This window comes from Streptomyces sp. NPDC015127 (genome assembly GCF_043080095.1).
Taxonomy (GTDB): Bacteria; Actinomycetota; Actinomycetes; order Streptomycetales; family Streptomycetaceae; genus Streptomyces.
Genome location: NZ_JBIBVE010000003.1, coordinates 394,117 through 597,169, shown reverse-complemented (window position 1 = coordinate 597,169; position 203,053 = coordinate 394,117). Strand labels below are relative to the sequence as shown.

Here is a 203,053-nt window from a genome sequence, read left to right as displayed (position 1 = left end):
AAGGTCAGTCCAGGAGCGGCGATCTGCACACCTACGTACAGATCCGTTCCCGGCGTCAGATCACTGATCTTGGCCTTGTGGCCCCGTTGGAATTCCCTGGCCATGCGTTACGACCGTCCCCCATCCCGAAATACGAATGCGTCGCGCCAGGCTATCCGCTTGCGGCGACATTGAGCCAAGCCGGTACACATTCGGTACAGGACCGTCGACACCCGATCGGTGAACGGCCGTTGACGACTGTCGCCGCACCGGTCAGCCGCTCGGTGTCGCGGCGGCGCTCACTCCTCACGCGCGGCGGGCAGGTGCGGCAGCCGGCCGGCCGCGACGACGCCTTCGAGATAGCCGCGGGCCCGCTCGGTACGGGGGTATGCCTCCAGCAGCCGCCAGAAGCGCGGCCCGTGCCCGGGCACCAGCAGATGCGCGAGCTCGTGGACGAGTACGTAGTCGACGACGTACTCGGGCATGCCCTGCAGCCGGTGCGAGAGCCGGATGCTGCCCTCGGCCGGGGTGCACGAACCCCAACGGGTGTTCTGATTGGTCACCCATCGCACGGATGTCGGCTTTGCCCGCCCGTCGAAGTACTGCTCGGACAACCGCTCGGCGCGCTCGGAGAGTTCGCTGTCCCCGAGGACACGCTTGCTCTCCTGCGCCGCGAGCTTGTCCAGCATCACGCCGACCCACCGGCGCTCCTCGGCCTCGGACATCCGGGCGGGGATCAGCACGATGGTGCGGTCGCCCTCCCGGTACGCGGAGACCGTTCTGCTGCGCCGGGCGCTCCTGCGGACCTCGACCGCACTCGTGGCGGGCCCGCGGTGCGGGTGACGACCGGCGTTTCGCGTGGTTCCCGCGCCGCGCGCTGGGTTCTCCCCGGAGAGTCGAGGGGAAGGGTCGACGGGCACGCCCCGACGTTACCCGCTGTCAGCACGGGAAGTCCCGCCCCCGGGACGGTTCACAGGTGATCCACTCCATGGCTGCACGATTTGAACGACTAATACCCCGCACCTGTGGACAACTTTTCACACGCCTCGACACGGACCGGCATTCTGACAGCGCGGTTCGAGGACCGAAGACCGGAATTCCACGGGGGAACGGGGACGGATATGCATCCGATGATGAAGCCTGCCCTGCGGCGGGCATGGCGCGACCGCCAGTCCGTGCAGGTGGGGGTGACGCCTGCGCATGGCGGTGACGGTGGGGCCGCTGGACACCGCGACCGGATCGCTCATCGACCTGCTGGACGGCACCCGGGGGCTGGACCTCCTGCGCGCGGAGGCGCGCGCCATGGGCCTGCCGGACGGGCGGGCCGACGCACTCGTCGGCAGGCTGGGGGCCGCGGGGGTCCTGGACGACCCGAGGGCCGGCGGACCGGCCGCGGACGCCCTGCGCGGGAGGCCGGACGCTCTCGACCGGTTACGGCCGGATCTGGCGTCCCTGTCCGTGGTCCATCCCGAACCGGGCGGCGCGATGCGGAGGCTGGCGGCCCGGCGAGCCATACGGGTCCAGGTGCGCGGTGCCGGACGCGTCGGCGCCCTCGTCGCGGCGACGCTGTCGGCGGCGGGAGTGGGGCGGGTCGAGGTGCTGGACGGCGGGTTCACGGAGCCGGGCGACGTGACGCCCGGAGGGCTGAGCCCCGAGGACATCGGGCAGCGGCGGGACGCCGCGGCCCGGCGGCTGATCCGCCGCTCGGCACCCGACCGTCCTCCGCGCAGGGCGGAGGTGGCGGAGCCGGGCGGCGGGGAGCCCGCGCTCGGTCTCGTCGTGGTGGTCCCCCGCGACGGGCTCGGCGCCTATGCACCGGACCCGCTGCCCGCCGAGGACTGGGTCGCTGCCGGGATCCCTCACCTCTACGCGGGAGTTGTGGAGGCGACCGGTGTGGTGGGGCCGCTGGTGGTGCCGGGGAGCACAGCGTGCGCCGAATGTCTGGAGCGCGGCCGGGCAGAGCGCGATCCCGCCCGGTCGATCCTGCTCGCGCAGTGGCGTTCGGGACGGCGCAGGGCGGTGCCGTCGTCCTGTGACGCGGCGCTGGCCACAGCAGTCGCCGGCCTCGCCGCGTGTCACGCGCTGTCCTTCCTCGACGGCGACCTGCCGGCGAGCGCGGACGCCCGCTGGGAGGTGTCGCTGCCGTCCGTGCAGTGGCGGTCCGAACGGATCGCGCCCCGTGCCGACTGCCCGTGCGGTGCCGCGGGCAGGACTGAGACCAGACACACCTCGGGGTTCGATCCGACGCACGAGACAATGGCCGGGAAACCGCCGTCAACGGAGCATTGTCGTAAGGCAGATGCGGCACGCCGGCTGGGAATTGGAGGGGCGTATGTCTGATCTTCCCCGGAAGGCGGTCACTCGTACCGCGAAGTTGGCCGCGCTGCCGCTGGGCATAGCCGGCCGGGCCACATGGGGGCTCGGCAAGCGGATCGGCGGCAAGTCCGCGGAGATCGTGGCCCGTGAGCTGCAACAGCGCACGGCGGAGCAGCTGTTCAAGGTGCTCGGTGAGCTGAAGGGTGGTGCGATGAAGTTCGGGCAGGCGATGTCCGTCTTCGAGTCGGCGCTGCCCGAGGAGATCGCCGGCCCCTACCGGGCGGCGCTGACCAAGCTGCAGGACGCCGCCCCTCCGATGCCGACGCGCACCGTCCATGCCGTGCTCGCGGAGCGGCTGGGCGAGGAGTGGCGCGATCTGTTCCTGAGCTTCGAGGACAAGCCCTCGGCCGCCGCCTCCATTGGCCAGGTGCACCGGGCCGTGTGGCACGACGGGCGCGAGGTCGCGGTCAAGGTGCAATACCCGGGGGCCGGTGACGCGCTCCTGTCGGACCTGACCCAGCTGAGCCGTTTCGCCAAGCTCCTGGGCCCCCTCGTCCCGGGGATGGACGTCAAGCCCCTCATCACCGAACTGCGCGACCGGGTCTCGGAGGAGCTGGACTACGAGCTGGAGGCGCAGGCGCAGCGCGCGCACGCGGCGGAGTTCGCCGGCGATCCCGATGTGGTCGTGCCGGACGTGGTGCACCAGTGCGACCAGGTGTTGGTGACCGAGTGGATCGACGGCATACCGCTGGCGGAGGTGATCGCGGACGGCACGCCCGAGCAGCGCGACCGCGCCGGCCAGCTGCTGGCCCGGTTCCTCTTCTCCGGCCCCGCTCGCACGGGACTGCTGCATGCCGACCCTCACCCGGGCAACTTCCGTCTCCTGCCGGAGGAGGACGGCGAGTCCCTGCGGCTGGGCGTGCTGGACTTCGGCACCGTGGACCGGCTGCCGGGCGGGCTGCCGCCGACCATCGGCGAGTGTCTGCGGATGACGCTGGCAGGCGAGGCCGAAGCCGTCTACCGGATGCTGTGCGAGGAGGGCTTCGTCAAGGAGACCATCGACCTGGACCCGGACGCGGTGCTCGACTACCTGCTGCCGATCATCGAGCCCGCGGAGGCGGAGGAGTTCACGTTCACGCGCGGCTGGATACGCGCACAGGCGGCGCGGATCGCCGACGTCCGCTCCCCCGCACACCAGTTGGGCAAGCAGCTCAACCTGCCGCCCTCGTATCTGCTGATACACCGTGTGACATTGAGCACGATCGGCGTGCTCTGCCAGCTGAACGCGTCCGTGCGGCTGCGGGAGGAGCTGGAGGACTGGCTGCCCGGTTTCCTCGCTCCGGAGGAGGATGTCGACGACGGCGACGGGGCCGAGGCGCAGGAGGGCCGAGACACGGCGGCGGCGGTGGTGGAGGCACAGGGCTGACACGACCGGGGGGCGCCGGGACGGGGGGCGCCGGGACGGGGGGCGCCGGGACCGGGGGCCGGGCCGCCGCCGAAGCACGGGGGGCGCGGGCCCGCCCGGCGGGGACTCGGGCGCGTCCCGGCGGGGCGGCCGGGCCTCGCGACTCCCGGCGCGGGCGCGGCGATTCCCGGCGGGGGCGCGGCGGAGACTCGGACGAGGTACCTGGGGTGCGGCCGGGCCCCAGGTCGAGCGCCGGGGTGCGGCCGGGACTCCGGCGGAACGCCGGGGTGCGGCCGGGACTCGGGCCGCCCGACGGGCGCGACCGGACCCCTGCCGGGCAGCCGCCAAACCGGCGGGAACTCGGGCGGCCCGGCCGGGGCCGCGGCAGGGACTTCGAGCGACGCAGTGCGGGCACGGCCGGGACCCTGGCGGGGCGCCGGTGCGCGGCCGGAACCAGCGGGACGGCGCCGAAGCGGCAGCAATCGACGGGGCGCCATCGAAGTGGCGGGGAGCCGGGTACCCCGGCGCGGGCGCGGTCGGCACTGGCGTCCGCCTGATGGGCGCGGCCGTCGCTTGGGCCGCCCCGCGGCGGCGCGGGCGGCCCGCCGCCCCGTCGTGTCACCACCAGGCCGAGTCCAGCCTGCCCTCGATCGCTCTGATGTTGGCCCGTGCGCAGTCCTCGCACAGGTAGTGGCGGACACCGTTCTCCACGGAGCAGGTCCAGGTGACCGGTGGCCCGTCTGCGGTCGCACCGCAGTTGGAGCACACCGTGCTCCCTGCGTCCGGTGGCTGCGCGCCCTGGTCTCCGGGCTGCGGCGTCTCGTCTTCCTGTTCCACCTCGCGACGATACCGCCGCCCCGAGCCGTCCGCGCGGCAACGCACCGCGGGGGCCGGTCCGTTCGGACCGGCCCCCGCGGGACTGAGTGTGCCGTCAGTGCATGACAGCCATGGCCAGTGCGCGACGGGCGCGCATCGACACGCGCTCGGCGCGGCGCTGCATCCGCCGTGCGGCGACCAGGCGCACGGCCTGGCGTTCCGCATCGGCTTCGCGCCGGCGCTCGTGCATATGCGCACGTGCCAGGGCTTCTGGGATGAGTTGCATTTCGCGGGTCCTGTTCTGACGCGAGGCGTTCGCGCCGATGGTGGTGACAGCTGGGGTAGCGGAGCCTGACGGCTCGCTGGCGGAAGTGGTCATCGGGGCCTGCTTATGGGGATCGTGCGTGACGGGTCGGTCGATGGTTCCGGTGGTGCTCATGCCGCGACCGGGTTCTTGCGCGGGCGGCCACGCGGCCGCTTCCGGGCGACGACGACGCCCTGGACGAAGAGCTCTCCGCCCCAGACGCCCCACGGCTCACGCCGCTCCTTGGCGCCGGCGAGGCACGCCTCCATCAGCGGGCAGGTACGGCAGAGGGACTTGGCGTACTCGACGTCGGCCGGCGACTCGGCGAAGAAGACCTCGGGGTCGTAGGAGCGGCAGGGGACGGGTACGCCGAGGTTCTCGATGGCGTCGTCGAGCGCGGTCAGCGCGGTGAGGGGAGTCAAGGTGGAGTCCTCGGGAAGGGCGGGCGGGGAGATCGGCTGGGAAGGCGGTACGGACGGGGCGTGCGCTTCGAGTTGCACGGTGTGTTGTTCCTCGTCTGTCGTGCCGGCCGGTCGGCCGGTTGGCTGCTGGTACCGGGTACTTCTGGTCCCGAGGCCCCTTCGCTCTGTCATCCCGCTGGGGAAAACAGAAGGGCCGCGGATCCCGGGTGGGGTTCCGCGGCCCTGAAGGCGCCGGCCTGATGCTGCATCAGGCTGGATCACTCCAGGGTTCGAGCCCACGGAAGGCCCACTTCGAGTGGTGGTGCGTCGTCTGCTGCTGGGTCTCGGCACTGGCCGCCGCAAAGGCATAGGCCCGAGCCTGTGCCGCTGCTACTCCTGCTTCCAGTGCCTTGGTCGGTCGCTCATTGCGCTCGCGGACGGGAAGGCCGCCCAGGCCGGACGCGGGAAGCGCGGCGAAGTCGCCGGACATACCGGTGCCGATGAACGCAGAGGAGAAGCCGAGCGAGCAGGCGGAGACGACCGAGCGATCGGTCATTTTGGCGGTGCTGATGAAGCTGGTCTTGATGCTGATCACTGGAATCGCCTCCTCTCGGCGTCTCGGGGACCGGGCGAGCCGGTCGCGGTATTCGGATAAGTACAGCACGAGGACAGGGCTTCAGAGAAGCCGCTGTTCGCGTGGTTAAGAACCTATGGGGATTGCCTGGGCGGGCGCAAACTATTTTTTCGACGAGTTTGCATCAGTCCTCCTCGTCGGCCCCCAGGGGCTCTTGACCTGCACAGATGGCCAGGACATCGGCGCCGAAGCGCTCCAGCTTGCGGCCGCCGACCCCGGAGATGCCGGCCAACTCGCCCTCGGTGTCCGGAACTGCCTCCGCGATCGCCATGAGGGTCTTGTCGGTGAAGACGCAGTAGGCAGGCTGGCCCAGCTCCTTGGCCCGGTCCGAGCGCCACTCGCGCAGCCGCTCGTAGAGGGCTTCGTCCATGTCCGAGGGGCAGTCCTCGCACCGCATCAGCTTCATCTCACCGGCATCGGTGAGAGTCTTGCCGCAGACCCGGCACAGCACAGGTCCGCGCCGCTTGCGCCTGCCGGCGCTGCCGCGCTCGACACCGCCCGCGCCGCCGGCCCCGCGGGCGCCGGGGGCGGCCGATCCGGGGCGCAGGCCGTTGAGGAAGCGGCTCGGGCGGCGGGAGGCGCGGCCGCCGGGCGCGCGGGAGAGCGCCCAGGACAGGCACAGGTGGACGCGGGCGCGGGTGACACCCACGTAGAGCAGGCGGCGCTCCTCCTCGACCTGCTCGTCTGTCTTGGCGTAGGTGATCGGCATCATGCCCTCGGTGAGGCCGACCAGGAACACCGCGTCCCATTCCAGGCCCTTGGCCGAGTGGAGGGAGGCCAGGGTGACGCCCTGCACCGTCGGGGCGTGCTGTGCGGCCGCGCGCTCGTCGAGCTCGGTGACCAGGTCCGCGAGCGTGGCGCCCGGCTTGGCGCGGGCGAAGTCCTCGGCGAGGCGGACCAGCGCCGCGAGGGACTCCCAGCGGTCGCGCACGGCGCCCGATCCGGCGGGCGGCTCGCTGGTCCAGCCCTTCGTGGAGAGCACGGCCCGGACCTGTGAGGGCAGGTCCTCCGCGTCGTCGAGCAAGGAGTCGTTGGCCCCCGCCCGGGCGGCGCCGCGCAGCGCGACCCCGGCCTCGCGGACCTCCTGGCGCTCGAAGAAGCGCTCGGCGCCGCGCAGCTGGTACGGGACGCCCGCGTCGGCAAGGGCCTGCTCGTAGACCTCGGACTGGGCGTTGATCCGGTAGAGGACGGCGATCTCGCCGGCCGGGACGCCCGCGGCGATCAGGTCGCGGATGCGGCGGGCGGTGCCCTCGGCCTCGGCGGGCTCGTCCCCGTACTCGATGTAGGCGGGCTCGGGGCCGGGGTCGCGCTGGGAGACCAGCTCGAGGCGGTGCTCGGCGGCGCGGCCGCGGGCCTGGCCGAGCAGTCCGTTCGCCAGGTGGACGACCTGGGGTGTGGAGCGGTAGTCGCGGACGAGCTTGACCACGGTCGCGTCGGGGTGGCGGGTGCGGAAGTTCAGCAGGTGGTCGGGGGTGGCGCCGGTGAACGAGTAGATGGTCTGGCTGGCGTCGCCGACCACGCACAGGCTGTCCCGGTCTCCCAGCCACAGCTCCAGCAGGCGCTGCTGGAGCGGGCTGACGTCCTGGTACTCGTCGACCACGAAGTGCTGGTACTGGCGGCGGACGTGGTCGGCGATGTCGTGCCGGTCCTGGAGGATGCCGACGGTGAGCAGCAGCACGTCCTCGAAGTCCATGGCCGAGCGGTCGCGCTTGAGCTGCTCGTACATCCCATAGATCTGGCTGATTTCCGCCGGGTCACGGGGGGCCTCCCGCAGGGACTTGGCCACCTCGGCGGGGTAGTCGGCGGGCACGGTCTGGGTGACCTTGGCCCATTCGATCTCGCTGGTCACGTCCCGCAGCTCGTTCCGGTCGAGGCGGACGCGGCAGCGGGCGGCGGCCTCGGCGACCAGCTGGATCTTGCGCTCCAGCAGCCGGGGCAGATCGCCGCCCACTGCTTTCGGCCAGAAGTACTGCAGCTGGCGCAGGGCCGCGGAGTGGAAGGTGCGGGCCTGGACGCCGCCGGCGCCGAGCTGGCGCAGACGGCCCCGCATCTCGCCGGCCGCCCGGTTGGTGAAGGTGACCGCGAGCACGCTGGCGGGCTGCAGTATCCCCGCGCGGACGCCGTACGCGACGCGGTGGGTGATCGCGCGCGTCTTGCCCGTGCCGGCACCCGCCAGCACGCACACCGGGCCGTGCAGGGCGGTCGCCACCTCGCGCTGCTCGGGGTCGAGCCCGTCGAGCACCGCGTCGGCCGACTCGGGGACCTGCGGGAAAAGGGAGGAGTGCGTTGCTGCTGTCACCCCGCCATGCTGCCAGGTCCCGTGAGGTGGTTGCGGCGGTTGTCCACAGGGTCCCGGCATTGGTCGTACGAATCCGGAACTGGGCGTACGCACCCCCCACCTGTCGTACCCGTTCGGCATCGCTCCGTAGGCGACCGGCACCGCTCCGTAGGCGTGCGGCGCCGGTCCGTAGGCGTGCGGCGCCGGTCTCATGTGGGCGCGGTCGGGAATCGCCGGGCGGGTCGCTTACGTTCTAGGGCGAGGTGAACACGCACCCGCGAGCTGAGGAGCACGAGAGACGATGCAGGGCACTGTGACGATGTACAGCACCACCTGGTGCGGATACTGCCGTCGGCTGAAGAGCCAGATGGACCGCGAGGGCATCGCGTACACCGAGGTCAACATCGAGCTGGACCCGGACTCGGCGGCCTTCGTCGAGAAGGCCAACGGAGGCAACCAGACCGTGCCGACCGTCCTCTTCCCGGACGGTTCCACGCTGACCAACCCCTCGCTGGCCCAGGTCAAGCAGAAGATCGGCGCCTAGCACCTCTCGTGCCCGGCCTCCGCGCGGCGGTGGCCGGACCGTCAGACCACATCACCGGGCCTGGGCAGCGGCTTGCCGTACCAGAGCTCGATCAGGCGGGCCGCGATCGAGATCCCGTAGGGAGGCAGCACCTCCCCGGACTCGAACGCGGCCCGCAGGTCCTCCCGGGAGAACCAGCGCGCCTCGTGGATCTCCTCGCCGTCGACGTTGATCTCGGACGAGGTCGCCTGTGCGGTGAAACCGAGCATCAGGCTGGACGGGAAGGGCCAGGGCTGGCTGGCGACGTACTGCACGTCACCGACAGTGACGCCCACCTCCTCGAACACCTCGCGCCGCACCGACTGCTCGATCGACTCCCCGGGCTCGACGAAGCCCGCGAGCGTCGAGAAACGGCCCTCCGGCCAGTGCACCTGGCGGCCGAGCAGCGCGCGGTCCTCCTCGTCCGTGACGAGCATGATCACGGCGGGGTCGGTCCTGGGGTAGTGCTCGGCCCCGCATGCCTGACAGCGGCGGATGTGCCCCGCCGCCGCGATGACCGTGCGCTCGCCGCAGCGCGAGCAGAAGCGGTGCAGGCGCTGCCAGTTCTCCAGCGCAACGGCGTGCACCAGCAGCCCCGCGTCCCGCGGCCCGAGCAGCAGACCCGCCTCGCGCAGCCCCGCGGGCCGTGCCGACTGGTCCATGCGGCCGGGCAGGGAGTCCTTCTGGAGGGCGAAGTAGCGCACCCCGTCCGCGTCCGTGCCGAGGAAGTAGCGGTGGGTCTCGGTGACGGGTGCCTCGAAGGCGGGCGTCATGACCAGCTCGGTGCGGCCGTCTGTACTGTCGGCGGGTTCGTCGATCAGCGCCTGGCCGCCGGAGACGACGAAGACCCGGGTCGTGGGGTGGCTCCACGCCGCCGCGAGCCATGCCTCGTCGAGACGGTTGTGCGCTTCGCGGTCGATGCCGCTCGGCGCGGTCAGGGCGATGGGGCGGTCTGCGGCGGCGTAGCTCTCGGTGCTCACGGTGTTCTTCCAACTCCCCCGGGGTGATCGGTGTCGGTTCAGCGAAGTGCGTCGGCCAGGTCGCCCCACAGGTGGGCGGAGGCTTCCACGCCCTTGAGGAGCAGGTCCAGCTCGACCTTCTCGTCGGGTGCGTGCCAGCCGTCGGACGGTACGGAGATGCCGAGGAACAGGACGGGGGCGCCGAGCACGTCCTGGAGGTCGGCGGCCGGGCCGGAGCCTCCCTCGCGGGTGAAGCGGATCTTCTCGCCGTCGAAGGCGCGCCCCATGGCACGGACGACCGACCGCAGGGCGGGATGGTCCAGCGGCGTCAGGCACGGCCGGGTGGCGGCGCCGAAGACGATCTCGTGGCGGATCCCGGCGGGGACGAGGGCGGCGACCCAGTCCTCGACGGCCCGCTCGATCTTGTCCGGCTCCTGCCCGGCGACCAGGCGGAACGACAGCTTCACGAACGCCGACGACGGCACGATCGTCTTGCCGCCGGCGCCCTGGTAGCCGCCGCCGATGCCGTTGACCTCGGCGGTCGGGCGCCCCCAGATGCGCTCCAGCGTGGTGTACCCGGCCTCGCCGAGGGTGGCGTGGGACTTGGCGGTGCGCAGCCAGGTCTCCTCGTCGAAGGGAAGCTCGGCGAACAGCTCGCGCTCGGTGTCGCTCAGTGGCGCGATGCCGTCGTAGAAGCCGGGGACGGTGACCCGCTCCTCGTCGTCGTGCAGCGCGGCGACGATGCGGGCGGCGACCGTGGCCGGGTTGGGGACGGCGCCGCCGAACGAACCGGAGTGGATGTCCTGGTCGGGGCCGTACAGCGTGATCTCGCAGTCGGCGAGGCCGCGCATGCCGGTGCAGACCGTGGGCGTCGTCTCCGACCACATGCCGGTGTCGGAGACGATCACGGCGTCGGCCGCCAGGCGGTGCGCGTGCTCCTCGACGAGGGCGCGGAAGTGCGGGGAGCCGGACTCCTCCTCGCCCTCGACGATCAGCTTGAGGTTGACGGCGGGTGCCGTGCGGCCGGTGACGGCGAGGTGCGCGCGCACGCCGAGGGTGTGGAAGAACACCTGGCCCTTGTCGTCGGCGGCGCCCCGCGCGTACAGGCGGCCGTCCTCGATCACCGGCTCGAACGGGTCGGTGCGCCAGCCGTCCTCGCGGGCCGCGGGCTGCACGTCGTGGTGTCCGTAGACCAGCACCGTGGGCGCGTCCGGGTCGCTGGAGAGCCACTCGGCGAACACCGCGGGAGCGCCCGGGGTCGGCCAGACCTCGGTGACGGGGAAGCCGGTCTCCGCAAGCTTGGCCGCGAGCCACTCGGCGCTGCGCCGTACGTCGTCGTCGTGCTCGGGCTGCGCCGACACGGACGGGATGCGCAGCCAGGCGGCGAGGTCGTCGACGAAGGCGGCGCTGTGGTGCTCGATGTACGTACGGACGGCGTTGTCCGGGGTCTGGCTCATGGTCCTGAGCCTAACGGGCCACCGGCTCCGACCCGTCGGCCGTCCCACCCAGCAGGATGCGCTCCAGTCCCGCGCGGTCCGGAAGGCCGCCGGGTCTGACGACTTCCCCCCTGCGGACGAAGACGAACGCGGCGGAGACCGCTTCCAGCGGGACGCCCTGCTGCTCCGCCCAGGCGAGGCGGTAGACGGCGAGCTGGAGGGGGTCGGCCGTGCCGTCCCGGGCGGTCTTCCAGTCGACGATCTCGTACGTGTGCTCCCCGGTGCGGTACACCGCGTCGATACGGCCCCGGACGACGCGGCCCGCGAGCGTGATCTGGAAGGACGCCTCGACGCGGTACGGGGTGCGGCGGGCGTACTCGGTGCGGTCGAACGCGTCCTTGAGGGCGGCGAGGTCCTGCTCGTCGGCGATGTCGTGCACGTCGGCGGCGGCTCCGGGGGCGCCCGGGGCACCGGGGAGGTCCTCCGGGTCGAGCATGGGCAGCGGCAGCTCCTCGAACCGCGACTCCACCCATGCGTGGAACCGGGTGCCGCGGCGCGCGGCGGGCTGCGGCGGCCGGGGCATGGGGCGGGCGAGGTCGTGCGCGAAGCCGTCGGGGTCGGCGGCGAGGCGCAGGAGCTGCGAGGCGGACAGGGACCGCGGCAGCAGGACGTCACGAGTGGCGGCACGGGCGCGCCGGAGCTCACCGGTGAGGGCGTCGAGGTCGCGGTCCCACGAGGCGATGGTGCGGGCGTCCTCCGGGGTGAGGTCGCCCATGCCCCGGGGCGCGCCGACGGCACGGCGCGCGGACGGCTCGGTGACCTGGTGGCCTGGCTCGTGGGGCGTCGGGGCCGTGAGCCGGTGGCCGGGCCCGTGCTCGTGGTGCGTCGGCGATGCGACCCCGTCGCCCGGCTCGTGCGGCGTCGCGACCGGTGGGGCGGCCGCGGGCTCGTGGTGCCGGTCCATCTGGTGCGGGACGAGCGGCGTGAGGTCCGCGTCGTCGAAGGGCGGCTCCTCCTCGCCGTCCGGGGGCTCCTCGGGCCAGGCCCAGTCGTCGGGCGCGTCCGCAACGGCCGGTGCGTCCGGACCCGTCGGCGCGTCCGGTGCCGTCGGCGTGTCCGGTGCCGTCGCGAGGGACGCCAGGGACGCCAGGTGGGTCAGTACGGTCTCCGCCGCCTCGCGGCGGCGGGACAGGGACGCCGGGTCCAGGGGCAGCGGCCACGCGTGGTCCGCGTCCGCCGTCCGCAGCGCGGGGTTCTCCGCGTCCTCCTCGGGCTCCTCCGCCCAGACCTCGATCTCGCCGTGGCCCTGCACGCAGTGCTCGTACAGCGCCTGGAGGAACGCGGAGGGCCCTCGGCGGCGCTTCTGGCTGGGGCCCCACCAGTGCGCCGAGCCGAGGAGGAGCGAGCGGGGACGGGTGAAGGTCACGTACCCCAGGCGCAGTTCCTCCGTGTACTGGTGGTCCTTCATGGAGTCCTTGAACGCCTTCAAACCCCGCGCGTCCCACGACTCGACGTCCGGGAGCGTCTCCGCGTCACCCCTCAGCGCATGCGGGAGCACCTTGGACTGCGAGGTCCACGACTCGCGCGCCTGGTCGTTCGGGAAGTGCTTGGCGACGAGGCCCGGCACGGCGACGACGTCCCATTCGAGGCCCTTGGACTTGTGGGCGGTCAGCACCTTGACCGTGTTCTCGCCGCCCGGGAGGGCGTTGTCCAGGCCCTTCTCGTACTGCGCGGCGGTGCGCAGGAAGCCGAGGAAGGCCAGCAGCGTCGCCTCCCCGTCGAGCGCGGCGAATCCGGCAGCGACGTCCATGAAGTTGGCGAGGGTCTCACGCCGGCGGGCCGCGAGGGCGTGCGGGGACGCGGACAGCTCGACTTCCAGGCCGGTGGCGGACAGCACCCGGTGCAGGACGTCCATCAGCGGGTCGGCCAGCGACCGCCGCAGATCGCGCAGCTCCGCGGCGAGGCGGGCGAACCGCACCCGCGCGTCTGCCGAGAACGGCAGGCCGTCGTCCTCCCCGCCGCCCGGCTCCGAAAAGGTGTCCAGCGCGTCGGCCAGCGAGACGACCTCGACCGGGTCGGTGCCCTCGACGGCCGCGGCGAGGCGCTGGTCGGGGTCGTCGTCGGCGCCGGTCCGGTGCACCAGCAGGCGCGCCCGGCGGCCGAGCAGCGCCAGGTCGCGCGGTCCGATCCGCCAGCGCGGACCGGTCAGGAGGCGTACGAGCGAGGCGTTGGCGCCCGGATCCTGGAGGACCTCGCACACGGCCACCAGGTCGGCGACCTCGGGCAGGTGCAGCAGGCCGGACAGGCCGACGACCTCGACGGGGACGTCACGGGCGACCAGCGCCGCCTGGATCTCGGGGAAGTCGCCCGCCGTACGGCACAGGACCGCGATCTCGCCGGGCTCCTTGCCGGTGCGCACCAAGTGGGCGATCGAGTCGGCGAGCCAGGCGATCTCCTCGGCGTGCGTGGGCAGCAGGGCGCAGCGGACGGTGCCGTCCCGCTCGGCGCCGGGAGCGGGCCGCAGTGCCTCCACGCCCTCGTGCATCGCGCGCAACGGGGCCGCAAGCCCGTTGGCCAGGTGCAGCAGCCGGCCACCGCTGCGCCGGTTCTCGCTGAGCGAGAACCGGCGGGCGGGGCTGCTGTGAGGTTCCCCATTCCGGAGGCCAGGGGAGAAGGGGAAGTGGAGCGGGAAGTCGTCCAGGTTGGCCACGGACGCCCCGCGCCAGCCGTAGATCGCCTGGCAGGGGTCGCCGACCGCGGTGACGGCGTGCCCCGTGCCCTGACCGAACAGACCGGACAGCAGCAGCCGCTGCGCCACGGACGTGTCCTGGTACTCGTCGAGCAGGACGACCCGGAATTCGTCCCGCAGGATCGTGCCGACCTCGGGCCTGGTGAGCGCAAGCTCGGCGGAGAGCGCGATCTGGTCGCCGAAGTCGAGCAGATCGCGCTCGCGCTTGGCGGCCCGGTAACGGACGGTCAGATCGAGCAGCTCCCTGCGGGCCGCCGCCGCCTCGGGGACCTTGCGGAGGTCGGCGTTGGTCAGCTTCGCGGTCTCCAGCGTGCGCAGCAGCTCCGCGTCGTACGCCGCCAACTGCTCGGGGCGCACGAGATGCTCGGCGAGCTCCGCGTCGAGCGCGAGCACGTCGCTGACGAGCGAGGGGAACGACCGCGTGAGCGCCGGATACGGCCCCGGTGCCTCGCGCAGCACCCGCGCGGCGAGCTGGTAGCGCGTGGCGTCGGCGAGGAGCCGGGCGGAGGGCTCGAGCCCGATGCGCAGGCCGTGGTCGGTGAGCAGCTGTCCGGCGAAGGCGTGGTACGTCGAGATGCGGGGCTCGCCCGGAGGGTTGTCGGGGTCGATCGCGTCCGGGTCGGTCACCCCCGCCCGCACGAGCGCGGTCCGGACGCGCTCCGCGAGCTCGCCCGCCGCCTTGTTGGTGAACGTGAGACCGAGGACCTGCTCGGGGGCGACCTGACCGGTGCCGACAAGCCACACCACGCGCGCCGCCATGACCGTCGTCTTCCCCGAGCCCGCACCGGCCACGATGACCTGCGGGGCAGGCGGCGCGGTGATGCAAGCCGTCTGCTCCGGGGTGAAGGGGATACCGAGGAGCTCCTTGAGCTGCTCGGGATCGGTGATGCGTGCGGTCACCCCAAAGAGGCTAATGGGGACCACCGACAACGGTGGTCCCCATGGGCCGGGTGCGGAGGCGCGGGTCAGGGAGTGGCGGCACCGTCACCCTCGCCGGATCCGGATCCGGATCCGGTGTCCGCGCCGGAGTCTGAGCCGGTGCCGGAGCCGGTGTTGTACGGGGCCGTGCCGGTGCCGGAGTCCGTCCCCTCGTTGTCGGCGTCGGCGTCGGCGTCGGCGTCGGTCTCGGCGTCACCGGAGCCGGTGCCGGTGCCGGTGCTGTCGTCGCTCTTCGTGCCGTCCGTGGCGCCCGGGCCCTCCGTGCCGGCCGCCGTGTCGCTGTCCGTGCCGGTCCCCGACTCCGCCGACGCCGTGCCGGACCCGCTGCCCGCGTCCGTACCGGAATCTGTGCCCGCGTCCGCGTCCGGTCCGGCGCCGGGTTCGGCGCTCGCCGCGCCCGGACCCGCCGATTCGGTGTCGGCGCCCGTGCCCGTATCCGTACCGGACTGCATGGTGGCGCCCAGGTCCTCCAGGTCGAGGACCTCGTCCGCGGGCGGTGCCTTGACCGCCACGGGCCTGTCGTAGTCCGAGAACTCGATCGTGCCCGGTTCGTCGCCTCCCGCCTTGACGACCTTCAGCAGGTACGGCTTGCCCTCCTTCGCCACGTAGGCGGTCGTCGTCTCCCGGCCCTTCTTCTTCACGAGGGTCACCGCGGGCACACCGCCGATCCGGGTGTCCTTGCCGAGTGTCATGCCCGTACGGCGCGCCTTGTCCTTGCCCAGGTCGGCGAGCATCTCGTCCAGGTCGCACACGCCCTGCATGTCCTCGATGGCGCGGGAGGGCATCTTGATCCAGCGGTTCTTCATCAGCTCGATCACGGTGTCGTTGTTGCCGCCGTCCGGCGCGACCGCGCGGCGGCTCAGCGAGGCACGCCAGAACGCCTCGTCGCCCTTCATGTACAGCACCTCGCCGAGCCTGCGGAGGTCCGCGCGGCCGTCCTTGATGCCCAGGCGGCCCGTGCAGTTGTTCTTCGCGTCCATGGCGAGGTCGAGGGAGACCGGTTCGCCTTCGTTGTCGATCTCTCCCTTCATACGCAGCGACGTGGCCGTCTTCGTCGCCTCGACCGCCTTTTCGGCGATCTGATCGGCACTCAGACCCTTGAGGGAATCACCCGTCGCACCGCTCGTCACGGTGGCGGGCGCCTGCCCCTCGCCCGCCGCGCCCTTGGCCTTGATGCCGCCGTCCTGGGAACACCCCGCCAGTACGGCGATCGCGCTGATGCACGCGATCGCCGTGGCCAGGGACTTTGTCGTGGCCGCCATGTGTCGCTCCTCGAAGTTCCGCCTGCCGCAGCCCGTACCGGCTGCCGTGGACCTTCATTGGATGCAGGAAAAGGGTGAAAACCCCGACAAAAACACCGATCATTCCACTATTTGGCGGCCCTCCGGCTGAGCACTGCACGACGCGCGGAACGCGCAGTGCGTGCAGTGCTGGCCCGCCGACGGCGTGAAGCGCTCGTCGAGCACCCGGCCGGCGGCGGTGGCCAGCAGATCGCCGACCCACTCCCCGGAGAGCGCCTCCTGCGCCTGCACCTTCGGAAGGGCATCTCCGCCCTCCTTCTTGGCGGCGGCCTGGCGCAGCTGGACGAGTTCGGCGCCGCCCGGCTCCGGGCGGCGGCCGTCGAAGACCTCGTCGACGGCGCCTTCGCGGACGGCGAGCTGGTACACGGCGAGCTGGGGGTGGCGGGCGACCTCGTCCCGGGTGGGCGACTGCTTGCCGGTCTTGAAGTCCACGACGTACGCGCGGCCCTGGGCGTCCCGTTCGACACGGTCCATGGAGCCGCGGATGCGCACCTCGTACTCCCCCGCCTCCAGGGTCACGTCGAAGTCGTGCTCGGTCGCCGCGGGGGCGCGTCCGCCACGGTCCATGACGTGCCAGCGCAGGAAGCGTTCGAGCGCCACGCGCGCGTGCTCCTTCTCCTGTTTCGACTTCCAGGGGGCGTCGAAGACGAGGGCGTCCCAGACGGAGTCGAGCCTTTCCATGAGGACGGCGAGGTCGGCGGGGCTGCGGCCGGACGCGACCTCGTCGGCGAGGACGTGCACGACGTTGCCGAAGCCCTGGGCGGCGGTGGACGGGGCGTCCGCCTTCACCTCGCGCCCCAGGAACCACTGGAGCGCACACGAGTTGGCGAGCTGGTCCAGCGCGCTGCCCGACAGGGTGACGGGCTGATTCCGGTCGCGCAGCGGTACGGCGCTGTGCGTGGGATCGAACATGCCCCACCAGCGGTACGGGTGCGCCGACGGCACCAGGGGCTGGCCCTCGTCGTCGGTGAGCGCCGCGAGGCGGGCGAGCCGGCGGGCGGCGGCGTCACGCAGCTCCGGGGAGGCGTCCGGGTCCACCGTGGTGGCCCGCAGCTCGGCGACGAGCGGGGCGACGGCGAGGGGGCGGCGGGGGCGGCCGGTGACGTCGCGCGGCTCGGCACCGAGTTCGGTGAGGAAACGGGAGGGCTGGTCGCCGTCGTCGGCGGGGGCCTTGACGGCGGTGACGACGAGACGGTCCCGGGCGCGGGTGGCGGCGACGTAGAAGAGACGGCGCTCCTCGGCGAGGAGAGCGCCGGGGGTGAGGGGCTCGGCGAGGCCGTCGCGTCCGATGCGGTCGGCTTCCAGGAGGGAGCCGCGGCGCCGCAGGTCCGGCCACAGGCCCTCCTGCACGCCGGCGACGACGACGAGACTCCACTCCAGGCCCTTGGAGCGGTGTGCGGTCATGAGCCGTACGGCGTCGGGGCGGACCTGCCTGCGGGAGAGGGTGTCGGCGGCGATGTCCTGGGCGTCGAGCTCCTCGATGAAGTTGAGCGCGCCCCGGCCGCCGGTGCGTTCCTCGGCGCGCGCGGCGGTCTCGAAGAGGGCGCAGACGGCATCCAGGTCGCGGTCGGCGTTGCGGCCGGCCGCGCCGCCGCGGAAGGCTGCGCGCTCCAGGCGCTGCGGCCAGGGGGTGCCGTCCCACAGCAGCCACAGCGCCTCCTCGGCGGTGCCGCCGCCTTCGAGCAGCTCCCGGGCCTTGCGCAGCAGGGCACCGAGCCGCTGGGCGCCACGGGCGTAGGCGGGGTCGTGCGCGACGAGGCGCTCGGGCTCGGCGAGCGCGCGGGCGACGAGCTGGTCGGAGGGGGGCGGCAGCCGGTTGCCCCCGGCCCGCTCCTCGTCGCGCAGGGCACGACCGAGGCGCCGGAGGTCGGCGGAGTCCATACCGCCGAGGGGTGAGGTGAGGAGCCCGATGGCGGTCTCGGTGTCCATCCAGGCGTGCGCGTCCTGGGTACCGCCGTCGCCCCCGGCTCCGGGAGCGCCCCCGGCCACGGCGCCGGGGGCATCCTCGATCACGTGCCCGTCGCCCGCGCCCTCGGCGCCGGGGGCGTCCGCGGCTACGGTCTTGTCGCCCGCGCGCGGTACGTCACCGGCCGGGGTGGGCGGCTCCTCGGCGTCGACGCCCTCCGCGCGTGGCGCGTCGCCGGGGGCCGATGCCTCCCCGGCCCTTACGGGCTCACTCGCGTCCTCCCGGGCCGCACCAACGGCCTCCTGGGCCCCGGAGCGGCCCACCGCAACTTCCCCGCGCGGCGCGTCGCCGGCACCCTCCGGGTCACCCGCGCCCTCGTCCGCCGGCGCCTCCGCGCGCGGCGCATCACCGGCCGGGCCGGGTGCCGTCTCGGAGGCGTCGCCCGCCTGGGCGGCGCCCTCTGCCCGGTCCACAGCCGTACCGCGCGCCGCTGCCGTTGCCGCCGCTCGCAGTGCCGTCAGGAGCGGGGACACCGCCGGTTCGTGGCGCAGCGGGATGTCGTCGCCGTCGACCTCCAGGGGGACGCCCGCCGACGTCAGGGCGCGGCGCAGGGACGGGATCGTGCGGCCGCCCGCGCGGACCAGGACCGCCATCTCATGCCAGGGCACGCCCTCTTCCAGATGGGCCCGGCGCAGGATGTCCGCGATGTTGTCGAGTTCCGTGGAAGCCGTCGGGTAGGTGTACGCCTCGACCCGGCCGCCCTCCCGGACCGCCGCGAGCTCCCGGTGCGCCCGGACCTTGTCCGCCGGGAGCCGGGTCAGCGGCATGCGGCGCGTCAGCAGGCGCGTCGCCTCCAGCAACGCGGCCCCGCTGCGCCGGGACGTCGTGAGCACGGCGACGTCCGACGGCCTGCCGTCCGCGTGCCGGAAGGCGTCCGGGAAGTCGAGGATGCCGTTCACGTCGGCACCGCGGAAGGCGTAGACGGACTGGTCGGGGTCGCCGAAGGCGACCAGCGTGCGGCCTCCGCCCGCGAGCGCCCGCAGCAGGCGTACCTGCGCCGGATCCGTGTCCTGGTACTCGTCCACGAACACCGCGTCGTACGGAAGGTCGCCCGGCGACAGCACGCTCTCCGCCAGCAGCACCGCGCGGTGCACCAGCTCCGCGTAGTCGAGCACGCCCTGCATGTCCAGCACGTCCAGGTACTCGGCCAGGAAGGCCGCGGCCGCGCCCCAGTCGGGGCGGCCGGTACGGGCCGCGAAGCGGGCCAGGGCGTCCGGGCCGAGGCCGAGCTCGCGGCTGCGCGCCAGCACCGCCCGCACCTCGTCGGCGAAGCCGCGCGTGGTGAGGCAGGCCCGCAGCTCGTCGGGCCAGCGCACGCCGGCCATGCCGTGGCGCTCCAGATCGATCTGGCCGGCGAGCAGTTCGCGTACGGCGACGTCCTGCTCCGGTCCGGACAGCAGGCGCAGCGGCTCGGAGAACAGGTCGGCGTCCTGGTGGGCCCGCACGAGGGCGTAGCAGAAGGAGTGGAACGTGGTCGCCTGCGGCCCGTGCGCCCCGCCCAGTCGCAGCGCCATGCGGTCGCGCAGCTCGACCGCCGCCTTCCGGCTGAAGGTGAGCACCAGGATGCGCGCCGGGTCCGCGCCTCGGGCGATCCGCGCGGCGACGGCCTCCACCAGCGTGGTCGTCTTTCCCGTCCCCGGCCCGGCGAGGACCAGCAGCGGCCCGTGGCCGTGGTCAACCACGGCGCGCTGCGCCGCGTCCAGGTGAGGGGGCTCCGCGGGGACCGGCGGTGTGCGCACCAGCCGGTACGCGCCAGGGGACCTCCGGCGTACCTGATGCGGGTACGCCGTGCGCCCGGTTGTGGAGGAGGAACTCACGTGGATCGCCGGTCCTGGTGGGTGTGCCGATGAGGAGAGTGCTGCGGTGCGTGCCGCGCGGAGGGGACGCTACGCCAGGCCGCCCCGCGCGGGCAGCGGTCGCGTCACGTACCCCGTACGGTCGTCGGACCGCCCGCGGCGCCGCCGTTTGGCGGAAGCTGTCCTATGTGAGCCCCGTTGTGAGCCCCTTCGCTGTGAGGCACATCTCCCGGAACGGTGCCGTCCGGACCGCCGTCGCGGTGCTCCACGCCGTCCCACCGCGCCCGCTTCATATCGAGGCGCGGCAGATGCCCCTCGGCGACGCGCGACGCGTCCCGCAGCGGTGTGCCCTCCGCGCGGTAGTGGTCCAGGGCGCGCAGCTCGTGGCCGGGCAGCAGGGCCCCGTCGGCCCGCACGACGCGCCACCACGGCACGGGGCCGCCGTACAGTGCCATTACCCGGCCGACTTGGCGGGGGCCGCCCTCGCCGAGCCACTCCGCGACGTCCCCGTATGTCATCACCCGGCCCGCGGGGATCAGCTCGGCGACCTCCAGGACCCGCTCTGCGTATGCGGGGTACTGGGGCACCTCGTCCATCCGGTCGTCCATCCGACCCATCCTGCCTCATGCCACCGACAAGGCCCCGGAGAGGGGGCGAACCGGTCCATCGGCGACATAGGGGAGCATCTTGCGCGGCCGACGCCTCCGCGTTGCACCCTGATGCCCCTCTGCGTCGTCCGGTCGTGCCACCATCGTGCGGGCGGTGACTGGTGATACGAGATCAAGAAGAGACCGAGACGGCGAAGGAGCAGGGCGTGCAGCCTTCGAAGGCGGCAGGCGGCCCTGAGCGAGAGCCGCGGCCGGAATTGCCCGTTCCGCCGACTGGCCCGGACGCCGCGAAGCCCACGGCGGCCGGGGAGCCGTCGCGGGCCGGGGAACCCACGGCCGGCGCGCCCGCCGCCACACCCGCCGCCGACGCCGCGCGGACCGCCGGCGCCCGCACGCCCGAAGAGGGCGCCGCCGACGCCCGCACGCCCGAAGACGCCACCCCGCCCAAGGACACAGGCGCCACCCCGCCCAAGGACACAGGCACCGCCGGCGGCCCCCACGGTTCCACGCGCGCCGACGTGCTGGGGGCCGACCGGGTCTCCGGCGACGAACCGCTGCTCGCCGCCCGCGTCCACCGCCCCTCCGACCTGATGCGGCTGCTGATCGGCATCCTGGCCATCGTGATCGTCCTGGCCGTCGCCGCCTTCGCCCAGGGCACCACGACCGGTCTCGAGTCGGACATCAGCAAGGGCACCGGCCAGGCCCCGGACCTGCTGGTCAAGCTCGGAGGCCTCGTATCCAGCATCGCCGTCCTGCTCGTGCCGGTCGCCTTCGCCATCGAACGCCTGATCAAGCGGGACGGCCTGCGCATCGCCGACGGCGTGCTCGCCGCGGTCCTGGCCCACGGTGTGACGCTCGCCACCGACCTGTGGGTCTCCCGCAGCGCCCCCGGCAGCCTCCAGGACGCGCTGACTCAGCCGCAGAACAACGGGCTGACGGACCCGGTGCACGGCTACCTTGCCCCCGTCATCGCGTACATGACCGCCGTGGGAATGGCCCGCCGGCCGCGCTGGCGCGTGGCGCTGTGGGTGGTCCTGCTGCTGGACGCGTTCGCCATGCTGGTCGCCGGCTACACCACACCGTTCTCGATCATCCTGACCATCCTCCTCGGCTGGACCGTCGCGTACGGCACCCTCTACGCGGTCGGTTCCCCCAACGTCCGCCCCACCGGCCAGAACCTGCTCGCCGGACTGCGCCACGTCGGCTTCCACCCCGTGTCCGCGATGCGCGCCGATGACACGCCGGAGAACGCCGACCAGGACCGCGGCCGGCGCTATCTGGTCTCGCTGGAGGACGGCCCCCCGCTCGATGTCACCGTCGTCGACCGCGAGCAGCAGGCGCACGGCTTCTTCTACCGGGTGTGGCGGCGCCTGACCCTGCGCTCGATCACCACCCGCCGCTCCATCCAGTCGCTGCGCCAGGCACTGGAGCAGGAGGCGCTGCTGGCGTACGCGGCGATCGCCGCCGGGGCCAACGCGCCCAAGCTCATCGCCACCTCCGAGCTCGGCCCGGACGCCGTGATGCTCGTGTACGAGCACCAGGGCGGGCGGGTGCTCGACTCCCTGGAGGACAAGGAGATCACCGACGAGGTGGTCCTCGGTGCCTGGCGCCAGGTGAAGGCGCTCCAGTCGCGGCGCATCGCGCACCGCAGGCTCGCCGGGGACGCGATCCTGGTGGACCCGGCGGGCCGGGTGATCCTGACCGACCTGCGCGGCGGCGAGATCGCGGCCAGCGACCTGGTCCTGCGGATGGACATCGCGCAGCTGCTCACCACGCTCGGCCTGCGGGTGGGCGCCGAGCGGGCGGTCGCCGCCGCCGTCGAGGTGCTCGGGCCCGACAAGGTCGCCGACTGTCTGCCGCTGCTCCAGCCGATCGCGCTCACCCGCTCCACCCGGGCGACGCTGCGCCAGCAGGCGCGCGAGCGTGCGCAGCGCGAGCGCGAGGCGGTGCTGGAGGCGTCCGAGACGGCCAGGAAGGCCCGTACGCCCGACGCCGCGGCCGACGACCGCAAGGCCGCCCGCAAGGTGGAGCGTGCGGAGAAGCTCGCCGACAAGCGGGCACTGGACGAGGCGATGGAGGAGGCCCGCGAGGAGGACCTGCTCTCGCAGATCCGGCGCCAGGTGCTGCTGATCCGCCCACAGGCACCCGTGGAGCCGGTCCGTCTGGAGCGCATCAGGCCCCGTACGCTCGTCAGCTTCATCGCCGGGGCCGTCGCCGCGTACTTCCTGCTGTCGCAGATCGCGGGGATCGACTTCGGCACGGTCTTCGACAAGGCGCACTGGGGCTGGGTCGCCGCGGCCCTCGCCTTCTCGGCGCTGAGCTATGTGGCGGCGGCGATGAGCCTGCTGGGCTTCGTCCCCGAGCGGGTCGGGTTCGGGCGGACCGTGCTCGCGCAGGTCGCCGGGTCGTTCGTCAAGATCGTGGCCCCGCCCGCGGTCGGCGGCGTGGCGCTCAACACGCGCTTCCTCCAGCGCTCGGGGGTGCGGCCGGGTCTGGCCGTGGCCAGTGTGGGCGCCTCGCAGCTGTTCGGGCTGGGCGCGCACATCCTCCTGCTGCTGGCCTTCGGCTACCTGACGGGCACGGAGCGGACGGCGTCGTTCACGCCGTCGAGGACCGTGATCGCGGGTCTGCTCACGGTCGCCGTGCTGGTGCTGGTCGTGACCGCGATCCCGTTCCTGCGCAAGTTCGTCGCCACCCGGCTGCGGTCGCTGTTCGCCGGGGTGGTGCCGCGCATGCTCGACGTGCTCCAGCGGCCGGTGAAGCTGCTCACGGGCATCGGCGGCATGCTCATGCTGACCGGCGTGTTCGTGCTGTGCCTGGACGCGTCGCTGCGCGCCTTCGACGCCGGCAACCAGTCGATCAGCTACGCGAGCATCGCCGTGGTCTTCCTCGCGGGCAACGCGCTCGGATCGGCCGCGCCGACGCCGGGCGGTGTGGGCGCCGTCGAAGGCGCGCTCCTGGGCGGCCTGCTGCTGGTGGGTGTGCCCAAGGAGGTCGCCGCGCCCGCCGTGCTGCTGTACCGCATGATGACGCTCTGGCTGCCGGTGCTTCCCGGGTGGTTCGCCTTCAACCACCTCACGCGCAAGGGTGCGCTCTGAGCGCCGACCCCGGCCGGACCGTCCGGGAATCACCCGTGCGGAGCAGTGGGGCCACCCGTTCGGTGCCTTGACCGATGCGCCACCCGCATGGACGGTTCGCCCGTGCGGAGCAAGCCGGGGCGGCGCACGATGGCCGCATGCCGACCACTCGTTCCGCGGCCCGTACGGCCGCCGTCGCCACCGCCGCCGCCGTCCTGCTGGCCGCCGGCTGCGGGAACGACGGCGCGAACGACGAGGACCGCCCCAAGGATCTCGCCGCCCAGGCGCTGGAGTGGCTGCCCTGTCCGCCGCCCTCCGAGGCCGAGGGCGGCGGGACGAAGCCGTCGCCGCTGCCCGGAGGCACCGCCTGGGAGTGCTCGTTCCTGGACGTGCCGCTCGACTGGGACGATCCGGACGGCGAGACCATCGAACTCGCGCTGATCCGCGCACGCGCCCGGGACACGGCGAACCGGATCGGCTCCCTCGTCTTCAACTTCGGCGGCCCCGGCGGCTCGGGCGTGGCGACCCTGCCCGCCGCCGCCAAGAACTACGGAGCCCTGAACACCCGCTACGACCTGGTCAGCTTCGACCCGCGCGGGGTCGGCCGCAGCGTGCCCGTGGAGTGCCTGGACGACCGGGAGATGGACGCCTTCGTGGCCCAGGACTCGACGCCCGACGACGCCGACGAGGAGAAGCAGTACGCCGAGGACATCGCGTCGTTCTCGAAGTCCTGCGAGGAGAACTCCGGGAACGAACTCCCCCATGTCGGCACCACCGACGCGGCGCGCGACATGGACCTGATGCGCCAGGTCCTCGGCGACGACAAGCTGCACTACTTCGGGATCTCGTACGGCACCGAGCTGGGCGGTGTGTACGCGCACCTGTTCCCCGAGCGGGTGGGGCGTGCGGTGTTCGACGCGGTGGTCGATCCGCGCGACACCTCCGAGCAGGGCTCGCTCGGCCAGGCCAAGGGGTTCCAGCTGGCGCTGACCAACTTCCTGAAGGACTGCGTGCGGCGCGGCGACGCCTGCAAGCTCCCCGGCTCGACCGTCGGGGAGATCCAGAACTGGATCATCGGCTTCCTGGACGGGCTGGACAAGAAGCCCATCACCGGCATCGGGGAGCGGAAGCTGACCGAGAGCCAGGCACTGAACGGCATCGCGCAGGCGCTGTACGCCCGCGAGTACTGGGAGCTGCTGGAGCAGGGGCTCGACGAGGCGGACGGCGGCAACGGTGCCCTGCTGCTGACGCTCTCCGACGCGATGACCGGCCGCTCGGAAAACGGCACCTACAGCAACATCCAGGCGGCGGGCACGGCCATCCGCTGCGCCGACGCCAAGGAGCGGTACACGCTGGAGCAGACCAAGGCGAAACTGCCCACGTTCCGCAAGGCGTCGCCCGTGTTCGGCACGTTCCTGGGCTGGGGCCTGATGGGCTGCACCGACTGGCCGGTGCAGGGCGCGTGGTCCCACCCGGACGTCGCCGCCCCGGGCGCGGCGCCGATCGTCGTCATCGGCAACACGGGCGACCCGGCCACCCCGTACGAAGGGGCGAAGGCGATGAAGGAGGCCCTCGGCAAGGGGGTCGGCGTCCTGCTCACGTACCGCGGCGAGGGGCACGGCGCGTACGGCAACAGCGCGTGCGTGGACCGCGCCGTGGACGGCTACCTGCTGAACGGCAGGGTGCCGAAGGACGGCACGACCTGCACGTCCTGAGGCCGGGCCCGTCCTGAGGCGGACACGGCCGGGGCCCGGAACGACCGGGACCGGGGACCGGGGGAGCCGGAAAACGACAAGGGCCCCGGACCGCACCGTGGTCCGGGGCCCCTTGGCAGTTCCGGTCAGTAGACCGGCTTCTCCGGCTCGATCTGGTTGACCCAGCCGATCACGCCGCCGCCGACGTGCACCGCGTCGGCGAAGCCCGCGGACTTGAGCACCGCGAGGACTTCCGCACTGCGGACACCCGTCTTGCAATGCAGGACGATCTTCTTGTCCTGCGGCAGGTCCTGGAGCGCGCCGCCCATCAGGAACTCGTTCTTGGGGATCAGCCGCGCGCCCGGGATCGAGACGATCTCGTACTCGTTGACCTCGCGGACGTCGATGATGTCGATGTTCTCGCCGTCGTCGATCCACTCCTTGAGCTGCTTGGGAGTGATCGTCGAACCGGCCGCCGCCTCCTGGGCCTCCTCGGACACGACGCCGCAGAAGGCCTCGTAGTCGATGAGCTCGGTGACGGTCGGGTTCTCGCCGCAGACCGCGCAGTTCGGGTCCTTGCGGACCTTGACCTGGCGGTACTGCATCTCCAGGGCGTCGTAGATCATCAGCCGGCCGACCAGCGGCTCACCGATGCCGGCGAGCAGCTTGATCGCCTCGTTGACCTGGATGGAGCCGATGGACGCGCACAGCACGCCCAGCACGCCGCCCTCGGCGCAGGAGGGGACCATGCCCGGCGGCGGGGGCTCCGGGTAGAGGCAGCGGTAGCAGGGGCCGTGCTCGGACCAGAAGACCGAGGCCTGGCCGTCGAAGCGGTAGATCGAGCCCCAGACGTAGGGCTTGTTCAGCAGCACGCACGCGTCGTTGACCAGGTAGCGGGTCGCGAAGTTGTCCGTGCCGTCGACGATCAGGTCGTACTGGCTGAAGATCTCCATCACGTTGTCGGCCTCGAGCCGCTCTTCGTGGAGGACGACGTTCACGTACGGGTTGATGCCCTTGACGCTGTCGCGGGCCGACTCGGCCTTGGAGCGGCCGATGTCCGCCTGGCTGTGGATGATCTGACGCTGCAGGTTCGACTCGTCGACCTCGTCGAACTCCACGATGCCGAGCGTGCCGACACCGGCTGCGGCGAGGTACATGAGGGCCGGCGAGCCGAGGCCGCCCGCGCCCACGGCGAGCACCTTGGCGTTCTTCAGCCGCTTCTGTCCGTCCATCCCGACATCCGGGATGATCAGGTGGCGGGAGTACCTGCGGACCTCGTCTACGGTGAGCTCGGCAGCCGGCTCGACCAGGGGTGGCAGCGACACGGGGGCTCCGTTGGTCGGTAAGTCAGTACGGTTGTTCTCCTCGTAACACTGCCACGACCCTCCTCATTCCGAGACACCCGGTCCGATCTGCGAGACGATTTCGTCCCAGTAGCCGGGCAGCGCCTCGTATGGGCTGCTTTGCCCCTTTCCCGCTTCCGGGGCTCCCCGGTCGGTGAAGAAGATCGTCCCGGCGCCCTGCCAGCGCGCGATCCGGGTGGCCTCCTCCAGATGCGTGCGCGGCACCCCGTGGACGAAGTGCGCGAACCGCTCCGGCGGGTAGTCCGCCGTCCACTCCGCCACCTGCGACCAGCGGTAGTCCGTCCACGGACCGGAGAACGTGACCAGCTGGTCCGCCGCCTCCGCATAGCCGGGATACGGGTGCGTGCCGTGCCCGAGCACCAGGTGGCCGCCGTCCGTCATGGCGTCCAGCGTGGCCGTGGTGCGCCGCACCTGCGCCAGCTCCGCACGCTCGACCGGGCAGCGGTCCAGCAGGAAGCCGTCGACCCGGTACCAGTCGGCGAAGTGCTGAGCGTCACAGACGATGTCGCCGAACGAGCGCTCGCCGTGGGCGAGATCGAGATGCCCCAGCACGCGCACCCCGGCGTTCCGCAGCCGGCCCGCCGCCTCCAGGCAGTGCGGGTCGGGCAGGGCGCCGGGGCCGTCCGCGACATTCAGGACCACCCAGTGCAGCGGGGTCCCCGGCCGGGTCAGTTCGGCCCATTCGACGGGTGCGAGCAGCGGATGGGCGTAGCCGGGGATGCCGAAGCCCAGCCTGTCCGCGCCGGTCGCCGAGAGCCGTGCGCCGGTACTCGTCAGATGCGGCATGCCGCCTCCATCCAGATGTCGGCGAGGGATTCCTCGAGGTTGATGCGGGGCCGCCAGCCGAGCCGGTCCCGAGCGGTGCGCACGTCGGCCTGCTGCCACCCGCCGCAGCCGTCGGGATACGGGGAGGGCGTGGCGGCCAGGTGCTCGACGACCGACTCGGAGCGCGGGGATCCGATGCCGGGGCGGCCCGAGGGGGCGTCCAGTTCGTGCAGGGCGCCCCCGTAACCGGCGACGCGGGCGAGGGTGGCCGCCGCGTCCCTGAGCTTCACGGCACGCCCGGTGCCGATGTTGACGACGCCCTGCGCGGCGGACAGGGAGGCGGCGTGTACGGCGCGCGCCACGTCCCGTACGTCGACGAAGTCGCGCTGCACGCCGAGTCCGCTGAGCTTCAGCTCGCCGTCGCCCTGCTGCATCGCACGGCGCATCGCCTCGGCGAGGCGGCCGAGCGGGGAGCCCGCCGGGGTGCCGGGCCCCACGGGCGAGAAGACCCGCAGGACGACCGCGTCGAGTCCGGAGCCGAGCACCAGCTCGGTGGCGGCGAGCTTGCTGACGCCGTACGGGCCGCCGGGGCGCGGAACGGCGTCCTCCGCCGTCGACGAGCCGTGCTGTGACGGTCCGTACTCGGAGGCGCAGCCGATCTGGACGAGCCGTGCGCCGCAGCCGCTGCGGCGCAGGGCCTCGCAGACGGTGGCGACGGCGACGGTGTTGTGCCGGGTGAGTTCCCGGGCACCGCCGCGGGTGGCGCCCGCGCAGTTGATGACGACACCGGGGTGGACGGCGCCCAGGAAGCGCGTGAGCGCGCCGGGGCTGCCGCCGGACAGGTCGAAGCGCACATCGGCGTCGTCACCGCGGCCGAGCGCCGTGAGGTGCACGGCCGGATCGGCGAGGAGCCGGTCGGCGACGAACCGGCCGAGGAATCCGTTGGCACCGAGCAGAAGCACCCTCATCGTGCGGCTCCTCGGTGCCGACGTGCCGTGACTGGGTGGTGCGGGGTCATGCGCAGTCTCCTTCGGGGTGTTGCTTTCGATGCCGTGGATGCCGGGTGCTCCGCGGTGTCGGCTCCGCGGAACACGTCGGCCGCTTCCATCGGTGTGGGTGTTCAGGGGGTGTGGGCCGAGGCCCGGGCGAGTACCGCGAACGCGTGGACGGCGAGTCCGAGCGCGGCGGCCCCGCAGGCCAGTACGGGTACGGCCGCCGCGCCTCCGTACGCGACCAGCGCCTCCACGGGGCGCGCGAGGGGATCGAGGCCGGGCAGCCTGCCCGACAGCAGCAGAGCGGGGGCCGTGACCTCGACGGCGCAGGCGGCGGCCAGTGCGGCCGACGCGGGCTCCGGGAAGCCGTGGACGACGAGCAGCCGGGCCAGGAAGAGCAGCGTGCCGAGGACCGCGGCGGGCCCGAGCGTCCCCTCGTCGGGCAGGACGAGCCCGGTCAGCGCGACGAGGGTGCCGAGCGCGGCGACGTACAGCAGGAGCACGGCGAGGAGCAGCGGGCGGGTCCCGGCGGCGAGGTCGTCCAGCCCGTGGCTGGTGCCGAGCCTGCGGCGCGCCTGTACGGAGAAGAGGTCCGCGCACCAGGCGGCCGGGGCGACCGCGAGAGCGAGCGCGACGAGGGGTGCGGGGGTCATCGTCCACCGGTCGTCCGGGCCACCGGCGACGATCTCGGCCGTCAGCCCTTGGCCGCAGGCCGCGTAGAGCAACAGCCAGAGCGTCCACAGGCGAGCGGCGGGGAGCGTACGGCCCCGGGCGCGCAGAGGGCCGCTGCGGAGCGCGAACAGGAGCGCGGCGCCGGTGGCGAGTGCGCCGATCGCACCGGACGCGAGCCGGGCGGCGCCCTCGGTGGCGGCCGCGCCGGCGACCGCGAGAGCGCACACGACGCCCGGCAGCAGCGGCGTCAGGTACGGTCCCGGCCGCCCGGCGCGCGAATCGGCGGCGCGCGCCGGGCGGTCGTCCGTGGTGGCGGAGGTGCGCTCCGCCCGCGCGAACATCTCCTCGGCGAGGGAGAAGACGTCACGGTGCCGGAAGCGGGCGGCGGTGCGGTCGCTCAGCCCGTGGGCCTCGAGCCCCGCGGCGATCTCCAGGGGGTCGACGGCCTGTTCGCACAGCTCGCGATGACGGTGGATGAGCCCCTTGACGGGGTCGACACCACCACGCCGAACGGCCCCGCCCCCGGGCACGGCCCCTTTGCGGAAACGGTCCCGCACATCCGCGCCGCCCGGCGCGGAGCCGTCAGGCGCGGAGCCGTCAGGCGCGGAGCCGTCAGGCGCGGAGCCGTCAGGCGCCGGTCCGTCAGGCGCGGAGCCGCCGGCGGCGGCGGCGCCGGCCGGTTCGCCTGGCACGGCGGACGCCCGTTCGTCGCCACCAGACAGTCCCGCCTCATCCGCCGTAGACGTCTCGGAGCCCGGCGCGCCGCCGCCGGACGGTCCGCCACCCTCCTCGCCGCCCGGCACGACAGACACCCGGTCGTCGCCACGGGCCCGGTCCTCACCGTTCGCCGCCGAACCCCCGGCGCCCGACAGGTCGACGGCGCCCTGGGGCACGCCTGGCCCGCCACGAGACGGCCCCGCCTCACCCGCCGTAGACGTCTCGGAGCGCGACAGGTCGCCCTCCCCGCAGGACCGGTCCTGCACAGCTCCGGCACCGGTCTGCGCCGCCCCGGCGCCCTCCGGATCGGCACTCCCGGTCGCTGCGTCGTACCCCGTGCAGGACCGGTCCTGCATGGGGCGCGCCCCGTCCGGCTCCGCCTCCGGAGCCGCCTCCGGCGCGGACTCCGGCGCGGACTCCGCGCGGATGTCGTCGAGAGCCGTCAGGGCCGCCAGTGCCCACACGGCCCGGACGTGGTCCTCGTCGGTTGCCGGCTCCGTGTCGGGGCCGAGGCCGTCGGGCAGGGCCGTCGGCTCTTCGGGGGCCGAGTTTCCCGTGACGCGTGCCGCGTTCATCGGCCTGCCTCCTTTCCGGGCTCCGGTGTCGTGCCGGCGGCGACGAGCCCGCCCCCGGGGGCCGCCCAGCTCGGCATGTGCGCCCCCGTGCCCGTCCAGCCGCCCGGCACGTGCGATTCGGCCGGGTGCGCGAAGGGCAGGGGCTCGCCGTCGGCGTCGACGGCCTCCCGCCGCACCGGTGAGTGCGAGATCAGCTCCAGGTAAATGCCGCGAAATGCCGTCAGGTTCTGTTCGACGGTGAAGAGTTCGAGCGCGCGGGCTCGCGCCGCCGCGCCCAGGCGCGCCCGGCGCTCCGGGTCGCGCAGCAGCGCGAGGCACGCGTCCGCGAGCGCCCGCGGATTGCGCGGGGGCACGACGAGTCCGGTGCCGCCGATGACCTCGACGACCGCGCCGACGTCCGTGGACACCGTGGCCCGGCCGCAGAACATCGCCTCGACCAGGCTGACCGGGAAGCCCTCGACGACGCTGGACAGGACGGCGACCGCGCCGGTGGCGTACGCGTCGGCCAGGTCGGGCGCCTCGGGGCCGCCGATCTCCTCGAAGGAGACGGGGTTGTCCCCGACCGCGTGCGCGCCCGCGGCCTCGTCGGGGAAGAGCTGCGCGGCCAGGGCGCGGCAGTGGGCGAGGTAGGTCGCGCCGTCGCCGCCCTCCGCCGGTGCGCCGAAGAGCCGCAGGCGCGCGGCGGGCTCCTCCTTGCGGATCTCGGCGAAGGCGTGGAGCAGGGCGATGAGGTCCTTGGCGGGCTCGATCCTGCCGACCCAGACGAGGGTCCGGCCGTCACCCGCGTCGTCGCTCTCGCCGACCGCCGTGAAACGGTCCGCCGCCATACCGGGGTGGACGGTGCGCAGCGTGGCGCGGTTGGCTCCGCACTTCTCCTGCCAGCGCCGGATGTGGCCGTTGCCGGGGGTGATGACGGAGGCCTGCCGGTAGGTCTCGGCGGCGAGCTGCCCGTGGAACCCGGCGAGCACGGCCCGTACGGGAGCACTCAGTCCGGCCTCGCGTCCGGCGAGATACTGCGCGCGCAGGTGGACGCCGTACTCGGTGACCAGCAGCGGGACCCCGCAGAAGCGTTTGGCCACCAGGCCGGGCAGCGCCGTCGGTCCACCGGACGCGGCGTGGCAGAGGTCGGCCGAGGCGAGGGCGTCGTCCTCGTACCAGTCGAGCGACAGGGGGCGCAGGGCGTGTGCCAGGCGGTCGGCGACCGTGAGCAGGTCGGCGACGGTCACGTTCCGCAGGGCACGGTGTGCGCCGGGCGCGTGGCAGGCGGATTCCAGGGCGCGCAGGGCAGCTTCGGAACGCAGGGCCGCGTGGAGTCCGCCGTGGTCGCGGGCGAGGCCGGCGAGGCCGTACAGCCCGTCGGCGAAGCCGTCGCCGCCACCGCAGACCGCGGTCGCCAGGTCCCCGAAGTGCCCGGCGAAGCGCCGTCGTTCGCGCCGCCCGAGGCGCAGGCGGTCGTCCTCCGGCGCCCACAGCCGCGCGGTGCGCACCCGGCGCACCTGGGGCGGCAGAGCGGGCAGTCCCTGCCCCTCGTGCCGGGCGCTGTGGCTGAGCGCGTAGATGTCGAACTCGTGCTGCGCGAGTCCGTGCACCAGCCGGTCGCACCAGAGCCCGGACTCACCCGCCGCATACGGATAGCCACCGTCCGTGAGCAATCCGATCCGCACGCGTGCACCCCCGATCTCCCTTGTGGACGGCCACCGTTGGTTTACGGCGGCTCACAGCGGGACGACGTTATGCGGACATGGCGGTGGTGCGACGGACGGTTGTCCGTCGCACCACCGGAAGGGGTGAATGCACGTAACTTTCGCACCCAGGTAGCGTTCTGTCGCGCTACAGTGCGTTTTCGTCACTCAAGGTGATGTTGCGGCCGGCTCCGCGCGGCCTCAGTCGCCGGGGTGCACCCACGGGTTGGGCCGGCACTCGACGCCCCCGATGTCCAGCGACTTCGTCTGCTGCTGCATCACCGGCGCGAGCGCCCCCGGCGTCCGGCAGTTCACGTGGTTGTACCCGAGCCGGTGCCCGATCTCGTGGTTGATGAGCATCTGCCGGTAGGCGATCATCGCGCCCGGCCCGTACGTCTCCGCACCCTGCGCCCACCGGTACGCGTTGATCATCACGCGCTCCGTCGACGCGGAGTCGCAGGAGACATTGTCGACCGTCGTGTCGAGACCGGACTTGGCGCACCAGGTGGCGGTCGTGCCGGGGCTCGCCAGGGTGACGACGAACTCGGGCTCGCCCGACGAGATGCGCTCGAAGGTCATGGCCCCGCCGTGCGCCCAGCTCCGCTCGTCGTTCAGCGTCTCCTGCACGGCCCGGGCGAACAGGCCCCGGTCCAGGCGGAGTCCCTTCTCGACGTCGACCCGGTAGCGGATCTTGCGCCCCTTGCCGGGCGCCCGGTCGAATCCGGGCACCGCCTCGAAGTCCCCGGACGCCCGCAGCGCGGGGTCGATGGGGAACTGCCGGGCCATCAGCTGTTCGTAGGTGGGCGCAGCGGGAGGCGGCGCCGCCTCCTGCGGGGGCGCCGGCCTGCCGTCCGACCTGCCCGGACGGTCCTGCACGGCCCCGCGGTCCTGTTCCGCCGACCGGGCGCCGACGCTGCCGTGCCGGTCGGCGGCCACCTGCCCGGCGACGACGACCGCGAGGACGGTGGTCACGGCGGCGGCCGCGATGCCGGTGAACGTGCGCCCCTTGCCGCCCTTGGCCGGACGCTCGCCGTCCTCGTCCCCCGTGTCGTCCTGCACGTCGTCGGTGCCGGTCCCGGGCGGCCGCCGGTGGCCGCGGTCCTGGTGGGTGACAGAGGCGTACGGGTCACCGCCCGGGCCCGCCGCCGGGGCGTCGAAGGCCTCGACGAACTCACGGCGCGGGCCCGGTATCCGCGGCCCGCCCACCGTCGTGGGCTGCGGCAGGGTCCGTACCTGCTGCCCCGTCCCGGTCTGCCAGTCGCCCCAGCCGCCACCGGGCTCGTGGTGCTCGGGATGTCCGCCCCTGGCCGGACCGGCGAAGGGGCCGGTCGCGGCCGGGATGTGCTGCTCGGGTCCGGCGCCCGCCGACCGCCTGCGCCGGCCGCTGCCGGGCGGGGCCACGGCGGTCTCCCGCTCCCCCGACACCGCCCCGGGTGCACCCCCGGAGCCGGCGCCCTTGGGTGCGGGGCCCTTGCGGCTGTGTCGTCCCACGGCCCCGGATCAGCTCCTACTGCAGTCGTCGAGCAGTTCCCGGAATGCCTGGGCGACCGTTTCCGGGTACTCCATCATCGCAACGTGCCCGGCGTCCGGGAGCGTCAGCAGCCGGGAGTCCCGGAACGCCGCTGCCGCCTTGCGCGCCATACGGTACGAGACGAGCTGGTCCTTGCGCCCGTAGACGAGCAGGGTCGGCGCGAGCACGCGCTCCGCCTGGCGCCACAGCCCGTGCTGCCCGCCGAGCGTGTACGCGTCCACGATTCCACGCGCCGACCTGGCCATTGCGTCCCAGAAGTACGGAAGCCGCATGCGCCGTTCCATCTCCTCGACCGCGTGGCGCAGCGCTTCCTCCGTCACCCGTGTGGGGTCCCCGTAGCAGAGCGCGAGTACCCCGCGGGTGCGCTGTTCGGCGCTCCACCCCTGCGTCAGCCGCGCGAAGAGCAGGGCCACTCCCGGCAGGGCGAGCAGCGCGGTCGGGACGGCCGAGCGCTGCACGCGCAGCTCCGGCAGGGCGGGCGAGACGAGGGTCAGCGTGCGCACGAGGTCGGGGCGGACGGCCGCGACCCGGGTGCACACGGCGCCGCCGAGCGAGTTGGCGATCAGATGGACGGGCCCGCGGCCGCTCGCGTCCAGAAAGCGGATCACCGCTCGGGCGTGTCCGGTGACCGAGTAGTTGCCGTCGTCCGGCGGCGGCGAGTCGCCGAAGCCGGGCAGGTCGACGGCCTCGCCGTCCACGACGTCCTCGAGCTGCGCCATCAGCGCCGACCAGTTCTGCGAGGAGCCGCCGAGGCCGTGCACGTACAGCGCGGGGGGCAGCCCGGGGGTTGCCGGCGGGCGGGAACGGACGGTCAGGGTGAGGCCCGGCAAGGTGACGGAGCGCAGCTCCTCGCCCTCGGCGACGCGCACGGTCGCGACCTTGGGGGCCACCGCGGCATTCGCGGCGGAGGTTCCCGGCAGCTCGGTCGAAGACATGCGGGCAATGTTACGAGACGATCACGCCCTGACTCGTGTGTTCGGTGTCACAGATGCGGCACGCACCGCGTAGCGCCCGCGATCGGGAACTCCTAGGCTCGTACTAAAGGGCGCATTCCAGGGAAAGCGGTGCGGTATGACAGTCGATCCCACTGAACCGGAAACCTTCACCGAGGACGACGACACCGCCACGAACGAGGACTCGGAGGTCCCCGAGGCCGACGCCGCCGAGCAGCACACCGACGTACGACCGGAACACGACGATCCGGTGAACCGCACCGATCCCGACTCAGCGAACGAGGCGGACGCCGCCGAACAGGCGCGCGTGGTGGCGCTCGACGAGGACGACTACCGGTGACCTGCCGGGCTTGCCGCCGGTATGTCCCCGTATTGCCCGCGAACAGGCAGCTTCCGTGACTGTCCGGTCCGTGAAATTCTGCGTCCGCACCACGCGCACCGTCGTTACCCAAAAGTACGATGGCGGGCGCGGCGCACAGCGCGTACGGAAGAACTGTGCTTGTTCAACACATTGGGAGGCGGCGTGACAGCCATCGAGCAGACAGAGGCGGCGCGCCCGCGGGGCACACGCCTGCCACGCCGAGCCCGCAGAAACCAGCTCCTGGGCGCGGCCCAGGAAGTTTTCGTGGCTCAGGGGTACCACTCGGCCGCCATGGACGACATCGCCGAGCGGGCCGGTGTCAGCAAGCCCGTGCTCTACCAGCACTTCCCCGGAAAGCTGGAGCTCTACCTCGCGCTCCTGGACCAGCACTGCGAGTCGCTGCTCCAGGCGGTCCGCACGGCGCTCGCGTCGACGACGGACAACAAGCTGCGCGTGGCGGCGACCATGGACGCCTACTTCGCCTACGTCGAGGACGAGGGCGGCGCCTTCCGGCTCGTCTTCGAGTCCGACCTGACGAACGAGCCCGCGGTCCGCGAGCGCGTGGAGAGGGTCTCGCTGCAGTGCGCGGAGGCCATCTCGGACGTGATCGCCGAGGACACCGGCCTGTCCAAGGAGGAGTCCATGCTGCTGGCCGTGGCCCTCGGCGGCGTCTCCCAGGTCGTCGCGCGGTACTGGCTCTCCAGCGGCTCCGGCATCCCGAGGGACACGGCGGTACAGCTGCTCACGTCCCTGGCGTGGCGCGGTATCGCGGGCTTCCCGCTGCACGGCAGTGAGCAGCACACGACCGAACAGCACTGAGCGCTGTTCGCTCCTGGCGTTCGCCACCCGCGTCTGCCGTGTCCGGTCTCCGGGCTAATGTGTGCTGCGTACGGCGCGTTGATCGCGCAACGCAACTGACCGTTCGGAGGGACATAGCCGTGGAGGTCAAGATCGGCGTGCAGCACGCGCCCCGGGAGATCGTTCTGGAGAGCGGGCAGTCCGCCGAGGAGGTCGAGCGCGCGGTGGCCGATGCGCTGGCCGGCAAGGCGCAGCTGCTCACCCTCACGGACGAGAAGGGCCGCAAGGTTCTGGTGCCGGCCGACCGTCTCGCGTACGTGGAGATCGGCGAGACGACGGCGCGACGTGTGGGATTCGGCGCCCTGTAGGCACGGGGTCGATCACATCGTCGAAGGGCCCGGCGGTTTCCGCCGGGCCCTTCGGCATGTCGGACCACGGCCGGACCAGAGTCGGGATTGTCCTGTTCAGGGCCCTGTTTCGCCCGCTCGGAGAGGGTTGTGATCCGTTGCCCCGGGGTAGTACGGGCTGTGACCGTTCCTGCCCGCGCCGGCGTCCGTGAGGTGATCAGCAGTGCTCCTGGAAGCGCTCGGTTCCGTCCTGATCGGCTTGGCCCTGTCCTGGGCCGCGACGCGTCATCTCGCCGAACGGCTCCCGTCCCGCCGGGCCGTCTTCACCACGGGCACGCTGGGCGCGCTGTTCGGCGCCTATGTGACGCATGTGGCGCTCGGACCGGGTCATGAGCTGGTGACCCTGATCGGATCCGCTGCGATCGGAGCCGTGCTGCTGTCGCTGCTGCTGCGCCCCTCGACCCGCAGACTGCACCGCGCCCTCCCTTTCTGAAGGACGAGGACGACCGGCCGCGCGAGGACGAAGGACGGCCGGAGAGGAAACCGCGCCGCTTCGGGCGGCACTGAGGTCATCGGCACTGCGGTCGGCGGCACTGCGGTCGGCGGCACCGGGAGCGGGGGCCGAAGAAGGCATCCGGCCGGCCGTCGGACCAGGAGTCCGGCGGCCGGCCGTCGTCTGCGCGCGCTGGCGGGTGAGGGGTCAGGCTGCCAGGCCCAGGGCCGCCATCCGCTTGGTGTGCGCCTTGGTGATCCGAGAGAACATCTCGCCGACCGCCGCCAGGTCGAAGCCGTCCGCCACACCGCCCACGAGCATCGTCGACAGCGCGTCGCGCTCGGCGACGACGCGCTGCGCCTGGGACAGCGCCTCGCCCATCAGCCGCCGCGCCCACAGGGCGAGCCGGCCGCCGACGCGCGGGTCGGCCTCGATCGCGGCGCGCACCTTCTCGACCGCGAAGTTGCCGTGCCCTGTGTCGTCGAGCACGGCCAGCACCAGGGCGCGGGTGTCGCTGTCCAGGCGGGCCGCCACCTCGCGGTAGAAGTCGCTGGCGATCGAGTCGCCGACATAGGCCTTGACCAGGCCCTCCAGCCAGTCCGACGGCGCGGTCTGGCGGTGGAAGTCGTCCAGCGCCTGGGCGAACGGCTCCATGGACGCCGTCGGCTCCGCCTCGATGGCGGTCAGCCGGTCCCGCAGCTGCTCGAAGTGGTGGAACTCCGCGGAGGCCATATGCGCCAGCTCCGCCTTGTCGCCGAGCGTCGGCGCGAGCTTCGCGTCCTCGGCGAGCCGCTCGAAGGCCGCCAGCTCGCCGTACGCGAGCGCGCCCAGCAGGTCCACGACGGCGGCGCGGTACTGGGGGTCTGCGGACGCCGTGGCCCAGTCCTGGGCGGCGATCCCGGTGTGTTCAGTGGCGTTGTCAGGCGTCTCCATGCAGCGCACAATAGCCCGCCCGCCGATCGAGGGAAGGGCCTGGTCAGCCGTGCCCCGAACACGCTTCCCGCGAATTGCCCCGACACACATGCGCGAATCCGGGGTACAGTGGTAATGCGCCTGCTGAGCATCAGCGTTTTTTGTCTGCTCAGTGGGCCGTCTGATGAATGAGGATGCCCGGTCGGTGGCCCGATCGGCTCCGACCCGACCGCCCTCCACGCGGATGGTGCGCACAGCAGGTGCGTACGACCGCAGATGAGGGGCCCCTCCAGCGGCACGACGCTCGAGCGACGGCAGTGGTCCCGCGCCATCCGGCCAATCCACGGCCGGCCCAGTACCCAGGTGCGGTACGACCCCCAGCGTTCGCCTCGCGCCGCGTCTCACAGAAGAGGCAACACCCTGACTACGCAGCCCAAGACTTTCCGGGATCTCGGGATTCTCCCCGAGACCGCCGAGGCCCTCGAGGCCGTCGGTATCGTTTCCCCCTTCCCCATCCAGGAGATGACGCTCCCGGTCGCGCTCTCCGGCACCGACGTCATCGGCCAGGCCAAGACCGGCACCGGCAAGACGCTCGGTTTCGGCCTGCCGCTGCTGGAGCGCGTCACGGTCCCCGCGGACGTCGAGGCCGGCCGGGCCAAGCCCGAGGAGCTGACCGACGCCCCCCAGGCGCTCGTGGTCGTCCCCACCCGCGAGCTGTGCACCCAGGTCACCAACGACCTGCTGACCGCCGGCAAGGTGCGTAACGTCCGCGTGCTCGCCATTTACGGCGGCCGGGCGTACGAGCCCCAGGTCGAGGCGCTCAAGAAGGGCGTCGACGTGATCGTCGGCACCCCCGGGCGTCTGCTGGACCTTGCGGGCCAGAAGAAGCTCGACCTCTCGCACGTGCGCGCGCTCGTCCTCGACGAGGCCGACGAGATGCTCGACCTGGGCTTCCTGCCCGACGTCGAGAAGATCATCCAGCTGCTGCCGGCGCGCCGCCAGACCATGCTGTTCTCGGCGACCATGCCGGGCGCGGTCATCGGCCTCGCCCGCCGCTACATGTCGCAGCCCACGCACATCCGCGCCACCGCGCCGGACGACGAGGGCGCGACCGTCGCCAACATCACGCAGCGCGTCTACCGCGCGCACTCCATGGACAAGCCGGAGATGGTCTCCCGCATCCTCCAGGCCGAGGGCCGCGGGCTGGCGATGATCTTCTGCCGGACGAAGCGGACCGCCGCGGACATCGCCGACCAGCTCGCCCAGCGCGGCTTCGCCTCGGGCGCGGTCCACGGCGACCTCGGCCAGGGCGCGCGTGAGCAGGCGCTGCGGGCCTTCCGCAACGGCAAGGTGGACGTGCTCGTGTGCACCGACGTCGCCGCGCGCGGCATCGACGTCGAGGGTGTGACGCACGTCATCAACTACCAGTCGCCGGAGGACGAGAAGACCTACCTCCACCGCATCGGCCGCACCGGCCGCGCGGGCGCGAGCGGCACGGCCGTGACGCTGGTGGACTGGGACGACATCCCTCGCTGGCAGCTGATCAACAAGGCGCTGGACCTGAAGTTCCCCGACCCGGTCGAGACGTACTCCACGTCGCCGCACCTGTTCGAGGAGCTGAACATCCCGGCGGGCACCAAGGGCGTCCTGCCGCGCGCCGAGCGCACCCGCGCGGGTCTCGCGGCGGAGGAGCTAGAGGACCTCGGCGAGACGGGTGGCCGCGGCCGCCGGTCCGCGTCGACGGCCGTGCGCGAGGAGCGTCCGGCGCGTACGCGGACCCCGCGTCAGCGGCGGCGTACGCGCGGCGGTGCCGAGCTGACCGCGTCGGTGCCGGAGCAGGCAGCCGGGCCCGCCGACGAGCCGGCCCAGGCGCGCACGCCGCGCCGCCGTCGCCGCACCCGGGTCGGCGCGCAGGCGTCGCCCGAGGCGACGGCCGTGGTGGACACGGTCGAGGCGTCGGCGTCGTCGGTGGTCACGGAGACCGAGTCCGCCGTGGAGGCAGTGTCCGTGGCGGAGCCCGCGGAGGAGAAGCCGCGCCGCCGCCGCACGCGGGCCGCGCAGCCCGAGGCCGAGGCCGAGGTCGAGGTCGTCGCGGAACCGGCTGCGGAGACCAAGCCGCGCCGCACCCGCACGCGCGCGACGAAGGCGGTCGAGGCCCCGGAGGCCACCGAGCCCGAGGCCAAGCCCCGCCGCACGCGCGCCACCAAGGCCGTCGACACGGCCGAGGCCGTGGAGCCCGAGACCAAGCCCCGCCGCACCCGCGCCACCAAGGCCGTCGACACGGCCGAGGCCGTGGAGCCCGAGACCAAGCCCCGCCGCACCCGCGCCACCAAGGCCGTCGAGGCCCCGGAGGCCGTCGAGACCGAGGCCAAGCCCCGCCGCACGCGTACGCGCAAGGCGGCGGAGTCGAAGGCCACGGTGCTCGCCGGTGCCGCGACCGAGGCGGAGGCGGAGCCCAAGCCGCGCCGCACCCGCACGCGCAAGGCAGTGGCCCAGCCCGAGAGCTGACGCCCCTCGCACGACCCGATGGCCCGGCCCCGCAAGGGGGCCGGGCCATCGGTCTTTCCCGGCCTCCGCCGCGAGCCACGGAGACGCCGCCGAAAGGCGCGCGGCGAGGCGCGAAGGTCGGTACGGCCCCGGGCGGCGGGCCGCGTTAGCCTCGTGGCCATGAGCCGGCCGCCCACCTTCGTACCGCCCCCCTGCGCCCGATCCCTGTTCCTGCCGACCGCGCGGGGAGACTTCGCCGTGCTCGACGCTCGGCCGCCCTCCGGAGGCGTGCGCGGCACCGTGCTGCTCCTGCCCGGGTACACCGGGAGCAAGGAGGACTTCATCGCCCTGCTCGAACCGCTCGCCGACGCCGGTTACCGTGCCCTCGCGGTGGACGGGCGCGGCCAGTACGAGACCGACGGACCTCGTGACCAAAAGGCTTACGCCCAAGGGGAGTTGGCCCGCGATGTGCTGGCGCAGGCCGCGGCCGCGGGCGGGCCCGTGCATCTTGTCGGGCATTCTCTCGGCGGGCAGATCGCCCGCGCCGCCGTGCTCCTCGACGCCTCGCCGTTCCTGACGTTCACCCTGATGTCGTCCGGCCCTGCCGAGATCAGTCCGGCCCAGCGGCTCCGGGTCGAGCTGCTCGCCGACGCGCTCGGCACGATGACGATGGACGAGGTCTGGTCGGCCATGCAGGCCATGGACGAGGCTGCTCCGGAGGACCTGGAGGCGTCACGCAACGGCGACCGGGAGGACCTGCGGCGGCGCTGGCTGCGCCACAACCCGGCCCAACTGCTCGCGACTGGGCGGCAGCTGACGGTCGAGCCGGACCGGATCGACCAGCTCGCCAAGGTGCGCCCGCTGCCCAAGCACGTGCTGTCCGGGGAACGGGACGACACCTGGCCCGTACCGCTGCTGGACGAGATGGCGCGGCGGCTCGGCGCGCACCGGACCGTCGTCGCGGGCGCCGACCACTCGCCGAACACCGACCGCCCCGCGGAGACCGCCGAGGCCCTGGTGCGGTTCTGGGACCGGCACTGAGCCCGACGTCAGTACTGGGACTGGAGGTGCTGCCAGAAGCCGTCCCGCAGCGCACGCCGCAGGACCGCATGTCCGCGCAGTGACCGCTGGAGGAGCCGTTCGGCGTCGATGAGCAGGTCCTGGTCCACCGGGCCGGGCAGGAGGGGGTGGCCGGGCAGCAGGTCCGCCATCGTGTCGCGCCCCCGCTCCCCCATCCACGTCGCGGCGATCCGGGCACCGATGAAGCGCACCTCGTCGCGGGATGGGGGCGGCGCGCCCTCGTTCTCGTACGTCGTCACGGGCCGGCGGGTGATGTAGGGGCGGCAGAAGTCGAGGTCGAACGTCCGCCTGCTGTCGACCTCCCACAGCAGCGGCTCCGCCTGGTTGCTGCCCTCGGCGGCCTCGATGCCCCACAGGTGGACGCGTGCGCCGTACCCCTGGGCCGCCTCGACCGCCGGCACGAGGTCCTCGTCGCCGCCGATGAGGGCCGCGTCGCTGATGGCGCGGTGCCGGGCGAGGGACTCCAGGTCGGAGCGGATGAGGGAGTCGACGCCCTTCTGCTGGTTGTTCGCGTTGAGGTTGCCGAGGCGCACCTTGACGTCGGGCAGTTCGGCGATGGACTGCTGCTCGGGGGTGTGGATGCGGCGCCGGGCGCCGTCGTACCAGTACACGCGCAGCAGCCGGCTGTCCGCGAAGATCGTGCGCGCCGTGTCGATGAGGGCCTCGATGAGCCCCCCGGCGTCGAGGTCGAAGGACCTCCGGTCCTCGGTACCCGCCACAAGCAACCCGGCCGCAGCGTAAACGTAACCGGCGTCGACGAAGATGGCATGCGTCGACGGGGTCCTGGCGACTTCGGCGAGCATCCGCCGCAGGAGCTCATTGGTGTGCTCGAGGCGGGTGCTGACACGGGCGATCTCGGCGTCGTTCATACGCAGCCCATTGTCCGTGTCCGGAAGCACTACCCGCCAGTAGTTAGGCACTCGAAAATTTTCTTTAGCGTAGGGAATGTTTGCAGGGTGCACCGCGTTGTGGACCTGTGTATCCAGACGGAGAATTCCGTCTGTCAGTAGTTCTCCTTCAGGAGGATCAGACGAAGGGAGAAGCCGTGCGCTTCGAGATCATGCGACTGGACGACGTCGACGGCACCGCCGTGGACAGCACCGTCGTGGACGCCGCCTCCGTCAACCGGATCGTGCAGCAGGCCGCTTCGATCGGCCAGCGCATCCTCATCCGGCCTGCCGAAACCTCGGCTTTGTAGCCCTTACGAGCCTTTACGCACAGCGCCCCCGTACGGGACATCCGTACGGGGGCGCGGTGCGTCCTCGGGCCCTCAGGCGCCCTGGATGACCTGCCGGACGCCGTTGATGATCTGCTGCACGGCGATCGCGGACAGCATCATGCCCGCGAGCCGGGTCACCAGCACGACTCCGCCGTCCTTGATCACGCGGATGATCACCAGCGAGTAGCGCATGGTCAGCCAGAGCACGACGTGCATCGCGGCGATCGCCGTCCACACCGACAGCTGCTCGCCGGCGCTGTCCGCGTGCTGGACCGCGAGGATGACCGAGACGATGGCGCCCGGCCCGGCGAGCAGCGGCATGCCGAGCGGCACCAGCGCGACGTTGACGTCCTTGGTCTGCTTGGGCTCGTCGGTCTTGCCCGTCAGCAGGTCGAGCGCGATCAGCAGCAGGAGCAGTCCACCGGCGATCATCAGCGCGGGCACGGAGACATGCAGGTAGTCCAGGATCTGCTGGCCGAGGATGCCGAAGACGGTGATCACGCCGAAGGCGACGGCGACGGCCTGCCAGGCCATCCGGCGCTGCACCTTGGTGGCGCGCCCGGAGGTCAGGGCGAGGAAGATCGGCGTGATCCCGGGGGGATCCATGATGACGAAAAGGGTGAGGAAGAGGGAACCGAAAACGGCAGCGTCGAACACGGTGAAGGGCCTTGCGGGAGAGGGGTGTACGAAGGGCGGCGGGTACTACGGGCGCGTTCCGCCCGTACCCGGCACCGGGAACGCGCCGGTGGCGCGGCGGGTGATCTCGCCGTAGATCTCCGGGTCGGTGGTGTACTCGCCGAGCCGGCAGGTCTTGCGGCTGCCGTGGTAGTCACTGGACCCGGTCGTCAGCAGACCGAGCTCTCCGGCGAGGCCACGCAGCCGTGTGCGCGTCGCCTCGTCGTGGTCCATGTGGTCGACCTCTATGCCGTCGAGGCCGTGCGCGGCCAGTTCGGCGATCACGCTCTCGGGCACCGTACGGCCGCGCTTGACCGCGAGCGGGTGCGCGAAGACGGTGACTCCGCCGGCCGCCTTGACGAGGCGGATCGCCGTGAAGGGGTCGAGCTCGTGCTTCTCGACGTACGCCCGGCCGCCGTCGGCGAGCCAGTCGGGCGTGAAGGCGCCGGACACGGAGTCCACGACGCCGAGTTCGACCAGGGCCTCCGCGATGTGCGGGCGGCCGACGGATCCGTCACCGGCGATACGGGCGACCTGCGTCCACTCGACGGACACGCCGAGGTCCTGGAGCTTGCCGACCATGGCCCGCGCGCGCGGCACGCGGTCATCGCGCACGAGCTCGCGCTCGCGCAGCAGTTCGGGCTCCTCGGGGTCGAAGAGGTACGCCAGCATGTGCAGCCCCACACCGTCGAGACGGCAGGACAGCTCGGCACCCGTGACGAGGGTCAGCCCCTCGGGGAGAGCGGCGAGCGCCTCGGTGTGGCCGCGCGTGGTGTCGTGGTCGGTGAGGGCGACGACGTCCAGCCCGGCAGCGGCGGCGCGGTGCACCAGCTCGGCCGGGGTGTCCGTACCGTCCGAGGCCGTGGAGTGGGTGTGCAGATCGATGCGCACGCGTGGCTCCGGGGCTCGGGTCGGACAGGGGGACGATCCAGGATAACCGGCTCCGGGGCCCTTTCCGCGCCATGAGAGGGGGTCCGGGCGTAAGGGACCCCTCCAGCGAGGCCCCTTACGTCCCGGCGCGGCCGATCAGGCCCCCAGCGCGGCCCGGCTACGACAACAGCCGCGGCGACAGCGCCCCGCAGGGCAGCAGCTCCACCTCGGCGCCCGCGTCCCGCAGGTCGGTGAGCACCAGCTCGTCGTACATCAGCAGACCGGACTGCTCGGGCCACACGACGGCCCACAGCCACAGCCCTCGCGCCTCGCCGGCGAACACGGCACGGTCCTCCGGCGCGCCCCCCACATGCCACAGCGGGGTCGGACGGCCCGCGGCCAGCATCTTGACCTGCGGCGGCCTGTCCACCTGGATGTGCGGGCCGGGGTCCGGGCCGTCGATGCCCGCGTACCGGGCGCCGAGTCCGACGCCCAGCTCCTCGGCGATGAGCAGCAGTTCACCGATGCCGCCGAGGGGGCCGGGGCCCGAGCACGCCACCGCGGTGGCGCGGCCGCCACTGCGGTCGTCGCCCGCATAGCCGACGCCGGTGAACAGCCAGCCGACCGGCAGCGGCCAGGGCATCCACACGGGGACCTGTGCGCGGTGCACCACGACACCGAGGGCCTCGACACTGGGCGGGATCACCGGCTGCAGCGGGTGCACGGCGCCGTGCACATCGCACTGCCAGGAGTCGGCAAAGAGACCGGGCGCCCTCACCCGGCCACCGCACTTCGGGCAACTGGGTTCGCCCCTCATAAGGGTCAACGGTCCTCTCCGGCCGACGCCGCGTCAAGGACGATCACCCGTCCGGAGCGTGCCTCCGTCCGGACAAAATTAGATGTAGACAACATTTATTAGGGTGCCTAATTTATTGTTGGAGTCGACCCGCATTCAGTCGGAGAAACAGAGGACCGTTCCATGCAGGGAGAGGGAAAGAACCACGGCCCCGGCCACGGGGACGACCCGTTCGACGAAGGGGCGCGGAGCATCCTGCGCCGGCCGAAGGCCGCCTGAGCCACGGCCGGCGCGTCCGTCGTCGCCTTCATGGGCATCGGACTGGTGGACCCGATCCTGCCGTCCATCGCCCAGGGGCTGCACGCCTCGGTCACCGGCTTCGTCTCCAGCCGGATCGGCGCACGCAGGACGCCGCTCGTCGAGCTCGCGCTCGTGATCGTCTTCGCCGCCCTGTCCGGGACATCGGGCTCCGTCGGTGAGCTGGTCGGCTTCCGGGCCGGCTGGGGCCTCGGGGCCGCGTTGTTCGCGTCGACCTCGCTCGCCTTCATGGTCGGCGCGGCCGCGGGCGGCAGCGCGGAGGGTCGAGGAGTGGAGCGACGTCCACATGCCCCACGTGGTGGCCGGCGTCGCGGCACTGGCCCGCGCGGCGATCGTCCGCGCCCGGCGCGCCTCGCTCACCCGCGAGGCCGAGGAGCGGGAACCGCGGCACGCCACCGAGGACGGCGTCACCGTCTTCGCGAACCGACCGCCGCCCGGCTCCCGTTGGGGCCGTCAGTCCAGGGCCACGGACCTGCGCAGCGGATCGCGCAGGTCCGTGCCGCGCGCCAGCCAGCGCTCCTGGAGCTCGGTGGCGCCGTGCACACGCTTCCACGCGGCCTCGTTGGACGTCATCGGCAGCAGCGGCAGGAACCGCACCGGCTCCATCGGGTCGTCGAGCTCCAAGTCCTCCACCAGACCGCCCGGTTCCGCCACCAGCACCGAGCTGAACGGTGCTCCCGGCCACAGCGGTTCACCGACGTCGAGCGAGGCGCCCGGTGCCACGACCACACCCTCGACCTGCGGGGAGGCGGCCAGTACGGCGAGGGCACGCAGCACCTTGTCCGTGTCGGCGAGACCCGCCCGCACCGACAGGATCAGCTCGGCGCGCGGACCCGCCACCGGGTCGGCGAAGGCCGAAGTGGGGTCCGTCATCGGCTGGGCGGACATGCCGAGGGTGACGTACCGCACGATGTCCTCACCGTCACCGCGGAAGCGCAGGACCTCGATACGGTCCGTACCGAGGAAGGTGACGGCGGCGCGCGCGTCCGGTTCGCCCAGGGTGCTGTGCAGCCGGGCCTCGACCAGAGCAAGAACATCGTTCATGTCGCGAGCATAAAACGCTTGAGGAACGGGCAAACAGAGGGATTGACCCGCAGTCGGCTGATAGGCTTGGCCGCTGGTCGGGCCAGTACGCCGGGGGGATCACCCGCCGGCAGCAGCCGGAGGTATGTTCTCCGGGTCCCGACGACACGTCATCCCTCAAGGGGGACCGGCCGGAGGAGGTGAGGCTGCGGTGGATCGAAGTCGATCGTGCAGTACCAGCAGCTCTTCCGCACGGCACCGCTCCTCGCGCCACGTCTGATCGGGCGATTCGCGGACCGGTGAGCTGAGGCCTTCCCGCACGGGGCCCACGGCATTTCGCATGACGGAAGAGCACGTCGTTTTTGCCTGTCTGTAGCGAACGCCGTCACCGCGACCCTGCGGTGCCGCCCGCTTTGCGGACGTAAGTCTCACGTCCCCATTCCGGGCTGTGCCACGCCATTCGCCGACGGCCTCTCCGTGAAGGAGCCAGCCATGTCGATGATCCGTGACCTGCGCGCAGCGGTCCGCCCCGCCCTGCGCAAGAGCAACACCCCGTACAGCACGTACGACGCGACGCGCGACCCGTCCGCCTCCAGCGCGGTGGTCGACTGCGCCGTCTACCGCGACGGCAAGCGGCTGGAGGACGCCGCGTGCCAGACGCCGCACGAGGCGATGCTGCGGGTGCGGGAGGGCGGCGGCTTCGCGTGGATCGGGCTGCACGAGCCGACGGAGGCCGAATTCGCCGGTATCGCCGCGGAGTTCGGGCTGCACCCGCTCGCCGTCGAGGACGCGGTCCACGCCCACCAGCGGCCCAAGCTGGAGCGGTACGACGACACCCTGTTCACCGTCTTCAAGACGATCCACTACGTGGAGCACGCCGAACTGACCGCGACCAGCGAGGTCGTGGAGACCGGCGAGGTGATGGTCTTCACCGGGCGGGACTTCGTCATCACCGTCCGGCACGGCGGCAAGGGCTCGCTGCGCGCGCTGCGGCACGGTCTGCAGAAGGACGCCGAGCTGCTCGCCAAGGGCCCGTCCGCGGTGCTGCACGCCATCGCGGACCATGTCGTCGACGGCTACATCGCCGTCGCCGCGGCGGTGCAGGACGACATCGACGAGGTCGAGATCGACGTGTTCTCGGCGCCCGCCAAGGGCAGTACGCGCGGTGGCGACGCCGGGCGGATCTACCAGCTCAAGCGGGAGGTGCTGGAGTTCAAGCGGGCCGTGTCGCCGCTGCTGCGGCCGATGCAGCTGCTGAGCGAGCGGCCGATGCGGCTGGTCGACCCGGACATCCAGAAGTACTTCCGCGACGTCGCCGACCACCTCGCGCGGGTGCAGGAGGAGGTCATCGGCTTCGACGAGTTGCTGAACTCGATCCTCCAGGCCAACCTGGCGCAGGCGACGGTCGCGCAGAACGAGGACATGCGCAAGATCACGTCCTGGGCGGCCATCATCGCCGTGCCGACGGCGGTCTGCGGGATCTACGGCATGAACTTCGACCACATGCCCGAGCTGCACTGGCAGTACGGCTACCCGATGGTGCTCACCGGGATCGCCGGCGTCTGTCTCATGATCCACCGCACACTGAAGCGCAACGGCTGGCTGTGACCGGCCGGCCGGTCGATAGGCTGCGGGCATGACATCCCATCTGCTCGGCAAGGCGCTCGTCGAGGAGGCCACGAAGAAGTCCGGCCTCATCTGGGTACGCGGCGACGGCCCGGCGCGCGCCCTGTGGCACGTGTGGCACGAGGGCGCCGCGCACGTCGTCGGCGACGGCCCCGGCGAGCAGCCCCTGCCCGGCCTGGTGGACGGCGGGACCGCCGAGGTCACCGTCCGCAGCAAGGACAAGGGCGGCCGGCTGGTCGCGTGGACCGCCGTCGTACGCGAGCTCGCGCCGGGGTCCGAGGCGTGGGAGGCGGCCGTGGCCGAGCTCAAGGGCAAGCGGCTGAACGCGCCCGACGCCGAGCGGATGACGGAGCGCTGGGGGCGTGAATGCCGTGTCCTGCGGCTGGAGCCGCGGGGCACGACGACCCAGCTCCCGGACGGTTCCCTGTCGGCCCCCCCGCTCCCGAGCCCCGCGATCACCCGGCGCCCGATCCCGGCGGCGCTCCCGCGACTCCTGCTGAAGCGCCGCGGCCGACGCGGCTGAGCAGCTCTGCCGACAGGGTCCCCCGGGCCCGCGCCGCGAACGGCATACGTCCCCCGGCCCGGTCCGGCTGGGGCGCCGGCGCGGGTTGCCCTCGCCGCAGGCGGAGGCGCTTGCGTTGCTGCACGCACGCGCGGACGGGCCGGGAAGCCGTTCCCGGGTGAGCCCGGCACCATGGAAAAGGGTGCCGGGACGAGGAGGCTGGGATGGCCACGTTGCACATCGAGCACGCGATCACCGACCTCACCACCTGGAAGGCCGCATTCGACCGGCACGCCGACTTCCGGCGGAAGCACGGCGTGCGCGCGTACCGGATCCAGCAGCCCGTCGACAATCCGGCGTACGTCGTGATCGACCTCGACTTCTCGACCGCCGGAGAGGCCGAGCGGTTCCGCGACGCGCTCGTCGCGGACGTCTGGCCGTCCCGTGAGAAGGCGCCCGCCCTGATCGGCACACCCATCACACGGGTGCTCGACCTCGTCGAGGAGGGCTAGTCGCCGGACGTCTTCGGGAGCTGGCCCCCGTAGTCCAGCGTCTCGTCCTCCGACGGCTCCTTCAGCGCGAAGTCCTTGTCCCAGTCGCCGAGCGTCAGCACCCCCGCGCCGCCCGCCCGCGTGAACTGGAGCGGGTACGGCTTGCCGATCAGCGACACGTCCAGCACGCCCCCGGCGCCCTTGGCGGCGAGGACCTTGATGGCGCGTACGCCGCCCACCTCGGTCCGGTCCCCCTTGCTCAGCTCGCCCTGCATCCCGAGCAGCCCGTCGAGCAGCACGTCCATGTCGGTGAAGCCGCGGAACTGCTTGTACGAGGGGTCCCCCTGCGGCACCTTCACGTACTTGTCCTCGAGCTTGTCCGCGACCCCCTCGTCGGAGCTGCTCGGTTCCTCTCCGTCCTCGCCGTCCGTGTGGCTCCAGAACCCGGCGTCCGCCTTCAGGAACAGGGTGTCGCCGATGCGCAGCAGTTCGAAGGTGTTGTCCTTCGAGGTCACCGAGCCGGTGCCGCCCTCCTGCTTGAGCCGCATGTTCAGCTTGTACGTGCCGCCCTTGCTGACCAGCGTTCCCGACAGCCGCACCGCGTCGGCCCCGTCGGCGGCCGCCCGCGCCTTGTTCTCGATCTCCTGGGCCGTCAGCTTGCCCATCCCGTTGGTGCCCGCGTCCGGGTCCTCGCCGCACGCCGTGACCCCGGTGGTCAGTCCGGCACACAACACGGCGGCGAGCACGGAACGACGTGCCCGGCCGGCCGAAGGGAGGGGAGTCACCAGCGCCCTGCCTCTCATCTGTGGGGGATGGCAGACCGCAGCGTACCTGTGCCCGGTCAGGGGTCTTGCAGAGAGCCGGACGGACGTGAGACGGGGCGGCGGCGAACGGTACGGGCTAGCCTGAATCAGTCGAACAACGGCAATTCCCGGCAAAGGAGGGGCGGCATGGCAGCGGGCGCCCCCCGGGTCTTCGTCTCGCACCTCGCGGGCGTACCCGTCTTCGACCCGAACGGCGATCAGGTCGGCCGCGTGCGCGACCTGGTGGCCATGCTGCGCGTCGGCCGCCGCCCGCCCCGGCTGCTGGGCCTCGTCGTCGAGGTGATCAGCCGCCGCCGCATCTTCCTGCCCATGACCCGGGTCACCGGCGTCGAATCGGGCCAGGTCATCACCACCGGCGTACTGAACATGCGCCGCTTCGAGCAGCGCCCGACCGAGCGCCTCGTGCTGGGCGAACTGCTCGACCGGCGGGTGCGCCTCGTGGAGAGCGGCGAGGAGGCCACGGTCCTCGACGTGTCGATCCAGCAGCTGCCCGCCCGCCGCGACTGGGAGATCGACAAGGTCTTCGTCCGCAAGGGCAGGGGCGGCGCGCTGCGGCGCAAGGGAGAGACGCTGACCGTCGAATGGTCCGCCGTCACCGGCTTCTCGCTGGAGGAGCACGGGCAGGGCGCCGAGAGCCTGCTCGCCACCTTCGAACAGCTGCGCCCCGCCGACCTGGCCAACGTGCTGCACCACCTCTCTCCCAAGCGGCGCGCCGAGGTGGCCGCCGCGCTGGACGACGACCGGCTCGCCGACGTGCTGGAGGAGCTCCCCGACGACGACCAGGTGGAGATCCTCGGCAAGCTCAAGGAGGAGCGCGCGGCCGACGTGCTGGAGGCCATGGATCCCGACGACGCCGCCGACCTGCTCTCCGAGCTGCCCGAGGAGGACAAGGAGCGGCTGCTGACGCTGATGCGCCCGGACGACGCGGCCGACGTGCGCCGTCTGATGTCGTACGAGGAGCGCACGGCGGGCGGCCTGATGACCACCGAACCGATCGTGCTGCGCCCGGACGCCACGGTGGCCGACGCCCTGGCCCGCGTCCGGCAGGCGGACCTCTCCCCCGCCCTCGCCGCCCAGGTGTACGTGTGCCGGCCGCCGGACGAGACGCCCACGGGCAAGTTCCTGGGCATGGTCCACTTCCAGCGGCTCCTGCGCGATCCGCCGTTCACCCTCGTCAGCTCGATCGTCGACAGCGACCTGCCGCCGCTGTCGCCCGACACCCCGCTGCCCGCGGTCACCAGCTACCTCGCCGCGTACAACATGGTCGCCGCGCCGGTCGTCGACGAGAGCGGCTCGCTGCTCGGTGCCGTCACCGTCGACGATGTGCTCGACCATCTGCTGCCGGAGGACTGGCGCGAGACCGAGTTCGAGGAATCCGCCCATGGGTAGCGGCGGAGAGCTCGGATCGACCGAGCGGGGCGAGGCGCGCGAGCGCATGCCGGCGGGCGCGAGCGCCGCGTCGCGTACGCGCGTACGGCTCGACCTGCCGCGCCCGCCGCGCCGCGTCCTGCTGCCGGAGTACGACCCCGAGGCGTTCGGGCGGCTGTCGGAGAAGATCGCGCGTTTCATCGGAACGGGCCGGTTCCTGGTCTGGATGACGGTGACGATCATCGCCTGGGTGGTGTGGAACGTCAGCGCGCCGCAGGACCTGCGCTTCGACGAGTTCCCGTTCATCTTCCTCACCCTGGCGCTGTCGCTCCAGGCCTCGTACGCGGCGCCGCTGATCCTGCTGGCGCAGAACCGGCAGGACGACCGCGACCGGGTCAATCTGGAGCAGGACCGCAAGCAGAACGAGCGGTCGATCGCCGACACGGAGTACCTGACCCGGGAGATCGCCGCGCTGCGCATGGGACTCGGCGAGGTCGCGACGCGGGACTGGATCCGCTCCGAGTTCGAGGACCTGATCAAGGAGCTGGAGGAGCGGCGCAGCGTATTCCCGTCCGAGCGTCGCGGGCACCGTGACGAAGGCGACCGCTGACAGGGCTTTCCCGAGGCGGGAGGCAGCGCCGTACCATCGTCTCTATGGTTACGGAAGACGCGGTGCTCGAGGCACTGGCGACAGTGAACGACCCCGAGATCAACCGACCGATCACCGACTTGGGCATGGTGAAGTCGGTCGACATCGGGGACGACGGCACGGTCGCCGTCACGGTGTACCTCACCGTCTCGGGATGCCCCATGCGCGAGACGATCACCAAGAACGTGACCGACGCGGTCGCCCGTGTCGACGGCGTCAGCCGCGTCGACGTCTCGCTCGACGTCATGAGCGACGAGCAGCGCAAGGACCTCGCGGCGTCGCTGCGGGGCACGACCGCCGAGCGCGAGGTTCCCTTCGCCAAGCCGGGCTCGCTGACCAGGGTGTATGCGGTGGCCTCCGGCAAGGGCGGCGTCGGCAAGTCCTCGGTGACCGTGAACCTGGCGGCCGCGATGGCCGCCGACGGGCTGAAGGTCGGTGTCGTCGACGCCGACATCTACGGCCACAGCGTGCCGCGGATGCTGGGCGCGGACGGCCGTCCCACCCAGGTCGAGAACATGATCATGCCGCCGTCGGCGAACGGCGTGAAGGTCATCTCCATCGGCATGTTCACCCCGGGCAACGCGCCCGTGGTGTGGCGCGGCCCGATGCTGCACCGCGCGCTCCAGCAGTTCCTCGCGGACGTGTACTGGGGCGACCTGGACGTGCTGCTGCTCGACCTGCCGCCGGGCACCGGTGACATCGCGATCTCCGTCGCCCAGCTCGTGCCGAACGCCGAGATCCTGGTGGTCACGACCCCGCAGCAGGCCGCGGCCGAGGTTGCCGAACGGGCCGGCTCCATCGCGGTGCAGACGCACCAGAAGATCGTGGGCGTCGTGGAGAACATGTCGGGCCTGCCGTGCCCGCACTGCGACGAGATGGTGGACGTCTTCGGTACCGGTGGCGGCCAGAGGGTCGCCGAGGGCCTGTCGCGGACGACCGGCACGACGGTGCCGGTGCTGGGCTCGATCCCGATCGACGTACGGCTGCGCGAGGGCGGCGACGAGGGCAAGCCGGTCGTGCTGACCGACCCCGACTCCCCCGCGGGGTCGGCGCTGCGCACGATCGCGGGCAAGCTGGGCGGCCGCCAGCGGGGCCTGTCGGGCATGAGCCTGGGCATCACGCCGCGCAACAAGTTCTGAGGCACCGCGCCGCCTCACGCGCAGAACGGGCTGGTCTCCGGAGGAAGACCAGCCCGTTCTGCATGTGCGGACGCCCCGGACACCGCCGAAGGCGAGACGGGGCGTCCCGAGGTCAGACCTCGTAGGCGGACACGTCCACCACCGAGAATCCCAGCCCGTACGCGCTCATCCCGCGCCCGTACGCCCCGATGTGCACCCTGTTGGCCGTCGTCCCGGCGAGCACCCAGCCGAACTCCGACTCGCGGTAGTGGAACGGCGTCGGCACCCCGTCCACCGGCAGCGACAGCATCGACCACGACGGCCCCGCCAGGTCGTCCGCGAGCTCGAACGCGGTCTCCGTCTGCTGGTCCAGCCAGTCGTCACGCAGCGAGTGGTCCAGCTGCGGCGGCCATGTGTGCGCCAGCAGACCCGAGCCCGCGAGCCAGGCCGCGGACGAGGCCGTCGTGGCGTCCAGGACACCCGTGCCGTCGCCGCTGCGCCGCAGCGGGCTCGCCGCGACGGTCACGACCACGGCGAAGCGTTCTTTCTCCCCGGCCGCCTCGGACCGTATCGACGGCTCGTCACCGTGACCGATCGCGCCGTGCTGGACGGTGCCGTCCGCCGCGGTGCCCACCTGCATCAGCCGGCGCGGGCCGGTGAAGGCCGCGTCCAGCCCGTACCAGGGGAAGCCGGCGCTCTTGAAGGCGTCGGCCGTACGCCGGGCAGCCGCCGCGGCCGTTCCCCCCTGCATCGCGTGGGGGCCGCTGCCGCCCTGGGCCGACGCAGCGCCGGCCGTGTCCTGCGCCGTCACCCGACTCGTCGTCGCCATCGATCCGGCCAACCTCCTCTGTCGTTCGTGCCTTCAGCGGACCCGCCCCCCTCGGGCGTCCTCACTGCCGGACAGATGGAGAGAATAGCCACCCCGTGCCCTCGCGCAGGGGATGACAGTGCTCGGGCGTGCTCAGGTGGCGTCCGCGTCGAACGGCGGCCGCTCGTCCCGGTCGGCGTTCTCGCGCTTCTTGACCAGGTCGGGGCCGCCCACGGGCGAGCCGTTCACCGCCGCCGGGACGGAGGCCTCGGACACGCCGGAGGGCTCCTTGCCGTTGACGGCGTCCGCGACCTCGTTGATCTCCTTCTTGAGGTCGAAGCTGCTGCGCAGCTCCTTCAGTTCCTTGAGGTCCTCGTTGTCCGCGAGCTGCTTGCGCAGATACGCCTTCGGATTGAGGTCCTCGAACTCGAAGTCCTTGAACTCCGGCCCCAGTTCGCTGCGGATGTCCTCTTTCGCGCTCTCGGAGAACGCGCGGACCTTCCGGATGAAGCGGGCGGCGTCCTGGATGACCTTCGGCAGCTTGTCGGGACCGAAGACGAGCACGGCGAGGACGACGAGAGCCACCAGCTCCAGTCCGCCTATGTCATTGAACACCCTGCTGCTCCTCGTGTTCTCTGTGGCCCGCAGGTCGGATGGGGTCCCGACCCGGTCCACGGTACCTGGCGGAACTGTCGCCCCGGTACCGTACGGACACCGCGCAGATGGTCATGAGCTGTCCGCCGAACCGAGCGTCAGCGTCATCGTCCGTTCCTCGCCGCCGCGCCTGAGCGTCAGCTCCAGGCGGTCGCCCGGCCGGTGGGCGCGGATCTTGACGATCAGCTCCTCGCCGCTGTGCACCCGCTGGCCGTCGACCTTGGTGATGACGTCGCCCGGCCTGATGCCTGCCTTGGCGGCCGGGCCGCCGGGCGTGACGGACGCGGTGTCGTCCTTGCCCCTCTCGCCGACGCGGGCCCCGTCGCCGGTGAACTTCATGTCGAGGCTGACACCGATCACCGGATGCGTGGCCTTGCCGGTGTTGATCAGCTCTTCCGCGACGCGCTTGCCCTGGTTGATCGGGATCGCGAAGCCGAGACCGATCGAACCCGCCTGGCCCCCGTCGGGGCCCGCGCCGGTGTCGGCAGCCCTGATGGCGCTGTTGATGCCGATGACGCGCGCCTCGCTGTCCACGAGCGGGCCGCCCGAGTTGCCCGGGTTTATCGGGGCGTCGGTCTGGAGTGCGTCGACGTAGCTGACGTCGCTGCCGTCGCCCTTCTCGCCGCCGGCCGTGATCGGGCGCTCCTTGGCGCTGATGATCCCGGAGGTCACGGTGTTCTGGAGGTCGAACGGGGCGCCGATGGCGACGACCGGGTCGCCGACCTGGACGTTGTCGGAGTTGCCCAGCGGCAGCGGCTTCAGTCCGGAGACGCCGGTGACCTTGACGACCGCGAGGTCGTACCCGCTGTCCTTGCCGACGAGGGTGGCCTCGGCCGTCTCCCCGCCGCTGAACGTAATCGTGATGTCGCCGGAGGTCCCGGCCGGGTCGACGACATGGTTGTTGGTGAGGATGTGGCCCTGCCGGTCGAGGACGAAGCCGGTGCCCGTGCCCTGCTCGCCGGCGCCGCTGACGTGCAGGGTGACGACGCTGGGCAGCGCGCTGGCCGCGATGCCGGCGACGCTGTCCGGCGCGCGGTCCCTGCTCTCGCGGTCCGCCTGGGGAAGCTCCACCTGGGTGATCCCGCCGTTGCGCTCGACGTACGCGCCGATGGCACCACCGGCGCCGCCCGCGACGAGGGCGATGACGAGCGCACCGATGAGCAAGGGACCGCGCCTGCGCTTCCGCGCGACGGGCTCGCCGGGCTCGGTGAACGGCCGGCCCGGTGCGCTCCACGGGTCGTACTGGAGCCAGACGGAGTTCAGCGGCTGCGGCCGCTCGTCGGCGGTCGGCTGATGGTGCTGGGGCTGGTGGGGGTGGTGGGCGGCAATCGGGTGCTGGGTGGGCTGGTCGGCAGCCGGCGTCTGCTGAGGTTGGTGGGCCGGGACCGGCTGCTGGTGGGGCTGGTCGGCAGCCGGCGGCTGCTGCGGGATGTGGGGCGCGATCGGCTGCGTCTGCGTCTGCGTCTGCGTCTGCGCGACGGTCGGCTCGGGCTGCGCCGGCGGCAGCGGTGCGGCATGCGGCGCCTGGGGTGCCGACGGGGCCGGCTGTGCGGCTTGCGGTGCCGGCTGCGCGGCTTGCGGGGGCTGGGGGGCCGCGTATTGCGGCGGGACGGGCGTGCCCTGCGCCGGGGTCGCGACCGGCCGCTGCACCGGAGGGGCCGGGGCCCAGGGGCCCGGGCCGCCGTAGGGCGGGGTGCTGTACGGGTCGGGCTCGTGCAGCGGCGTCGGCCTGGACGCAGCCGCCGCGACCGGCGGCGCGGCGGGGGCGACGACCGTGTCGGCGGTGACCGGCTCGGCGGACCGCGTCGCACCCACCGTGGCCGTGGCCTCGGCCGCCGCTTCCGCGCCCGCCTCGGGCTCGGGTGCCGACGGCTGCACGTCGGCCGGCTCGGACCGCTCCGGCCCCGCGGGTGTCACCCGTCCCGCGCTGGGGCGGCTCCACCACTTCGCCTTCGATCCGGTGGGCTTCCCGTCGTCCATGTTCTCCCCGCAACTGCCGGCCTCTGCGGTACCCCTGCGGGGCACGCTCCCAGGATTCAACCAGGTTTGCGAATCCCTGCGCAGGGGCCCGTGCCTGCTGCCGTCAGCGCCGGGGCGCCAGCGACGAGCCGGGGGCCGTCGGAGCCGCGAGATGCGTGGGGGCCGGGGTGCCGTGCGGCGACGCCCCGGACCCGGTGGCGGGAGGGAGCGCCGACGCCGTCGGCCGTATCAGCGGCGGCAGGGCGGCGGAGTTGTACATCAGCAGTGAGGCCGTGAACGGGTGCGCGTGCTGCGGGCTCGGCGGTGCGGCGGGCGCGACGGTGTGGAACGGGCCGGTGCCCGGCCTGACCGGCGTGCCCGACGTGCTCCGGCGGCGGTCGCTCTCCGTGCCTCGCAGGGAGACCGCGCCGCCCGTCGTCGTGGCACCGGAAGAGGCACCGCTCGACCCGGCGGACGGGCCGGCCGTGCGCACCGGGGTCACCTTGTTGCCACCGCCCTGGCCACGGGCGCTCGTCTCGCCCGAGACGTCCAGGGGGACGGCGCCGCCGAGGGCGATGGCGGCGAAGGACACGGCACTGGCCGCGGCGAACGCGAAACGTCTGCCGCGCCAGGGGGACCGCTCAGCGTCCGTGCGGCCGACCTCGTGAATGCGGAAGCCGCTGCCGGCGCCCGGCAGGACCGCCGCGTGGGCGCCCCCGGGGACGTACCCGAAGGTCTCCCCGCGCGGTTCGCGGGTATGTCCCGCGGACGGGTTCAGAGCTCCCAGGACACCGTCGTCGGGGCGGCCGCCGAACGGACCGCCGCCGTCGTCTCCGGTGCCCGAGTCGGCGGGCAGCCCCTGGAGCCGGGCGAGCAGCCCCTCGGACAGCGGCGGCGGCGCGGACTGCGCGAACACGCTCTTGAGGCGGCGCTGGGCGTCCGCCTCCGCCTTGCACTTGGGGCAGGTCGCCAGATGTGCCAGGACGCGGTCGCGCACGTCGTGTTTCAGCTCGCCGTCGACCAGTGCGGCGAGCCGGTCCCCCAGATGCTGCTCCGCGGGGGTCGGACTGGTGCCACTCACGCCGGTCCTACCTCCACGGCAAGGCCGGCCACACCCGCCAGCGACCGCTGCTGCTCGGCACGGGCCTCGGGGGACCGGTGCTGCAGGGCCTTGCGCAGGTGCGAGCGGCCGCGGTGGATACGGCTGCGGACGGTGCCGAGCTTCACGCCCAGGGTCGCGGCGATCTCCTCGTACGACAGCCCCTCGATGTCGCAGAGCACCACGGCGGCGCGGAACTCGGGGGCGAGGGTGTCCAGCGCGTGCTGCACATCGGCGTCGAAGTGGGTGTCGTTGAAGACCTGCTGGGGGGACGGCTCGCGGCTGGGCAGGCGCTCGGCCGCGTCGTCGCCGAGGGCGTCGAAGCGGATGCGCTGCTTGCGGCGGACCATGTCCAGGAAGAGGTTGGTCGTGATGCGGTGGAGCCAGCCCTCGAACGTGCCGGGGGTGTACGTCGACAGCGAACGGAAGACGCGGACGAACACCTCCTGGGTGAGGTCCTCGGCGTCGTGCTGGTTGCCCGTGAGGCGGTAGGCCAGGCGGTAGACCCGAGCGCTGTGCGTGCTGACGATCTCCTCCCAGGTGGGAGGGGTCCACGCCTGCGATTCCGCATCCGATGCGAAGGTCGCGGTGGCTACGGAGTCGGCGGGCACGGAACGGTCAGCGGTGTTGGTCACGGATTTGGGCTCACCCACCGACCTGAGGAAGCGCCTGAGCACTCCTCCCCGGTCTGCAAGTGCAGCCGCACCTCCCCTGTCAGCTCTGGTGGTGTCCAGCGGAGCCCCTACCATAGCCACCTCGCCCGTTAGCTCCGGATAAGAATTTTTACGTGGATTTGGGTCCTGCTTCCGGCCTTGATCCATGTGCTCCCCCCGCCCTTACCCAACGTCCGGTCCCATCTGCGGGTTCCCGGGCGCAGCGGATACAGTCAGCGTCGCGCCAACTACGGGGACAGGAGAGGGTCATTACCGCCAACCGGCAGACGAGCTGGGCGTTCGCCGACGCCTTTGTCGCCGAGGACGACGCTCTGCACTGGGCCCGCGAGCGGGCCCGGGAGGCAGGGCTGCCCTCGGTGTCACCGGGCACCGGCTCCGCGCTGCGCCTGCTGGCGGCCACCGCCGACGCCAAGGCCGTGGCCGAGATCGGGACCGGGACCGGTGTCTCGGGGATCTACCTGCTGCAGGGCATGCGGCCCGACGGCGTGCTGACCACGGTCGATCCGGAGCCGGAGCGCCAGCAGTTCGCACGGGAGGCGTTCCGCGCGGCCGGCTTCGCCGGGAACCGGGCGCGCTTCATCCCCGGCCGCGCGCTGGACGTCCTGCCGCGGCTGGCCGACGGCGGCTACGACCTCGTCTTCTGCGACGGGGACCGTACGGAGTCGCTGGAGTACCTCGCTGAATCGTTGCGCCTGCTGCGTCCGGGCGGGCTGGTGTGCTTCGAGGGGGTGTTCGCGGACGGCCGCACGGTGGACTCGGCGGCGCAGCCGTCGGAGGTGCTGAGGGTGCGGGAGCTGCTGCGTACGGTCCGCGAGAGTGCGGAGCTGCTCCCGACGCTGCTGCCGGTGGGCGACGGCCTGCTCTGCGCGGTCCGCCGCGGCTGACCGCTCCGCGCGCGCCTGACCCTGCGATCCCGGGTGCGGGCGGTCCGCGTTGCCGGCCGCCCGCCCGGGGCCGGGGTCCGAGCGGAGCCCCTGTTTCGTGAAGGGGCGGAGAAAGCGCGCTGCGGTTTCGGGAAGGGGCGGGAGAAAGCGCGCTGCCCCGGCACTCTCGTACCGGGGCAGGGCGAAAAATCAGGGCGCGTCAGCCGACGACCTTCTTCAGGGCGTCGCCCAGTGCGTCGGCTTCGTCCGGAGTCAGCTCGACGACAAGCCGACCGCCGCCTTCGAGCGGAACGCGCATGACGATGCCCCGCCCCTCCTTGGTCACCTCGAGCGGGCCGTCGCCCGTCCGCGGCTTCATGGCCGCCATGCTCGTTCCCCTTCCTGAAACCAGCTCATCGCAGCCGGCGGCCCCATGACAGGTGCTGTGTCACCGGCATCGAACACATTGCTTCCAGGCCATTATCCCGCATGGCGGGACCCAAAGACCAACATCAGTCGGCATCGCTTGCGCAACGCGCTCTCGCAAAACCACCCAATTCGGCGATCGGCCTGCGATACTTCGCCACCCTCCACAGCCGCCGCGACGAGGATTGTTTGACGCAGGTCACATGTCCGCGGCCGGTGATCTTCCGCCATGCTGGGCCCCGACACTGCCGTCAGAACCGCAAAGGGGACCCGCCATGGCCGACGCCGTGCTGTACGACGTGAGCGACGGACTTGCGACGATCACGATCAACCGGCCCGAGGCCATGAACGCCATGAACGTGGAGGCGAAGGTCGCGCTGCGGGACGCCGCGCTGGCAGCCGCCGCCGATCCCGCCGTGCGCGCGGTGCTGCTCACCGCGACGGGCAAGGCGTTCTGCGTGGGACAGGACCTCAAGGAGCACGTGGAACTGCTCGCCGGCGACCGTGAGGCGGGCCGCGGCGACGTGATGAGCACGGTGCGGGAGCACTACAACCCGATCGTCCGCGCGCTGACCGAGATGCCGAAGCCGGTCGTCGCGGGCGTCAACGGCGTGGCCGCCGGCGCGGGCCTGGGCTTCGCCCTCGCCGCGGACTTCCGGGTCGTCGCCGACACCGCGAAGTTCACCACGTCGTTCGCGGGTGTCGCGCTGACGGCGGACTCGGGTGTGTCCTGGACGCTGCCGCGGCTGATCGGCCAGAGCCGGGCGGCCGACCTGCTGCTGTTCCCGCGCTCGTTCTCCGCTCAGGAGGCGTACGACTGGGGCATCGCGAACCGGCTGGTCCCGGCGGACGAGCTGGCCGCGGAGGCCGCCGCCGTGGCCCGGGGACTGGCCGAGGGGCCGACGGTCGCGTACGCCGCGCTCAAGGAGTCGCTGGCATTCGGCGCGGGCCGTCCGCTGGGCGAGGCGCTGGACAAGGAGGAGGAGCTCCAGGCGAAGGCGGGCGCCTCCGAGGACCACGCCATCGCCGTGCAGGCGTTCCTGGCGAAGGAGAAGCCGAGGTACCTGGGGCGCTAGCGGAGGCCGCGGGCGACGCAGTCCGCGAGGTGGTCGTCGACCAGGCCGCACGCCTGCATCAGGGCATAGGCCGTCGTCGGTCCGATGAAACGCAGGCCGCGCTTCTTGAGGGCCTTGGACAGCGCGGTGGACTCGTCGCTGACGGGCGGGACGTCGGCGAGGGTCCGGGGGGCGGGGCGCAGCGCGGGATCGGGGGCGTAGGACCAGATCAGCGCGTCCAGCTCGCCGGCGGGCCAGTCGGCGAGCACCCGTGCGTTGGCCACCGTCGCCTCGATCTTGGCGCGGTTGCGGATGATCCCGGCGTCGGCGAGGAGGCGCTCCTTGTCGGCGTCGGTGAACGCCGCGACCGAGGCGATCTTGAAGCCGTCGAAGGCGCTGCGGAAGCCCTCCCGGCGGCGCAGGATCGTGATCCAGGACAGCCCGGACTGGAAGGCCTCCAGGCAGAGCCGCTCGAACAGGGCGTCGTCGCCGTGGACGGGGCGGCCCCACTCCTCGTCGTGATAGGCCACGTAGTCCTCGGCGGACAGGCCCCAGGGGCAGCGCAGCGCGCCGTCGGGGCCGGGCACGGCGCCGGTCATCGGTCCGTCTCCTCTCCCGGCATGTCGAACAGGTCACGGCGGCCCTCCGCCGTCGCCCGCGCGCCGGCCAGCGCCGACTCCAGGTCGGCGATCCGCGCGTCCCGCTCGGCGAGCTCGGCGCCGAGCCGGTCGAGCACCTCGTCGACGTCGCCCATCCGGTAGCCGCGGGGGGACACCGGCAGGCGCAGGGCGTCCAGGTCGGCGCGGCCCACCGGGCGGTGCAGCGGCAGGGGGTCGGTCAGCTGCTCGGGCGCCGCCTCGGGCAGGGCCGCGCTGTCGCCGCCGCCGACGACGAGAAGCGTGACCGCGGCGACGACCACGACCATCGCGATCAGCAAGAACCAGAACACGAGCGACCCTCTCCCCTGACGACCTGGGAACACCCCGAGCGGAAACTCTCCCGTGCCGATCGTGCCACGCGACACTGACAGTAGGGTCGCAGGGCGGACGATCTGAGGAGGAAACTGCGGATGCTGCGGCTGGGACGGCGCGAGTTCGACGCGCACGAGCCGGTGATCATGGCGATCGTGAACCGGACGCCCGACTCCTTCTACGACCAGGGCGCCACGTTCCGCGACGAGCCCGCGCTCTCCCGGGTCGAGCAGGCGGTGGCCGAAGGTGCGGCGATCATCGACATCGGCGGCGTGAAGGCCGGCCCGGGCGACGAGGTGAGTGCCGAGGAGGAGGCGCGGCGCACGGTCGGTTTCGTGGCGGAGGTCCGCCGCCGGCACCCGGACGTGGTGATCAGCGTCGACACCTGGCGGCACGACGTGGGCGAGGCGGTGTGCGAGGCGGGCGCGGACGTGCTGAACGACGCGTGGGGCGGCGTCGACCCCAAGCTGGCCGAGGTCGCCGCGCGGTACGGCGCGGGCCTGGTGTGCACGCACGCGGGCGGTGCCGAGCCCCGTACGCGCCCGCACCGGGTGACGTACGACGACGTGATGGCGGACATCCTGCGGGTCACCGTGGGGCTCGCCGAGCGGGCCGTCGAGCTGGGCGTACGCCGGGACGGGATCATGATCGATCCCGGTCACGACTTCGGGAAGAACACCCGGCACAGCCTGGAGGCCACCCGCAGGCTGGGCGAGATGACGGCGACCGGCTGGCCGGTGCTGGTGTCGCTGTCGAACAAGGACTTCGTCGGCGAGACGCTCGACAAGCCGGTCAAGGAGCGGGTGCTCGGCACGCTCGCGACGACCGCGGTGTCGGCCTGGCTCGGGGCGCAGGTGTACCGGGTGCACGAGGTGGCCGAGACCCGGCAGGTGCTGGACATGGTGGCGTCGATCGCGGGCCACCGGCCGCCGAGGGTCGCCCGGCGGGGACTGGCCTGACGGCCGCCGCCGGTGTGTGCTCCCGGGGACGTCCGGGGGCACACCGGGGGCGTACGCGCGGGTCTACCTGCCGGTCTCCTTGGTGACCATGGCGACGGCCTCCTCGACATCGTCCGTGACGTGGAAGAGCAGCAGGTCGCGCTCCGACGCCTTGCCCTGCGCGACCACCGTGTTCCGCAGCCAGTCGACCAGGCCGCCCCAGTAGGTGCTGCCGAACAGGACGATCGGGAAGCGGGTGACCTTGCGGGTCTGGACCAGGGTGAGCGCCTCGAACAGCTCGTCCAGGGTGCCGAGCCCGCCGGGCAGCACGACGAAGCCCTGCGCGTACTTCACGAACATCGTCTTGCGGACGAAGAAGTAGCGGAAGTTCACGCCGATGTCGACGTGCTGGTTGATGCCCTGCTCGAAGGGCAGCTCGATGCCGAGGCCGACGGAGATGCCCTTGGCCTCCCGCGCGCCCTTGTTGGCGGCCTCCATGGCGCCCGGCCCGCCGCCGGTGATCACGGCGAAGCCCGCGTCGACGAGGGCCCGGCCGAGCTGCACCCCGATCTCGTACTCCGGTGTGCCGGGGCGGGTGCGGGCGGAGCCGAAGACGCTGATGGCGCTGGGCAGTTCGGCGAGGGCGCCGAAGCCTTCGACGAACTCCGACTGGATGCGCATGACCCTCCAGGGGTCGGTGTGCACCCACTGGGAGTCGCCTTCGGTGTCCAGCAGCCGCTGGTCGGTGGTGGTCGGCTGGACCTGTCCCCTGCGGCGCAGTACCGGTCCCAGTCGCTGCTCCTCCAGCGCGCGCAAACCCTCGGAGTTGCTGCTCATGACCTGCTCCCTCCGCCGAACATCATTTTTCTTCGGGCCAGCGTAGGTCGGCCGACGTGACGAATGGCGAAATCAGGGCGATCCGCCAGTGTTCGATGTCGGGAAGCCCAGCCGCCCGACACGGCCACCGGCCGTGTCGGGCGGCTGGTACGGCCGCCGGTCCGGTCCTCAGGCGGTGAGCCAGTCCCGCAGTCGCTCCTCGCAGTGCGTGATCTTGTCGACGGCCACGTGCTCGTCCCGCTTGTGGGCGAAGAGCGCGTCGCCGGGGCCGTAGTTGACGGCCGGCACTCCGAGCGCGCTGAACCGTGAGACGTCCGTCCAGCCGAACTTGGGCTGCGCGGTGCCGCCCACCGCGGCCATGAACGCTGCCGCGGCGGGGTGCGAGAGGCCGGGCAGTGCGCCGCCTGTGTGGTCGTCCACCACGAATTCGCTCACTCCGCAGTCGGCGAACACCTCACGGACGTGGGCCTCGGCCTCTTCCATGCTGCGGTCGGGCGCATAGCGGTAGTTGACGACCACCGTGCAGGCGTCGGGGATGACATTGGTGGCCACACCGCCCTCGATGCCGACGGCGTTGAGACCCTCGCGGTACTCGAGCCCGTCGATCACCGGCCGGCGCGGTTCGTACGCGGCGAGGCGGGCGAGGATCGGGGCGGCGGCATGAATGGCGTTGGACCCCATCCAACTGCGGGCGGAGTGTGCGCGCTCGCCCTCCGTGCGGAGATGGACACGCAGCGTGCCCTGGCAGCCGCCCTCGACCTGGGCGTCGGAGGGCTCCAGGAGGACCGCGAAGTCGCCCGTGAGCCAGTCGGGATGGGCCTCGGCCACATGTCCCAGACCGTTGAGGTGGGCTGCGACCTCCTCGTTGTCGTAGAAGACGAACGTGAGGTCACGGTTCGGCTCGGGCACGGTGGCCGCGATGCGCAGCTGGACGGCGACGCCCGACTTCATGTCACTGGTGCCGCAGCCCCACAGGATGCCGTTCTCGTCGAGCCGCGAGGGCAGGTTTCCCGCGACCGGGACCGTGTCGATGTGCCCGGCGAGGACGACGCGCTCGGCCCGCCCCAGATGCGTACGGGCCACGATGTTGTTGCCGTGCCGGTCGACGGTGAGGTGCGGCAGGGGCCGCAGGGCCTGCTCGATGGCGTCGGCAAGGGGCTTCTCCTCGCCGCTGACCGAGCGGAAGTCGACCAGCGCGGCGGTGAGCGCCGGGCCGTCCAGGGTGAGGTCAAGCACGCTTTCTGACATGGCTCAGACCCTAACGCCACCTCCAGTACCGTGGGCGTCGTGTCCGAGACCGCCTCCTCCGTCCGGCGCGGCCGCCCTCTTCGCTTCGCGGCCGCGCTCCTCGTGCTGCTGGCTCTCATCGGCTACGTCGTCGTGCAGTACGTCACCGGCGGCGGCCCCCCGCGCTGTGTCGTGCGCACGGCGGAGGACGGCGGGAGCTCCTACGAGCTCTCGGCGGAGCAGGCGGACAACGCGGCGACCATCTCCGCGGTGGGCACCACCCGGGGCATGCCCCAGCGCGCGGTCACGATCGCGCTGGCCACCGCCCTCCAGGAGTCGGCGCTGCGCAACATCGAGCACGGCGACCGGGACTCGCTCGGCCTGTTCCAGCAGCGTCCGTCCCAGGGCTGGGGCACGCCGGAGCAGATCCTCGACCCGGTCTACGCGGCCGGCAAGTTCTACGACCACCTCGCCGAGGTGCCCGGTTACTCGCGGCTGCCGCTGACCGTGGCCGCTCAGCGCGTCCAGCGCAGCGGCTTCCCGCAGGCGTACGCGAAGCACGAGCCGGACGCCACGCTGCTGGCGGCGGCGCTCACGGGCCGGGCGGCGGCCACCTTGACCTGTGAGTCCCGGGACGGCGGGCGCGCGGGTGACCCGGCGAAGCTGCGGTCGGAGCTGGTGCGGGCCTTCGGGTCGGACGTACTGCCCCGCGGCGGTGCGGGGCGCGGGAGCCCCGGCGCGCAGGACACGACCGAGCTGGCTGTTCCGGTGCCGTCCACGGCCGAGGCGGAGCGCGCCGGGGCGCCCCGGCGGGGCTGGGAGCTGGCGCACTGGGCGGTGGCCCGTGCGGACACGCTGCGGATCTCGGAGGTCTCGTACGGGGGCCGGGTCTGGAGCGCGGCGGAGTCCGGGAAGGGCTGGCGCAAGGAGCCCGCCGGAGCGGCCGGGTCCGGCGCGGACGAGTCCTCCGGAGCGGGCACGTCGGGCGACGGCACCGCCGATCAGGGCACCGGCGACGTCCGCATTCGCCTCGCACAGTAGTCCGCCGCATCCCTCGAACGAGGCACTCCACTCACCTCGCGCAGTGGGCCCGCACGCCCTGTCGCCCCTGTTCGGGCGCTCTCCCGAAATCCCTTTGATTCCAAGGGAAGTGACGGTTCGCCAGCACACCGGAGATGCCAACGTTTGCCCGTTTTCCAGCGAAACCGATTATGCGACGCGTTACCAATTCTTTACCCGGGATCACCGCAACTTCCCCCGCCCTCCCTGCGGTTGTCAGGACGTCCGTACGCCGGACAGCACGATCACGCACCACGCACAGTCCGAACGTCCTCTCGCTTCAAGGAGCATCATGTCCCTCCCCCTGACCCGTCGGATCGCCCGTGCCGCGCTGCTCATCGCGGCGGGTGCAGCTCCCGTGGTCGGTGCGGCCGGCTCCGCAGGCGCCGTGGAACTCCCCCAGGCCCCGGTCGGCGGCCTGACGGCCCTCGACACGGACACCGTCGACAGCACGGTCGACGGTGTCTCGAAGGAGACCACCAAGGTGGCCGGCCAGGCCGGCGGCAAGTCGGTCGAGAAGGCCGCCCCCGTCGCGACCAAGACCGCCGGCAAGGCCGTCGGCAAGACCGCCAAGACGGCCACTCCGGTCGTCAAGAAGACCGCCAAGACGGCCACTCCGGTCGTCAAGAAGGCCGCCGGTGACACCACCGGTGAAGCGGGCGGCCTGGTCGGCGGCGCGACCAAGGGTGGTCTGCCGACCGACTCGCTGGGCGGTGGCGGTCTGCCCACCGGCGCGCTCGGCGGTCTGCCGCTGGGCGGCTGATCCGCCGGCCTGCTTGCCGGCAGGTCAACAGGAAGGGCCCGGGAGCCACTGCTCCCGGGCCCTTCCCGCATCCGGTGCGCCGGCCGTACCCCGGCACGGCGAGAGATCAGCCGAGACGCTTCACAGCCGCCTCGACCCGCTCGTCGGTCGCCGTGAAGGCCACGCGGACGAACCGCTCGCCCGCCTCCCCGTAGAAGTCTCCGGGCGCGACGAGGATGCCGAGGTCAGCCAGGTACCCGACGGTCTCCCAGCACGGCTCGTCACGCGTCGCCCACAGGTACAGGCTGGCCTCGCTGTGCTCGATGCGGAAGCCGTGCGCCTCCAGCGCCGCGCGCAGCGCCGTGCGGCGGGCCGCGTACCTGGCGCGCTGCTCGGCGACGTGCGCGTCGTCGCCGAGGGCGGCGACGGTCGCCGCCTGCACGGGCGCCGGGGTCATCATCCCGCCGTGCTTGCGGATCGCGAGCAGCTCGCCGTGCACGTCCGCGTCACCGGCGATGAACGCGGCACGGTACCCGGCCAGGTTGGAGCGCTTGGAGAGCGAGTGGACGGCGACGACGCCCTCGTACGTGCCGCCGCAGACGTCCGGGTGCAGCACGGACACCGGCTCGGCGTCCCAGCCGAGCTCCAGGTAGCACTCGTCGCTGAAGACCAGCACCCCGTGCTCGCGCGCCCAGGCGACGATCCGGATCAGCTCGTCCTTTGCCAGCACCTTGCCCGTCGGGTTGGACGGGGAGTTCAGCCACAGGAGCTTCAGGCCGGCCGGGTCCAGCCGCGTCGGGTCGTCGTAGACGACGGGCTCGGCGCCGCACAGGCGCGCACCCACCTCGTACGTCGGGTAGGCGAGCCGCGGGTAGGCGACCCTGTCCCCCGCGCCGAGGCCCAGCTGCGTGGGCAGCCAGGCCACCAGCTCCTTGGAGCCGACGACGGGCAGGACGTTGGTGTGGGCGACGTTCACCGCGCCGAGGCGGCGCTCCACCCAGCCCACCAGCGCGTCCCGCAGCGCGACCGTGCCCCACACCGTCGGGTAGCCCGGCGAGTCGGCGGCGGCCACGAGGGCCTTCTGGATCAGCGGGGGCACCGGGTCGACGGGCGTGCCGACGGACAGGTCGACGATCCCGTCGGGGTGGGCCGCTGCCGTCGCCTTGTACGGCTCGAGCTTGTCCCAGGGGAAGACGGGGAGGCGCGAAGAGACTGAGGCCACGGCGGCGCTCGCTTTCTGATACGTGGGCGTCAAACGCCTCGGTCCCGTACGGACGACGAGCCGTACGGGACCGGAGGATGCGGACCGGAGCTGCCGTCCCGCGGCGGATCAGCGGCTCAGCGGCCGATCCGCCTGCGGAAGGCGGATCGGTCCGGCGGCTGATCAGCCGTTCTGCGGGGGCAGCGCGGCGATGAAGGGGTGGTCGCGCTCGATCAGACCGAGCTTGGAGGCACCACCGGGCGAACCGAGCTCGTCGAAGAACTCGACGTTCGCCTTGTAGTAGTCCTTCCACTCCTCCGGGGTGTCGTCCTCGTAGAAGATGGCCTCCACGGGGCAGACAGGCTCACAAGCACCGCAGTCGACGCATTCGTCCGGGTGGATGTACAAGGACCGGGAGCCCTCGTAGATGCAGTCGACGGGGCACTCCTCGATGCACGCCTTGTCCTTGACGTCGACACAAGGCTGCGCGATGACGTAGGTCACGCTGTCGTTCCTCCTCGGTAAGGGCTGGCTTGCGCGGGAGCGCGGCGTCGTCGATGCCCGCCCCTAGTATCTCCGTTCTTGGCAACGATCCGAACAGGAGGGGCTCACAGAGCTGTGGAATTCACTGCCGGCGGACGACTCGAGGTCCGTATTACACCTGATGACGTGGGCAAGCGAGTTTCCGTCCGGACCCTGGACGCGACCGGCGCCCCGGGACACAAGTTCACCGACACGGTCGGTGTTCTCACATCATGGACCAGCGGTGTGCTGGTGATCACACGGCGAACCGGCGAAACCGTCCATATCCCGGAATCCTCGCTGGTCGCGGGCAAGGTCGTGCCCGCGGCGCCGGCACGTCGGCGGGGTCCGGCGGCCGGCTTCGAGGAGCTCGCGCGGGTGATGGCGAGGGCCTGGCAGCCGGTGGAGAGCGAGCGGCTCGGCGACTGGGAGCTGCGGGCGTCCTCGGGCTTTACCCGGCGCGCCAATTCGGTGCTGCCGCTCGGCGACCCCGGCCTCGGGCTCGACGCGGCGCTGGAGCGGGTGCGGGACTGGTACGCGCGGCGCGGACTCCCGGCGTACGTGCAGGCCGCGACGGGCGCCGCGGGCACGCAGGAGCAGCTGTGCGCGCAGCTGGAGGCGCGCGGCTGGCGGCGTGAGGTGTCGGCACAGGTGCAGATCGGCGGCCTCGCCCCGGTCGGCGACCTGGACGCGGACGTCACGCGCGTGGCGCTGGCGCGCACCGTCGACGCGGCGTGGCTGCGTCGCTACCAGCGGACGGGTGTGCCGGGACCCCATGTGCTGAAGGTCCTGGGCAGCGGGCCTTCGGTGTGGTTCGCCTCCATACCCGGCGCCGGAGAGGTACCCGCGGCGATCGGCCGGTGTGTGGTCGACGGACGCTGGGCGGGATTCATGGCGGTGGAGGTCGACCCCGAGTACCGGCGTCAGGGTCTGGCCGGCGCGATCATGGCCGCGCTGGCCCGCCGGGCGCTGGAGGAGGGCGCGTCGGCGGCATGGCTGCAGGTGGAGGCGGACAACGAGGCGGCCCTCGCGCTGTATGCGGGCATGGGCTTCGCGACCCACCACCACTACCACCACTTCCGAGCGGCGTAGACGGGTACGAGAGGCGTATGCAGCACGATTCCCGGCGGCAGGCGTGGCGGGACCGGTTCGCCGAGGAGGCCCGCGCCGAACGTCCCGACCTGGCCCTGCTGTGCCTGCTCGTCGGCACGCAGGCGGACCCCGCGCTGGACGAGGCGGGCATCGACGAGGCCCAGATCGAGCTGGACCGCCTCGCGGGGATGCTGCCGTACGGGCTCGCCACACCCCACGCGTGGGCGCGGGCCCTGGCGGACCTGCTCGGCGGCCGCGAGGGCTTCCACGGCAGCCCGGCGGACTACGAGAACCTGGAGTCCTCGCTGCTGCACGAGGTGCTGCGCCGCCGCCGGGGCCTGCCGATCCTGCTCTCGGTCGTCTGGACCGAGGTCGCCCGCCGGGCGGGCGGGCACGTGTACGGGGTGGCCCTGCCCGGCCACTTCGTGGTCGGCTTCGGCGACACGGACGCGCAGGTCCTGGCGGACCCGTTCGCCGCCGGCCGGGTGCTGACCGCGCAGGACACGGAACTCCTCGTCGCGAGTACGACGGGGGCGCCGCTGAACCCGTCGATGCTGACGCCCGCGGACCCGCTCGCGGTGGTCTCGCGCGTCCTGAACAACATCCGCGCCTGGGCGGCGCCCCGCCCGGAGCGTTCGGACGTCGCCCTGTGGGCGCTCGACCTGCTCCTCCTGCTCCCCGCCCACCCGGCCAGGCTGCGCTACGAGCGGGCCCAACTCCTCGTGCAGCGCGGCGAGTTCACCCGGGGGGCGGCGGAGATGGAGGCGTACGCGGACGTGGTCTCGGCGGTCGAGCCCGAGGCCGCGGAGGCGATCAGGAGCCGGGCGCGGGCGGCCCGGGCGATGCTGAACTGACCGGGGCGGACCCGGCGGACCCGGTGCACCGTCCCGGTCCGGCCCAGGTGAACGCCGCGCCGCTCCGCGACCGGCCCGGCCGTGGTCGGCCGGGCCGGTCGCGGAGCGGGGAGTGCGGTCAGAGGGAGTTCTTGAAGAGGAGCAGGTTGGGGGTGCCCGCGCGGTTGTTCTTGATCACGCCCTTGGTGGCGTTGGTGGTGATCCAGCTGTTCACCGTGGCGGAGGCCGCGTCGCCCCTGGCGCCCTTGTAGAGCGCTCCGACGCCCGCCACGTGCGGGCTGGCCATCGAGGTGCCACTGATCGTGTTGGTGCCGCCGAGGAGCCATGCGGAGGTGATGCCCACACCGGGTGCGTAGGTCTCGACGCAGGAGCCGTGGTTGGTGAAGGAGGCCGCGGTGTCCGTCTTGTCGGAGGCGGCGACCGTCATCACGCCGGAGGCGCTGGCCGGCGAGGTCTTGCAGGCGTCCTCGCTCTCGTTGCCGGCCGCGACGGCGAGGAAGACGCCGGAGTTGTTGAGGTTGGTGGCGGCGCTGTTGACGGTGGCGGAGAAGCCGCCGCCGAGGGACATGTTGGCGACGGCCGGCTTGACCGCGTGCGTGCGGACCCAGTCCATGCCCTCGATCACGTCGGCGTTGGTGCCGATGCCGGCGCAGTTGAGGACGCGTACGCCGCGCAGCTTGACGCCCTTGGCCACGCCGTAGGCGGAGCCGCCGATGGTGCCGGCGACGTGGGTGCCGTGGCCGTTGCAGTCCAGGCCGATGCCGTCGAGGGTGGCGTCGTAGGCGATCGCCGCCCGGTTGCCGAAGTCGGGGTGGTTGGGGTCGATGCCGGTGTCGATGATGTACGCCGTCACGTTGGAGGCGGTGGTGGTGTAGCCGTACGTGGTCGACAGCGGCAGAGCGCGCTGGTCGATCCGGTCCAGGCCCCAGGTGGCGTCGGCCTGTGTGGCGCCGGCGCGGACCAGCTGGTTCTCCTCGATGCGGACCACGGCCGGGTTGCGGCGCAGGGCGCTCAGCTGACCGGCGGTGAGCTCGGCCGCGAAACCGTCGATGACGGCGTCGTACGTGTGCCTCGTACGCAGCCCCGCGAGGCGGGCCAGGCTGCCGGCGTCCGTACCGGTCCTGAGGGTGACGATGTACTGGCCGGGTACTGCCTGTCCGGTGGCCCGGATCACCTCGACCAGGTGGCTGTCCGGTGTGGCCGCGTCCGCGGTGGCGGGAAGAGCGGCCACGGCGAGGGGCATCGCCATCAGGGCGGCGGAAATACGTAGGTTGCGTATTTTCACAGGTGCCTGTCCTCCTTGTCGACGCCCGCTGAGGGGTCGCCACAGCGGGCGGTCCGCGTGGGGGGCGACAGGAACGTATGAGCACCGAATGCCTGTGGCAATGGAGATGTCATGCGTTTCGTGTGTCGGTCTTGGGTGTGGTGACACGAGCCGCCGCCGAAGCCCTGGGGCTCCGGCGGCGGCCGCGGGTCAAACGGGGGTCGCCGGACCGCAGATCACGGGATCACGGGATGACGGGATGACGGGATCACGGGCAGCTGATGGGGGTGTCGCCCGAATCCGTGGTGCAGGTGTCGGAGTCGGGGCCGCCGTTGGCCGTGTCGTTGCCGGACACCCCGTCGACGGTGTTGAGCCGGTCGTTGCCGTACGAGCCGTTCAGGGTGTCGCTGCCCGAGCCGCCGTACAGGATGTCGTTGCCGTAACCGCCGTCGACGTTGTCGTTGCCGACGTCGCCGCGGCCGCCGGTCCCGCGTCGAGCGGGGAGCGGGGAGCGGGCGTGCCACAGCCTCCCGCCCGATATACGACGCACCGGCCGCGGCCGGGCCGTACTGCGCTCACCGGGCGCCGGGATCCACCCCGCGGGTGATGTCGCGCCACACGCGACAAAGCCCCCGCCCGGACTCGGGCAGGGGCTTTGACCAGCGAGTTCGCTACAGGCGCGTCAGCTGGGGTTGAGCTCGATCGTCTGCGTGCGTTCGGCCGGGGTCTTGCCGAGGAGCGCCTTCTGCATCGCGGACGCGACGTCGTCGGCGGACACCTCGTGCTGCTTGCCGTCGCCCTTGGTGATCATGATGCCGTCGAAGACACCGTCCAGCAGCTGCTCGATGGCCCGCTTGTCGTAGACCTCGACCAGCCGTCCGTCGATCGGCTTCATGGACAGGATCTTCGGCAGGGACTTCGCCGGACCGAACTGGATCGACTTGCCCCCCGCCTTGATCGTGATCAGGTCCGACATCGCCGGCTGGGCGAACTCCTTCATCGCCCGGTCCAGCTCCGTCTGCGTGATCGTCGGCTCGCGGGTGGCGACGGGCAGTTCCACGAGGTTCGGCTTGCCCGTCTCGACCTGGGCGCGGTACGCGTCCTTGACCGAGATCATCGAGCGGGCGACGTCCAGGGTCTGGCCCGCCTTGCCCGGTACGGCGACCGCCTTGCCCGGCTCGAAACGGATCGTGCCGTCGGTGGCCGAGCCGGACGTGCCGGCCAGGTCCGCCAGCGCCACGCTCAGCTTCTCCTCGTCGACGAGGATCACCGGCTGGGCGACGCGCTCGCCGCCGAAGAGGGAGCCGATCACCGACACCGGGTTGTAGTCGCTGCCCGCGGCGCCGCGCACGGTCGCCTGGCTGTCCAGGGACAGGCCGGCCTTGTCCGGGGCCAGCTCCGCCTTCTTGCCGCCGACCGAGAGCTGGAGCGGCGTCCTGGCCCGCTCACCGAGCGCCGCGTCGAGCTTCTTGACGGCGTCGTCCTTGGTGCCGCCGCCGATGTCGACCCCGAGGACCGTGGTGCTCTTGGGCACGTCGGAGTGGTTGAGCAGCAGACCGGCGGCGTACGCGATGCCGAGCAGGCCGGCCACGCCGGCGCCCACGAGCACCAGTTTGGAGCGGCCCTTCTTCGCGGGCGCGGGCCGGGGCGCGGGCCGCGGCTCCGCGGCGGCGACGGGTCCCGCCGGGCCGGCCGGGCCGCCGCCGGGGCCGGCCGGGAACTCCGGTGAGGAGAACTCGTCCTCCGGACCGTGGGACAGGCCGGTGACGGGTCCGCCCAGCGTCGGGAACGGGGAGCGGTGCTCCTCGGGTACGACGGGGATGCCGCTGGTCAGCGTGTCACCGGACACGTGGCCGCCGACCGGTTCGGGGGCGGGTTTCTGCGGGGTGAGCACCGCGGTGTCGTCGGAGATCCAGGGTCCGCCGCCGGGGCCGGTGGGCATGCCGCCCGGCGTCATGGTGCCGGTGGCGGGTCCGGACGTCGGGCCCGCGGGGCCGGAGAGACCGGGTCCGCCCGGAGGGCGTACGCCCAGCGGAGGCGTGTTGCGGCTGGGAGCGAAGCTGTTGCCGCCCTGGCCGGGCCCGCCGGGCGCGGCGCCACCTGGGCCGCCGGGGCCGCCCGGGGCGGGCGCGCCGCCGGGGCCACCCTGGCCGGGCACGCCGCCGGGACCACCTTGGCCGGGCACGCCGCCGGGGCCCGGCCGCGGGCCGTCGGGGAAGTACGGGGTGCCCACGCCGGGAGGCGCGCCGTTGCCGCCGCGCGGGCGCGTGGGCAGGCCGGGCGTACCGGCGTCCTCGGCGAGTGCCGCCAGTCCCGACCTGCGGGGTGCGCCGTCGTCCGGGCCGGGCCCGGAGGGCCCGCCGCTCGCGGGACCGGCGCCGCCCGCAGGACCCGAGCCGTTCGCCGGCCCCGGGCCGCCGCTCTGCGGCGACGGCGACGGCGGCGCGGACTTGCGCGGCGCGAACCAGTCGCTCGCCGCCGGCTTGTCCTCGGCTGCCGGTGCCGGGGTCTCGGCCGTCTCCTGCGGCCCCGCGGGCCGCGGGATGCTCCCGGTGCGCTCGCCCTGGCGCTCGCCCGCGGCGGAGTCGGCGTCGGCCGCCGACCCGTTCCGCTCGGCGGCGTCGGTGTCGCTCATCGGCGTGCGCATCACGACGGGCGGGATCGGCCGCGAACCCGGGATGTTGATCCGGATCCGCGTCGTCAGCGTCGTCTCGGTCTTCTTCTCCTCCGGCTGCCGCGGGGAAGCGGCACCGGCGCCCTCGTCCGGAGCGTCCTGCGTCGGATGCAGCGACGGATACTGGCGGGATCCGTACGGCGGTGTTCCCGAGGGGTACGCGGCTCCACCGCGCCCCTGGGGGCCGGAGGACGAACTGTCAGTTTCACGACTCAAAGCAGGTTCTCCCGGTTGGCTCCGCCGCCCGTTCTTACTGGATAGCTACTGCTGCGGGCGGCTCGGCGGCGCGCACCACCATACTGGCCGCGGCCGACGCACACCCCGGGACTGCGGGAAGCGGCCCCTTGCCGTCCTGCGGCGGGCCATACGGGCATGGCCAGTTCAGGGGCTTCCCGGCCCGTCGGTCGACCCACCTTAGGGGTCCGCCGAACCGGCTGCGTGCTGGGGGTACGGACCGCGGCTAGCCGCCAAGTCCCCCCGGCCCGCCGCCCGGTCGCGGCAGCCGCGACATGGTGGCACAGATCACAGCGGACGCCATGCCGCCGAGCATGTAGACGAGCGGCCCGATCCCGGAGGCGAACATGGCGTCGCCCTCGGGGCGTCCGACGCTGAGCACGACGATGGCCAGCAGCCAGCCGGTGGCGGCCGCGGCCACCCCGAGCTGGCCCCCGGTCACGCGCAGGGCGCCGTAGAACAGCGCGGCAGTGGCGGCCAGCGCGAGCACCAACCCGCCCGGCATCAAGGCGCCTTGGACCAGCGAGCCCGCGATGCCGACGACCGCGCCGAGGAGGGCGAGCCCGAGGTGCGCGAGGGCGCGGCCGGGCCGCGGGGGCCGGGCCGGGAAGATGCCGGTGACGGCGTCGCCCCGGCCGGGCGTTCCGCCCTTTCCGGTCGTTCCGCTCATGCGGTCACCCCCGAAGTTCCCTCAGGATCCTCACCTCGTGAGACCTTCCCAAATGCCGCGATTCCCGCAGGCCCTGCCTCGGGCTCCTCGATCTCCTCGATCCCGGCGAAGAGGTCGCGCTCGCGCTCGCCGGCCGGGGCGCCCGGGGTGCCGGTGACCAACTGGTAGTACTCGGTGGCGAACAGCGGCTGCCCCAGGTCGTTGGAGAGCGCGAAGAACGGGCCGTCCACGGCGATCTGGGTGGCGTGCGCGCGCATCGCGGCCGCCTTGCGCTCCGCGTACGCGGTGCCGTCGATCTCGGAGGTGATGTCGGAGTCGTCCACCACGCCCGGGATGTCGCCGATCTCGGCGACGCCGGGGAAGCCCGTCCCCGCGGCACGCAGCCGGGCGAAGCCCTCCTCGGCGGCCGATCGCGGGACCCGGTTCCAGTAGATCTTGGCGATGGCGTGCGGGGCGCCGAGGTCGCGCCGGTAGGCGGGCTCGGCCGCCAGCTCGGCGGCGCGCATCGCGACGCGATGGGCCTGGATGTGGTCGGGGTGACCGTATCCCCCGTCGGGGTCGTACGTGATCATCACCTGGGGGCGTACGGAGCGGATGATCTCAACGAGGTGAACGGCGGCCTCGTCCACCTCGGTGTTCCAGAAGGCGCCCTCGCGGTGGTTCTGCTCGACGCCCATCATCCCCGAGTCGCGGAACCGGCCCGCCCCGCCAAGGAAGCGGTGGTCGGTGACGCCCAGCTCCTTCATCGCGGCGGCCAGTTCGCCCACGCGATAGGGGCCCAGCCGGTCCTCCCGGTCGGGCGCGAGATGGGCGAGATCGGCCGGAATGACCTCACCCTCCTCGCCGAGGGTGCAGGTCACGAGGGTGACCTGGGCGCCGGAGGCCGCGTACCGGGCCATCGTGGCGCCGTTGTTGATCGACTCGTCGTCCGGGTGCGCGTGCACCAGGAGCAGACGACGGGCGGGAACATCCTTCATACCGGACAGACTAGGGGGTGTCTCGCGGATCAGGCCGGATCAGTGAGCGGCGTCCTGCGGCCCCGGATCCAAGGCGGAGGTGGGGGTACCTCCCACGCCGGAGGCGTAGGGGGAGGAGACAATGGCGGAGCCATGGCGACCGACGACAACGCGGGAGACGGGGTCGCAGGGCGTCGCGAGCCCGGCAAGATCGGCGAGACACCCCCTCGGGGCTGTCGGGCGGATCAGGGCCGGCCAGCCCCCCGGGGCCCGCGGGCGACCCCCAGGCCCCACGTGCGAGGGGACCGGCTCAGAACTTGATGCCCCCGATCATTCCCGCCACATTCGTGGTCAGCTCCGTGATCGTCGGAGCCACCGAGGAGCTGGCGAGGTAGAACCCGAGCAGCACGCAGACCGCCGCATGTCCGCCCTTCAACCCGGCTTTCCGGATCAGCAGGAAGACGACGATCGCCAGCAGCACCACCGCCGAAATCGAGAGTGCCACGGCGGTTCACCTCCACAGATATTCGGTCGGGACGGTCCAGTCGCATGTGCCAGGGGGTTCCTACCCACCTTGCGCTACGGATCATAACTATCCGTGCCTACGCATCGATCGGTGCACGGCAGCACATGGGGGCGCACAAGCGCGGCTCCGGTGGCCTAGGTTCGGTCTCATGACAGCGACGCAGCAGCTCTCCTTTCCGCGTCAGTCGGCGCGGACCCAGCGCTTCACGCTCGGCGCTCCCCGGTCCTTCACCGTGTCGCCGGACGGTTCGCGGGTGGTCTTCCTGCGGTCGGCGTCCGGCACGGACCGGACCGGCCTCCTCTGGGTGCTCGACCTCGACGGCGCCGCACCGCGGGAGCGGCCCGCCGCCGATCCGCGCGAACTGCTCGGCGGCTCCGCGGAGCACCTGTCGCCCGAGGAGCGGGCGCGGCGCGAACGCAGCCGTGAGGGGTCGGCGGGCATCGTCGGCTACGCGGTGGACCAGGCAGTCGAGTTGGCGGCGTTCGCCCTGTCCGGGCGGCTGTTCGCGGCCGAGCTGCGGGCCGGGACGGCGCGTGAACTGGGCGCTCCGGGGCCGGTGATCGACCCCCGGCCCTCCCCCGACGGGCGGCACATCGCCTACGTCGCACGGGGCGCGCTGCGGGTGACGGGCGCCGAGGGCGAGGGGGACCGCGCGCTGGCCGAGCCGGAGGACCGGAACGTCACCTGGGGTCTGGCCGAGTTCATCGCCGCCGAGGAGATGGGGCGTTCGCGCGGCTTCTGGTGGTCGCCCGAGTCCGACCGGCTGCTCGTGGCCCGGGTCGACGACCGGGAGGTGCGGCGCTGGTGGATCGCCGACCCCGCGCATCCCGACCGTGAGCCGGCCGAGGTGGCGTACCCGGCGGCCGGGACGGCCAACGCCGAGGTTCGTCTGCACTTCGTCACCTTGGACGGCGCCCGCACCGAGGTCTCGTGGGACCGGGTCCGCTATCCGTACCTCGCCCGCGTGCACTGGTCGGCCTCCGGTCCGCCGCTGCTGTGCGTGCAGTCGCGCGACCAGCGCACGCAGGTGTACCTGGCGGTCGACCCGGAGACGGGCGTCACGCGGACGGTGCACGTGGACGAGGATCCGGTGTGGCTGGAACTGTTCCCCGGGGTGCCCGCGTGGGCGCCCGAGTCGTCGTACGCGCACGGTTTCGGCGGCGGGCGGCTGGTGCGGATCGCCGACGAGGGGGGCGCGCGGGTGCTCGCGGTGGGCGACCGGGTGCTGACGGGCGCGCAGCTCCAGCTGCGCGCCGTGCTCGACATCGGCGAGAGCGACGTCCTGGTGTCGGCGGCGGCGGGTGCGGAGGCCGCGGACCCGGAGATCGGCGAGATCCACGTGTACCGGGTCAACGAGCTGGGGGTGGAGCGCGTCTCGGACGGGCCCGGGGTGCACTCGGCCGTCCGCTCGGGCGGGGTCACGGTCCTCGCGTCGTCGGTCACCGACGTGAGCGGGACGCAGGTGCGCGTGCTGCGGGACGGCAACCAGATCGCGGAGGTCGCCTCGTACGCGGAGCGGCCGGTGCTCACGGCCCGCCCGCGGCTCGTCGAGGCGGGCGAGCACCGGATTCCGTGCGCAGTGCTGCTGCCGTCCGGCTACCGGAAGTCGGACGGCCCGCTGCCCGTGCTGCTCGATCCGTACGGCGGCCCGCACGGCCAGCGGGTGCTGGCCGCGCAGAATCCGTATCTGACCTCGCAGTGGTTCGCCGACCACGGGTTCGCGGTGATCGTCGCGGACGGGCGGGGCGCGCCGGGCCGCTCGCCCGCGTGGGAGAAGGCCGTCGCGAACGCCTTCACGCTGACGCTCGACGACCAGATCGAGGCGCTGCACGCACTGGCCGGATCCCATCCGCTGGATCTGGACCGGGTGGCGATCCGCGGCTGGTCGTACGGCGGCTACCTCGCGGCGATGGCCGTCCTGCGCCGCCCGGACGTCTTCCACGCGGCGGTGTCGGGCGCCCCGGTGACGGATCTGCGGCTGTACGACACCCACTACACCGAGCGCTATCTGGGCGATCCGGCCGAACAGCCGGAGGTGTACAGAACCAACTCCCTGGTGGGGGACGACGGTCTGACGGTGGCGGAGACGCCGCACCGGCCGCTGATGATCATCCATGGTCTGGCGGACGACAATGTGGTGGTGGCCCATGCGCTGCGGCTGTCGTCGGCGCTGCTGGCCGCGGGCCGCCCCCACGAGGTGCTGCCGCTCACGGGCGTGACACACATGACCCCGCAGGAGCAGATCGCGGAGAACCTGCTGCTGCTCCAGGTGGACTTCCTGAAGCGGTCGCTGGGTCTCGACTGACGGTGCTCCCGGCCCCGGCCGCTCCCCGCCTACCAGCCCGGTGGCGGGGACGACGGGGGCCGGGGAGGAGGGGCCGGCCCTGAGGGGCCGGGAGGGGTGTTGCCGGGGCGGGGATAGCCGTAGCCGCCGGGCGGCGGAGGCGGGTACGCGTGCGCGGGCGGCACGGTGGGGCCGGTGTCCGCCTGCTCCTCGCCGCGCCGCAGCAGCGCGACGAGCAGCACGGCGCCTGCCGCCAGCTCGAACAGCCAGGTGGCGACGAGCAGTTGGTTCTCCAGGCCCAGGCCGCCGAACCGGTCGAACAGCCTCTGCCGCAGGGTGAAGGCCAGCCCGACCGTGCCGTCGGCCGCGAGCAGGACGGCCACGACCGCCCCCAGCGTTCTGGTGTGCACGGCCCGGAAGAGCCCGCCGGCGCCCGCGACGAAGGCAAGGAGGGCGACCAGGACGGCCAGCCACGCCGACGGCGTCTCCAGAAGCCGCACCGGCGCCCCTTCACCGCCCGTGAAGCGGTCGAGGTAGGCGTCGGCACCCGCCGTGTACGCCCAGCGGACCTGCCACGCCGCGGTCACCGCGCCGGCCGTGCCCAGCAGCAGGAAGGCGAGGACCGCGACGGGCTGCGCCGGACGGGTAGGGGTGCGCAGACGCGCGGCGGCTTCGGCGCCCCGCGGCGCGTACGCCCGGTCGTCGGCCGGGGCGCTCACGGGCCTGCGTCCGGCGGCGGCCGTGACGAGCAGTCCGACGGCGAGCCCCAGCGACGCGAAGGCGCTGTACAGCGCCCGGGTGCGCAGGTCGTCGGTGGCCTGGAGGTCCATGTAGGAGGCGGTGAGCACCCACAGGGACGGCAGCCGGACGCCGAGGGTGACCACTCCGGCGGCCACCAGCGCGGAGGCCGCCACCGCCGAGCGCGGTACGGACACCGCCACGGCCGCGTACACCAGCAGCAGCGCCGGGTCGGTGACGGTGGTCGCCGACGGGGCGACGGCCCGGCCGCGGACGTCTCCCGTCCACAGCCGCCACAGCGCGGCCGGGTCCCCGGCGGTCGAGAGGTCCCGTACGATCCACGCTCCGACGATCCCCGCGAGCAGGGCGACAAGCACCGCTCCCGTGATCCGAGCCCCCCGCGTAAGAGTCACATCCACGATCCTGCATCCGCCCCGGAGACCGGACAAGGGCACGCGGGCCCCACACGGGGTGTGACCGGAAACGGCGGGTGGCCGACCGGGGACCCATGGCGAGACCCCGGCCGGCCCAACGGCACCCGCACGGCCGTACGCTGTTCAGCGTGACGCGTTCGTATATCGGAGTTGCGACAGTCAAGTTGCCTCTGGGTTAACGAATTTGATGGCCATTTATCGTGCTTTGGCGGTCGCGGGGTCGCCCGACGACCTGCCAAGCACGCGGTCACGTCGATGGCCTGCCTCCCGGAGCAGCCCACGACGGCCCGTGCCGAGGAGGTCGTCCTCGACCCGGCGCTGCGGGAACTGGAGGCGGAAGGTCAGGGGGAGGTGTAGCGCGTCGGGCCGCCCTCGCCGGCTGCCGGCTCGTCCCCGCCCGGCACCACGTGAAGCTCCTCGGCGAAATGGCACGCCGACGGATGCCGCACGGGCCCCTCGACGGCCCGCAGATGCGGGGGCACGGCGAGCAGTGGCACCTCCCGCGCGCAGCGCTCCTGCGCCTTCCAGCACCGGGTGCGGAAGCGACAGCCCGACGGGATGTTCGTCGGTGACGGCACGTCACCGGTGAGGATGATCCGCTCCCGCCTCTCGCGCGCCTCGGGGTCCGGGACCGGGACCGCCGAGAGCAGCGCCTGGGTGTACGGGTGCGTGGGGTGGTCGTAGATCTCGACGTCCTTGCCGATCTCCACCACACGCCCGAGGTACATCACGCCGACCCGGTCGGAGATGTGGCGCACGATCGACAGGTCGTGCGCGATGAAGACGTAGCTCAGCGAGAACTCGCTCTGGAGCGTGTCCAGCAGGTTGACGACCTGCGCCTGCACCGACACGTCGAGCGCGGAGACCGGCTCGTCGGCCACGATGATCTCGGGCCGCAGGGCCAGACCGCGGGCGATGCCGATGCGCTGGCGCTGACCGCCGGAGAACTGGTGCGGATAGCGGTTGATGTACTCCGGGTTGAGCCCGACGACGTCCAGCAGCTCCTGCACCTTCTGCCGGCGCGAGCCCTTCGGCGCGACCTCGGGGTGGATCTCGTACGGCTCGCCGATGATGTCGCCGACCGTCATCCGCGGGTTGAGCGAGGTGTACGGGTCCTGGAACACCATCTGGATGTTGCGGCGCACGGCCTTCAGCGCGCGCCCCGACAGCTTGGTGACGTCCTCGCCCTTGTACCGGATCGAGCCGGCCGTGGGCCGCTCCAGGTGGACGAGCATCCGGGCGAGCGTCGACTTGCCGCAGCCCGACTCCCCCACGATGCCGAGCGTCTCGCCCGCGATCAGGTCGAGGTCGACGCCGTCGACTGCCTTGACCGCGCCGACCTGCTTCTTGAACAGGACGCCGCGGGTGAGCGGGTAGTGCTTGTACAGGTCGCGGACCTCCAGGATCGCCTCAGCCATGCAGGGCCTCCTCCCAGAAGTGGCACGCGCTGCCGCGTTCCTCGTTCACCTCGTACAGCGGCGGCACGTCGGTGCGACAGACGTCCCGGGCGAGCGGGCAGCGCGGGTGGAAGGCACACCCGGGCGGGATGTGCATCAGGTTGGGCGGCAGGCCCTTGATCGCGTAGAGCTCCCGGCCCTTCTGGTCCAGCCGCGGGATCGACTCCAGCAGGCCCTTGGTGTACGGGTGGGCGGGTGCCTTGTAGATGTCGCGGACGGGGGCGGACTCGACGATCCGGCCCGCGTACATCACGGCGATCCGGTCGGCGACGTCGGCGACGACGCCGAGGTCGTGCGTGATCAGGATGAGGCCCATGTCGAGTTCGCGCTGGAGCTCGGCGAGCAGGTCCATCACCTGGGCCTGGACGGTGACGTCGAGGGCCGTGGTGGGCTCGTCGGCGATGATCAGGTCGGGCTCCAGAGAGAGCGCCATCGCGATCATGATGCGCTGGCGCATGCCGCCGGAGAACTGGTGGGGGTACTGGCCGACGCGTTCCTTCGCGGCCGGGATGCGCACCCGGTCCATCAGCTCGATCGCCCTGGCCTTCGCCTCCTTCCTCGACATCCCCTGGTGCACGACGAACATCTCGCCCAGCTGGTCGCCGACGCTGAGCACCGGGTTCAGGGAGGAGAGCGCGTCCTGGAAGATCATGGCCATCTCGGCGCCCCTGATCTTCCGCCGCTCGTCCTCGCCGAGCTTCAGCAGGTCCCGCCCCTTGAAGAGGATCTCGCCGCCCGCGATCCTGCCGGGCGGTGTGTCGAGGATCCCCATGACGGCCTGGGCGGTGACGGACTTGCCGGAGCCCGACTCGCCGAGGACGGCGAGCGTCTCGCCCGCGGCCACGCCGTAGTCGACGCCGTTGACGGCCTTGGCGACACCGTCACGAGTGTGGAACTCCACGCGCAGATCGCGCACGTCGAGGAGCGTCGCGGCCCCGGCGGGCGGCCCTGCGGACGGGACGGACATGGCGGACACCTCCTAACGCAGCTTGGGGTCGAGGGCGTCGCGCACCGCGTCGCCGAGCATGATGAACGCGAGCACCGTCACGGCCAGCGCGCCGGCCGGCCACAGCAGCATGTGGGGGGCGTTGCGGATGTACGGGGAGGCGGAGGACAGGTCGATGCCCCAGGAGACGGTGGGCGGCCTGAGACCGACGCCGAGGAAGGACAGCGTCGCCTCCAGTGCGATGTAGGTGCCGAGTGCGATGGTCGCCACGACGATCACCGGGGCGACGGCGTTGGGCGCGATGTGCCGCAGCAGCATGCGGGTGTTGGAGGCCCCGAGAGCGCGCGCGGCCTGCACGTAGTCGTTCTGCTTCGCGGTGATGACCGCGCCCCGGGCGATACGGGAGATCTGCGGCCAGCCCAGCAGCACCATGAAGCCGACGACGGGCCACACGGTGGAGCTGGTGACGACGGACAGCAGGACCAGGCCGCCGAGGACCACCGGGATGCCGAAGAAGATGTCGGTGAGCCGGGACAGGACCGCGTCCAGGGCGCCGCCGAAGAATCCGGCGAGACCGCCCAGCACGGATCCGAGCAGGGCCACGCCGAGGGTGGCGCAGACCCCGACGGTGACGGAGGCCCGCGCGCCGTAGACGGTACGGGTGTAGACGTCGCAGCCCTGGCCGTTGAAGCCGAAGGGGTGGCCGGGCTGGGAGCCCTCCTGGGCCTTCGCCAGGTCGCACGCGAGCGGGTTGCCGGAGGCGATCAGCGAGGGCCACAGGGAGATGACGATCAGGAAGAGGATGACGAGGGCGGAGACGAGGAAGACGGGGTTGCGCCGCAGGTCGCGCCAGGCGTCGGACCACAGGCTGCGGGGCTTGTCCGAGGGGCCGGTGCCCTCGGGTCCGCCGGGAGTCCTCTCCAGGGTCTCGCCCTCGCTCATGGCGAGATTGGTCGCTCCGCCGGCTCCCCCGGCCGCGACGGCGGAGTCCTCGAAGGGGCTCTGCTGCTCAGGCATACCGGATCCTCGGGTCGAGAACGGCGTACAGGAGGTCGACCAGCAGGTTCGCCACCAGGAAGACGATGACGAGCACGCTGACGAAGCCGACGACGGTCTGCGTGTTCTGGCGCAGGATCCCCTGGTAGAGCTGGTAGCCCACGCCGTGGATGTTGAAGATCCGCTCGGTGACGATCGCGCCGCCCATCAGCGCGCCGATGTCGGTGCCGATGAAGGTGACGACCGGGATCAGCGAGTTCCGCAGCAGGTGGCGGCGGATGACGCGCCCTCGTGGCAGGCCCTTGGCCTTGGCGGTGCGGACGTAGTCGGAGCGGGCGTTCTCGGCGATCGAGGTCCGGGTGAGGCGGGTGACGTACGCGAGGGAGACGGAGGCCAGGACCAGGCCGGGCACGATCAGTTCGTCGAGGCGGGCGTCGGAGGAGACGGACGGGTCGATGGCGTCCCACTTGTAGCCGAGCAGCAGCTGGAGCAGCAGACCGGTGACGAAGGTGGGCACCGAGATGACGACGAGGGTCAGCAGCAGCACCGAGGTGTCGACGGGGCGGCCGCGGCGCAGCCCGGTGACGACGCCGAGGGTGATGCCGATGACGATCTCGAAGGCGATGGCCACGAGGGTGAGCCGGATGGTGACCGGGAAGGCGTCGCCCATCAGCTCGGTGACCTTCTGCCCGTTGAACGCGGTGCCGAAGTCGCCCGTGAAGACGTTGCCCATGTAGGTCAGGTATTGCTGCCACACCGGCTTGTCGAGGCCGAACTCCCTGCGCAGCTGGGCAGCTGTCGCCGGGTCGCACTGCCGGTCGCCGCAGAGGCCGGCGATGGGGTCGCCCATGACGTTGACCATGAGGAAGATCAGCAGGGTGGCGCCGACGAAGACCGGGATCATCTGCAGCAGACGCCGGATCACATAACGTCCCATGAAGGGCTCCGGGGGTCGTGGGAAGGGTGCCGGCCCGGCGTCGCGACGTGCGCGCCGGGCCGGTTCCCTGCGCCGTCAGTTGACCTTGATCTCGTTGTAGACGGGGACACTGAAGGGGTTGAGGGCCACGTCGGAGATGCGCTCGGAGTAGCCGGCGCTGCCGTTCTGGTACCAGAGCGGGATGGCGGCCATCTCGTCCCGTACGACCTCCTCGGCCTGCTTGAACGCCTCGACGGCCCTGGCCTGGTCGCTCTCGGCGTTGGCCCGGTCGATGAGGTCGTCGAACTTCTTGTTGCTCCACTTGCCGTCGTTGGAGGAGGCGTTGGTGTAGTAGAGCGGCTGGAGGAAGTTCTGGATCAGCGGGTAGTCCATCTGCCAGCCGGCCCGGAAGGGGCCGGGCATCTTCCTCTCGCCGATCCGGTTGCGGAAGTCGGCGAAGGTGCCGACGGGGCTGCCGACGCAGGCCCTGTCGTTGCCGAGGGCGTTGTTGACGGAGTTGCACACGGCGTCGACCCAGTCCTTGTGGGAGCCGGTGTCCGCGTTGTACGTGATCTTCACCTGGCCGCGGGGGATGCCGCCGCCCTCCGCGATGAGCCGCTTCGCCTCGGCCGCGTTGTACTCGCAGGCCTCCCCGCACAGTGTGTCGTCGAAGCCGCCCTCCGCGCCCAGCACGGGCGAGGTCCAGTCCTTGGCCGGGGTGCGGGTCTTCTGGAAGATCGTGTCGGTGATCTGCTGCCGGTTGATCGCCATGGACAGGCCCTTGCGGACCTTGGCCCCGTCAGGGGTGTTCCACTCCTTGTCGTAGAAGGGGAAGGCGAGGGTCTGGAGGATGCCTGCGGGCTGGTTGATGTAGCGGTCGCCGAGATCGGCCTGGACATTCTTGAGCTGGGCGGCGGGGACGTCGTCGACGAGGTCGATGTTTCCGGCGATCAGGTCGGTGTAGGCGGTGTTGTTGTCGGTGTAGACCATGAGGTCGATGCCGCCGTTCTGCGCCTTGTCCGGGCCGTTGTACCCGTCCCAGCGGCGCAGTTCCGCCTTGGAGCCCTTCTTGTAGGACTGGAGTGTGTACGGGCCGTTGCCGACGGGCTTGGCGAGCCAGGCGTCGTGGTCGTCGAAGAAGGCCCTGGGCAGTGGCGCGAAGGCGGCGTACCCGAGAGTGTCGGGCCAGGTGGAGAACTTCTGCGAGAGCTTGACGGTGAAGGTCCGGTCGTCGACGACCTTCAGGCCGGACATGGTCTCGGCCTTGGCGCTGCCGCTCTCGGGGTGGACCTGCTCGTAGCCCTCGATGTAGCCGAAGAAGTACGCGTTCTTCTGGTTGTTCTTCACGTGGGCGCCGTAGTTCCAGGCGTCGACGAACGACCTCGCGGTGACCCTTTCGCCGTTGCTGAAGGCCCAGCCGTCCTTGACGGTGATGCGGAAGTTGACGGAGTCGGTCGTCTCGATCCGCTCGGCCAGCATGTCCGTGGCGGCGCCCGTCTTCGGGTCGTACTTCTTCAGACCGCGGAAGATCATGTCGAGGACCTTGCCGCCCTGCACCTCGTTGGTGTTGGCGGGCTCCAGCGGGTTCTGCGGATCGGTCCAGGAGGACTTCACGATGCCGTCGGCGCCACCGGCTCCGCTGTCGCTCCCACCGCCGCAGGCCGTCGCCGCCAGAGCGACGACGACCGCGCAGGCGGCCCACTTGGCGTGCGTGGCTCCACGCATGGGGGTTCCTCCCGAGTCCTGGGCATGGCTTAGGACCGAATATCACCCCATGGCGGATCTAACGCACTTTCAGGGCGTCCGGGTGGTCGGTGCCGTCACCGGGAGAGTGACCTCCCACGTGTCGACGGCGTAATGCGGGGTCATCCCGTGCGCCTCGTACAGGGCGAGCGCCCGCGACGCGTTCTGCGTGTCCACGCCCAGGCCGATGGTGTCCCGGCCGCGGGCCGCGTAGGTGCCGAAGGCGTGGCGCAGCAGATGGCCGCCGACGCCCCGGCTGCGGACGGCCCCGCGGACGCCGAGGTTGCGGATCCAGCCCATGGCGTCGCGGTCGTCCCGGGTGACCATGACCGCCACGTCGCCCTCGCCGGCGAGCGAGGCGATCCACACAAGCGACCAGTCCAGGTGGGCGCCGCCGATGTCGTCCAGCCACTGCTCGTACGTGCGCGCGTGGTGGCCGAAGTGCTCCGCGAACGTCTCCTCCACCAGCACGTGCGCGAGCCGGCGGTCGGCCTCGGCGCGGCAGTCGCGCAGCGACAGCCACGCGGGCGGCTCGGGCAGCAGGTCGGCGGCGGACAGCGGGCGGGTCATGACCTGGTGACGGCGCACGGTCCGCCAGCCGCGTGCGGCGAGGAGAGCGGTGTCGACGGCGGGCCGCGCGGTGAGGTGCAGACGGAGCACGGCCCGCGCGGCCCCGCTCCGCGCCGCCTTCGCCGCCGCCCTCGCCTCGACCAGCTCCAGCAACAGGACGGCCGCCGCCGGGCGGTCCGGCAGGACGTAGTGGTCGACGCCGATGTCGCCCTCGCCGGAGTCGCTCCACAGGATCCCGAACGCCACGAGCGCGCCGTCCTCGTACACCAGCCACGAGTCACGGGCGAGCTCCACGTCGCCGTGGGACAGGTCGGCCTCGACGGCGTGCAGATCGGTCTCCGGGCGGCCGATCTCGACGAGGTCGACGGCATTCATGAGCGCGCAGACGGCGGGGGCGTCCGCGAGGACCGCGGGCCGGACGGTGAGAGGCATGCGGCCACTGTTGGGCCCGCGGCACCCGCCCGGCAATCGGATTTCCCTACAGGGGAGCCCCGCCGGCCGCGGTGCGGCAGACGGGGCTCCCCTGTACGCGGCTCACGCGTGCGCGTGGACGACGTCCTTCTCCTCGGCGAAGTGGCACGCCGACTCGTGCGCGGCCGGGGAGTCCGAGCCCTTGAAGCGCTCGGGAATCGCCAGCAGCGGCACCTCGGTGGCGCACTTGTCCTGGGCCTTCCAGCAGCGGGTGCGGAAGCGGCAGCCCGACGGCGGGTTGGCCGGGGACGGCACGTCACCGGTGAGGATGATCCGCTCGCGGCCCTCGCGGGCGTCCGGGTCCGGCACCGGGACCGCCGACAGCAGCGCCTGGGTGTAGGGGTGCGTCGGGTGGTCGTAGATCTGCACGTCGGTGCCGATCTCGGCCATCTTGCCGAGGTACATCACGCCGACGCGGTCCGAGATGTGACGGACGATCGACAGGTCGTGCGCGATGAAGACGTAGGACAGGTTGAACTCGTCCTGCAGCCTCTCCATCAGGTTGACGACCTGCGCCTGCACCGACACGTCCAGCGCGGAGACCGGCTCGTCGCAGATGATGATCTCGGGGTTGAGCGCGAGACCGCGGGCGATGCCGATGCGCTGGCGCTGACCACCGGAGAACTGGTGCGGATAGCGGTGGATGTACTCGGGGTTGAGCCCGACGACGTCCAGCAGCTCCTGCACCCTGCGGCGCCGGTCGCCCTTCGGGGCCACCTCGGGGTGGATCTCGAAGGGCTCGCCGATGATGTCGCCGACCGTCATCCGCGGGTTCAGCGAGGTGTACGGGTCCTGGAACACCATCTGGATGTTGCGGCGCACGGCCTTCAGCGCGCGCCCCGACAGCTTGGTGATGTCCTGGCCCTTGTAGAACACCTCGCCCGCGGTGGCGGACTCCAGCGTCATCAGCAGCTTGGCGACCGTGGACTTGCCACAGCCGGACTCGCCGACGATGCCGAGCGTCTCGCCCTGGTAGAGGTCGAAGGAGACCCCGTCCACGGCCTTGACCGCGCCGACCTGCTTCTTGAAGAGGATGCCCTGGGTCAGCGGGAAGTGCTTGACCAGGTTGCGCACCTGGAGGATCGGCTCACCGCGCTCGACCTTGGCGTCCAGCGCCGCGACGGCCGCCTCCTCGGTGGGGGCGTCGACCGTCTCCACCTCGGTGACGTTCGGAGTCGCGTCCACGGCCTCGTCGGTCTTCTTGAGCTCAGCCATGGATCGTCTCCTTCCAGAAGTGGCACGCGCTTCCGCGGCCGGGCAGCTCGGTGCCGTCCTGCTCGGTGACCGGCGTGAGGGCCGGGATCTCCGTGCGGCAGATGTCGTCCGCCTTGGGGCAGCGCGGGTTGAAGGCGCACCCCGTGGGGATCTTGAGCAGGTTGGGCGGCAGGCCCTTGATCGCGTACAGCTCCTGGCCCTTCTGGTCCAGTCGCGGGATCGAGTCCAGCAGACCCCGGGTGTAGGGGTGCGCCGGCCTCTTGTAGAGCTCGTGCACGGGGGCGGTCTCGACGATCCGGCCCGCGTACATGACCGCGATCTTGTCCGCGACGTCGGCGACGACGCCGAGGTCGTGGGTGATCAGGATCAGGCCCATGTTGTACTCGCGCTGGAGCTCCGCGAGCAGGTCCATGACCTGCGCCTGGACGGTGACGTCCAGGGCGGTGGTCGGCTCGTCGGCGATGATCAGGTCCGGCTCGAGGGCCAGGGCCATGGCGATCATGATGCGCTGGCGCATACCGCCGGAGAACTGGTGCGGGTAGTCGCCCACGCGCGCCGCGGCGGCCGGGATCTTCACCCGGTCCATCAGCTCGATGGCCTTGGCCTTGGCCTCCTTCTTGGAGAGGCCCTGGTGGACCCGGAACATCTCGCCGAGCTGGTAGCCGACGGAGAGGACCGGGTTCAGCGACGACAGTGCGTCCTGGAAGATCATGGCGATCTTCCGGCCGCGGATCCTCCGGCGCTCCTCGCCGCTCATGGTGAGCATGTCCTGGCCGCGGAAGAGGATCTGGCCCTTGGGGATGCGGCCGGGCGGCATGTCGAGGATGCCCATGACGGCCTGGGCCGTCACGGACTTGCCGGAGCCGGACTCGCCGAGGACGGCGAGCGTCTCGCCCGCGTCCACGCTGTAGCTGACGCCGTTCACGGCCTTGGCGACACCGTCACGCGTGTGGAACTCCACGTGCAGGTCGCGGACTTCGAGCAGGGCGCCTTCGTAGTCCCCGGAGCTCCGGGGAGCGGGAACGTCCGCCGTTTTGTCGATGGTGGTCACGTACGCCTCCCTCAGCGCATCTTCGGGTCGAGGGCGTTGCGTACCGCATCGCCGAACATGAGGAACGAGAGCACCGTGATCGAGACCATCACCGACGGGATGATCAGCACGAACGGCGCGTTGCGCAGCTGCTCGCGGCCGCTGGAGACGTCCACGCCCCAGGAGACCGTCGGCTCGGCGAGGCCGACACCGAGGTAGGACAGCGTGGCCTCGGCCGCGATGTAGCCGCCGAGCGCGATCGTCGCGACGACGATGATCGGCGCGAGCGCGTTGGGCAGCACGTGCTTGAACAGGATGCGGGTGGTGCAGGCGCCGAGCGCCTTCGCCGCCACGACGTAGTCGGCCTGCTTGATGGTGATCACCGCGCCTCGCGCGACACGGGCGATCTGGGTCCAGCCGAGGAAGACCAGGGCGAGGATGACGACCCAGATGGCGCGCTTCTCGAAGCTGGTGAGGACGACCAGCGCACCGAGCATGAACGGGATGCCCATGAAGATGTCGGTGAGCCGGGAGAGCAGGGTGTCGATGATGCCGCCGAAGTAGCCGGCGATCATGCCGACGATGGTGCCGAGGACGGACACCAGCGCGGTGACGCCGACACCGACGATGATCGAGGCGCGGGCGCCGTAGACGACACGCGCGTAGATCGAACGGCCCTGGCCGTCGTAGCCGAACCAGTCCGGGGAGAAGAAGTGCCCCCAGTTCGGCTTCTGCAGGAAGTGGTTGGCGAGGTCCGCGTCACGCGGCGAGGCCGACGTGAACAGGCTCGGGAAGGCCGCGACCAGCAGAAGCAGCAGGATCATGCCGGAGGAGGCGAGGAACAGGGGGTTGCGGCGCAGGTCGCGCCAGGCGTCGGACCACAGGCTGCGCGCCTTGTCCGGCTTGGGGGCCTGCACGGTGAGCGCGGTGTCCGGGGCGGCGGCGGTCGTGCCCTCGGCGGTCGCCGGGGACGCCGTGGTGGCAGCGGTCTTCTCAGGCATACCGGATCCTCGGGTCCAGGACCGCGTAGAGCAGGTCGACGAGCAGGCTGGCGAGCAGGTAGACGAGGACGATCAGCGAGGCGATGCCGACGACCGTGGCGCCCTCGCGGCGGAACAGCGCCTCGTAGATGGCGTCACCGACGCCCTGCACGTTGAAGATGCCCTCGGTGACGATCGCGCCCGTCATCAGGTTGCCGATGTCGGTGCCGAGGAAAGTGACCACCGGGACAAGGGAGTTGCGCATCAGGTGGACGCCGACGATGCGGCGGCGCGGCAGACCCTTGGCGACGGCGGTACGCATGTAGTCGGCGCGCAGGTTCTCCGCCATCGAGGTACGGGTCAGACGTGCCACGTACGCGAGGGAGAGCGAGCCGAGGACGATGGCCGGCAGCAGCAGGTCGCCGAAGCTCTCGGAGTCCTGCACCGTCGGGGTGGTCAGACCCCACTGGAAGGCGAAGAGGTACTGCATCAGGTAGCCCAGCACGAAGGAGGGCATCGAGATCAGCACGAGGGTGAGGCCCAGCAGGCTGCGGTCGCGCACCGACTCGGGCTTCAGACCGGCGACGATGCCGAGGCCGATGCCGACGATCACGGTGAAGCTGAAGGCGAACAGGGTCAGCCGGATGGTGATGGGGAACGCCTGGCCGATGATCTCGGCGATGGGGCGCTTGCTGGCGATCTCCGTACCGAAGTCGCCCTGGAGCAGCCCCCCGAGGTAGTTGAGGTACTGCTGCCACAGCGGCAGGTCGAGACCGAGGTCCTGTCGGATCGCCGCGACAACCGCGGGATCGAACTGCTGGTCTCCCATGAGCGCTCTGACGGGGTCTCCGGGGAGCGCGAACATCATGGCGAAGATCAGAAAGGTTGACCCGATGAACACCGGGATCATCTGGAGCAGTCGTCGTGCGACGTAGCGCCCCATAGGTGCCTCCGTGAGGGGTAACTCGCCCGGGGGCACGCGTGTGCAGCGCGGCGCCCCCGGACAACCGCCGCCGCCGGATGACCGACGGCGGCGGGTGATGGCCGAGTGGGGATAGGGCCCGTCAAGCGGTTACTTGACGGTGACTCCGGTCAGCTCGAGGTCGCCGTGGAAGTCGACCTCCACGTTGTCGACGCCCTTGCCGTGGCCACCGTTGATGCGGTAGTACCACAGCGGGATCGCCGGCATCTTCTCGAGCAGCTTCTTCTCGACCTCCTGGTAGCCCTTCACGGACTCCTCCAGGGAGTTGGCCTTGTCGGCCTCGGCCATCATCGCGTCGATCTCCTTGTCGGAGAAGCGACCGTTGTTGGACTCCGCCTTGGAGTGGTAGAGCTCCTTGATGAAGTTCACGTTGACCGGGTAGTCGGCCACCCAGCCACCGCGGTACATCGACTTCACCTGGTTGTTGTCACGGGCCTCGAGGTCCGTCGGGAAGTCCGGCTTGGCGTCGCCGACGCAGTCGACACCGGTCGCCTTGCGGATGGACTCGCAGACCGCGGTCACCCACTCCTTGTGGCCACCGTCGGCGTTGTACTGGATGAAGATCTTGTTGCCGGGGACGCCGCCGCCCTCGGTGATGAGCTTCTTCGCCTTGGTGGGGTTGTACGTGAAGACGTCCGTGCCCAGGTCCTGGTTGCCCTTGACCTGCGGCGGCGTGAAGCTCGTCGCGGGGGTACGGGTGTTGTTCAGGACGGTCTTGGTGATCGTGTCGCGGTCGATCGCCATGGACAGACCCTGGCGGACCTTCGGGTCCATGTCCTTGAACGTCGCGGAGTAGAACGCCGGGACGAGGGTCTGGACCGCCGCGTACGGCTGCTCGATGGCGCCGTCGCCCAGGTCCTGCTTGTACTTCGGCAGGTCGGTCGGCCCGACCTGGCGGATGATGTCCAGGTTGCCGGAGACGACGTCCTGGTACGCGGCCTCGACGGTCGCGTAGTTCTTGAACTGGATGCCCTTGTTCTGCGGCTTGTCCGGGCCCTGGTAGTCAGGGTTCGCGGCGACCTGGATGAGCTTCTTGTGGGTCCACTTCTCGAACTTGTACGGGCCGTTGCCGATCGGCTTCTGGCCGAACGCCTGCGGGTCGTCGTAGAAGACCTTCGGCAGCGGGGCGAACGTCGAGTAGCCCAGCTTGTAGTTGAAGTACGGGACCTTCTCGGTCAGTTCGATCGTGAAGGTGGTGTCGTCCACGACCTTCAGACCGGACATCTTGTCCGACTTCGGCTCGCCCTTCTCCGGGGCCACGTCGGCGAAGCCGGCGATGTCGGAGAACCAGAACGCGTTCTGCTGCTTGTTCTTGATGTTGGCGTACCAGTTCCACGCGTCGACGTAGGACTGCGCGGTGACGGCCTCGCCGTTGTGGAACTTCCAGCCCGGCTTCAGCTTCACGGTCCAGGTCTTGGAGTCCTTCGTCTCCACGGACTCGGCGTTCGTGTAGACGATGTTGCCCTTGGCGTCGAAGTCCAGCAGCTGGGTGAAGAGCGACTGAATCACGTACGAGCCGAGAGTCTCGTTGGTGTCCGCCGGGATCAGCGGCTTCTGCGGCTCACCGACGTCGATCGAGACATAGCCCGCGGGCTTGCCCGAGGCGTTGTTCTTGTCCGAGCCGCTGTCGCTGCCACCACAGGCAGTCGCAGACAGGGCAACGACGATCGCACCCGCGACCCACTTGGCGCTCTTGGCACCGCGCATGGGTTCCTCCTCATGAGTCCACTTGTCACTACAAGAAGGGCACTGGAAGTTGCGCCGACACCCCTGACGACGCTGTGTCAATGCCCCGAGTGTGCTCGTGAGTCGGCGCTCCCCACAGCGCGTGACCCATTGACCCGAGCTCAATGGAGCCAACTATTAAGTACGTCCGGGCGGTAAACCACACTTAAAGGGTCTCGTTTTGACAACATCAGCTGGTGTTCACAGATCGAAATCCGGACAAAGCGAGCACAGACAGACACCCGCGAAACGGACCGTTAACACATGTTCCGGAGAGCGACGGTCGATATGCGGACACTCGGGCGGTGAAAAAGAGTTGACGAACGGCCCGGCCCCCCACAGTGTCTGCGGGGGGCCGGGCCGTTCGGTCAAGACGTGGTAGGTCAGCCGTGCTTGGCGCGCGAGGCGGCGCGGCCGCGCTCCTTCTGGTCGAGGACGACCTTGCGGATGCGCACGGCCTCCGGGGTCACCTCGACGCACTCGTCGTCGCGGCAGAACTCCAGCGACTGCTCCAGCGACAGCTTGCGCGGCGGGACCACGTTCTCCGTGTTGTCCGCGGAAGCCGCACGCATGTTGGTGAGCTTCTTCTCCTTGGTGATGTTCACGTCCATGTCGTCGGAGCGCGAGTTCTCACCGACGATCATGCCCTCGTACACCTCGGTGCCCGGCTCGACGAAGAGCACGCCGCGCTCCTGCAGGTTGATCATCGCGAACGGGGTGACGGCACCCGAACGGTCGGCGACCAGGGAGCCGTTGTTGCGCGTGACCAGCGGGCCGAACCACGGCTCGTGACCCTCGTGGATCGAGTGGGCGATACCGGTGCCGCGGGTGTTGGTCAGGAACTCCGTACGGAACCCGATCAGGCCGCGGGACGGAACGACGAACTCCATGCGCACCCAGCCGGAGCCGTGGTTCGACATGTTGTCCATACGGCCCTTGCGGACGCCCATGAGCTGGGTGACGGCGCCCATGTGCTCCTCGGGCACGTCGATCGTCATGCGCTCGACGGGCTCGTGCACCTTGCCGTCGACCTCCTTGGTGACGACCTGCGGCTTGCCGATGGTCAGCTCGAAGCCCTCACGGCGCATCTGCTCGACCAGGATCGCCAGCGCCAGCTCGCCGCGGCCCTGCACCTCCCAGGCGTCCGGGCGCTCGGTGTCCAGCACGCGCAGCGACACGTTGCCGATCAGCTCACGGTCCAGGCGGTCCTTGACCTGACGGGCCGTGACCTTGCGGTCCTTGACCGCCGACTTGGCGTCGGCGCCCTTGCCGGTGCCGCCGCGGCCGACGAGCGGCGAGGTGTTCGTACCGATCGTCATGGAGATCGCCGGCTGGTCGACCGTGATCAGCGGCAGCGCGATCGGGTTCTCCGGGTCGGCCAGCGTCTCGCCGATCATGATGTCCGGGATACCGGCGACGGCGCAGATGTCGCCGGGGCCGGCCACCTCGGCGGGCTTGCGGGTGAGCGCCTCGGTCATCATCAGCTCGCTGATGCGGACGTTGGAGATCGTGCCGTCCCGCTTGATCCAGGCCACGGTCTGGCCCTTGCGCAGCTCGCCCTGCTCGACGCGCAGCAGCGCGATACGGCCGAGGAAGTTGTCGGCGTCGAGGTTGGTGACGTGCGCCTGCAGCGGGGCGGACTCGTCGTACTCGGGGGCCGGAACGTGCTCGAGGAGCGTGGTGAAGAACGGCTCCAGGCTGTCGCTGTCGGCCGGGACGGTGCCGTCCTCCGGCTTGGTCAGCGAGGCGACGCCGTCACGGGCGCACGCGTACACGATCGGGAACTCGATCTGCTCCTCGGTCGCGTCCAGGTCCAGGAACAGGTCGTACGTCTCGTCGACGACCTCGGCGATCCGGGAGTCCGGGCGGTCCGTCTTGTTGATGCAGAGGATGACCGGCATCTTCGCGGCGAGCGCCTTGCGCAGCACGAAGCGGGTCTGCGGGAGCGGGCCCTCGGAGGCGTCGACGAGGAGGACGACCGCGTCCACCATCGACAGGCCGCGCTCGACCTCGCCGCCGAAGTCGGCGTGGCCGGGGGTGTCGATGATGTTGATGGTGATCGGGGCCCCGCCGGCCTTGGGGTGGTACTTCACGGCGGTGTTCTTGGCCAGGATCGTGATGCCCTTCTCACGCTCCAGGTCGTTCGAGTCCATCATCCGGTCGTCGAGCTGCTCGGCGGCGTGCGCGGCGAAGGCACCGGCCTGCTTCAGCATGGCGTCGACCAGGGTGGTCTTGCCATGGTCGACGTGGGCGACGATGGCGACGTTACGGATGTCGTGGCGCGTGGGCATGCTGGCTGGCGCTTCTCTCGATCGTGGGATCGGGCGTTGGACGGTGGTCCTCGTCCGCCCGCCGGGCGGACACGCCACGGCTCCCCCCATGGTACGGGCACGCCGGGTCAAGGGCTTCCCGGGACGGTAAGGGACGGCCGAAGGAGGCGGGGATCACGCCGCGGAGCGGCGCGAGGGGCATGATCGGCAACGGCCGGGCGAACGGTGGGAGTCGTACGGGTGCCGGGCGGCGGGCGCGCTGCTTGGGGAGCGCGCCGGCTGCTGCCGGCTCCGGGGCGGAGCTGGGTCGGGAGGCGCCATGATCGTGCCCGCCGGCTCGGCCGGCGGGCAAGGGACTTGAGCCACTTCTGAGGTTGGCAAGACACCCCCTAGGGCGTCCGGCGTCACCGGCCCTGGGCCGGGGGCGCTACCGCGCGGCGCCCTCGGACCGGGCCTGCGGCTTCTTGTAGCCGATGTCCTGGTAGACGGGGGTCGCGAAGCCGAAGGCGCCGACGTTGACCAGCGTGGACCGCACGGCGACCAGCTCGGGGCGCTGATAGAGGGGAATCGATCCGGCCGCGGCCCAGATGCGGGCGTCCGCCCGGCGCATCAGATCACGGGCGGCGTCCTCGTCCAGCTCACCGGCCGCCTGGTCGAAGAGCTGGTCGATGTGGTCCGTGCCGACCCGGGTGTAGTTCTGCTCGACCAGCAGCGAGCCGTCCGAGGCGGGCCTGGGCTTGGCGTAGATGGGGCGGGCGTCGGTCGCCGGGTAGGCGCTCGCGGGCCAGGAGTAGAGGGCGAGGTCGAAGTCGCCGGACGCGATGTGGTCCTTGAAGTAGCTCTCGTCGGAGACCTTGCTGATCGTGGTCCGGATGCCGATGCGCCGCAGCATCTGGGAGATCCTCTCCCCCACCGTGCGCAGCACCTCCGAGCCGGGACCCGACGGGAGCACGAAGCGCAGGGTCAGGGGCTTGCCGTCCTTGCCGACGGCTCCGCCGGCCGAGGCCGGCTTGGGGGCGGCGGTGCCGCGCGGGGCGTAGGCCCCGGCCGCGCCCTCGTTCTTCTTCCGCGCCTCGGCGTCCGTGCGGTCCGCGCTCCCGGCGCCGGCGCCGTCGGCGTCGCCGAGCGCCCGCGCCTGCCGCCGCAGGGCGAGGCTCTGGAGCGCGGCGGCCGGGGCGGGGGCGAGGACGTGGGTGCCGGAGGCGGCGGGGTCGCGCAGCCGGGCGTCGGTGGCGGGCTTGTCGTCGCCGACGATGTAGAGGCCCTCGTCGGAGGCGGCGTCGCCGGCGTCGGAGGACTTCCCGTCCGGCTTCTGCCCGTCCTTGCCGTCCTTCTTGTCCTTCTTCTCGGTGGCGTTCCCCGGGCCGCCTGCCGGCTCCGCGGCCTCGCCGCCCGCCTTGGCCGGCCCGGACGTCTTCAGGGCGCCGTCCGGCGTCCAGCCGGCGTCGGCGAGCAGCGCCTGCGCCTCCTGCGTGTTCTGGTCACCGAGCGCACCGCTGTTGTCGCTGTACGCGCGCTGTCCGGCCAGCGCCACGTGGCTGCCGGGCGGGTCGGCGGGCAGCCCGAGCGGCGTCAGCACCGTCTCCGCCAGCTCCTTGCGGTCGATGGCCCGGGCCACGGCCCGCCGTACACGGTCGTCGGACAGCGGCCCGGACTCGCCGTTCATCGCGAGCTGGGTGTACGCCGGCTCCAGCGACTTGCGGACCTGGAAGCCGCGCAGCACCGCCTGCTCCGCCGCGTACTTCGCCTGCGCCCGCGCGGTCCGCTCCCGGGCCTGCCGGGCGGCCTCGGCCAGGCTCTCGTCGGAGCCGTATGCCTGCGCCCAGGACCGAAGCGCTGCGGAGGGCGTGACGTCGGAGCCGGGGCCGTGCGCGAGCGGCTTGCCGCCGCGGCCGGCGTCCTTCGCGGCATAGGAGATACGTTCCGCCGCGGACCGGTCGATGTCCGCCACGTCGAGCGTGCCGGAGGTGAGTGCGGCGAGCCGCTCCTGCCGCGGCACGGCGGCGAACACCAGGGAGTCGAGCTTGGCCTGCCGTCCCCACCAGCGCGGATTGCGGACGAGGGTCGTGGTGGCGCTTTTGTGGTCGATCTTCTTGACCGTGAAGGGTCCGGCGGTCAGGGCGAGCCTGGCCCGGGCCCCGTCGTTGAAGGCGCCCGGCGTCGCCGTCACCTCCTTCGGGTACAGCGGGGTGAACAGCGCGCGCCAGTCGGCGTAGGGCTTGCTGAAGGTGACCTTGACCTCGAGGTCGTTGCGGCCGCGCTCGATCCGCTCGATCCGCTCGTAGCCCGCGTTGCGGGCCGTCCAGTACGCGGAGTCCTTGCCGCTCAGCGCGCGCCACTGGGCGAGGAAGTCGGGTGCGCCGATCTCGCGGCCGTCGCTCCACACCGCCTGCTGGTTGATCTTGTAGAGAACGACCTGCTTGGGCTCGCGCTCGACGATCTCGGCCGATTCCAGATAGTCGGGGTTGCGCTCGGGACGGCCGCGCTCGTCGAGGACGAACAGGGCGGGCAGCACGGCCCCGGCGATCCGGCTCGTGGTGGCGTCCGCGTCGGCCTGGAAGGCGTTCAGCGTTGCGGGCACCGAGTCGACGGCCCAGCGCACGGTGCCGCCGCCGGCCGTCTTGTCCCGCGCGGCGGGAGCGATGTCCTGGGCCACGGGCTTGCCCGTGTTCTCGTCGTCGCCCGAACCGCAGCCCGCGAGGGCGGGCAGGGTGAGCACACCGCTGGTGAGCAGCGCAACGGAGCGGAGCTTTCGGGAGCATGTCCGCCCGCGGGGGGCCTCGACCTGGGACATGGCTTGTACCTCTTAGTCCTGGTTCGCCGATTTGGAGATGATCACACCGATTCCCCCACTGAAGTGGACGAGGGTGGCGAGCCGGAGCCGACACGACGGAGATCCGTCGAAGGTCACCCGCGCGGGTCAACCATGAATGCCGCATAAACGTGCACAAAGGAACAAAATGGGGGGAGCGAGACACCAACCACAAGGGGCGCGCCGGCAGCGCGTGCGCCGGGAATCCCTGCACGTCCCTTCACAAGCAGGGATGTGACGCGCGACACTCTCAGGCGCATGAACGATGCCACCGCACCCTGCGGAAGTGAGGACACGTCATGTCCCAGCAGGAAGAGATGACGGCGATGCAGCAGCGCATCGACGAGCTGGTCCAGCGCGTCGGGCAGCTGGAGCAGACCGTCGATCAGCTGCGGGTGTCGGGCCGGGCCGAGCCCGGCGGCCGGCCGAAGGAGCCGAGCCGTCCCGAGCTGGTCACCATCCCGGACACCCCGTACAACCACGCCCTGTGGACGGACACGGACGACGAGGGGCTGGGCGCCCGCGATCGGCACGCGCCCTGACCGGCCCGTAGTCCGGACCTCACCCGATCCCACTCCACCCGGAGTCTTCGTTGGCCACAGGTACCGAACCACCACAAATCCATAAGGGCGTGCACGGCCGGACGCGCGCCGCCATCGGCCCCCGCCACCTGCGGACGGACCGCTGGTGGCTCGCCCCGGCCATGACCGCCGCCGGGCTGCTCGCCTTCATCGTCTACTCGACCTGGCGCGCGTTCGCGAACGCCGACTACTACGCGGCGCCGTACGTCTCGCCGTTCTACTCGCCCTGCCTGGCGGAGAACTGCGTGCCGATGCGGGCGGGACCGAACTGGGAGATCTTCGGCAGCTGGTGGGGCCTGTCGCCCGCGCTGCTGATCCTGGTCTTCCCGCTCGGCTTCCGGCTGACCTGCTACTACTACCGCAAGGCCTACTACCGGGGCTTCTGGGCCTCGCCCCCGGCCTGCGCCGTCGCCGAGCCGCACACGAAGTACACCGGCGAGACGCGCTTCCCGCTGATCCTGCAGAACATCCACCGGTACTTCTTCTACGCCGCCCTGCCCGTCGCCGGGATCCTCACCTACGACACCGTGCTCGCCTTCCGCGACGAGCACTACGCCTGGGGCCACATGGGCCTCGGGACGCTCGTCTTCGTGGTGAACATCGTGCTGATCTGGGCGTACACCCTCTCCTGCCACTCCTGCCGGCACATCGTCGGCGGCCGGCTGCGGCACTTCTCCCGGCACCCGGTGCGCTACCGCCTGTGGAGCTGGGTCGGCAAGCTGAACGTCCGGCACATGCAACTCGCCTGGGCGTCGTTGTTCAGCGTCGCGTTCGCCGACCTCTACGTGTATCTCGTCGCGTCCGGCGCCTTCGACGATCCGCGCTTCTTCTAGGGGAAGGTGCCAAACGACATGACACAGCTCGAACGGCAGCAGTGGGACGTCGTCGTCGTGGGCGCGGGCGGCGCGGGTCTGCGCGCCGCCATCGAGGCGCGCGAGCGGGGCGCGCGTACGGCCGTCGTCTGCAAGTCCCTGTTCGGCAAGGCGCACACCGTCATGGCTGAGGGCGGCATCGCCGCCTCCATGGCCAACGTCAACGAGCACGACAACTGGCAGGTCCACTTCCGCGACACGATGCGCGGCGGGAAGTTCCTCAACCAGTGGCGGATGGCCGAACTGCACGCCCAGGAGGCCCCGGACCGGGTCTGGGAGCTGGAGACCTGGGGCGCGCTCTTCGACCGGACGAAGGACGGCCGGATCTCCCAGCGGAACTTCGGCGGCCACGAGTACCCGCGCCTCGCCCACGTCGGCGACCGGACCGGCCTGGAGCTGATCCGCACGCTCCAGCAGAAGATCGTCGCCCTCCAGCAGGAGGACTTCAAGGAGACCGGGGACTACGAGTCCCGGCTCAAGGTCTTCCAGGAGTGCACGGTCACGCGGGTGCTCAAGGACAGCGACAAGGTCAGCGGGGTCTTCGGGTACGAGCGCGAGTCCGGCCGTTTCTTCGTCCTGGAAGCGCCCGCCGTGGTGATCGCGACGGGCGGTATCGGCAAGTCCTTCAAGGTGACGTCGAACTCCTGGGAGTACACCGGCGACGGGCACGCCCTGGCGCTGCTCGCGGGGGCGCCGCTGCTCAACATGGAATTCGTGCAGTTCCACCCGACCGGCATGGTCTGGCCGCCGTCGGTGAAGGGCATCCTCGTCACCGAGTCGGTGCGCGGCGACGGCGGGGTGCTGCGGAACTCCGAGGGCAAGCGGTTCATGTTCGACTACATCCCGGACGTGTTCAAGGAGAAGTACGCCGAGTCCGAGGAGGAGGGCGACCGCTGGTACGACGACCCGGACAACAACCGGCGTCCGCCCGAGCTGCTGCCCCGCGACGAGGTCGCGCGCGCGATCAACGCCGAGGTGAAGGCGGGCCGCGGCTCCCCGCACGGCGGGGTCTTCCTCGACGTGTCGACCCGGATGCCGGCCGATGTCATCCGGCGCCGGCTGCCGTCGATGTACCACCAGTTCAAGGAGCTCGCGGACGTCGACATCACCGCCGAGGCGATGGAGGTCGGGCCCACCTGCCACTACGTGATGGGCGGGATCGCCGTCGAGTCCGACACCGCTGCCGCGGTGGGCGTCCCCGGCCTGTTCGCCGCCGGGGAGGTGGCCGGCGGAATGCACGGCTCCAACCGGCTCGGCGGAAACTCCCTCTCCGACCTGCTGGTCTTCGGCAGGCGGGCCGGGCTGTACGCGGCCGAGTACGCCGGGGCCCAGGCCGTCCGCCCCCTCGTGGACGAGGCAGGGATCGACGCGGCGGCGGCCGAGGCACTGCGCCCGTTCAGCGCGGAGGCGTCCGAACCGGGGGCGCCGCCGGAGAACCCGTACACGCTCCACCAGGAGCTCCAGCAGACGATGAACGACCTGGTCGGCATCATCCGGCGCGCGGGCGAGATGGAGCAGGCGCTCGACAAGCTCGCCGAGCTGCGGGTGCGGGCGCAGCGGGCCGGCGTCGAGGGGCACCGGCAGTTCAACCCCGGCTGGCACCTGTCGCTGGACCTGCGCAACATGCTGCTCGTCAGCGAGTGCATCGCGCGGGCCGCCCTGGAACGCACCGAGAGCCGCGGCGGCCACACCCGCGAGGACTGCCCCGCGATGGAACGCGACTGGCGCCGGGCGAACCTGCTGTGCCGGCTCGCCGATCCGAGCGGGGAGAGCGCGGCCACCGATCCCGAACGCGGCCAGATCGTCCTGGAGCGCAGGACGACCGAGCCGATCCGACCCGACCTGCTCGGCCTCTTCGAGAAGGAGGAGCTGGTCAAGTACCTCGCCGAAGAGGAGCTGACCGAATGAGCACGTACGACGCCCGGTTCCGGGTGTGGCGCGGCGACCAGGGCGGCGGGGGGCTCACGGATTTCACCGTGGAGGTCAACGACGGCGAGGTCGTCCTCGACATCATCCACCGCCTCCAGGCCACCCAGGCGCCCGACCTCGCGGTCCGCTGGAACTGCAAGGCGGGCAAGTGCGGATCGTGCAGCGCCGAGATCAACGGTCGGCCGCGGCTGATGTGCATGACCCGGATGTCGGTGTTCTCGCGTGAGGAGACGATCACGGTCACCCCGCTGCGGGCCTTCCCCGTGGTGCGGGACCTGGTGACCGATGTGTCCTTCAACTACGAGAAGGCGCGCGAGGTCCCGTCCTTCGTGCCGCCGCCGGGCGTGGCGCCGGGCGAGTACCGGATGCAGCAGATCGACGTGGAGCGCTCGCAGGAGTTCCGCAAGTGCATCGAGTGCTTCCTGTGCCAGGACACCTGCCATGTGGTGCGCGACCACGAGGAGAACAAGGCGGCGTTCGCCGGTCCCCGCTTCCTGATGCGGATCGCCGAACTGGACATGCACCCGCTGGACGCGGCCGCCGGGTCGGGACTCGACCGCAGGACGACGGCCCAGGACGAACACGGCCTCGGCTACTGCAACATCACCAAGTGCTGCACGGAGGTCTGCCCGGAAGGCATCAAGATCACGGACAACGCGCTGATCCCGCTGAAGGAGCGCGCGGCGGACCGCAAGTACGACCCGCTGGTGTGGCTGGGGAACAAGATCCGGCGCCGGGAGGGCTGAGCGGGCCCGGCGCCGCCCCGGCGGCGGGCCCCGGCGGCGGGCGCGTTCGGGCGTCCGCCACGGTCCCCGTGCGACGCCGCAGCAGGAGGTCCGCGCGGCGGTCGTGCGGTCGCGGCCTTCCCGTACCGGGCATAGCCTCCCGAATGTGACAGGTACCGCCGCCCGGACTCTCCTCGCCGTCCTGGTGGCGGCGTGCTGGCTGATGGTGCCCGCGGCCGCCGGCGCCCGCGCCGACGACCCCGTCGACCTGTCCCGGCAGGGGCAGATCACCGACCGGGTGGGCGCGCTGGGCGATCGCGAGCCGCAGGTCGTACAGGCCCTGGACCGGCTCTTCGACGAACAGCGGCTCCAGCTGTTCGTCGTGTACGTCCGCGACTTCTCGGGCCACGGCGCACAGGAGTGGGCCGGCGAGACCGCCGAGCGGAACGGCCTCGGCGAGAGCGACGTCCTGCTCGCCGTCGCCACCCACGACCGCCGGTACGCGTACTGGGTCGACGACGGCTCGCGCCTGACCGACCCCCAGCTCGCCGAGGTCGCCGCCAGGGGCGTCGAGCCCGCGCTGCGGCGCAGCGACTGGGCGGGCGCGGCGATCGGCGCCGCCGAAGGCTACGGCGCCGTGCTGGCCGGCCGCCCGGTGCCCGAGGTCGCCGTCACCCCGGGTGAGGCCGACCCCGGCTCCGACCCCGGCGCCGGGACGGGCGCGGGCGACCTCGTGCTGCCCATCGCGGTGGTCGGCGGGGCCGTCGCACTGGCCGCCTACACGTACGCCAAGCGTCGGCGGCGCACGGCGACCCGTACGACGCCGCAGGGCGGCCAGGAGGGCTGGGGGGAGCCGGGGCACAGACCGCTGCCCGAGCTCGACGCCAAGGCGAAGCAGGCGCTCGTGGACACCGACGACGCGGTGCGCACCAGCCAGGAGGAACTGGGCTTCGCGGTCGCGCAGTTCGGCGAGGAGGCGGCCGAGCCGTTCACCGCGGCCGTCGAGCACGCGACGAAGGAACTCACCGCGGCCTTCCGGCTGCGGCAGCAGCTCGACGACGCCTACCCCGAGGACGACGCCACCCGGCGCCGGATGCTGGACGAGATCATCGCCAGGTGCGCCGAGGCCAACCGCCGACTGGACGCCGAGTCCGAGGACTTCGACCGGCTGCGCGCCCTCGAACAGAACGCCCCCCAGGCGCTCGACGCGGCCGAGGCGGCCCTCGGCGACGTCAGCGGGCGGATGGTCGGCACGGAGGCCGCGCTGGGCGTGATGCGCGAACGGTACGCGGCGACGGCGTCCGCTCCGGTCGCGGACGACGTGGAGCAGGCGAAGGACCGGCTGGAGTTCGCGACGAACAGTCTCGGCCAGGCGCGCAAGGCCGTCGAGGGCGGCGACAACGGCACGGCCGCCGTCCACGTACGGGCCGCCGAAGGAGCCGTCGCGCAGGCCGTCCGGCTCGTCGGCGCGGTCGACCGGCGGGCGCAGGAGCTGGCGGAGGCGGCCGGGAAGCTCCCCGGGGCCCTGACCGAGACCGAGGCGGATCTGGCGGAGGCCCGCGGGCTGCTGGAAGGGACGCCCGACGGCGTGTCCACGGCCGCGCTGCGGGGGCGGTCCGCCCGCGCGGAGACGGTGACGTCTGAGGTACGGCGGGAGGTGGAAGCGGGGCCGTACGACCCCATCGACGCCCTGCGCCGGGTCGAGGAGGCCGACGCCGCGCTCGACGAGGCGCTGGCGGAGGCCCGTGCGAGCGAACAGGGGACGCTGCGCGCCCGGGCGCTGCTGGACCGGGCCCTGCTCGGCGCGCGCGCGGCGACCGGCGCGGCAGCCGACTACATCACCACCCACCGCGGCGCGGTCGGCAGCGAGGCCCGCACCCGGCTCGCGGAGGCGCAGCGGCGGATGGACCGGGCGGAGTCGCTGGGCGAGGGCGACGCCCAGGCGGCACTGGCGGAGGCCCAGCACGCGGACGCTATGGCACGGCAGGCGCAGTCGCTCGCGGAGAACGACGTACGCGGTTACGCGGGTCGCGGCGACTTCGGGGGCCCCTTCGGGCCCGGTGGCGGCGGTGCGGGCGCCGGGGGCGGACTGGGCGGCGCGGTGCTGGGCGGGATCATCCTCGGCGGACTGCTCGGCGGGGGCGGAGGCCGTGGGGGCTTCGGCGGCGGTTTCGGGAGTGGCGGGTTCGGGGTCGGGCCGCCCGGGAGCTTCGGCGGCGGGGGCACGCGGGGCCGGATGGGCGGTGGGCGCTTCTGAGCCTGCCCGATCCCGTCCGTACGGCGTTTTCAAGGAGAGTGCGATGACCAAGCAGACCGTCCTCGGGCGGGTCGCCCGGCTGGCGAAGGCGAACATCAATGCGCTGCTGGACCAGGCGGAGGACCCGCAGAAGATGCTCGACCAGCTGATCCGCGACTACACGGACAACGTGGCCGAGGCGGAGCAGGCGATCGCCGGCAGCATCGGCAACCTGCGGCTGATGGAACAGGACCACGAGGAGGACGTGGAGGCCGCGAGGGAGTGGGGCGGGAAGGCGCTCGCGGCGAGCCGGAAGGCGGACGAGCTGCGGGCCGCGGGTCGGACGGTGGACGCGGACCGGTTCGACAACCTGGCGAAGGTGGCGCTGGGCCGGCAGCTCCAGTCCGAGAAGGAGGCGAGGACGGCGGAGCCGGTGATCGCCGCGCAGACGGAGGTCGTGGACCGGCTCAGGTCCGGCCTGGAGCAGATGAAGTCGAAGCTGACCGAGCTGCGGGCGAAGCGGGACGAGCTGGTGGCGCGGGCGGCGTCGGCGCAGGCGCGGAACCGGATGCTGGACGCTGTGAAGAGCATCGACGTGCTCGACCCGACGAGCGACCTGGGCCGCTTCGAGGACAAGGTCCGCCGCGAGGAGGCGAGGGCGCTGGGCCGGGAGGAACTGGCGGCGTCGTCGCTGGACGCGCAGTTCGAGGAGCTGGACGCGGCGGGCGACAGCGCGGAGATCGAGGCGAGGCTGGCGGCGCTGAAGTCCGGGTAGGGGGCGGGGCCGCTGCGCGGGGCCTGTTGCCCCCCGCCCGCGCTCTCCCTACGGCCTGGCGGCCGTGGGAGGTGCCCCCAGCGGGGCTGGATTTCGCCGCGCGAAATCAAAGATTGAGGGCGCCGCGCGAAGCGCGGTACGGGGCCTGGGGGCTTGCCCCCGGTTTCGGGATGGGGGTACCTCCCACGGCCGCCAGGCCGTAGGGGGAGGGCGGGTAGGGGAAAGCGCCCGGCACCACCCTCAGAACATGCTCAGCAACTGCTCCACCGTCGGCTCCGCCGACCCCTCGCCGTCCGGGAGCGGGAGTTCGAACCAGACCGTCTTGCCCCGTGGCGTCCGCCGGGAGCCCCATGACGTGCTCAGCAGGCCCACCAGTTGCAGGCCGCGGCCGCCCTCGTCCGTGTCGCGGGCGCGGCGGCGGCGGGGCTGGACGAGGCCCGCGTCCCAGACCTCGCAGACCAGCGTCCGGTCCCGCAGCAGGCGCAGCCGGATCTCGCCCTCCCCGTACCGCAGCGCGTTGGTGACGAGTTCGCTGACGAGCAGTTCGACGGTGTCGACCAGCGCCTCGAGGTCCCAGGCGACGAGCTGCGCGCGGGTGAGCTCGCGGGCCCGGCCCACGGAGCGGGGTTCGCGCGGCAGGCGCCAGTCGCCGACGGACTCGGCGGGCAGGCCCTGGACGCGGGCCATGAGGAGGGCGATGTCGTCCTCGCCGTGCCGCGTGTCCAACGTGTTCAGCACGTGGTCGCAGACGTCCTCGAGCGCGCGCCCCGGATCGGTGAGCGCGGTGCGGAAGGCGTGCAGGCCCTCGTCGAGGGGGTGGTCGCGGGACTCGACGAGGCCGTCGGTGTACAGCGCGAGGAGGGCCCCCTCGGGGAGCTCGACCTCCACCTCCTCGAAGGGTTCGCCGCCCACCCCGAGCGGCATCCCCGGCGGTACGTCGAGCAGCAGCGCCTCCTCGCCCGGTTCGACGAGGACGGGCGGCAGATGGCCGGCGTTGGCGAAGGTGCAGCGGCGGGTGACCGGGTCGTAGACGGCGTACACACAGGTGGCGAGGTAGACCTCGGAGAGGTCGGCCTCGCGCGACCCGCGCGGGAGCTGGTGCGGGACCTGGGCGCCGCCGTTGGAGCGGCGGAGCTGCGAGGGGTTCCCAGGGCTGCCGAGGCCGCGGGCGATCTCGTCGAGTGCGGAGAGCACCTCGGCCGGTTCCAGGTCGAGCAGTGCCAGCGTCCGCACGGCGGTGCGCAGTTCGCCCATGGCGACCGCGGCCCGCAGTCCACGGCCCATCACGTCGCCGACGACGAGGGCGGTGCGGTGTCCGGGCAGTTCGATGACGTCGAACCAGTCACCGCCCACCTCGGTGGCGGTGGTGCCGGGCAGGTAGCGGCAGGCGATGTCGAGGCCCGCCGCCTCGGGGTCACCGGGCGGGAGCAGGCTGCGCTGCAGGATGAGCGCGCGCTCGTGCTCCCTGCGGTAGAGCCGGGCGTTGTCGATACAGACGGCCGCGCGGGCGGCGAGCTCGACGGCCAGGGCCCGGTCCCGGTCCCCGAAGGGTTCGCTGCCCTTGGCGCGGGCGAACTGCACCAGGCCGACGACGGTGTCGTGCGCCACCATCGGAACGGCGAGCGTGGACTGGACGAGGCCGCCGTCGCGGCCGGGGATCGTCTGCGGGCTCGCGGTCCGCAGGGCACTGGCGCAGGGCGAGTTGAACGGGTAGCGGTGGACCTCTCCGACCTGGGTGGGGCCACCGCCCTCGGGCACGCAGTCGGGGGTGGTCATCAGCGGCGCGTCGGACACGGCGCTGGCGAAGGCGACCCGGCGCAGTTCGGCGCTGCCGCCGCCGTAGCTCTCGGCATGCGGGGAGGCGAACTGACCGGGCGGCGCCTCGTCGCCGGTGAGCAGGCCCTGGTAGAGGTCGACGGAGGCGAGGTCGCAGAAGCCGGGGACGGCGACGTCGAGCAGTTCGCGGGCAGTGGTCTCCAGGTCGAGGGAGTTGCCGATGCGGGAGCTCGCCTCGTTGAGGAGGGCGAGATTGCGCCGGGCGTTGGCCGCCTCCCGGGCCGCCATGTGACGGCGTGTGACATCGATGCCCAGTCCGGCGACCCCGACGGGCCGGCCCGATCCGCCGTGCACCCGGTAGAGGTTGATCGACCAGTGTCTGCGGTCGGTGCTGCCCGGTGCCGTGCCCACGATCTGGAGGTCGGTGACGGCCTCTCCGGTCTCCAGGACGCGGCGCAGGGCGGCGTTCATCCGGTCGGCCTCGGGGCGGGAGAGGTAGTCGTGCACGGTGCGGCCGCGGTGCTCCTCGGCGGCGCCGCCGAAGACGGTGGCGAAGCGCTGGTTGGCGCGCTGCACGGTGAGGTCGGTGCCGAAGAGCAGGAAGCCGAAAGGAGATTGACCGAAAATGGCCTGCGATGCGGCGAGATCGCTCTCGATCCGGCGCAGCGCGCGCACGTCGACGACGATGCACAGCGCGGCCTGTTCGCCGTGCTCGGTCTCACTCGGCATCACATAGATCTCCGCGAGCCCGTGGGCGCGGTCACGGCCGTGGTCGTGGTCGCCGTCGCGGCCCGGCATCCGGAAGGGCACGAGGCCCGTCCACTCCTTGCCGTCCAGGATCTCGGCGACCGTGCGGTGTCCTCGTGGCCTCAGGTCGGCCGGCATGAAGACCTCGACCGGATCCTTGCCCCTGACCTCGTCGGCGGTGATGCCGAAGAGCTCCACGGCCCGCCTGCTCCACTGATCGACGAGCCCGTCCGGGCCGATCGAGAACGATGCGACCTTGATGTAGTCATAGATCGAGCCAGGCGCGCTGCTCTGCCACATGGCACCGCTTGCCGTCTCAGGTATCTCGCTCACGCGACCGTCCCCTCCAGCTCACCGCACCGGACCGGCCATGACCGCAGTATTCAGCACTACGGCTCCGACCGGCACGGCGTTCACGATCACAGAGAGGTCTCGTTCATTTTCGGCCGAGTCCCCCGTGATCGTCGTCCCTCCAGACTCCTAACCAGTCAGGGCCAGCTCGAACCACACGGTCTTGCCGGTCCTGCCCCGCCGGGTACCCCAGCGGCGGGCCGTGCAGGCCACCAGTTGCAGCCCCCGGCCGCCCTCGTCGTCGGGGTGGGCGGACCGCTCGGTGGGAGGATCCGGAAGCGGATCCGACACCTCCACCAGCAGCGTGGGCGCGGTGCCGTTCTCGCTGGGGCGGAAGATCCGCAGGCCGATCGGACCCGAGGTGTACCGCTGGGAATTGGTCACCAGCTCGCTGACCAGCAACACGGTCACATCACCGACGGCTGCGTCCAGGCCCCAGGCCCTGAGAGTCTCGCGGACGGCGTGGCGCGCGGCGCGCACGGCGTTCGGCTGCGCCGGGAAGGTCCACTGGGCGCATTCGCCTTCGCTGCCGGTCACGCCGCTCACTTCCCCAGACCACCACGGGAGCAATGACCCTTTTGATGGGGTTAATCAGCACATACCCGATATTCGGCGCCCAGTACCGCGGCGCGAGCGGGAACGAGAGCACGGTGGCCCATACGGCGCACTCGCCGCGCCACACGCCGTCCGGTTCGCCCCGCGCCCGTTCGGTTCCTGCCTGAGTGCCGGCCAACTCCCGCGCACCGGCGCGGTCGCGCCGGCCGCGCGGGACGCGCCCGGCCTTGGCCGGGCCTCGCCCGACGGCCGCCCGGTCACACCGACGGGCACCGCCTGACGCTCCGCCCGGCACACCGCCGGGGGCATCGCCTGACGCTGCGCCCGGCACACCGCCAGGCCCCCCTGACCCTCCACTCGGCCGCCCGGCCGCGCGTCAGGCGCCTGCCGCGCCGCGCGCCAGATGCGCGCCCCGCCACTTCACGTGCGTGCCGCGTCGCCCCCCGAGCGGGAGCGCAGCAGGCGCGCGGCCTCCGCCACCGCGGGCCGGTCCTGGTCGAGCCAGTCGACGTCATCGCTCTCGTGGGGCGCGAGCCAGCGCAATTCGTCGTGGTCCTGGAGCGCCCGAGGGCGGCCGGAGACCAGCCGCACGGTCCACACCTGGAGCACGTATCCGGGCTTCAGCGGCCACTCGCCCGGGATGCGCTCCAGCGGCTCGGTCTCCACTCCGAGCTCCTCGCGCAGCTCGCGCACGAGCGCCTGCTCGGGGCTCTCCCCCGGCTCCAGCTTCCCGCCGGGCAGCTCCCAGCGGCCCGCCAGCTCCGCGGGCGCGCTGCGCCGGGCGGCGAGCAGCCGGCCCCGGTCGTACACGGCCCCGGCCACCACCACACGATCACTCATGTGCCGGAGGGTACTGCGCGCGCCGGAGCCGCCCCCAAGACGATCTTCCCGCCCCGGGCGTCAGGCGCCGGTCTGCCCGATGCGCTCCACCCAGTAGAGCTGCTTGTGCCCCCGGCCGTCGAGGGTGTCCGCTATCTGCTGGGCCTCGTCCCGGGTGGCGTAGCGGCCGACGCGATATCGGTTGCCGTTGTCGTCCTGGCGAATGACCTGCCAGGGGAGCGTGGCACCGCCGTCGTTCATCGCGCCCCTCCCCGACTCGCCCTGCCCGCCTGTAAGTTGATGCCTGAAACTCCACTCAGCATATGCCCAAGCGTACGCCTGACCTTCACTGAGCGGATACGGGTTTTTACAAAGAGATACATGAAGGGGGCGTATCCGGCTGGATACGCCCCCTGTTCCGCCCGAAAAGCACGGGTGCCGCGCGGCCACCGGCCGCCCGACCGACCCTCAGCCGGCCCGCACCGCCCGCCCGGGCGGCACCGGCACCAGGACCGAGCCCAGGGCCCGGGCCGAATCGTTGCGGCACGCATCACCGCATGCGGCGTCCAGCGAGCAGCAGAGCGAACAGATCGGGCCCGGAGTGGACGGGCAGTCGGCGATGTCGGTGATTACGGGCCTTCGCGGCTCAGTCAACGACCCGTCACAAGCCCCGCCATGTCCTTCACTTCACCGGGAGGTGGTACGCGACCCGGTAGCGGTCCGCCGGCACCACCACGTCCGCCGTCTCGACCGCCCGGCCCGACGCGTAGTACGTCCGCTCGATCACCATCACCACATGGCCCGGTACGCCGCCGAGCGCCAGCAGCTCCTCGGCGAGGCCGGGACGCGCGCCGACCTCCTCCACCACGTTGTCCACGACGATGTCGATGGCGGCCATGCGCTCGACCACACCACACCCGCCGAGCGGCCCTTCCTCGGGGAGCATCACCGGCGTCCGGCCCGTGACCTCCAGCGGCTCCCAGGACGTGGAGATCATCATGGCCTCGCCCGCGTCCCGGTAGAGGTAGCGGGTGCGCATCACGCGGTCGCCGAGCTGGATGCCGAGCCGGGCGGCGATCTCCGGGCTCGCGCCCTCCTGCTCGCTGCTGGACTCCCAGGTGCCCCGGGTCCCGCCCTCCGCCTGCTCCTGGCGGAAAGGGCTCGCACCCGACGGCGGCCGGAACCCGGAACGGGCCACCCGCCGCGGAACGGGCCGCTCGCGCACATACGTCCCGGATCCGGACCGGCCCTCGACCAGACCCTCCGCCATGAGCACCTTGCGGGCTTCGAGGGCGACGGTGTCCGAGACGCCGTACTCCTCACGGATCCGTGCCTGTGAGGGCAGGCGGGTGTGCGGCGGCAGCGAGCCGTTCACGATCTTCTCCCGCAGATCGCTCGCAACGCGCAAGTAGGCGGGCTGCTCACCGAATGTCACTGGCCACTCCCAACAGGTTGACAGACAGCAACAGACTGGCAACCGTGGGTCGTTGGCCGCAAGTGTGGGCCAAAGTTTCACTCGATGTGATGATTTGCCGGTGGGCAGCGGTTTACCGCCGGTACGTCCGGGTCCCCGAACACGTTCAGGCCCGGGCCGCTCTCCGACCCGTGAAGCTACCGGTCACCTCGGCGCCGTCACCGCGTCGCAGTCGACGATCCGAACAATTCGGGCGGCCTGGCAGCGAGAAAGGGGCGGCCGCGAACGGCCGCCCCTCCGCCTGTCAGGCCCTGACGGGGGTCAGGATCAGAACTGAAGCGCCCAGACGTCGATCCGGCCCGTGTCGTAGCGGGCGTTGTCGCTCACCCGCAGCTTCCACGTGCCGTTCGCGACCTCGGACGACGCGTTCACCGTGTACGTGGTGAGGATGTTGTCCGCGCTGCCGCCGGAGCCGTACGCCTTCAGGTTGTAGACGGAGCCGTCGGGGGCGACGAGGTCGACCCTCAGGTCACCGATGTAGGTGTGCTTGATGTCCACCGAGACGGCGAGGTTCGAGGGCGCGTTGCCCGCGACACCGCTGACGGTGATCGGCGACTCGACCGTGGCGTTGTCGTTGATCGCGTAGTCGCCGGTGTTCTCGAACTTCGGTCCGGGCGGGGTGGTGCTGCCGCCGCCGACGTACAGCAGGCGGTTGGGCGAGCCGGTGCCCGGGTTGCCCACCACACCGGAGGTGGCGGCGGTGGTCAGGGCCGAGGAGACCTGGGCCGGGGTCGCGGTCTTGTTGGCGGCCAGGTACAGGGCGGCCGCACCCGCGACGTGCGGGGTCGCCATCGAGGTGCCGGAGATGGTGTTCGTGGCCGTGTCACTGGTGTTCCAGGCCGACTTGATCGACGAGCCCGGGGCGAAGATGTCCAGGACGCTGCCGTAGTTGGAGAAGCTGGAACGGGCGTCGGAGCTGGTGGTGGAGCCGACGGTGATGGCCTCGGTGACCCGCGCGGGCGAGTAGTTGGAGGCGTTGGAGCCGTCGTTGCCCGCCGCGACCGCGTAGGTGATACCGGAGGCGATGGAGTTGCGCACGGCCGTGTCGAGGGCGGTGTCGATGCCGCCGCCGAGGCTCATGTTGGCGACGGCCGGCTTGACGGCGTTCTGCGTCACCCAGTCGATGCCGGCGACGACCTGCTCGGTCGTGCCGGAGCCGGAGTTGTCGAGCACGCGGACGCCGACGATCTTGGCCTTCTTGGCCACACCGTAGGAGGACCCGGCGACGGTGCCGGCGACGTGCGTGCCGTGACCGTGGCCGTCCTGTGCCGTGTTGTCGTTGTCGATGGCGTCGTAGCCGTAGGAGGCGCGGCCGCCGAAGTCGCTGTGGGAGATGCGTACGCCGGTGTCGATGACGTACGCCGTCACACCCTCGCCCGCGGCGTCGGGGTAGGTGTAGCTCTGGTTCAGCGGGAGCGCCCGCTGGTCGACCCGGTCGAGGCCCCAGGACGGCGGGCTCGGCTGCGTGCCGGAGACCTTGAAGACACGGTTCTGCACGACGGACTCGACGGCGGGGTCCGCCGCGAACTTCTTGGCCTGCGCCTCGGTGAGCTGGACGGAGTAGCCGTTGAGCGCGGCGTTGTACGTCCGCTTGATCTTCGCGCCGTACTCGGCCGCGAGAGCCTTGCCCGCCTTCGAGCCCGCGTCTGCCTCGGACTCGTCGAGCGTGACGATGTAGCTGCCCTTGATGGCGCCGGGGGCACCGGCGTTCTCGATGACGCCTTCCGGCGCCGGCTCGACCGCGACGGCCGGAAGGGCGGAGACCGTGCCGAGCGAGAGCGCGGCGACGGCTATGGCGCTGGCCGCGGCGAGTCTTCGCCGCGAGTCACGCATCACAGACATGTGAGGGGTCCTCCTCATAGGTGGTGCGTTGCTGTGGGGGTCATGACAGATGAACGGCAGGGGCATGCCAACGATCTGGTATCAACTCGTCAACCCCCCTTGTCCATCCGCCGAGCGAAAGATTGGCGGATCCATAGGAATCGCACAAGAGGACAGGCGACAGCGAAATACGAGCGCCACACGGCTGCCATGCTGGCGACCCATGACGTCCTACCGATGCCCCCGTTGCACGAGTTACTGGCCGGTCGATTCTGACATCTGGTGCTGCCCGGACTGCCGGAGCCCCCTCGACCTGGACTTCAGCGCCGGGGCCGTTGTCCGCACGGCACTGGCGGGCCGCGTGAATTCGCTGTGGCGCTACGAGGAGGCGCTGCCGCTGTCCGCGCCCGCGGCCACACTCGGCGAGGGCCGCACTCCGCTCGTTCCCCTCACGGCGAACGTGTCGGCGAAGCTCGACTTCGTCATGCCGACGCTGTCCTTCAAGGACCGGGGCGCGGTCATGCTGGCGGAGCTCGCGCGGCGGCTCGGGCCGCGCCGGGTGATCGCCGACAGCAGCGGGAACGCGGGCACGTCCGTCGCCGCGTACTGCGCGCGGGCGGGTCTCGCGTGCACGGTGTACGTCCCCGAGGGCACGTCCGCGAAGAAGACCGAGCAGATCCGGGCGCACGGGGCGCGCCTGGAGACGGTCCGCGGCGACCGCGAGGCCACGGCGTCCGCCGCGCGGGCGGCGGCCGGCGAGCCCGGCGTCTTCTACGCGAGCCACGTCTACAACCCGTACTTCCTGCACGGCACCAAGACGTACGTCTACGAGCTCTGGGAGGACCTGGGCGGCCGCCTCCCGGAGGCGATCGTCGTGCCCGTCGGCAACGGCACCCTGCTGCTCGGCGCCGCGCTCGCGCTCGACGAACTGCTCGCCCACGGGCTGATCGACGCGCGCCCCGCACTGGTCGCCGTGCAGGCGGAGGCGGTCTCGCCGCTGGCGGCGGCGTTCCGCGCGGGCGCGCAGGACCTGCTCGCCCCCGCGCCCGCGACGCCGACCCTCGCGGAGGGCATCGCGATCCCGAACCCGCCGCGCGCCCGGCAGATCCTGCGCGCGGTACGGGAGTCCGGCGGCGAGTTCCTGACGGTGACGGAGGACGAGATCCGCGCGGCGCAGAAGGACCTCGCGGCACGGGGCCTGTTCGTGGAGTCGACGGGTGTGGCGTGCTGGGCGGCGGCCGGTTCCTGGACCCACCGCACGGCGGTGGTCCCCCTGTGCGGCGCGGGCCTCAAGACGGGCGTGGCGCGGTAGAGAGGAGCGGGCCGGCCCCGCCGCCCAGCGGGTGTGACATGTCAGGCAGGGAGCGGGGCCCACGCCAGGGTGTTGGTGAGCGTCACGCCGTGGCTGGTGAAGTCCAGGCTCACCCGGTCCCCGTCGGCCATCGTGTGCCCGCCGTGGAAGCTGCTGCGATCGGCCCCGATGTACACGTAGTGCACCCGTCCCGGCCAGTGCAGCACCTCGTAGGCGAAGAGCCGGGACATCATGGCGTCGAGCTCGTAGTGCAGGGCGTCGGTGCCCGTGGTGAAGGTGCCCTTCCAGGAAACGGCGCCGTCCCGTTCGATGGTCACCTCGCCGGTCACCTTCCGCGGCGGCGGGCCCAGGTGCAGTGCGGGCGACAGCGCCGCCTCGCACAGCTTCGCGTACGACAGGTGCCCGGCGTGCTGCTTGAAGCGACCGATGTCGGTGACGTCGTTGCCGAACGAGTAGCCCATGTACCGAGGCCGGCCCTCCTGGTCCCCGACGTAGACGAGGACGATCTCGGCCTCCTCGCACACGGCGACGGCGTCCCCCGGCACGGAGAGCGGCTCACCCGGCACCCGGAGCGAGTTCCCGAGCCCCTTCACGAACCAGTTGGGCTGGTCCTGCATGGTGGCGTCGGCCTTGACGTTGTGCGTCATCATGAAGCCGCTGACCAGGGCGTCGCCCACGTGGTCCGGCATCAGAGGGGGCAGCAGGCGGACCCGGTGCCGCTCCCCGGCCGGTACGTCCACCGGTATGCGCCCCGCGGTGATCGCCGCGGCGTCGCCGCCGGACTGCCCTATGAGCGTGGCGAGTCGGGCGCCGTGCAGGGGATACAGCCGCAGGGCCGTCCCGTCCTGCGGTACGCCGAGGCCGACGTACCGTTCACCGTCGTAGGCGCATTCGAAAAGCACGGACATGAAGATTCGTCCCCTCTCAGGCGTTCCTCGCCATGGCGAGTCGGTCCACCTTGCCGTTGCTGGTGAGCGGGAAGCTCTCCACCTGGAGGAAACGCCGCGGAATCATGTAGCTGGGAAGGCTACGGGAGAGCGTGCCGCGCAACTCGCGTGCGTCCGTCGCCGTCCCCACGTAGAAGGCGACGAGGTCATGGCTGCCGACCCGGCCGGGAACCGCCAGGACCACCGCGTCGGAGACGTTCGGATGGAGGCGCAGAGCACCCTCGATCTCGTGGAGTTCGACGCGGTAGCCGCGGATCTTGACCTGCGAGTCGATCCTGCCGAGATGGGTGAGGGTTCCGTCGGGTGCCTGGCGTACGAGGTCTCCCGTGCGGTACCAGTCGTCCGGCTTCGGCGAACGGTCGTCGGGGACGGCGGCGAACCCCGCACCCTCCGCCGTCAGGAAGCGTCCGCTGTTGTCGCGCTCGTCGAGGTACCCGGCGAACCGCTGGGGGCCCCGGACACAGAGCTCGCCCTCGTGTGCCACCTGGCCGTCGGAGACGATGACCGACTCCATGTGCGGATAGACGTGGCCGATCGGGATCGTCCGGTTCGTCGTCTCCGGCCACGCGGCCATCCGGTCGTCGAGCCGGTACGCACTGACGAAGACGGTCAGCTCGGTCGGACCGTAGACGTTCTCGATGGCGCCTTCGGGTGTCGCGTGCTTCCACGCCTCCGCCTGCTCGCGCGTCAGCTGCTCGCCGAGGAACAGGCTGAGGCGCACCGACGGCATGGAATCCGGTGCCAGTTCGCCGAGACCGACGGCCGCGGAGACGACCGACGGCACCGAGGTCCAGTGCGAGATGTTCCGCTCGTTCACCCACTGGACCGGGTGCACCATGTCCCTGGGGCTGGGTGCGACGAGCGTCGCCCCCGAACCCCAGGCCACGAACAGGTCGAAGACCGAGACGTCGAAGGCGAAGTCGAAGGTCTGCGTCATACGGTCGCCGGGCCCCACGCCGTACCTGGCCATGTTGTGCTCGACGAAGCTCAGCGCGTTGGCGTGGGAGACGGGGACGCCCTTGGGGCGTCCGGTACTGCCCGAGGTGAACAGGATGTACGCCGTCGACTGGGCGTCCACCGGTGTCCCGGCCGGGCGGGGCGACGCAGGAGGCTCGTCGGGCCCGCCGAGTGCGGGGATCTCCAGGACCGTCAGCTGTTCGTCCGCCGCGAGTTCGGCGGCCGCGCCCGCGAGCTTGTCCGTCAGGACGAGCGGGAGCGCCGCAGTGCGGGTGATCGTACGCACCCGGTCCGCCGGCGCGGAGCTGCTGATGGGAACGATGGTCGCGCCCAGCTTCAGAATCGCGAGGTAGGCGACATAGGACCGGGCACACTTCGCCCCGATGAGGCCGATCCGCGACGGGATCTCGCCACAGGACGCCTCCAGGAAGCGGCACAGCCGCTCCGCCTCGGCATCCAAGGACGCATAGGTCAACGGCTCGTCGTCCGGGGTCTCCAGGGCGACGGCGTGCGGATGACGGCGGACCGTCGATTCCACCAGCTGGTTCAAGCGGGCAACTTCGGTCATATGAAGGCGGTCATGCGGCGCCGAGGCGCCGCATGCTGCTCCCTCCCCATTCAGGCGTTGTCACTCCGGAACGCGAGAACGTCCGGATTCACAAGGTGCGGTGGCCGCTCGCCGCGCAGCATGCGCTCGACGTTCTCGACCGCCGCGGGCACCAGTGAGCGGTACATCTCCACGGTGTGACCGACCACGTGATCGGTCAGCATCACGTTCGGGCAGTTCCGCAGCGGACTCTCGGCCGGCAGGGGTTCGATCTCGAAGGTGTCGATCGCCGCACCGGCGATCGACCCCTCCCGCAGAGCGTCGGCCAGGGCCGGCTCGTCCACGATGCCACCGCGCGACGTGTTGATCAGTACGGCGCCGGGGCGCATGCGCTTCAGCTGCTCCGGCCCCAGGAGTCCGCGGGTCGCCCCGGTGAGCGGCAGGTGGATGCTCACGATGTCCGACTCCTCCAGCAGAGTGTCCAGGGAGCAGAACTCCACGTCGGGCCACTCGTCCGGGCGGGGCGTCCTGGTGGCGCACAGGATGCGGCCGACGCCCCAGCCGGCGAGCCTCGTGCACACCTCCCGGGCGATCCGGCCGAAGCCCACGAGACCGATGGTGGCGCCGCGCAGGGAGCGGCTGTCCAGCTCGCAGGGGCGGGGCCGCGGACGCATCTCGGCGACCGCGGCCAGCCGGTCGGGCAGCCGCAGGCGGAGGGCGAGAGCGAGCATGATCGTCGCCTCCGCCATGCTGCCGTGATTCTCCGGAGTCGCCCCGTTCGCCACCATGATCCCGCGCCGGGTGGCGTCGGGGACGTCGATGGAGTTGACGCCGCTCGACGCGAAGGCCACGCCCCGCAGTTCCGGGTGGCGGTCGAGCAGCTCCGGGCCGACGCGGGTCCGGGAGGTCACCACGAGGGCGTCCAGCGGCCCGTCGCCGGCCAGGAGCGGGTCCGTCGCGCGGACGACGTCGTGGCCGCGCCGGGCGAGCTCGCCCGCCACCTCGTCGAGCAGTTCGTCGAGCACCCGGTCGGTGCCGACGCACACGCGGGACTTCGTCATGCCTCTCGCCCCCGCGCGGGCAGCACAATGGTGATCGTCACGCGGCCTGGAACCCGTTCAGGTACGGAAGCCGCGCAGCCGCTTCGCTGACCTTCTCGGAGGTCTTGAGGAGCTCGGTGAGGGTGTCCCAGGTGCCGTTCACGAAGGCCTCGCGCAGCGACTGCGCGATCTCCACCTCGAACTCCCGCCCCGCGAGGCGGAACACGCCCTTCTCCAGGTCGACCTCGCCGACGGCGTCCGGGTCGGCCGCCCCGATGGCACGGGCGGCCTCCGCGTCCTCGGGAGACAGCGTCAGGCAGGGCAGGCCGATCGTCCCGCAGTTGCCGCGGAAGATCTCGCCGAAGCTCTCGCCGATGACGGCGCGCACGCCCCAGCGGTACAGGGCCTGCGCGGCGTGCTCACGGGACGAGCCGCAGCCGAAGTTCTTGGCGGCCAGCAGGATGGAGGCGCCTGCACGGGCCTCGTCGTCGAAGGGGTGGGTGACTCCCCGGGCGTGGTCCTGCTTGCGGTCGTCCTCGAAGACGTGGTTCCCGAGGGCGTCGAACGTCAGGTGCTTGAGGAAGCGCGCCGGAATGATGCGGTCGGTGTCGATGTCATTGCCGTCGAGCACCACCGTCGTACCTGAGACGGACCGGACGCGCGGGTCTACTGTGCTGGTCACGAGGGATCTCCTTAGGAAGCGAGGGGGGCGTCCGCAGCGCCGAACACCGCGGTCGGGTCACAGACGGAGCCGTTGACGGCGGCAGCGGCCACGGCGAGCGGGGACATGATCATCGTCCGGCCGGTCGGCGAGCCCTGCCGTCCCTTGAAGTTGCGGTTGGAGGACGACGCCGCCAGCTCGCGTCCCACCAGCTTGTCCGGGTTCATGGCCAGGCACATCGAGCAGCCGGCGAGCCGGAACTCGAAGCCCGCCTCCTGAAGGACCTTGTCCACGCCGAGGCGCACCAGCTCCTCGCGGACCGCGTTGGAACCGGGCACCGCCAGGGCCCGGACACCGGGCGACACACGGGCCCCGGTCCGCTTGAGCGCGTCGGCCACCTCGAGGAAGTCGGAGAGGCGGCCGTTGGTGCACGAGCCGATGAACGCGACGTCGATGGGGTAGTCCCCGAGCGAGGTGCCCGGCTTCATGTCCATGTAGTCGTACGCCTCGTTGTACGAGGCGGCCACCTCCGGCGCGGCGTTCTCGGGCAGGGGCAGCAGCCCGTCCACCGGAACCGACTGTCCGGGGTTGATGCCCCAGGTCACCATCGGCCGGATGGTGGCGCCGTCCATCACCACCACGTCGTCGTACGCCGCGTCCGCGTCCGAGGCGATGGAGCGCCACCACGCGACGGCGCGGTCCCACGCCTCACCGGTGGGTACGGCCGGCCGGCCCTTGAGGAACTCGAAGGTCGTGTCGTCCGGGTTCACATAGCCGCAGCGGGCACCGCCCTCGACCGCCATGTTGCAGATCGTCATCCGCTCGTCCATGGACATCGCGTCGATGACCTCACCGGCGAACTCGTAGGCGTATCCCACGCCGCCGACGACGCCGAGCTCATGGATGACGTGCAGGATGACGTCCTTGGCGGTGACGCCCGGGGTCAGTTGGCCGTCGATCTGGATGCGCCGGACCTTGAGCCGGTTCATCGTGACCGTCTGGGTGGCGAGCACGTCGCGGACCTGGGAGGTGCCGATGCCCAGGGCGACCGCGCCGAACGCGCCGTGCGTGGAGGTGTGGGAGTCACCGCAGGCGATGGTCATGCCGGGCTGCGTGAGGCCCTGCTCGGGACCGATCACATGGACGATGCCGTACTGGCCGCTGTCCGGCGACAGGAAGCGGAGCCCGAAGTCCCGGGTGTTCTCCTCCAGTCGGGTGAGCATGTCCTCGCCCAGCTGGTCGAGGAAGGGGCGGGCCACGGTGTCCGTGGGGATGACGTGGTCGGCCGTGGCGACGTTCCGCTCCGGCATGGCGACCGACAGACCCCGCTCGCCCAGCATGGCGAACGCCTGCGGACTCGTGGCCTCGTGGACGAGGTGGAGACCGATGAAGAGCTGGCAGCGCCCGTCTCCGTAGTCACGCACTGTGTGCAGGTCGAACACCTTGTCGTACAGCGTTGAGCCCATGAGTTGCCTTCCTTGCCTCTCGTACTCGGGTCACTTCGGTGCTTTGGTGGGGGCCGCGGTACCCGCGGTCACTCCGCCGTCGACCGCCAGGGCCTGGCCGGTCACGTAGCTGGACGACGGGCTCGCCAGCCATACGGCCGCAGCCGCGACTTCCTCCGGTTCCCCCAGCCGGCCCAGCGGGGCACGCCGCGCACGCGCCTGCAGCTGGTCGCCGGAGGGGTACAGCTCGCGCAGCATGTCCGTGTCGGTGGAGCCCGGGCAGACCGCGTTCACCCTGATCCCGTGGGGAGCCAGCTGGAGTGCGGCCGCCTTGGTCAACCCCACGACGCCGTGCTTCGTGGCCGCGTACATGGGGCTGCCCGAGTGTCCGAGGAAGGAAGCCACCGAGCCCGTCGTGACGATGGACCCTCCCCCTGCATCGATCATGGCCCTCGCCTGATGCTTGAGACACAGCCACATGCCCATGAGATTGGTTGCCACGACTGCGGCGGCATCCTCGTAACGGGCCTCCGCCAGCGGGCCGGTCGGGCCGAAAGTACCAGCAGTGTTCAAGGCGGCGTCCAGACGCCCGAACTCTGAGACAGCCGTGTCGACCAGTGACCCGACGCTGTCCTCATCGGTGACATCGCAGGTCAGGGCCATGCCGCGCGAGCGGTCCACCTTGGCGAGTTCCAGCGATTCCTGCAGCAGGGCGGTGCGCCGGCCCGCCGCGATCACCAGGGCGCCCGCATCGGCGAACGCGGCCACTGCCGCGCGGCCGATACCGCTCCCCGCTCCTGTGATCAGGACGACCTTGTCCTCAAGTCCCGCTCCGGTGGTGGGCGTTCGGAAATCGTTCACTGGATGTGCAAGCCTCCGTTCACGTCGACGACGCAGCCGGTGGTGTAGCCGGCCTCCTCGCCGCACAGGTGCACGACGGCGCCGACCGCCTCGTCCACCGTTCCGTACCGGCCCATGGGGAGCCGGCTCATCAGGTCGTCCCGGCGCTGCGGATCCATGTCCCGCCGCGCCTGAAGGAGCCGCTCGGTGGCGATCGGGCCGTGCGCGACCGCGTTCACCGCCACTCCGCTGGCCGCCAGTTCGTACGCGCACTGCTTGGTGTAGCCGATGACCGCGGCCTTGGCGGCGACATAGGCGGCGTTGCTGAAGATGGAATACGTACGTCCGGCGATCGAGGCCAGATTGACGATCCTGCCCCACCCCCGGGAGCGCATGGCCGGCACGCACAGCCTCGTGAAGGTGAAGCAGCCGACCAGGTTCGCCGTCATCGCATCCGTCAGATCCTGCTCGCGCAGGTCGGTCAGCGGGATGCGCCGGGTGTCCCCGCCCACGCAGTTGACCAGGATGTCCGGCATCTCGTCCGTTCCCAGCTCGGCCACGTGGTCAGCCACCTCCTGAGTGGCCGTCACATCGATGCGCCACGTCCGCGTGCCGGCCGGCAGGGGGCTCGCGGCCTTGGCCAGTGCCTCCTCGTCCCGGTCGATCATGACCACGGCGACGCCCTGTTCGGCGAGGCGCCGCGCCACGCCGAGCCCGATGCCGGAGGCGGCCCCGGTGACCCAGGCGCGTCGCTGCCTCGTGTCCGTGCTCGCTGTCACTGGTCCTCTCCCACTTTCCTTACGGCGCGCGGCACGCACCGGCCGAGCAGTTCCGGCGTCGGCTCAAGTCCCAGGCCCGGCCCGGAAAGCGCCGGAGCCCGGGACGTACGCCGGTCCACGTGGTAGGCAGGCCGGGTCAGTTCAGGGCCGAACCACTCGTCCTGGCGGCCGGCCTCGACGGCGACGGCCGAGCCCAGCCCGGTACCGATGAGGCGTCCGGCGGCCCACAGCGGACCCACCTCGCCCACCTGGACGCCGAGTTGCACGCCCAGACCGGCCGCCTTCGCCGTCCGCGCGAGGGTCAGCAGCCGCAGAGGGCCGCCGCACTTGGAGACGCGCAGGTTGACGAGGTCGGCGGCCTGGTGGTCGAGGCATGCCCGGATGTCCTGGGCCGAGGAGAAGGACTCGTCCAGCATCACCATCAGCCCGGCCCGCCTGAGCGCCGCCAGCTCCCGCCAGCGGCGTGGGGCGAGCGGTTCCTCCAGCCAGGAGAGCCCCGCCTCCGTCAACTCGCCCGCGCACTTCAGCACGTCGTCCGTCTCCCAGGCGCCGTTGGCGTCCACGGAGACCGTGGCGGCGGGCAGCAGCGCCCGTACCCGTCCCACCAGTGCGGCGGCCTCGGCCACATCCGGCCCGGCCTTGAGCTTCACGTGCGGGATCAGCGCGCTGTCGGCCTCCAGGAGCGCCGCCAGATACGCGACGGGATCCCGGCCCAGGTCCAGCACGGTCGCCACCGGCGCCGGTGCGGGCTCCTGGGCCAGCACATCGCCGAAGCCGGCCCGGTGCAGCGCCCGGAATCCGGCGACGCCGTGGCGCCGGCAGACGAAGTCGAAGAGCGCCGTCTCCAGTCCGGCCGCCGCGGCCGGCGCGGGTTCGCCGCCCCGGCCCAGGACTTCGGGCAGCCGCAGGCCGACGAGGACGGCGAGGGCCTCGTCCAGGGGGAGCCGGTCCAGTTCGGCGACGGCCCCGGGGAGCGGTACGCGGGCGAGCGCGTCCACCACGGACTCCACGGACTCCCCCGTGACGTACTCCCGGGGTGCCGCCTCGCCCCATCCGTCCGCCCCCTCGCCGCGGACGGCGACGAGAACGGACGCCGAGGCGGTACGCGCCTTGAGGGCGTGGCGGAAGGGGCGGCCCATCGGAATCCGCGCCTCGTACAGCTCGACACTCAGCATGCGCCACCTGCCCGTACGACCTCGGCCAGCCAGTCCCAGTACGCGTCCCGGGAGTCCGTGAACTCCAGGTAGTGGGACGAGACGGGGAACCGGCGGACACGGGCGTGCGGTGCGAGGGATCCGAGCACGTCCAGCGATGCCGCCAGGTCGATGATCGAATCCTCTGCCGGGAGCGCCACCTCCACCCGGTGGGCGGACCAGGGCCCGTCGCCCGCCTCCAGATACCGGTCCTCGACCTCGACCATCACGGCCCGGAACGAATCGGTCAGGGACCGGGTCATGAGCCCGTCGTTGGCCATCATCCGCAGGTAGTCGGGATCGGAGGTGTACTGCTCGTCCTCGATCTGCACGACGGAGTACGCCATGCCCTTGCGCTGCCGCGCCTGCGCGCGGCCGGCGTCCCCCAGGCGCGCACGCTGCTGGCCCAGCGCCGGCGCGCAGAACACGATCTGCGCGCCGGTCGGGACCCGGCCGGTGGCCACCATGGCGGCGAGGAGGCTTCCGCCGAAGCTCTGTCCGAGCACGGTGACCGGAGCATGCGCGGCGGCGGCGACCCGGGCCAGCGTCGAGCCGTAGTCGTCGAGCACGGTGCGCGCGTCGTCGAGATGGCCGCGCCGGCCGCTGCTGCGCCCGGAGCCCCGCCGGTCGAGCACGGTCAGCCGGACGCCGCGCTCCAGCAGGGCGGGACCGGTCTCGAAGAGCCAGCCCGCGTGGCTCTGCAGCCCGTGGACATAGAAGAGGTCGACCAGATCCGCCCGACCGTCGTCCCAGGTGTGCAACGCCAGCGACACGTCGCCGCTGAGCACCTCGCTGCGCAGAAGGCCGGGGGAACCGGTTGCCGTCCCGTCACGCATCGGCGCCGACGCCCGCTTCGTCCAGCCGGGGGAAGTCGCCCCCTTCCCACCGTGCGATCAGCGAGTCGGCCACCAGCTGCGAGAACTCCCGCCGGCCCGGGACCATCTGGCCGGACTCGACGAACAGGGTGCGGGCCGCGTCCCACCGGCGGCGCCAGTGCAGCGCGTCGGTCTCCGCGCGCTCGGGGGCGGCGGCGCTCCGGGCGACCACGGACGGGAACCACGGACGGTCCGAGGGCTCGTGCGAGGGGTAGTAGCGGAAGTCGAAGCTCCACCGGAGGCGGTCCGAGCCGTTGACGGTGGATCCGTGCGGGGTGCGCTTGTGGAGCAGGACGATGTCGCCCTTGGTGACGGGCAGCGGCACCGCGTGCGCCTGGAGGTCGCTCACCGTGTCGGCGTCCATCGGCCAGGGCAGCAGCTTCTCCTCCTTGTGCCTGCCGGGCACGACGAGCAGGCACCCGTGCTCCTCGTCCACGTCCATCAGCGGGATCCAGCAGGTCACCATGGTCGTGTCGTCGGACTGCGGGATCTGCGTCATCGCGTCCTGGTGCCACAGGGTGGGGGCGTGCAGCGTCTCACCGCGCCGCGCGCCGAACCGCCCGGACGTGTCGGGAGCGGGCAGCTTGAGGCGCACGTGCTGGTTCGGGCTGGCCGATATCTCGTCGCCGACCAGCCGGGACACCACATCGAGCACGCGCGGGTTGCGCAGCAGGGCGAGCACGGCGGGTCCCGTGTGCACCTTGCTGGCCGGCTGGAGCGAGGTGAAGGGCATGTGCGGCAGCGTGATGTCCAGCTCGCTCAGCAGCGCGGGTTCGAAGCCCGGCAGCGCCGCGAGCGCGACCAGGTGCTCGTCGAACGGCTTGCCCGCGAGGTCCTCGCCCCCGGTGAAGGCGCCGTCGCGCCGCCAGCCTTCGGCCCGCTCGGTGAGCAGCTGCGCGTACTCGGCGCGCACGTCCGTGAAGTCCTCCTCGCGGAGCACGCCTCGCACCACGGCGTAGCCGTCGCGGTCGAAGTCCTCGGCGAGAGTGGCCGTGTCAGTCATTCCTGTCCCCTGTTGTCTTCCGGTGTTCGTGCCGTGTCGATCTCTTCGAGTTCCTGGAGCAGGGAGGCATCCGCGTTCAGCCAGCGGTGCTTCACCTGTGTCGCGGACGCGCCCCGTGCCACCCGCCGTTCGGCCAGCCTGCGGAACGTGCCCGGCAGGACCACCCGGGCCCGCAGCGGCCGGAGCCGCCCGGAGCCGCGCTTGTCCGCGTACTCCGTGTTCACGCGGCCCAGTTCGGCGTCGACGTGCGCGCAGAACCGGTCGCTGCCGGGGCCGCTGCCGCCCTCCCACTCCATCAGCAGGACATAGCCCGGCGGCTGACCCCAGACCGGTACGACGGAGAAGCTGTTGGAGACCGACGAGTGCCCGGCGGCCGAGCGGATCGCCGCATGCACGTCGGACTCGCTCAGCTTCTCCCCGGTGAAGGAGGTGACGGAGCCGCCGCGTCCCTCGAAGTCCAGCCGGGGCAGATGCCCCACCCGGCCGACCACGCGGTAGATGTCCCCCGTGTCGTACCGGTACAGGCCGTTGGCCTGGCTCATCACCAGCCGGTAGGTGCCGCCGCTCTCCAGCGCCTCGGGCGTGTACGTCTCCACGTCCGGGTCCAGCGGCTCGCCGGCATCGGCCGGGTTGCAGGGCACGAACTCGAACAGCCCCTGGTCGACGGCGAGCGGGCCGGCCGAGGTGTGCGTGTCGACGGGGAGCGTGACGATGCCCTCCGTGCCCGTGGTGCTGAAGGGGATCAGCGGTATCCCGGGAGCGATGCGCTCCAGCCAACCGCGGTAGTACCGCGCGGACGCCGAGTTCCAGCACACGAGCAGCGACAGCTGCGGCCACAGGTCCGTGAGCGTCACGCGTCCGCTGAAGGCGAAGGCCGCCTCCAGCCTGGCCGCGACCTCCTGGTCGGCCGTCAGCCGCCGGTCGGGCGCGCCCATGAGGGTGCCGTCCCGCAGATCCTTCAGCAGCATCTCCAGCTCGTCGTTGAGCAGGTCGGCCAGGGCGGTGATGCGCGACGGATTGACCGCTGCCACCAGGCGGACGTCGGAGCCGGCCAGCAGCCGCAGCTTGACGTACAGGGACAGGTCCCCTGAGTCGTCGAGGAACCACCGCTCCCCGTACCAGGGCGGTGTCCAGTCCTGCGGGCCGACCGAGGACGGCCGTTTGGTGATGCTGTAGACGGGCAGCGCCTCGCCGGTCGCCCAGGGGCTGTGGACGGCCGAGCGCTCCCACGACATGTCGAGGACGTTGCCGGGGCGGTACCGGTCCAGCCCCAGCCGCTGGAAGTACAGGCCCCACTGGGCGTACAGCGCCGGTCCCCGGTAGCGGTTGCGCCAGTGGCGTGTGGTGGGGATGTACTTCGGACTGCCCGTGGTGCCGGAGGTGGTGAGCAGGGCATACGGGTCGCTCTCGGTGAGGACACGTTTCTCCCCCGTGCGGATCCGGTCCACGTAGCCGCGGAAGACGTCGTAGCCCCGCACCGGCACGGCCGCCTTGAAGTCCGCGACGGTCCGCACCCGGCCCAGGCCGTGGTCGTGGCCGAAGGCCGTCCACCGGGACTGTGCCAGCAGGTCCGCGAACACCCGCTCGGTCACCGGACCGGGCTCGCGGCACCACTGGCACTGCCTGCGGTGGGCGAGCCGGGTCGCCTGGACGAATGTGTCTCGGTTCACCGGGCCCGGTCTTCCCCCACTGTCCCGGCCGCGGGGCGTCCCAGCCGGTCCAGCACGGGCCTCAGCCAGTCCTCGACCGTCGCCCTGTCGTCCAGGCGGCTCTCCGGCAGGCTCAGCTCCTCCACGTCCTGCGCGTCGGTCAGGGTGCCGAGGACGACGCAGCTGCCGAGGTAGGCCATCCAGGACAGCTGGACCTCCATCGTCTCCCGCGCCACCCGGCCGAGGGGGTCGCCGAAGCGCTGCTTCATCGCCGCCTCCATGAGCCGGCGCATGGTCGTCAGGGCACCCTCGGCAGCGGCGCAGCGGCTGACGAGACTCCCGGTCCTGGGAATCGCCACCCGCTCGGGCGCCAGCGCGGACAGGTCCGTCCCCGCATCGAACCTGCCGATGAGCTCGGCGAATTCCTCGACCCAGTCCTGCTCGGTCTTCGTGTTGCCGGACACGCTCAGCAGAGGCAGCGCGCCTCCCGCATGCTGCGGGGCAAGCGTCTGGACGAGGTGCCGGGCCCATACGGACGCCGAGCAGTAGGACAGCAGCACACGCGGGCCCCTGGCCCGGCTCACCGTGTCGTGGCAGCGTCGCAGGCAGTCCTCGATCTCCTGCGGCTCCAGGCTTCTCGGCACCGGGAGTTCGACGACGGCGACCTCCGGGAACGCCTCCCGGACGACGGCCGCCAGGGCGGGTTCGGCCCGTGCCCCGGGGTAGTCGACCGTGAAGACCGTCAGTTCCTCCTGGCGCTCCCCCGCCGCCTTGCCGACGACCTCCACCAGTTCCGCGACGGACGAGTGCGCGGCCGCGACGATGTGGTCGACGCCGCTGCGGATGGCGCGCAGGAGCCGTCCGGCGTCCCGCTCCCCGACGAGGGCGAGGCTGTAGTCCAGTTCGAGGGCCAGCTCGGCTCCGGTGTCCAGGAGATGGATGTTGCAGTGGCGCTTGATGCTGCCGGTGCCCAGCGGGTGGGTGCGCCACGAGCCGTCCCTCATGGCCGGCGGCGCGATGGGCGCTTCCGCGGCCTGGAACAGGATGTTGGCGTAGGGAGCGAGGGTGCGGGCGGCGGCGTAGGCCCCCAGCTCGTCGAGCACCACCTCGACCGGCAGCTCGGAGCGTCCCAGGCTCTCCACCACGTCCGCGTGCACCTGGCGCACGTAGTCGGTGGTCCCGCCCGGTGTGCCGAAGTCGCCGACGAAGAAGATCTGGTTGGTGAACAGACCCGCGGTCTCCCGGTAGTCCGCGCGGTTGCGGTTGGCGACCCCGCTCATCACGACCACGTTGTCCTCGCCCGACATGACGTGGGCGGCGGCGAGGAGGCTGGAGAGCATCAGGCTGTAGGTGGTGACGCCGAGGGTCCGCGCGGCGGCGCGGACGGCGTCCGCCTCGCCGGGCCCGTCCCAGACCAGCTGTGCCGTGCCCGCGCGCTGGCCGCTCGCCTCGCCGTCCCGGCCGGCGATGGTGAAGTCGGGCGACACGCGCGCGAACTTCTCGCGCCAGTAGGCGATGTCGTCGGCGTAGACACCGGCCCGGGCCCGGGCGTCCAGCGTGCCGGCGTAGCGGCTGAACGGCGTCGCCTCGGGCAGTTCACCGCCCGCACCGCTGTAGAGGGCGAGGAAGTCGCCGGCGAGCAGGTCCACCGACCAGCCGTCGGCCGTGATGTGGTGCACGCTGAAGTACACGATGCCCGTGCCGTCCTCCAGCGGTACGCAACCGCCGCGCACGGGCGGCTCCTGGCCGAGCGGGAACGTCCGTCCCACCTCGGCACGGATCACGGCGTTCGCGTCCTCGGCTGACGCGGCCCGCGGGTGACGGGCGAACTCCGCCTTCTCGGGCCAGTCCGGCACTTCGTCGAGCAGGAGCTGCCCGGCGGCGTCCATGACGTAGCGGTTGCGCAGCGACTCGTGCCGTGCCACGAGCGCGCGGAAGGCGGCTTCCGCCTTGTCGGCGTCGAAGTCGCGGGAGCAGTACATCGCGCGGCCGATGTTCAGGAAGGCGGCCGACCCGTCGCCTTGTGCGTGCCTCCAGTGCCGCCGCTGCGAGGCGGTCGCCGGAACTGCGCCGGCGGGCGCCTCGGCGACCTGCGCCTGCGGTTCCGGCCCGGCGGACGCGGCCTCGTCGAGCAGATCGCTCAGCGGGCGGGGCCCGAGAACCCGGGCCACCGGTACGACGACGCCCAGCTCCTGTTCGATCCGCATGATGGCGGCGTACGCCTCCAGCGAGCTGCCGCCGTTCTGCGCCCACGACCGCGTGGTGCTCGCCGTCTCCCCGCCTGCCGGGTTCCGCCGCAGGGCCTCGAGCAGCACGGTTTCCATGGCTGCCCGCAGTTCGTCAGCTTTCATACTTTCCTGCCTGATGTAGACGTGTGGCCGTCTCGGGACGGGTGGTGGTGGGGGTCCCCTGGAACGGGGCACGTGCCGTTGCGCGCCGGCTGCGCAGGGAGGAAGAGGTCGTACAGCTACACCGCGTCACTCACCCGCCGCTGCGGGGGTGCGCGCCGGTTCACCGCCGAGCAGCGTGATCATGTCAGCGGTCCAGTCCTGGTCGCCGACACCGTCCTTCGCGAACATCTCCCGGACGTGGCCCAGGAACTCCACGGTGGTGCGGCGCAGTTCGTCGGCGTCCGCGCAGTCGAGGACGACGTTGCAGGCAATCGCGTCGGTGTCGGTCCGGGGGGCGCCCTCGCGGGCGATCTCGTCCACGGTGGCCGCGCCGGCCGCCTTCAGGTGTGCCGGGGAGACGCGCGACAGGACGTCGCCCTCCGCGCTCGCGAACGGGACGAACATGCCCGCCACCGACCGGCCTTCGGCACGGGACGGCAGGGGCTGGGCCGGCAGCCCGGCCGTGATCAGCAGGGCCTGGCGGACGAGGTCGAAACCGGAGTGCCGCTTGAGCAGCCGGCTCAGGTGCCCGCCGACGCGGCAGTTGATCTCGATGATCTCCGGCCCGTCGCTGCCCAGCTTGACCTCGGTGTGCGTGACGCCGTCGTCCATCCCGAGCGCGTGATGGGCGCCGATGACGAGCTGCTCGACCTGCTGCCTGAGGTCGGCGGGAAGCCGGCACGGAAGGATGTCCCCGGTCGTCGCGACCTGCCCGTGCCCCCCGCCCTTCCGGCCGCGGGTGTACACGGGGAACTTGCCGAACACCGTGATCACGTCATGGCGGCCGGCGATGCTCTGCACCTCGACGGAGACGTAGTCCGCCTGCCACGTCTCGTCCGACGGCGCGGCGGTGGGGATGAACTGCTCGGCGTAGAGGGAGCTCCCCTCGCGCCAGGACCGCTTGAGCGCCTCGCACCGGTCCGCGGTGTCCACCACCGTGACGTCCGTCCCCCCGGCGCCGCGGCGGGGCTTGACGACGAACGGGAGGCCGAGTGCCGTGCGGGCGGCATCGAGATCGTCCGCGTCGGCGAGCGTCCGCGCGGCCATGGCGCTCAGGCCGGCGCCTCCGAGGGTGGTGCGCTGGACGTACTTGTCGGCCGACTCGGCACGGCGGTGCCTGACGCCCAGGTGGTCGCCGACGGCGGCTGCGAGCTCCAGTTCCGAGTCGGCGAACGTCACCACACCGGCCAGCGGTGCGCCGGGCACGTCCAGTTGACGCTCGTTCACCTCGACCGGCTCGCCGAACAGCCGGCTCGTGAGAGCGGCGAGTCCGGGCCACTGCTCACGCACACCCGTCCGCAGGAGCGGTACGACCTCGATGTCGTCCCCCGCGGCGACCAGGATGTCGCGTACGGTGGCGGCGCCTCGGGGCGAAAGCAGCACCCCGACGCGGGACTTCACTTCGCCGTCGCTTTCTCGGCCGCCTCCAGCAGCGCCGCCAGCGTGCCCTCCGTGAACAGGACGTCGACGGGGATCTGGATGCCCAGATCCTCCTCGATCCGCTGGATGAGGTCGATCGCCAGCAGGGAGTGCCCGCCGAGCTCGAAGAACCCGTCCTCGGGATGGGCCTCGGTCACATCGAGGACCTCGCACCAGCGGTCACGGATGATCGACTCAGACGCCACGGAGCTCTCCAGGAAGGTGTCGTATTACGCCGGTTGGGCGCATGCGAAGGGAAGTCGGAACAAGATCACCGTACACCAGAGCGTCTCAGCATAAGGAAGAGGTTTCTCAACTGCTGAGACAGTCAGGGGAGTTGCGACGCGCGGCACGAGGCCGGCGCGCGCCGACCGCTCAACTCCTCACACCTTGCTGGTGGTTCCCGGTGCATCGGAGGCGGGCGCCTTGTCCTGAGTGCGCTGTTCTGCGCCTCCTGGAGGAACGTTGCGAATCCGGCGCACACCGGGCACGAGCAGCACCGCCCCGCGCACCGCGAAGTTGGCCAACGCCACGGCGACCAGAATGGCTTCGGGCCCCACGACGGCGACCAGCATGCCGGTGACCGCCATGCCCAGCGGGTTCAGAGCGAGTGAGCCCAGCCATTCGTACGAACTGACCCGGGACAGCGCGTCGGAGGGAATCTCGCGCTGCAGGGTGCTCAGCCACAGGGCATCGGCCATCGTCACACCGGTGGCGCCGAGCAGCGCCACCACCGCCACCGGCTCGAGCCGCGACGTCGTCGCGAGGGCGAGCAGGAACAGGGAGTCCAGCCCCACCAGCAGCGTGGAGACGAGCAGGGGCCGGGCGGGCCGCCACCAGAACAGGAGCAGACCGCCCACGACCGATCCGACGCCCTGGACGGCGAGGACCATCCCCCAGCTGACGGCACCCATGCCGCCCTCCTCGGCGGCCATGACCGGCCCCACCACGAAGATGGCCGGGCGCACGAGTCCCTGGTAGAAGCCGAAGCTGCTCACCATCGACCAGACCCAGCTGCGGCCCGCGAACTCACGCCACCCGGTGACCAGGGACTGCCGCAAGGACTCCTCCGGCGCCGCCGTGGGCCGGGAGAGCGGCAGCTTCGCGATCAGCACCGCGCTGACCAGGAAGAGCAGCGCATCGCCGAGCACGATGTAGCCGGGGTTCCAGACGAGCAGCAGCCCGCCCGCCGCGGCGGGGCCGCCGATGGAGGCGATGCTCCTGCTGAGCGTCACCAGCGCCGTCGCGTCCTGGATCCGCTCCGCGGGCACCAGGTCCGGCACCACCCCCGTGTTGGCCGGGGTGAAGAACGCCCGCGCGGTGCCCCACACGGCCTGCAGAACCATCACCAGCACGAGGTTCACATGACCGAGCACGAGCAACGCGGCGGTGCTCCCCTGGCAGACCGCCATGACGACATTGGTGACGACCAGAATGTGCTTCCGCGAGGCCCGGTCCCCCACTGCCCCGCCCACCAGGAGGAACACCAGCTGCGGGGCCGTCTGCGCCGCGAGCACCAGGCCGAGGAACGAGGCCGACTCCGCGGCGTCCAGCACGGCGAAGGCCAGCGCCACGGGAGCCATGGTGCTGCCGAACATGGTGAGGCCGCGGGCCGTGAGGTAGGGCATGAAGCCCGGTATGTCGAGCATGGCCCTGTGGCGTAGCGCGCGCATGGATTCCGTCCTGTGCGGTTCTGGTGGCTCGTGTCGTGACGGGTGCTCAGGCGAGGCTGATGGCCCAGGTCTTGCCGATGACGGCGCCGCGACGCTGCTTGACGGTGCTGGAGTCCAGGCCGAGGTCGATGCTGCGGCACCCCTGCGCGAAGGCGAACCGTACCGGGCCGTGGATCATCGCCTGGAGGTAGGCGAACTCCCGCCCCTCCACCTCGTCGGCGAGTCCGATCTCGTACCCCTCGAGAACGTCTCCCTGCACGGCCATGAACGAGACCGCCAGCAGGCGCCCGTCACCGTCGCGGACCTCCGAGGCATGGGCCTTGCCCGCGCCGACGGATGTGGCCCATTCCCGCAGGCGGTACTCGCACAGCCGGGGGTGGTCGGTCACCCCGTACTTTGCCTTGACCGCGCACACCAGCGGCGCGGCTTCGGCGAGCACCTCTTCGGCCGGGACGCAGCGCGCCGCGTAGCCGAGGGCCGCGAACTTCCGGCGGTCACGGCGGCAGCGCTCACGCTGCGACGGACGCAGCGCGGCAATGTGCTCCTCCTCGTCGGCACCGACGAGGAGGATCTCCGCGGTCTCGCCGAGTTCGCCGGCGGTGCCCCGCCCGGCGAGGCCCGCCGTGAACGAGCCGGCTTCCGGCTCCCGCACATACAGGGCCACCGGGTAGTCCCCGGCGGCCTCGGCCTCCGAGAACACGTGCCCGGCGAGGGCGCTCCGCACCTGTGCCGTTTCCTGCTCCGGCAGTTGGGCGGACGTCACGACGCCGGCGGCGAAGTCGCGGCACCCCCCGACGAACACCCACCGGCGGGGATCGTCGGGAACGGCGCCCCCGAGCGAACCGGCCATCGCCGCAAGGTCGTAGGCATCATTGACGAACCGTGAGGTACGCGGCTGATGACTCGTCACCGCGCCCACCACGCGCCCGTCGAGCCTGGCCACCGTCCACCGCGTGTCCCACCGGGGGTCGGCACCGGCGGAAACCAGCCGATGAGGCGCCAACCGCGCCGCGCTGTACCGGCATTGTCCTTCGAGCAGCCCGGCGGGCGCGTCGCTGACCGCCTCGATGATCAGGTTCATGTCGCAGAAGCTAACAGCCACTTGTGGGCGGTGAAACGTCGGCCCAGGGAGCCGGAGGGACCCCAGGGATCCTGGAGGGCCACAGCCCCGTGATCAGGCGCCGCCTGGGCCGCGGCCGCCCGGCTCCGCTACGTGAGGTCCGCGCACGCCAGATGCTCCCCGCACCGCCGGCACCTGACGAGAACCTCGGCGGGCCCCATTGACGCTCCCGGCGGCCTCGTAGGGCTCAGTCCTCGATCACCGGATTGCACGGCGAGAGGAACGGATCCAGGCGCTCCTCGACGACCCCCCTGCGCATGACGCGCACCCGGAACGCGTTGTCGGCGTTCGGGATGTCGCCTTCGTCGGAGCGGTCGTAGAGCAGCCCCCACGAGCCGGGGAAGCGGCGTGCGATGTACGCCACCAGTTCGTCCAGCTGCCCGGCTTCGTAGCCGATGTGGTTCGTGTGGCCGGTGGCCGTGACGACGTCCAGCCCGTTGAAGACGTCGAGCACGACCTTGCAGCTGGAGGACCACTGGACGGCGTCGATCCGCGCACGCAGCTCCTCGACACCCGCCCTCAGGGACTGCGAGTCGTCCTCGTACGGGTCCTCGGAGATACCGAACCAGCCATGGAACTCGTACATGCCCTCACTCCAGCGGAGTCGTGTCGATCACCGGCTCGACGCCGTACCGGCGTCCGTATTCCTGGAGCTTATCGATCACGCCTGGTCCGGGCGGTCCGTCGAACTGGAAGTACGGCGTGCGGCCACTCTGGATCGCCGCCTCGAACGTGGCTTGCGCCTGCTTGCGGAACTTCTTGTTCAGGGTGAAGTCCGCAGGCTTCGCCTGAGCCACGTACTCGTCGCTGATCGCGTCGAACTCCCGTCCGTCCGGGTCGTTCGCGAACCTCCTGCGGGGCTCTCCGCCGAGCTTCTCGGCCAGCTTGTCCGCGTCGGCGTCGGGCTTGTTGACCTCGATGAGGTCGCCGAGCCCCCCGTTGTCCTCGTACGGCGCGAGGCCCAGCGGATCGCTGAACCGGTGCGGATTGTGCACGTACGCCGTCGGGTTGGGCGCGGGCGCGAGGCCCAGCGGGTCGGGCGTGGTGTACCGGGCGGTCTGCGGGTCGTAGTAGCGGTGGTGGTTGTAGTGGAGGCCGGTCTCCGGGTCGAAGTACTGGCCGGGGAACCGCAGCGGTGTGTACGCGGACGCGTTGGCGTTCCACGTCGTGATGCCCCACAGCGTGGTGCGGCTCTGCCAGGCGATGCGCCCGTCCTCGTCGATGAGCTCGGTCGGGGTGCCGATGAGGTCGGTCGCGATCGCGAAGAACCGCGCGTCGATCTCCCGCTGGGTGGCCGCGTCGGTGAGCCGTTCGGTCTGGGCGACAGGGGTCAGTCCCTCGTGGTCCCAGCTCAGCGTGGTGTGGTGAGGCAGCTCGCCGGAAATCTCCGTGGTCTGCTCCGCGAGCACGGGACCGTCCCAGACGAAGCGCGTGCGCTCGCCCACCGACTGGCCGTCGGCCGCCATGCGCTCCTTGGCGATGCGCCGGCCGAGCGGGTCGTACCGGTAGCGCCACAGCGTGCCGTCCGGGGTCGTGACCCCGGTGAGCCGGTCCTCGGCGTCGTACGCGTACGTCCACACGTCACGCTTCTTCGACAGCCGGGTCTTCGAGCGGCGGATCAGCCGGCCGGCGTCGTCGTACACGTAGCGGTTGGCCCCGGCCTCCGTGATCCGGGTGCCGGTGTAGGAGCGCCTGCCGCGCGCATCGCCACTGGCGTGGCGGTCCGGCCAGGCGGCCAAGACGTTGTTGCCGCCGCTGTCGTACGCGTAGGATTCGCTCCACCCGTCGGCCGTGACGGCGGTGACCCGGCCCGTGGCGTCCAGGCCGAAGCGGCGCGGGCCGCGCAGGGCGTCGTCGACCGCGACGAGATGGCCGTCCTCGCGGTACGCATACGTCCGCAGGTTCAGCCGGTGGCCGCCGCGCGCGATCTCCTGGGCGGTGAGTCGGCCCGCGGCGTCCCAGTCCGACGTCAGCGTCAGCGTCTCCCCGACACTGCGGGTCAGCTCGCGCCCCGCGACGTCACGCGTGAACACGATGTCGTGGCCCGCGACGGTCAGCGCGGCGGCACGGCCCGCGCTGTCGTGCGTGTACGAGGTGACATGGCCGCTCGGGGTGACGCGCCGGGTGCGGCGCCCGGCCGCGTCGTAGGAGAACGACAGCGCGCGCCCGTCGACCAGCTCGGTCTTGACGCGGCCCCGGCGGTCGTACGCGTACGTCAGCTCCGCGTCGGGCCCGATGGCCCGCAGCAGCCGGCCCGCGGGGTCGTACTCGTACGTCGTCACGGCGCCGTCGGCGTCCTTGCGGACGACCTGGCCGAGCACGTCCCGCTCGTAGCGGACGGCCGCGCCGAGCGGGGTGGTACGGGTCAGCACCCGGCCGAGCGGATCGACGTCGTAGGCGACGGTGCGGCCGTCGAAGTCGGTCTCGGCGACGAGGTTGCCGACCGGGTCGTAGGTGTAGCTCCACCGCAAACCCAGGGGGTTGCTGACCTCGGTGAGGCGCAGCTCGGTGTCGTGCGTGAACTCGTGGCGGGCGCCGTCGGGGTCGGTGCGGGCCGTGAGCAGGTCGAAGTGGGTGTACTCGAAGGTCGTGGTGCCGCCCTCGGGGTCGGTGTGGCTGAGGCAGTTGCCCTCGCCGTCGTACGTCCACGACTCCACCGCGCCGTCCGGGCCCGTGAACCGCGCGAGCCGGCCCTCAGGGGTCCACTCGAAGCGGGTGGCGGTGCCGCTCGGTCCGGTGCGCTCGGTGATCCGGCCGAAGGCGTCCCGCACGTACGACGTCGTACCGCCGTCCGGGGCCGTCTGGGCCATGAGGAGGCCCGCGGCGTTGTGGCGCAGCAGGGTCGTGGCGCCCGGGGGTCCCCCCGCTCGCGGGGGAGGGTCGGTGACCGAGGTGACGTGGCCGAGCGCGTCGTGGGTGTAGCGGGTGGTGTGCCCGGCGGGGTTGGTGACCGCGACCCGGTTGCCGCGTTCGTCGAACTCCTGCTTCCAGCGCAGCCCGCCCGGTTGTACCAGCTCGACCGGGCGGCCGTCGCTGTCGTAGGCCGCCGTCTGCACGCTGCCGTCGGGGCGGGTCGTCGAGACGAGCCGGCCCGCCTCGTCCCAGCGGAAGTCGGTGCGGGCGCCGAGAGGGTCGGTACGGGACAGCAGCCGGTCGTCGCGGTCGTAGGCGTACCGGATCGTCGCACCCGTGGGCCAGGTCTCGGCGACGACCTGGAGGTGGCTGTTGACCGTGTAGCGCCAGGTGTGGCCGAGGGAGTCGGTGACCGTGGTGGTGGTCAGGCGGGTGTCGGGGTGCGGGTCGCTGTAGTGGAACTCCGAGCGCAGATGCCCCTCGGCACCGGTCTGGGACACGCACCGGTCCCTGTCGTCGTACACGAAGCTGTAGCTGGAGCCGTTCGTGTCGGTCCAGGCGACGATGCGGCCTTCGGTGTCGTAGGCGAACCGGGTGGGGATGCCGGAGGACTTGGTGACCTCGGTGAGATGGCCTTCCTCGCTGTATCCGTACCTGGCGATCTCGGTGCCGCCGAGGCTCAGCGAGGTGATCCGGCGGTTCTCCGTGGTGAACGTGAGGCGGTAGCCCCCCGAGTGGGTGAGGGCGAGCGGGGCGCCCTCCTCGTCGTACTCGGCGGTGATCGTGCGCCCGTTGCGGTCGGCGATCTCCGCGAGCGGAGCGGAGCCGTTGTCCGACGGCTCGGTGCCGGGCGGGGCGAGAAAGTGCCGGACGATGCCCGTGTCCGGGTCGGTGAGCGTGTAACTGCCGTCGGTGTGCCGCTCCAGCGGCCAGCGCGGCCCCGCCTCGGGAAGCACCGGTGTGCCGGGGGCGGGGTGCGGATACGGGACGAGCAGGTTGTCCTCGCCGTGGAAGACGACACCGATCGGGTCGACGGTCAGGCGCTGGTCGATCGTCGACGACCAGCTCTCGCCGAACCAGCGGCCCGCCCGGTACGAGGACTCGAAGTCCCTGCGGAACAGCAGCGGCAGGCTGCCCGGCAGCAGCACGTCCTCCTGCGGCAGGAACATGCGGCCGGTCGCGAAGTCGACGGGCTCACGGCCGCACCGCTTGCCGTCGGGCCTGCGGACGGTCTCCCTGAGGTCGTCGGCGCGGCGCGCCTTGGCGGCGTCCGCGAGCTCGTCCCCGAGCCTCACGCCCTTCACGGCGGCTCCGGCGCCACCCGTCGCGACGGTGAGGATCGCGTCGGGCACCAGTGTGCCGAGCCCTTCCGCCGGGTCCTTCATGAAGTTGTCCAGCATCTGCTTGCCGGTGCCCCAGGGGTCGTTGGCGACCTGCACGAGCCCGGCGACGGTGCTGTTGAGATTGGTGACGTACTCGGCCGGATGCGTGATGTTGTACGGGTCCAGCGGGTTGATGCCCCGGACGAAGTTCACGATGCCCGCGGTGCCCTTGACCGCGCCCATGGTGAAGTGGGTCTTCATCAGTTCGAGCTCGTCGAGCCCGTCCTTCAGCTGTTCGCCGTAGGAGGGCTTGGGCGGGGCCGCGTCCCGGGCCTCCTGCACGGCTTTGCGGGCGGTCTCGGCGGCGGAGTTCCGCTGCTTGCGCGCCTCGGCGAGGATGTCCTGCGCCTCCTGCATCTTCGCCTTGCCCGGGTCGGAGAACTGGCCCGGTTTCGGCGGCAGTGTGGCGGGGTCACGCTTGTCGGCGGGCGTCGCGTTGTACTTGTCGACGGCGCTGTTGTAGTCGTCGACCTTCTTGTTGTGCGCGTCCAGCGCGTCCGCCGAGGCCTTCGTGCCCTCCTTCCACTTGTCGATCGCGAGCTGCGCCTGGCCCTGCGCCCAGGTCACCGTGTCCGCGAACGACTCCAGCGCCTTCGCCGCCTTCTCGAACGCGTCCGCGCCCTTGTACCACTTGGGCGGCTCCAGTTTCACCGTCCTGCGGAACGCGTCCGCCGCCTGACCCTGCAGGGAGTCCGAGTCGAGCCCTTCGAGACCGAGCCCGACGTCGTTGAACGAATCCGTGAAGTCACGCAGGTGGGACGCGGTGGAGCGCAGCTTGCCCGGCGAGCCGTAGATGAGCTTGGTCTTGTCCTCGGTCTGCCCGAGGTCCATCTCGTCGACCTCGGCGCCCATCCGGTTCGCCAGTGAACGCGACTGCTCACGCACCCAGTCGGCACCGGACTCCCAGCCGACGTCCTCGAGCCGGTCCGCCGTCCAGTTGCCGGCGTCCTCGACCCGGTTGCCGGCCCACTCGACGCCGTCCTCGACCGCGTCCTCGACGACATCCGGCGTGATGTCACTGACGAAATCGCCGATGCCCATACGTCAGTTCCCCCCGCCGTCGTTCTGCTGCTGTTGCTGTTGCTGCTGGGCGCGCTCCTCGGGGGACGGCCCGAAGGTGTCGTCGACGGCCTTGTCGAACTGTTCCTGGTCGATGCCGAGGAGGTCGTTGAGCATCCGCGACCGCTCGCCGCCCTGCCCCTCGGTGAGCACCGCGCGCCCGGTGTCCTTCCAGGTCTGGGCCATCTCGTCACCGGCGCGGTCCCACGACTCGGCGCTCCAGTCCGGGTTCAGCGCGTCCGGTGTGAACACGTCGCCCCAGTCCTGCTTGGCGATGTCCTCCTCGGAGGCGTACGGGCTGCCGCCGGCGATCGAGTTGACGCCGAACTTCAGCGCGCTCTCGACGTACTGGTCTTCCTCCCACAGCACGCCCGCGGCCAGGCCGAGCTTCGCCGCGATGGCGTTGGCGTCCTGGATCAGCGCCCGTACGCCCCACTCCCACCGCTCGGAGAAGTCTTCGAAGTCCACCGACAGGCCGTGGTGCCCGGCCTCCATGCCGGTCATCGCCAGTTCGGAGAAGCCCTTGCCGAGCACCGCTCCGGTGCTCGTACCGATCTCCTTCAGCTCACCGACCGCGTTGCGTATGCCCTGGGTGAGCCGCTGGACGGTGTAATTGTCGACGCCGAGATCCTTCGCCCCGTCGCCCATCAGACGGCACCCCCCGCGGTCTTGTCGGTCCCGCCGGCGAGCTTGTCCGGCGTGTCGACGGCGGCTTCGTCCGGAACGATGCCCATGGCGGGCGGGAAGAGCATGGACCCGTCGGGGTCCGCGACGTCGACGGCGATGCCCGCGGGCTCGCCCATCGCCGGGATGATCTCGTCGAGCAGCCGGGCGCCGAGCAGTTCGGCGAACTCCCAGGGCCGCGCGCTGTCCTGGGCGCTCCCGGACTCCCGCGCCCGCGACCCCGCGAAGCGGGCGAGCGCCTCCTCGCCGGTGAACGCGAACACCCAGCGCACACCGCCGAAATGCCCCGTCCACAGCCCGCCCCGGTCCAGCGGTACGAGCATCCGGGCCCGCCTCAGCTCCCCGAGGAGCGCCCGCGGATCGCCCGTCCCGGCCCGCCGCTCAGCGATCTGCTCGGCGAGCGCAGTCCCGTCACGCACTTCAATGCCTCCCCCGACATCGACGACAACGCCTTCCGAGGAAACCACGTCCCACCCACACCCGACGGTTCCCGGCCACTGCCCCATACCGTTCCCGGCCAGGGGACGGGATAGGCGGGAAACCAACCCAGCACAGGAAAAAGGGGCCCGACTCCGAAGAGTCGGGCCCCTTTCGACCTGCATGTGTGCCAGGCCGCCGCGTGGTGCTACGTCATCCGCTCACACGTTGAAGCGGAACTCCACCACGTCCCCGTCCTGCATCACGTACTCCTTGCCCTCCATGCGCGCCTTGCCCTTCGCGCGGGCCTCCGCGACCGAGCCCGTCTCCACCAGGTCCGCGAAGGAGATGACCTCCGCCTTGATGAAGCCCTTCTGGAAGTCGGTGTGGATCACGCCGGCCGCCTCGGGGGCCGTGGCGCCCTTCTTGATCGTCCAGGCGCGGGACTCCTTGGGGCCTGCCGTGAGGTAGGTCTGCAGGCCGAGCGTGCGGAAGCCGACGTGGGCGAGGGTCGCCAGGCCCGGCTCCTCCTGGCCGACGGACTGGAGGAGTTCCAGGGCCTCGTCCTCGTCGAGCTCGGCGAGGTCCGCCTCCAGCTTGGCGTTCAGGAAGATCGCCTCGGCCGGGGCCACCAGGGCGCGCTGCTCGTCCTTGAAGGCGTCGTCCGTCAGCTCGTCCTCGTCGACGTTGAAGACGTAGAGGAACGGCTTCGTGGTGAGCAGGTGCAGATCGTGCAGCAGCTCGGCCTTCTCGGAGCCCTGGACGATGCCCTGCGAGAAGAGCGTGTCGCCCCGCTCCAGGATCTCCTTCGCCGCCTCGACGGCCGCGACCTTGGGGGCCACGTCCTTCTTGATGCGCGCTTCCTTGGACAGACGCGGCAGGACCTTCTCGATCGTCTGCAGGTCCGCGAGGATCAGCTCGGTGTTGATCGTCTCGATGTCGTCCTTCGGCGAGACCTTGCCGTCGACGTGCACGACGTTCTCGTCCTTGAAGGCGCGGATCACCTGGCAGATCGCGTCCGACTCGCGGATGTTCGCCAGGAACTTGTTGCCCAGGCCCTCGCCCTCGCTCGCGCCGCGCACGATGCCCGCGATGTCGACGAAGTCGACCGTCGCCGGGAGGGTCCGCTGCGAGGAGAAGATTTCGGCCAGCTTCGTGAGCCGGGCGTCCGGGACGCCGACGACGCCCACGTTCGGCTCGATCGTGGCGAACGGGTAGTTGGCCGCCAGCACGTCGTTCTTGGTCAGGGCGTTGAACAGGGTCGACTTGCCGACATTCGGCAGACCGACGATTCCGATCGTGAGCGACACGTTGGCGACTTCCTGAGTGGAGAGTGAGGACTGGCGGGGGGCCGTACGGCCCGGCACGGGCGGGCCGATCCACCAGTTTACGGGCGGGGCGGGCCGGACAGCGACGGCCGCCGGGAGTCGAATGAAGTGCCAAGGTCACCCAAAGGGCGTGTCTGGTACCTCCCTACCGGCTCCCCGCCACCTACGTTGGTCGCTGTGGAGCAGCACAGGACTCGTCGCCCCCAGCCCCGGCAGCGTCCGCAGGGCACCCTTCCGCCCCGGGGCGCGCTCGCCGACGGCACCGTCTACCCGGTGCCCGCGCGGCCCCCGCGGCCGGTGCCGCCGGTCGTGCTCGCGCTGCGCCGGCTGCCGAATCCCCGGCTGACCGGGCTCGGCGCCGGACTCTTCGGCGCCTCGGTGATGCTGGCGCTCGGCAGCCTGGACTGGCTTCTCCTGAACGGCTCGGCGGTGGCCTACGGGCTGCTGTTCCTGCCGGTCAGCGCGCTGACGGCGTTGTGGGTGCGCGAGGCCGACGTGGTGATGGCCCCGGTCATCGTGCCGATCGCGTTCGCCGTGGGGATCGTGCCGATCTCCGGCGGCGACGGCGGCTTCGGCGGCCAGACGATGGCCATCGTCACCGCGCTCGCCGTGCACGCGGGCTGGCTGTACGGCGGGACCCTGATCGCCGGCCTGATCACCTGCGTACGGAAGGTACGGATGATGGGGCGCCGACGGCGCCGGTCCCGCTCGGCGGGACAGGGACAGGGACAGCCGGGCGGGGGCCCGGGCGGGGCCGCCCGCCACGACTGACACCACCGAAGGGCGCCCGCGACGACTGACGTCTCCGGGCGCCGTTCAGCGGCCCGCCGCCGCCATCGCCGCCCCCACGATGCCCGCGTTGTTCTGCAGCTCCGCGGGAACGATCTCCGCCCGCACGCCCTCGATCAGCGGCAGGAACTTCTCGGCCTTGCGGCTCACCCCGCCGCCGATCACGAACAGCTCCGGAGAGAACAGCATCTCCACGTGCGCCAGGTACTTCTGGACCCGGCGCGCCCACTGCGCCCAGCTCAGGTCCGCGTCCTCCTTGGCCTTCGTGGAGGCGCGCTTCTCGGCGTCGTGCCCGTCCAGTTCGAGGTGGCCGAGCTCGGTGTTGGGGACCAGGCGGCCGTCGATGAAGAGCGCGCTGCCGATGCCCGTGCCGAATGTCAGCAGGATCACCGTGCCCTTGCGGCCGCGGCCCGCGCCGAACGTCATCTCCGCCACACCCGCCGCGTCCGCGTCGTTCAGCACGGTCACCGGCAGTCCGCCGAGGCGGTCGCCGAGGAGGCGTGCCGCGTCCCGGTCGACCCAGCCCCTGTCGACGTTGGCCGCGGTGCGGGTGACACCGCCGGTGACGACGCCCGGGAACGTGATGCCGACCGGGCCGTTCCAGCCGAAGTGGGCGACCACCTCGGCGACGCCGTCCGCCACCGCGTCCGGTGTGGCGGGATGCGGTGTCAGCACCTTGTGGCGCTCCTCGGCCAGGTCGCCCCGCTCCAGATCCACGGGAGCGCCCTTGATCCCGGAACCGCCGATGTCCACTCCGAAGACGTTCATGGACACAACGTTAAGGGGGCGAGCGGAGGGTGACGAGCGTGCGGGCCCGGTGCCCGCGGCTACTGGCCGGACAGCTCGGCCGCCTCCGCACGCAGGTCGCGGCGCAGCTCCTTGGGGAGCGAGAACGTGATCGACTCCTCCGCCGCCTTGACGATCTCGACGTCCTCGAAGCCGCGCTTCGACAGCCACTCCAGCACGCCCTCGACCAGCACCTCGGGCACGGAGGCGCCGGAGGTCACGCCCACCGTGGAGACGCCCTCCAGCCAGGCCTCGTCGATCTCCTCGGCGAAGTCGACGAGGTGCGCGTCACGGGCACCGGCGCCCAGCGCCACCTCGACGAGGCGTACCGAGTTCGACGAGTTCTTGGAGCCGACGACGATGACCAGGTCGGCCTCGGCGCCCATCTGCTTGACGGCGGTCTGGCGGTTCTGCGTGGCGTAGCAGATGTCGTCGCTCGGCGGGGAGATCAGGCCGGGGAACTTGGTCTTCAGCGCGTCGACCGTCTCCATCGTCTCGTCGACGGACAGCGTGGTCTGGGAGAGCCAGACGACCTTGTCGGGGTTGCGGACCTCGACGTTCGCCACGTCGTCCGGGCCGTCGACGAGGGTGATGTGGTCGGGCGCCTCGCCGGAGGTGCCGATGACCTCCTCGTGGCCCTCGTGGCCGATCAGGAGGATGTCGTAGTCCTCGTTGGCGAACCGCACGGCCTCCTTGTGGACCTTGGTCACCAGCGGGCAGGTCGCGTCGATGGTCGCGAGCTTCCGCTCGGCGGCCTCCTCGTGCACGGTCGGCGCCACGCCGTGGGCGGAGAACATGACGATCGACCCCTCGGGGACCTCCGCCGTCTCGTCGACGAAGATCGCGCCCTTCCTCTCCAGGGTCTGCACGACGTACTTGTTGTGGACGATCTCGTGGCGGACGTAGATGGGAGACCCGTACTGCTCCAGGGCCTTCTCCACGGCGATCACGGCACGGTCCACGCCCGCGCAGTAGCCACGGGGAGCGGCGAGGAGGACGCGTCGGGCAGTCGGCGTAGCAGTCATGCGTCCCATCGTAAGGCCGCACCCAACAGGCGACTGATCACCTGTGGACAGCAGACTGGCCGTAACCCGTGGCGACGGAGGGACCGTGATGAGGCGAGGAACCGCGCCGGAGGCCCGGCCCGCGGCCGTGCCGGGCCACACCGAGCTGCGGCGGACGCTCGGGTTCCGTGATCTGGTCGTCTACGGGCTGCTGTTCATCGCGCCCATGGCGCCCGTGGGCGTCTTCGGCGCGCTCGACGCCACGTCCGGCGGCGCGGTCGCCCTCGTCTACGTCGTGGCCACGATCGCCATGGCGTTCACCGCTTCGAGTTACGCGCAGATGGTCCAGGTCGCCCCGCAGGCCGGGTCGGTGTTCGCGTACGCGCGCAAGGGGCTGGGCGAGGCGCCCGGGTTCGTCGCCGGGTGGATGGCGATGCTCGACTACCTGCTCATCCCGGCGGTGGCGTACCTCTTCTCCGGCATCGCGATGGAGGCCCTGGTCCCGGAGGTGGACCGGTGGGTGTGGACGTCGATCGCGGTCGTGGTGACGACGCTGCTGAACCTGCGGGGTGTCCGGGCCGCGGCACGGGTCGGCTTCGCCGTGCTCGCCATGGAGATCGTGGTGCTGCTGGTCTTCCTGGTCTCGGCGGTCGTGGTGCTCGCGCGCGACGGCGCCCAGCGCGGCTGGCTGTCGCCGCTGACCGGGGACATGGGTTTCTCCCTGGCGGCGGTCTTCAGTGGGGTGTCGATCGCGGTGCTGTCGTATCTCGGCTTCGACGCCATCGCCTCGTTCGCGGAGGAAGTGACGGGCGGGTCGCGGAAGGTGGCGCGGGCGGTCCTGTTCTGTCTGGGACTCGCGGGTGCGCTGTTCGTGGCGCAGACCTATCTGGTGGCGCTCCTGGAGCCGGTGTCGTCGGCGGAGCTGGCCGCCGAGCCGGGCAGGCAGCGGTCGGCCTTCTACGACGCCGTCGACGCCTCGATCGGCACCTGGCTGCACGATCTGGTGGCGGTGAGCAAGGCGATCGGCGCGGCGTTCGCGGCACTGGCCGGGCAGGCGGCGGCCGGCCGGCTGCTCTTCGCGATGGCACGCGACCGGCGGCTGCCGCGGGTGCTGGCGCGTACGGATGCGGGGGTGCCGCGGCTCGCGCTGCTGCTGGCGGCCGCGGTGACGCTGGTCGCGGCGGTGTGGGCGGCGCAGCGCGACGACGGGCTCGACCACCTCGTGTCGGTGGTGGACATCGGGGCCCTGTCGGCGTTCGTGCTGCTGCACGCGAGCGTGATCGGCTGGTTCGTGGTCCGCCGGATGAACGGCACGCCCGACTGGGTGCGCCATCTGCTGGTCCCTGTGCTGGGCATCGGCGTGCTGCTCGCGGTGATCGTGGAGGCGGCGGGGTCGGCGCAGGTCATGGGTGTGGTGTGGCTCGGGATCGGGCTCGTGGTGCTGTCGGTGCAGTGGGGGCGGCGCGGGATCCCGCCGAACGGACCCGGCACGGGCAGGGAGCCCGGAGCCGGGTAGACGGCCCCTCCGGGCGGAGGCACCCGCGGGCAGGCGCCGGGTAGGCGGCCTCTCCGGGCCGAGGCGGCCGGTTCCGTTCGCGGGAGTTGTCGTACCCGGCCGTTACGCTCGCCCGTATGGCTCTCAACACGTCCGCGGATGCTCCCCTGCCCGTCGGCGAGGTGTCGCGGCTCATCGGGGGGTGGATCGACCGGCTCGGGGCGGTCTGGGTGGAGGGACAGATCACCCAGCTGTCGCGGCGGCCGGGCGCCGGGGTCGTCTTCCTGACCCTGCGCGACCCGTCGTACGACATCTCGGTGAGCGTCACCTGCTTCCGCCAGGTGTTCGACGCGGTCGCCGACGTGGTGTCCGAGGGCGCGCGGGTCGTGGTGCTCGCCAAGCCGGAGTGGTACGCGCCCCGGGGGCAGCTGTCGCTGCGGGCCACGGAGATAAAGCCGGTGGGCATCGGTGAACTGCTCGCGAGGCTGGAGCAGTTGAAGCGCTCGCTGGGCGCCGAGGGCCTGTTCGCGCCGGACCGCAAGCGGGCGCTGCCGTTCCTGCCGCACCGGGTGGGGCTGGTGTGCGGGCGTGCGTCGGCGGCCGAGCGCGACGTGCTGGAGAACGCGCGCCGGCGCTGGCCGCACGTCCGTTTCGAGGTGCGCAATGTGGCCGTGCAGGGTGTCCACGCCGTGACCCAGGTCGTCCAGGCGGTGAAGGAGCTGGACGCGCTGGACGACGTGGACGTGATCATCGTGGCGCGCGGCGGGGGCAGCGTGGAGGACCTGCTGCCGTTCTCCGACGAGCAGCTGGTGCGGGCGGTGGCCGCATGCACGACACCGGTCGTGTCGGCCATCGGGCACGAGCCGGACTCGCCGCTGCTGGACCTGGTGGCCGACCTTCGGGCGTCCACGCCGACGGACGCGGCGAAGAAGGTCGTCCCGGACGTGGGCGAGGAGCTCCAGCGCGTGCGCCAGCTGAGGGAGCGTGCGCTGCGGACGGTCGAGGGGCTGCTGGACCGCGAGGAGCGCGGCCTGGCGCACTGTCTGGCCCGGCCCTGCATGGAGCATCCTCAGCGGATGGTCGAGCAGCGCGAGGAGGAGGTGGACGCGCTGCTGGCGCGCAGCCGGCGGGTGCTCGGGCACCTTCTGGACCGCGCGGACTCGGAGCTCGCGCACACCCGGGCGCGCGTGCTCTCACTGTCCCCCGCCGCGACGATGGAGCGGGGTTACGCGGTGCTCCAGCGCGCCGACGGAGCGGTGGTCCGCTCGCCGGAGGACGTGAGCGCGGGCGAGGGGCTGCGGGCGCGGGTCGCCCGGGGCGAGTTCGCGGTGCGGGTCGACGAGTGAGGCCTCGGGCCGCTGCGGGAATTGCGTACGTTTCTCACACATAGGGTGGATGGCATGGCTGCCAAGACGGAAGAGGCCGCGCTCGGTTACGAGCAGGCGCGGGACGAGCTGATCGAGGTCGTGCGCCGCCTGGAAGCGGGCGGGACGACGCTGGAGGAGTCCCTCGCCCTGTGGGAGCGCGGCGAGGAGCTGGCGAAGGTGTGCCGCCACTGGCTGGAGGGCGCCCGGGCTCGCCTGGACGCGGCGCTGGCGGAGGCGGAGCCGGACGGAGACGGCGGCGAGAGCTAGCGCCGTCCGGCGGACCGGGCCAGGACGCGGCTGCGCCTGGCCGGCGGACCGGGGCCAGGACGCGCGGCTGGGGCGGTCCCGGCCAGGACGCGGCTGGGACCGGCCGGCGGACCGGGCCAGGACGGCGCCTGGGGACCGGCCGTCAGGGCAGGACCGGCTGGGGGCCAACCTCAAGACCAGGACCGGCCACCCGGGGGCCGACCGCAAGGTCAGGGTCACCCGGGGGCCCGACCGTAAGAAGGGGCCGCAACCCCGCCCACAGGAACCTTCTGTGAGTCGGCTCACGACGCCCGAGTTTTGTTGAAACTTGAACCTCTGGCCTTGTACGGTGAATTCGTTGGTTGACCCATGAACCGCTTCGGAAGGTACATCCCGCCATGTCGCTCGTTCTCGACCCCGCCGCCCAGGACCTCCTCTTCCGTGAGGCCCGCACCGCCAACGCGTTCACCGACGAGCCGGTGACCGACGAGCAGGTCCAGGCGATCTACGACCTGGTCAAGTACGGGCCGACCGCCTTCAACCAGACCCCGCTGCGCGTCGTGCTGGTCCGCTCCGCCGAGGCCCGCGAGCGTCTGGTCGCGCACATGGCCGAGGGCAACCAGGCCAAGACCGCCGCCGCCCCGCTGGTCGCGATCCTGGCCGCCGACAACGAGTTCCACGAGGAGCTCCCCTCCCTGCTGCCGCACTTCCCGCAGGCCAAGGACCTCTTCTTCAGCGAGCGCCCGGTCCGCGAGTCGGCCGCCGGCCTCAACGCCGCGCTCCAGGCCGCCTACTTCATCGTCGGCGTCCGCGCCGCCGGTCTGGCCGCCGGCCCGATGACCGGCTACGACGCCGCGGGCATCCAGAAGGAGTTCCTGGACGACGACCACACCCCGCTGATGGTCGTCAACATCGGCAAGCCGGGCGAGGACGCCTGGTTCCCGCGCTCCCCGCGCCTGGCCTACGACGACGTCGTCACCACCGTGTGAGCCGCCCCCGCGCGCCACGCGCAGGCCGCCACGCGAAAGGCCGCCGCACCCGACCGGGTGCGGCGGCCTTCGCCGTGCCTGCAGCGGCGGCGGTTACTGCTTCGCGGGGCTCGCCGGGGCCGACGGCTGCGCGGACTCCTTGGGCTCGCCCGGCCGGGGGCTGAGCGCGGCCGCCAGTTCCGCCAGCCGCGCCGGGGAGGCCGTGCCGGTGACCACCGTGGTCGCGCCGCCGGCCGTCAGCACCAGGGCGTCGTACTTGGGGCCCTCCCACAGCTGCCAGGTCTCGCCGGCCACCTGCCGCGTCCCGTCGGTCCTGGCCGCCTGGTGGGTGACCTCGCGGACGTACTTGTCGGCCGCCTTCGCCGTGGACTGCTCCACCGCGACGTACTGGTTGTCCGGGTCGAGGAAGCCGATGTGCCAGGCGTGGGCGTCCGCGCGGTCGAAGGTGACCGACGTCGCCCGCCATCCCTTGCCCAGCCCCTCCGGCGCGGCCACCGGGTAGGGAGCGGCCCGCTGTGCCGTCACCAGCTCGACGCGGTAGTCGACCGTCTTGATCGGGTCCGCGTGCTCGTCGTGCGGAACGAGCATGTAGATACCCGCCACGACGACGCCGATCACCGCCATGGACTGGAACATGCCACGGATTGTCTGCTTGCCTCGCATACCTGCCACGCCCCCCATGGTCGCATCATGGTGTTGTGCTCATACGTGGGCCCCTCTGCTCAATTTGTCGACGTACCGATAGAGTCGCAGCACCCTCCTTATCCCCGGCCGTCGCCGTACAGAAAGGTGCGCTCCGATGACCGAGCATCATCTGCCGTCCGAGCTCGAGGTCTCCCCCGAGGCCCCCGACCGCAACCTCGCCCTCGAGCTTGTCCGCGTCACCGAGGCCGCCGCCATGGCCGCCGGCCGCTGGGTGGGCCGCGGCGACAAGATCGGTGCCGACGGCGCGGCGGTCAACGCCATGCGAACCCTTGTCTCCACCGTCTCGATGAACGGCGTCGTCGTCATCGGCGAGGGCGAGAAGGACGAAGCGCCCATGCTCTACAACGGGGAGCGGATCGGCGACGGCACCGGCGCCGAGGTCGATATCGCCGTCGACCCGATCGACGGCACCACGCTCAACGCCAAGGGCATGCCGAACGCCATCGCCGTCCTGGCCGCCGCCGACCGCGGCACCATGTTCGACCCGTCCGCGGTCTTCTACATGGACAAGCTGGTGACCGGCCCCGAGGCCGCCGACTTCGTCGACATCAACGCCCCCGTCTCGGTCAACATCCGCCGGGTCGCCAAGGCCAAGAACATGTCCCCCGAGGACGTCACCGTCGTGATCCTGGACCGCCCCCGCCACGAGGGCATCGTCAAGGAGATCCGGGAGACCGGCGCCCGGATCAAGTTCATCTCGGACGGCGACGTCGCCGGTTCGATCATGGCCGTCCGCGAGGGTACGGGCGTGGACCTGCTGCTCGGCATCGGCGGTACGCCCGAGGGCATCATCTCGGCCTGCGCCATCAAGTGCCTCGGCGGAGTCATCCAGGGCAAGCTGTGGCCCAAGGACGACGCGGAGCGCCAGAAGGCGATCGACGCCGGGCACGACCTGGACCGGGTGCTGTCCACGAACGACCTGGTCAGCGGGGAGAACGTGTTCTTCGTCGCCACCGGCATCACGGACGGCGAGCTGCTGCGCGGCGTCCGCTACCGCTCGGAGACCGCGACCACGTCCTCGCTGGTGATGCGCTCGAAGTCCGGCACGATCCGTCAGATCGACTCCACGCACCGGCTGTCGAAGCTGCGCGCGTACAGCAAGATCGACTTCGACCGCGCGAAGTAGGCGGGGCGGGAGACGAACGAACGGAAGGGGCGCCCCTCGTGCGGGGGCGCCCCTTCCCGTGTGTCGCGTGTGACCGCTGCCGTGCGCTCAGGCCGCCGAGGGGGACTTCTTCAGCTCCACCTCGCGCCGGCGCCGCCGGGCCAGGACCACGCGGCGCTCGGCAGCCGTGAGGCCGCCCCACACCCCGTACGGCTCGGGCTGGAGCAGGGCGTGCTCCCGGCACTCGACCATCACGGGGCAGCGGGCGCAGACCCGCTTGGCCGCCTCCTCGCGCGACAGGCGCGCGGCCGTCGGTTCCTTCGAGGGGGCGAAGAAGAGCCCGGCCTCGTCGCGGCGGCACACCGCCTCCGCGTGCCAGGGACCGGCCTGATCCTCCCGAGCAGGGATGCGCTGAGGCGGAACGGCGGCTACCTGCAAGGACTGATGCGGCAGTTGCAGCACGGTCTACTCCTGACGACGGATTCGCGAGCGAGAGACGATGAGCCAGTCCCTACCCGCTGTGCGCACTCCTAAGCACTGAGTGGCACTGAGTTCCGACGCACGGAATTGCGTATCGGCGCGCGCGGCGCGAAATGCTCCGGTCCGCGCGGCCGTCAGCCGAGGTGTTTGCGCAGGCGGTCGTGGAGATCGGAGATACGGCGGCCCCGCTTGGGCTTGGCCTCGACATTGCCGAAAACCGAGTAGCCGTTGACGACGACCACAGGCGCCTCGGGGTCGGCGGCCTCCAGCGTGACGACCTCGAAGTTCCCGAAGAAGCCGGTGCCGCTGCCGCGCAGCGTGATGTTCTCGGGGACGCGGACCTCCACGCTGCCGAAGATCGACGTCGCGTTGATGACGGTGAGGCGCTGTCCGAAAAGGGCCTCGGTGAGGTCGATCTCGACGCTTCCGAACAGGGAGAACGCGTTCGTCCTGCGGCCGACGCGCCAGCGTCCCTTGCGGGTGGAACTGGAGAACACGGCGACGAGGTTCTCGGGAGGGCCGGCGGGCTCGCCGCTCTCCTGCGCGTACGGGTCGCTGCCGGAGCGCCGGCCGGCCGCGGGCAAGTCCCTGACGAGCGGCTCCAGTTCACCGAGGGTCTTGGCGCGGTAGACGGCATCGATGCGCTCGGAGTGCTCCTCGGCGTCCAGCCGGCCTTCGGCCAGGGCGTCCCTGAGGATGTCCGCGATCCGGTCGCGGTCGGCGTCCGAGGCGCGGAGGGCATCGCCGGCCTCCCGCGGAGCGGCGGGCTTCTGGGGCTGCTTCTCGAGGTCCACGGAACCAGCGTAGCGAAACGCGATAGATCGCGACTAGTCGGCGCCACAAGCGCCTTCGGCTCTCACCGGGAGGCGAGCACCGAAGGACCGGCACACCAAGAGTCCGTACATACGCGCACCATCCGGATGAATCACTCACAGCGGCAGGCCCGACACGCATCGTGGCCCTCACTTGGCCGACCCGTACATCGCCCGTCCGGAACTGAGCCTTACCTCACAGGCCCGGCTCCCCAGGCGCGCTCTACGCTGGAGAGCGCGCTGCCAATGGAGGCGGCGCTGCTGTCTGCCGAGTGAGGAATGGCCGAAAAATGCCAGAGTTTGCGTACTCCGATCTGCTCCCCCTGGGAGAGGACACCACGCCCTACCGCCTGGTGACCTCCGAAGGTGTCTCCACCTTCGAGGCCGACGGCCGTACGTTCCTCAAGGTCGAGCCGGAGGCGCTGCGCACGCTCGCCGCCGAGGCGATCCACGACATCCAGCACTACCTCCGCCCGGCCCACCTGGCGCAGCTCCGGAAGATCATCGACGACCCGGAGGCGTCGAGCAACGACAAGTTCGTCGCCCTCGACCTGCTGAAGAACGCGAACATCGCGGCCGCCGGTGTCCTGCCCATGTGCCAGGACACCGGCACCGCGATCGTCATGGGCAAGCGCGGCCAGAACGTGCTGACCGAGGGCGGGGACGAGGAAGCCCTCTCGCGCGGCATCTACGACGCGTACACCAAGCTCAACCTGCGGTACTCGCAGATGGCCCCGCTCACCATGTGGGAGGAGAAGAACACCGGCTCCAACCTCCCGGCGCAGATCGAGCTGTACGCGACCGACGGCGGCGCGTACAAGTTCCTCTTCATGGCCAAGGGCGGCGGCAGCGCCAACAAGTCCTTCCTCTACCAGGAGACGAAGGCCGTGCTCAACGAGGCGAGCATGATGAAGTTCCTGGAGGAGAAGATCCGTTCGCTCGGCACGGCCGCCTGCCCGCCGTACCACCTGGCGATCGTCGTCGGCGGCACCAGCGCCGAGTTCGCGCTCAAGACCGCGAAGTACGCCTCCGCGCACTACCTCGACGAGCTGCCGTCCGAGGGGTCGGAGCTCGGGCACGGCTTCCGCGACGAGGAGCTGGAGAAGAAGGTCTTCGAGCTCACGCAGAAGATCGGCATCGGCGCGCAGTTCGGCGGCAAGTACTTCTGCCACGACGTGCGCGTGGTGCGTCTGCCGCGGCACGGCGCCTCGCTGCCCGTCGCGATCGCCGTCTCCTGCTCGGCCGACCGCCAGGCCGTCGCGAAGATCACCGCGGAGGGCGTCTTCCTGGAGCAGCTGGAGACCGACCCGGCGCGCTTCCTGCCGGAGACCGAGGACGCCCACCTCGACGCGGGCGACGTCGTGAAGATCGACCTCAACCGGCCGATGGACGAGATGCTCGCCGAGCTGACCAAGTACCCGGTCAAGACCCGGCTGTCCCTGACCGGCCCGCTGGTCGTCGCGCGCGACATCGCGCACGCGAAGATCAAGGAGCGGCTGGACGCGGGCGAGGAGATGCCGCAGTACCTGAAGGACCACCCGGTCTACTACGCCGGCCCGGCCAAGACTCCCGAGGGCTACGCCTCCGGCTCCTTCGGTCCGACGACGGCCGGCCGGATGGACTCCTACGTCGAGCAGTTCCAGGCGGCGGGCGGCTCCAAGATCATGCTGGCCAAGGGGAACCGGTCCAAGCAGGTCACCGACGCGTGCGGCACGCACGGCGGCTTCTACCTCGGCTCGATCGGCGGCCCGGCCGCGCGCCTCGCGCAGGACTGCATCAAGAAGGTCGAGGTCGTCGAGTACGAGGAGCTCGGCATGGAAGCGGTGTGGAAGATCGAGGTGGAGGACTTCCCGGCGTTCATCGTGGTCGACGACAAGGGCAACGACTTCTTCCAGGACCCGGCGCCCGCGCCGACGTTCACGTCGATCCCGGTGCGGGGACCGGGGCTCGTCTGACCCGGCCCCTTCCGTCGACACGACAGAGCCCCCGGCACCCGCCGGGGGCTCTGTCGTTGCCCTCGGACCGCCGCGGCGGCCGCGTCGTCCCGCTTGATGCGGCCGCTCAATCAGATGATTCTTGGACATATGGCGATATCGCCGCGCGATGACGAGCGGACGGCCACGCCCGGTACCCCCCTGGCGGTGGTCGATGAACGCGGCATCGTCACGGGCTGGAGCGAGGCGGCCCGCCGGCTGACGGGGTACACGGCGGAAGAGGTGACCGGCCGGCCGGCCACCGTGCTGGCGGCCGGGGACACCGGCGACGCATGGCGGACGCTGCGGAGCGGCGGCACGGCGGTGGTGGCGGTACGGCACCGGGACGGGCAGCACGGCGAGGTGGTCCTGCGGGGGTGCTTCATGCGGCGAGGCCCCGAGGAGCGGCCGGAGTTCGTGATCACCATCGCGGAGCCGGACGGCCGGAGCGGCCGGGACGAGGCTCTGGGGGCGCTGGCGTTCCAGCAGGCGTCGATGTCGATGTCCGTCTTCGACACCGAGCAGCGGTATCTGCGGATGAACGACACGGCGTGCCGGGTCATGGGCATCCACGAGGACGAGTTCCTCGGCCGGTTCTACCTGGACACGGTGGAGCACGCCGATCACAGCAGGGGGTTCCTGCGCCACCTGCGGCAGGTGGCCGAGACCGGGCAGCCGGTCCACTACGAGAGCTACACCCGCGCGCCGTCCGGGTTCCGTGAGCACGCCTGGAACACCGAGATGTGGCCGCTCCGCGACTCCTCCGGGCATCTGCTCGGTGTCGCACTCGCCGCGTTCGACAGCAGCGAGCAGCACTGGGCGCGGCAGCGGCTGGCCATACTGAACGAGGCCGCGGCCGGCATCGGCACGAAGCTGGACGTGATCCGCACCGCCCGGGAGCTGGCCGAACTGGTGGTACCCCGGCTCGCCGACTTCGTCAGCGTGGACCTGCTGGACTCCGTGCTCCAGGGCGAGGAACCGGCCGTCGGCCCGGTGGGCGCCGATGTGGAGCTGCGCCGGGTCGCGCACCACTCCCCCAGCGCCGGGACACCGGAGGCGGCGGTCGATCTGGGCTCGGCGGACGTGTATCCGCCCTTCTCGCCGCCCGCCCGCGCGCTCGCCACCGGCCGGACGGTGCTCAGCAGGACCGGTGAGAGGGACCTCGACACCTGGCTGACACGGCACGGCGCGCGGTCCGCCAAGCTCCGCGAGGCGCACGACGCGGATCTCTCCCTCATGGCCGTGCCCCTGCGGGCGCGCGGTACGACGCTGGGGGTGACCGTTTTCGTCCGTCAGCTCACCCCTCAGCACCCCGACCCCTTCGACGACGCCGACGTGTCGCTGGCGGAGGAGCTGGCCAGCCGCGCCGCCGTGTGTGTGGACAACGCCCGCCGGTACACCAGGGAGCGCACCACCGCACTGGCCCTGCAGCGCAGCCTGCTGCCCCAGTCGGTGGCGGGGCAGGCGGCGGTCGAGTTCGCCTCCCGCTACCTTCCGGCGCTGTCGCAGGCCGGGGTGGGCGGGGACTGGTTCGATGTGATTCCGCTGTCCGGGACCCGCGTGGCGCTGGTCGTCGGGGACGTCGTCGGACACGGCATCCACGCCTCCGTCACCATGGGGCGGCTCCGTACGGCGGTGTGGACGCTGGCCGACGTGGATCTGCCGCCGGACGAGCTGCTCACCCACGTGGACGACCTGGTCGGGCATCTGTCGACCGACCAGAGCACGGAGGCAGGGGAGATCGGGGCGACCTGCCTGTACGCGGTGTACGACCCGGTGTCACGCCGCTGCACGGTCGCCTCCGCCGGGCATCCGCCGCCCGTCGTCCTGTACCCCGACGGAATCGTCCACGTCGTCGAGGTGGCCGCCGGCCCGGTGCTCGGTGTCGGCGGACTCCCCTTCGAGGCCACGGAGTTGGAACTGCCCGAAGGAAGCGTCCTGGCCCTCTACACGAACGGCCTCGTCGAGGCGCGCGACCTCGACGTCGACCAGGGCACCGCGGCCCTCTGCGGCGCCCTGGCGGCCCCGGCCGCCAACCTGGAGGACGCCTGCGACACGGTGCTCAAGGCCCTGCTCCCCGACCGCCCCGCCGACGACGTGGCGCTGCTGCTCGCCCGTACCCGCACGCTGGACGCCGGCCAGGTCGCGGTCTGGGACCTGCCCGTGGATCCCGCGGTGGTCGCCACCGCCCGGCAGTACGTCACCGAGCGGTTGACGCACTGGGGACTGGACGACCTCTCCTTCGCCACCGAACTCGTCGTGAGCGAACTCGTCACCAACGCCATCCGCTACGGCGGCGCCCCCATCCAGCTGCGGCTCATCCGCGACCGCACCCTGATCTGCGAGGTCTCCGACGGCAGCAGCACCGCGCCCCACATGCGCCGGGCCCGCGTCTACGACGAGGGCGGCCGCGGCCTCCTGCTGGTCGCCCAAGTGACCGACCGCTGGGGCACCCGCGCGGGCGTCACCGGCAAGACCATCTGGGCCGAACAGGCGCTGCCGACGCCCGACCTCTGACGCCATGTCCCTTTCGAGAGTCTCCGGAGCCGCCGACGAGACCGCGGCCCCCGTCCTGCAACGGACGGGGGCCGCGGCGTTCGGCGGGACCGTGGCCAGGGGGGTGTCCGGCGGATCTTGGCCGGACACCTCCTAGACGAACCGCTGGTTCGCCGAGCCGTCGCAGGTCTGGAGCCGCAGCGGCTGCCGCGCCTGCGCCTGGGTCAGGCAGAGTCCGGTCGCGGCCGCCGGCCGGACCGTGGCCCCGTCACGGACGAACGCCTGGTTTGCCCCGCCGTGGCAGTCCCAGACGATCAGCGCCGCGCCCGTCCGGTAATCGGCGCCCGGCACGTCCAGGCAGCGGTCCTGCGTGAGCTCCGTGTGGACGGTCCGCCGGGTGGAGTCGTGCCACCAGTTCTGGTTGCGGCCGCCGTGGCAGTCCCAGCCGAGCACGGCGCTGCCGTTGGCGCTGTCGGCGGCTTGCACGTCGGCGCAGTTGCCGGTGGCCCCGTTCTTCAGCGGCTTGTAGACGTCGTCCCAGGCGTACGGGAAGAGGACCGGCTTCCCGGTCGAGTGGATGTCGGCGCAGCTCGCCTCCCGCGCGTTCGAGGCGTACAGCTGCGTCAGGCACGACGCGAAGGCCGCATGGCCCCGGATGTTGGGGTGGAAGGACTGCCGGACCGAGTTGGCGTCCGGCGGGAAGGGGTTGGAGACGTCTACGTACAGCCCGCGCGCCCACGTGTCCTCGTAGCAGACCTCATGGCCGTGGAAGAGGCGGGAGTTGTCGAGGTACACCGCACCCGTGCTGCGCGCGGCCGCGCGCATGCCGCGCTGGAGGGCCGGGACGGCGGCGTTGCGGCCCCACACCGTGTCGGAGTCGTAGCCCATGCCTCCGCAGGCAAGTTTGCCGGGGAAGTGTGGGTTGTCGCGGAAGTCGGGGCCGATGGGGCTCGGGTAGCCCATCACGACGAGCTTGTAGTCGCCGTCCGCGTAGCCGGCGTCCCGCATGACGGTCCGCAGGTCGCGCACGGTCTGTTCGACCTTGGGGACGAGTCCGTCGACGCGGGCCTGCCAGCCGGGTGCGTACTTCGGCTCGCAGGGCCCCTGGAAGAGCAGGTATCGGGTGACGCAGTCGGTCATCACGGGGCCGAACTGGAGGTCGTCGTTGGCGCCCGCGACCAGCAGCACCATCTTGATGCGGGTGTTGCGGGCCTTGACGGCCAGGTTGTCGCTCTGGACGAGTTCGTCGGCGTACTGCTTCTGCCCGCCGATGCGGATGTTGACGGTGGACGCGCCGGAGCAGGAGACGTTGTACGTGACGTCCGCGGCGATGCCCGTGCGGTGGATCGCCGCGTCGGGCGAGCGGTGGCACCAGTTGTCGGGACCGTTCGTGCCGGGCTCGTAGGTGCCGACGCCCTCGCCGGAGATCTCGCTGTCGCCCAGCGAGATCAGGCCGGTCCTGCGCTGGGCCGGCGGGCGTTCCTCCGGGCTGCCGTAGAGTGCGGTGGCCTCGGCCGCGCGGACGGCTTCGAGTTCGGGCGGCAGCGGCACCGCCGCCGGAGACGACGCAGCCGGGGTGCCGGCCGCGGCGGGGACGGTGAGCGCCGTCCCGCCCAGGACGGTGGCGAGTGCCGCGGCGGCGGCCGCGGTGCGCCTCAGTGTGCGAAGTCTTCGGCCTGTTCCCTTCATTGCGCCTCCCCGAGTTGTGGTTACTCCGGGTATTTACTGGCGGGTAGCGCAGTTGGGAATAGACGGAACAAGACAACTGCTCAACTTTTCGAGACGTTCGGGAGGAAGGACAGCGATGAGCGACGCCGACGCGGACGGGTTCCGGATCGAGCACGACTCCATGGGAGAGGTGCGGGTGCCCGCGCATGCCAAGTGGCGGGCACAGACCCAGCGGGCCGTGGAGAACTTCCCCGTGTCCGGTCAGCGCCTGGAGCGCGCGCACATCGAGGCCCTGGCCCGCGTCAAGGCGGCCGCGGCCCGGGTCAACGCCCAACTGGGCGTCCTGGACGCGGACATCGCGCAGGCGATCGCCGACGCGGCGGCGGAGGTCGCCGACGGCCGGTGGGACGACCACTTCCCGGTCGACGTCTTCCAGACCGGCTCCGGCACGTCGTCGAACATGAACGCCAACGAGGTCCTCGCGACGCTCGCGACCGAGCGGCTGGGCCGCGACGTCCACCCCAACGACCATGTGAACGCCTCCCAGTCGTCCAACGACGTCTTCCCCTCCTCGATCCACATCGCGGCGACAGCGGCGGTCACGGGCGACCTGATCCCGGCGCTGGAATACCTGGCGGCCTCCCTGGAGCGCAAGGCGACGGAGTTCGCGACGGTCGTGAAGTCCGGCCGTACGCATCTGATGGACGCGACGCCGGTGACGCTCGGCCAGGAGTTCGGCGGTTACGCGGCGCAGGTCAGGTACGGCGTCGAGCGCCTGAAGGCGTCCCTGCCGCGGCTGGCCGAACTGCCGCTCGGCGGCACGGCCGTGGGCACCGGCATCAACACCCCGCCCGGGTTCTCGGCCGCGGTCATCGCCGAGGTCGCGCGCACGACCGGGCTGCCGCTGACCGAGGCCCGCGACCACTTCGAGGCGCAGGGCGCCCGCGACGGCCTGGTGGAGACGTCCGGCCAGCTCCGCACGATCGCCGTCTCCCTGACCAAGATCTGCAACGATCTGCGCTGGATGGCGTCCGGGCCGCGCACGGGACTCGCCGAGATCGCCCTGCCCGACCTCCAGCCCGGTTCCTCGATCATGCCGGGCAAGGTCAACCCGGTGATCCCGGAGGCCGTTCTGATGGTGGCGGCCCAGGTGACCGGCAACGACGCCACGGTCGCCGCCGCCGGCGCGGCGGGGAACTTCGAGCTCAACGTGATGCTGCCGGTGATGGCCAAGAACCTGCTGGAATCGGTCAGGCTGCTCGCGAGCGCCTCCCGGCTCCTCGCGGACCGTACGGTCGACGGCATCACGGCGAACGTCGAGCGGGCACGCGAGTACGCCGAGTCCTCCCCCTCGGTCGTCACCCCGCTCAACCGGTACATCGGCTACGAGGAGGCCGCGAAGGTCGCCAAGAAGTCGCTCGCCGAACGCAAGACGATCCGGGAGGTCGTCCTGGAGTCCGGCTACGTGGAGCGCGGCGCCCTGACCGTCGAGCAGTTGGACGAGGCACTGGACGTGCTGCGTATGACGCACCCGTGATCCGCATCGCAGCGACGGGGGTGCCTTGCTCCTAAGATCTGCTCATGACAGGCACGGAACGCATCGCACGCTGGGCGCCCGGGGACCAGATCCTCTGGCGCTACCGCGGCCATGCCCCGGATCTGGACGGCTGCAGCGTGCACATCTGCCGGCCGGTCACGGTCGTCCAGGACACCGAGGAGCTGCTCGCGGTCTGGATGGCGCCGGGGACGGAGTGCGTGAAGCCGGTCCTGGTGGACGGCACTCCCGTCCACCAGGAGCCGCTCGCGACCCGCTACACGGCCCCGCGCACGCTCACCCGGGGCCGCTGGTTCGGCTCGGGGGTGCTGAAACTCGCCCGCCCCGGTGACCCGTGGTCGGTCTGGCTGTTCTGGGAGTCGGGCTGGCGGTTCAGGAGCTGGTACGTCAATCTCGAGGAGCCGCGCACCCGTTGGGCGGGCGGCGTCGACTCCGAGGACCACTTTCTCGACATCTCGGTGTACCCCGACCGCAGTTGGCTGTGGCGGGACGAGGACGAGTTCGCGCAGGCGCAGCGCGTCGGGCTGATGGACGCCCGGAAGGCGGCGCGGGTGCGGGCGGCGGGCCGGGCGGCCGTGGAGTCGATCCGGGCCTGGGAGGCGCCGTTCTCCTCGGGCTGGGAGCACTGGCGGCCGGATCCGTCCTGGCCGGTTCCGCAGCTGCCCGCCGACTGGGCCCGCACTCCGGCCCGCCGTCTGGCCTCCTGACGTGCGCCGACGGGTCGGCGGCACGCCGGAGAAGCGTTGACGCGGAGCGAAGCTGGCCGAAACTGATCGTTTCGACGACCGCTCCGCCCGATCTCTCCGCCCCTGTGACCTCGCCGGTCCCGTCCGGGTGTCCGAATCCGGTCACGGAACGCGCTCCGGCGTATACGACCTCGTGAGACTCTTGATGCGCCCCCTGGGGGCAAACGTAGGATCGTCGTCCGCAAGCTGTGCCGTACGAGGGAGAGCTGAGCGCACGCCGAGGACCGCACGTCAGCACGAGTCACCATGAGTCAGTACGAGTCATACAGGGGGTAGAGCTGTGCCGGATGCCCGCCACCCTGTCGACGCCGCCTCCAGAGCGGGTATACCGCCCCACAAGGCGGTTGCCTCGCACAACCGGCCCGGACGGACGGAATCCCACGCGTGACGGAGCATCCCACCTCCCACGAAGGCCGGCAGCCCCTGGCTGCCCGGTCCCAGGAACGCACCCGGCCGCGGGCGGAGGCGGCCGGGGCCGCAGCCGTGCCTTCCGGACCGCCGCCGAAGCCGCAGCCCCAGACGCAGACGCACGCTTTGCAGGCGCAGGCCCAGGACATCGCCGGCACCGCGCGCCGCGAGGGCGACCGGCTGCGGTTCGTGGGCGCCGCGACGCGGCGGATCGCGCGCGGGATCGACCTGGACGAGATCGTGCTCGGCCTGTGCCGGGCGACCGTACCGACCTTCTCCGACGCGATACTCGTCTACCTGCGCGACCCGCTGCCCGTGGGCGACGAGCGGCCGGTGTCGCCGTTCGTGCTCCGGCTGCGCCGCAGCGACCGGCTGCGTTTAAACGCCGATGACACCGACCAGGGCAGGGGCGCCCTCATGCCCCTGCTGGACCCGGGGACCGACCTGGCGCCCGCCGCCGAGCTGTGCGAGGTGCACTCGGGCAGTGCCCTGTCCGAGGTGCTGCGCGGGGTGCGGCCGGTCTTCGGCGACTCCGCGGCCGCGCGCGCCGCGCTGCCCGAGCTGCTCGGCGACGGACGCAGCGTGCCCAGCGGCCATCGCGCGATACTCGCCCCGCTCCGCGGCCGGCGCCGCGTGATCGGCGCCGCGGTCTTCCTGCGCCGCCCCGACCGTCCGGCCTTCGAGCCGAACGACCTGCTGGTCGCCGCCCAGCTCGCCACCCACACCGCGCTCGGCATCGACAAGGCCGTGCTCTACGGCCGCGAGGCGTACATCGCCGACGAGCTGCAGCGCACGATGCTGCCCGACTCGCTGCCCCAGCCGACCGGCGTGAAGCTCGCCTCGCGCTATCTGCCGGCCGCCGAGACGGCCCGCGTCGGCGGCGACTGGTACGACGCGATCCCGCTGCCCGGCAGCCGGGTCGCGCTGGTCGTGGGCGACGTCATGGGCCACTCCATGAAGTCCGCCGCGATCATGGGCCAGCTGCGCACCACGGCACAGACGCTCGCCGGTCTCGACCTGCCTCCCCAGGAGGTCCTGCACCACCTCGACGAGCAGGCCCAGCGGCTGGGCGCCGACCGCATGGCCACCTGCCTGTACGCGGTCTACGACCCGGTCTCGCACCGCATCACCATCGCCAACGCCGGCCACCCGCCGCCCATCCTGCTGCACCTCGGAGGCCGCGCCGAGGTGCTGCGCGTGCCGCCCGGCGCGCCCATCGGCGTCGGCGGCGTGGACTTCGAGGCGGTGGAGCTCGACGCCCCCGCCGGGGCGACGCTGCTGCTGTACACCGACGGCCTCGTCGAGTCGCGCCTGCGCGACGTGTGGACCGGCATCGAGCAGCTGCGCGAGCGCCTGGCCGACACCGCCCAGCTGACCGGCCCCGACCACTCGCCCCCGCTGGAGGCGCTGTGCGACGACGTGCTCGACATGCTGGGCCCGGGCGACCGCGACGACGACATCGCGCTGCTCGCGGCCCGTTTCGACGGGATCGCGCCCAGTGACGTCGCGTACTGGTTCCTGGAGCCGGAGGACGCGGCCCCGAGCCGCGCCCGCCGCCTGGCGCGGCGGGCGCTCGCCCGCTGGGGCCTGGAGGAGCTGTCCGACTCGGTGGAGCTGCTGGTCAGCGAGGTCGTCACCAATGCCGTGCGGTACGCGGAGCGTCCCGTCACGCTGCGGCTGCTGCGCACCGACGTGCTGCGCTGCGAGGTCGGCGACGACTCCCCGCAGCTGCCGCGGCAGCGCAGGGCCCGGGACACCGACGAGGGCGGCCGCGGCCTGTTCCTGGTGAACCGGCTGGCCCGGCGGTGGGGGGCGACACGGCTGTCGACGGGCAAGGTCGTCTGGTTCGAGCTGCCCGCCCGGTCCTAGGGGGTGTGACGGCCGCGGGCGTCACGGTGCGCGAGGCGTCCGGGCCGCACCGCCGACCTCATGACCTGCTGATACGGCGGCGCCCCGGGATCCGACCGGATCCCGGGGCGCCGCCGTTGCCGACCGAGGCCGTCAGTCGTTCGGCCTGATCTGGTCGTTGCTTCCGTCGCCCGTGTCACCGGGCTCGACCGGCGGCGTGATCGTCGGGTCGTCCGTCGGCGTCGGGTCCTGCGTCTCGGACTCGGTCGGCGTCGGATCCGGGTCCTGCGTCTCCGTCTCCGTCGGCGTCGGGTCCGGGTCCTGCGTCTCCGTCTCCGTCGGCGTCGGGTCCGGGTCCTCGGTCTCGGTCTCCGTGGGCGTCGGGTCGGGGTCCGGGACCGCGATCTCCGCGAGGTCGAGGTCGAACCTCGCGTCCGAACCGCCGTTCAGCGCGCCCAGCGTGTAGTCGGCCCAGATCCTGGCCGGGAAGCCGCCGCCGTTGGCGCGGCCGGAGTTCGCGGTGCCCGTCAGCGACACCTGGCCGCCGCCGTCCTCGGGCGACTCGCCGAACAGGGCCACCACGGTGACGAGTTCGGGCGTGTAGCCGGCGAACCACGCCGAGCGGTTGTTCTCCGAGGTACCGGTCTTGCCGGCCGCCTGGTAGGCGCTGCTGCTCGCCTCCTGGCCGGAGCCGTTCCTCACCACGCCGGTCAGGCCCGCGGTCACGGTGTCGGCCGTCTCGCGGCTGATCACCCGCTCGCCGATCGGGTCGGGCAGGTCGACCTGACGGTCCTTGTGCTCGGCCTCCGCGACGATCGTCGGGGTGACCTTCCGGCCGTGGTTGTCGAGCGTGGCGTACACCCCGGCCATGTCCCACGTGGACGCGCCCATGGTGCCGAGCGAGATCGCGGGCCGCAGCGGGAAGTTCTTGTCCGGCACGCCCAGGTCGAGCGCCGTCCTCTTGACCTTGTCCAGGCCGACGTCCACGGCCATCTGCGCGAAGGCGGAGTTGATCGACTTGTTCAGGGCGGTCTGGACGGTGACCGGGCCGTGGCTGCGGCCGAGGTCGTTCTGCGGGGCGAAGGGGGTGTCGCTGCCGACGACCGGTCGCCTGCTGGTGCCGTCGTAGACCGTGTCGAGGCCGATCGGGACGCCGTCCTGGGTCTCGGAGCCGTTCTCCAGGGCGGAGGCGAAGACGACGGGCTTGAAGGTGGAGGCGGGCTGGTAGTCGGAGCGGGTCGCGTTCGACAGCCAGTGCTGGGTGGCGTCCACACCGCCGTAGAGCGCGACGACCTTGCCCGTCTTGGGGTCGACCGACGTCGCGCCGGCCTGCACGGTGGCGTCGACCTTGTTGCCCTTGCGGTCCAGCTGGTCCTCGAGCTGTTCCTTGACGGACTTCTCCAGGGCCTTCTGCTTCTTGGAGTCGACATTGAGCGTGATGGTCCAGCCGCCCGCCGCCAGGTCCTCCTCGCTGAGCCCCTGGCGGGCCAGTTCCTTCTTTGCGGCGTCGACGATGTAGCCGGCCTGGCCGCTCATGCCGGGCGCGGCCTTCGGCGCCTTGGGGACGGGGAACTTCAGTCCGGCGCGCTCGCCGGCGTCCAGCCAGCCCTCCTCGACCATGTTGTCGAGGACGTAGTTCCAGCGCTCGGTGACCAGGGCCTTGCCGGTGTCGGAGGCGATCGCCCAGTCGTACTGGTTGGGGGCCTGGAGCAGCGCGGCGAGGTACGCGCCCTGGGCGACGTCCAGCTTCTCGGCGTCGACGCCGTAGTACGCCTGGGCGGCGGCCTGGATGCCGTAGGCGCCGCGGCCGTAGAAGCTGGTGTTGATGTAGCCCGCGAGGATCTCGGGCTTGCCCTTCTTCTGATCCACCTTCAGCGAGATCACCAGCTCCTTGAGCTTGCGGGTGACCGTCCGGTCCTGGTTCAGGTAGTAGTTCTTGACGTACTGCTGGGTGATGGTCGAACCACCCTGCTTGCCCTGGCCGGTGAGGGTGTTCTTCAGGCCGCGCAGGGTGCCCTTGAGGTCGACGCCGGAGTCCTGGAAGAAGGTCTTGTTCTCGGCCGCGACGAAGGTGTACTGGACGTCCCGGGGGATCTCGTCGAGAGCGACGATCTCGCGGTTGATCTCGCCCGTGCGGGCGAGGATCCTGCCGTCGCTGTACTTGTAGACGTTGCTCTGCATCTTGGCCTGGGCGTTGGCCTCCGGCACCGGGACCATCAGGTAGATCACGAAGAACGCGCCCATCAGCACCAGGCAGATGCCGAAGAAGGTGCCCAGCAGCTTCCTCCAGGTGAAGAAGCGGCGTATGCCCGTGGGCCGCGTCTTCCCGGCCCGGCGCGCACCGCGCTGCCGAGCCTGTCGCTCTTCCGCTCGGCCCATCGCTTCGTTGCTCCGCTCTTCGGTCGTCGGTCGCCGGTCCCGGCCCGTTCCCGCACGGGGTGCGGGGCCGGAATCAGCTCAGAAAGGTAACACCGCCCGGACAGACAAAGAGGAACTGATCCGCTCTTTTCCGGACGTGAGAATGAGCACCCCGTCCGAAGGAACCGACTCACGAGAGGCGCGCAGGGTTGCGACATGAGTTAAAGTGATATCACTTTGCTAGACCATGGAAACGGGGAGTGGATCATGTCCGGAACGAAAGAGCCGAGGCCACAGGGGACTTCGACGGCGCGTGGAGGGCCGTCCGGGGCGGCGGACCGCGCCGAGGCCGAGCTGCCGCAGATGCCGGCACCGCGCGTGCGGGAGTTCCCCGCGCACAGCATCGGCGGCGGCCTCGCGCTGCTGCTGGGGCTGCTCGGGCTGGCCGCGGGCGTGGCCCTGGTCGTCGCGGGGGCGGCGTACACCTCGGGCGGCACGAAGGCTTTGGTGATCGCGGGCGGCGTCCTGGTGGCGCTCGCCGCCTTCCTCGCGATGTGCGGGCTGAACATGGTCGCGCCGGGCGAGGCGCGGGTGGTCCAGCTGTTCGGCCGCTACAGGGGCACCATCCGCACGGACGGGCTGCGTTGGGTCAACCCGTTCACGTCACGGGAGAAGATCTCGACCCGCGTGCGCAACCACGAGACCGCGGTCCTGAAGGTCAACGACGCGTACGGCAACCCGATCGAACTCGCGGCGGTCGTGGTGTGGAAGGTCGAGGACACCGCGCAGGCGATGTTCGAGGTGGACGACTTCCTGGAGTTCGTCTCGACGCAGACGGAGGCGGCCGTACGGCACATCGCGATCGAGTACCCGTACGACGCCCACGACGAGGACGGCCTGTCGCTGCGCGGCAACGCCGAGGAGATCACCGAGAAGCTCGCGGTCGAACTGCACGCGCGGGTCGAGGCGGCGGGTGTGCACATCATCGAGTCCCGCTTCACCCACCTCGCGTACGCTCCCGAGATCGCCTCCGCGATGCTGCAGCGCCAGCAGGCGGGCGCGGTGGTGGCGGCGCGCCGCCAGATCGTGGACGGCGCGGTGGGCATGGTCGAGGCGGCCCTGTCCCGGCTCACCGAACGGGACATCGTGGAACTGGACGCGGAGCGCAAGGCGGCGATGGTGTCGAATCTGATGGTGGTGCTGTGCGGCGACCGCGCGGCGCAGCCGGTCCTCAACACGGGCACGCTCTACCAGTGACGCCGCCCCCGCCCCCGCCGCCCGAGCGCAAGCAGGTACTGCTGCGACTCGACCCCGCGGTGTACGAGGCGCTGGCCCGCTGGGCCGGCGACGAGTTGCGCAGCACGAACGCGCAGATCGAGTTCGTGCTGCGCCGGGCGCTGGCGGAGGCGGGCCGGCTGCCCAAGGGCGTGGCTCCGGTGGCCCGCCGCGGCCGCCCGCCGAAGGCGGCGGAGCCGCCGCGGGAGAAGTAGAGCGGGGGCGGTCCCCGGCCGTCGGGGTCCTCCCCGGCGGAGGGGGCCGACCCCGCTATACACCGCACGTCTAGTGGCGCCCATGTCCATCGGTCACACCCTCCTCGCCCTCCTCGAATCGGGCCCCCGCCATGGCTACGACCTCAAGCGCGCCTTCGACGAGCGGTTCGGGCAGGACCGGCCCCTGCACTACGGGCAGGTGTACTCCACCATGTCCCGGCTGCTGCGGAACGGACTCGTCGAGGTCGACGCCGTCGAGACGGGCGGCGGACCCGAGCGCAAGCGGTACGCGATCACCGACGCGGGGATCACGGATGTGTCCCAGTGGCTCGCCCACCCCGAGAAGCCCGAGCCGTACCTGCAGTCGACCCTCTGCACGAAGCTCGTCCTCGCGCTGCTCACCGGCCGCGACGCCGCCGAGCTGCTCGCCACTCAGCGTGCCGAGCACCTGCGACTGATGGGCGCCCTCACCGAGCGCAAGCGGCACGGCGACCTCGCCGACCAACTGGTCTGCGACCACGCGCTGTTCCACCTCGAAGTCGATCTGCGCTGGCTCGAACTGGCCGCCGCCCGGCTCGACCGGCTCGCGGCGGCCGTCCATGACGAGCACTGAGCCGGTGACCGGCCGAGCCCCCGCCGGCCGGACAGCGGGGGCTCGACCACTGCGCGCGGGCCGGCGCGCGTGTCATGCCAGGACCCGCACGGGCAGTTCCGCCAGCGCCTGCCGCAGCGCCGCGGCCAGTTCCTCGAACTCGTCGCTGCGCGCCGTGCCCGACCGCATCGCCAGGGCGATCCGGCGCGACGGGGCCGGGTCCGCGAAGTGTCCCGCCCTCAGGCCACTCCGGGAGGTCTCGACGTCGACGGCGGTGTGCGGCAGCAGCGTCACCCCGAGACCGCCTGCCACCAGCTGCACCAGGGTCGACAGCCCGGCCGCCGTCGTGGTGACCGCGGCACCCTCCGTGCGGCCGGCCTCGCGGCAGATGTCGAGCGCCTGGTCGCGCAGGCAGTGCCCCTCGTCCAGGAGCAGCAGGTGGAGGTCGCGCAGCGCCTCACGGGGAATGTCGGCCCGGTCGGCCAGCCGATGCCCCGGCGGGGTGACGAGCACGAAGTCCTCGTCGAACAAGGGGAGTTCGGTGATGCCCGGGACCCCCAGCGGCACCGCGAGCAGCAGCAGGTCCAGGCGCCCCGCCGCGAGGCCGTCCAGCAGGGAGGACGTCTGCTCCTCGTGGACCTGGAGGTCCAGCTCCGGGTAGCGCTGATGCACCAGGCGCAGGACCGTCGGCAGCAGATAGGGCGCGACCGTGGGGATCACCCCCAGCCGGAGCACGCCCGTGAACGGGGCCCGTACCGCCTCCGCCTCCTCCATCAGCTCGCCGACCGCGTCGAGCACGGCCTTGGCGCGCACCGCGACGCGCTCGCCGGCCGGGGACAGCAGCACCTTGCGCGTCGTGCGCTCCAGGAGCTGGACACCGAGTGCCTCCTCGAGGGCTGAGACGGCTCCGGAGAGCGCGGGCTGACTCATCCCGATTGCCGCCGCGGCGTCCCGGAAGTGCAGATATTCCGCCACGGCCGCGAACGCGCGCAGCTGCGCGATGCTCGGCTGTTTGACCCTGTTTGCCGCACCCACTGATAAGCACCTCCGATCGCGATGACCGAGTCTAGCTATTTCCGCGATCAATGCACTCTGTGCCACTATCAAGATCCGTCCAACCCCCTTGGAAGACCCCAAAAGGGACCTTCCTACATGCAAGGAGAGCGCGTGCTCACTGTCGGTGACCAGTTCCCCACGTTCGAGCTGACCGCCTGCGTCTCGCTGGAGAGCGGCAAGGAGTTCGAGACCCTCACCCACAAGACCTACGAGGGCAAGTGGAAGGTCGTCTTCGCGTGGCCCAAGGACTTCACCTTCGTCTGCCCGACCGAGATCGCCGCGTTCGGCAAGCTGAACGACGAGTTCGCCGACCGTGACGCCCAGATCCTCGGCTTCTCCGGCGACTCCGAGTTCGTCCACCACGCCTGGCGCAAGGACCACGCCGACCTGCGTGACCTGCCCTTCCCGATGATGGCCGACTCCAAGCACGAGCTGATGCGCGACCTCGGCATCGAGGGCGAGGACGGCTTCGCGCAGCGCGCCGTCTTCATCGTCGACCCGAACAACGAGATCCAGTTCACCATGGTGACCGCCGGCTCCGTCGGCCGTAACCCCAAGGAGGTCCTGCGGGTGCTGGACGCCCTGCAGACCGACGAGCTGTGCCCGTGCAACTGGACCAAGGGCGAGAACACCCTCGACCCGGTCGCGCTCCTGGCCGGTGAGTGACCATGGCCCTCGATGAGCTGAAGTCCGCCATTCCGGACTACGCCAAGGACCTGAAGCTGAACCTCGGCTCGGTCATCGGCAACGGCGAGCTGCCGCAGCAGCAGCTGTGGGGCACCGTCCTGGCCTGCGCGATCGCCTCGCGCTCGCCCAAGGTGCTCGCCGAGCTGGAGCCGGAGGCCAAGGCCAACCTCAAGCCCGAGGCGTACACGGCCGCCAAATCGGCAGCCGCGATCATGGCGATGAACAACGTCTTCTACCGGACCCGGCACCTGCTGTCGGACCCCGAGTACGGGACGCTGCGCGCCGGTCTGCGGATGAACGTCATCGGCAACCCCGGTGTGGAGAAGGTCGACTTCGAGCTGTGGTCGCTCGCCGTCTCCGCCATCAACGGCTGCGGCCAGTGCCTGGACTCCCACGAGCAGGTGCTGCGCAAGGCCGGCGTGGACCGCGAGACGATCCAGGAGGCCGTCAAGATCGCCGCGGTGATCCAGGCCGTGGGCACGACGCTGGACGCGGAAGCCGTCCTGGCCGGATAACGCGCACCGCATACGGACGAGGGGCCCTGCCGAACCGGGTGGTTCGGCAGGGCCCCTCGTCCGTACGTCCCGGGCGCCTAGGGGGTGTCTTGTCGATCAGGCCGGCACGATCGGCCGGACAGGACCTCGCGCCTCAGCTCCGGAGCCTGGCCATCAGCGCCTGCATGTCCTGCACCAGCAGCCCTTCCAGTTCGGACACGTCCGTGGCCGGCTCCCCGCTCTTCGGGTCCCAGTCGCCGGTGACCGTGATACCGATCTCCGCCTGGCCGTCCAGCACTTCGAGCATGATCGTCGAACCGTCGTCGCTGCGTGCGATGTGGGCCTGTTCGCCGATGCCGACGACCGTCTCGGACTCGGCCTCGGCGTCCCAGGCGTTCTGCCGGGCGAGGACCGCGCCGTCGAACTCGGGCCCCGGGTCGGTCTTCTTGTGCAGGGTGTAGGTGACGAAGACCCCGGGCAGCGAGATCATCTCGTTGCCGTCCTCGTCGACGTGCGGCTGGTACCCGGTGGGCCTCAGGTCGGCCGAGCACTGGGCCTCGGCCCTGGTCGCGTGCGCGATGCCGCTCGGCATGCCCTCGCCCTCCCGCTTGCCGAGCGCGGACTGCAGATTCTTCAGCTCCGCCGCCTCGCAGAGGTTCTCCGTCGCCCGGTAGCCCCCGAGATCCGGGTCCTGACCGCCGAACGCGAAGAGCCCGCCGGCCCAGAGCGCGGATGCGGCGGCCGCGCCGCCGAGCGCCCACAGCCACCGCCGGCGCGTGCCGCGCGGGTCCGCGGGTGTTCCGGCGTCGTCCGTGACGCTCTCGGCGACCGTCCCGGGAGCGGGCCCCGGTCCGGCGGACGTCGGCGCGTCGAACGGGTCCTCCCCCACCAGCTCCGGCTCGGAGATCACTGCTGCTCCTCGCCCTCGTCGGTGCGCTGCTCGGTCGGCTGCGCGGGTGGGGCGGGCGGGGCCGTCGGTGGGGTGGGCGGGGCCGCGGGTGCGGGACCCGCCGCGGGCGCCGCGTCGAGGGACGTGGAACCGTGCGGCGGCGGCGCGTTACGCAGCGTCTGCTCTTTGCCGTACGCCCGCAGGTAGCCGACCACCGTGTTGGTGACCGCGACCAGCGGCACGGCGACGACCGCGCCGCCGATCCCGGCGGTCAGGCCGCCCGCGGCGACGGCCAGGACGACGGCCAGCGGGTGGACGCGCACCGCGCGGCCGAGGATGAACGGCTGCAGCACATGGCCCTCGATCTGCTGCACCGCGAGCACCACGATCAGCACCATCAGCGCCGTGAACACGCCCTGGGTGACGAGCGCGACGACAACCGCGAGGGCACCCGACACGACGGCACCGACGAGCGGGATGAACGCGAAGAGGAAGATGAACACGGCGAGCGGCACGGCGAGCGGGACGTCGAGGAACCACAGCCCGAGCCCGATGAAGATCGCGTCGATCAGGGCGACCAGGACGGTGCCGCGCACATACGCGGTGAGCGTGCGCCAGGCCCGGGGCCCCGCGCCCGCCACACCCGGACGGGCCTGCGCCGGAACGAGTTTGAGGGTCCACTCCCAGATGCGCTTCCCGTCGTAGAGCAGGAAGAGCGTCGAGAACATCGCCAGCAGTATCCCGGTCAGCACCTCGACCATCACGGTCACACCCTGCAGACCGGCGGAGGTGATCTCCTCGGTGTTGGTGCCGATCGTGTCGCTGAGGTTCTGCGCGATGTCGTTGATCTGGCTCTCGGTGACATGGAACGGGCTGTCCAGCAGCCACCGTTTGAGCTCGTCGATACCGTCCCGGACGCGGTCGGACAGGTTGTCGAGGTTGTCCATGACCTGCCAGACCACGAACCAGCCGACGAGCCCCATGACGACGAAGCCGAGGATCGCCGTGACGGCGGTGGCGAGCCCGCGCGGCAGGCCGAACTTCCGCAGCCGGCCGACGGTGGGCTGGAGCATGGCGGTGACGAGCAGGGCGGCAACGAAGGCGAGCACCACGAGCTGTACGGCGCTGATGACGCGCATCAGCACCCAGAGCGTGCCCGCGAGGACGAGCAGCCGCCAACCGGCCTCCGCCGCGACGCGGATGCCCCACGGGATCGCGACGACCGGATCGGGGCGGGGCGCGACGGCGGGCGCGTACGCGGGCGGCGGAGGGACACTGTCCGGGGCCGGCACGACGGCGGGCAGGTCGTCGTGCGCCACCGCCTCCTTGCGGCGCTCGTCCAGGCGCTCTCCTATCCGGGTCAGCTCGGCACCCACGCGGCCGAGCCACCCTGGAACTTTCGACATGATGCTCCCTTTTGTCCCCACCGCTCTCTCTCCCCCTGCGCCCTGAGGGTGCGGAAGGTGCCCCCACCTGCACTCTGGGGGCGCGGGAGGTGCCCCACCTGCGCCCCGAGGGCACGGACGGTACGCCCACCCGGGAGTAACGGACCCCGACCGTACACGCACGGAGCCCCTCACCGTAGGACGGTGAGGGGCTCCGGAAAGTTGAGCGCCGGGCGAATCTAGTACCAGTGGTTCGCCTGCCAGAAGGACCACGCACCACACGGGCTGCCGTAGCGGCTGTCCATGTAGTTGAGGCCCCACTTTATCTGGGTGGCCGGGTTCGTCTGCCAGTCGGCGCCGGCCGACGCCATCTTGGAGCCCGGGAGCGCCTGGACGAGACCGTACGCACCCGAAGACGGGTTGGACGCACGGTAGTTCCAGCTCGACTCGTGGTCCACGATGTTGCTGAAGCACTGGAACTGGTCCGCGGGGACCATCTGCCGGGCGATCGCCTGAACCTCGGCGACCGTGTACGACGCCTGCGCGGAGAAGCTGGACGCCGAGCGGATCGAGTCGCGGTTGGCGCGTGCCTCCGCCTCCTCGCGCTCGCGCTCCGCCTGCTCGTCCGCCGCGGCCTTCTTGGCCTTGGCGGTCTTCGCGGCCTGGATGCGGGCCGACTCCTCGGCGGACTTCTTGGCGGCCGCGTCCGCGGCAGCGGCCTGCGCTTCGGCCTGCTGCGTCAGGGACGAGACCTGGACCTGGGCCTGCTCGCCCATGGGGATGTCCGCGAGGAGCGTCGTGTCGGCTGCCGTTGCCTCGAGGGTGTCCCCCGAGGGCTGGGTGTTGCCCGACGCGACGCCGACGACGGCGCCGACGGTGGTGACCGCAGTGGCCGAGGCGACTGCGAATCCCCGGACCGAGATCCGGCTCACACGGTTTCCTTCCAGCATCGCCCGCATAGGTGACCTCGCGAGCGCAATCGTGCCCCTGGCGCTGGCCTCCCCACTGATCGGGTCACGGGAGGCGCGGGCCCGGCGGGCAACTCCCTTGCGGAGATGCCACGTGGTACTCGCGGGCGGCATGCGGCGGCAGGTCTTGAGTTGTCTGTTGCTGTGCACCACGGGTGGTGCGGATGTGCCGCATGCGGGGCCTGACGGAAGCAAGACTCTGCCGGAAGCCGACGGCGCAAGGCAATTCTTCGTTGCGTGTGAAAGCTCACACCCCGTTTGTGCCAGGGCTTTTGAAGGAAACGGCGGACAGCACAACGCCGCCCGGCTACGCTCTTGCGCTTTGCCGGGCGGCGCCAACTGGCTTGTCCCTTTTGCCGGAGAGGCCCTCGGGGACGTGTCCCGCTAAATGTGTCCGTCCTCCAGCATTTCGGTCACCAGCGCCGCGATCTGCGAGCGCTCGGAGCGGTTGAGGGTGACGTGCGCGAAAAGCGGATGCCCCTTCAGTTTCTCGACGACGGCGACGACTCCGTCGTACCGGCCGACGCGCAGATTGTCCCGCTGTGCCACGTCATGGGTGAGGACGACCCGGGAATTCGCCCCGACGCGGGACAGAACGGTCAACAGGACATTCCGCTCCAGCGACTGGGCCTCGTCGACGATGACGAACGCGTCGTGCAGCGAACGGCCCCGGATGTGCGTGAGCGGCAGCACCTCCAGCATGCCGCGGCCGAGCACCTCCTCGATCACCTCGCGTCCGGCCACCGCCGAGAGCGTGTCGAACACCGCCTGCGCCCAGGGGCTCATCTTCTCGGCCTCGGTGCCCGGCAGATAGCCGAGCTCCTGGCCGCCCACCGCGTACAGCGGCCGGAAGACCATCACCTTCTGGTGCTGCCTGCGCTCCAGGACGGCCTCCAGGCCCGCGCACAGCGCGAGCGCCGACTTGCCGGTGCCGGCGCGCCCGCCGAGAGAGACGATGCCGACCTCGTGGTCGAGGAGGAGGTCGAGCGCGATGCGCTGCTCGGCGCTGCGGCCGTGGATGCCGAACGCCTCCCGGTCCCCGCGCACCAGCCGCACATTGCCCTCGGCGGTGACACGGCCCAGGGCCTTGCCGCGCTCGGACTGCAGAACGAGCCCGGTGTGCACGGGCAGCTCGGCGACTTCGGGAACGTAGAGCGTCTCCTCCCCGTACAGCAGGTCCACCTGGTCGGCGGACAGCGGCAGTTCCGCCATGCCGGTCCAGCCGGTGTCGGTGATGGCCAGCTCCGCGCGGTACTCCTCGGCGAGCAGGCCGACGGAGGACGCCTTGATGCGCAGCGGCAGGTCCTTGGAGACGACCGTGACGTCGTACCCCTCGGCCTGGAGATTGCGGGCCACCGCGAGAATGCGCGAGTCGTTGTCGCCCAGCCGGAAGCCGGCCGGAAGCACGCCGGGATCCTGGTGGTTGAGCTCCACGCGCAGCGAACCGCCGAGGTCGCCGATCGGCAGGGGTGCGTCGAGACGGCCGTACCGGACACGGAAGTCGTCCAGGAGGCGCAGGGCCTGCCGGGCGAAGTAACCGAGCTCCGGATGGTGTCTCTTGGCCTCCAGCTCCGTGATCACCACGATCGGCAGCACGACCTCGTGCTCGTCGAAGCGGCTCATGGCGTGCGGGTCGGCCAGCAGGACGCTGGTGTCGAGAACGTAGGTGCGCCGGTCGGGCATGCGGCGCTTTGTGCTGTTCACCACGGAAGGACGTACCCCCTCGGACGAGGTCGGGGTGCGACGGCGTCGCGGACCATTGCGTCATCCGCCGAAGCGGACGACGGGCCGGGCCGGCCTGCTGCACGGGCCGAGCGCCGGCCCTCCGCATGGTCCGCACCAAGGGTGCAGTCCTTCGTGTGCAAAGGGCCTCCCGGGTGAGCGGTGTCGGCCGCTCACTGAGATACGACGTTCGTGGATCGGACGTCGACCTGAGAGGGGTATTCCCTCGAACACGTGCGGCCATGCCATGGCATATGACGTCGCACCGGTGAACAGGGGGTGACGGGAGGCGAGGGGACCCGTGGTCCCCCGAAGGTCAGGGACTGTCCGGCGGATCAGGGCCGGACAGGACGCGGCGTCTGGTGCATGGGTCTCCCCAGGCCCGCAGAGGCCGAGGGGAAGCATCGCAAGGCGCCGGAGTGCCCTGATAGCAGAGCTATTGGGGCATTTCGGCAACGCGGCGAGGTGCCGTCGCCTGGAGGTACCCCAGGCGAAGCGCTGGGGGAGCGTCGTGGCCCCGGCCAAGATCCGCCGGACAGCCCCTAGGCGCCGTAGCGGCGGTGGCGGGCCGCGTAGTCGCGCAGCGCCCGCAGGAAGTCGACCTTCCGGAACGCCGGCCAGAAGACCTCGCAGAAGTAGTACTCCGAGTGCGCGCTCTGCCAGAGCATGAAGCCGGAGAGCCGCTGCTCCCCGCTCGTGCGGATCACCAGGTCCGGGTCCGGCTGCCCGCGCGTGTACAGGTGTTCCGAGATGTGCTCGACGTCCACGATCTCGGCGAGCTCCTCGAAGCTCGTCCCCTTCTCCGCGTGCTCGAGAAGCAGCGAACGGACCGCGTCGGCGATCTCCTGCCGGCCGCCGTAGCCGACGGCGACATTGACGAGTATTCCGTCGTTGCCGAGCGTCGACTGCTCGGCCTCCTTGAGTACGGACTGGGTATGGGCCGGCAGCAGGTCGAGCGTGCCGACGTGGTGCACGCGCCAGCGGCCGTCGGCGGCCAGGTTGCGCACGGTGTTCTCGATGATCCGCAGGAGGGGGGTGAGCTCCTCCTCGGGGCGGTCGAAGTTGTCGGTGGACAGCAACCAGAGGGTGACGACCTCGACGTCGGTCTCGGCGCACCAGCCGAGCAGTTCGGAGATCTTGTCGGCGCCTGCCTGGTGCCCCTGTGCGGCCGTGCCTCCGGACGCCTTCGCCCAGCGGCGGTTGCCGTCGAGGATCACGCCGATGTGCTTGGGCACCTGGGCGTGGTCGAGGCGGCCCTCCACCCGGCGTGCGTAGAGCCCGTACACCAGGTCGCGCAGGTTCACAGTTCTTACACCCCTCGATACGGCGGTCCCCGAAGGCGCCACAGTACTGCGGACGGGCCAATGCGACCCAACCCGGTACGTCACAAGTCCGTGATAAGGAGGGATGCGTGACTGATTCAATTTTCTACCGCGCCGCCGACGACCGTTACGCGTCCATGGAGTACCGGCGCAGCGGCCATTCCGGGCTCAAGCTCCCGGCGATCTCGCTCGGCCTGTGGCACAACTTCGGTGACGACCGCTCGCTCGGCTCGCAGCGGGCGATCCTGCGCCGCGCCTTCGACCTGGGCGTGACGCACTTCGACCTGGCGAACAACTACGGTCCGCCGCCCGGTTCCGCGGAGCTGAACTTCGGCAAGATCTTCGCCCAGGACTTCACCCCTTACCGGGACGAACTGGTCATTTCGACCAAGGCGGGCTATCTGATGCACCCCGGGCCGTACGGCGAGTGGGGTTCACGCAAGTACTTGCTGTCCTCGCTGGACGCGTCCCTGAAGCGGATGGGTCTCGACTACGTCGACATCTTCTACTCGCACCGCTTCGACAAGGACACCCCGCTCGAGGAGACCATGGGCGCCCTGGCCTCCGCGGTGCAGCAGGGCAAGGCGCTGTACGCGGGCGTGTCCTCGTACACCGCCGAGCAGACCGCGGAGGCGGCGGGGCTGCTGAGGGAGATGGGCGTCCCGGCGCTCATCCACCAGCCGTCGTACTCGATGATCAACCGCTGGATCGAGGACGACGCCCTGCTCGACACGCTGGAGAGCGCCGGTATGGGCTGCATCTCCTTCGCGCCGCTGGCACAGGGGCTGCTCACCGGCAAGTACCTGAAGGGCATCCCGGAAGGCTCGCGCGCCACGCAGGGCAAGTCGCTCGACCCGGGCCTGCTGTCGGGCGAGGTGCCGCGCCGGCTCAACGGCCTCAACGGCATCGCGGCCCGGCGCGGCCAGTCGCTTGCGCAGCTGGCCCTCACCTGGGTGCTGCGCGACCCGCGGATGACGTCGGCGCTGATCGGCGCGTCCAGCGTGCGGCAGCTGGAGGAGAACGTGGCGGCGCTGACGGGGCCGCCGCTGACCGACGCGGAGCTGAAGGAGATCGACACCTTTGCCGTGGACACGGCGGGGACGAACATCTGGGCGGCCCGGAGCTAGGGCGTGCGCCGGCCGGGGGCGTCTGTCGTCCCGGGGGCGTCTGCCGGGCCGGGGGCGTCTGCCGGGCCGGGGGCGTCTGCCGGGCCGGGGGCGTCTGCCGGGCCGGGGGCGTCTGCCGGGCCGGGGCTGGGCGCGGTGGGCGTCCGCCTCAGCCGGACGCGGGGGCCTGCGTCGGCAGGCATGAAAAACGGGCCGGTCCGTGGGGGGGATACGGACCGGCCCGAGGGGGGGTTTCCACCATAACCCTTCGTAAGCGGTGCTGAGTGCCACGCCATGCCGTCGCCGCGCGCCGAATCCCGTACGCGCCGGGGCACCGGGCGCGCGGAAGGGCGAAGCCCGGGCTCCGCGGCCCGGCCGGGGCCCGTTCCGCTACTCCCCACGGGTGACCCTCACCGGCGGGCGCCGCATTGACGAACACATGACGTGACGTCAAGTGACCGATGTGCACTGCTTGTTGGCGAGAATCTCGCTCATGAACGTCGATCCCCAGGCCCCGAGCGGCTCCAGCGCGGTGTTGAGCGCCCTGCCCAGCTCGGTCAGCGAGTACTCCACGCACGGGGGCACCTCCCCGTAGACCTCGCGGTGCACGATGCCGTCCGCCTCCAGCTCGCGCAGCTGCTGGATATCCCGTTCCGCCGTCGACGCGCCACCGATCGCCGGTGTTCCGGAGCGGATCCAGCCTGGGCAACGGGTCCGACAGCGGCGGTGGAAGCGGACAGGTTCTGACCTGTATGCGTCCTAGGGTCGGCCGTATGACGAGCCCTGGAACGAGCCCTGTGACGAACCCTGCGACGAGCGGTACGACGACGAGCGACGTGACGTGGCGGCAGGCGAACGCGCGCCGGCTGGCCCGCCAGGCCCTCGACGATCCCTCCCCTGCCGCCCCTTCCGGGCTCACACCGTCCGCGGTCGCCGGGGCGATGCTCGGCGCGCACGCCCAGGTGCTGTCGGCGGCCGAGCTGTCCCTCGCGCTGCGGATGGGGGCGGGCGCGACGCGGGCCGACGTCCGCAGGGCCCTGTGGGAGGAGGGCACGCTGGTGAAGACGTACGGCCCGCGCGGCACGGTCCACCTGCTGTCCGCCGCGGACATGCAGCTGTGGACCGGGGCGCTGTCCGCCGTGCCGTCGGGGCCGCCCCCGTGGCCGGAGGACGTCCGGATGGGCCCGGAGCGGACGGACGAGGTCGTCGCGGCGATCGCCGACGCGCTCGCGGACGAGGCGCTGACCACCGACGAGCTGACGGAGGCGATCGTGGCGCGCACCGGCCCGTGGGCCGGGGAGCGGGTGATGGAGGCGTTCCAGGACAAGTGGCCCCGGTGGCGTCAGGCCACGCACACCGCGGCCCACCGGGGCGTGCTGGCCTTCGGCCCCAACCGCGGCCGCAAGGTGACCTACACGAACCCCCGTGTCACTCCGCTGCCCGGCCCCGACGCGCTCGGCCGCCTCGTCGTCCGCTATCTCCGGGCGTACGGCCCCGCCACGCCGCAGAACTTCGCGAAGTGGCTGGCGGCCCCGAAGGAATGGGCGACGGGGCTGTTCGCCTCACTGGCGGGTGCGGCCCGCATCGAGGAGGTGCGGTTCGAGGGCGGGCCGGCGTGGGTGGCGGCGGGTGACGCCGCGTTCCCCGACGCGCCCGCGCGCGGCGTACGGCTCCTCCCCTACTTCGACGCGTACACGATCGCCTCGCAGCCCCGCGACCGCCTGTTCGCTGGAGCGGCCCGCGACCGGGCCCTCGCGGGCGGCCAGGCGGGCAACTACCCGGTGGTGCTGGTGGACGGCACGGTCGCGGGCGTGTGGCACCAGCGCCGATCCGGCCGGCGCATCACGGTGACGGTGGAACCGATCGGCCCCGCGCTCGCCACGCGCCGCGCCCGCGAGGAGCTGGCGACGCAGGCGGAGCGGGTGGGCGCGATCCTGGAGGGCCGGACAGAGCTGGTGGTGGGGCCGGTGGCGGTGGGACCGCACGCGTGACGGTTCAGCCGAGGGCGTGGCCGGTGGTGCTGTCCACGTGGTCGGGGATCTCACCCTCGTGCCGGTCCCCGGTCGACTTCGTGCCCGTGGGCTCGAACATGAGGATCGACCCGCCCGGCGACGACGGCTTGTGCTCGGTGCCCTTCGGCACGACGTAGACGTCACCCTTGTGGAGCTCCACGGTGGACTCGTTGCCGTCGGGGGCGCGCAGGGCGATGTCGAAGCGTCCGTCGAGGACGAGGAAGAACTCGTCGGTGTCCTCGTGCACGTGCCACACGTGCTCGCCCGCCGCGTGGGCGATGCGCACGTCGTAGTCGTTCATTCGGGCCACGATGCGGGGGCTGTAGACGTCGTCGAAGGACGCGAGCGCTTCGGCGAGGTTGACCGGCTGGGTTCGGTGGGAGTCCATGTGGCCGATTCTGGTCGACGGCGGCCGCCAGGTCTCGCGTTCCGTCATGAACGTCCGTACAGAGAAAGGAGGTTGAGCCGACTCCGCGTTGTGTCCGCTCGACGATCGGATGCCGTCGTGAAGGCCCCTCTTGCGCTAACATCCCATCCCGCCCGGCTGGTCGGCCGGGATCCGAGAGGCGTCGCCACGGCATCGGCGCCGCCTCCTCACGACGCACCTGACGAGGAACACATGGCTCTGACAACGGGGCACAAGATCGCTCTCGCCGTAGCGGGCATCACAGCCGTCGGCGCGATCATCGGCGGCGCCCTCCAGGCAGGGGGCCGCGGTGGCGGGAACGACTGCAGTCAGGGCGCGGTCTGCGGCGACAACAACAGCGGGAACAGCGTGTCGACGGACGGAAAGCCGGACGCCGAGCCGAGCGCGAAGACCGACGGAACGCCGGGTGCGACGACGGAAACGCCGGGCAAGACGGACGGAACGCCGGGCGCGAAGCCGTAGAACACCGCAGCCGTCATCGAATGTCTCATCGGGGGATACAGCTCGTGCGCACTGCCCGCCGCCTGGCGCTTCTCGCGGCAAGCTCCACCATCTTCTGCATGCTCCTCGCGGGCTGCGGTGATTCGACGACGTGCAACACGGGCGCGTTGTGCGGCGACGGGAACTCCGGCAACCAGGTCGGGAGCTCGACTCCCCCGGCTGCTTCTCCCGGACCCGTCCGCTCCACGAGCCCCGGCCCCTCGCCGACCCCTACGCCGCAGCCGACGACGCCCGCGCCCGCCGTCCCGCCCCCGGCACCCCGTCCGAGCCCCACGGTCGAGACCGAGAAGCCCCTCGCGGAGTCATGCGGCTCCGCGTGCACGTGGCGGTCGCTCCCAAGTCCGTCCGGCGTAGAGGTGCGGCCGGCGTGGCGCCGGGAAGGCGACGCCCTGTTCCTCGTAGTCCAGTGGCGTGCCGGCAGTCCCAGATCGCTCGACGTCAGGGTCTGGCTCAAGGACGCCGACGGGGACAAGGCCGTGTATCCCCTCGACTCCCGGGCCATCGGCTGGCACGACATGACGACGGAACCGGGCAGGACCTACACCAGGGAGTTCGAGGTCGGCATGCCGCTTCAGCACGGGCGCCGTTACACGGTCGCTGCCGCGGTCGCCGAGAACCCCTCCACCGAGCCGGACATCCAGAACTCCGCTGTCGACGGATTGCAGTCGGGCTTCCTGTACCGGTAGGCCGCGCCGACGGGGCGCATGTGCGGGCCTCCCCGCCGGCTCACGACGCTCCCAGCGCCCCCAGCAGCACCCCAAGCAGCGCGCCGCAGATCATGAACGGGCCGAACGGGATCGCCGTCTTGCGGCCCGCGCGGCGCAGGAGCATCAGGGTCAGGCCGTACAGGGAGCCGAGCAGGAAACCGGCGAAGGCGCCCACGAAGAGCACCACCCAGCCGTACCAGCCCAGCACCACCCCCAGCGAGAGGGCGAGTTTCACGTCGCCGAAGCCCATGCCGTTGGGGTTGATCAGGAAAAGCAGGAAGTAGACGGCGCCGAGCGCGAGGCCGCCCAGCAGGGCGGCCGGCCAGGACCCTCCGTCGTGCGGCAGCAGGGCGGCCAGGCCGAGCAGGGCGGCCGACGCCGCGGCGAGCGGCAGGGTGAGCTGGTCGGGCAGCCGGTGGACGCGACGATCGACGAGCGCCAGCAGGACGGCGGCCGGGGTGAACAGCAGCCAGACCGCCAGCTCGGGCCGCGGGCCCGTCGCGGCCGCCAGCGCCAGGCAGACCAGGGCCGTGACGACGGGGACGAGGACGGACGGGCGGTACGGGACCGGTGATCCGTCCGTGGCATCCGACGCGGACGGCGGCGCGCCCACCACCGCCGGGACGCCCGCGGCGCAGCCGGCGCAGCGGGCCGTCCCCACCCAGCCGCGCAACGGGCCGCCGATCGGATGCCCGGCGGGGCAGTCGGCGCGCCAGTCGTCCTCCGGCTCGACGGACAGGCGGTACGCGGCCCGTGGCACGAGCATCCCTGCTACGGCCCCCCACACGGTGGCTACGGCGATCAGCGTCACGTCCACGGTGCCGACCCTAGGCCCGGTCCGATCCGGGGTCATGGGCCCAGGGGCCCACTGCCGCAGCGCCGGGGCCCATTGCCGTGCGGATCGGGCCCCGCCGGGTGCCGCCCGGCGCTACGGTCGGGGGCCATGGGCACATGGCAGGACGGCACAGCCGAGTTGACGGTCCCCGGGCAGGACGCCCCGGTGCCTCTGGAGATAGCCGCCTCGTACCGGGCGCGCACCCGCGGCCTGCTGGGCCGGGACGGCATCGAGGGCGCGATCATGCTCACCCCGGGCAGCAGCGTGCACACCTTCCGGATGCGCTTCGCGATCGACGTGGCGTACCTGGACAAGGAGTTGAGGGTGCTGGACGTGGTCACGATGAAGCCGGGGCGCCTCGGGACGATCCGCTTCCGATCCCGGCACGTGCTGGAGGCGGAGTCGGGCGCGATGGCCCGGTGGGGGGTGCGGCCGGGAGTACGGCTGGGGGTCGGGCGACGGCAGGCGGAGACCGGCTAGGGTCTTTCGTTTGGATCAGGCCGGATCAGTGAGTGGGGGTCCCCCCACTCCCTCATCCGGCCTGATCGACAAGACACCCCCTAGGGCAGCTTGGCGGTCTGCGTGCGGATCAGTTCCGCCGGGATGCCGGGGGTCTTCGCGTCGATGAAGTTCGCCGTGTAGAAGGTGGCGACGCTCGCACCCCGGCGTACGACGTGGAAGACGAGCGGCACCTTGGCCCCCGCGACCGCGCCCGTCACCTGGTAGGCGACGGACTCGTCGCCGGCCTGCGGTGCGGGCAGCTTCCGCACGTCGGAGTAGGTCGACACCGAACCCGCTCCGCGGGTGGTGAAGCCCCCCGCACAGGCGTCGACGGCGGTGCGCAGCGACGCGAGGACCTGTGGCGCGCCGCCGTTGGCGTGGGCGGTGAGGATCAGGGTGACCACGGTCTGCGTCTCCTTGCCCTCTTCCCGGGAGTCGACGGCCGTGCGGTAGACGGTGGCGGCGGCAGCGGGCTCGGGCGCTCCGTTGATCACGGCGGCCAGCGGGGCGCACGCGGGTTCGTCCGCCTTCTCCGTGCCGGGCTCGTCGCCGCCCTGCAGGGGCGTGACCTCGTACCCCGGCACGTCGCCGGTGACCAGCGCGGCCTTGGTCAGCTCGGCCTCGGTGAGGGCCCTGCCGCTGCTCGGCTCCTCGGCCGCTCCCGGCGCGGTGGGTGTCGCGGTGGGCGCGGTGGGCGCGTCCGTGGCCGGGGGCGCGGACGTGGTGGCGCGCTTGCCGTCCGGTGTGCCCTGGTCGTCGCCCTCGCAGGCGGTGGCCGTGCCAACGGCGAGGGCGACGGCCACCGCGGCCGTCACGACGCGCCGTGCTGTACCGCGGGTCCCCGTGTTCATCCCGTCCCCCTCGCCGATGTGCGTCGCACGCTAACAACGCCGCGCGTCACGGCGCATGGGCCCGGGGGCCCATTCCGCCCGTCACCCGCCGACCGTGGACGGCGACCGACAGGGTCCGTCACGGATGAGGCGTCTGCTCGTGCACCGGCACGGCCGGGCGCAGCGACTGGAGCACGCTGTCGCCCCCGTACTTCGCCACCCAGTCGGCCTCGTCCGCGCGGTTGCCCAGGCGGATGCCGAAGGTCCAGGCCGGGTCCAGGAACAGACTGTGGCCGCCGGCGAAGTCGAGAGCGAGGCCCCGGATGACCGGCGCCGGTGTTCCCGTACCGCCGGCCCGTCCGGTGCCCGACAGGTAGGCGCGCACCGCCGTGCAGCCCCACTCGTCCCTGCCGTCGCCGAACAGCTGCTCGCCGTACGACGCAAGGACGACCTCGTCCTCCGCCTCGGCCAGCAGCCCGACGTCGGACCAGTCGGCGGCCGTGACCCGCAGGGCGGTCAGGTGGTCGTACTGCCCCTCCGACGCGAACCGCACCAGGCCCTCGTCGAGCCGCAGCCACACCACCAGGGGCTGCGGCCGGAACTCGGGGACGGCGTCGTCCCGGTCGATCCAGCCCGGGACGAGGACGTCACGCACATGGCGTCCCGTGAGCATCCCAGCGACCTCGCGCGCCATGCTGCTCATCAGGTCAGCCCTTCTTCTTCGGCACCTTCTTGGTGATCTCGATACTGGTGTCCAGACCCTCGCCGGACTTGAGGGCGGTCCAGAAATCACCGTTCTCCCGCAGGACGATCGTCACGCCCTTGCCACGATAGATCAGTCCCTCCGGCTCGCCCTTCTTCAACGTGCCCTTGCCGACGAGTTCGAACGTGCCGTCCTTGATCGCGTTCGCGATGTCGTCCCGGAAGCGCGGCCCGTCCTCCTTGAGCTTCTTGTACTTGGTGCCCAGGGCGTCCTCGACGAGCTTCTTGTGGCGCAGGAAGTGGTCCTTGAACTTCTTCGGGTCGCCCTCACCGACGTCCGGCTTCCTGGCGGCCTCGACCTCCTCGGGCGACATGTCGCAGTCGTTGTTGTGCACCAGGGCGTCGGCCGGGCCGACCCCGACGAAGTAGGTGTGCACGCCGGCCACCGCGAGGTCGTGCGTCGTCTGCCGCTGCACGTAGTGCCGGGCCGCCACCACGGTGAGACTGCCGCCGGCCTCCGTACGGAGCCGTGCGCCGGGCCGGATGTCACCGGCGTCCTCCCAGCGGCGCTCGCCCACGAGCCAGAACGGGTGCGTGTCGGTGGCCGTGACGACGGCGGTGCCGGAGGCCGTCCGCACCGTGAGCCGGGTGAACTCCTTGTCGTCGTACGTCGTGAACGTCCGGGTGACCCGCCGGCCGCCGCTCTCCCCGGTGACGGGGTCCGCGGCCGCCACCCGCATGCCGACCCGCACGGTCTCGATGGGCACCCGGCGTCCGTCCGCGAGCAGGACAGGCGTGCCGGGCAGGAAGCTGTGCCGGACGGGACAGGTCGTCGGCTTGTCGTCGGGCTTGTCCTCGTCGGGTTTCTTCTGGTTCGGGTCGTACTTCTTCTTGGCGTCGTCGAGCGCCTTCTCGGCGTCCTTGACGCGCTTGCGGTTCTTGAGGAGACCGGTCAGCCCGTCGTAGAGGTCGCCGCCGTGCTTCTTGAGCCGCTGGATGAGCTCGTACGCCTTCTTCCACTTCCATGGCGCGCCGTACTTGGCGGCGAGTTTGCCGACCGCACCGCCGACGAGACTGAGCAGCACGTTGATGAGCGTCTCGGTACACGCCCCCATGTCGCCCTTGGTGACGCAGTCGAGGGCGTCGGTGATGCCGAGCTCGTCGGCGAGGATCTTGGCCAGCTCCTTGGCGGCCTGGACAGCCTTGTCCTGGTCGGCCTTCTCGGCGGCCTGGGCGTCCTGGAGGTCCTTGAGCGCCTTCTCGTAGGCGATCTGCTCCGGTGACTTGGGCACGTCGCCGTTGTCGCCGGCCGGCTGGTCGGCCGGTCCGTCGTCGGCTGGGTCGCCGTCCTGGGCCTCGTTCTGCCGGCCCCCGTCGCCGCAGTCCCCGCCGCCCCCGATCCGGCACACCTGCGCGCTGATCTTCTGCGTCAGCTCCGCGCCGATCCCGGTGGCCACCAGGGAGCCGATGATCGCCACGACCACCAGTCCGAGACCCACGTACTCCAACGGCGTCTGGCCGCGGTCGTGCCGACGGCGCTTGCGCAGCCCAAGCAGACGCGCATCGGTACGTGGAAGGACCGTCCGCAGCAACCGGCGGCAGTCTCGGCGCAGTTCCCCCAGAGCAGACATGCCGTCACGCTACGGGCGACGGCGGCGCCCGTCATGGGCCCACGGACCCATCACCGGGCTCAACGTGCCAGGCGCAGGCGGGCGTTGCCGCTCATGCCCGTGAGTCAGCTCCGGCGGCCGCGGACCGGCTCCCGCGCGTCGTGCTCCTGCCGCGCCTGCTCGACCTTGTCCAGGTTGAGGGCCGACCACTCGGCGAGTGAGGCGAACAGCGGTGCCAGACTGCGCCCCAGCTCGCTGATCTCGTACTCGGCCCGCGGCGGCACCTCGGCGTGGTACGTGCGCACGACGAGCCCGTCACGCTCCAGTTGCCGCAGCCGCTGGGTCAGGACCTTGGGCGTGATGGAGGTGATGCGGCGTTCCAGCTCGACGAATCGGTGCCGGCCGTAGGTGTGGAGCGCCCACAGGATCGGTGTGGTCCAGCGGCTGAAGACGATGTCGACCACCGGGGCGATGGGGCAGGCCTGTTCCGGGTCGAGATCGGGACGAGCCACGTCGAGTGTGCTGTCGGTCACAACAAGCCCCTCTCCCCATTACTTTCCTCTAGGTACCTAGTGTGCCCGCGCCGATAGCTTCCTCGGGACATCGCAGAACGCGACAACCGGGAGCGAACATGATCGTGGTAACTGGTGCTACGGGCAACGTCGGACGGCCCCTCGTACGGGCGCTCGCCGCGGCCGGCGAGCAGGTGACAGCGCTCTCACGGGGCATATCGGCGCCACCGGACGTACCGGCGGGCGTAGGGCACCGGCAGGCCGATCTGGCCGATGCGGAGAGCCTGGGGCCCGCGTTCGACGGCGCGGACGCGCTGTTCCTGCTCTGCTCCGGCGACATGCTGGCGGCCGGCGCCGACGCGGGCGCCATCCTCGACACCGCGCGGGCCGGCGGCGTCCGGCGGGTCGTCTTCCTGTCCTCCCAGGGGGTCGGAACCGGGCGCCACTCCCCGGAGTTCGAGGAGGGCGTCAAGCGGTCGGGCCTGGAATGGACGGTGCTGCGGCCCGGCGGCTTCGACTCCAACGCCTTCCAGTGGGCGGAGGCCGTCCGCACGGGGCGTACCGTCACCGCACCGTTCGGAGATGTCGCGCTGCCGGTCGTCGACCCGGACGACATCGCCGCGGTCGCCGACGCCGCGCTGCGCGAACCGGGCCACGGCGGCGCCACGTACGTCCTGACCGGGCCGGCGCCTGTCTCGCCGCGACAGCAGACCGCGGCGATCGGGGACGCGCTGGGCGAACCGGTCCGGTTCGTCGAGCAGAGCCGTAGGGAGGCCCGGACGCAGATGCTGCGGTTCATGCCCGAGCCGGTCGTGGAGGCCACGCTCGGCATCCTGGGCGAGCCGTCGCCCGCGGAGCAGCGGGTCAGCCCGGACGTCGAACGGGTCCTGGGCCGCGCGCCCCGTACGTTCGCCGAATGGGCGACGCGGAACGTGGCGGCGTTCAGGTGAGTGCGCCCTGAGCCGACCACGGCCAGTGGCCGGGACGCACGAGGGCCGGGCCGCGTCGTGCGATGCGGCCCGGCTCTCGTGTCACCCCTGTGAACCGCCACTGCGCGGGTAGGAGACCTCCACGCGCCGGTTCTTCTTGCGGCCCTCCTCATGGGAGTTGTCGGCGATCGGGAACTGCTCGCCGTAGCCGCGGACCTCGTACGTGATCCCCGCGTCGCCGAGCGCCCTCGCCAGGACGGAGTGCACGGCGTCCGCCCGCTGCTTCGACAGGACGTCACCGTGGGCGGATGACCCGAGGTTGTCGGTGAACCCGAAGACGCGGACCTGCTTCGCGTTCTCCTTCTTGATCTCGTTGGCGATGGCCTGGATCCGGCCGTTCGCCGCCGGGCTGAGCTTCGCGCTGTCCTTGCCGAAGAGGACTTCGGCCTGAAGGGCGTACTTCACGTCGGAGTTGGTGTCCTCGCGACGCTCCTCACCGCCCTCGGACTCGATGACAGACTTGATGTCCAGCACCTTGGCGGGAGCGAGCGTGGCGCCGTCGACCATCTTCAGGCCGGGGTCGTCCGCGTCCACCTCGACGGGCGGCGAGGCGGACGCCTCGGTGCCCGGCGGCACGCTCGGCTTGTCCTCGGCCCGCGCCTCGGACGCGGACAGGACGTGGGAGCCGACCAGGAGGGCCGCGGCGGTGAAGGCCGTGAGCACGAACCGGGTGGAGGGCCGGCGCATGGGGTTGTGGGTCATGGCGCCGCTCACCCGGAGATCTCGAGGGTGGTGTTCTGGAACGACGGCAGCTGGAAGTCGACTTGAGTCGTGGACTCCGGCGGCGCCGGGAACTGCATGAAGATCGGCATCTTCTTGCCCGCGTCCACCTGGGTGAATCCGGACGTGCAGAGGCACCGGCCCTCGGTGTCACGCAGAACGTAGTAACGCTTCTTGCCCACCTTGTCGACGAGCGTTGCGCCGCCGACCGACTGACCGCCGCCTCGCAGTTCCTCTTCCGTCCCGCGCCATTCCGTCGTCGCGTAATAAGCCGCACTGCCGGTGTTCTCCACCACGGCGTTGACGGTGACGAACCCGCCGGAGTCCCTCTCGATCGAGTTGACCTTCAGGACCATTCCGTCCTTGCCCTGGACCGTGGCGATCACCTTGCTGGTGTCCGGCTGGGCCGAGGCCCCACCGGAGCCCTTGTCCCCCTTGTCGGACGGCTTGCTGCTGGACGAGCTCGACGGCTCCTCCTTCTTGTTCCCGTCCCCCCCACAGCCGGCCACTGTGAGGGCCAGGGCGGCGGTCACCACCACCGCTGCCGCCCCCCTGCGGGCCTTCAGGATGCGCCGAATGCTCATGAATCGAGTTCCTTTTCTCGTCGTTCGCTTGTCAGTCGACCAATTGGACGTCGAAGAGGTCCTTCGCGTCTGGCAGGTCCGTCGGGTCGTCCTGGAGGTCCCAGCTCTTGTTCTTGCAGGTGAGCGTGGGAAGGATCTCCGCGTCGTCGGGAAGCTCGAAGGTGCACAGCGGCTTGACCGCGGCCTTGGCGTCAGCCGTGGCGAACTCGCTCTCCGTACCGGGGATGATCGAGTCACCGATCGGCTTCTTCGTCTTCACGCTGACCTTGTAGGTCAGCCACGGGTACGGTTCGGAGTAACAGGGCTCGGTCAGTACCGCCCCGTTCTTCTCGGCAAAAACCGTCGCTGCACCACACGCTTCGATCGGAATCCTGCCGTCGAAGATGTCCTGCCAGGTGGTCGGGTCCGCGAGGGAGTCGAGCCACTCGCCCGTGAGCTTCTCCCGGGCGTCCTGTGCCGCCGCAAGCGCCGCGGCATCCGCGGCCCCCTGCGCGGTGTTCCTGGTGGCCGACGCCTGACCCACTGCAAAGAATGCGAACGCGAGGAAGAGCAGGCCCCCCACCATCACCACATAGATGGGGAATGCCTGCCCTTGGTCCTTCGTACTGCGGTTCGCCAAGCGGCTCAGCCGGCCTTGATCTTGTCGATCTGCTCGTTGATCTTCTGCGTGATCTTGCCGCCGATACCCGTACCCACGATCGCACCGATGATCACGACGACCACCATGATGATGCCCAGGTACTCCAGCGCGGTCTGGCCCTTGGAGCGCTCGCGGTCGGTCATGCGGCTGATGACCGTGTTCTTCCAGCCGTTGACGCGGACCTGCGTGTCGACCGCGGCCTTCAGCAGAGTGTCGTTCGACATGTCGTCCCCCTTCGGGTTCGGCCGACCGGTGGTCGGCCGACTCGTACGTCTCCGTTGCGATGCCAGAAACGTACGGCGGACGAGCGGTCCCCGAAGAGGGCCCCAGGGCCCAATCCGGGGCCCAAACGGCGACTTGGGCCCTGCGGCCCACCGGTTCAGCCACGACCCCTCCCCGGACCGCGGTCGGTGCGTGCCGTGCCGATCCAGACGGCGATGGCCTCGCTCCTGCTGACACTGTGAAGCTTCGCGAAGATGCGATTGATGTGGTTCTTGACCGTCTTCTCACTGATGAAGCAGGTGGCGGCGATCTGCTGGTTGCTCATGCCCGACGCGATCAGGTCCATCACCTCCACCTCCCTCGCACTCAGGCCGAACTCGTCCTTGTCCCGGGCAGGTTGAGGCACACCGGCGGAGGGCCCGGCGTCACCCCCGTGCCGCACGGACGACTGTCCCACATTCGATTGCAGATGCGAAGCATCTTCGCCCGGATTCCATGAAGTCGAGACAATCGGAGTGGGTGGGCGCGCCCCCGCGGCCGGTTGGCCTCCGGTGGGCGGGGGCACCTGATACGCCGCGCCGAGGCCGTCCGGCAGCGGCAGGCCGGCACTCGTGGCATGACCGCCGCGGAACTCGGCCAGGAGCGCGTTCGCCGCCGTCGCCGTGAAGTGGGCGCGACCCTCCTTCACATCCCGTACGGCGGCGACCAGCTGGTCCGCGGTGAACTCGCCGTGCACCAGGTAGCCGCCCGCGCCCAGCCTCAGCGCCTCCTGCACGATCTCGTTCTCACGGCTGTACGTCAGCATCATCACCGGTGCGGACCGCACCAGGTACGGGAGGGCCGAGATGCCGTCGACGCCCGGCATGCGGACGTCGAGCAGGATCACGTCCGGCCGGTGTGCCTGGGCCGCCTCCATCGCCTGCCGGCCGTCGGCGGCCTCGGCGACCACGCGGATGTCGTCGCGTCCGCCGAGCAGGACGGTCAGCCCTGCTCTGACGACCGGGTTGTCGTCCGCGACGACCACGCGCAGAGGTGACGGGGCCGGTGGGGGGAACGGGACAGGACCCTGCGACGCTCCCGGCGGGTCCGAGTGGAGCGGTGTGGCGTGGGACGACGTGTGCTGCGAGGCGTGGGGGGCGATGAACTGCTGACCCGAGGTGCGTGAGCTCTCGTCCGGCATCGTGCGGCCTCCTCTCAGGAGTTGGTGCTTCGTGGGGACAGGTGCGTGCTGTGTCAGGGGGCGGTCCGGTCCGTGACGGTCTGCGGGGCCGGGCCGGCGGGCAGGACGGCCGCCAGGGGCAGGTCGAGGCGCACCTCGGTCCCCGCGGCCGTCCTGCCGCGGCCGATACGGATCCGGGCGCCGATGCCCGCGGCGCGCTCGACCATGCCGACCAGGCCGAAGTGCCCGGCCTTGCGCAGGGACGCGAGGGTGGTGCCGGCCGGCAGTCCGCTGCCGTTGTCGAGGACGCTGACGCGCAGCATGCCGTCGACGATGCCGGTCTCCGCCCTCACCCGGGTGGCCTGGGCGTGGCGGCTGCTGTTCTCCAGGGCCTCGGTGGCGATGGTGAGCATCTGGCGGGCCACGGCGCGGGGCACGGGCGGTACGGGCGGGCCGCCGAGCCTGCGGAACTCGGTGGCGATGCCGGTGCGCCGGCCGAAGTCGTCGACCTTGGCGTGCAGCTCCTCGGTGACGTCGACGCCGTCGGCGCGGAGGTCGTCGCTGCGCCGCAGGTCGCTGAGCAGTTCTCGGGACTCGGCGGCCGCGCGGCGGGCGGAGCGGGCGACCAGTTCGGCCTGGTGCTTGACGGTGAGCGGGTCCATGCGGTCGACGGTGGAGGCGAGGCCGTCGGCGGCGAGGGCCAGCCCGTGCAGGGTCTTGGCGACGGAGTCGTGCATCTCGCGGGCCAGCCGTGCCCGTTCGCCGCCGACGGCCTCGGTGACGGCGAGCCGGGCGCGGGCCTCGGTGAGGGCCTGGCTCGCGGTGCCGAAGCGCAGCAGCAGGTTCCGCAGGGTGACGCCGATGGCGCCGGCGACGATGCAGAAGCCGGGCAGGAGGAGGGAGTTGCTGGCGGTGGCGACGGCGTCGGAGTCGGCGCCGTAGACGGCGAAGAGGATCAGGGCCTGGAGGCAGGCGAAGAAGGCCGCGCCGCGCCACCCGTAGGCGAGTCCGGCGAGCAGGGGCGTGCAGATGGTGACGTAGCCGAGGGTGCTGTCGGGGCCGGCCGTGACGAGCAGGAGGGCGCCGAAGAGGGCGTCCACGGCGAGCAGCGCCGGGTACCTGAGGAGCAGTGGGCCCCAGCGCTCCCAGTCGCGGAAGAGCCCGTACGAGAACATGAAGGTGACGAGCACGCCGGACGCCACCAGGTAGGTGGGCAGGCCCGGGTTGGCCGCGCCGAGGGCCAGCGGGGTGGCCAGGGCGATCATCGCCAGCCGGAAGCCGAAGACCTGGCGGCACAGCGCCTGCAGGGCGTTGACCTGGATGGCCAGGGTCGGCATCTGGTCCGGATCGGCCGCGGCACGGGCCAGGGAGGCCGGTCCGAGACCTCCCGTTATCCTCCCGATGTGCAGGGCCACTGCTCTCCCCCCTCTGGCGGCGGCGACGGCGGCGGCGGTGACGGCGTCACGGTGTCAGCCTCCGACCGAGCTGAAGTCGGCGTTGGCGCCGAAGACGAAGGCCGCGACGAGGAGGATCATGGTCGCCGGGACCATGATCGACGTGATGGTCAGCGTGGCCTTCGGGACCGCCTTGGACGCCCTGCGGCGGGCGTTCTGGGCGTCGGTGCGGCGCATGTCGTTGGCGATCTGGATGAGTGTCTCGGTGATCGGCGCGCCCAGCTCCTCGCCCTGCTGGAGAGCGGTGACGAACTGGGCGACCTGCTCCGACTCGTTGCGCCGGCGGAGCTCGTCGAACGCTTTGCGGCGGCCCACGCCCATGTCCATCTGGCGCAGGGTGATACGGAGTTCGTCGGCCCAGGGGCCCTCGTACTTGTCTGCGACGCGTTCCAGGGCCTCCCGGAAGCCGAGGCCGGCACTGACGACGACGGCGAGGACGTCGAGGAAGTCGGGCAGGGTGCGCTCGATCTGCTCCTTGCGCTGCCGGATGGCGGCGAAGATGCCGACCTCCACCCAGAACAGCCCGAACGCGACCATGAAGAGAGCGAGGAAGGGCTGCCCGCGCAGGATCATGGCGAAGGCCCCGAAGAGGCCCAGGAAGCCGTAGACGGCGCGGCGGGCGGCGTACCGGTCGATGGTGAGGCCGCCGGGGTTTCCGGCGAGGTCGATCTTGCGGCGGACCTTGTTGACCCGCGCGGGGCCCATCATCCGCAGCACCGCGGGGGCGTAGCGCATGCCGAGGCGGTCGACGGCGGAGCCGACCGCCGTGGTGCGGGTGGCGCCGACCTCCAGGGCGACGGCGAGGTCGCCGGGGAGCTTGGCGTCGGCGCGGTACATGCGGATGCCGTGGAAGGCTCCGGCGACGCAGAGTGCCACGGCGAGGGCGAGGCCGAGTCCGATCATCGCGGTGCGCTCCTCCTCAGACGTCGATCTTGGACAGCCGGCGGATGACGAAGACGCCGAGCCCGTAGAGCACGAGGGCGACGACGACGGCGGTCTGGCCGAGGAACGAATTGGTCATGCGGTCGATCGCGCCGGGCATCACGCGGTCGAGCAGCAGCAGAGCGCCGAGTCCCATGGCGGGGACGGCGTAGGCGGTCATGTTGACCTGGGAGAGCTGGGTGCGGACCTCGCGCCGGGTCTCCTTGCGTTCCTCCAGCGTCTCGGTGAGGTTGCGCAGGGAGCCGACCACGGTGCCGCCGGCCCGGTTGGACAGGACCAGGGTGGTGACGAGGACGACGAGTTCGCGGGAGGGCAGGCGTTCGGCGAGTTCGCCCAGGGCGTCGTCGATCGAGTGGCCGACGGCCAGCTTGTCGGCGACCCGGCCGAGTTCCTCGCCGGCCGGTGCCTCCAGTTCCTCGGCGGCCATGGACAGGGCGGTGCGCAGGGCGAGACCGGCCTGGGTGGCGTTGGCGAGGATGCGGGACAGCTCGGGCAGCTGGTTGATGAACTTCTCGATGCGCTTGGTGCGCTGCCAGTTGAGGAAGGCGAACGCGCCCCAGATGCCGAGCACTCCCGCGATGGGGCCGAAGAAGGAGGCGAAGAGCGTCTGCGCGGTGACCCAGAGTCCGGCGATGCCCGCCACCATGTACACGAAGAACTCACCGGGTGTGAGGTCGAGTCCGGTCGCGGCGAGGCGCAGCTCGATCTTCCTGCCGAGGCCGGTCTGCCGCAGCCGGCGGTCGACGGCGCCGAAGCGCCGCCGGCGCCCGCCGGCCCCCTCCGTGCCGCCTGCGTGGGAGAGCCGGTCGAGCAGCGCCTGGTGCTGCGAGCGGCCCGAGGACCAGGCGTGGACGCCCATCACCCCGAGCACGCCGAACAGCAGCGTGCCACCGATCGTGAGCAGTGCGATATGCGTCATGGGGGCTACCTACTTGGCCTCTCGGACGGCGAGCTGGTCCTCGTGTGCGGCGACACCGAAGGCCTGCGGGACGGGCTGACTCGCCATGAAGAGCCGGTCGGCGAGACGCCGCGGGAGGGGGAAGTGCTCGTACTTTCCGTGGACGCGTCCGTCCGCGCCCATCGGCTGGGCGTCGAACCGGGCGACACTGGCGAGCCGGTACGGCTCCTGGCCGCGGGAGTCGAGGACGGCGATCTCGCTGATCTTGCGTGCGCCGTCGGCGTGCCGGGTGAGCTGCACGATGCAGTCGACGGCGCTGTTGATCTGGTCGCGCAGCGCCTCGAAGGGAATCTTCACCTCGGACATGGAGGCCAGCGTCTGCAGGCGCATCAGCGCGTCCTCGGCGCTGTTGGCGTGGACGGTGGCGAGCGATCCGTCGTGACCCGTCGACATGGCCTGGAGCATGTCGAGGGTTTCGCCGCCGCGGACCTCACCGACGACGATGCGGTCGGGGCGCATACGCAGGGAGTTGCGCACCAGGTCGCGAATGGTGATGCGGCCCTTGCCCTCGACGTTCGCCGGGCGGGACTCCAGGCGGATCACATGCTGCTGCTGGAGCTGGAGCTCCGCGGAGTCCTCGATGGTGATGACCCGTTCGCCCTCCGGGATGAGTCCGGACAGCGCGTTGAGCAGGGTCGTCTTACCGGTGCCGGTCGCTCCCGAGACGATGATGTTCAGCCGGGCCTGCACGAGGGCGGAGAGCAGATAGAGCATGTGCTCGTCGAGCGAGCCGAAGCCGATCATCTCCGAGAGCGTGAAGGCGCGGGGGAAGCGCCGGATGGTGAGGGTGGGACCGGACAGGGCCAGCGGCGGGATGATGACGTTGACCCGCTCGCCGGAGGGAAGGCGGGCGTCGACCATCGGGTTGGACTCGTCGACCCTGCGGTTGACCGTCGAGACGATGCGCTCGATGGTCTGCATGAGCTGTTCGTTGGAGGCGAAGCGCAGCGGCAGCAGTTCGACCCGGCCACCGCGCTCGACGAAGATCTGGTCCGGCCCGTTCACCATGATCTCGGTGATGGACGCGTCCTCCAGCAGCGGTTCCAGCACGCCGAGGCCGAGCGCCTCGTCCACGACCCGGCGGATGAGCTGGGAGCGCTCGGACGCGGAGAGGACCGGCCCCTCACGGCTGATGATGTGCCCGAGCACGCGCTCCAGCCGCGCCCGGCGCTCGGCCGCGGCCAGCGCCGACATCTCCGCGAGATCGATCTCCTCGAGGAGCTTGGCCCGGTACGTGGCCACCAGATGGCCGTCGTCCCGTCCGCCCCCTCGGTCCTCGGGGGCCGTGATGCGTGCCCGCAGGCTCATGTGCGACTCCTTGGCTGTGCCGGTGCGGTGGTGCTGCTCAGTCCGTGGGCATGGTGGAGCTGCGCTCGGCGTACCCCCAGTCGTCGATTCCGGGAACGACGGACGGGATCCTGACCCGGACCGTCGCGGTCACCTCGCCGCCTCCCGGCCGTGCGCTGTAGCCGAAGTCCCCCGGCCCGTCGCTCAGCCAGTCGCTGACGGCGCTGCGGCCCGCGTGGCCGCCGTTCGTCCGGCCGTTGTCGTCGCTCTCCGCGCGGGCGGCGGCCTGGGCGGCCGTGCCCGCCTGGGAGGTGGCGTAGGCGGCGACGCCGAGCTGGACGGCGGCGAGCGCGAGGATCAGCAGCAGGGGAAGGAACCCGGCGAACTCCAGGGCCACCTGCCCCCGGTCGCGCCTCTTGGGGGTGTCCGGGGTCACCACGCTCCCCCTTCCGCCACCGCGCCGGCGTGGCCCTTGACGTCGAAGGGGAAGTCGACGAAGCCGGGGAAGAGGACGGGCACCTTGAGCGTCACCTCGGCCTCGTACATGCCGCCGGAGGCCGGCCCGCAGTCGACCTGCGCGGGCCGCCAGGTGCCGAGGTCCTCCTCGGCCGCGGCCTTGCACCGCCCCCCGGGATCGGGGGCGTCGGCCGCTCCCTGCCGGGCGCCCTCGTCGGCCGCGTTGCCCGCGCGGATGTAGGTGTAGCCCAACAGGGCGGACTGCCACAGCAGGACGCAGACGACCGCGATGAGCGGCAGCATGCCCAGGAACTCGACCGCCACCTGCCCCCGGTCCCCGCCGCGCCTTGGTTCCCGCGGGTCAGGGCCCGGCGCGGTACCGGCCCGACCCGCGTTCGTTGGTGCGCTCAGCACGCGCATCTCTCAACTCTCCCCCTTGAGGCCGCCGCCTCGCCGGCGGCGTACGCCGATGGAGCCCCGGTCGCCCCGGAACCTACCGGCCTTGTCCTTCCCTTCGGGCGCTTTCACGATGCCCAGTTCGCCCGCCAGTCCCCACAGGGCCTGCTTCACCGTGGACTTGGCCTCCAGGTCCTGCATGCGGCCCGCGTCGACGGCGCCCTGGAGCTCCTTGAAGTTCGCGGGGACGACGGATCGCGCGGCGCGTGTGCCGGTGATCCGTTCGATCAGGGCGGGCTGGATCTCGGTGTTGCGGATGAACCGGTTGACCAGCGTGATCGTCTCCTCCGCCTTGCGGATCTGCAGCCGGTCCCAGAGCCGGACCATGCGCTTGGCGGCCCGGACCGCCACCACGTCCGGGGTGGTCACCAGCACGGTCGTGTCGGCCATCTCGATCGCGGCCGCGTTGGCGCTGTTCATCTGGGTGCCGCAGTCGATGACCACGACCTCGTAGCGGTTGCGCAGGGCGCTGACGATCTGGCGCACCGCCCTGTCGTTGACCTCTTCGCCGCGTTCCCCGTCGGCGGGGGCGAGCAGCAGTCCGATGCCGGTGTCGTGGGCGAAGACGGCGTCCTGGAGCACGCGGGGGGATATGTCCTGGATGCCGGCGAGGTCGACGATCGACCGCCTGAACTGGACATCCAGGTAGGACGCCACGTCGCCGGCCTGGAGGTCCATGTCCGCCAGCGCCGTGGTCATGCCGGAGGCGCGGGCGGCCAGGGCGAGCTGGACCGCGGTGAGGGTGGTGCCGACGCCGCCCTTGGCCCCGGACACGGTGAGCACGATGCCGCCGGGGCCGGTGAACACGTCGCCGCTGTGCCCGAGATGGCGGCGCACGCCGAGCGACCAGGAGGCCGCTGCCTGGACCCGCTGGGTCAGTTCCTCGTACGAGAGCGGCAGGGCGACCAGACCGCGGGCGCCGGAGTCCATGGCCGCCGAGTAGAGGCCGGGGCTCGCGTCGGCGGTGACGAGGACGACTCCGACCGCGGGGAAACGCAGGGCCACCTCCCGGATCAGCTCCAGGGCCGGCACCGGTCCGATCCGCTCGTGCACCAGCACGACCTCGGGCAGCTCGTCCAGTGATTCGCCCGCCAGGCGCGCGAGCGTGTCGAGCAGCGAGGTCGAATCCGCCACGGGCGCGGCCGGCTCGGCCTCGGGCAGCTGGCTGAGCAGGGTGGAGATGGATCGGGCGGCGTCGGCGTCACCGACGGCCGGGAGGATGCGTGTCGTCATCCGGCCCTCACTTGTTCCTGTCCTCGTCGAGGGTGTACTTGCCTTCACCCGGACGAAGCGTGGTCGGACTGCCCTTGGCGATCAGGGCCAGGCGTACATGGACGGCGAACGACTCGGCGAACGCCACGCGCTGGGCGTCCTGGGTGTTCAGGGCGAACGTGATGGGCACGGCCTGGGTCGCGGCGGCATCGCGGTCGTCACCCTTGGGCTCCAGGGCGGTGAGCCTGCCGACGTCGATGACCTTGGCGTTGGGGACGATGATCCGGGACTCGGCGACCTGGCCCTGGTCCTTCCCCTCGTCGTCGAAGGTGGCGAAGATGTTGACCAGGTCGCCCGGGGTGATCTTGCCCGCGACACCGGTGGCGGCGTCGATCATGATGGCGATCTCCTGCTCGCCGTTCTCCAGTGCGGGGCGCTTGACGATCATGTCGACCTGGAGAAGCGACCCTTTGTGCAGCTGGGTGACGGCGATCTTTCCCTGCACCACGGATATGTCGGTGACCGCACTCGCCGGCAGCCAGCGCTTCGGCATCGAGATCTTTTCGAACTGGCTCGGCTGGAGTTCCGTATAGGGAGCGACGTCCGATGTGACCCGGTAGGCCGTCACTTCCGGCCCGACCTTCGAATTCACATCGCTGATCACCGAAAGCACGCCGACGAACGCGCCGAAGGCGCACAGGACGGACAGGAGCAGAAGAATGACACCGCGGCGCTGCCGTGAATTCATGAGCGGGACAACCTCGTGGGGAGACGTGGACGGGTGGCGGACAGTGCGGGGACGGCCGGTGCCCGTGCCGGGTTTCCCCGTCACCGGTCCGGTCGACCGCCCTGGTATGGCTACGACCCTTGACGCATAGGTGTTCCGTGGTTCAGGACACCGGGGCCGGAGGTTTGGTTCTCCGCCGGCGCGAGCGGCGCCGAACAGAATCCGCAGCGGTCGCCGATGATTTCAAGGCCGCACCAGGAGCACTTCTCCCGTTTGACGGACGAGACCAGCTGGTAGATGAGCGTGATGTCGGGGAGGTAGGCGGCGAATTCGATCATTTTCGAGGTGCCCCACCACGTCGGTGAATCACCCGGCAGGGCGGTCTCGTGCAGGGCCTGGCAGCGCCAGGCGGGGGCGAGGGTCGCGGTGACCCAATCGCTCTGCAGCTGCCCCTTGGCGACGAGCAGCTGGTGGCCGAACTCCGGGCCGGTGAGCTCTCCGCCGCCGAGCCTGACCAGCTGCGGCTCCGGGTTCGCGAGGACCGCGAACTGGGAGCCCGGCACCCACGACTTGGCGTGCGACTTGAGGCTCACCGGCACCCGGTCGAGCCGGGCGACCGAGTTCAGCAGGGCCCCGGCGTGGATGTAGTGCGCCAGGAGCCGGGCCGCGGAGGCGACGATGCCCGCGCTGAAGTCGCAGATCGACAGCTGGCGCAACTGGCGGACCAGCACGGCGACACCGAGCGGCGGCAGCGCCAGCTTCATCAGGGCGATGCGGTCGCTCTCCAGGACGGAGCGCACGGTGTGCAGTCTGCGCTCGTGCGCGACGGGGATCGAGGCCGGATACAGCGCCACCACGTACCCGTGCTGACCCAGCAGCACCTGCATGTCGACCAGCGCGGCGTCCAGGGGCTGCCGGTCCGGCGCCGGCAACAGCGCGGCCGTGGGCGTGTGTTGGTCGGTGGGCGGTAGCACCAGGTCAGCACTGGTGACAGCGATCGCGGTCTGCACGCTCATTTCCCCGTTCGAATCCGGCCGCCGAACGTACGGCGACCGCTTCTTCCCTGCTCGTGCTGCTGCATCAGCACTCTAACCACGTCCTGTGACGCAGAGAACACCTTTCAGGTCCCCCGGAGGCAACCCGTACGGCTCGCACACCACTAAAGGCGGACGAAGTCGTCAATGGTCAACTCCTGTCACATTGCGCCGAACTGCCGTGACCAGGGCTCCTTTTGGGCCCCGTATTGGGTCCGCGGACCCACGCCAGGCGCTCCGAGCCGTGCGTACGCTCCGATTCCGATTTCGCGTGCGAAAACGTGCGCGGCCTGGGAGGGGGACGCCGGATGAGACGGGACCGGGGGGCGACGGCGACGGAGTATCTCGGGGTGATCGTGGTCGTTGCCACCGTCGTCGGAGCCGTGAGCGGCTCGGGCATCGGCAGCGCGATCACCGAAAAGATCATCTGTGCGATCGACGGCGGCCGGTGCGGCAATGGCGGCACATCCCAGGCAGCGCCCAAAACCGACGCCGACTACGAACCCCCGCTCTGCCAGATCTCCTCCATCAGCGACAAAGCCGGAGCGAAAGCCAAGATCCTTTTCATCGAGTGGGGCGAGGAATACGGCTTCCAGCAGCAGACCTTCCGCGCCAGGAACGACGTCAACGGCGACGGCAAGGTCGACGACAACGACCAGCAGGTCACGATGACCTTCACCGACGCGGCGTCGCTCGCCGCCAAGAAGGACTGGAAACCCGGTGCCAAGATCGGCAAGTTCGGCTCCGACAAGGTCGAACTCGGGGCCGGGATCAAGGTCACCAACGGAGACACCTGGGTCTTCGACAGCGAGGCCGACGCCAAGGCGTTCCGGGACGACATCGAGCTGCTCAAGACCTACGAACTCACCAACCGGCACGTGAACGCGCGCGGCGGCGGCCTCGGCAGCAGCATCCTCTACCTCTTCGGCAAGGGGCCCATGGCCGAGGAGGAGAAGCTGCGCAACCGCATCGAGGAGAAGCTGGGCGACCGGCACATCAGCTACGGCAAGGTCGGCCTGGAGGCCGGCGCGGCCGGCGGGCTCAAGGTGAGCGCAGGCGACGAGAAGAAGCTGAGCGCCACGCTCGGCGGCACGTTCAAGTTCTCGCCCGAGGCCACCTGGACCGACAACAACCACCGGGGCACCAAGTCCTACACGTACTCGGCCGCCATCGAGTACGGCGGCAAGGTCGGCTACGAGGCGGGGCCGATCAGCGGGGAGTCGTCCGCGTCCACCACGCAGACCGGCACCGTCACCGTCACCCACGACAAGAAGACCGGCGAGCTGCTGCGCATCGACATGACCCGTACCGTCGAGAAGGGCGCCACCAAGGACGGTGCCAAGGTGGGCGGCGACAACGGCAAGACCGGCGACGACAAGCGCGGCGGCAGCGGCGGCGTCAAGGGCTCCGACCAGACCACGGGCATCGAGGTCGTCACCAACTCGATCGTCCTCAAGCCGGGCGCCGAGGGCGCAGAGCAGCGCAGGATCGCGCAGGCGTGGCTGGACGGCAACGGGGACCGCGGAGCGCCCTTCAGCTACATGTTCTCCGACCACTCGCCGACGACCCGGCCCGGCAACGACGACCCGTTCGGGCAGCTGCTCTTCGACGAAGGGCTCTCCAGCCGGACGACGTACACGGGGCAGACGGAGGCGGCGGAGTACGGCTTCGAGCTCAACCTGGGGCTGAGCCTCGGGTTCTCGGTGTCGACCGAGAAGAAGGAGGAGACGCTCGACAACGCCCATTTCCTCGGGGCGCCGAGCGGAAACAGCCGTGACTACGTCCCGTACAGCTACTGTGCGAATTGACCGGGCCGAGGGGAGCGCACACACCATGAGCAGCAGCATCCGCGTCAGCATCCGGAGCGGGCGAGCGGTGACCGGGCGGCGGAGCACGGGCCGGCAGGCGCTCGCGTCAGCCGTTCTCGCCGCGGCCCTCTCGCTCACCGCCGCGTGCGGGAACGGCTCGGCCGGGGCCGAGGTCCCCGAGGGCTGGTCCGAACTCGACACGGCCTCCGTCACGGTGGCCCATCCGCCGGAGTTCAGAGAGCAGGGCGCGGCCGAACGCAGCAAGTTCAACGCGGCCGCCGCCACCCTGGAGGAGGGCGGCCGGACGGTCGCCATGATCTCCGTCCAGCTCAACTACACGAACGCCGATTCGGTGGAGGAGGCCGCGATCGGCGCCGAGGCCGGTATCGCGCTCGGCTCCACCCTCAAGGGGCAGGAGGACCTGAGGGTGGCGGGCCCGGAGAAGGTGCGGGACGCCAAGCGGATCGACTTCGCCTTCACCTCGACCGGCGAACAGGGCACGCCCGCCAAGGGCACCCGGGTCGCGGGCGTCATCGTCGCCGGGCTCGACTCCAACGAGTCGACGTACGCGGTGCGGATCGACGCGGCCGAGGGGCAACTGTCCGACGACGAGCTGAAGAAGATCATCGACAGCATCGCGGTCAGGTAGTGGACCGTCTTCCTGCACGCGTCGACGCTCTGGAGGCCCATCCATGACGCGCTACGGCCACCCGGCGGTCCCCGCCCGGCGGGACGACGGGCCGCGGGCGGGGATCCTCGCCCTGATGAAGTGCTGGGCAGCGGGCATCGTGGTGCTGCTGTTCACCGAGTACCTCCAGGTCACCCTGGTCTACGACACCCTCGACTCCGCCGGCCGCCTCGGCTCGTTCGGAGGGCGGCTCCTGCTGGTCCACCTGCCGAACGCGCTGTGCATCGCGCTGTCCGTCTGGGCCGCCGCCCGCCTGCACCGGCCGCCCTTCCGCCACGGGACCGTCCGCCATCTTGCGGCGGCCCTCGCCGTGCCCGTGGCGGCCCAGCTGCTCAACATGGCGATCCAGTGGCAGGAGCTGGCCGCCGAGGGGCTGTTGATGTCCAACGCCGTACTGGTCCTCGGCTGCGTGGCGGGGTGGGCCGCCGACCGGCTCCAGGAAGAGGACTGAAGGCGGGCGGGCGAAGGCCGGCCTTCCGCCAGGGGTCTTGACAACCACATTGGTCTGGACCAACTTGTACCTCCACGGTGGCCACCGTTCCGGGACTCGTCTCCGGATACCTCCACACCCCCCAACTCCCCCACCGGAGGCTGCAAGTGGACCGCACCACACGCGCACGCAGATGGCTCGGCGCCGGCCTGGCGCTGGCCGTCGGCACCGGACTCGGTCTCATGGGTACCACGGGCACCGCACAGGCCGCCGACGTGAACGTCGCCAAGAACGCGGGCTTCGAGTCGGGGCTCGCCAACTGGACCTGTTCCGCGGGCAGCGGGACCTCGGTGTCCTCCCCCGTGCACGGCGGCACCTCGGCCCTCAAGGCCACCCCCGCAGGCCAGGACCACGCCAAGTGCACCCAGACCGTGGCTGTCAGGCCCAACTCCACGTACACGCTGAGCGCCTGGGTCCAGGGCGGCTACGCCTACCTCGGCGCGAGCGGCACCGGTACGAACGACGTGTCCACCTGGACGCCGGGGACCGGCAGCTGGACCAGGCTGTCGACCTCCTTCACCACGGGCGCGAACACCACCTCGGTGACCGTCTTCACCCACGGCTGGTACGGCCAGGCCGCCTACTACGCCGACGACGTGAGCGTCTTCGGCCCCGACGGCGGAGGCGGCACCGACCCCGACCCGGCCGTCCCCGCGGCCCCGGGTGCTCCTGCCGTCGGAACCGTCACCTCCTCGTCCGTGGCGCTGAGCTGGGGCGCGGTGTCCGGTGCGACCGGCTACCACGTCTACCGCGACGGCGTCAGGGTGCAGTCGGTGACCGGGACGTCGGCGACCGTGACCGGGCTGGCCGCGAACACCTCGTACAGCTTCCAGGTCAGTGCGACGAACACGGCCGGCGAGTCCGCGAAGTCGGCGGCGGTGACCGGCAGGACGTCCGGCAGCGGGACGAACCCCAACCCGGCCGTGCCGAAGCACGCCCTCACCGGCTACTGGCAGAACTTCGACAACGGCGCGACCGTGCAGAAGCTGCGGGACGTGCAGGCGCAGTACGACATCATCGCCGTCTCGTTCGCCGACTCCACCGCCACACCGGGGCAGATCACCTTCAACCTCGACCCGGCCGTCGGCTACGCCTCCGTCGCCGACTTCAAGGCCGACATCGCCGCGAAGAAGGCCGCCGGCAAGTCGGTGATCATCTCGGTGGGCGGCGAGAAGGGCAACGTCACCATCAACAGCGACGCGTCGGCGACGGCCTTCGCGAACAGCGCGTACGCCCTGATGCAGGAGTACGGCTTCAGCGGGGTCGACATCGACCTGGAGCACGGCATCAACTCCACCTACCTGACCAAGGCGCTGCGCCAGCTGTCGGCGAAGGCCGGCTCGTCCCTGGTCCTGACGATGGCCCCGCAGACCATCGACATGCAGAACACCGGCACCGAGTACTTCAAGACCGCGCTCGCCGTGAAGGACATCCTCACGGTGGTCAACATGCAGTACTACAACAGTGGTTCGATGCTCGGCTGCGACGGCAAGGTCTACTCACAGGGGTCGGTCGACTTCCTGACGGCGCTCGCCTGCATCCAGCTGGAGGGCGGTCTGGACGCCTCCCAGGTCGGCCTCGGCGTCCCCGCGTCGACGCGCGGAGCCGGCAGCGGCTACGTCGACCCGTCCGTCGTGAAGAACGCGCTGGACTGCCTGGCCCGCGGCACCAACTGCGGCTCCTTCAAGCCCGCGAAGACCTACCCGTCCCTGCGCGGTGCGATGACCTGGTCCACCAACTGGGATGCGACCGCCGGCAACGCCTGGTCCAACGCGGTCGGCCCACACGTCCACAACCTGCCGTAACGGCTCCCCGACCGCCGAGGGCCCGTGCCACCGCTCCCCCGGCGGCACGGGCCCAGAGGGTGTCGCCTACCAGGGCAGTTCCCGCACCTGCTGCACGCACAGCACGACGAACAGCAGGCCCGCTCCCGCCAGCATCACGTTGCTGAGGATGCCGTTGCGCCACTCGGCGGGCGTACGGGAGGAGTTGAGCAGCCAGACCAGGGTGAGCGCGAGGAACGGCATGAAGAACGCGCCGATCACGCCGTAGACGATCACCAGGCCGAACGGCTGGTCCAGGAAGAGCAGGGCGATGGGCGGGAAGGTCAGCCAGAGCAGGTACGCGCGGAACGGCAGCGACTTCTCCCGGCTGCCGGACGCCACCTCCTCGCCCGTCGTCGACGCGCCCCTCTTGCGGTAGTTGGAGACGAAGTCCGCGAACATCAGGCTCACGCCGTGCCAGACACCGATCAGCGAGGTGAAGGACGTGGCGAAGAAGCCGACGAGGAAGAGCTTGGAGGTGGCGGTCCCGTAGCGGTCGGCGAGGATGCCGCTCAGGTCGAGCAGGCCCTTGTCTCCCTTGGCCAGCGCGATGCCGGAGGAGTGCAGCAGCTCCGCCCCGACGAAGAGCATGGAGACGACGAAGATGCCGGTCGTGATGTAGGCGACCCGGTTGTCCAGGCGCATCACCTTCATCCAGCCGGTGTCGGTCCAGCCCTTGGCGTTGACCCAGTAGCCGTACGCGGCGAGCGTGATGGTGCCGCCGACGCCGCCGATCAGGCCGAGGGTGTAGATCAGCGAGCCGTCCGGCAGGACCGGCGCGAGGCCCGCGAAGGCGTCGCCGAGGTTGGGGGTCACCCGGATGGCCAGGTAGACGGTGACGACGAACATCACGCCGACCAGCACGGTCATGACCTTCTCGAACACGGCGTACTGGTTGAACCAGACGAACGCAAGCCCGACCAGACCGCACAGCACGGCCCACCACTTGAGGTCCATGGTGCCGGGGAAGAGGGCGTCCAGCGGGAGTGCGCTGGAGGACATCGCGGCCGCGCCGTAGACGAAGCCCCAGATGACGACGTAGACGACGAAGTACCCCGTCGTCCAGGACCCGAGGCTGCGCCAGCCGTCGAAGAGGGTCCTCCCGGTGGCGAGATGCCAGCGTCCGGCCGCCTCCGCCAGTGCGATCTTCACGACGCATCCGATGACCGCGGCCCACAGCAGTGTGTAGCCGAACTTGCTGCCGGCGATGAGGGTGGCGACCAGGTCGCCGGCGCCGACGCCCGTCGCCGCGACGACGATGCCCGGCCCGATGTACCGCCAGCTCGACTTGCGCGGCCGGGAGACGGCCTCGCCGGTGTTCTCTTCTGTGGTGCCTGTCATGCGCAGCAGCCTTCCCACTCGTCCCACGATGTGACGGGGTTACCCAAGCGGGGCCCCGTTGATCCCACAAGGGGCCGGGCAGGTGTTCGGAATCCGGCGCACCGGGCGGATGGCCGGGAGTCGCTATTGACCGGAGCATGCCAGGGTCGCACCATGAGCGCGCGAGCCCGCTCGGGCGTACGCCGCTCCGCCGCGGTGGCCGCCGGGCCCGCAACCACCCGTGCCGCACACCGGCAGAACCCGCACACCCGCACAGGCACCGCCGCCGCGCACCCGCACACCCGCACCCACCCCGCAACCCGCACACCCCGCACACCCCGCACACGCACTGAGCAACCCCCCACATCTCAGGAGCAGTTGCATGCGAATACGCCCTTTGGGAAGGCGCTCCGCCGCGCTCGCGGCCGTTGTCGCCCTCGCCGTGGCAGCACCCCTGACCGCGAGCGCCTCACCGTCGGCGGACCGGCCATCGCCGGCCGCCTCCGGTGAGGAGGAACGCACCCGGCAGTACCGCATCCACGGCCCCGAAAGCGCCGCCGACCGCACGGCCGTCGCCGCCACCGGGGTGTCCATCGACGAGGTGGACGGCCACACGATCGTCGTCAGCGCCGACGCCGCCCAGGCGAAGCGGCTGCGCGCCCTCGGACACACCCTCACACCGCTGCCGGCGCCGCCGGACCGCGCGGCCGCCGCCGCCGAGCCGTTCGACTTCCCCTCGGCCGACGCCAAGTATCACAACTACGCCGAGATGACGGCCGAGATCAACCAGCGCATCGCCCAGTACCCGGCCATCATGAGCAAGCGCGTCATCGGCAAGAGCTACCAGGGCCGCGACATCGTCGCCGTGAAGATCAGCGACAACGTCGGCACCGACGAGAACGAGCCCGAGGTCCTGTTCACCCACCACCAGCACGCGCGTGAACACCTCACCGTGGAGATGGCGCTGTACCTGCTGCGCGAGTTCGGCGAGGACTACGGCACCGACTCCCGCGTCACGAACACGGTGAACAACCGCGAGATCTGGATCGTCCCCGACCTCAACCCGGACGGCGGCGAGTACGACATCGCGAGCGGCTCCTACCGCAGCTGGCGCAAGAACCGGCAGCCCAACTCCGGTTCCTCGTACATCGGCACGGACATGAACCGCAACTGGAACTACAAGTGGGGCTGCTGCGGCGGCTCCTCGGGCTCGCCCGGCTCCGACACCTACCGGGGCGCCTCCGCCGAGTCGGCACCCGAGGTGAAGGTCGTCGCGGACTTCGTCCGCTCCCGGGTCGTCGGCGGCAAGCAGCAGATCAGGACGGCCATCGACTTCCACACCTACAGCGAGCTGGTCCTGTGGCCGTACG

177 protein-coding genes and 4 pseudogenes (1 of these 181 cut by a window edge) are annotated in these 203,053 nt (G+C 71.5%); 61 read left to right on the top strand and 120 right to left on the bottom strand.

The genetic code is table 11. From position 1 onward, the window contains the following. Positions 1-278: 278 nt before the first annotated feature. Complete coding sequence (locus tag ACF08N_RS08965; protein ID WP_392323895.1) at positions 279-899, bottom strand: M48 family metallopeptidase; 621 nt, start codon at positions 897-899, stop codon at positions 279-281. A gap of 201 nt (positions 900-1,100) precedes the next feature. Between ACF08N_RS08965 and ACF08N_RS08960 the strand changes: the two are divergent. Continuing rightward, positions 1,101-2,319, top strand: a pseudogene (locus tag ACF08N_RS08960) (TOMM precursor leader peptide-binding protein). Continuing rightward, positions 2,312-3,721, top strand: a complete 1,410-nt coding sequence (locus tag ACF08N_RS08955; protein WP_392323894.1) for an ABC1 kinase family protein — start codon at positions 2,312-2,314, stop codon at positions 3,719-3,721. The pseudogene ACF08N_RS08960 and the gene ACF08N_RS08955 overlap by 8 nt, the downstream one beginning before the upstream one ends. 597 nt (positions 3,722-4,318) lie before the next feature. On the opposite strand, the gene ACF08N_RS08950 is transcribed toward ACF08N_RS08955, so the two are convergent. The 5 genes from ACF08N_RS08950 to ACF08N_RS08930 form a co-directional block, all read right to left on the bottom strand. Then, positions 4,319-4,537, bottom strand: a complete 219-nt coding sequence (locus ACF08N_RS08950; RefSeq protein WP_392323893.1) for a hypothetical protein — start codon at positions 4,535-4,537, stop codon at positions 4,319-4,321. 94 nt (positions 4,538-4,631) lie between these two features. After that, complete coding sequence (locus tag ACF08N_RS08945; RefSeq protein ID WP_392323892.1) at positions 4,632-4,955, bottom strand: hypothetical protein; 324 nt, start codon at positions 4,953-4,955, stop codon at positions 4,632-4,634. Beyond that, the gene (locus tag ACF08N_RS08940; RefSeq protein ID WP_177150607.1) at positions 4,952-5,320 is read right to left on the bottom strand and encodes a WhiB family transcriptional regulator; all 369 of its coding nucleotides are present in this window, start codon (positions 5,318-5,320) and stop codon (positions 4,952-4,954) included. The genes ACF08N_RS08945 and ACF08N_RS08940 overlap by 4 nt, the downstream gene beginning before the upstream one ends. Positions 5,321-5,489: 169 nt before the next feature. Beyond that, complete coding sequence (locus tag ACF08N_RS08935) at positions 5,490-5,816, bottom strand: hypothetical protein (RefSeq protein ID WP_392323891.1); 327 nt, start codon at positions 5,814-5,816, stop codon at positions 5,490-5,492. A 163-nt stretch (positions 5,817-5,979) separates the two neighbouring features. Further along, positions 5,980-8,214, bottom strand: coding sequence for an ATP-dependent DNA helicase UvrD2 (locus tag ACF08N_RS08930; RefSeq protein ID WP_392323890.1), 2,235 nt, complete (start codon positions 8,212-8,214; stop codon positions 5,980-5,982). 220 nt (positions 8,215-8,434) lie between these two features. Between ACF08N_RS08930 and ACF08N_RS08925 the strand changes: the two genes are divergently transcribed. After that, positions 8,435-8,677: a mycoredoxin gene (locus ACF08N_RS08925; protein ID WP_392323889.1), complete on the top strand. Its 243-nt coding sequence runs from the start codon at positions 8,435-8,437 to the stop codon at positions 8,675-8,677. A 41-nt stretch (positions 8,678-8,718) separates the two neighbouring features. Here the strand turns inward: ACF08N_RS08925 and nudC are convergent, their stop codons facing one another. The 6 genes from nudC to ACF08N_RS08895 all read right to left on the bottom strand — a co-directional run bounded on the left by nudC (position 8,719) and on the right by ACF08N_RS08895 (position 20,449). Beyond that, positions 8,719-9,675 (bottom strand): NAD(+) diphosphatase, encoded by a 957-nt coding sequence (gene nudC, locus ACF08N_RS08920; protein ID WP_392323888.1) that lies wholly within the window; start codon positions 9,673-9,675, stop codon positions 8,719-8,721. Positions 9,676-9,713: 38 nt separating this feature from the next. Then, positions 9,714-11,111 carry a dipeptidase gene (locus ACF08N_RS08915; protein WP_392323887.1) on the bottom strand — a complete coding sequence of 466 codons (1,398 nt, stop codon included), beginning with the start codon at positions 11,109-11,111 and terminating at the stop codon, positions 9,714-9,716. Positions 11,112-11,121: 10 nt separating this feature from the next. After that, complete coding sequence (locus tag ACF08N_RS08910) at positions 11,122-14,739, bottom strand: UvrD-helicase domain-containing protein (protein WP_392323886.1); 3,618 nt, start codon at positions 14,737-14,739, stop codon at positions 11,122-11,124. 65 nt (positions 14,740-14,804) lie between these two features. Next, the gene (locus ACF08N_RS08905) at positions 14,805-16,040 is read right to left on the bottom strand and encodes a hypothetical protein (protein ID WP_392323885.1); all 1,236 of its coding nucleotides are present in this window, start codon (positions 16,038-16,040) and stop codon (positions 14,805-14,807) included. Positions 16,041-16,139: 99 nt separating this feature from the next. After that, positions 16,140-19,862, bottom strand: a complete 3,723-nt coding sequence (locus tag ACF08N_RS08900) for a UvrD-helicase domain-containing protein (protein WP_392323884.1) — start codon at positions 19,860-19,862, stop codon at positions 16,140-16,142. A gap of 104 nt (positions 19,863-19,966) precedes the next feature. Beyond that, complete coding sequence (locus ACF08N_RS08895) at positions 19,967-20,449, bottom strand: MGMT family protein (protein WP_392323883.1); 483 nt, start codon at positions 20,447-20,449, stop codon at positions 19,967-19,969. 206 nt (positions 20,450-20,655) lie between these two features. Between ACF08N_RS08895 and ACF08N_RS08890 the strand changes: the two genes are divergently transcribed. Then, complete coding sequence (locus tag ACF08N_RS08890; RefSeq protein WP_392323882.1) at positions 20,656-23,547, top strand: lysylphosphatidylglycerol synthase domain-containing protein; 2,892 nt, start codon at positions 20,656-20,658, stop codon at positions 23,545-23,547. A gap of 137 nt (positions 23,548-23,684) precedes the next feature. Next, the gene (locus tag ACF08N_RS08885; RefSeq protein WP_392323881.1) at positions 23,685-25,241 is read left to right on the top strand and encodes an alpha/beta hydrolase; all 1,557 of its coding nucleotides are present in this window, start codon (positions 23,685-23,687) and stop codon (positions 25,239-25,241) included. A 125-nt stretch (positions 25,242-25,366) separates the two neighbouring features. Here ACF08N_RS08885 and moeZ read toward each other — a convergent pair whose 3' ends face one another. The 7 genes from moeZ to ACF08N_RS08850 form a co-directional block, all read right to left on the bottom strand. Continuing rightward, positions 25,367-26,545 (bottom strand): adenylyltransferase/sulfurtransferase MoeZ, encoded by a 1,179-nt coding sequence (gene moeZ, locus ACF08N_RS08880; protein WP_392323880.1) that lies wholly within the window; start codon positions 26,543-26,545, stop codon positions 25,367-25,369. Positions 26,546-26,608: 63 nt separating this feature from the next. Then, positions 26,609-27,370 carry a spherulation-specific family 4 protein gene (locus ACF08N_RS08875; RefSeq protein ID WP_392323879.1) on the bottom strand — a complete coding sequence of 254 codons (762 nt, stop codon included), beginning with the start codon at positions 27,368-27,370 and terminating at the stop codon, positions 26,609-26,611. Continuing rightward, complete coding sequence (locus ACF08N_RS08870; protein WP_392323878.1) at positions 27,358-28,317, bottom strand: NAD-dependent epimerase/dehydratase family protein; 960 nt, start codon at positions 28,315-28,317, stop codon at positions 27,358-27,360. Before ACF08N_RS08870 ends, ACF08N_RS08875 begins: the two co-directional genes overlap by 13 nt. Positions 28,318-28,469: 152 nt before the next feature. Then, entirely contained in the window at positions 28,470-30,305 is a 1,836-nt protein-coding gene (locus ACF08N_RS08865; RefSeq protein ID WP_392323877.1) for a hypothetical protein, read from the bottom strand. Further along, the gene (locus ACF08N_RS08860; RefSeq protein WP_392323876.1) at positions 30,302-31,969 is read right to left on the bottom strand and encodes a DUF3492 domain-containing protein; all 1,668 of its coding nucleotides are present in this window, start codon (positions 31,967-31,969) and stop codon (positions 30,302-30,304) included. Before ACF08N_RS08860 ends, ACF08N_RS08865 begins: the two co-directional genes overlap by 4 nt. Before the next feature lie 219 nt (positions 31,970-32,188). Continuing rightward, on the bottom strand, positions 32,189-33,478 hold the full coding sequence (locus ACF08N_RS08855; RefSeq protein WP_392323875.1) for a DUF3152 domain-containing protein: 1,290 nt from the start codon (positions 33,476-33,478) through the stop codon (positions 32,189-32,191). Between the two features lie 9 nt (positions 33,479-33,487). Then, positions 33,488-34,453, bottom strand: coding sequence for an alpha/beta fold hydrolase (locus ACF08N_RS08850; RefSeq protein WP_392323874.1), 966 nt, complete (start codon positions 34,451-34,453; stop codon positions 33,488-33,490). A 136-nt stretch (positions 34,454-34,589) separates the two neighbouring features. Here ACF08N_RS08850 and ACF08N_RS08845 point away from each other — a divergent pair, with 136 nt between their 5' ends. The 4 genes from ACF08N_RS08845 (at position 34,590) to ACF08N_RS08830 (ending at position 36,470) form a co-directional block, all read left to right on the top strand. After that, positions 34,590-34,811, top strand: a complete 222-nt coding sequence (locus ACF08N_RS08845; RefSeq protein ID WP_392323873.1) for a hypothetical protein — start codon at positions 34,590-34,592, stop codon at positions 34,809-34,811. A 183-nt stretch (positions 34,812-34,994) separates the two neighbouring features. Beyond that, complete coding sequence (locus ACF08N_RS08840) at positions 34,995-35,651, top strand: TetR/AcrR family transcriptional regulator (RefSeq protein WP_392323872.1); 657 nt, start codon at positions 34,995-34,997, stop codon at positions 35,649-35,651. A gap of 119 nt (positions 35,652-35,770) precedes the next feature. Continuing rightward, entirely contained in the window at positions 35,771-35,998 is a 228-nt protein-coding gene (locus ACF08N_RS08835; RefSeq protein ID WP_392323871.1) for a DUF3107 domain-containing protein, read from the top strand. Between the two features lie 202 nt (positions 35,999-36,200). After that, entirely contained in the window at positions 36,201-36,470 is a 270-nt protein-coding gene (locus ACF08N_RS08830) for a hypothetical protein (protein WP_392323870.1), read from the top strand. A 207-nt stretch (positions 36,471-36,677) separates the two neighbouring features. Here ACF08N_RS08830 and ACF08N_RS08825 read toward each other — a convergent pair whose 3' ends face one another. Then, entirely contained in the window at positions 36,678-37,403 is a 726-nt protein-coding gene (locus ACF08N_RS08825) for a ferritin-like fold-containing protein (protein ID WP_392323869.1), read from the bottom strand. A gap of 501 nt (positions 37,404-37,904) precedes the next feature. Between ACF08N_RS08825 and ACF08N_RS08820 the strand changes: the two genes are divergently transcribed. Continuing rightward, positions 37,905-39,890: a DEAD/DEAH box helicase gene (locus tag ACF08N_RS08820; RefSeq protein WP_392323868.1), complete on the top strand. Its 1,986-nt coding sequence runs from the start codon at positions 37,905-37,907 to the stop codon at positions 39,888-39,890. A 159-nt stretch (positions 39,891-40,049) separates the two neighbouring features. Then, complete coding sequence (locus ACF08N_RS08815) at positions 40,050-40,910, top strand: alpha/beta fold hydrolase (protein WP_392323867.1); 861 nt, start codon at positions 40,050-40,052, stop codon at positions 40,908-40,910. Positions 40,911-40,918: 8 nt separating this feature from the next. Here ACF08N_RS08815 and ACF08N_RS08810 read toward each other — a convergent pair whose 3' ends face one another. After that, positions 40,919-41,818, bottom strand: a complete 900-nt coding sequence (locus ACF08N_RS08810; protein WP_392323866.1) for an NYN domain-containing protein — start codon at positions 41,816-41,818, stop codon at positions 40,919-40,921. 176 nt (positions 41,819-41,994) lie between these two features. On the opposite strand from ACF08N_RS08810, the gene ACF08N_RS08805 reads away from it, so the two are divergent. After that, on the top strand, positions 41,995-42,147 hold the full coding sequence (locus ACF08N_RS08805) for a hypothetical protein (protein WP_392323865.1): 153 nt from the start codon (positions 41,995-41,997) through the stop codon (positions 42,145-42,147). A 72-nt stretch (positions 42,148-42,219) separates the two neighbouring features. On the opposite strand, the gene ACF08N_RS08800 is transcribed toward ACF08N_RS08805, so the two are convergent. The 3 genes from ACF08N_RS08800 to ACF08N_RS08790 form a co-directional block, all read right to left on the bottom strand. Further along, positions 42,220-42,825, bottom strand: coding sequence for a MarC family protein (locus ACF08N_RS08800; protein WP_392323864.1), 606 nt, complete (start codon positions 42,823-42,825; stop codon positions 42,220-42,222). 45 nt (positions 42,826-42,870) lie between these two features. Further along, positions 42,871-43,734 carry a PHP domain-containing protein gene (locus tag ACF08N_RS08795; RefSeq protein WP_392323863.1) on the bottom strand — a complete coding sequence of 288 codons (864 nt, stop codon included), beginning with the start codon at positions 43,732-43,734 and terminating at the stop codon, positions 42,871-42,873. A gap of 157 nt (positions 43,735-43,891) precedes the next feature. Beyond that, entirely contained in the window at positions 43,892-44,530 is a 639-nt protein-coding gene (locus ACF08N_RS08790; protein WP_392323862.1) for a DUF6758 family protein, read from the bottom strand. A gap of 162 nt (positions 44,531-44,692) precedes the next feature. Between ACF08N_RS08790 and ACF08N_RS08785 the strand changes: the two are divergent. Continuing rightward, a pseudogene (locus tag ACF08N_RS08785) lies at positions 44,693-45,085 on the top strand (MFS transporter); the annotation flags it as partial. Between the two features lie 195 nt (positions 45,086-45,280). Here ACF08N_RS08785 and ACF08N_RS08780 read toward each other — a convergent pair. Further along, complete coding sequence (locus ACF08N_RS08780; protein WP_392323861.1) at positions 45,281-45,871, bottom strand: suppressor of fused domain protein; 591 nt, start codon at positions 45,869-45,871, stop codon at positions 45,281-45,283. A gap of 471 nt (positions 45,872-46,342) precedes the next feature. Here ACF08N_RS08780 and ACF08N_RS08775 point away from each other — a divergent pair, with 471 nt between their 5' ends. The 3 genes from ACF08N_RS08775 to ACF08N_RS08765 all read left to right on the top strand — a co-directional run bounded on the left by ACF08N_RS08775 (position 46,343) and on the right by ACF08N_RS08765 (position 48,490). After that, positions 46,343-47,458, top strand: a complete 1,116-nt coding sequence (locus ACF08N_RS08775; RefSeq protein ID WP_392323860.1) for a magnesium and cobalt transport protein CorA — start codon at positions 46,343-46,345, stop codon at positions 47,456-47,458. Between the two features lie 28 nt (positions 47,459-47,486). Beyond that, a complete protein-coding gene (locus tag ACF08N_RS08770; protein WP_392323859.1) occupies positions 47,487-47,999 on the top strand; it encodes a hypothetical protein in 513 nt (170 codons plus the stop codon). A 203-nt stretch (positions 48,000-48,202) separates the two neighbouring features. Then, positions 48,203-48,490, top strand: a complete 288-nt coding sequence (locus ACF08N_RS08765) for a hypothetical protein (RefSeq protein WP_392323858.1) — start codon at positions 48,203-48,205, stop codon at positions 48,488-48,490. Here the strand turns inward: ACF08N_RS08765 and ACF08N_RS08760 are convergent. Further along, entirely contained in the window at positions 48,487-49,254 is a 768-nt protein-coding gene (locus ACF08N_RS08760) for a hypothetical protein (RefSeq protein WP_392323857.1), read from the bottom strand. The genes ACF08N_RS08765 and ACF08N_RS08760 overlap by 4 nt on opposite strands. Before the next feature lie 165 nt (positions 49,255-49,419). On the opposite strand from ACF08N_RS08760, the gene ACF08N_RS08755 reads away from it, so the two are divergent. The 3 genes from ACF08N_RS08755 to ACF08N_RS08745 are packed head-to-tail and all read left to right on the top strand — an operon-like array spanning position 49,420 to position 52,449. Continuing rightward, on the top strand, positions 49,420-50,682 hold the full coding sequence (locus ACF08N_RS08755; protein WP_392323856.1) for a magnesium transporter MgtE N-terminal domain-containing protein: 1,263 nt from the start codon (positions 49,420-49,422) through the stop codon (positions 50,680-50,682). Next, positions 50,675-51,271: a DUF1003 domain-containing protein gene (locus tag ACF08N_RS08750; RefSeq protein WP_392323855.1), complete on the top strand. Its 597-nt coding sequence runs from the start codon at positions 50,675-50,677 to the stop codon at positions 51,269-51,271. The genes ACF08N_RS08755 and ACF08N_RS08750 overlap by 8 nt, the downstream gene beginning before the upstream one ends. Before the next feature lie 44 nt (positions 51,272-51,315). Continuing rightward, positions 51,316-52,449: an Mrp/NBP35 family ATP-binding protein gene (locus tag ACF08N_RS08745; RefSeq protein WP_177150644.1), complete on the top strand. Its 1,134-nt coding sequence runs from the start codon at positions 51,316-51,318 to the stop codon at positions 52,447-52,449. 112 nt (positions 52,450-52,561) lie between these two features. On the opposite strand, the gene ACF08N_RS08740 is transcribed toward ACF08N_RS08745, so the two are convergent. The 5 genes from ACF08N_RS08740 to sigE form a co-directional block, all read right to left on the bottom strand. Further along, positions 52,562-53,179, bottom strand: a complete 618-nt coding sequence (locus ACF08N_RS08740) for a hypothetical protein (protein WP_392323925.1) — start codon at positions 53,177-53,179, stop codon at positions 52,562-52,564. Between the two features lie 210 nt (positions 53,180-53,389). Further along, positions 53,390-53,851: a sec-independent translocase gene (locus tag ACF08N_RS08735; RefSeq protein WP_392323854.1), complete on the bottom strand. Its 462-nt coding sequence runs from the start codon at positions 53,849-53,851 to the stop codon at positions 53,390-53,392. A gap of 111 nt (positions 53,852-53,962) precedes the next feature. Beyond that, positions 53,963-55,870, bottom strand: a complete 1,908-nt coding sequence (locus ACF08N_RS08730; protein ID WP_392323853.1) for a S1C family serine protease — start codon at positions 55,868-55,870, stop codon at positions 53,963-53,965. Between the two features lie 103 nt (positions 55,871-55,973). Continuing rightward, a complete protein-coding gene (locus ACF08N_RS08725) occupies positions 55,974-56,930 on the bottom strand; it encodes a zf-HC2 domain-containing protein (RefSeq protein WP_392323852.1) in 957 nt (318 codons plus the stop codon). Next, the gene (gene sigE, locus ACF08N_RS08720; protein ID WP_392323851.1) at positions 56,927-57,697 is read right to left on the bottom strand and encodes an RNA polymerase sigma factor SigE; all 771 of its coding nucleotides are present in this window, start codon (positions 57,695-57,697) and stop codon (positions 56,927-56,929) included. Before sigE ends, ACF08N_RS08725 begins: the two co-directional genes overlap by 4 nt. 131 nt (positions 57,698-57,828) lie before the next feature. On the opposite strand from sigE, the gene ACF08N_RS08715 reads away from it, so the two are divergent. Next, positions 57,829-58,506: an O-methyltransferase gene (locus tag ACF08N_RS08715; protein WP_392323924.1), complete on the top strand. Its 678-nt coding sequence runs from the start codon at positions 57,829-57,831 to the stop codon at positions 58,504-58,506. Positions 58,507-58,705: 199 nt separating this feature from the next. Here ACF08N_RS08715 and ACF08N_RS08710 read toward each other — a convergent pair whose 3' ends face one another. Further along, the gene (locus ACF08N_RS08710) at positions 58,706-58,873 is read right to left on the bottom strand and encodes a DUF3117 domain-containing protein (protein WP_003966491.1); all 168 of its coding nucleotides are present in this window, start codon (positions 58,871-58,873) and stop codon (positions 58,706-58,708) included. Positions 58,874-59,186: 313 nt separating this feature from the next. Between ACF08N_RS08710 and ACF08N_RS08705 the strand changes: the two genes are divergently transcribed. Next, positions 59,187-59,987, top strand: coding sequence for an enoyl-CoA hydratase/isomerase family protein (locus ACF08N_RS08705; protein ID WP_392323850.1), 801 nt, complete (start codon positions 59,187-59,189; stop codon positions 59,985-59,987). Here the strand turns inward: ACF08N_RS08705 and ACF08N_RS08700 are convergent. Further along, on the bottom strand, positions 59,984-60,565 hold the full coding sequence (locus ACF08N_RS08700; protein ID WP_392323849.1) for a DNA-3-methyladenine glycosylase I: 582 nt from the start codon (positions 60,563-60,565) through the stop codon (positions 59,984-59,986). The two genes, ACF08N_RS08705 and ACF08N_RS08700, sit on opposite strands and share 4 nt — an antisense overlap. Further along, a complete protein-coding gene (locus tag ACF08N_RS08695) occupies positions 60,562-60,915 on the bottom strand; it encodes a DivIVA domain-containing protein (RefSeq protein ID WP_392323848.1) in 354 nt (117 codons plus the stop codon). Before ACF08N_RS08695 ends, ACF08N_RS08700 begins: the two co-directional genes overlap by 4 nt. A gap of 120 nt (positions 60,916-61,035) precedes the next feature. Between ACF08N_RS08695 and folP the strand changes: the two genes are divergently transcribed. After that, positions 61,036-61,896, top strand: a complete 861-nt coding sequence (folP, locus tag ACF08N_RS08690) for a dihydropteroate synthase (RefSeq protein WP_392323847.1) — start codon at positions 61,036-61,038, stop codon at positions 61,894-61,896. Between the two features lie 63 nt (positions 61,897-61,959). Here the strand turns inward: folP and ACF08N_RS08685 are convergent, their stop codons facing one another. Both ACF08N_RS08685 and dapE read right to left on the bottom strand, forming a co-directional pair. Continuing rightward, complete coding sequence (locus ACF08N_RS08685; RefSeq protein WP_392323846.1) at positions 61,960-62,712, bottom strand: TIGR00730 family Rossman fold protein; 753 nt, start codon at positions 62,710-62,712, stop codon at positions 61,960-61,962. 168 nt (positions 62,713-62,880) lie between these two features. Continuing rightward, positions 62,881-63,960 (bottom strand): succinyl-diaminopimelate desuccinylase, encoded by a 1,080-nt coding sequence (gene dapE, locus ACF08N_RS08680; protein WP_392323845.1) that lies wholly within the window; start codon positions 63,958-63,960, stop codon positions 62,881-62,883. A 30-nt stretch (positions 63,961-63,990) separates the two neighbouring features. Between dapE and ACF08N_RS08675 the strand changes: the two genes are divergently transcribed. Further along, on the top strand, positions 63,991-64,980 hold the full coding sequence (locus tag ACF08N_RS08675; protein WP_392323844.1) for a hypothetical protein: 990 nt from the start codon (positions 63,991-63,993) through the stop codon (positions 64,978-64,980). A 310-nt stretch (positions 64,981-65,290) separates the two neighbouring features. Beyond that, the gene (locus ACF08N_RS08670; protein ID WP_392323843.1) at positions 65,291-65,761 is read left to right on the top strand and encodes an ATP-binding protein; all 471 of its coding nucleotides are present in this window, start codon (positions 65,291-65,293) and stop codon (positions 65,759-65,761) included. A gap of 106 nt (positions 65,762-65,867) precedes the next feature. On the opposite strand, the gene dapC is transcribed toward ACF08N_RS08670, so the two are convergent. Further along, the gene (dapC, locus tag ACF08N_RS08665) at positions 65,868-66,962 is read right to left on the bottom strand and encodes a succinyldiaminopimelate transaminase (protein ID WP_392323842.1); all 1,095 of its coding nucleotides are present in this window, start codon (positions 66,960-66,962) and stop codon (positions 65,868-65,870) included. Between the two features lie 162 nt (positions 66,963-67,124). Then, positions 67,125-67,445, bottom strand: coding sequence for a ferredoxin (fdxA, locus tag ACF08N_RS08660; protein WP_003985062.1), 321 nt, complete (start codon positions 67,443-67,445; stop codon positions 67,125-67,127). 114 nt (positions 67,446-67,559) lie between these two features. Between fdxA and ACF08N_RS08655 the strand changes: the two genes are divergently transcribed. Together ACF08N_RS08655 and ACF08N_RS08650 are read left to right on the top strand one after the other, a co-directional pair. Beyond that, a complete protein-coding gene (locus ACF08N_RS08655; RefSeq protein WP_392323841.1) occupies positions 67,560-68,555 on the top strand; it encodes a GNAT family N-acetyltransferase in 996 nt (331 codons plus the stop codon). Positions 68,556-68,572: 17 nt separating this feature from the next. Beyond that, on the top strand, positions 68,573-69,409 hold the full coding sequence (locus ACF08N_RS08650) for a transglutaminase-like domain-containing protein (RefSeq protein WP_392323840.1): 837 nt from the start codon (positions 68,573-68,575) through the stop codon (positions 69,407-69,409). 118 nt (positions 69,410-69,527) lie between these two features. Here ACF08N_RS08650 and ACF08N_RS08645 read toward each other — a convergent pair whose 3' ends face one another. From ACF08N_RS08645 to ACF08N_RS08620, 6 genes are all read right to left on the bottom strand, one after another. Then, positions 69,528-70,688 (bottom strand): S8 family peptidase, encoded by a 1,161-nt coding sequence (locus ACF08N_RS08645; protein ID WP_392323923.1) that lies wholly within the window; start codon positions 70,686-70,688, stop codon positions 69,528-69,530. 253 nt (positions 70,689-70,941) lie between these two features. Next, positions 70,942-71,223 carry a hypothetical protein gene (locus ACF08N_RS08640; RefSeq protein ID WP_392323839.1) on the bottom strand — a complete coding sequence of 94 codons (282 nt, stop codon included), beginning with the start codon at positions 71,221-71,223 and terminating at the stop codon, positions 70,942-70,944. A gap of 132 nt (positions 71,224-71,355) precedes the next feature. After that, positions 71,356-73,563: a hypothetical protein gene (locus ACF08N_RS08635; protein ID WP_392323838.1), complete on the bottom strand. Its 2,208-nt coding sequence runs from the start codon at positions 73,561-73,563 to the stop codon at positions 71,356-71,358. Positions 73,564-73,807: 244 nt separating this feature from the next. Then, positions 73,808-74,251 (bottom strand): DUF6113 family protein, encoded by a 444-nt coding sequence (locus ACF08N_RS08630; RefSeq protein ID WP_392323837.1) that lies wholly within the window; start codon positions 74,249-74,251, stop codon positions 73,808-73,810. Continuing rightward, complete coding sequence (gene mshB / locus ACF08N_RS08625) at positions 74,248-75,228, bottom strand: N-acetyl-1-D-myo-inositol-2-amino-2-deoxy-alpha-D-glucopyranoside deacetylase (RefSeq protein WP_392323836.1); 981 nt, start codon at positions 75,226-75,228, stop codon at positions 74,248-74,250. Before mshB ends, ACF08N_RS08630 begins: the two co-directional genes overlap by 4 nt. Positions 75,229-75,517: 289 nt before the next feature. Then, the gene (locus ACF08N_RS08620; RefSeq protein ID WP_177150662.1) at positions 75,518-75,712 is read right to left on the bottom strand and encodes a hypothetical protein; all 195 of its coding nucleotides are present in this window, start codon (positions 75,710-75,712) and stop codon (positions 75,518-75,520) included. 169 nt (positions 75,713-75,881) lie between these two features. Between ACF08N_RS08620 and ACF08N_RS08615 the strand changes: the two genes are divergently transcribed. Further along, positions 75,882-78,038, top strand: a complete 2,157-nt coding sequence (locus ACF08N_RS08615) for an alpha/beta fold hydrolase (protein WP_392323835.1) — start codon at positions 75,882-75,884, stop codon at positions 78,036-78,038. Between the two features lie 29 nt (positions 78,039-78,067). On the opposite strand, the gene ACF08N_RS08610 is transcribed toward ACF08N_RS08615, so the two are convergent. The 14 genes from ACF08N_RS08610 to ACF08N_RS08545 form a co-directional block, all read right to left on the bottom strand. Continuing rightward, a complete protein-coding gene (locus ACF08N_RS08610; protein WP_392323834.1) occupies positions 78,068-79,168 on the bottom strand; it encodes a hypothetical protein in 1,101 nt (366 codons plus the stop codon). A gap of 362 nt (positions 79,169-79,530) precedes the next feature. Next, positions 79,531-80,607, bottom strand: coding sequence for an ABC transporter ATP-binding protein (locus ACF08N_RS08605; RefSeq protein WP_392323833.1), 1,077 nt, complete (start codon positions 80,605-80,607; stop codon positions 79,531-79,533). Continuing rightward, a complete protein-coding gene (locus ACF08N_RS08600) occupies positions 80,600-81,613 on the bottom strand; it encodes an ABC transporter ATP-binding protein (RefSeq protein ID WP_392323832.1) in 1,014 nt (337 codons plus the stop codon). Before ACF08N_RS08600 ends, ACF08N_RS08605 begins: the two co-directional genes overlap by 8 nt. A gap of 12 nt (positions 81,614-81,625) precedes the next feature. Then, positions 81,626-82,609 carry an ABC transporter permease gene (locus tag ACF08N_RS08595; protein ID WP_392323831.1) on the bottom strand — a complete coding sequence of 328 codons (984 nt, stop codon included), beginning with the start codon at positions 82,607-82,609 and terminating at the stop codon, positions 81,626-81,628. Beyond that, positions 82,602-83,525: an ABC transporter permease gene (locus tag ACF08N_RS08590; RefSeq protein ID WP_392323830.1), complete on the bottom strand. Its 924-nt coding sequence runs from the start codon at positions 83,523-83,525 to the stop codon at positions 82,602-82,604. The genes ACF08N_RS08595 and ACF08N_RS08590 overlap by 8 nt, the downstream gene beginning before the upstream one ends. A gap of 75 nt (positions 83,526-83,600) precedes the next feature. After that, the gene (locus tag ACF08N_RS08585; RefSeq protein ID WP_392323829.1) at positions 83,601-85,229 is read right to left on the bottom strand and encodes an ABC transporter substrate-binding protein; all 1,629 of its coding nucleotides are present in this window, start codon (positions 85,227-85,229) and stop codon (positions 83,601-83,603) included. Positions 85,230-85,298: 69 nt separating this feature from the next. Beyond that, the gene (locus ACF08N_RS08580; protein ID WP_392323828.1) at positions 85,299-86,249 is read right to left on the bottom strand and encodes a GNAT family N-acetyltransferase; all 951 of its coding nucleotides are present in this window, start codon (positions 86,247-86,249) and stop codon (positions 85,299-85,301) included. Between the two features lie 102 nt (positions 86,250-86,351). Continuing rightward, positions 86,352-87,503 (bottom strand): ABC transporter ATP-binding protein, encoded by a 1,152-nt coding sequence (locus ACF08N_RS08575; RefSeq protein ID WP_392323827.1) that lies wholly within the window; start codon positions 87,501-87,503, stop codon positions 86,352-86,354. Then, complete coding sequence (locus ACF08N_RS08570; RefSeq protein ID WP_392323826.1) at positions 87,496-88,554, bottom strand: ABC transporter ATP-binding protein; 1,059 nt, start codon at positions 88,552-88,554, stop codon at positions 87,496-87,498. The genes ACF08N_RS08575 and ACF08N_RS08570 overlap by 8 nt, the downstream gene beginning before the upstream one ends. 11 nt (positions 88,555-88,565) lie before the next feature. Beyond that, positions 88,566-89,534, bottom strand: coding sequence for an ABC transporter permease (locus ACF08N_RS08565; protein WP_392323825.1), 969 nt, complete (start codon positions 89,532-89,534; stop codon positions 88,566-88,568). Then, positions 89,527-90,456 (bottom strand): ABC transporter permease, encoded by a 930-nt coding sequence (locus ACF08N_RS08560; protein ID WP_392323824.1) that lies wholly within the window; start codon positions 90,454-90,456, stop codon positions 89,527-89,529. The genes ACF08N_RS08565 and ACF08N_RS08560 overlap by 8 nt, the downstream gene beginning before the upstream one ends. Before the next feature lie 129 nt (positions 90,457-90,585). Next, a complete protein-coding gene (locus ACF08N_RS08555; RefSeq protein WP_392323823.1) occupies positions 90,586-92,202 on the bottom strand; it encodes an ABC transporter substrate-binding protein in 1,617 nt (538 codons plus the stop codon). A 401-nt stretch (positions 92,203-92,603) separates the two neighbouring features. Beyond that, complete coding sequence (gene typA / locus ACF08N_RS08550) at positions 92,604-94,511, bottom strand: translational GTPase TypA (protein ID WP_100108909.1); 1,908 nt, start codon at positions 94,509-94,511, stop codon at positions 92,604-92,606. A gap of 406 nt (positions 94,512-94,917) precedes the next feature. After that, on the bottom strand, positions 94,918-97,284 hold the full coding sequence (locus tag ACF08N_RS08545) for an ABC transporter family substrate-binding protein (protein WP_392323822.1): 2,367 nt from the start codon (positions 97,282-97,284) through the stop codon (positions 94,918-94,920). Positions 97,285-97,601: 317 nt separating this feature from the next. On the opposite strand from ACF08N_RS08545, the gene ACF08N_RS08540 reads away from it, so the two are divergent. From ACF08N_RS08540 to ACF08N_RS08515, 6 genes are all read left to right on the top strand, one after another. After that, complete coding sequence (locus ACF08N_RS08540; protein ID WP_392323821.1) at positions 97,602-97,844, top strand: hypothetical protein; 243 nt, start codon at positions 97,602-97,604, stop codon at positions 97,842-97,844. A 50-nt stretch (positions 97,845-97,894) separates the two neighbouring features. Then, complete coding sequence (locus ACF08N_RS08535; RefSeq protein ID WP_392323820.1) at positions 97,895-98,716, top strand: hypothetical protein; 822 nt, start codon at positions 97,895-97,897, stop codon at positions 98,714-98,716. Between the two features lie 18 nt (positions 98,717-98,734). Beyond that, on the top strand, positions 98,735-100,663 hold the full coding sequence (locus ACF08N_RS08530; RefSeq protein WP_392323819.1) for a fumarate reductase/succinate dehydrogenase flavoprotein subunit: 1,929 nt from the start codon (positions 98,735-98,737) through the stop codon (positions 100,661-100,663). After that, the gene (locus tag ACF08N_RS08525; protein WP_392323818.1) at positions 100,660-101,430 is read left to right on the top strand and encodes a succinate dehydrogenase/fumarate reductase iron-sulfur subunit; all 771 of its coding nucleotides are present in this window, start codon (positions 100,660-100,662) and stop codon (positions 101,428-101,430) included. The genes ACF08N_RS08530 and ACF08N_RS08525 overlap by 4 nt, the downstream gene beginning before the upstream one ends. 202 nt (positions 101,431-101,632) lie before the next feature. Then, positions 101,633-103,666: a TPM domain-containing protein gene (locus ACF08N_RS08520; RefSeq protein ID WP_392323922.1), complete on the top strand. Its 2,034-nt coding sequence runs from the start codon at positions 101,633-101,635 to the stop codon at positions 103,664-103,666. A 43-nt stretch (positions 103,667-103,709) separates the two neighbouring features. Then, positions 103,710-104,420, top strand: a complete 711-nt coding sequence (locus ACF08N_RS08515) for a PspA/IM30 family protein (RefSeq protein ID WP_392323817.1) — start codon at positions 103,710-103,712, stop codon at positions 104,418-104,420. A gap of 240 nt (positions 104,421-104,660) precedes the next feature. On the opposite strand, the gene ACF08N_RS08510 is transcribed toward ACF08N_RS08515, so the two are convergent. The 6 genes from ACF08N_RS08510 to ACF08N_RS08485 form a co-directional block, all read right to left on the bottom strand. Beyond that, positions 104,661-107,243: a SpoIIE family protein phosphatase gene (locus tag ACF08N_RS08510; RefSeq protein ID WP_392323921.1), complete on the bottom strand. Its 2,583-nt coding sequence runs from the start codon at positions 107,241-107,243 to the stop codon at positions 104,661-104,663. Positions 107,244-107,423: 180 nt separating this feature from the next. Then, positions 107,424-107,840, bottom strand: a complete 417-nt coding sequence (locus ACF08N_RS08505; protein WP_392323816.1) for an ATP-binding protein — start codon at positions 107,838-107,840, stop codon at positions 107,424-107,426. A gap of 429 nt (positions 107,841-108,269) precedes the next feature. Further along, complete coding sequence (locus ACF08N_RS08500) at positions 108,270-108,689, bottom strand: (deoxy)nucleoside triphosphate pyrophosphohydrolase (RefSeq protein ID WP_392323815.1); 420 nt, start codon at positions 108,687-108,689, stop codon at positions 108,270-108,272. A 60-nt stretch (positions 108,690-108,749) separates the two neighbouring features. Then, positions 108,750-108,929: an SPOR domain-containing protein gene (locus ACF08N_RS08495; protein ID WP_392323814.1), complete on the bottom strand. Its 180-nt coding sequence runs from the start codon at positions 108,927-108,929 to the stop codon at positions 108,750-108,752. Positions 108,930-109,350: 421 nt separating this feature from the next. Continuing rightward, positions 109,351-110,103: a GntR family transcriptional regulator gene (locus tag ACF08N_RS08490; RefSeq protein ID WP_392323813.1), complete on the bottom strand. Its 753-nt coding sequence runs from the start codon at positions 110,101-110,103 to the stop codon at positions 109,351-109,353. Between the two features lie 306 nt (positions 110,104-110,409). Then, positions 110,410-111,984, bottom strand: coding sequence for a S8 family serine peptidase (locus tag ACF08N_RS08485; RefSeq protein WP_392323812.1), 1,575 nt, complete (start codon positions 111,982-111,984; stop codon positions 110,410-110,412). A 202-nt stretch (positions 111,985-112,186) separates the two neighbouring features. Here ACF08N_RS08485 and ACF08N_RS08480 point away from each other — a divergent pair, with 202 nt between their 5' ends. Continuing rightward, the gene (locus ACF08N_RS08480) at positions 112,187-113,275 is read left to right on the top strand and encodes a threonine synthase (RefSeq protein WP_392323811.1); all 1,089 of its coding nucleotides are present in this window, start codon (positions 112,187-112,189) and stop codon (positions 113,273-113,275) included. A 41-nt stretch (positions 113,276-113,316) separates the two neighbouring features. On the opposite strand, the gene ACF08N_RS08475 is transcribed toward ACF08N_RS08480, so the two are convergent. The 21 genes from ACF08N_RS08475 to ychF all read right to left on the bottom strand — a co-directional run bounded on the left by ACF08N_RS08475 (position 113,317) and on the right by ychF (position 139,518). Continuing rightward, the gene (locus ACF08N_RS08475) at positions 113,317-114,183 is read right to left on the bottom strand and encodes an FAH family protein (RefSeq protein WP_392323810.1); all 867 of its coding nucleotides are present in this window, start codon (positions 114,181-114,183) and stop codon (positions 113,317-113,319) included. 16 nt (positions 114,184-114,199) lie between these two features. Further along, positions 114,200-115,729 carry an amino acid adenylation domain-containing protein gene (locus ACF08N_RS08470; RefSeq protein ID WP_392323809.1) on the bottom strand — a complete coding sequence of 510 codons (1,530 nt, stop codon included), beginning with the start codon at positions 115,727-115,729 and terminating at the stop codon, positions 114,200-114,202. Between the two features lie 68 nt (positions 115,730-115,797). After that, entirely contained in the window at positions 115,798-116,787 is a 990-nt protein-coding gene (locus tag ACF08N_RS08465; RefSeq protein WP_392323808.1) for an NAD(P)-dependent oxidoreductase, read from the bottom strand. A gap of 37 nt (positions 116,788-116,824) precedes the next feature. After that, positions 116,825-117,448 (bottom strand): 3-isopropylmalate dehydratase small subunit 2, encoded by a 624-nt coding sequence (locus ACF08N_RS08460; RefSeq protein WP_392323807.1) that lies wholly within the window; start codon positions 117,446-117,448, stop codon positions 116,825-116,827. 11 nt (positions 117,449-117,459) lie between these two features. Continuing rightward, positions 117,460-118,893, bottom strand: coding sequence for a 3-isopropylmalate dehydratase large subunit (locus tag ACF08N_RS08455; protein WP_392323806.1), 1,434 nt, complete (start codon positions 118,891-118,893; stop codon positions 117,460-117,462). A gap of 30 nt (positions 118,894-118,923) precedes the next feature. Further along, complete coding sequence (locus ACF08N_RS08450) at positions 118,924-119,733, bottom strand: SDR family NAD(P)-dependent oxidoreductase (protein WP_392323805.1); 810 nt, start codon at positions 119,731-119,733, stop codon at positions 118,924-118,926. Continuing rightward, positions 119,730-120,491, bottom strand: a complete 762-nt coding sequence (locus ACF08N_RS08445; protein ID WP_392323804.1) for an SDR family NAD(P)-dependent oxidoreductase — start codon at positions 120,489-120,491, stop codon at positions 119,730-119,732. Before ACF08N_RS08445 ends, ACF08N_RS08450 begins: the two co-directional genes overlap by 4 nt. Beyond that, positions 120,488-121,666, bottom strand: coding sequence for an enolase C-terminal domain-like protein (locus tag ACF08N_RS08440; protein ID WP_392323803.1), 1,179 nt, complete (start codon positions 121,664-121,666; stop codon positions 120,488-120,490). The genes ACF08N_RS08445 and ACF08N_RS08440 overlap by 4 nt, the downstream gene beginning before the upstream one ends. Then, positions 121,660-122,520: an alpha/beta fold hydrolase gene (locus ACF08N_RS08435; protein WP_392323802.1), complete on the bottom strand. Its 861-nt coding sequence runs from the start codon at positions 122,518-122,520 to the stop codon at positions 121,660-121,662. The genes ACF08N_RS08440 and ACF08N_RS08435 overlap by 7 nt, the downstream gene beginning before the upstream one ends. Continuing rightward, on the bottom strand, positions 122,513-123,562 hold the full coding sequence (locus ACF08N_RS08430) for a phytanoyl-CoA dioxygenase family protein (RefSeq protein ID WP_392323801.1): 1,050 nt from the start codon (positions 123,560-123,562) through the stop codon (positions 122,513-122,515). The genes ACF08N_RS08435 and ACF08N_RS08430 overlap by 8 nt, the downstream gene beginning before the upstream one ends. After that, positions 123,559-125,232 (bottom strand): GH3 auxin-responsive promoter family protein, encoded by a 1,674-nt coding sequence (locus ACF08N_RS08425; protein ID WP_392323800.1) that lies wholly within the window; start codon positions 125,230-125,232, stop codon positions 123,559-123,561. Before ACF08N_RS08425 ends, ACF08N_RS08430 begins: the two co-directional genes overlap by 4 nt. Continuing rightward, positions 125,229-127,562: a condensation domain-containing protein gene (locus ACF08N_RS08420; RefSeq protein WP_392323799.1), complete on the bottom strand. Its 2,334-nt coding sequence runs from the start codon at positions 127,560-127,562 to the stop codon at positions 125,229-125,231. Before ACF08N_RS08420 ends, ACF08N_RS08425 begins: the two co-directional genes overlap by 4 nt. A gap of 126 nt (positions 127,563-127,688) precedes the next feature. Continuing rightward, positions 127,689-129,002, bottom strand: coding sequence for an acetyl-CoA carboxylase biotin carboxylase subunit family protein (locus ACF08N_RS08415; protein WP_392323798.1), 1,314 nt, complete (start codon positions 129,000-129,002; stop codon positions 127,689-127,691). Continuing rightward, complete coding sequence (locus tag ACF08N_RS08410) at positions 128,999-129,226, bottom strand: acyl carrier protein (RefSeq protein WP_392323797.1); 228 nt, start codon at positions 129,224-129,226, stop codon at positions 128,999-129,001. The genes ACF08N_RS08415 and ACF08N_RS08410 overlap by 4 nt, the downstream gene beginning before the upstream one ends. 177 nt (positions 129,227-129,403) lie before the next feature. Beyond that, complete coding sequence (locus tag ACF08N_RS08405; RefSeq protein ID WP_392323796.1) at positions 129,404-130,669, bottom strand: MFS transporter; 1,266 nt, start codon at positions 130,667-130,669, stop codon at positions 129,404-129,406. A gap of 70 nt (positions 130,670-130,739) precedes the next feature. Continuing rightward, a complete protein-coding gene (locus ACF08N_RS08400) occupies positions 130,740-131,774 on the bottom strand; it encodes a GNAT family N-acetyltransferase (protein WP_392323795.1) in 1,035 nt (344 codons plus the stop codon). Positions 131,775-132,000: 226 nt separating this feature from the next. After that, entirely contained in the window at positions 132,001-132,399 is a 399-nt protein-coding gene (locus ACF08N_RS08395; protein WP_392323794.1) for an Imm7 family immunity protein, read from the bottom strand. Between the two features lie 4 nt (positions 132,400-132,403). After that, positions 132,404-137,089, bottom strand: coding sequence for a putative T7SS-secreted protein (locus ACF08N_RS08390; protein WP_392323793.1), 4,686 nt, complete (start codon positions 137,087-137,089; stop codon positions 132,404-132,406). Between the two features lie 3 nt (positions 137,090-137,092). After that, positions 137,093-137,755, bottom strand: a complete 663-nt coding sequence (locus tag ACF08N_RS08385) for a hypothetical protein (RefSeq protein WP_392323792.1) — start codon at positions 137,753-137,755, stop codon at positions 137,093-137,095. After that, complete coding sequence (locus tag ACF08N_RS08380; RefSeq protein ID WP_392323791.1) at positions 137,755-138,210, bottom strand: hypothetical protein; 456 nt, start codon at positions 138,208-138,210, stop codon at positions 137,755-137,757. Before ACF08N_RS08380 ends, ACF08N_RS08385 begins: the two co-directional genes overlap by 1 nt. 219 nt (positions 138,211-138,429) lie before the next feature. Next, entirely contained in the window at positions 138,430-139,518 is a 1,089-nt protein-coding gene (gene ychF, locus ACF08N_RS08375) for a redox-regulated ATPase YchF (protein WP_392323790.1), read from the bottom strand. Between the two features lie 195 nt (positions 139,519-139,713). Here ychF and ACF08N_RS08370 point away from each other — a divergent pair, with 195 nt between their 5' ends. Continuing rightward, entirely contained in the window at positions 139,714-140,307 is a 594-nt protein-coding gene (locus tag ACF08N_RS08370) for a DUF6542 domain-containing protein (RefSeq protein WP_392323789.1), read from the top strand. A 45-nt stretch (positions 140,308-140,352) separates the two neighbouring features. Here ACF08N_RS08370 and ppgK read toward each other — a convergent pair whose 3' ends face one another. Then, positions 140,353-141,093 (bottom strand): polyphosphate--glucose phosphotransferase, encoded by a 741-nt coding sequence (gene ppgK / locus ACF08N_RS08365; RefSeq protein ID WP_392323788.1) that lies wholly within the window; start codon positions 141,091-141,093, stop codon positions 140,353-140,355. A gap of 59 nt (positions 141,094-141,152) precedes the next feature. Further along, on the bottom strand, positions 141,153-142,136 hold the full coding sequence (locus ACF08N_RS08360) for a 4-hydroxy-3-methylbut-2-enyl diphosphate reductase (protein WP_392323787.1): 984 nt from the start codon (positions 142,134-142,136) through the stop codon (positions 141,153-141,155). Between the two features lie 88 nt (positions 142,137-142,224). Between ACF08N_RS08360 and ACF08N_RS08355 the strand changes: the two genes are divergently transcribed. The 4 genes from ACF08N_RS08355 (at position 142,225) to ACF08N_RS08340 (ending at position 146,212) form a co-directional block, all read left to right on the top strand. Then, complete coding sequence (locus ACF08N_RS08355; protein ID WP_392323786.1) at positions 142,225-143,631, top strand: APC family permease; 1,407 nt, start codon at positions 142,225-142,227, stop codon at positions 143,629-143,631. A gap of 116 nt (positions 143,632-143,747) precedes the next feature. Further along, positions 143,748-144,956, top strand: a complete 1,209-nt coding sequence (gene xseA, locus ACF08N_RS08350; RefSeq protein WP_392323785.1) for an exodeoxyribonuclease VII large subunit — start codon at positions 143,748-143,750, stop codon at positions 144,954-144,956. Positions 144,957-145,010: 54 nt separating this feature from the next. Continuing rightward, a complete protein-coding gene (locus tag ACF08N_RS08345) occupies positions 145,011-145,244 on the top strand; it encodes an exodeoxyribonuclease VII small subunit (protein ID WP_215178486.1) in 234 nt (77 codons plus the stop codon). 377 nt (positions 145,245-145,621) lie between these two features. Further along, the gene (locus tag ACF08N_RS08340) at positions 145,622-146,212 is read left to right on the top strand and encodes a malonic semialdehyde reductase (protein WP_392323784.1); all 591 of its coding nucleotides are present in this window, start codon (positions 145,622-145,624) and stop codon (positions 146,210-146,212) included. A gap of 93 nt (positions 146,213-146,305) precedes the next feature. Here the strand turns inward: ACF08N_RS08340 and ACF08N_RS08335 are convergent, their stop codons facing one another. Next, complete coding sequence (locus ACF08N_RS08335; RefSeq protein ID WP_392323920.1) at positions 146,306-146,875, bottom strand: DUF4245 domain-containing protein; 570 nt, start codon at positions 146,873-146,875, stop codon at positions 146,306-146,308. A gap of 136 nt (positions 146,876-147,011) precedes the next feature. Here ACF08N_RS08335 and glpX point away from each other — a divergent pair, with 136 nt between their 5' ends. Continuing rightward, a complete protein-coding gene (gene glpX, locus ACF08N_RS08330; protein ID WP_392323783.1) occupies positions 147,012-148,043 on the top strand; it encodes a class II fructose-bisphosphatase in 1,032 nt (343 codons plus the stop codon). A 210-nt stretch (positions 148,044-148,253) separates the two neighbouring features. On the opposite strand, the pseudogene ACF08N_RS08325 reads toward glpX, so the two are convergent. Both ACF08N_RS08325 and ACF08N_RS08320 read right to left on the bottom strand, forming a co-directional pair. Then, a pseudogene (locus ACF08N_RS08325) lies at positions 148,254-148,385 on the bottom strand (WhiB family transcriptional regulator); the annotation flags it as partial. Positions 148,386-148,636: 251 nt separating this feature from the next. Beyond that, a complete protein-coding gene (locus ACF08N_RS08320) occupies positions 148,637-149,296 on the bottom strand; it encodes a DUF1707 domain-containing protein (RefSeq protein WP_392323782.1) in 660 nt (219 codons plus the stop codon). Positions 149,297-149,604: 308 nt separating this feature from the next. On the opposite strand from ACF08N_RS08320, the gene ACF08N_RS08315 reads away from it, so the two are divergent. Both ACF08N_RS08315 and ACF08N_RS08310 read left to right on the top strand, forming a co-directional pair. After that, entirely contained in the window at positions 149,605-151,269 is a 1,665-nt protein-coding gene (locus tag ACF08N_RS08315) for a fumarate hydratase (RefSeq protein WP_392323781.1), read from the top strand. A gap of 129 nt (positions 151,270-151,398) precedes the next feature. Beyond that, positions 151,399-153,804 (top strand): SpoIIE family protein phosphatase, encoded by a 2,406-nt coding sequence (locus tag ACF08N_RS08310; protein ID WP_392323780.1) that lies wholly within the window; start codon positions 151,399-151,401, stop codon positions 153,802-153,804. 132 nt (positions 153,805-153,936) lie between these two features. On the opposite strand, the gene ACF08N_RS08305 is transcribed toward ACF08N_RS08310, so the two are convergent. Next, positions 153,937-155,472, bottom strand: coding sequence for a ricin-type beta-trefoil lectin domain protein (locus ACF08N_RS08305; RefSeq protein WP_392323779.1), 1,536 nt, complete (start codon positions 155,470-155,472; stop codon positions 153,937-153,939). Between the two features lie 115 nt (positions 155,473-155,587). Between ACF08N_RS08305 and ACF08N_RS08300 the strand changes: the two genes are divergently transcribed. From ACF08N_RS08300 to ACF08N_RS08290, 3 genes are all read left to right on the top strand, one after another. Next, complete coding sequence (locus ACF08N_RS08300) at positions 155,588-156,988, top strand: class II fumarate hydratase (RefSeq protein ID WP_392323778.1); 1,401 nt, start codon at positions 155,588-155,590, stop codon at positions 156,986-156,988. A gap of 44 nt (positions 156,989-157,032) precedes the next feature. After that, entirely contained in the window at positions 157,033-157,713 is a 681-nt protein-coding gene (locus tag ACF08N_RS08295; RefSeq protein WP_392323777.1) for a DUF402 domain-containing protein, read from the top strand. Between the two features lie 423 nt (positions 157,714-158,136). Beyond that, positions 158,137-160,029 carry a SpoIIE family protein phosphatase gene (locus ACF08N_RS08290; RefSeq protein WP_392323776.1) on the top strand — a complete coding sequence of 631 codons (1,893 nt, stop codon included), beginning with the start codon at positions 158,137-158,139 and terminating at the stop codon, positions 160,027-160,029. A gap of 132 nt (positions 160,030-160,161) precedes the next feature. On the opposite strand, the gene ACF08N_RS08285 is transcribed toward ACF08N_RS08290, so the two are convergent. Continuing rightward, positions 160,162-162,387, bottom strand: coding sequence for a transglycosylase domain-containing protein (locus ACF08N_RS08285; protein ID WP_392323775.1), 2,226 nt, complete (start codon positions 162,385-162,387; stop codon positions 160,162-160,164). A gap of 342 nt (positions 162,388-162,729) precedes the next feature. Here ACF08N_RS08285 and ACF08N_RS08280 point away from each other — a divergent pair, with 342 nt between their 5' ends. From ACF08N_RS08280 to ACF08N_RS08270, 3 genes are all read left to right on the top strand, one after another. Then, positions 162,730-163,623, top strand: coding sequence for an SPFH domain-containing protein (locus tag ACF08N_RS08280; protein WP_392323919.1), 894 nt, complete (start codon positions 162,730-162,732; stop codon positions 163,621-163,623). After that, positions 163,620-163,856 (top strand): hypothetical protein, encoded by a 237-nt coding sequence (locus ACF08N_RS08275; protein ID WP_392323774.1) that lies wholly within the window; start codon positions 163,620-163,622, stop codon positions 163,854-163,856. Before ACF08N_RS08280 ends, ACF08N_RS08275 begins: the two co-directional genes overlap by 4 nt. A gap of 82 nt (positions 163,857-163,938) precedes the next feature. Then, on the top strand, positions 163,939-164,469 hold the full coding sequence (locus tag ACF08N_RS08270) for a PadR family transcriptional regulator (protein ID WP_392323773.1): 531 nt from the start codon (positions 163,939-163,941) through the stop codon (positions 164,467-164,469). A gap of 72 nt (positions 164,470-164,541) precedes the next feature. Here the strand turns inward: ACF08N_RS08270 and ACF08N_RS08265 are convergent, their stop codons facing one another. Next, the gene (locus ACF08N_RS08265; protein ID WP_392323772.1) at positions 164,542-165,483 is read right to left on the bottom strand and encodes a hydrogen peroxide-inducible genes activator; all 942 of its coding nucleotides are present in this window, start codon (positions 165,481-165,483) and stop codon (positions 164,542-164,544) included. A gap of 132 nt (positions 165,484-165,615) precedes the next feature. Here ACF08N_RS08265 and ACF08N_RS08260 point away from each other — a divergent pair, with 132 nt between their 5' ends. Then, on the top strand, positions 165,616-166,170 hold the full coding sequence (locus ACF08N_RS08260) for a peroxiredoxin (RefSeq protein ID WP_392323771.1): 555 nt from the start codon (positions 165,616-165,618) through the stop codon (positions 166,168-166,170). Positions 166,171-166,172: 2 nt separating this feature from the next. Continuing rightward, a complete protein-coding gene (locus ACF08N_RS08255) occupies positions 166,173-166,706 on the top strand; it encodes an alkyl hydroperoxide reductase (protein ID WP_392323770.1) in 534 nt (177 codons plus the stop codon). Between the two features lie 133 nt (positions 166,707-166,839). On the opposite strand, the gene ACF08N_RS08250 is transcribed toward ACF08N_RS08255, so the two are convergent. The 5 genes from ACF08N_RS08250 to ACF08N_RS08230 all read right to left on the bottom strand — a co-directional run bounded on the left by ACF08N_RS08250 (position 166,840) and on the right by ACF08N_RS08230 (position 172,953). Continuing rightward, positions 166,840-167,595 carry a hypothetical protein gene (locus ACF08N_RS08250; RefSeq protein ID WP_392323769.1) on the bottom strand — a complete coding sequence of 252 codons (756 nt, stop codon included), beginning with the start codon at positions 167,593-167,595 and terminating at the stop codon, positions 166,840-166,842. Beyond that, positions 167,592-168,980 (bottom strand): AI-2E family transporter, encoded by a 1,389-nt coding sequence (locus ACF08N_RS08245; RefSeq protein ID WP_392323768.1) that lies wholly within the window; start codon positions 168,978-168,980, stop codon positions 167,592-167,594. The genes ACF08N_RS08250 and ACF08N_RS08245 overlap by 4 nt, the downstream gene beginning before the upstream one ends. Positions 168,981-169,198: 218 nt before the next feature. Then, positions 169,199-169,891: a transglycosylase SLT domain-containing protein gene (locus tag ACF08N_RS08240; RefSeq protein WP_392323767.1), complete on the bottom strand. Its 693-nt coding sequence runs from the start codon at positions 169,889-169,891 to the stop codon at positions 169,199-169,201. A 420-nt stretch (positions 169,892-170,311) separates the two neighbouring features. Then, on the bottom strand, positions 170,312-171,634 hold the full coding sequence (locus ACF08N_RS08235; protein ID WP_392323766.1) for a PhoH family protein: 1,323 nt from the start codon (positions 171,632-171,634) through the stop codon (positions 170,312-170,314). Between the two features lie 557 nt (positions 171,635-172,191). After that, positions 172,192-172,953 (bottom strand): isoprenyl transferase, encoded by a 762-nt coding sequence (locus ACF08N_RS08230; RefSeq protein WP_392323765.1) that lies wholly within the window; start codon positions 172,951-172,953, stop codon positions 172,192-172,194. A gap of 107 nt (positions 172,954-173,060) precedes the next feature. Between ACF08N_RS08230 and mgrA the strand changes: the two genes are divergently transcribed. After that, a complete protein-coding gene (gene mgrA, locus ACF08N_RS08225) occupies positions 173,061-174,098 on the top strand; it encodes an L-glyceraldehyde 3-phosphate reductase (protein ID WP_392323764.1) in 1,038 nt (345 codons plus the stop codon). A gap of 429 nt (positions 174,099-174,527) precedes the next feature. Here the strand turns inward: mgrA and ACF08N_RS08220 are convergent. After that, positions 174,528-174,719: pseudogene (locus ACF08N_RS08220) on the bottom strand (winged helix-turn-helix transcriptional regulator); the annotation flags it as partial. 131 nt (positions 174,720-174,850) lie between these two features. Between ACF08N_RS08220 and ACF08N_RS08215 the strand changes: the two are divergent. Then, positions 174,851-176,068 carry a winged helix DNA-binding domain-containing protein gene (locus ACF08N_RS08215; RefSeq protein ID WP_392323763.1) on the top strand — a complete coding sequence of 406 codons (1,218 nt, stop codon included), beginning with the start codon at positions 174,851-174,853 and terminating at the stop codon, positions 176,066-176,068. A gap of 4 nt (positions 176,069-176,072) precedes the next feature. On the opposite strand, the gene ACF08N_RS08210 is transcribed toward ACF08N_RS08215, so the two are convergent. Further along, a complete protein-coding gene (locus ACF08N_RS08210; protein ID WP_392323762.1) occupies positions 176,073-176,477 on the bottom strand; it encodes a cupin domain-containing protein in 405 nt (134 codons plus the stop codon). Positions 176,478-176,708: 231 nt separating this feature from the next. Between ACF08N_RS08210 and ACF08N_RS08205 the strand changes: the two genes are divergently transcribed. Then, positions 176,709-176,978 (top strand): hypothetical protein, encoded by a 270-nt coding sequence (locus ACF08N_RS08205; protein WP_392323761.1) that lies wholly within the window; start codon positions 176,709-176,711, stop codon positions 176,976-176,978. Positions 176,979-177,373: 395 nt separating this feature from the next. Next, the gene (locus tag ACF08N_RS08200) at positions 177,374-177,703 is read left to right on the top strand and encodes a hypothetical protein (RefSeq protein WP_392323760.1); all 330 of its coding nucleotides are present in this window, start codon (positions 177,374-177,376) and stop codon (positions 177,701-177,703) included. 40 nt (positions 177,704-177,743) lie between these two features. Here ACF08N_RS08200 and ACF08N_RS08195 read toward each other — a convergent pair whose 3' ends face one another. Continuing rightward, positions 177,744-178,541, bottom strand: coding sequence for a prepilin peptidase (locus ACF08N_RS08195; RefSeq protein ID WP_392323759.1), 798 nt, complete (start codon positions 178,539-178,541; stop codon positions 177,744-177,746). Positions 178,542-178,667: 126 nt separating this feature from the next. On the opposite strand from ACF08N_RS08195, the gene ACF08N_RS08190 reads away from it, so the two are divergent. Further along, a complete protein-coding gene (locus tag ACF08N_RS08190) occupies positions 178,668-179,039 on the top strand; it encodes a DUF192 domain-containing protein (RefSeq protein WP_392323758.1) in 372 nt (123 codons plus the stop codon). Positions 179,040-179,119: 80 nt separating this feature from the next. Here ACF08N_RS08190 and ACF08N_RS08185 read toward each other — a convergent pair whose 3' ends face one another. The 4 genes from ACF08N_RS08185 to ACF08N_RS08170 form a co-directional block, all read right to left on the bottom strand. After that, positions 179,120-179,911: a hypothetical protein gene (locus ACF08N_RS08185; RefSeq protein ID WP_392323757.1), complete on the bottom strand. Its 792-nt coding sequence runs from the start codon at positions 179,909-179,911 to the stop codon at positions 179,120-179,122. Positions 179,912-180,029: 118 nt separating this feature from the next. Beyond that, a complete protein-coding gene (locus ACF08N_RS08180; RefSeq protein ID WP_392323756.1) occupies positions 180,030-180,593 on the bottom strand; it encodes a hypothetical protein in 564 nt (187 codons plus the stop codon). Positions 180,594-180,597: 4 nt separating this feature from the next. Next, positions 180,598-182,223 carry a Hint domain-containing protein gene (locus tag ACF08N_RS08175; protein WP_392323755.1) on the bottom strand — a complete coding sequence of 542 codons (1,626 nt, stop codon included), beginning with the start codon at positions 182,221-182,223 and terminating at the stop codon, positions 180,598-180,600. A 104-nt stretch (positions 182,224-182,327) separates the two neighbouring features. Then, a complete protein-coding gene (locus tag ACF08N_RS08170) occupies positions 182,328-182,735 on the bottom strand; it encodes a winged helix-turn-helix transcriptional regulator (protein ID WP_392323754.1) in 408 nt (135 codons plus the stop codon). Between the two features lie 98 nt (positions 182,736-182,833). Here ACF08N_RS08170 and ACF08N_RS08165 point away from each other — a divergent pair, with 98 nt between their 5' ends. After that, positions 182,834-183,664: an NAD(P)H-binding protein gene (locus ACF08N_RS08165; protein ID WP_392323753.1), complete on the top strand. Its 831-nt coding sequence runs from the start codon at positions 182,834-182,836 to the stop codon at positions 183,662-183,664. A gap of 81 nt (positions 183,665-183,745) precedes the next feature. Here ACF08N_RS08165 and ACF08N_RS08160 read toward each other — a convergent pair whose 3' ends face one another. The 14 genes from ACF08N_RS08160 to ACF08N_RS08095 form a co-directional block, all read right to left on the bottom strand. Beyond that, the gene (locus tag ACF08N_RS08160) at positions 183,746-184,405 is read right to left on the bottom strand and encodes an OmpA family protein (protein ID WP_392323752.1); all 660 of its coding nucleotides are present in this window, start codon (positions 184,403-184,405) and stop codon (positions 183,746-183,748) included. 8 nt (positions 184,406-184,413) lie between these two features. Next, positions 184,414-185,007 carry a hypothetical protein gene (locus tag ACF08N_RS08155; protein WP_392323751.1) on the bottom strand — a complete coding sequence of 198 codons (594 nt, stop codon included), beginning with the start codon at positions 185,005-185,007 and terminating at the stop codon, positions 184,414-184,416. 31 nt (positions 185,008-185,038) lie between these two features. Next, a complete protein-coding gene (locus ACF08N_RS08150; protein ID WP_392323750.1) occupies positions 185,039-185,626 on the bottom strand; it encodes a pilus assembly protein TadG-related protein in 588 nt (195 codons plus the stop codon). Positions 185,627-185,631: 5 nt separating this feature from the next. After that, positions 185,632-185,871 carry a hypothetical protein gene (locus tag ACF08N_RS08145; RefSeq protein WP_392323749.1) on the bottom strand — a complete coding sequence of 80 codons (240 nt, stop codon included), beginning with the start codon at positions 185,869-185,871 and terminating at the stop codon, positions 185,632-185,634. Between the two features lie 155 nt (positions 185,872-186,026). Beyond that, entirely contained in the window at positions 186,027-187,049 is a 1,023-nt protein-coding gene (locus ACF08N_RS08140; RefSeq protein WP_392323748.1) for a response regulator, read from the bottom strand. A 53-nt stretch (positions 187,050-187,102) separates the two neighbouring features. Then, positions 187,103-188,365, bottom strand: a complete 1,263-nt coding sequence (locus ACF08N_RS08135) for a sensor histidine kinase (RefSeq protein WP_392323747.1) — start codon at positions 188,363-188,365, stop codon at positions 187,103-187,105. 132 nt (positions 188,366-188,497) lie between these two features. Next, positions 188,498-189,385: a DUF5936 domain-containing protein gene (locus ACF08N_RS08130; protein ID WP_392323746.1), complete on the bottom strand. Its 888-nt coding sequence runs from the start codon at positions 189,383-189,385 to the stop codon at positions 188,498-188,500. 16 nt (positions 189,386-189,401) lie between these two features. Beyond that, positions 189,402-190,343 carry a type II secretion system F family protein gene (locus ACF08N_RS08125; RefSeq protein ID WP_392323745.1) on the bottom strand — a complete coding sequence of 314 codons (942 nt, stop codon included), beginning with the start codon at positions 190,341-190,343 and terminating at the stop codon, positions 189,402-189,404. A gap of 9 nt (positions 190,344-190,352) precedes the next feature. After that, entirely contained in the window at positions 190,353-191,690 is a 1,338-nt protein-coding gene (locus tag ACF08N_RS08120) for a CpaF family protein (protein WP_392323744.1), read from the bottom strand. 37 nt (positions 191,691-191,727) lie between these two features. Further along, the gene (locus ACF08N_RS08115; protein ID WP_392323743.1) at positions 191,728-192,105 is read right to left on the bottom strand and encodes a TadE/TadG family type IV pilus assembly protein; all 378 of its coding nucleotides are present in this window, start codon (positions 192,103-192,105) and stop codon (positions 191,728-191,730) included. After that, positions 192,102-192,449: a TadE family protein gene (locus tag ACF08N_RS08110; RefSeq protein WP_392323742.1), complete on the bottom strand. Its 348-nt coding sequence runs from the start codon at positions 192,447-192,449 to the stop codon at positions 192,102-192,104. Before ACF08N_RS08110 ends, ACF08N_RS08115 begins: the two co-directional genes overlap by 4 nt. A 99-nt stretch (positions 192,450-192,548) precedes the next feature. Then, a complete protein-coding gene (locus ACF08N_RS08105; RefSeq protein WP_392323741.1) occupies positions 192,549-193,814 on the bottom strand; it encodes a CpaE family protein in 1,266 nt (421 codons plus the stop codon). A gap of 7 nt (positions 193,815-193,821) precedes the next feature. Beyond that, positions 193,822-194,541 carry a Flp pilus assembly protein CpaB gene (gene cpaB / locus ACF08N_RS08100; protein ID WP_392323740.1) on the bottom strand — a complete coding sequence of 240 codons (720 nt, stop codon included), beginning with the start codon at positions 194,539-194,541 and terminating at the stop codon, positions 193,822-193,824. Between the two features lie 110 nt (positions 194,542-194,651). Beyond that, positions 194,652-195,536, bottom strand: coding sequence for a hypothetical protein (locus ACF08N_RS08095; protein WP_392323739.1), 885 nt, complete (start codon positions 195,534-195,536; stop codon positions 194,652-194,654). 326 nt (positions 195,537-195,862) lie between these two features. On the opposite strand from ACF08N_RS08095, the gene ACF08N_RS08090 reads away from it, so the two are divergent. From ACF08N_RS08090 to ACF08N_RS08075, 4 genes are all read left to right on the top strand, one after another. Next, complete coding sequence (locus ACF08N_RS08090) at positions 195,863-197,362, top strand: hypothetical protein (RefSeq protein ID WP_392323738.1); 1,500 nt, start codon at positions 195,863-195,865, stop codon at positions 197,360-197,362. A gap of 25 nt (positions 197,363-197,387) precedes the next feature. Beyond that, positions 197,388-198,011 carry a hypothetical protein gene (locus ACF08N_RS08085; protein ID WP_392323737.1) on the top strand — a complete coding sequence of 208 codons (624 nt, stop codon included), beginning with the start codon at positions 197,388-197,390 and terminating at the stop codon, positions 198,009-198,011. 43 nt (positions 198,012-198,054) lie between these two features. Then, entirely contained in the window at positions 198,055-198,501 is a 447-nt protein-coding gene (locus tag ACF08N_RS08080; protein ID WP_392323736.1) for a hypothetical protein, read from the top strand. 146 nt (positions 198,502-198,647) lie between these two features. After that, positions 198,648-200,345 carry a chitinase gene (locus ACF08N_RS08075; RefSeq protein ID WP_392323735.1) on the top strand — a complete coding sequence of 566 codons (1,698 nt, stop codon included), beginning with the start codon at positions 198,648-198,650 and terminating at the stop codon, positions 200,343-200,345. Positions 200,346-200,411: 66 nt separating this feature from the next. Here ACF08N_RS08075 and ACF08N_RS08070 read toward each other — a convergent pair whose 3' ends face one another. Next, positions 200,412-201,704, bottom strand: a complete 1,293-nt coding sequence (locus ACF08N_RS08070; protein WP_392323734.1) for an Nramp family divalent metal transporter — start codon at positions 201,702-201,704, stop codon at positions 200,412-200,414. A 361-nt stretch (positions 201,705-202,065) separates the two neighbouring features. Here ACF08N_RS08070 and ACF08N_RS08065 point away from each other — a divergent pair, with 361 nt between their 5' ends. Next, positions 202,066-203,053: the 5' portion of a M14 family metallopeptidase gene (locus ACF08N_RS08065; protein ID WP_392323733.1), read on the top strand. The gene runs 347 nt beyond the window's last position; only the first 988 of its 1,335 coding nucleotides appear in the window; it begins with the start codon at positions 202,066-202,068; its stop codon lies off the right edge, out of view.

What these genes read in the sequence shown, in the direction of transcription:
- ACF08N_RS08500 (WP_392323815.1), bottom strand. Translation starts at nt 108,689, where the DNA reads ATGAGTGATCGTGTGGTGGTGGCCGGGGCCGTGTACGACCGGGGCCGG.
- ACF08N_RS08180 (WP_392323756.1), bottom strand. Translation starts at nt 180,593, where the DNA reads ATGAGCAGCATGGCGCGCGAGGTCGCTGGGATGCTCACGGGACGCCAT.
- mshB (WP_392323836.1), bottom strand. Translation starts at nt 75,228, where the DNA reads ATGAAGGATGTTCCCGCCCGTCGTCTGCTCCTGGTGCACGCGCACCCG.
- ACF08N_RS08210 (WP_392323762.1), bottom strand. Translation starts at nt 176,477, where the DNA reads ATGGACTCCCACCGAACCCAGCCGGTCAACCTCGCCGAAGCGCTCGCG.
- ACF08N_RS08125 (WP_392323745.1), bottom strand. Translation starts at nt 190,343, where the DNA reads ATGACGCATATCGCACTGCTCACGATCGGTGGCACGCTGCTGTTCGGC.
- ACF08N_RS08140 (WP_392323748.1), bottom strand. Translation starts at nt 187,049, where the DNA reads ATGCCGGACGAGAGCTCACGCACCTCGGGTCAGCAGTTCATCGCCCCC.
- ACF08N_RS08525 (WP_392323818.1), top strand. Translation starts at nt 100,660, where the DNA reads ATGAGCACGTACGACGCCCGGTTCCGGGTGTGGCGCGGCGACCAGGGC.
- ACF08N_RS08435 (WP_392323802.1), bottom strand. Translation starts at nt 122,520, where the DNA reads ATGCGTGACGGGACGGCAACCGGTTCCCCCGGCCTTCTGCGCAGCGAG.
- ACF08N_RS08105 (WP_392323741.1), bottom strand. Translation starts at nt 193,814, where the DNA reads ATGACGACACGCATCCTCCCGGCCGTCGGTGACGCCGACGCCGCCCGA.
- ACF08N_RS08850 (WP_392323874.1), bottom strand. Translation starts at nt 34,453, where the DNA reads ATGTCTTCGACCGAGCTGCCGGGAACCTCCGCCGCGAATGCCGCGGTG.
- ACF08N_RS08395 (WP_392323794.1), bottom strand. Translation starts at nt 132,399, where the DNA reads ATGTACGAGTTCCATGGCTGGTTCGGTATCTCCGAGGACCCGTACGAG.
- ACF08N_RS08400 (WP_392323795.1), bottom strand. Translation starts at nt 131,774, where the DNA reads ATGAACCTGATCATCGAGGCGGTCAGCGACGCGCCCGCCGGGCTGCTC.
- ACF08N_RS08465 (WP_392323808.1), bottom strand. Translation starts at nt 116,787, where the DNA reads ATGACGAAGTCCCGCGTGTGCGTCGGCACCGACCGGGTGCTCGACGAA.
- ACF08N_RS08670 (WP_392323843.1), top strand. Translation starts at nt 65,291, where the DNA reads ATGTCCCTCCCCCTGACCCGTCGGATCGCCCGTGCCGCGCTGCTCATC.
- ACF08N_RS08810 (WP_392323866.1), bottom strand. Translation starts at nt 41,818, where the DNA reads ATGAACGACGCCGAGATCGCCCGTGTCAGCACCCGCCTCGAGCACACC.
- ACF08N_RS08315 (WP_392323781.1), top strand. Translation starts at nt 149,605, where the DNA reads ATGCCAGAGTTTGCGTACTCCGATCTGCTCCCCCTGGGAGAGGACACC.
- ACF08N_RS08775 (WP_392323860.1), top strand. Translation starts at nt 46,343, where the DNA reads ATGTCGATGATCCGTGACCTGCGCGCAGCGGTCCGCCCCGCCCTGCGC.
- ACF08N_RS08095 (WP_392323739.1), bottom strand. Translation starts at nt 195,536, where the DNA reads ATGAGCGTGCAGACCGCGATCGCTGTCACCAGTGCTGACCTGGTGCTA.
- ACF08N_RS08530 (WP_392323819.1), top strand. Translation starts at nt 98,735, where the DNA reads ATGACACAGCTCGAACGGCAGCAGTGGGACGTCGTCGTCGTGGGCGCG.
- ACF08N_RS08440 (WP_392323803.1), bottom strand. Translation starts at nt 121,666, where the DNA reads ATGCTGAGTGTCGAGCTGTACGAGGCGCGGATTCCGATGGGCCGCCCC.
- ACF08N_RS08560 (WP_392323824.1), bottom strand. Translation starts at nt 90,456, where the DNA reads ATGGGGCGCTACGTCGCACGACGACTGCTCCAGATGATCCCGGTGTTC.
- ACF08N_RS08930 (WP_392323890.1), bottom strand. Translation starts at nt 8,214, where the DNA reads ATGCCGGGACCCTGTGGACAACCGCCGCAACCACCTCACGGGACCTGG.
- ACF08N_RS08875 (WP_392323879.1), bottom strand. Translation starts at nt 27,370, where the DNA reads ATGCCGCATCTGACGAGTACCGGCGCACGGCTCTCGGCGACCGGCGCG.
- ACF08N_RS08515 (WP_392323817.1), top strand. Translation starts at nt 103,710, where the DNA reads ATGACCAAGCAGACCGTCCTCGGGCGGGTCGCCCGGCTGGCGAAGGCG.
- ACF08N_RS08215 (WP_392323763.1), top strand. Translation starts at nt 174,851, where the DNA reads ATGACGAGCCCTGGAACGAGCCCTGTGACGAACCCTGCGACGAGCGGT.
- ACF08N_RS08740 (WP_392323925.1), bottom strand. Translation starts at nt 53,179, where the DNA reads ATGCAGGGGGGAACGGCCGCGGCGGCTGCCCGGCGTACGGCCGACGCC.
- ACF08N_RS08575 (WP_392323827.1), bottom strand. Translation starts at nt 87,503, where the DNA reads ATGGCTGAGCTCAAGAAGACCGACGAGGCCGTGGACGCGACTCCGAAC.
- ACF08N_RS08755 (WP_392323856.1), top strand. Translation starts at nt 49,420, where the DNA reads ATGGCAGCGGGCGCCCCCCGGGTCTTCGTCTCGCACCTCGCGGGCGTA.
- ACF08N_RS08270 (WP_392323773.1), top strand. Translation starts at nt 163,939, where the DNA reads ATGTCCATCGGTCACACCCTCCTCGCCCTCCTCGAATCGGGCCCCCGC.
- ACF08N_RS08175 (WP_392323755.1), bottom strand. Translation starts at nt 182,223, where the DNA reads ATGTCTGCTCTGGGGGAACTGCGCCGAGACTGCCGCCGGTTGCTGCGG.
- ACF08N_RS08155 (WP_392323751.1), bottom strand. Translation starts at nt 185,007, where the DNA reads ATGAGCATTCGGCGCATCCTGAAGGCCCGCAGGGGGGCGGCAGCGGTG.
- ACF08N_RS08585 (WP_392323829.1), bottom strand. Translation starts at nt 85,229, where the DNA reads ATGCGTGGAGCCACGCACGCCAAGTGGGCCGCCTGCGCGGTCGTCGTC.
- ACF08N_RS08730 (WP_392323853.1), bottom strand. Translation starts at nt 55,870, where the DNA reads ATGGACGACGGGAAGCCCACCGGATCGAAGGCGAAGTGGTGGAGCCGC.
- ACF08N_RS08485 (WP_392323812.1), bottom strand. Translation starts at nt 111,984, where the DNA reads ATGTCTGTGATGCGTGACTCGCGGCGAAGACTCGCCGCGGCCAGCGCC.
- ACF08N_RS08565 (WP_392323825.1), bottom strand. Translation starts at nt 89,534, where the DNA reads ATGCCTGAGAAGACCGCTGCCACCACGGCGTCCCCGGCGACCGCCGAG.
- ACF08N_RS08085 (WP_392323737.1), top strand. Translation starts at nt 197,388, where the DNA reads ATGAGCAGCAGCATCCGCGTCAGCATCCGGAGCGGGCGAGCGGTGACC.
- ACF08N_RS08615 (WP_392323835.1), top strand. Translation starts at nt 75,882, where the DNA reads ATGACAGCGACGCAGCAGCTCTCCTTTCCGCGTCAGTCGGCGCGGACC.
- ACF08N_RS08495 (WP_392323814.1), bottom strand. Translation starts at nt 108,929, where the DNA reads ATGAACGACGGCGGTGCCACGCTCCCCTGGCAGGTCATTCGCCAGGAC.
- ACF08N_RS08605 (WP_392323833.1), bottom strand. Translation starts at nt 80,607, where the DNA reads ATGGCTGAGGCGATCCTGGAGGTCCGCGACCTGTACAAGCACTACCCG.
- ACF08N_RS08295 (WP_392323777.1), top strand. Translation starts at nt 157,033, where the DNA reads ATGACAGGCACGGAACGCATCGCACGCTGGGCGCCCGGGGACCAGATC.
- ACF08N_RS08825 (WP_392323869.1), bottom strand. Translation starts at nt 37,403, where the DNA reads ATGGAGACGCCTGACAACGCCACTGAACACACCGGGATCGCCGCCCAG.
- ACF08N_RS08915 (WP_392323887.1), bottom strand. Translation starts at nt 11,111, where the DNA reads ATGAGCCAGACCCCGGACAACGCCGTCCGTACGTACATCGAGCACCAC.
- ACF08N_RS08280 (WP_392323919.1), top strand. Translation starts at nt 162,730, where the DNA reads ATGCCGGCACCGCGCGTGCGGGAGTTCCCCGCGCACAGCATCGGCGGC.
- ACF08N_RS08895 (WP_392323883.1), bottom strand. Translation starts at nt 20,449, where the DNA reads ATGGACGACCGGATGGACGAGGTGCCCCAGTACCCCGCATACGCAGAG.
- ACF08N_RS08345 (WP_215178486.1), top strand. Translation starts at nt 145,011, where the DNA reads ATGGCTGCCAAGACGGAAGAGGCCGCGCTCGGTTACGAGCAGGCGCGG.
- dapE (WP_392323845.1), bottom strand. Translation starts at nt 63,960, where the DNA reads ATGTCAGAAAGCGTGCTTGACCTCACCCTGGACGGCCCGGCGCTCACC.
- ACF08N_RS08750 (WP_392323855.1), top strand. Translation starts at nt 50,675, where the DNA reads ATGGGTAGCGGCGGAGAGCTCGGATCGACCGAGCGGGGCGAGGCGCGC.
- ACF08N_RS08205 (WP_392323761.1), top strand. Translation starts at nt 176,709, where the DNA reads ATGGCTCTGACAACGGGGCACAAGATCGCTCTCGCCGTAGCGGGCATC.
- ACF08N_RS08255 (WP_392323770.1), top strand. Translation starts at nt 166,173, where the DNA reads ATGGCCCTCGATGAGCTGAAGTCCGCCATTCCGGACTACGCCAAGGAC.
- ACF08N_RS08165 (WP_392323753.1), top strand. Translation starts at nt 182,834, where the DNA reads ATGATCGTGGTAACTGGTGCTACGGGCAACGTCGGACGGCCCCTCGTA.
- ACF08N_RS08160 (WP_392323752.1), bottom strand. Translation starts at nt 184,405, where the DNA reads ATGACCCACAACCCCATGCGCCGGCCCTCCACCCGGTTCGTGCTCACG.
- cpaB (WP_392323740.1), bottom strand. Translation starts at nt 194,541, where the DNA reads ATGAATTCACGGCAGCGCCGCGGTGTCATTCTTCTGCTCCTGTCCGTC.
- ACF08N_RS08710 (WP_003966491.1), bottom strand. Translation starts at nt 58,873, where the DNA reads ATGGCGGCCATGAAGCCGCGGACGGGCGACGGCCCGCTCGAGGTGACC.
- ACF08N_RS08405 (WP_392323796.1), bottom strand. Translation starts at nt 130,669, where the DNA reads ATGCTCGACATACCGGGCTTCATGCCCTACCTCACGGCCCGCGGCCTC.
- ACF08N_RS08090 (WP_392323738.1), top strand. Translation starts at nt 195,863, where the DNA reads ATGAGACGGGACCGGGGGGCGACGGCGACGGAGTATCTCGGGGTGATC.
- folP (WP_392323847.1), top strand. Translation starts at nt 61,036, where the DNA reads ATGCTGCGGCTGGGACGGCGCGAGTTCGACGCGCACGAGCCGGTGATC.
- ACF08N_RS08300 (WP_392323778.1), top strand. Translation starts at nt 155,588, where the DNA reads ATGAGCGACGCCGACGCGGACGGGTTCCGGATCGAGCACGACTCCATG.
- ACF08N_RS08190 (WP_392323758.1), top strand. Translation starts at nt 178,668, where the DNA reads ATGGGCACATGGCAGGACGGCACAGCCGAGTTGACGGTCCCCGGGCAG.
- ACF08N_RS08770 (WP_392323859.1), top strand. Translation starts at nt 47,487, where the DNA reads ATGACATCCCATCTGCTCGGCAAGGCGCTCGTCGAGGAGGCCACGAAG.
- ACF08N_RS08885 (WP_392323881.1), top strand. Translation starts at nt 23,685, where the DNA reads ATGCCGACCACTCGTTCCGCGGCCCGTACGGCCGCCGTCGCCACCGCC.
- ACF08N_RS08355 (WP_392323786.1), top strand. Translation starts at nt 142,225, where the DNA reads ATGAGGCGAGGAACCGCGCCGGAGGCCCGGCCCGCGGCCGTGCCGGGC.
- ACF08N_RS08630 (WP_392323837.1), bottom strand. Translation starts at nt 74,251, where the DNA reads ATGAGCGGAACGACCGGAAAGGGCGGAACGCCCGGCCGGGGCGACGCC.
- ACF08N_RS08145 (WP_392323749.1), bottom strand. Translation starts at nt 185,871, where the DNA reads ATGTCGAACGACACTCTGCTGAAGGCCGCGGTCGACACGCAGGTCCGC.
- ACF08N_RS08340 (WP_392323784.1), top strand. Translation starts at nt 145,622, where the DNA reads ATGTCGCTCGTTCTCGACCCCGCCGCCCAGGACCTCCTCTTCCGTGAG.
- ACF08N_RS08700 (WP_392323849.1), bottom strand. Translation starts at nt 60,565, where the DNA reads ATGACCGGCGCCGTGCCCGGCCCCGACGGCGCGCTGCGCTGCCCCTGG.
- ACF08N_RS08595 (WP_392323831.1), bottom strand. Translation starts at nt 82,609, where the DNA reads ATGCCTGAGCAGCAGAGCCCCTTCGAGGACTCCGCCGTCGCGGCCGGG.
- ACF08N_RS08590 (WP_392323830.1), bottom strand. Translation starts at nt 83,525, where the DNA reads ATGGGACGTTATGTGATCCGGCGTCTGCTGCAGATGATCCCGGTCTTC.
- ACF08N_RS08475 (WP_392323810.1), bottom strand. Translation starts at nt 114,183, where the DNA reads ATGTCCGTGCTTTTCGAATGCGCCTACGACGGTGAACGGTACGTCGGC.
- ACF08N_RS08540 (WP_392323821.1), top strand. Translation starts at nt 97,602, where the DNA reads ATGTCCCAGCAGGAAGAGATGACGGCGATGCAGCAGCGCATCGACGAG.
- glpX (WP_392323783.1), top strand. Translation starts at nt 147,012, where the DNA reads ATGACCGAGCATCATCTGCCGTCCGAGCTCGAGGTCTCCCCCGAGGCC.
- ACF08N_RS08120 (WP_392323744.1), bottom strand. Translation starts at nt 191,690, where the DNA reads ATGAGCCTGCGGGCACGCATCACGGCCCCCGAGGACCGAGGGGGCGGA.
- ACF08N_RS08430 (WP_392323801.1), bottom strand. Translation starts at nt 123,562, where the DNA reads ATGACTGACACGGCCACTCTCGCCGAGGACTTCGACCGCGACGGCTAC.
- ACF08N_RS08600 (WP_392323832.1), bottom strand. Translation starts at nt 81,613, where the DNA reads ATGTCCGTCCCGTCCGCAGGGCCGCCCGCCGGGGCCGCGACGCTCCTC.
- ACF08N_RS08135 (WP_392323747.1), bottom strand. Translation starts at nt 188,365, where the DNA reads ATGCCGACCCTGGCCATCCAGGTCAACGCCCTGCAGGCGCTGTGCCGC.
- ACF08N_RS08335 (WP_392323920.1), bottom strand. Translation starts at nt 146,875, where the DNA reads ATGCGAGGCAAGCAGACAATCCGTGGCATGTTCCAGTCCATGGCGGTG.
- ACF08N_RS08845 (WP_392323873.1), top strand. Translation starts at nt 34,590, where the DNA reads ATGACAGTCGATCCCACTGAACCGGAAACCTTCACCGAGGACGACGAC.
- ACF08N_RS08285 (WP_392323775.1), bottom strand. Translation starts at nt 162,387, where the DNA reads ATGGGCCGAGCGGAAGAGCGACAGGCTCGGCAGCGCGGTGCGCGCCGG.
- ACF08N_RS08820 (WP_392323868.1), top strand. Translation starts at nt 37,905, where the DNA reads ATGACGCTCCCGGTCGCGCTCTCCGGCACCGACGTCATCGGCCAGGCC.
- ACF08N_RS08945 (WP_392323892.1), bottom strand. Translation starts at nt 4,955, where the DNA reads ATGAGCACCACCGGAACCATCGACCGACCCGTCACGCACGATCCCCAT.
- typA (WP_100108909.1), bottom strand. Translation starts at nt 94,511, where the DNA reads ATGCCCACGCGCCACGACATCCGTAACGTCGCCATCGTCGCCCACGTC.
- sigE (WP_392323851.1), bottom strand. Translation starts at nt 57,697, where the DNA reads ATGGTAGGGGCTCCGCTGGACACCACCAGAGCTGACAGGGGAGGTGCG.
- ACF08N_RS08685 (WP_392323846.1), bottom strand. Translation starts at nt 62,712, where the DNA reads ATGAGCAGCAACTCCGAGGGTTTGCGCGCGCTGGAGGAGCAGCGACTG.
- ACF08N_RS08955 (WP_392323894.1), top strand. Translation starts at nt 2,312, where the DNA reads ATGTCTGATCTTCCCCGGAAGGCGGTCACTCGTACCGCGAAGTTGGCC.
- ACF08N_RS08420 (WP_392323799.1), bottom strand. Translation starts at nt 127,562, where the DNA reads ATGAAAGCTGACGAACTGCGGGCAGCCATGGAAACCGTGCTGCTCGAG.
- ACF08N_RS08790 (WP_392323862.1), bottom strand. Translation starts at nt 44,530, where the DNA reads ATGAGGGGCGAACCCAGTTGCCCGAAGTGCGGTGGCCGGGTGAGGGCG.
- ACF08N_RS08480 (WP_392323811.1), top strand. Translation starts at nt 112,187, where the DNA reads ATGACGTCCTACCGATGCCCCCGTTGCACGAGTTACTGGCCGGTCGAT.
- xseA (WP_392323785.1), top strand. Translation starts at nt 143,748, where the DNA reads ATGGCTCTCAACACGTCCGCGGATGCTCCCCTGCCCGTCGGCGAGGTG.
- ACF08N_RS08310 (WP_392323780.1), top strand. Translation starts at nt 151,399, where the DNA reads ATGGCGATATCGCCGCGCGATGACGAGCGGACGGCCACGCCCGGTACC.
- ACF08N_RS08385 (WP_392323792.1), bottom strand. Translation starts at nt 137,755, where the DNA reads ATGGGCGACGGGGCGAAGGATCTCGGCGTCGACAATTACACCGTCCAG.
- ACF08N_RS08765 (WP_392323858.1), top strand. Translation starts at nt 48,203, where the DNA reads ATGGCCACGTTGCACATCGAGCACGCGATCACCGACCTCACCACCTGG.
- ACF08N_RS08510 (WP_392323921.1), bottom strand. Translation starts at nt 107,243, where the DNA reads ATGTGGCAGAGCAGCGCGCCTGGCTCGATCTATGACTACATCAAGGTC.
- ACF08N_RS08865 (WP_392323877.1), bottom strand. Translation starts at nt 30,305, where the DNA reads ATGAACGCGGCACGCGTCACGGGAAACTCGGCCCCCGAAGAGCCGACG.
- ACF08N_RS08080 (WP_392323736.1), top strand. Translation starts at nt 198,055, where the DNA reads ATGACGCGCTACGGCCACCCGGCGGTCCCCGCCCGGCGGGACGACGGG.
- ACF08N_RS08650 (WP_392323840.1), top strand. Translation starts at nt 68,573, where the DNA reads ATGCAGCACGATTCCCGGCGGCAGGCGTGGCGGGACCGGTTCGCCGAG.
- ACF08N_RS08925 (WP_392323889.1), top strand. Translation starts at nt 8,435, where the DNA reads ATGCAGGGCACTGTGACGATGTACAGCACCACCTGGTGCGGATACTGC.
- ACF08N_RS08745 (WP_177150644.1), top strand. Translation starts at nt 51,316, where the DNA reads ATGGTTACGGAAGACGCGGTGCTCGAGGCACTGGCGACAGTGAACGAC.
- ACF08N_RS08070 (WP_392323734.1), bottom strand. Translation starts at nt 201,704, where the DNA reads ATGACAGGCACCACAGAAGAGAACACCGGCGAGGCCGTCTCCCGGCCG.
- ACF08N_RS08780 (WP_392323861.1), bottom strand. Translation starts at nt 45,871, where the DNA reads ATGAACGATGTTCTTGCTCTGGTCGAGGCCCGGCTGCACAGCACCCTG.
- ACF08N_RS08815 (WP_392323867.1), top strand. Translation starts at nt 40,050, where the DNA reads ATGAGCCGGCCGCCCACCTTCGTACCGCCCCCCTGCGCCCGATCCCTG.
- ACF08N_RS08705 (WP_392323850.1), top strand. Translation starts at nt 59,187, where the DNA reads ATGGCCGACGCCGTGCTGTACGACGTGAGCGACGGACTTGCGACGATC.
- ACF08N_RS08245 (WP_392323768.1), bottom strand. Translation starts at nt 168,980, where the DNA reads ATGTCGAAAGTTCCAGGGTGGCTCGGCCGCGTGGGTGCCGAGCTGACC.
- ACF08N_RS08545 (WP_392323822.1), bottom strand. Translation starts at nt 97,284, where the DNA reads ATGTCCCAGGTCGAGGCCCCCCGCGGGCGGACATGCTCCCGAAAGCTC.
- ACF08N_RS08555 (WP_392323823.1), bottom strand. Translation starts at nt 92,202, where the DNA reads ATGCGCGGTGCCAAGAGCGCCAAGTGGGTCGCGGGTGCGATCGTCGTT.
- ACF08N_RS08455 (WP_392323806.1), bottom strand. Translation starts at nt 118,893, where the DNA reads ATGGGCTCAACGCTGTACGACAAGGTGTTCGACCTGCACACAGTGCGT.
- ACF08N_RS08580 (WP_392323828.1), bottom strand. Translation starts at nt 86,249, where the DNA reads ATGCCTCTCACCGTCCGGCCCGCGGTCCTCGCGGACGCCCCCGCCGTC.
- ACF08N_RS08130 (WP_392323746.1), bottom strand. Translation starts at nt 189,385, where the DNA reads ATGATCGGACTCGGCCTCGCCCTCGCCGTGGCACTCTGCGTCGCCGGA.
- ACF08N_RS08360 (WP_392323787.1), bottom strand. Translation starts at nt 142,136, where the DNA reads ATGACTGCTACGCCGACTGCCCGACGCGTCCTCCTCGCCGCTCCCCGT.
- ACF08N_RS08185 (WP_392323757.1), bottom strand. Translation starts at nt 179,911, where the DNA reads ATGAACACGGGGACCCGCGGTACAGCACGGCGCGTCGTGACGGCCGCG.
- ACF08N_RS08870 (WP_392323878.1), bottom strand. Translation starts at nt 28,317, where the DNA reads ATGAGGGTGCTTCTGCTCGGTGCCAACGGATTCCTCGGCCGGTTCGTC.
- ACF08N_RS08305 (WP_392323779.1), bottom strand. Translation starts at nt 155,472, where the DNA reads ATGAAGGGAACAGGCCGAAGACTTCGCACACTGAGGCGCACCGCGGCC.
- ppgK (WP_392323788.1), bottom strand. Translation starts at nt 141,093, where the DNA reads ATGAACGTCTTCGGAGTGGACATCGGCGGTTCCGGGATCAAGGGCGCT.
- ACF08N_RS08520 (WP_392323922.1), top strand. Translation starts at nt 101,633, where the DNA reads ATGGTGCCCGCGGCCGCCGGCGCCCGCGCCGACGACCCCGTCGACCTG.
- ACF08N_RS08390 (WP_392323793.1), bottom strand. Translation starts at nt 137,089, where the DNA reads ATGGGCATCGGCGATTTCGTCAGTGACATCACGCCGGATGTCGTCGAG.
- ACF08N_RS08905 (WP_392323885.1), bottom strand. Translation starts at nt 16,040, where the DNA reads ATGGCGGCCACGACAAAGTCCCTGGCCACGGCGATCGCGTGCATCAGC.